The organism is Prosthecobacter fluviatilis (assembly GCF_042655725.1).
In the GTDB taxonomy this organism is placed as follows: Bacteria; Verrucomicrobiota; Verrucomicrobiia; order Verrucomicrobiales; family Verrucomicrobiaceae; genus Prosthecobacter; species Prosthecobacter fluviatilis.
The window spans coordinates 57,672-288,357 of the sequence record NZ_JBHSMQ010000005.1; the positions used below are offsets into that span (position 1 = coordinate 57,672).

General features: G+C 60.4%; 183 protein-coding genes, 1 tRNA gene and 1 other RNA gene (2 of these 185 only partly in view). 65 read left to right on the forward strand and 120 right to left on the reverse strand.

The genetic code is table 11. The features are described from left to right. Positions 1–1,184, forward strand: the 3' portion of a protein-coding gene (locus ACFQDI_RS14360; RefSeq protein ID WP_377167904.1) for a hypothetical protein. 166 nt of this gene lie to the left of the window's left edge; 1,184 of the gene's 1,350 nt are visible here — the last part of the coding sequence; the start codon falls outside the window, past its left edge; the stop codon is at positions 1,182–1,184. A gap of 12 nt (positions 1,185–1,196) precedes the next feature. Here the strand turns inward: ACFQDI_RS14360 and ACFQDI_RS14365 are convergent, their stop codons facing one another. Genes ACFQDI_RS14365 through ACFQDI_RS14375 form a run of 3 tightly spaced genes read right to left on the reverse strand, consistent with a single transcriptional unit; the run spans position 1,197 to position 4,275 of the window. Next, the gene (locus ACFQDI_RS14365) at positions 1,197–2,636 is read right to left on the reverse strand and encodes a DUF1501 domain-containing protein (RefSeq protein ID WP_377167906.1); all 1,440 of its coding nucleotides are present in this window, start codon (positions 2,634–2,636) and stop codon (positions 1,197–1,199) included. A gap of 45 nt (positions 2,637–2,681) precedes the next feature. Continuing rightward, complete coding sequence (locus ACFQDI_RS14370; RefSeq protein WP_377167908.1) at positions 2,682–2,864, reverse strand: hypothetical protein; 183 nt, start codon at positions 2,862–2,864, stop codon at positions 2,682–2,684. A gap of 49 nt (positions 2,865–2,913) precedes the next feature. Then, the gene (locus tag ACFQDI_RS14375; RefSeq protein WP_377167910.1) at positions 2,914–4,275 is read right to left on the reverse strand and encodes a DUF1501 domain-containing protein; all 1,362 of its coding nucleotides are present in this window, start codon (positions 4,273–4,275) and stop codon (positions 2,914–2,916) included. 88 nt (positions 4,276–4,363) lie between these two features. Here ACFQDI_RS14375 and ACFQDI_RS14380 point away from each other — a divergent pair, with 88 nt between their 5' ends. From ACFQDI_RS14380 to ACFQDI_RS14400, 5 genes are read left to right on the forward strand one after another with little or no spacing between them, the layout of a single operon-like run. Beyond that, a complete protein-coding gene (locus tag ACFQDI_RS14380) occupies positions 4,364–5,350 on the forward strand; it encodes a galactose oxidase (RefSeq protein ID WP_377167912.1) in 987 nt (328 codons plus the stop codon). A 37-nt stretch (positions 5,351–5,387) separates the two neighbouring features. After that, positions 5,388–6,116 carry a 3-oxoacyl-ACP reductase FabG gene (gene fabG / locus ACFQDI_RS14385; protein ID WP_377167914.1) on the forward strand — a complete coding sequence of 243 codons (729 nt, stop codon included), beginning with the start codon at positions 5,388–5,390 and terminating at the stop codon, positions 6,114–6,116. Positions 6,117–6,151: 35 nt separating this feature from the next. Then, positions 6,152–6,406, forward strand: coding sequence for a phosphopantetheine-binding protein (locus ACFQDI_RS14390; RefSeq protein ID WP_377167916.1), 255 nt, complete (start codon positions 6,152–6,154; stop codon positions 6,404–6,406). A 23-nt stretch (positions 6,407–6,429) separates the two neighbouring features. Then, a complete protein-coding gene (locus ACFQDI_RS14395) occupies positions 6,430–7,440 on the forward strand; it encodes a lysylphosphatidylglycerol synthase transmembrane domain-containing protein (protein ID WP_377167918.1) in 1,011 nt (336 codons plus the stop codon). After that, positions 7,437–8,279, forward strand: coding sequence for a patatin-like phospholipase family protein (locus ACFQDI_RS14400; RefSeq protein WP_377167920.1), 843 nt, complete (start codon positions 7,437–7,439; stop codon positions 8,277–8,279). The genes ACFQDI_RS14395 and ACFQDI_RS14400 overlap by 4 nt, the downstream gene beginning before the upstream one ends. On the opposite strand, the gene mfd is transcribed toward ACFQDI_RS14400, so the two are convergent. Beyond that, positions 8,280–11,483 (reverse strand): transcription-repair coupling factor, encoded by a 3,204-nt coding sequence (gene mfd, locus ACFQDI_RS14405; RefSeq protein ID WP_377167922.1) that lies wholly within the window; start codon positions 11,481–11,483, stop codon positions 8,280–8,282. A 108-nt stretch (positions 11,484–11,591) separates the two neighbouring features. Next, positions 11,592–12,314 carry a hypothetical protein gene (locus ACFQDI_RS14410; protein ID WP_377167924.1) on the reverse strand — a complete coding sequence of 241 codons (723 nt, stop codon included), beginning with the start codon at positions 12,312–12,314 and terminating at the stop codon, positions 11,592–11,594. Positions 12,315–12,509: 195 nt separating this feature from the next. Here ACFQDI_RS14410 and ACFQDI_RS14415 point away from each other — a divergent pair, with 195 nt between their 5' ends. After that, positions 12,510–13,874: a Gfo/Idh/MocA family protein gene (locus ACFQDI_RS14415; RefSeq protein WP_377167926.1), complete on the forward strand. Its 1,365-nt coding sequence runs from the start codon at positions 12,510–12,512 to the stop codon at positions 13,872–13,874. Positions 13,875–13,882: 8 nt separating this feature from the next. Here ACFQDI_RS14415 and ACFQDI_RS14420 read toward each other — a convergent pair whose 3' ends face one another. The 8 genes from ACFQDI_RS14420 to ACFQDI_RS14455 form a co-directional block, all read right to left on the reverse strand. Then, on the reverse strand, positions 13,883–14,641 hold the full coding sequence (locus tag ACFQDI_RS14420) for a sulfite exporter TauE/SafE family protein (protein WP_377167928.1): 759 nt from the start codon (positions 14,639–14,641) through the stop codon (positions 13,883–13,885). Between the two features lie 49 nt (positions 14,642–14,690). Next, positions 14,691–16,679: an FG-GAP repeat domain-containing protein gene (locus ACFQDI_RS14425; RefSeq protein WP_377167930.1), complete on the reverse strand. Its 1,989-nt coding sequence runs from the start codon at positions 16,677–16,679 to the stop codon at positions 14,691–14,693. A 19-nt stretch (positions 16,680–16,698) separates the two neighbouring features. Beyond that, positions 16,699–18,303: a fucose isomerase gene (locus ACFQDI_RS14430; RefSeq protein WP_377167932.1), complete on the reverse strand. Its 1,605-nt coding sequence runs from the start codon at positions 18,301–18,303 to the stop codon at positions 16,699–16,701. Between the two features lie 104 nt (positions 18,304–18,407). Further along, positions 18,408–20,525, reverse strand: a complete 2,118-nt coding sequence (locus ACFQDI_RS14435; protein WP_377167934.1) for a hypothetical protein — start codon at positions 20,523–20,525, stop codon at positions 18,408–18,410. A 23-nt stretch (positions 20,526–20,548) separates the two neighbouring features. After that, positions 20,549–21,931, reverse strand: coding sequence for an MATE family efflux transporter (locus ACFQDI_RS14440; protein ID WP_377167936.1), 1,383 nt, complete (start codon positions 21,929–21,931; stop codon positions 20,549–20,551). Between the two features lie 24 nt (positions 21,932–21,955). Then, a complete protein-coding gene (locus ACFQDI_RS14445) occupies positions 21,956–22,393 on the reverse strand; it encodes a DUF5069 domain-containing protein (RefSeq protein ID WP_377167937.1) in 438 nt (145 codons plus the stop codon). A 66-nt stretch (positions 22,394–22,459) separates the two neighbouring features. Next, positions 22,460–23,791 (reverse strand): MATE family efflux transporter, encoded by a 1,332-nt coding sequence (locus tag ACFQDI_RS14450; protein WP_377167939.1) that lies wholly within the window; start codon positions 23,789–23,791, stop codon positions 22,460–22,462. Next, positions 23,788–24,372 (reverse strand): DinB family protein, encoded by a 585-nt coding sequence (locus ACFQDI_RS14455; protein WP_377167941.1) that lies wholly within the window; start codon positions 24,370–24,372, stop codon positions 23,788–23,790. Before ACFQDI_RS14455 ends, ACFQDI_RS14450 begins: the two co-directional genes overlap by 4 nt. Positions 24,373–24,452: 80 nt before the next feature. Between ACFQDI_RS14455 and ACFQDI_RS14460 the strand changes: the two genes are divergently transcribed. From ACFQDI_RS14460 to ACFQDI_RS14470, 3 genes are all read left to right on the forward strand, one after another. Next, the gene (locus tag ACFQDI_RS14460) at positions 24,453–24,821 is read left to right on the forward strand and encodes a winged helix-turn-helix transcriptional regulator (protein ID WP_377167943.1); all 369 of its coding nucleotides are present in this window, start codon (positions 24,453–24,455) and stop codon (positions 24,819–24,821) included. 42 nt (positions 24,822–24,863) lie between these two features. Then, complete coding sequence (locus ACFQDI_RS14465) at positions 24,864–25,706, forward strand: RNA polymerase sigma factor (RefSeq protein WP_377167945.1); 843 nt, start codon at positions 24,864–24,866, stop codon at positions 25,704–25,706. A gap of 94 nt (positions 25,707–25,800) precedes the next feature. After that, positions 25,801–26,205, forward strand: coding sequence for a DUF1398 domain-containing protein (locus ACFQDI_RS14470; protein WP_377167947.1), 405 nt, complete (start codon positions 25,801–25,803; stop codon positions 26,203–26,205). Positions 26,206–26,216: 11 nt separating this feature from the next. Here ACFQDI_RS14470 and ACFQDI_RS14475 read toward each other — a convergent pair whose 3' ends face one another. Genes ACFQDI_RS14475 through ACFQDI_RS14530 form a run of 12 tightly spaced genes read right to left on the reverse strand, consistent with a single transcriptional unit; the run spans position 26,217 to position 41,232 of the window. Then, positions 26,217–27,647 carry a 3-keto-disaccharide hydrolase gene (locus ACFQDI_RS14475; protein ID WP_377167949.1) on the reverse strand — a complete coding sequence of 477 codons (1,431 nt, stop codon included), beginning with the start codon at positions 27,645–27,647 and terminating at the stop codon, positions 26,217–26,219. Beyond that, positions 27,644–28,522, reverse strand: a complete 879-nt coding sequence (locus tag ACFQDI_RS14480; protein WP_377167951.1) for a metallophosphoesterase — start codon at positions 28,520–28,522, stop codon at positions 27,644–27,646. The genes ACFQDI_RS14475 and ACFQDI_RS14480 overlap by 4 nt, the downstream gene beginning before the upstream one ends. Positions 28,523–28,567: 45 nt before the next feature. Next, positions 28,568–29,836, reverse strand: a complete 1,269-nt coding sequence (locus tag ACFQDI_RS14485) for a polysaccharide pyruvyl transferase family protein (protein WP_377167953.1) — start codon at positions 29,834–29,836, stop codon at positions 28,568–28,570. Between the two features lie 45 nt (positions 29,837–29,881). Continuing rightward, the gene (locus tag ACFQDI_RS14490) at positions 29,882–31,480 is read right to left on the reverse strand and encodes an FAD-dependent oxidoreductase (protein WP_377167955.1); all 1,599 of its coding nucleotides are present in this window, start codon (positions 31,478–31,480) and stop codon (positions 29,882–29,884) included. A gap of 10 nt (positions 31,481–31,490) precedes the next feature. Then, on the reverse strand, positions 31,491–33,536 hold the full coding sequence (locus ACFQDI_RS14495; RefSeq protein WP_377167957.1) for an FAD-dependent oxidoreductase: 2,046 nt from the start codon (positions 33,534–33,536) through the stop codon (positions 31,491–31,493). 40 nt (positions 33,537–33,576) lie between these two features. After that, complete coding sequence (locus ACFQDI_RS14500) at positions 33,577–34,497, reverse strand: DUF4886 domain-containing protein (RefSeq protein WP_377167959.1); 921 nt, start codon at positions 34,495–34,497, stop codon at positions 33,577–33,579. A gap of 9 nt (positions 34,498–34,506) precedes the next feature. Beyond that, entirely contained in the window at positions 34,507–34,911 is a 405-nt protein-coding gene (locus ACFQDI_RS14505; protein WP_377167961.1) for a YlbF family regulator, read from the reverse strand. Positions 34,912–34,965: 54 nt separating this feature from the next. After that, entirely contained in the window at positions 34,966–35,679 is a 714-nt protein-coding gene (locus ACFQDI_RS14510) for an HpcH/HpaI aldolase family protein (protein ID WP_377167963.1), read from the reverse strand. After that, positions 35,676–36,746 (reverse strand): phosphotransferase family protein, encoded by a 1,071-nt coding sequence (locus ACFQDI_RS14515; RefSeq protein ID WP_377167965.1) that lies wholly within the window; start codon positions 36,744–36,746, stop codon positions 35,676–35,678. Before ACFQDI_RS14515 ends, ACFQDI_RS14510 begins: the two co-directional genes overlap by 4 nt. Continuing rightward, positions 36,743–37,609 carry a hypothetical protein gene (locus ACFQDI_RS14520; protein ID WP_377167967.1) on the reverse strand — a complete coding sequence of 289 codons (867 nt, stop codon included), beginning with the start codon at positions 37,607–37,609 and terminating at the stop codon, positions 36,743–36,745. The genes ACFQDI_RS14515 and ACFQDI_RS14520 overlap by 4 nt, the downstream gene beginning before the upstream one ends. Positions 37,610–37,617: 8 nt before the next feature. Beyond that, entirely contained in the window at positions 37,618–38,550 is a 933-nt protein-coding gene (locus tag ACFQDI_RS14525) for a bile acid:sodium symporter family protein (RefSeq protein WP_377167969.1), read from the reverse strand. 33 nt (positions 38,551–38,583) lie between these two features. Then, positions 38,584–41,232 (reverse strand): sialidase family protein, encoded by a 2,649-nt coding sequence (locus ACFQDI_RS14530; RefSeq protein WP_377167971.1) that lies wholly within the window; start codon positions 41,230–41,232, stop codon positions 38,584–38,586. A gap of 145 nt (positions 41,233–41,377) precedes the next feature. On the opposite strand from ACFQDI_RS14530, the gene ACFQDI_RS14535 reads away from it, so the two are divergent. After that, the gene (locus ACFQDI_RS14535; protein WP_377167973.1) at positions 41,378–42,832 is read left to right on the forward strand and encodes an aminoacyl-histidine dipeptidase; all 1,455 of its coding nucleotides are present in this window, start codon (positions 41,378–41,380) and stop codon (positions 42,830–42,832) included. A gap of 18 nt (positions 42,833–42,850) precedes the next feature. After that, on the forward strand, positions 42,851–43,894 hold the full coding sequence (locus tag ACFQDI_RS14540; protein WP_377167975.1) for a LacI family DNA-binding transcriptional regulator: 1,044 nt from the start codon (positions 42,851–42,853) through the stop codon (positions 43,892–43,894). A 13-nt stretch (positions 43,895–43,907) separates the two neighbouring features. Here ACFQDI_RS14540 and ACFQDI_RS14545 read toward each other — a convergent pair whose 3' ends face one another. Genes ACFQDI_RS14545 through ACFQDI_RS14555 form a run of 3 tightly spaced genes read right to left on the reverse strand, consistent with a single transcriptional unit; the run spans position 43,908 to position 47,408 of the window. Then, the gene (locus ACFQDI_RS14545; RefSeq protein WP_377167977.1) at positions 43,908–45,701 is read right to left on the reverse strand and encodes a M3 family oligoendopeptidase; all 1,794 of its coding nucleotides are present in this window, start codon (positions 45,699–45,701) and stop codon (positions 43,908–43,910) included. A 19-nt stretch (positions 45,702–45,720) separates the two neighbouring features. Then, on the reverse strand, positions 45,721–46,752 hold the full coding sequence (locus tag ACFQDI_RS14550; protein ID WP_377167979.1) for a PfkB family carbohydrate kinase: 1,032 nt from the start codon (positions 46,750–46,752) through the stop codon (positions 45,721–45,723). Next, positions 46,749–47,408, reverse strand: coding sequence for a bifunctional 4-hydroxy-2-oxoglutarate aldolase/2-dehydro-3-deoxy-phosphogluconate aldolase (locus ACFQDI_RS14555; protein ID WP_377167981.1), 660 nt, complete (start codon positions 47,406–47,408; stop codon positions 46,749–46,751). The genes ACFQDI_RS14550 and ACFQDI_RS14555 overlap by 4 nt, the downstream gene beginning before the upstream one ends. An 81-nt stretch (positions 47,409–47,489) precedes the next feature. Here ACFQDI_RS14555 and ACFQDI_RS14560 point away from each other — a divergent pair, with 81 nt between their 5' ends. Further along, positions 47,490–48,812 carry an ATP-dependent 6-phosphofructokinase gene (locus ACFQDI_RS14560; protein ID WP_377167983.1) on the forward strand — a complete coding sequence of 441 codons (1,323 nt, stop codon included), beginning with the start codon at positions 47,490–47,492 and terminating at the stop codon, positions 48,810–48,812. A gap of 26 nt (positions 48,813–48,838) precedes the next feature. Here ACFQDI_RS14560 and ACFQDI_RS14565 read toward each other — a convergent pair whose 3' ends face one another. After that, the gene (locus tag ACFQDI_RS14565; RefSeq protein ID WP_377167985.1) at positions 48,839–51,172 is read right to left on the reverse strand and encodes a sialidase family protein; all 2,334 of its coding nucleotides are present in this window, start codon (positions 51,170–51,172) and stop codon (positions 48,839–48,841) included. Between the two features lie 83 nt (positions 51,173–51,255). After that, positions 51,256–52,479: a metallophosphoesterase family protein gene (locus ACFQDI_RS14570; RefSeq protein ID WP_377167987.1), complete on the reverse strand. Its 1,224-nt coding sequence runs from the start codon at positions 52,477–52,479 to the stop codon at positions 51,256–51,258. Positions 52,480–52,545: 66 nt separating this feature from the next. Here ACFQDI_RS14570 and ssrS point away from each other — a divergent pair. Continuing rightward, positions 52,546–52,726: non-coding RNA, 6S RNA (ssrS, locus tag ACFQDI_RS14575), on the forward strand. Positions 52,727–52,783: 57 nt separating this feature from the next. On the opposite strand, the gene ACFQDI_RS14580 is transcribed toward ssrS, so the two are convergent. The 5 genes from ACFQDI_RS14580 to ACFQDI_RS14600 all read right to left on the reverse strand — a co-directional run bounded on the left by ACFQDI_RS14580 (position 52,784) and on the right by ACFQDI_RS14600 (position 61,800). Continuing rightward, entirely contained in the window at positions 52,784–53,668 is an 885-nt protein-coding gene (locus ACFQDI_RS14580; RefSeq protein ID WP_377167989.1) for a polysaccharide deacetylase family protein, read from the reverse strand. 107 nt (positions 53,669–53,775) lie between these two features. Continuing rightward, positions 53,776–54,480, reverse strand: a complete 705-nt coding sequence (locus ACFQDI_RS14585; RefSeq protein WP_377167991.1) for a pseudouridine synthase — start codon at positions 54,478–54,480, stop codon at positions 53,776–53,778. Between the two features lie 33 nt (positions 54,481–54,513). After that, entirely contained in the window at positions 54,514–54,840 is a 327-nt protein-coding gene (locus ACFQDI_RS14590) for a hypothetical protein (RefSeq protein ID WP_377167993.1), read from the reverse strand. Positions 54,841–54,867: 27 nt separating this feature from the next. Next, positions 54,868–56,358: an Hsp70 family protein gene (locus ACFQDI_RS14595; RefSeq protein WP_377167995.1), complete on the reverse strand. Its 1,491-nt coding sequence runs from the start codon at positions 56,356–56,358 to the stop codon at positions 54,868–54,870. Between the two features lie 33 nt (positions 56,359–56,391). Then, on the reverse strand, positions 56,392–61,800 hold the full coding sequence (locus ACFQDI_RS14600; protein ID WP_377167997.1) for an FHA domain-containing protein: 5,409 nt from the start codon (positions 61,798–61,800) through the stop codon (positions 56,392–56,394). 155 nt (positions 61,801–61,955) lie between these two features. On the opposite strand from ACFQDI_RS14600, the gene ACFQDI_RS14605 reads away from it, so the two are divergent. Further along, a complete protein-coding gene (locus tag ACFQDI_RS14605) occupies positions 61,956–62,771 on the forward strand; it encodes a hypothetical protein (RefSeq protein WP_377167999.1) in 816 nt (271 codons plus the stop codon). Between the two features lie 6 nt (positions 62,772–62,777). Here ACFQDI_RS14605 and ACFQDI_RS14610 read toward each other — a convergent pair whose 3' ends face one another. Beyond that, positions 62,778–63,527: an FHA domain-containing protein gene (locus ACFQDI_RS14610; protein ID WP_377168001.1), complete on the reverse strand. Its 750-nt coding sequence runs from the start codon at positions 63,525–63,527 to the stop codon at positions 62,778–62,780. A 46-nt stretch (positions 63,528–63,573) separates the two neighbouring features. On the opposite strand from ACFQDI_RS14610, the gene ACFQDI_RS14615 reads away from it, so the two are divergent. Further along, a complete protein-coding gene (locus ACFQDI_RS14615) occupies positions 63,574–64,038 on the forward strand; it encodes a hypothetical protein (protein ID WP_377168003.1) in 465 nt (154 codons plus the stop codon). On the opposite strand, the gene ACFQDI_RS14620 is transcribed toward ACFQDI_RS14615, so the two are convergent. Further along, entirely contained in the window at positions 64,039–65,046 is a 1,008-nt protein-coding gene (locus ACFQDI_RS14620; RefSeq protein ID WP_377168005.1) for a metallophosphoesterase, read from the reverse strand. A gap of 42 nt (positions 65,047–65,088) precedes the next feature. Here ACFQDI_RS14620 and ACFQDI_RS14625 point away from each other — a divergent pair, with 42 nt between their 5' ends. Both ACFQDI_RS14625 and ACFQDI_RS14630 read left to right on the forward strand, forming a co-directional pair. Beyond that, positions 65,089–66,003, forward strand: a complete 915-nt coding sequence (locus ACFQDI_RS14625) for an FAD:protein FMN transferase (protein ID WP_377168007.1) — start codon at positions 65,089–65,091, stop codon at positions 66,001–66,003. Between the two features lie 62 nt (positions 66,004–66,065). Next, entirely contained in the window at positions 66,066–68,081 is a 2,016-nt protein-coding gene (locus ACFQDI_RS14630) for an ATP-dependent DNA helicase (RefSeq protein WP_377168009.1), read from the forward strand. 68 nt (positions 68,082–68,149) lie between these two features. On the opposite strand, the gene ACFQDI_RS14635 is transcribed toward ACFQDI_RS14630, so the two are convergent. After that, entirely contained in the window at positions 68,150–69,412 is a 1,263-nt protein-coding gene (locus ACFQDI_RS14635) for a Glu/Leu/Phe/Val family dehydrogenase (protein ID WP_377168616.1), read from the reverse strand. A gap of 116 nt (positions 69,413–69,528) precedes the next feature. Here ACFQDI_RS14635 and ACFQDI_RS14640 point away from each other — a divergent pair, with 116 nt between their 5' ends. Beyond that, positions 69,529–71,007, forward strand: a complete 1,479-nt coding sequence (locus ACFQDI_RS14640) for a carboxypeptidase M32 (RefSeq protein ID WP_377168011.1) — start codon at positions 69,529–69,531, stop codon at positions 71,005–71,007. A gap of 5 nt (positions 71,008–71,012) precedes the next feature. On the opposite strand, the gene lexA is transcribed toward ACFQDI_RS14640, so the two are convergent. Then, positions 71,013–71,648, reverse strand: coding sequence for a transcriptional repressor LexA (lexA, locus tag ACFQDI_RS14645; protein WP_377168013.1), 636 nt, complete (start codon positions 71,646–71,648; stop codon positions 71,013–71,015). A gap of 196 nt (positions 71,649–71,844) precedes the next feature. Between lexA and ACFQDI_RS14650 the strand changes: the two genes are divergently transcribed. Together ACFQDI_RS14650 and ACFQDI_RS14655 are read left to right on the forward strand one after the other, a co-directional pair. Further along, on the forward strand, positions 71,845–72,408 hold the full coding sequence (locus ACFQDI_RS14650) for a tetratricopeptide repeat protein (RefSeq protein WP_377168015.1): 564 nt from the start codon (positions 71,845–71,847) through the stop codon (positions 72,406–72,408). 3 nt (positions 72,409–72,411) lie between these two features. Continuing rightward, entirely contained in the window at positions 72,412–73,590 is a 1,179-nt protein-coding gene (locus ACFQDI_RS14655) for an aminotransferase class I/II-fold pyridoxal phosphate-dependent enzyme (RefSeq protein WP_377168017.1), read from the forward strand. On the opposite strand, the gene ACFQDI_RS14660 is transcribed toward ACFQDI_RS14655, so the two are convergent. Next, positions 73,581–74,192 (reverse strand): hypothetical protein, encoded by a 612-nt coding sequence (locus ACFQDI_RS14660; RefSeq protein ID WP_377168019.1) that lies wholly within the window; start codon positions 74,190–74,192, stop codon positions 73,581–73,583. The two genes, ACFQDI_RS14655 and ACFQDI_RS14660, sit on opposite strands and share 10 nt — an antisense overlap. A gap of 280 nt (positions 74,193–74,472) precedes the next feature. Between ACFQDI_RS14660 and ACFQDI_RS14665 the strand changes: the two genes are divergently transcribed. The 3 genes from ACFQDI_RS14665 (at position 74,473) to ilvD (ACFQDI_RS14675) (ending at position 79,007) form a co-directional block, all read left to right on the forward strand. Beyond that, entirely contained in the window at positions 74,473–75,480 is a 1,008-nt protein-coding gene (locus ACFQDI_RS14665; protein ID WP_377168021.1) for a hypothetical protein, read from the forward strand. Positions 75,481–76,263: 783 nt separating this feature from the next. Next, positions 76,264–77,211, forward strand: coding sequence for a hypothetical protein (locus ACFQDI_RS14670; RefSeq protein WP_377168023.1), 948 nt, complete (start codon positions 76,264–76,266; stop codon positions 77,209–77,211). Positions 77,212–77,330: 119 nt separating this feature from the next. Continuing rightward, positions 77,331–79,007 (forward strand): dihydroxy-acid dehydratase, encoded by a 1,677-nt coding sequence (gene ilvD, locus ACFQDI_RS14675; RefSeq protein WP_377168025.1) that lies wholly within the window; start codon positions 77,331–77,333, stop codon positions 79,005–79,007. A 105-nt stretch (positions 79,008–79,112) separates the two neighbouring features. Here the strand turns inward: ilvD (ACFQDI_RS14675) and pdxA are convergent, their stop codons facing one another. The 8 genes from pdxA to deoC all read right to left on the reverse strand — a co-directional run bounded on the left by pdxA (position 79,113) and on the right by deoC (position 91,098). Beyond that, positions 79,113–80,108, reverse strand: a complete 996-nt coding sequence (gene pdxA / locus ACFQDI_RS14680) for a 4-hydroxythreonine-4-phosphate dehydrogenase PdxA (RefSeq protein ID WP_377168027.1) — start codon at positions 80,106–80,108, stop codon at positions 79,113–79,115. A 16-nt stretch (positions 80,109–80,124) separates the two neighbouring features. Beyond that, on the reverse strand, positions 80,125–80,967 hold the full coding sequence (locus tag ACFQDI_RS14685; RefSeq protein WP_377168029.1) for an alpha/beta fold hydrolase: 843 nt from the start codon (positions 80,965–80,967) through the stop codon (positions 80,125–80,127). Then, positions 80,967–81,407 carry a hypothetical protein gene (locus ACFQDI_RS14690; protein WP_377168031.1) on the reverse strand — a complete coding sequence of 147 codons (441 nt, stop codon included), beginning with the start codon at positions 81,405–81,407 and terminating at the stop codon, positions 80,967–80,969. The genes ACFQDI_RS14685 and ACFQDI_RS14690 overlap by 1 nt, the downstream gene beginning before the upstream one ends. Beyond that, on the reverse strand, positions 81,407–82,819 hold the full coding sequence (locus ACFQDI_RS14695) for a DUF1501 domain-containing protein (RefSeq protein WP_377168033.1): 1,413 nt from the start codon (positions 82,817–82,819) through the stop codon (positions 81,407–81,409). Before ACFQDI_RS14695 ends, ACFQDI_RS14690 begins: the two co-directional genes overlap by 1 nt. After that, positions 82,816–85,779, reverse strand: a complete 2,964-nt coding sequence (locus ACFQDI_RS14700; protein WP_377168035.1) for a PSD1 and planctomycete cytochrome C domain-containing protein — start codon at positions 85,777–85,779, stop codon at positions 82,816–82,818. Before ACFQDI_RS14700 ends, ACFQDI_RS14695 begins: the two co-directional genes overlap by 4 nt. A gap of 88 nt (positions 85,780–85,867) precedes the next feature. Continuing rightward, positions 85,868–89,836, reverse strand: a complete 3,969-nt coding sequence (locus ACFQDI_RS14705) for a M56 family metallopeptidase (RefSeq protein ID WP_377168037.1) — start codon at positions 89,834–89,836, stop codon at positions 85,868–85,870. Positions 89,837–89,842: 6 nt separating this feature from the next. After that, entirely contained in the window at positions 89,843–90,259 is a 417-nt protein-coding gene (locus ACFQDI_RS14710; RefSeq protein ID WP_377168039.1) for a BlaI/MecI/CopY family transcriptional regulator, read from the reverse strand. 56 nt (positions 90,260–90,315) lie between these two features. Then, on the reverse strand, positions 90,316–91,098 hold the full coding sequence (deoC, locus tag ACFQDI_RS14715) for a deoxyribose-phosphate aldolase (protein ID WP_377168041.1): 783 nt from the start codon (positions 91,096–91,098) through the stop codon (positions 90,316–90,318). 79 nt (positions 91,099–91,177) lie between these two features. On the opposite strand from deoC, the gene ACFQDI_RS14720 reads away from it, so the two are divergent. Next, positions 91,178–91,969: a GntR family transcriptional regulator gene (locus ACFQDI_RS14720; RefSeq protein WP_377168043.1), complete on the forward strand. Its 792-nt coding sequence runs from the start codon at positions 91,178–91,180 to the stop codon at positions 91,967–91,969. Here ACFQDI_RS14720 and ACFQDI_RS14725 read toward each other — a convergent pair. Beyond that, positions 91,865–93,298, reverse strand: coding sequence for a PhoPQ-activated protein PqaA family protein (locus tag ACFQDI_RS14725; protein WP_377168045.1), 1,434 nt, complete (start codon positions 93,296–93,298; stop codon positions 91,865–91,867). The genes ACFQDI_RS14720 and ACFQDI_RS14725 overlap by 105 nt on opposite strands. Positions 93,299–93,406: 108 nt before the next feature. Continuing rightward, positions 93,407–94,012, reverse strand: a complete 606-nt coding sequence (locus ACFQDI_RS14730) for a peroxiredoxin (protein WP_377168047.1) — start codon at positions 94,010–94,012, stop codon at positions 93,407–93,409. Positions 94,013–94,169: 157 nt separating this feature from the next. On the opposite strand from ACFQDI_RS14730, the gene ACFQDI_RS14735 reads away from it, so the two are divergent. Next, positions 94,170–95,534 carry a Gfo/Idh/MocA family oxidoreductase gene (locus ACFQDI_RS14735; RefSeq protein WP_377168049.1) on the forward strand — a complete coding sequence of 455 codons (1,365 nt, stop codon included), beginning with the start codon at positions 94,170–94,172 and terminating at the stop codon, positions 95,532–95,534. A 14-nt stretch (positions 95,535–95,548) separates the two neighbouring features. Beyond that, the gene (locus ACFQDI_RS14740; protein ID WP_377168051.1) at positions 95,549–96,415 is read left to right on the forward strand and encodes a right-handed parallel beta-helix repeat-containing protein; all 867 of its coding nucleotides are present in this window, start codon (positions 95,549–95,551) and stop codon (positions 96,413–96,415) included. A 25-nt stretch (positions 96,416–96,440) separates the two neighbouring features. Here the strand turns inward: ACFQDI_RS14740 and ACFQDI_RS14745 are convergent, their stop codons facing one another. From ACFQDI_RS14745 to ACFQDI_RS14755, 3 genes are all read right to left on the reverse strand, one after another. Then, positions 96,441–97,316 (reverse strand): leucine-rich repeat domain-containing protein, encoded by an 876-nt coding sequence (locus tag ACFQDI_RS14745; protein ID WP_377168053.1) that lies wholly within the window; start codon positions 97,314–97,316, stop codon positions 96,441–96,443. A 46-nt stretch (positions 97,317–97,362) separates the two neighbouring features. After that, on the reverse strand, positions 97,363–98,799 hold the full coding sequence (locus tag ACFQDI_RS14750; RefSeq protein ID WP_377168055.1) for a UTP--glucose-1-phosphate uridylyltransferase: 1,437 nt from the start codon (positions 98,797–98,799) through the stop codon (positions 97,363–97,365). A gap of 89 nt (positions 98,800–98,888) precedes the next feature. Continuing rightward, positions 98,889–99,650: a c-type cytochrome gene (locus tag ACFQDI_RS14755; RefSeq protein ID WP_377168057.1), complete on the reverse strand. Its 762-nt coding sequence runs from the start codon at positions 99,648–99,650 to the stop codon at positions 98,889–98,891. A 141-nt stretch (positions 99,651–99,791) separates the two neighbouring features. On the opposite strand from ACFQDI_RS14755, the gene ilvD (ACFQDI_RS14760) reads away from it, so the two are divergent. Next, complete coding sequence (ilvD, locus tag ACFQDI_RS14760) at positions 99,792–101,510, forward strand: dihydroxy-acid dehydratase (RefSeq protein WP_377168059.1); 1,719 nt, start codon at positions 99,792–99,794, stop codon at positions 101,508–101,510. 87 nt (positions 101,511–101,597) lie between these two features. On the opposite strand, the gene ACFQDI_RS14765 is transcribed toward ilvD (ACFQDI_RS14760), so the two are convergent. From ACFQDI_RS14765 to ACFQDI_RS14840, 16 genes are all read right to left on the reverse strand, one after another. Next, entirely contained in the window at positions 101,598–102,164 is a 567-nt protein-coding gene (locus tag ACFQDI_RS14765; RefSeq protein ID WP_377168061.1) for a polysaccharide biosynthesis/export family protein, read from the reverse strand. A gap of 21 nt (positions 102,165–102,185) precedes the next feature. Next, complete coding sequence (locus ACFQDI_RS14770) at positions 102,186–104,384, reverse strand: GumC family protein (RefSeq protein WP_377168063.1); 2,199 nt, start codon at positions 104,382–104,384, stop codon at positions 102,186–102,188. 117 nt (positions 104,385–104,501) lie between these two features. After that, positions 104,502–105,704: an outer membrane beta-barrel protein gene (locus ACFQDI_RS14775; protein ID WP_377168065.1), complete on the reverse strand. Its 1,203-nt coding sequence runs from the start codon at positions 105,702–105,704 to the stop codon at positions 104,502–104,504. A gap of 65 nt (positions 105,705–105,769) precedes the next feature. Next, positions 105,770–106,330 carry a hypothetical protein gene (locus ACFQDI_RS14780; protein ID WP_377168067.1) on the reverse strand — a complete coding sequence of 187 codons (561 nt, stop codon included), beginning with the start codon at positions 106,328–106,330 and terminating at the stop codon, positions 105,770–105,772. Between the two features lie 43 nt (positions 106,331–106,373). Next, a tRNA-Gly gene (locus ACFQDI_RS14785) sits at positions 106,374–106,444 on the reverse strand. Positions 106,445–106,686: 242 nt separating this feature from the next. Continuing rightward, complete coding sequence (locus ACFQDI_RS14790; RefSeq protein WP_377168069.1) at positions 106,687–108,138, reverse strand: sulfatase-like hydrolase/transferase; 1,452 nt, start codon at positions 108,136–108,138, stop codon at positions 106,687–106,689. 45 nt (positions 108,139–108,183) lie between these two features. Beyond that, a complete protein-coding gene (locus ACFQDI_RS14795) occupies positions 108,184–108,621 on the reverse strand; it encodes an 8-oxo-dGTP diphosphatase (RefSeq protein WP_377168071.1) in 438 nt (145 codons plus the stop codon). Positions 108,622–108,676: 55 nt separating this feature from the next. Beyond that, complete coding sequence (locus ACFQDI_RS14800) at positions 108,677–109,546, reverse strand: DUF502 domain-containing protein (protein WP_377168073.1); 870 nt, start codon at positions 109,544–109,546, stop codon at positions 108,677–108,679. Between the two features lie 104 nt (positions 109,547–109,650). Beyond that, the gene (gene sucB / locus ACFQDI_RS14805) at positions 109,651–110,757 is read right to left on the reverse strand and encodes a dihydrolipoyllysine-residue succinyltransferase (protein WP_377168075.1); all 1,107 of its coding nucleotides are present in this window, start codon (positions 110,755–110,757) and stop codon (positions 109,651–109,653) included. 38 nt (positions 110,758–110,795) lie between these two features. After that, a complete protein-coding gene (locus ACFQDI_RS14810; RefSeq protein ID WP_377168077.1) occupies positions 110,796–113,558 on the reverse strand; it encodes a 2-oxoglutarate dehydrogenase E1 component in 2,763 nt (920 codons plus the stop codon). A gap of 238 nt (positions 113,559–113,796) precedes the next feature. Beyond that, positions 113,797–116,016: a copper-transporting P-type ATPase gene (locus ACFQDI_RS14815; protein ID WP_377168079.1), complete on the reverse strand. Its 2,220-nt coding sequence runs from the start codon at positions 116,014–116,016 to the stop codon at positions 113,797–113,799. A 98-nt stretch (positions 116,017–116,114) separates the two neighbouring features. Beyond that, positions 116,115–119,129: a DUF1553 domain-containing protein gene (locus ACFQDI_RS14820; RefSeq protein ID WP_377168081.1), complete on the reverse strand. Its 3,015-nt coding sequence runs from the start codon at positions 119,127–119,129 to the stop codon at positions 116,115–116,117. A gap of 155 nt (positions 119,130–119,284) precedes the next feature. Continuing rightward, positions 119,285–119,614, reverse strand: coding sequence for a hypothetical protein (locus ACFQDI_RS14825; RefSeq protein ID WP_377168083.1), 330 nt, complete (start codon positions 119,612–119,614; stop codon positions 119,285–119,287). 18 nt (positions 119,615–119,632) lie between these two features. Continuing rightward, the gene (gene panC / locus ACFQDI_RS14830) at positions 119,633–120,481 is read right to left on the reverse strand and encodes a pantoate--beta-alanine ligase (RefSeq protein WP_377168085.1); all 849 of its coding nucleotides are present in this window, start codon (positions 120,479–120,481) and stop codon (positions 119,633–119,635) included. Continuing rightward, entirely contained in the window at positions 120,478–121,323 is an 846-nt protein-coding gene (locus ACFQDI_RS14835) for an ABC transporter permease (protein ID WP_377168087.1), read from the reverse strand. Before ACFQDI_RS14835 ends, panC begins: the two co-directional genes overlap by 4 nt. After that, a complete protein-coding gene (locus tag ACFQDI_RS14840) occupies positions 121,320–122,213 on the reverse strand; it encodes an ABC transporter ATP-binding protein (RefSeq protein ID WP_377168089.1) in 894 nt (297 codons plus the stop codon). Before ACFQDI_RS14840 ends, ACFQDI_RS14835 begins: the two co-directional genes overlap by 4 nt. Before the next feature lie 133 nt (positions 122,214–122,346). Here ACFQDI_RS14840 and ACFQDI_RS14845 point away from each other — a divergent pair, with 133 nt between their 5' ends. The 3 genes from ACFQDI_RS14845 (at position 122,347) to ACFQDI_RS14855 (ending at position 124,670) form a co-directional block, all read left to right on the forward strand. Next, positions 122,347–123,069 (forward strand): sensor histidine kinase, encoded by a 723-nt coding sequence (locus tag ACFQDI_RS14845; protein WP_377168091.1) that lies wholly within the window; start codon positions 122,347–122,349, stop codon positions 123,067–123,069. Between the two features lie 101 nt (positions 123,070–123,170). Beyond that, positions 123,171–123,884, forward strand: coding sequence for a hypothetical protein (locus ACFQDI_RS14850; protein ID WP_377168093.1), 714 nt, complete (start codon positions 123,171–123,173; stop codon positions 123,882–123,884). Between the two features lie 192 nt (positions 123,885–124,076). After that, positions 124,077–124,670: a hypothetical protein gene (locus tag ACFQDI_RS14855; RefSeq protein ID WP_377168095.1), complete on the forward strand. Its 594-nt coding sequence runs from the start codon at positions 124,077–124,079 to the stop codon at positions 124,668–124,670. A 61-nt stretch (positions 124,671–124,731) separates the two neighbouring features. Here the strand turns inward: ACFQDI_RS14855 and rpmB are convergent, their stop codons facing one another. The 12 genes from rpmB to ACFQDI_RS14915 all read right to left on the reverse strand — a co-directional run bounded on the left by rpmB (position 124,732) and on the right by ACFQDI_RS14915 (position 138,664). Further along, a complete protein-coding gene (gene rpmB, locus ACFQDI_RS14860) occupies positions 124,732–124,995 on the reverse strand; it encodes a 50S ribosomal protein L28 (protein ID WP_377168097.1) in 264 nt (87 codons plus the stop codon). 81 nt (positions 124,996–125,076) lie between these two features. After that, positions 125,077–126,093 carry a hypothetical protein gene (locus tag ACFQDI_RS14865; protein WP_377168099.1) on the reverse strand — a complete coding sequence of 339 codons (1,017 nt, stop codon included), beginning with the start codon at positions 126,091–126,093 and terminating at the stop codon, positions 125,077–125,079. 375 nt (positions 126,094–126,468) lie between these two features. After that, positions 126,469–127,521: an agmatine deiminase family protein gene (locus ACFQDI_RS14870; protein WP_377168101.1), complete on the reverse strand. Its 1,053-nt coding sequence runs from the start codon at positions 127,519–127,521 to the stop codon at positions 126,469–126,471. After that, positions 127,514–128,380, reverse strand: coding sequence for a carbon-nitrogen hydrolase (locus tag ACFQDI_RS14875; protein ID WP_377168103.1), 867 nt, complete (start codon positions 128,378–128,380; stop codon positions 127,514–127,516). The genes ACFQDI_RS14870 and ACFQDI_RS14875 overlap by 8 nt, the downstream gene beginning before the upstream one ends. 103 nt (positions 128,381–128,483) lie before the next feature. After that, positions 128,484–128,894 (reverse strand): DoxX family protein, encoded by a 411-nt coding sequence (locus ACFQDI_RS14880; protein WP_377168105.1) that lies wholly within the window; start codon positions 128,892–128,894, stop codon positions 128,484–128,486. Positions 128,895–129,008: 114 nt separating this feature from the next. Continuing rightward, entirely contained in the window at positions 129,009–131,867 is a 2,859-nt protein-coding gene (locus tag ACFQDI_RS14885) for a valine--tRNA ligase (RefSeq protein WP_377168107.1), read from the reverse strand. 81 nt (positions 131,868–131,948) lie between these two features. Next, complete coding sequence (locus ACFQDI_RS14890; RefSeq protein WP_377168109.1) at positions 131,949–132,194, reverse strand: hypothetical protein; 246 nt, start codon at positions 132,192–132,194, stop codon at positions 131,949–131,951. Beyond that, entirely contained in the window at positions 132,191–132,652 is a 462-nt protein-coding gene (locus ACFQDI_RS14895; RefSeq protein ID WP_377168111.1) for a hypothetical protein, read from the reverse strand. The genes ACFQDI_RS14890 and ACFQDI_RS14895 overlap by 4 nt, the downstream gene beginning before the upstream one ends. A 41-nt stretch (positions 132,653–132,693) precedes the next feature. Then, positions 132,694–133,566, reverse strand: a complete 873-nt coding sequence (locus ACFQDI_RS14900) for an ABC transporter ATP-binding protein (protein WP_377168113.1) — start codon at positions 133,564–133,566, stop codon at positions 132,694–132,696. Positions 133,567–133,570: 4 nt separating this feature from the next. Further along, entirely contained in the window at positions 133,571–134,818 is a 1,248-nt protein-coding gene (locus ACFQDI_RS14905; RefSeq protein ID WP_377168115.1) for an ABC transporter permease family protein, read from the reverse strand. Between the two features lie 62 nt (positions 134,819–134,880). Then, positions 134,881–137,001, reverse strand: a complete 2,121-nt coding sequence (locus tag ACFQDI_RS14910; RefSeq protein WP_377168117.1) for an ABC transporter substrate-binding protein — start codon at positions 136,999–137,001, stop codon at positions 134,881–134,883. A 46-nt stretch (positions 137,002–137,047) separates the two neighbouring features. Then, the gene (locus ACFQDI_RS14915; protein WP_377168119.1) at positions 137,048–138,664 is read right to left on the reverse strand and encodes a formate--tetrahydrofolate ligase; all 1,617 of its coding nucleotides are present in this window, start codon (positions 138,662–138,664) and stop codon (positions 137,048–137,050) included. 169 nt (positions 138,665–138,833) lie between these two features. On the opposite strand from ACFQDI_RS14915, the gene ACFQDI_RS14920 reads away from it, so the two are divergent. The 3 genes from ACFQDI_RS14920 to ACFQDI_RS14930 are packed head-to-tail and all read left to right on the forward strand — an operon-like array spanning position 138,834 to position 142,632. After that, complete coding sequence (locus ACFQDI_RS14920; RefSeq protein ID WP_377168121.1) at positions 138,834–139,964, forward strand: hypothetical protein; 1,131 nt, start codon at positions 138,834–138,836, stop codon at positions 139,962–139,964. Beyond that, positions 139,961–141,502: a serine hydrolase domain-containing protein gene (locus tag ACFQDI_RS14925; RefSeq protein ID WP_377168123.1), complete on the forward strand. Its 1,542-nt coding sequence runs from the start codon at positions 139,961–139,963 to the stop codon at positions 141,500–141,502. Before ACFQDI_RS14920 ends, ACFQDI_RS14925 begins: the two co-directional genes overlap by 4 nt. A gap of 53 nt (positions 141,503–141,555) precedes the next feature. Continuing rightward, positions 141,556–142,632 carry a zinc-binding metallopeptidase family protein gene (locus ACFQDI_RS14930; protein WP_377168125.1) on the forward strand — a complete coding sequence of 359 codons (1,077 nt, stop codon included), beginning with the start codon at positions 141,556–141,558 and terminating at the stop codon, positions 142,630–142,632. Positions 142,633–142,641: 9 nt separating this feature from the next. Here ACFQDI_RS14930 and ACFQDI_RS14935 read toward each other — a convergent pair whose 3' ends face one another. From ACFQDI_RS14935 to ahcY, 4 genes are all read right to left on the reverse strand, one after another. After that, entirely contained in the window at positions 142,642–145,332 is a 2,691-nt protein-coding gene (locus tag ACFQDI_RS14935; protein WP_377168127.1) for a PAS domain S-box protein, read from the reverse strand. Position 145,333: 1 nt separating this feature from the next. Continuing rightward, positions 145,334–145,786: a response regulator gene (locus tag ACFQDI_RS14940; protein WP_377168129.1), complete on the reverse strand. Its 453-nt coding sequence runs from the start codon at positions 145,784–145,786 to the stop codon at positions 145,334–145,336. Beyond that, positions 145,783–147,888: a PAS domain-containing sensor histidine kinase gene (locus ACFQDI_RS14945; protein WP_377168131.1), complete on the reverse strand. Its 2,106-nt coding sequence runs from the start codon at positions 147,886–147,888 to the stop codon at positions 145,783–145,785. Before ACFQDI_RS14945 ends, ACFQDI_RS14940 begins: the two co-directional genes overlap by 4 nt. 431 nt (positions 147,889–148,319) lie before the next feature. Further along, complete coding sequence (gene ahcY, locus ACFQDI_RS14950) at positions 148,320–149,723, reverse strand: adenosylhomocysteinase (protein ID WP_377168133.1); 1,404 nt, start codon at positions 149,721–149,723, stop codon at positions 148,320–148,322. Positions 149,724–149,861: 138 nt separating this feature from the next. Between ahcY and ACFQDI_RS14955 the strand changes: the two genes are divergently transcribed. The 3 genes from ACFQDI_RS14955 to ACFQDI_RS14965 are packed head-to-tail and all read left to right on the forward strand — an operon-like array spanning position 149,862 to position 152,710. Next, positions 149,862–150,500, forward strand: a complete 639-nt coding sequence (locus ACFQDI_RS14955) for a 3-keto-disaccharide hydrolase (RefSeq protein ID WP_377168135.1) — start codon at positions 149,862–149,864, stop codon at positions 150,498–150,500. 25 nt (positions 150,501–150,525) lie between these two features. Then, the gene (locus tag ACFQDI_RS14960; RefSeq protein ID WP_377168137.1) at positions 150,526–151,269 is read left to right on the forward strand and encodes a GNAT family N-acetyltransferase; all 744 of its coding nucleotides are present in this window, start codon (positions 150,526–150,528) and stop codon (positions 151,267–151,269) included. 31 nt (positions 151,270–151,300) lie between these two features. Beyond that, positions 151,301–152,710, forward strand: a complete 1,410-nt coding sequence (locus ACFQDI_RS14965; protein WP_377168139.1) for a sulfatase — start codon at positions 151,301–151,303, stop codon at positions 152,708–152,710. Here ACFQDI_RS14965 and ACFQDI_RS14970 read toward each other — a convergent pair whose 3' ends face one another. Continuing rightward, positions 152,711–153,313 (reverse strand): lysophospholipid acyltransferase family protein, encoded by a 603-nt coding sequence (locus ACFQDI_RS14970; protein ID WP_377168141.1) that lies wholly within the window; start codon positions 153,311–153,313, stop codon positions 152,711–152,713. 73 nt (positions 153,314–153,386) lie between these two features. Between ACFQDI_RS14970 and ACFQDI_RS14975 the strand changes: the two genes are divergently transcribed. The 4 genes from ACFQDI_RS14975 to ACFQDI_RS14990 all read left to right on the forward strand — a co-directional run bounded on the left by ACFQDI_RS14975 (position 153,387) and on the right by ACFQDI_RS14990 (position 158,282). Beyond that, a complete protein-coding gene (locus ACFQDI_RS14975) occupies positions 153,387–155,636 on the forward strand; it encodes a heavy metal translocating P-type ATPase (RefSeq protein WP_377168143.1) in 2,250 nt (749 codons plus the stop codon). 76 nt (positions 155,637–155,712) lie between these two features. Then, entirely contained in the window at positions 155,713–155,874 is a 162-nt protein-coding gene (locus ACFQDI_RS14980) for a hypothetical protein (RefSeq protein ID WP_377168145.1), read from the forward strand. Between the two features lie 49 nt (positions 155,875–155,923). Next, positions 155,924–157,294, forward strand: coding sequence for a tetratricopeptide repeat protein (locus tag ACFQDI_RS14985; protein ID WP_377168147.1), 1,371 nt, complete (start codon positions 155,924–155,926; stop codon positions 157,292–157,294). A 121-nt stretch (positions 157,295–157,415) separates the two neighbouring features. Then, entirely contained in the window at positions 157,416–158,282 is an 867-nt protein-coding gene (locus tag ACFQDI_RS14990) for a TerC family protein (protein WP_377168149.1), read from the forward strand. Between the two features lie 65 nt (positions 158,283–158,347). Here ACFQDI_RS14990 and ACFQDI_RS14995 read toward each other — a convergent pair whose 3' ends face one another. After that, the gene (locus ACFQDI_RS14995) at positions 158,348–159,910 is read right to left on the reverse strand and encodes a sialate O-acetylesterase (protein WP_377168151.1); all 1,563 of its coding nucleotides are present in this window, start codon (positions 159,908–159,910) and stop codon (positions 158,348–158,350) included. Positions 159,911–160,190: 280 nt separating this feature from the next. Between ACFQDI_RS14995 and ACFQDI_RS15000 the strand changes: the two genes are divergently transcribed. Further along, complete coding sequence (locus ACFQDI_RS15000) at positions 160,191–161,639, forward strand: alginate export family protein (RefSeq protein ID WP_377168153.1); 1,449 nt, start codon at positions 160,191–160,193, stop codon at positions 161,637–161,639. A 149-nt stretch (positions 161,640–161,788) separates the two neighbouring features. Continuing rightward, positions 161,789–162,484 (forward strand): M14 family metallopeptidase, encoded by a 696-nt coding sequence (locus ACFQDI_RS15005; protein WP_377168155.1) that lies wholly within the window; start codon positions 161,789–161,791, stop codon positions 162,482–162,484. Positions 162,485–162,614: 130 nt separating this feature from the next. On the opposite strand, the gene ACFQDI_RS15010 is transcribed toward ACFQDI_RS15005, so the two are convergent. After that, complete coding sequence (locus ACFQDI_RS15010; protein WP_377168157.1) at positions 162,615–163,772, reverse strand: pyridoxal phosphate-dependent aminotransferase; 1,158 nt, start codon at positions 163,770–163,772, stop codon at positions 162,615–162,617. Positions 163,773–163,842: 70 nt separating this feature from the next. On the opposite strand from ACFQDI_RS15010, the gene ACFQDI_RS15015 reads away from it, so the two are divergent. Further along, entirely contained in the window at positions 163,843–164,940 is a 1,098-nt protein-coding gene (locus ACFQDI_RS15015) for a DNA alkylation repair protein (protein ID WP_377168159.1), read from the forward strand. Positions 164,941–164,954: 14 nt separating this feature from the next. Here the strand turns inward: ACFQDI_RS15015 and ACFQDI_RS15020 are convergent, their stop codons facing one another. The 3 genes from ACFQDI_RS15020 to ACFQDI_RS15030 all read right to left on the reverse strand — a co-directional run bounded on the left by ACFQDI_RS15020 (position 164,955) and on the right by ACFQDI_RS15030 (position 167,797). Then, positions 164,955–166,307 carry a prenyltransferase/squalene oxidase repeat-containing protein gene (locus tag ACFQDI_RS15020; protein ID WP_377168161.1) on the reverse strand — a complete coding sequence of 451 codons (1,353 nt, stop codon included), beginning with the start codon at positions 166,305–166,307 and terminating at the stop codon, positions 164,955–164,957. A 2-nt stretch (positions 166,308–166,309) separates the two neighbouring features. Further along, positions 166,310–166,870, reverse strand: a complete 561-nt coding sequence (locus ACFQDI_RS15025; RefSeq protein WP_377168163.1) for a c-type cytochrome domain-containing protein — start codon at positions 166,868–166,870, stop codon at positions 166,310–166,312. A gap of 66 nt (positions 166,871–166,936) precedes the next feature. Continuing rightward, positions 166,937–167,797, reverse strand: coding sequence for a hypothetical protein (locus ACFQDI_RS15030; RefSeq protein ID WP_377168165.1), 861 nt, complete (start codon positions 167,795–167,797; stop codon positions 166,937–166,939). A gap of 139 nt (positions 167,798–167,936) precedes the next feature. Between ACFQDI_RS15030 and ACFQDI_RS15035 the strand changes: the two genes are divergently transcribed. Further along, positions 167,937–169,727 (forward strand): NADPH-dependent assimilatory sulfite reductase hemoprotein subunit, encoded by a 1,791-nt coding sequence (locus ACFQDI_RS15035; protein WP_377168167.1) that lies wholly within the window; start codon positions 167,937–167,939, stop codon positions 169,725–169,727. 192 nt (positions 169,728–169,919) lie between these two features. Then, entirely contained in the window at positions 169,920–170,261 is a 342-nt protein-coding gene (locus tag ACFQDI_RS15040; RefSeq protein ID WP_377168169.1) for a hypothetical protein, read from the forward strand. A gap of 148 nt (positions 170,262–170,409) precedes the next feature. Here the strand turns inward: ACFQDI_RS15040 and proC are convergent, their stop codons facing one another. Next, positions 170,410–171,213 (reverse strand): pyrroline-5-carboxylate reductase, encoded by an 804-nt coding sequence (gene proC, locus ACFQDI_RS15045; protein WP_377168171.1) that lies wholly within the window; start codon positions 171,211–171,213, stop codon positions 170,410–170,412. A gap of 105 nt (positions 171,214–171,318) precedes the next feature. On the opposite strand from proC, the gene ACFQDI_RS15050 reads away from it, so the two are divergent. Beyond that, the gene (locus tag ACFQDI_RS15050) at positions 171,319–172,503 is read left to right on the forward strand and encodes a serine/threonine protein kinase (protein ID WP_377168173.1); all 1,185 of its coding nucleotides are present in this window, start codon (positions 171,319–171,321) and stop codon (positions 172,501–172,503) included. A gap of 82 nt (positions 172,504–172,585) precedes the next feature. Continuing rightward, on the forward strand, positions 172,586–175,600 hold the full coding sequence (locus ACFQDI_RS15055; RefSeq protein WP_377168175.1) for a PSD1 and planctomycete cytochrome C domain-containing protein: 3,015 nt from the start codon (positions 172,586–172,588) through the stop codon (positions 175,598–175,600). Positions 175,601–175,882: 282 nt separating this feature from the next. Here ACFQDI_RS15055 and ACFQDI_RS15060 read toward each other — a convergent pair whose 3' ends face one another. The 8 genes from ACFQDI_RS15060 to ACFQDI_RS15095 form a co-directional block, all read right to left on the reverse strand. Further along, positions 175,883–177,019 (reverse strand): mandelate racemase/muconate lactonizing enzyme family protein, encoded by a 1,137-nt coding sequence (locus ACFQDI_RS15060; RefSeq protein WP_377168177.1) that lies wholly within the window; start codon positions 177,017–177,019, stop codon positions 175,883–175,885. Continuing rightward, entirely contained in the window at positions 177,016–178,515 is a 1,500-nt protein-coding gene (locus ACFQDI_RS15065; RefSeq protein WP_377168179.1) for a M81 family metallopeptidase, read from the reverse strand. The genes ACFQDI_RS15060 and ACFQDI_RS15065 overlap by 4 nt, the downstream gene beginning before the upstream one ends. A 12-nt stretch (positions 178,516–178,527) precedes the next feature. Continuing rightward, positions 178,528–181,146, reverse strand: a complete 2,619-nt coding sequence (locus ACFQDI_RS15070) for a prolyl oligopeptidase family serine peptidase (RefSeq protein ID WP_377168181.1) — start codon at positions 181,144–181,146, stop codon at positions 178,528–178,530. Then, entirely contained in the window at positions 181,143–181,952 is an 810-nt protein-coding gene (locus tag ACFQDI_RS15075; RefSeq protein WP_377168183.1) for an alpha/beta hydrolase, read from the reverse strand. The genes ACFQDI_RS15070 and ACFQDI_RS15075 overlap by 4 nt, the downstream gene beginning before the upstream one ends. A 92-nt stretch (positions 181,953–182,044) precedes the next feature. Beyond that, positions 182,045–183,271 (reverse strand): MFS transporter, encoded by a 1,227-nt coding sequence (locus ACFQDI_RS15080; protein WP_377168185.1) that lies wholly within the window; start codon positions 183,269–183,271, stop codon positions 182,045–182,047. Then, the gene (locus ACFQDI_RS15085; RefSeq protein WP_377168187.1) at positions 183,268–184,275 is read right to left on the reverse strand and encodes a succinylglutamate desuccinylase/aspartoacylase family protein; all 1,008 of its coding nucleotides are present in this window, start codon (positions 184,273–184,275) and stop codon (positions 183,268–183,270) included. The genes ACFQDI_RS15080 and ACFQDI_RS15085 overlap by 4 nt, the downstream gene beginning before the upstream one ends. A 37-nt stretch (positions 184,276–184,312) precedes the next feature. Then, a complete protein-coding gene (locus tag ACFQDI_RS15090) occupies positions 184,313–185,632 on the reverse strand; it encodes a DUF1552 domain-containing protein (RefSeq protein ID WP_377168188.1) in 1,320 nt (439 codons plus the stop codon). 26 nt (positions 185,633–185,658) lie between these two features. Continuing rightward, the gene (locus tag ACFQDI_RS15095; protein WP_377168190.1) at positions 185,659–188,706 is read right to left on the reverse strand and encodes a DUF1592 domain-containing protein; all 3,048 of its coding nucleotides are present in this window, start codon (positions 188,704–188,706) and stop codon (positions 185,659–185,661) included. 141 nt (positions 188,707–188,847) lie between these two features. Between ACFQDI_RS15095 and ACFQDI_RS15100 the strand changes: the two genes are divergently transcribed. The 4 genes from ACFQDI_RS15100 (at position 188,848) to ACFQDI_RS15115 (ending at position 194,125) form a co-directional block, all read left to right on the forward strand. After that, positions 188,848–190,290: a DUF1501 domain-containing protein gene (locus ACFQDI_RS15100; RefSeq protein ID WP_377168192.1), complete on the forward strand. Its 1,443-nt coding sequence runs from the start codon at positions 188,848–188,850 to the stop codon at positions 190,288–190,290. A gap of 66 nt (positions 190,291–190,356) precedes the next feature. Beyond that, the gene (locus tag ACFQDI_RS15105) at positions 190,357–191,172 is read left to right on the forward strand and encodes a MotA/TolQ/ExbB proton channel family protein (RefSeq protein WP_377168194.1); all 816 of its coding nucleotides are present in this window, start codon (positions 190,357–190,359) and stop codon (positions 191,170–191,172) included. A gap of 21 nt (positions 191,173–191,193) precedes the next feature. Then, positions 191,194–191,637, forward strand: a complete 444-nt coding sequence (locus ACFQDI_RS15110; protein WP_377168196.1) for an ExbD/TolR family protein — start codon at positions 191,194–191,196, stop codon at positions 191,635–191,637. 88 nt (positions 191,638–191,725) lie between these two features. After that, entirely contained in the window at positions 191,726–194,125 is a 2,400-nt protein-coding gene (locus tag ACFQDI_RS15115; protein WP_377168198.1) for a tetratricopeptide repeat protein, read from the forward strand. Between the two features lie 87 nt (positions 194,126–194,212). Here the strand turns inward: ACFQDI_RS15115 and ACFQDI_RS15120 are convergent, their stop codons facing one another. Then, positions 194,213–194,539 carry an RNA recognition motif domain-containing protein gene (locus ACFQDI_RS15120; RefSeq protein ID WP_377168200.1) on the reverse strand — a complete coding sequence of 109 codons (327 nt, stop codon included), beginning with the start codon at positions 194,537–194,539 and terminating at the stop codon, positions 194,213–194,215. A gap of 234 nt (positions 194,540–194,773) precedes the next feature. On the opposite strand from ACFQDI_RS15120, the gene ACFQDI_RS15125 reads away from it, so the two are divergent. The 5 genes from ACFQDI_RS15125 to ACFQDI_RS15145 all read left to right on the forward strand — a co-directional run bounded on the left by ACFQDI_RS15125 (position 194,774) and on the right by ACFQDI_RS15145 (position 202,245). Then, entirely contained in the window at positions 194,774–195,136 is a 363-nt protein-coding gene (locus tag ACFQDI_RS15125; protein ID WP_377168202.1) for a hypothetical protein, read from the forward strand. A 112-nt stretch (positions 195,137–195,248) separates the two neighbouring features. Next, the gene (locus ACFQDI_RS15130) at positions 195,249–196,025 is read left to right on the forward strand and encodes an AraC family transcriptional regulator (protein WP_377168204.1); all 777 of its coding nucleotides are present in this window, start codon (positions 195,249–195,251) and stop codon (positions 196,023–196,025) included. 12 nt (positions 196,026–196,037) lie between these two features. Next, positions 196,038–197,315: a metal-dependent hydrolase family protein gene (locus ACFQDI_RS15135; protein WP_377168206.1), complete on the forward strand. Its 1,278-nt coding sequence runs from the start codon at positions 196,038–196,040 to the stop codon at positions 197,313–197,315. 22 nt (positions 197,316–197,337) lie between these two features. After that, on the forward strand, positions 197,338–198,306 hold the full coding sequence (locus ACFQDI_RS15140) for a DUF6807 domain-containing protein (RefSeq protein WP_377168208.1): 969 nt from the start codon (positions 197,338–197,340) through the stop codon (positions 198,304–198,306). A gap of 9 nt (positions 198,307–198,315) precedes the next feature. Further along, positions 198,316–202,245, forward strand: a complete 3,930-nt coding sequence (locus ACFQDI_RS15145; RefSeq protein WP_377168210.1) for a LamG-like jellyroll fold domain-containing protein — start codon at positions 198,316–198,318, stop codon at positions 202,243–202,245. A 67-nt stretch (positions 202,246–202,312) separates the two neighbouring features. On the opposite strand, the gene ACFQDI_RS15150 is transcribed toward ACFQDI_RS15145, so the two are convergent. The 12 genes from ACFQDI_RS15150 to ACFQDI_RS15205 all read right to left on the reverse strand — a co-directional run bounded on the left by ACFQDI_RS15150 (position 202,313) and on the right by ACFQDI_RS15205 (position 215,368). Further along, the gene (locus ACFQDI_RS15150; protein WP_377168212.1) at positions 202,313–203,170 is read right to left on the reverse strand and encodes a fumarylacetoacetate hydrolase family protein; all 858 of its coding nucleotides are present in this window, start codon (positions 203,168–203,170) and stop codon (positions 202,313–202,315) included. Between the two features lie 6 nt (positions 203,171–203,176). Then, the gene (locus tag ACFQDI_RS15155) at positions 203,177–203,983 is read right to left on the reverse strand and encodes an SDR family oxidoreductase (RefSeq protein WP_184339763.1); all 807 of its coding nucleotides are present in this window, start codon (positions 203,981–203,983) and stop codon (positions 203,177–203,179) included. Positions 203,984–204,071: 88 nt separating this feature from the next. Continuing rightward, a complete protein-coding gene (locus ACFQDI_RS15160) occupies positions 204,072–204,845 on the reverse strand; it encodes a ThuA domain-containing protein (protein ID WP_377168214.1) in 774 nt (257 codons plus the stop codon). A gap of 38 nt (positions 204,846–204,883) precedes the next feature. Next, the gene (locus tag ACFQDI_RS15165; protein WP_377168216.1) at positions 204,884–205,642 is read right to left on the reverse strand and encodes a LamG domain-containing protein; all 759 of its coding nucleotides are present in this window, start codon (positions 205,640–205,642) and stop codon (positions 204,884–204,886) included. An 8-nt stretch (positions 205,643–205,650) separates the two neighbouring features. Continuing rightward, positions 205,651–207,135, reverse strand: a complete 1,485-nt coding sequence (locus ACFQDI_RS15170) for a hypothetical protein (protein WP_377168218.1) — start codon at positions 207,133–207,135, stop codon at positions 205,651–205,653. A 6-nt stretch (positions 207,136–207,141) separates the two neighbouring features. Further along, entirely contained in the window at positions 207,142–207,900 is a 759-nt protein-coding gene (locus ACFQDI_RS15175; protein WP_377168220.1) for a ThuA domain-containing protein, read from the reverse strand. Between the two features lie 17 nt (positions 207,901–207,917). Further along, a complete protein-coding gene (locus ACFQDI_RS15180; protein ID WP_377168222.1) occupies positions 207,918–209,327 on the reverse strand; it encodes a hypothetical protein in 1,410 nt (469 codons plus the stop codon). A gap of 28 nt (positions 209,328–209,355) precedes the next feature. After that, complete coding sequence (locus ACFQDI_RS15185; RefSeq protein ID WP_377168224.1) at positions 209,356–210,588, reverse strand: MFS transporter; 1,233 nt, start codon at positions 210,586–210,588, stop codon at positions 209,356–209,358. Next, the gene (locus ACFQDI_RS15190; protein ID WP_377168226.1) at positions 210,585–211,406 is read right to left on the reverse strand and encodes an NAD(P)-dependent oxidoreductase; all 822 of its coding nucleotides are present in this window, start codon (positions 211,404–211,406) and stop codon (positions 210,585–210,587) included. The genes ACFQDI_RS15185 and ACFQDI_RS15190 overlap by 4 nt, the downstream gene beginning before the upstream one ends. Beyond that, on the reverse strand, positions 211,403–212,443 hold the full coding sequence (locus ACFQDI_RS15195; RefSeq protein ID WP_377168228.1) for an amidohydrolase family protein: 1,041 nt from the start codon (positions 212,441–212,443) through the stop codon (positions 211,403–211,405). Before ACFQDI_RS15195 ends, ACFQDI_RS15190 begins: the two co-directional genes overlap by 4 nt. 7 nt (positions 212,444–212,450) lie before the next feature. Beyond that, the gene (locus ACFQDI_RS15200) at positions 212,451–214,016 is read right to left on the reverse strand and encodes a hypothetical protein (protein WP_377168230.1); all 1,566 of its coding nucleotides are present in this window, start codon (positions 214,014–214,016) and stop codon (positions 212,451–212,453) included. A gap of 8 nt (positions 214,017–214,024) precedes the next feature. Beyond that, complete coding sequence (locus tag ACFQDI_RS15205) at positions 214,025–215,368, reverse strand: Gfo/Idh/MocA family protein (protein WP_377168232.1); 1,344 nt, start codon at positions 215,366–215,368, stop codon at positions 214,025–214,027. A gap of 145 nt (positions 215,369–215,513) precedes the next feature. On the opposite strand from ACFQDI_RS15205, the gene ACFQDI_RS15210 reads away from it, so the two are divergent. Next, positions 215,514–215,963 carry a CBS domain-containing protein gene (locus ACFQDI_RS15210; RefSeq protein WP_377168234.1) on the forward strand — a complete coding sequence of 150 codons (450 nt, stop codon included), beginning with the start codon at positions 215,514–215,516 and terminating at the stop codon, positions 215,961–215,963. Positions 215,964–215,968: 5 nt separating this feature from the next. Here the strand turns inward: ACFQDI_RS15210 and ACFQDI_RS15215 are convergent, their stop codons facing one another. Further along, positions 215,969–217,183, reverse strand: coding sequence for a sialidase family protein (locus ACFQDI_RS15215; protein ID WP_377168236.1), 1,215 nt, complete (start codon positions 217,181–217,183; stop codon positions 215,969–215,971). Between the two features lie 17 nt (positions 217,184–217,200). After that, a complete protein-coding gene (locus ACFQDI_RS15220; protein WP_377168238.1) occupies positions 217,201–218,112 on the reverse strand; it encodes a ThuA domain-containing protein in 912 nt (303 codons plus the stop codon). 130 nt (positions 218,113–218,242) lie between these two features. Here ACFQDI_RS15220 and ACFQDI_RS15225 point away from each other — a divergent pair, with 130 nt between their 5' ends. After that, the gene (locus ACFQDI_RS15225) at positions 218,243–219,253 is read left to right on the forward strand and encodes a potassium channel family protein (RefSeq protein ID WP_377168240.1); all 1,011 of its coding nucleotides are present in this window, start codon (positions 218,243–218,245) and stop codon (positions 219,251–219,253) included. Positions 219,254–219,305: 52 nt separating this feature from the next. Beyond that, positions 219,306–221,333 carry an FAD-dependent oxidoreductase gene (locus tag ACFQDI_RS15230; protein ID WP_377168242.1) on the forward strand — a complete coding sequence of 676 codons (2,028 nt, stop codon included), beginning with the start codon at positions 219,306–219,308 and terminating at the stop codon, positions 221,331–221,333. Here the strand turns inward: ACFQDI_RS15230 and ACFQDI_RS15235 are convergent. Beyond that, complete coding sequence (locus ACFQDI_RS15235) at positions 221,293–222,219, reverse strand: YndJ family transporter (RefSeq protein WP_377168244.1); 927 nt, start codon at positions 222,217–222,219, stop codon at positions 221,293–221,295. The genes ACFQDI_RS15230 and ACFQDI_RS15235 overlap by 41 nt on opposite strands. After that, on the reverse strand, positions 222,216–222,761 hold the full coding sequence (locus tag ACFQDI_RS15240) for a DUF1990 family protein (RefSeq protein ID WP_377168246.1): 546 nt from the start codon (positions 222,759–222,761) through the stop codon (positions 222,216–222,218). Before ACFQDI_RS15240 ends, ACFQDI_RS15235 begins: the two co-directional genes overlap by 4 nt. Before the next feature lie 123 nt (positions 222,762–222,884). Here ACFQDI_RS15240 and ACFQDI_RS15245 point away from each other — a divergent pair, with 123 nt between their 5' ends. The 3 genes from ACFQDI_RS15245 to ACFQDI_RS15255 all read left to right on the forward strand — a co-directional run bounded on the left by ACFQDI_RS15245 (position 222,885) and on the right by ACFQDI_RS15255 (position 225,390). Continuing rightward, positions 222,885–223,547, forward strand: a complete 663-nt coding sequence (locus ACFQDI_RS15245; RefSeq protein WP_377168248.1) for an HAD family hydrolase — start codon at positions 222,885–222,887, stop codon at positions 223,545–223,547. A gap of 58 nt (positions 223,548–223,605) precedes the next feature. Next, entirely contained in the window at positions 223,606–224,289 is a 684-nt protein-coding gene (locus ACFQDI_RS15250) for a hypothetical protein (RefSeq protein ID WP_377168250.1), read from the forward strand. A gap of 78 nt (positions 224,290–224,367) precedes the next feature. Beyond that, a complete protein-coding gene (locus ACFQDI_RS15255; protein ID WP_377168252.1) occupies positions 224,368–225,390 on the forward strand; it encodes a glycoside hydrolase family 62 protein in 1,023 nt (340 codons plus the stop codon). Positions 225,391–225,705: 315 nt separating this feature from the next. On the opposite strand, the gene ACFQDI_RS15260 is transcribed toward ACFQDI_RS15255, so the two are convergent. The 3 genes from ACFQDI_RS15260 to ACFQDI_RS15270 form a co-directional block, all read right to left on the reverse strand. Then, a complete protein-coding gene (locus tag ACFQDI_RS15260) occupies positions 225,706–225,939 on the reverse strand; it encodes a hypothetical protein (protein WP_377168254.1) in 234 nt (77 codons plus the stop codon). Between the two features lie 259 nt (positions 225,940–226,198). Beyond that, entirely contained in the window at positions 226,199–227,626 is a 1,428-nt protein-coding gene (locus tag ACFQDI_RS15265; RefSeq protein WP_377168256.1) for a sigma-54-dependent transcriptional regulator, read from the reverse strand. Between the two features lie 40 nt (positions 227,627–227,666). Then, positions 227,667–228,995 carry a sensor histidine kinase gene (locus ACFQDI_RS15270; protein ID WP_377168258.1) on the reverse strand — a complete coding sequence of 443 codons (1,329 nt, stop codon included), beginning with the start codon at positions 228,993–228,995 and terminating at the stop codon, positions 227,667–227,669. 115 nt (positions 228,996–229,110) lie between these two features. Between ACFQDI_RS15270 and ACFQDI_RS15275 the strand changes: the two genes are divergently transcribed. Next, positions 229,111–230,511 (forward strand): DUF2851 family protein, encoded by a 1,401-nt coding sequence (locus tag ACFQDI_RS15275; RefSeq protein ID WP_377168260.1) that lies wholly within the window; start codon positions 229,111–229,113, stop codon positions 230,509–230,511. Positions 230,512–230,533: 22 nt separating this feature from the next. Beyond that, positions 230,534–230,686, forward strand: the 5' portion of a protein-coding gene (locus ACFQDI_RS15280; RefSeq protein ID WP_377168262.1) for a pectate lyase. It continues 1,269 nt past the right edge of the window; the window shows 153 of its 1,422 coding nt (coding positions 1–153); the start codon lies at positions 230,534–230,536; its stop codon lies beyond the right edge, outside the window.

Here is a 230,686-nt window from a genome sequence, read left to right on the forward strand (position 1 = left end):
TCCAGCATCTCGCAAACCATTTCCAGCGGCTCCACGCTGAACTGACAGGACTGGCTGACACAGCACCGCTGATCGAAGAAATTCAAGCGGCGCTGTCCGAGCAACTGACGCCGTCAGACAAGCTGCAGTTTCTCCTGCACCTCGGACGCGTGGCGGCAGCCGCCGTGCGCGATGACAACGGTCATCCAGTGCCTGAGCGCGTGGCGATGGCTGATCAATTGTCCGACCTGTTCCATTTCATGGGCTACAGCAAAAACAACGAGCGCTACACGGACGAACTCCAGGTCACCACGTACTGGCCCGGCATCGATCCCGCGCTGCAGCGCTTCACCGAGGCCGAACTTCGTCAGTTGTCATCCGTCCTTGGCTGTCTCTATGCATCGATGAGCGGCTGCCACGGAGGAGAACTCGGGAATGCGCGCAAGGCTGCTCTCAAACAGTGCCTCATGGCAGGTTACACACCCGGTCAGGAATCCTGTGCGGCACACGCACTGCTGCGCTACTTCGACCAGCTCTTCTGGCTGGTGTTTGCGGAGATCCAGTTTGCCCAGGCACCCAAGCCCCTGTTCGTGCAAGGCCAAGCCTTGCTGACGCAGAAATTCGAGGCGTCTGAGCAGGCGGCTTTCATGCAGCATCTTCAAAACATGGCCGCCGCGCTGGTCACCCACGATTCACCTGCCATGGCCCGCGACACGCTGGCCAGCATCATGGCGCTGATGCAGGGCCATGATGTGGAGATAGCCAGCGGAGGACTCGCAGAAGCGGACTGGGATGTGCTGAGCATGGGACTCGTCGCCAGTTTCCTGCTGGTGGCCGCTGCGGATGGCAAAGTCGGCGACAAGGAGTGTGAAGCCTTTGCCGGCATTATCAACGTGGTGTCAGAAGGGGTGCTCACCAGCCTCGTCTTCAAAGCTGCGGCACGGATCCCGGACAACATGCACAAGCTGTGGCCCGCCGTGACCGCGCGCGGCTCGCGTCCGCCGCAAATGGTGCTCGACGCGGTGCAACTGGCGGCCACGAAGTTCGGAGACGAAGATTTCGACATCTACCGGAAGATCGCGATGGCGATTGCGATCAAAACCGCCGAGGCGGAAGGCGGCGGCTTCCTTGGTCTCGGCTCGAAAATCAGCAAAGAGGAGCAGAAGGTGATCGACGGCTTGAAGGGGCTGCTCGGCTTCGAGTAAAAGCCGGTGGCGCTAGACGAGGCCGCCGATGGGCGACCCCATGTAGAGCGTGTGAGGGCGTCCGGTGAAGTCTTTCCAGATGGTTTCGCGGGGGAGGCCGAGGGCTTCGTAGATCGTAGCGGCGAGATTTTCGGGGGTCTGGGCATCGCTGACGGGGTAGCCACCGTGCTTGTCGGTTTCACCAATGACGCGCCCTCCTTTGATGCCACCACCGGCGAGAAGGATGCTCTGCGCATGGCCCCAATGATCGCGGCCCGGCAGAGCGGTGGCGGAGATGCTCTTGATTTTGGGGGTGCGGCCAAACTCGCCGCCCATGACGATGAGGGTCTCATCGAGCTGACCGCTGGCGTCGAGGTCTTCGAGCAGAGCACTCACGGCCTGGTCCATCGGCGGGAGGAGGTAGTTTTTGAGGTTTCCCCACGCGGCCTGGTGCGTGTCCCAGGTCTCGTTGTTGCCGAGATTCACCTGCACCATGCGCACGCCGCTCTGGACGAGCCTGCGGGCCATGAGCAGGGACCAGCCAAAGCTGTGACGGCCGTAGCGGTCGAGCATCTTGGGGTCGACTTTTTCCAGGCTGAAGGCGTCATGCACCTTGCGGTTGCTCAGCAGGCCGATGGCCGCCTGACGGGTGGAGTCAAAGGCTTCATCGCCGGCCAGTGCGGTGAGATCATTGGCCTGCTGCTCCAAGGCATTGCGGAGTGAGACGCGGTCCATGACGCGGTCCATGGTGAGTCCTTGCGGCAGCGAGAGATGCGGGGCCTGGAAGCGGAGGGCGGGGTCCGTTTCCAAACCACGCTCGTGATGAAAGAGGTATTTGGGATAAGCGCCGTAGTGCTTGGGGTGGTAGGGCGACATCTCCAAAAACCATGGGTCATGCTGAGCGCCAAGCGTGCCTGCGAACTGTCCTGCGAGCGTGCGGCCTTCACGGTGCACGAGCTTGTCTGGCAGCACGATGGCGGGGGGCAGATTGTCTTTGCGCTTGGGCAGCAGCGCAGTGGCCAGCGCGGCCATGCTGGGATGATCGGATTTTTTCGGCTTGGATGGATCGAACCCAAGCGGCGCATCACTGCGGCCGGTGAGCATGATGTGATGGCCCAGCGAGTGATCACTGCTGCCATGGGTGAGCGAACGCACCAGCGACCACTTTTCAGAAATGCGCGCGAGATTGGGCAGGTGCTCGCAGATGTGCAGGCCGGGGGTGCGGGTGCGGATGGGTTTGAACTCGCCACGGATCTCCATGGGGGCGTCCGGCTTCATGTCGAAGCTCTCATGCTGGGCGAGCCCGCCGGAAAGGAAGATGTAGATGACGGACTTTGCCCGTGGCGGCTGCGTGGCCGCGGTCATCGCCTGAAGGGCGCTGAGGTGGTTCATTCCGAGGCCCAGAAGCCCTACAGCCCCGGCCTGGATCACTTCACGGCGGGAAACGGGATGTGCTGGATGCGGCAAGGACATGCGCATGGGAATACGCCGCACCGCAGGCAAGACTTTCCAAACGGACTACTTCCGGTTCCAAACCCCAAGCTTGATTGTGTGCTCGGGTTTGGAGGCGTCAGCAGCAGACTTCTTCCTCAATATTTTGGTCACCACGATCGCTCCATCCTCAATGACAACACGCAGATCGGCTTCATCTCCGTCTTTGAGGATCAGCCCTTCTGGAACAGTCGTTTTGACCGGATACATATGGCCCACCATATGCCACCCTGGAGGCATGGGCAAGGCGCCTTCTGCTTCAAACCAGCTCGGGCATGGGCTGCCAGCCGTCGACGAGATACTGCGGGCGACCAGTCAAATCGTTGAGCGTGGTCTTCACGGTGTCGATGCCCATGTGCTGGTAGAGCGAGGCAAAGACTTCGCCGAAATGCACGGGACGTTCGGTGGGTTCGCCGCCAAGGCGGTCCGTGGCACCGATGACCTGGCCAGTGCGGAAACCGCCACCGGCGAGCAGGGCGCCGCCGACACGAGGCCAGTGGTCACGGCCCCCGTCCTTGTTCACCATCGGCGTGCGACCAAACTCGCCCCAGGCGACGACGGCCACGTCCTTGTCGAGGCCGCGCTGATGGAGATCTTCAACGAGGGCGCTCATGCCCTGGTCAAAGAGCGGCAGATGGCGCAGGAGCTGCGGGTAGTTGTTGTCGTGGAAGTCCCAGCGGCCGAAATTCAAAGTGACCACACGGGCACCGGCTTCGACAAGACGGCGGGCGAGGAGGAAGTGCTCAAGATTGAGGGGTGCGCCGTCGCCGTAGTTCTTGGGATCACCTTTGCCGTAGCGTTCACGGGTTTTGACGCTCTCCTGATTCAAATCGAGAGCGGCGAGCAGCTTGCTGGAGGTCAGCACATTCAGGGCCTGCTGATTGAAGGCGTCCATGCTGCCGACGAGGCCGCTGGCGTCGAGCTCCCGGCGGAAGGAATCAAAGCCAGTGAGCAGGGAGCGGCGATCTTCGAGGCGGTCGAGCGTGATGCCATTGAGCTGGAGATCTTCCATGCCAGCGCCGTTGGGGCGGAAGGCAGCGTGCGTGTTGCCGCAGAAGCCCGGATGCCCGGGCGAGCCATAGGGCGGGTGTCCGGCCTTGGGAGCGAGACCGATGAAGGCGGGCATGGCGGGGTCTGCCTGGCCTTTGAGCTTGGAAACAACAGACCCCAAAGAGGGGGGATCCGAAAGACGGCCCACGGGAGCACCGCCGCCATTCGGGGGCGGGGGCTTGCCGGTGTAGCAGATGAAGCTGTCATGGGCACCATTTGGAGAGCCGTACATGCTGCGAATGGGCACCAGCTTGTCCATGATCTTGGCGAGGCGCGGCGCATGCTCGGAGATGTGGATGCCGGGGACGGCGGTCTTGATCGGTTTGTAAGGGCCGCGAATCTCCAGCGGCGCGTCCATCTTCAAGTCATACATGTCCTGATGCGGCGGGGCTCCGCACATGTAGATCATGATGACAGACTTGAAGCTGCGGCCCGTGCGAGCCTCGGCCTCGGCTTTGAGCAGTTCAGGCAAGGACAGACCGCCCATGGCGAGACCGCCAATGCGAAGGAAGTCACGACGCGAGACGCCGTCGCAGAACTTGCCGTGGGATTTGCCAGAAATAGTGAGCATGGGAATGCCAAAATAAGCACTCAATGTGCCGGAACTATCATCAAACCTGCGTTAAGTGCCGGTCATGCTTCGAGTGATACTCTGCCACATGTCCCTGATTTTCACCACCTACGCCGCTGATTTTCAATGGTCATCGCTACCAGCATTGCCCGATGCGCGGGGCTTTGCCGGTTCGTTTGCAGGAGTGGTCGAGGGCACGCTCATGGTCGCGGGAGGGACGCATTTCATCGACAAAATGCCATGGGAGGGCGGGACGAAGCTATGGTATGACACACTCTTCGCGCTGGAGAAGCCGGATGGAGCCTGGCGGGTGGCGGGAAAACTGCCCAAGCCCAATGGCTACGGGGTGAGCATCACGACTCCCGACGGCTGGATCATCCTGGGCGGGGGCAATGCCACAGAACACTTCCGTGAGGTGTTCTGGGTGCAAAAAGACGCCCAGCTGCCGCCACTGCCAAAGCCCTGTGCCTTCATGTGCGGATGCGAATCCGATGGGGTCATTTACATCTCTGGAGGGATCGAAACACCGGCGGCCACCACGGCGCTGAGCACGTTTTGGTCGCTCGATCTCAAGCAACCCGGCGCAGCGTGGCAGGAACTGCCCCCCTGCCCCGGCAAACCGCGCATGCTGGCCTGCATGGCTGCTGTGAATGGCGTGGTACACGTGTTTGGCGGTGCGGCCTTGCATGCGGGAAAGGATGGCAAAGCTGAGCGCGAATGGCTGAATGATGCGTGGGCCTACGCACCGGCCACGGGCTGGCAAAAACTGCCGGACATGCCCCGCGTGGCCGTTGCGGCTCCGAATCCTCCCCCCGTGATTGATGGCAAGATGTACATCCTGGGCGGAGATGACGGGGCCAACGTGAACTTTGAGCCCAAGGAAAAGCATCCCGGCTTCCCGAGGTCGATTCTGGTTTTTGATGCAAAGACGCAGGCATGGAGCCAGGCGGGCGAAGTGCCTTTTTCGCTCGTGACGACGAATGCCGTGAGGTGGCAGGGGCAAATCGTGATCCCCGGCGGGGAGGCGCGACCCGGAGTGAGATCTCCCCAGGTGTGGAGAGGGAAGATGAAGTGACTTGCAAGTGCCAGCTGCGAACTCCAATGCTTCGCGGATGAGTCGCAGCATTTTAATCACAGGCGCCAACGGAGCGCTGGGTCTTGCCATCGCGGAATTTTTCCTCACGAAAGAGGAAAACTGCCGTGTGTTTTTGGGGGTGCGTGAGAGACGGGAGCGGGCGCAGGAGCTTGCGACCCGATTTCCGGGCCGGGCGGACTTGATCACGCTTGAAATCACCTCTCCAGATGCCTGGAAAGCCGCTCTGAGCGAAATCGAAAGCCAGGCAGCACCAGTGAGCGTCCTGGTCAACAACGCGGGATTTCACGAAGACGCGCTGCTGGCCAACATGGCGCAGGAGCAGTGGTCGCGTGTCTTGGACGCCAATCTGAACGCCGTCTTCCACGGGTGCCAGGCCGTTTTGCCAGGGATGATGCGGGGGAGGCAGGGGCGGATCGTGAACATCGCCTCGCTGAGCGCCATTTCTTCGCCGGCAGGGCAAACCAACTATGCCGCCGCCAAGGCTGGAGTGATAGGGCTGACGCAGAGCCTGTCCAAGGAGTCTGCCCGGATGGGGATCACGGTCAATGCCGTCTGCCCCGGTTATATCGAAGGCGGACTGCCAGCGGACTGGACATCCGAACACCTCAAGGCGCTCAAAATGCAACTCCCGATGAGAAGATTTGCCAGGCCAGAGGAGGTGGCGGCGGCGGTTTTCTTCCTTGCGAGCCCGGATGCGAGCTATATCACTGGTTCGACCCTCAAAATTGACGGGGGGCTCCTTTAGCCTCCCCTCTACACCCTACGAAACGTATCCCCTGCATGCCGACCCGCCAGCGCCTCAAAGAACTTATGATCAGCGAACTCATGCTCGACATGACTGCAGATGAAATCGGCGATGACACCCCTTTGTTTGGCCCTGCAGGCATCGGCCTTGACTCTGTGGACGCGCTGCAACTGGTGGTGATGATTGAAAAGCATTTTGGGTTCAAAATGGCCGACCAAGACCAGGCGAAGCGCATCCTTCAAAGTGTAAACACGATCGCCGAAGCCGTGGACCAAAAGGCGGCAGCGTGAGTTCCCTGCCCTAGTCCCGCGTTTTGAAACGCTTCGTCTCCATCTCCCTGCGTCTGCTGATCAGCGGCGTGCTGCTGGCGCTGCTGTTCCGGGAGCATGACCTCGTAGCCGACATAGTGCCGCGCCTGCGCGCCCTGCTGACCAACTGGCCCTGGACACTGGCGGGGATCACGTTTGCGTTTCTCTCGCTGTTTCTGACCGCGATCCGCTGGCACATCATCCTGCGCGGCCAGGTGCCCGATCTGCCATTTCATGTGGTGTTATCGACGGAAATGGTCAGCGCGTTTTTCAACATCAGCTCCGTGGGGGTCGTGGGTGGCGACACGTACAAGATCATGTCGCTTTCCCGCCGCCTGCCCGGACAGACGATGCCGGTGAGCGTGTCACTCGTGCTGGACCACCTGACGGGGCTTCTATCTGTGGCGTTTTTATTCACCGCCTGCCTGCTGGCGCGGGCCTCGCACTGGAATGAAATCGGCTATGATCTGCGCATGCTGATCACAGGCTATGCCATGTATGTCGGCGGAGCACTGGTGGGGCTGGTGATCAGCTGGTTTTCCTTCAAGCCAAGCCTGCTGGCATGGGGGAGGCGCACGTTTCCCCGCACCATGGGCAATCCCAAACTGGCAGGCCTCATCGCACGTCTGACGCAGGTGCATGATGTCTTTGCGCTGCTATGGAAGCGCACGCTCTCCGCGTCAGTGGTCTCCACCGGCATGCACGCGGCTTTTTTCATGAGCTTTTACTGCGGGCTCAGGGCGGTGGGAGGCATGGCGCCCGTGCTGGATGTGCTGACAGCCATGCCGATCGTGGATGCAGCGGCGTCCCTGCCGGTGTCCGTCTCCGGTCTCGGCGTGCGCGAGCGCACCTTTGAGGCGCTGCTTGCGGGTCTGGCCGGAGTGCCCGAGGCCGTGGGGATCTCGGCCTCACTGGCAGGGTGGCTTTTCAACGTGTTCTGGGGCATCGTAGGCGGCGTGGTGTTTCTACGCGCCAGGCACTCCGTCATCATCCCGCCGGAGGTAGTCAGAGCATGAGTTCATCACCACGCATCGCCATAGCGCTGGGCGCATCCTTCATGGGCTATGCCACCCATGCGGGCTTTCTCGCGCAGTTGCATGCGCTCGGGGTGCGTCCGGTCGCGGTGTCGGGCTCCTCTGCGGGCGCCATCACCGCTGGCCTGTATGCCGCGGGGCTGGAGCAGGAAGCCATCCGCCAAGCGGTGCTGAGCCCCCGACTGTATCTGTCCTTTGCCAGACGCACCAAATGGCTCTGGCACCAGCTCGTGAACAGTTTCCTGCACCGCTATCCCGGCTTTTTTGATCCCGCAGGCGCCAGCACTCATTTCGAGTCGTTCGTGGGCAAACGGGCGATCGAATCCCTTTCGAATCCGCGGCTGCTGATCGCTCTGAGCGATCTGTCGAAACACGAGACGGTCTTTGCCCGCAGCGGACCGCTGGCCACGGCCATGGCCGCCAGCGCATGCGTGCCGATGCTGTTTTCACCGATGGAGTTCGAAGGGCGCATGTGCACCGACGGCGGAGTGGCACACGAATCGCCGATCGATCCGTGGTTCAAGGATGACGACATCGACCACATCGTGATTCACCGGATCACCCAGCCAGAGAAGAAGCCTTCGCGGCTGCCTCTGCACCGCATGCTGGACACCATCGCCTCATCTCACGCAGCGATGAACCGTCAGATCCTGGACGACCGCATCGAACTCGCGCGGCTTCACGGCAAAAAGCTGAGCATCATCGTCACGCACCACTCACGCCCGTCACCCTTTTTTCCAGGGAGGCTGAAGGAGTGCTATGACATGGGTGAAAACACAGCACGGCAGTTTTTTGACACGCAGCTTTCAGGCTGCCTGTGATCACAGCGTGCGCAGCATGGCCAGGGCCTCGGCAAGCTGCTTGTGACCTTCGCGGGAGCTAAGGCGCGGGAACTTGCCCTGGATCATGACGAACTTGCCATTGCGGGTGAGCATGAGCTTGCGGTCCTTGATCTCGACATCGGTGATGCCTGCGTGGGCTGCTGACAGGCGTATGGCGGCACAGGTGAGGAGGTTCTGCACGGCATGAGGCAGCTTTTCGCCGAACTGGTCGCGCCATTGCTCCTCAAGTTCCTCCAGCTCTTTGCGTGTCATGATCTCGCCCACCTGGCGGTAAGCGGTGATGCGCAGCTTGAGATCCTCGATGAAGCTGGCGGGGATGAAGGCGGGAGTGGCTGTTTTGTCCGCCTGGGTCATCTGGGCCTCGCTCATGACGAGGAAGTCTGAACGCAGGCCCACCTCGACCGGGCGCGCCACGCGGCGGCCCTGCATGCGCGCCACGCTCTGCTTGAGCATCTGGCAGTAGAGATCGAAGCCCACGGCGGCGATGTGGCCGCTCTGCTCTGTGCCGAGAAGATTGCCCGCGCCGCGAATCTCCAGATCTCTCAGCGCGATTTTGAAACCGCTGCCGAGGCCGGCGTACTGCTTGATGGCGTTCACTCGCTTGCGTGCATCGCCAGCGGTCACGGCATCCTGCGGCAGCAGCAGGTAGGCATGGGCCTGCACACCGCCACGCCCCACACGCCCGCGAAGCTGATAAAGGTCCGCCAGGCCGAAGCGGTCTGCGCGGTCGATGATGATGGTGTTGGCATTCGGAATATCGACGCCGCTTTCGATGATGGTGGTGCAGACGAGCACGTCAGCACCGCCATCTACAAAGGTGTGCATGACGTCCTCCAGCAGCTCGCTGTCCATCTGGCCGTGGCCGATGATGACGCGGGCCTTGGGGCAGAGGTCGCGGATGCGCTGTGCGACTTTTTCGATGGTCATCACGCGATTGTGCAGGAAGAAGACCTGACCGCCGCGCTCGATCTCGGCGTCCACAGCCTGCTTGATGGTACGCTCGTCGTAGGGGCAGATCATGGTCTGCACCGCCTGCTTGTTGGGCGGCGGGGTCTCGATGGTGCTCATGTCACGCATGCCCATGAGCGCGAGGTAGAGAGTACGAGGGATGGGCGTGGCGCTGAGAGTGAGCACGTCCACGAGGCGGAAGAGGTCCTTGAACTTCTCCTTGTGCTTCACGCCGAAGCGCTGCTCCTCATCCACCACGGCCAGGCCGAGGTTTTTGAACTTCACGTCCTTGGAGATGACACGGTGCGTGCCCACGACGATGTCCACCGTGCCGTCCGAGATGCCCTTTAAAATTTCGCGCTCCTTGCCGGTTGGAGTGAGGCGGCAGAGCATTTCCACCGTGACCGGGAAGCCGCTCATGCGCTCGCGGATGTTTTCCCAATGCTGGCGGGCCAGCACGGTGGTGGGCACAAGGACGGCCACCTGCCGGCCGCCCATCACCGCCTTGAACGCAGCGCGGATGGCCACCTCGGTCTTGCCAAAGCCCACGTCTGCGCACAGCAGGCGGTCCATGGGCTTGGCGGATTCCATGTCCCGCTTGATCTCCTCCACGCTGCGGAGCTGGTCGGGAGTTTCGCGGTAGAGAAAAGACTCCTCAAACTCCAACTGCCATTTTGTGTCTGGCGGGTGTGAAAACGCCTTCAGCGTCTGACGCTCCGCCGCCACGCTGAGCATGCGCACAGCGAAGTCCTCCACGCTTTTTTCCGCGCTCTTGCGCGTCTTCTGCCAGCGCGCCTCGCTGAGCTTGCTGAGGGCCGGGGCCTTGCCGCCCACGCCCACGTAACGGGTGACGAGATGTGTGTGAGCCACTGGCACGAAGAGCTTGGCCCCCTCGGCATAGTGCAGAACGAGCACCTCCTCGCGTTTGCCGGAGTCGCGCACCTCGATGCCGCCAAAGCGGGCCACGCCATGCTCGGCATGCACCACGATGTCGCCTTCGCGCAGGTCGCGCATGACATCGCGTGCTTTGCGCAGCACTTCGGCCTCATCCAGCTTGGAGCCGCGCACGCGCCGGATGTGCTGATGACGGCCGAAGATTTCCGCACCGGTGAGCACGGCCAGCTTTGCCGCCGGGACGGTGAAGCCGCGATACAGCAGCCCGAGCTTGGTTTCGAGCGAGGAGGGCAGGCCGCTCTGCAGCTCGGCAAAGCGCTCACGCTCGGCCTCATTGTGGAAGAAGATGACGGAACGCCAGCCGTCCTCATGCCATTCGCGTATTTGTCGGGCGAAATGCTCCCGGCGCGCCTCATGCAGGACGAAGTCGGATGCATCAAAAACGCCGAGAGGGTTCTCATGAATGGCCGCAGAAAAGTCCTCCAGCCCTTCCACAGGAGCAGCACCGCTGAGAATGCATGCCTGAGCAGGAGCCTCGCCGTCGATGGCGATGATGAAGTCGTCCTTGCGCAGGTGCTCACGCACCCGCGAAGCCTCCTCGGCATTTTCGCTCATCTGCAGGATGACGCCCACGCTTTCCAGGCGCTTGACCGAGGACTGGTTGTGCAGGTCAAAGGCGCGGATGGACTCGATTTCGTCGTCGAAAAACTCGAGGCGCAGCGGCTCCTCCGCCTGCCAGGAAAAAAAGTCCACGATGCCACCGCGGCGGGCGAACTGGCCGCGCTCAGTGACGACGGGCACTCGTTCATAGCCCGCCTCAGCGAGGTCCTTCAGCAGCGCCTCCACATCCAGCGTGCCGCCCACCTTGAGCATGCGGCGCTGGTCGGAGATCTCCGCCGCCGCAGGTGCGGGCTCGTCCAGACTGTCGGCACACAGGACCATCACGGGCGCATCGCTCTCCGTCATGCGCCCCAGAGCGCCGGCACGCTCGGCCAGCAGCTCCGGGTCCACCAGGGCATCATTCACCACCTGCCCGAGGCGAGGAAGATACAGAGACGGACACTGCCACACGCCGAGCTCTGCGTGGACGTGGTCCTGTGTTTTCACATCCGGGCAGAGAATCCACACGCGGCATCCCGGACGGCTTTTTTCCGCATGCCGCACCAGAAGTGCCGCCGCGAAGCCAAAGGCCTGGGGCGTGACGTGATCGAGCATGATCTCCGGCTGGGTGAGCTTTCGCTTAAACTCAGCAGTCTTGAGCGTCAGATCCACCAGACCGAGGGCGTCCCCCCTCGCACGCCCGGATGGGGGTGGTGGTTGGCGGTTCGCGGTCTTTTTCAAGCCGCGAGGTTTGAGGGCGCGTCTGTCAGAATCCAAAGCAAAGCTGGCGGCTCAGTGCCGGCGCAGCCGAGGAGTTACGTAGCGCTCCAAATCGCGGACGCCAGCAAACTATTTTGAACCCGATCTGGATTCGGCATTGGAACCTCTCGCCTGCGGCGTGCCCACGGCCGCCACTAAGAGGTCCTCCTTGGTCGCCCACTTGTAAACCTCCCGGCCTTTGCGGTCAAAGATGCGCAGGGCGAAGCCGCCCATGCCATCAGACTGGATCGCATCGTCCCCATTGATGAAATAGTAGCCTCCCGCCAGCTCCTGTTTGTGCAGCACGATTTCCGAGGTGTCCACTGTTGCCGTCCCAGCTCCTGCCAGGCTTGCGATTTTGCTGCTGCCTGAAGTTTCAATGCGCGCTGACCCTTTGCCTTTGCCGCCATCTTCACGGCGGAAGCACCAGTAGTCCACACGCAGGTCGCCCACGCTTGTGGGCTGACGGTTGCGGATGTTGATCTTGTAGATCCATGTCTCGTCCTCGTAAGTCACAGGCCCCCGCTTGGTGCGCGTTTCATTGAGCTTCTTTTTGGTGTAGGTGACTTCGAAATTATACTTCGTGTTATTGTCCGCCCACTCTGTGATGAATTTCTGGTCATCCGTGGTGAACATGGTGACCGCGACCGCGAAGACACGACCATCAGCGCGCTTGAGCGTGACCTGCCCACCTGCGGCTGAGATGATCTCCGCATCAAGCTTGCGGCCTTGCAGATCGGTAAACTCCCGGGCAGAAAGCGACAGTGTGGAGGCAAGAAGAAGGCTAAGGCTGGCAAAAAGGTAGGTCTTCATAGCAGTGAACTTTGCAATCAACGGCAGCATCATAGTATTTTTATCCAACCAATTACAATCCTTATTTAATTACTTAAGTGATAAAACCTAATCAATAAACTTCATCATCTTCACTTTAAACATTTAACACTGAATATTTTAGCCGTTTACACTTACTTGAAGGACCCCCTTGAATTCCGCGTTTGAAATAGCGCCATGACAGCCCCTGCCGCTCCCTCACGCCGCCAGTTCCTGAGACATTGCTCCGCCCTCGGCAGCGTTGTCGGCTTTCCAACCTTCATCCCTGGCTCTGCACTGGGAAAAAATGGCGCGGTCGCACCTTCAAATCGCACCACGCTGGCGCTGATAGGGTGTGGCGGTCGAGGAACGGATGTGGTTAAGAATTTCCTGCAGGACGAGCGTGTCCAGGTCATGGCGGTGTGTGATGTGGAAAAAGAGTCTGACCGCTACAACAAGGGCATCATCAAAAAGGCGGGGACGCTGGGCCGCGAGCCTGCGCGAAGACTGGTGGACAAGAGCTACGGCACCCAGGGCTGCGCCGCGCACGAGGATTTCCGCGAAGTGCTGGCGCGCAAGGATGTGGATGCGGTGCAGATCGCCACGCCGGACCACTGGCATGCGCTCATAGCCGTGGCGGCGGCACGGGCGGGAAAGCACATCTACTGTGAAAAGCCGCTGAGCCTCACGGTGGCGCAGGGCCGCTTCATGAGCGATGTGGTGCGCCAGAGCAAGATCGTGTGGCAGACCGGCAGCCAGCAGCGCAGCGACATTCATTTTCGCATGGCCTGCGAGTACGTGCGCAGCGGCAGAATCGGCAAGCTGAAACAAATCCGCGTAGGACTGGCGAGCGACAACCGTGACAACAACGGCTGCGCCTCACAAACAGCGCCCACGCCCGTGCCGGAGGGACTAAACTATGACATGTGGCTCGGCCCCGCTCCTGATGCGCCCTTCTGCCCGGCGCGGCTGCACTCCAACTGGCGCTGGTTTTTCGACTACTCCGGCGGCAACATCACCGACTTTGGCGCGCATCATTTCGACATCGTGCAGTGGGCCCTGGGGAAGGATGAAAGCGGGCCTGTGGAGTTTTTCGACCTGAAAGCCACGTGGCCAGCACCGGGAAGTCTCTATAGCACAGCGCCGAACTTCTCCTTTGCCTACCGCTACGAGGACGGCACCACGGTGCGCGTGGCGGACAAGCAGGACTTTGGCTCAGGGATCATGTATGAAGGCGAAAACGGCAGCATCCTCAGCATGCGTGGAAAGCTGGAGATCAAGCCCGACTCCCTGCGAACACCGCTGGCCGAAAACGATGTGCGCCTTTACGAGAGCAAGGACCACTTCCGCAACTTCATCGATGGCATTCAGGATGGTGCCATGACCGCGGCACCGATTGAGTACGCGCACCGCAGCATCACCATCGCGCATCTCGCCAACATCGCGCTGAGGCTGAACCGCAACCGGCTGCGCTGGGATCCGGCGAAGGAGCAGATCCTTGAAGATGCCGAAGCCTCCGCCATGCTCACGCGCCCCATGCGTGGGCCGTGGCAACTGGTGTGACGGCTGGATCAGCCGAACTGCCTCCAAAACATGAGCGCCGAAATGACCAGACCGATAAGGGTGATGAGTTTTCTCACACGCTGCGGCGGGATGCGCTGGGAGAAATGCGCGCCCAGGTAGTAGCCGACCAGCGCACCTGCCGTCAGAGCCAGGGCCTGCGGCCAGTTCACCATGCCGACGGCGATGAACCACAAGGCTGCAATGACATTGATCAGCGAGCCGAGCACGTTTTTAAGCGTGTTCATTTCGTGGATGTTGGACATGCCCATAAAGCCAAACGAGGCCAGCATGAGGATGCCGATGCCCGCGCCAAAGAACGCGCCGTAAATAGCCACCGGAAGCTGCAAGGCGATGGAGAACCAAAGCGCGCTGGATTTCGCTTCTGAGTGGGGCCTCCCCCTGCGAAGAAAGCCCTGCAGAAAGAACAGCACCGTGGCAAAGAGCACTAGAAAAGGAATGAGCTTTGAAAACTGGTCGTCGCTCGTGCGTGTGAGAAGCAAGCTCCCGACCGCTGCGCCGACAAGACAGATCGGGATGAACTGCAGCAGCCGCGTGCGGATGGCCTTCAAATGACCGCGAAAGCCCACGATGCTGCCCGCCGTGCCAATCACGAGCCCCACGGTGCTTGTGGCATTGGCCAGCACGGGCGGCGTGCCGCACATGAGCAGCACAGGAAACGTCAGCAGCGTGCCACCTCCCGCGATCGCATTGATCGCCCCGGCGGTGCCGCCGGCGGCGCTCAAGGCGAGGAATTCGAGAAAGGTCATTTCCCGTCACTACTCAGCGCAGGGCGCTGCGCATGAAGAAAATGACTCCTTATTTTGTCTTCGGATTCTTCAGGTAATAGAGGTGCCCGTCCTCAGCGCCGCCGACGAAGTCTGGCAGGCCGTCGGCGTTGAAATCGACGGTGGTAGGGCTCACGTCGTGGCCTTCGATGTTGGCGTCAATAAGCAGGCCCATGTCGGCAAAGAACCATTTGCCATCGCTGCTGGAGGTCTGGCGGATGAAGTTGGCGTTGGCGGAGTTGAGGAGGATGTCGAGCTTTCCGTCCTGGTCCCAGTCCATGATGCAGATCTTGCGGCGTCCGCTTTTGCCCGCGAGGCCGGCATTGAGCCGCAGGGGCTCGCCGGGCTTCATGGCGACGGGGGTCTTGACTTTCAAGTCGGCCTGACCAGGGGCCTGGGCATCCTGCGCGGCGCAAAGCACACGCTGTGGGTGCTTGAGGATGAGTTTGCCCTTCTTCTTTGCCCTCTCAAAGAAAGCGAGAAAGCCTTCCTGATCGAGCATGACTAGATCGGTCAGGCCATCTTTGTTCCAGTCCACGACCACAGGTGTGGTGCGCCACTGAGTGAGCAGGGCCTTGCCTTCGGGGCGGAGCCAGCCATAGGCGAGTGTGGGCTGCGGGCCGTCCCACTCCACCTCGACGGGCTGTGCGGCGGCCAGCTTTGGCTTTGAGCGTGTGCCGATGTTTTTATACCACACGACTTTGCCGAGAATGGAGTTCAGCATGAGGTCAGGCAGGCCATCGGCATCCCAGTCGGCCACGGTCTGCGTGGTGTAGCCCCATTTGGCCTCGCAAGGGCCCTGGATGGAGCCATTTGGGCCAGCCATCGGGCGAATGACCTTGCCCTCGGCTTCGAGGCGCACCGGAGCCGCCCACTTGGGCTGCTCTACACCTTTGCCGCTGAGATTCTCAATGAAGCCGACGTAGCCGGCGGTGTTGCCGCAGATGATGTCCATGTCGCCATCGCCGTCCCAGTCAAAACCCACGGGTGTGGCCAGCGCGCCAAATTTCACCTGATCGGCCTCCTGCTGGAAGTAGCGAGGCTCGGCGTACACAGGCGCCTTGTTTTCAAATTTGCCGGTGTTTTCGATGAAGGCCACTCGGCCGTCTTCGTCGCCGCAGATGAGATCGAGATCGCCGTCCTTGTCCCAGTCGATGGCGGTGGGCGTGATCATTTCCAGATCCATGGTGAGGTAGCGGCCGGTGTCTGCCTTCAGGCGAGCGCCCAGCGCATACTTAGGCTGCGTGCGGGTGCCGGTGTTTTGGAAATAGGTGAAGCCATCGAGGAACTCGCCGCAGAGCAGGTCGAGATCGCCATCGCCATCAAAATCGGCCATGTTGGGCGAAGGCCAGCCGAAGGTTTCCACTGGGCGATCGGTAGCCATGAGTTTCTTGGGCTTGTCGTAGGCAGGCTTGTCCTTGGTGCCGGTGTTACGGAGAACATACACATAGCCGCGCAGGGGGCCGTTCATCCATCGGCCGTTTTCATTGTAGGCGTTGTCCCAGCCGTACTCGGTCCAGTCGCCCACGCCGACGATGAGGTCCTGATTGCCGTCGCCGTCATAGTCAACCATGCGCCACATGTCGGCGCGCACCTTGTTGGGATGCACCTTGGCATCCACCGGCAGCTTCTTCTCCTGCGCGAGACCGCTTTTCAAAAAGTCGGGATATTCACGTCCAGGAGACAGGACGACGGGCCTGCCATCCACATAGCTGACCTGAACATTCTGCTTTCCGATGCTGATGCGTTTGGCGGGCTTGAAAACCGGCATCTTGTTTTTCGCGGTGTCGCCGCTGGCGTTCTCGAAGAAATAGGTGCCGTTGTAGGGCTTGTCCGGGCAGTTCACCACGAGGTCGAGGTCGCCATCGCCATCAAAGTCCATGGGCAGAGGCCAGGCCCAGAGGCCGACACCGAGATCAACGACGAGGCCGGGGTTGTTGTATTTGAGCGCGGAGAGGCCGTCGGCGGCCAGAGCCTGGCCGCAAAGACAGGCCAGCAGGAGGGGTTGGAGAAACTTCATGTGAGGAAAAGGAAAGAGATCAACGTGACAAGGTGCCGCACACATTCACCTGGATTCCAAGGGCGCGGGCCATGGCGGCCTTGGCAAAGAGGCACTCGTTGGCGGCTTTGGCGTCATGGGCATAGGCCACCTGTACGTGATTGGCCTGGTGCTTGGCCATGAACTGGTCGCGGCTCACGCCATAGGTCACCGCGCTCATGATGGGCCACTGGGGGGTGGTGAGCTGCCAGCGGCGCTCGGTTTCCTCAGGCGGGAGAGAGACCACACACCCACGGCCGATGTCCATGTGCAGCGACTCATTCTGCACATAGATGCGCGACCAGATGATCTCGCCCGGCTTTGAGTTGCCTCGCAGGGTGGAGCCGCCATTGGGAAAATACATGGCGGGCTGGCGGAAGCCCTCGGCGCCTTTCCACCCTCCCACAAAATGCGCGGGAGGAGCCGCGCCGCTGATGAGGAAAACCCAGACGTAGTCGCCGCCAAAGGTCTCGCCCCAGCGCACATCGTGGAGGGTGTTTTCCACCGGCTGCTGAAGCGCACGGTGCACACGCTGGGTCAGCATGCCGTCCAGGCCGGCGCATTCATCCACCTCATTGAAATGCAGCAGCGGCTGCCCGGCCCAGAGGGTGCGCCTGCCATCGCGGGATTTGACCGGCGGGCGGTCCGCGTTGTTGAGCATGCCTTCGACGAGATCGCTCGCTGGCAGCAGGTCCTTCAGACCCTGCTGATACTGGATGCCGACGGAGTCGCAGCCAAAATCATCCGCGATGCGCAGGGCTGCGGCGTACATCTTACACTGCAGGCGCACCTGCTCGCGTGTGAGCTGCGTAGCATGATCTTTGCCCAGGTGGAGAGTCATGCCTTTCTTCTCCAGCCACGTGTAAATGGCCTGGGCATCGGCATCGCTCACCTGAAGAGTCTCATGATAGAGAGCCGACTGGCTCAGCCGCTCCTTGAACACACCGCAGGCGTGCAGCGCGTGGTCGGGGATGATGGCGTTGAACATGCCCATGCAGCCCTCGTCAAAGATGCCCATGATGGCCTTCTCTGCGCGGAGCATGCCGGCCAGTTTTTTGCCCAGTGAAGCCGCCTTGGAGGGGACTTTTACCTTCTCCCATTTGCGGGCGTGGCTGAGGTCGTGAGTGATGCGACCCGTCTTGAGCCACTGCTTCAGCTTGGTTTTGAAAAACTCGTCGCTGAAGTCCTCGCTCCACAGTGTGGAGTATTTCACGCCTGCCTTGGTCAGGGAGCCGTTCAAGTTCAGCATGCCCACCAAACCGGGCCACTGGCCGCTCCAGTTGGCCACGGTTAAAATGGGGCCTCGATGCGTGGTCAGCCCGGCCAGCACATGATGCGAGTACTGCCACACGGCCTCCGCCACGATCAGGGGGGCGTCGGGGTCGATGCCGCGAAACACCTCGATGCCCATGCGCTGCGAATCGATGAACCCGTGCTTTTTCACGGGATCCACCGCATGCGCACGCTTGATCTTCCAGCCCTCGGCTTTCAGAGCAGCCGCCAGGGCTTTTTCCATGGCGGCCTGAGCGGGCCAGCAGGTTTGATTGGCAGAAAGGCGCAGATCACCGCTGGCCACGAGCTGGACGATTTTGGGTTGGGCAGGCATAAAATAAATCCTATCCAACAGACTGGCCGAGCACCAGCTCAACTGACAACCCGCGTGGGATGCGCATCCTTGGCACCTGGATGACCATCCTTGACCTGAGGCCTTTACTTTTCCTGCACGTGAAACCGCGGATCATCCCAGGCATAGGGCGGGCGTTTCCCGAGCAGGAGATCGTAGATCGTGTGGTTCGTCTTCATCATCTCCGTCAGCATGTCCTTCCATGGGCGGTCCGCCACGCTGACGAGGCCGGTGTTGTAGCTCTCGCCATTGTATTTGCTGAACCAGCGGCCCGTCGTGGCCTGATCGATGAGCGTGAACCACTCGATGCCGATGACGAATCCCAGCGCGGCGCTCTGCTCGACGTAGTTTCGATACGCCAGTCCGCGCTCCCGCTGGCTGCTGACCTCGCGCCCTCCAATAAGTCCGCTGTCCTTCGGTGAAGCCCAGAAAAATTCACTGAGCATCATCGGCTTGTTGCCGGTCCATTCGTGAAAGCGTTTCAGCGCGGCGGTGTCCACACCGAAGGTGTAGTAGTTGTAGGACACCACATCGAGGTGCCTGCCCATGATGCGGCAGAGCTGCTCGTCGTCGATCGTCACAGGCTGCAGGCGACTGCCGATCAGCATGTGGTTTGCATCATGCTGGCGGAAGAGCTTTTCGATCTGTGCGAAGTACGTTTCCATGAACTCGCCGACAAAGGCTTTCACATCCGCCTTGGCGGCGTCAGTGGTTACCGCGAGCCCGATACCCGCCAGTTCATCAAACGTGGCCGCCTTGGCCTGCCACGCGGTGTTGAAGGCTTCGATAGTTTGATATTTGCTCTTCAGGGCCTCCACGAGGCGCAGCTTGCAGGCCTGGCCGCCAGTCAGTGAGGGGATCACGCGCGGCAGCTCATCGTAACGTGGCTCATTCACGATGAAGTAGCCGATGAGCAGCTGATCGCTGGCACGTGCGGGGAGTTCGCGAGCGAGGTTTTCGCTGATCTTCTGCGTGGTAGCCGCATCATACGGGTCCCACACTTCATGCGCACCGGGGATGCGGGGCACGCCTTCCCAGGCGTTGATCGGCAGGCTGGTCACATACGGAAAATCAGCCTTCACATGCGCTTTGTCCGGCGTGGGGCTAAAGGCTCCGATGGAGTTGAAGCCCCATTTGCGCACGCGCTCAATCATGCGCGTTGCGTGCGTTTCATAATCGTAGGGAGCGCCAAATTTGCGGATGATGTTGGCGAGGTAGAAGGAGAAATGAGCATCTCCATCCCCGGCACGGAAGGCACTGGCATATTCACCCTCCGCCTTCGGCAGCCACTCATAGATGCCCTCACGTCCTTTGACATAGGTGTAGTCATCGCTGGGCGCAAAGCCGCAGATGCCGAGGTGGAAGAAGACATTGCCATCCGGATCCACGAGCCAGGATTTTCCCTGCTTCTGCTCCACATGGAAGAAGCCGGTCTTCTTCAGGCCCAGCGTGTTGCCGCTGTCTGGCAAGCCGCCGAAGCGATCCAGCCTGGGTGTTTCGATGCTGTCATAGTAAGCCTTGTCAGCAGCTACGTCGGCCTTGAGGTCATCCAAGCTTTTAAGCTTGTTGGGAAACGTGTCTTTGATGCTCTGGCCGAACGAGTCGATCAGCTTGGTCACTGAGGCGAGATCCGAGGTGACGCGGATTTTGGCTGATGGATTGTCCGCGTTAAAAGGCACCATGAAGAACCAGTTGTAGACGGCCCAGTTCCACTCGCGGTTGTCGGTGAGCTGCTGAAAAGCGAAGTCCGGCGTGGTGAAACTGAGGCTCTGGCCCTGGGCGTTTTTCAGCAGGAAACTGGTGGCGTTCAGGCTGGCGAATTGCGGCGGCGTGGACTTCTCCGCTGGAAACGCGCCTTCCTTGTCAGCGATCTTCCAGGTGCCACCCTTGGCAAAGCCAATGTCGATGAGCACGGACATCTTCCATGACTTCACGCCTGAAGGCACCCCTTTGAAAACGAGGGCGATTTCATCTTGATCGATCTTCACGGCGCACTCCGCACCGCTGTCATAGCGCACCGTCGCGCTCGCACCTGCGGCTTTGACTTCGATCTGCTTGCTGCCGGGATCGAACTCCGGATACGTCAGCACAAAACTGCCGAGACTGCCCGCTGAGATTTCAATACCGGCTCCGGTGGTTTGCAATTCGGCAGCAGCGGCCGCCGCAGAGATCAGAGAAAACAGACTGAGAAGAAGTGATTTCATAAAACCAGATATGCGGGTGATGGTCAGACCTTCTGAGTCTTCCACTTTCCGCGTTTGAAGAGGGCCCAGCTGCTGAGAGCCAGAAGCGAATAAGCCACCGGCACGGCGATGAAAGCCCCCACAGGCCCGAAGCCGAAGGACTTTGCCAAGCCCCAGGCGATCGGAATCTGCCCGAGCCACAGGCACAGAAAATTCAGCCGAGCGGGTGTCCAGGTGTCGCCGGAGCCATTGAACGCAGCCTCAAAGCACATGCCGCACGCGTAGAGCGGGAAGGCAAGGCTCACGATCCACAAAGCCTGGGTGCCATACGCCATCACTTCTGGATCCACGGTGAACAGCCGGATCAGCGGATTGGCACACAAGACGAAACCCAGACCGATCACACTGAGGACGATGGCATCGAACTTCACGGCGATCCAGACCGCCGCCTCCGCACGCTCCGTCTTGCCAGCGCCGAGATTCTGACCCACCAGCGTGGAGCCAGCGTTTGCGAGACCCCAGGCCGGCATGAGGGCAAAGATCACAATGCGGATGGCGATCGTGTAACCCGCCAGGGCGGCGCTGCCAAAGAGCGCGAGAATTTTAAAGAGCCCCAGCCAGCTCGTGGTGCTGATGAGAAGCTGCACGATGCCGCTGCCAGACTTGCGCAGCACGGTGCTGATCACCTCCCGCTCCGGCTTGAAATGCGCCCAGCGCACTTTCACGCGGCTGTGATGCCCCGCCAGATGCCAGAGCTGATAGAGCACACCGATGCCGCGGCCAATATTGGTCGCGACTGCAGCGCCTGTGACGCCCATCTCAGGGAAAGGCCCCCAGCCAAAGATGAAGCACGGGCCCAGGACGATGTTCAGCGCATTCGCCAGCCACAGCGTGCGCATGGCGATGACGGCATCTCCCGCACCACGAAAGATGGCATTGATGAGGAAGATCAAAAACACGGTGGCATTGCCGCCCAGCATCATGCGGGCAAAGCCTGAACCGAGTGCCACAATGTCCTCCTCCGCCCCCATGAGCCGCAGAATGTCAGGGGCGAAAAAGCCGAGCGCCATGCCCAGCGCGGCCGCCAACAGCACGCCCAGCAGGACGATCTGCCCTGCCGCCTGTGAGGCGAGCTCCGGCTCCTTTTCACCGATGCGGCGCGACACAATGGCGGTGGCGGCGATGGAAATGCCAATCGCCACAGCATAGATGAGTGTCATCACCGATTCGGTGAGGCCTACCACGGCCACCGCTTCCTTCCCGATCCGTGAGACCCAGTACACGTCCGCCACGGCGAAGAGCGATTCCATGATCATCTCCAGCACCATGGGCACCGCCAGCAGGATGACGGCACGGTTCAGCGGCAGAGCAGTATAATCGTGCTCCTCTCCGCGCAGCGACTGCCGCACGCTTTTCCAGAATGACACTGGCGGTGAAGACTCTCCGCTCATTCAGGGCAGCCTTCCTTCATCCACATCGATGTAATGCGTGATGGTCTGGATGTCGTCACGGTCGCCGAGGCCACCGTCAGCCTTTCTTTTTGCAAGGATGGGGGTGATGTGGTCATTGATGCCGAGTTTCAGAATGTAGTAGTTCCAGACGAGCTTGTCGGTGTCGTTCAGCGGGCGGCCCTTCAGCTGGCACCACTCCAGGATTTCCTGATCAGTGCCTCCCTGCAGCACACGGGCTTTCATCTCATCATAGTCCACGTGCAAAAACGCAACGCAGGCACCGTCGCTGCCCTTGCCCAGATTGGCGTGCAGGTCCTCCCACAGTTTGCCTGCGGCGTGCAGACGGATCTTGCCCAGCATGCGGGGGAAATATTTCAGGCCGGCGGTTTCCTCAAGGGGACTGCAGGGCAGCGTGGCGGGATCAGGTTTGGTGGACATGCAGATGCGTCGCCGGTTGCGCGAATTTGTCAATCAGGGCATGCCACGACCACGTGACAGATTGCATCAAAATTTTCGCCATCCCCAGGCGAGCGCAAACAGCGCGCCGCTCCAGTTCACGATGCAGATGCCCCACCAGACCCCCCACAGTCCCCAACCCAGCGCGAAGGCCAGGGTGTGGAACACCAGCACCGGCGCCGCAAACTGCCGATAGAGGCCCATCCACAGTCCATAGGACGGGCGCTTGATGCCCTGCATGGCAAACACGGTGACAAACAGGATGGGATAGGCCGCAAGCGTGAGTGATGCCGCGAGCAGGTAGTCGCGCCCGTGACTGATCACGATTTCATCCTGGGTGAAGAGCCGCATGGCGTACCCGCGAAGCAGCCAGACGAGGAAGCCGCCAACGAGCATGAGGCCCGCACCGATTTTGACATTCGTCACCCAGGCCTCGCGCACGCGCTGCGGCAGCCCTGCCCCGTGGCTCTGGCCCACGATGCTCAGCACCGCCGCATTCAGGCCGATGGCCGGCATGAGCACGATCTGCTCGATGCGTGTGGCGATGCCCACCGCAGCCACCGCCTCCTTGCCAAAGTGCTTCACAAACCAAGTGATGACAAACACCCCCAGCGCGATGGTCAGCATGTTCAGCGCCGCCGGCACCGCCTGCCCGGCGATCCGCCGCAGCGTGTGTGCGTCTGGTCTGAAGTCGTGCAGTTTCAAGCCATGGCCGAAATCCGTCCGGCTGGCATGCGACCACAGAAAGACCGCACCACCCATCTGCACCAGTACCGTGGCCAGTGCGATACCCGCCACTCCCATGGCAGGCAGCCCGCCCCATCCCCACATCAGCACGGGGTTGAGCACGACATTGGCCGCAAAGCCCGCGATCAAAAAATTGCGATACACCCACGTGGTGCCTTGTGCGGACAGAGCGGAGTTCAGGATCATCGGCAGCAAAAAGAACACCCCGCCGCCGAGGATGACATTCATGTAGGCCAGCACCGTGTGCAGGTAGGCGCCCTCTGCACCGAGCTGCCGGAACAGCGAGGGAGCCACCAGCCAGCCAATGAAGGAAAGCAGCAGCCCCACCGTCGTGGCAAACAGCAGCGACTGCGCAAACACACGCCGGGCCTCGGCCTTGTCTCCGGCTCCCAGCGCATTTGCCAGCAGCGCCGTGGTCCCCTGGCTGATGCCGCTGCCGGTGGCAAACACCACGAAGTAGAGCGGAAAAGAAAGCGACAGCGCGGCCAGTGACTCCGTGCCCAGCCAGCCTGCGCACAGGGTGTCCACCACGTTGAACATGGTGTTGAAAAACATGCCCACGCTCATGGGCAGCGCGATGCGCCAGACGAGGTGTGGAATCGGATCGGTGGTGAGCGAGGGCGGCTGCTTCATCGGTTCAACTCTGCCACGATGCTCTGAATCTGCACCCGATGAACACCCATATGAGTGCCAGCCATGGCCGCCCAGCCATAAGCATCCAGCGGCCCGAACCACGGATGTGCAAAACGCACGGACGTTTTCAAATCGGATGCTCCAGCGATCACGGCCAGGACGCCATCGCAGGAGCGCTCAAACTCTTCCTCCACGGCTGCTGTCGCTGTAGTCGAGGGCTTGACCGCCGCCGTGCTGGCCTTGCCATGCGGCACCTGGCCTTGAGTCAGCGCCGTGATGACACGGATGAGAGCCGTGTTGGTGATGCGCAGATGGTCCAGCGTCATCCACACCGACCAGTTGCGGCTGCTGTCCTCCAGTCCGCGTGGGCGCTTGATGAGGACCTGCCTGCCACGCTTTTCCCCTGCACATGAGGCCACCAGCGCACGGATCGCAGCCCGCTCCTGCTCAAACTTGGTTAGGAAGGTTTCGCGGCTGCCTCGCAGTCGCCTCATGGCAAACAGCAGTCGCGCGATCCAGAGTTCGGGCAAAGGCAACCCCGCGCCGGGCGGGGCCAGTTCAGGTTGTGCAGATGGGGTCATGCGCGGTCATGATTTCACTTTACTTGCAATTCGCAAGTATTTTACTTTTGAAATGCAAGTTTTCAAAAGCATCGTTCTGCATGCCTAACGGCCCGCCCAGCAAAGCTCCGCCTTCTTCCCGCCGCTCTCCCTGCCCGGTGTCCTGCGCACTGGACCTGCTGGGCGACCGCTGGACGCTGCTCGTCATCCGCGATCTCATTCTGGGTCGCAACCGCTTTAAGGATTTCATCAGCTCTCCCGAGGGCATCCCCACCAACATCCTCAGCGAGCGGCTGGAGCGACTGATGACCGCAGACATCATCCGCCAGGTGCCGGCCTCGGATGGCGGCAAGCGCATGGCCTATGAACTTACCGAGAAAGGCCTGGCGCTCCGCCCCGTGCTGAAGTCTTTGCGAGACTGGGGGCTCGCCTGGGAAGAGGGAACGCAGGCCCTGCTGCAGCCGGCGTAATGAAGCGGCCTTGAAAAGCGCCGCGTTCGCACCTCATACTTCATGATGGTAGAAAATGATGAGACGCTGGTTTTGCGGGCCCAGAATGGAGACATGACCGCGCTGGACACCCTGGTGCGCAATCACCAGTCGTGGGTTTTCAATCTTGCCCTGCGCATGGTCTGGCGTCGCAACGTGGCCGAGGATGCCGCCCAGGAGATTATGATCAAGGCCGTGACCCATCTCGGCAACTTTGAGGGACGGAGCAAGTTCAGCACCTGGCTGCATCGCATCGCGGTCAATCACCTGCTCAATGTGCGGAAGTCGGAGATGGAGGAGAAGTCGATGACTTTCACCGACATGGCTGCCTCTCTGGAGGGCGTCCAGGATGAAGAACTGCCGGATCCCAGAGCTTTGCCGGTCGAGACGCATCTGCTGGTGGAGGAGGCCAGGCTGGGGTGCATCACCGCCATGCTGATGTGCCTGGAGCGCCGACAGCGGCTGGCCTTCGTCCTGGGAGAGGTCTTTGGCGAATCCAGCGAGACTGCGGCGGCAGCCATGGAGGTGACGCCAGCCAATTTCCGCCAGCTTCTCTCACGTGCCCGGCAGGATTTATATCAGTTCATGCACGACAAGTGCGGACTGGTGAACCGCGCCAACCCCTGCCGCTGTGCGCGCAAAGCCAGCGACTTCATGCGTGCCGGGTGGCTGGACCCGGCCAACCTCCAGTTTACCAAGGACCGCATCCATGCAGTGCGGCAGCACAGCGCTGCTCTCCTGAGCGAACTTGAGGGCATGGACCGCGAGCATGCCGAGCTCTACCACGCGCAGCCCATGCTCACCGGTCCTGATCTTGCCGCCAGACTGCGAAGCCTTGTGCAGCAGTCCGGTTTTAGCGTTGAGTGAAAAAAATTGGCGGAACTGTCACAGCAAGCCGCCAGCGCTGTCAGACAAGAGGACGCCCATGTTTTGTGGGCGGCACAAAACCACATCTACCCTCATGAACACCACTCTCATCAGCGCCGCCGCCAACGCCACCCTCGCCGGAGGAACTTCTTTTCCTCAAATCGTTGCCATGCTCGTGGAGGCCGGAGTCGAATCCTACCATGTCGATTACCTGGCCCTGCAAAAAAGCTTCCACGACGGTTCTGGCGGCGTCTTCACCACGCCTCTTTCTTATGAAGCTCTTCCTGCGGTGGCGGAAGATTTTGATGCTCCGGCACTCCGCGCCAACATTCTCGACAGCCAGCAGAAGAACCAGCACTACCGCGACTTCAGCATTCGTGCCATGCAGGCGGGAGTGCAGGGCTACATCGCATTTCTCCGCGGACGGCGTGTGACCTATTACGGTCGGCAGGGAGATCAGCACACCGAATGGTTTCCCGGGGCCAAGCCGCAGGACTGAATGTGCAAGCGTCACCGTACCTGCGACACGATCACCTCGTGAGTCTTGCGGTCGATCGAATACAGCATGCCCTCCTGGCTGTGATCCCAGGCAAAGGCCTGCCCATGGGCGCTGATCGGGATGGCGGTCTGCCAGCCGAGTACATCGCCCTGGGCTGGCAGATCCAGCACGTAGAGCTCCTGAGCGTCATGGCCCGTGATGAAGAGATACCCCCGCGGGCCAAAGCTGCCGCCTGAGCTGCTGTTCTTGCCAAACTTCAGCACCATCGGGCGTGGGAACCTTAGCTCGCCGAGCTTCTTCCACTGAGCGTCAAAAGTCACGACTTTCGTTTTTGCGGGATCACCGGTTTTCGCATATTGCGCAAAGCAGGCATACCACACGCCATCCCGACGATCCACCCAGGTCAGCGAGCCGTCTGCGGTCGTGAGATCGATCAACTCCAAATGCTGCATCGTCTTGGGATCCCAGACTTCCACAGAGCTTTTCATGGGCAACTCAGGATAGTTTGAATGTGCGCAGTAGAGCCGGCCATCCAGCACAATGCCTGCGTTCAGATGCTTGATGCGCCCGCCTTTCTCCTCCTGCCAGCCGCCGACACGCTCGCCGTTGTCTTTGCGGTATTTGCCAATGGCTGAATTCGTGATCGCATAAAAGTGCGCCTCATCCACTGCCACGCCCTGATGCGCCTCATCGGCCTTAAAGCGTTTCAGCTCCTCATGCTTCCATGCCTGCTTTGCCTTCGCATTCAGCAGTTCCTGAATGCGGGCCTGCTCTTTTTTCAGCGCAGCCTCAGGCACGGGCATGGGAGTCAGATTCTCACTGACCAGCGGCTCATCGGCAGGGATGGCACGCCAGCGCAGGTTGCGAAACCAAACCGGCGCGCCGTGGTCCTGCAGCCAGAGATGACCGCCTCGCTTGGTCAGGTCGGTGCCACGATAGCTCACCAGCTTCACCGCATCTTTCCATCGCGGGTCGGCATAGTCGAAATCCACCACCTTCTCGCCATTCAGCCAGTGCTGGATGACGCTGCGCTTGCAGATGATGCGAGCTTCGTTCCACTGCTCAAAAGGCTTCACCACATCCTTGGTCGGAGCCATGCAGAAGTAGAGCGCCGCCGCGCATGAACGCGGATTCTCACCATAGGAGCTGTTGGCATTGTCCAGCAGCTGGTACTCATACTGACCCGGCCGGTAATACACGCCGCTGTTGCAGCCTTTCGAGACTTTCCAGTCAAAGCGCAGCTCAAAATCATCAGGCACCCTGGCTTTCTCATAGGTGAGCGGACCGCCACGCTTCACACGTGCGATCTCGCCGTTCTCCACCGCCCAGTTGCCGTCATTTTTCCAGCCGTCGAGCGTCTTCCCGTCAAAGAGGGATTCAAAGCCGGGCTCCACTGCAGACGCAATGCTGGTGAGAAGTAGAAAAAAGAAGAGGTGCTTCATGCGTGGTTCAACGTGCGATTTGACTGCCTGCGATATCCATTCAAACGCAGCGATCCGTCGGCCATGACATCGAGCAGGGAATAGCCGCTGTTTTCCATGCCGCCGCCCTCCACCATGGCCACGAGTGTGGTGTAGTGGATGCCCGCGATCTGCTGGTAGTCATTCTTGTGCGAGTGCCCCTGGAAGACAGCGAGCACCTTGCCGGACTTCTCCAGCAGCGCCCGCACTTCGGCGGCATTGCGCACGGCATGCGCCTTGTCCATGTCGAGCCGCTGATGGGCGAAGACAACCACCGGGCCCCCAGCCTTTTTCAGCTCACTGTCCAGCCACTCAAGCTCCGACTTGGGCAGATTGGCATCCTGCCAGTTAAAGTTCTTTCTTTCATACGGAGCGCCGTCTTCACGAAAGCAGGCATCCAGGATCAGAAACGTCACGCCCTTTTCTTCAAAAGCCGCATGCCCGCCGGGCGCTTTCGTGTTGGCGGCAAATTCCTGCTTCGTCAAAGTGCCGACGCAGTGATTTCCCAGCACATAATGCCTGGGCATGGTCAGCTTCGCGAAATGCAACTCCATCGTTTTCAGCCACTCGATTTCACGTTCCACCGAGTCCGCCTGATCAATGAAATCGCCCAGCTCCACCACCAGCGCAGGCTTTTCGCGATTCATGAAATCCACCGCTTCATCCAGCTTGGCCAGGGCCTCGCGGTAAAATCGGGTTTTTGCAGGCTCTTTGTCCGCATAATGCAGATCTGTCATCAGGCCCGCACGGAACAACGGCCTAGCTTCGGCAGCAGCAGCGAGAAGTCTGCCGGCACCGAAGCCGGCGAGGCACAGAGTGCTGCGTTGGATGAAGACACGGCGCGAAATCGAAGACATGGCGTGTAAAACGACAGCCGTTTTTCTTTTTTGCCGCTCTATTCATCAAGCTTTGGCCAAAACGCCCTTCACATGCTGCATGGATTTGCCAAAGCATTCATGCACATACGCCATGGCTTTCTTCACCTTGGCCTGCGCGGCGGGGTAGTCGGCATCAATGGCAAACAGTGTCTCGGCCATCTTTTCCACCGGCGTCTCGTCCATCTCCAGCAGCCACTCTCCCAAACCGATGTCCTTGAACATCCAGCATTTGGGGGAATGAAACTCGGAGTAGGTGTGGATGATCGGAGTGCCATTGGCCAGCGCGATGATGGGTGAGTGCGGCTCATGACAGACGATGGTGTGTGCCCGGGCAAAAATGGAGGCGGCCTCGTCAGCGTTCCAGAAGTATTCCAGATTCACCACGTGCTTCTGGATCTCGGGCGGGAGCAGGTCGTGGATGAGGCGCTTGTTGTGGCCCATCTCCTTGATCGTCTCCGGGGCGATGAGGACCTTGTGCCCGGTCTTCTTGACCCACATCGTCACGAGTTCCCGATATTTTGCCGCCCTGCGCTCATCATCAGCGATCTGCTGTGGTGTGGGATGCAGCGGATTGAGCTTTTCCGGGCGTGGATCGTCCACCCCGGGATACTTCGGTGTGTTGGTGCGGATTTGCACCGTGATGAACTTCTTCTCCTCCAGCCCGAGTTTTTTCATGGTCGCCGAGCCGCGTTCGTCATCGCGCACGTCGATGCCAAAGCAGCCGTCCGGACCGAACTCGAGCACGGGCGTCTTGATGCCATGGCTTTTCAGGATACTCAGCGTCTTTGTTTCCCGGGTGTAGATAAATGAGGCGTTGTTCAGCAGGACGGTGCGTTCCTCAGCCCCCTTGCCCTCCACCATGCTGGCGAAATACGACTGGCCAAACAGCCCGTAAGGCCTACCCACTTTCTGACAGAACTGCATGAAGCTGACATCCTGCCCCATGCCCGAATTGCGGATGTAAAGGTCGCAGTTTGAAATCGCCTGCCGCAGAGCCTCGTCTCTTTCACTTTTCCCCGTCAGGCTTCCCTGCAGAATCTCCACCTTGGGGAACCGCTTCTTGAGCATGGCGGTGACACGTTCGTCCAGCTTCATGGCCCACAGCACCACCTTCACCTCTGGCAGATGCTCCTCGATGACACGCAGCGTCCCTGGCGTGTGGCCGATGTCTCCGATGTTCACCGTATCCCAGGCTGACTGCAGCAAAATGGTCTTGGGCCTGCCATCGGCAGCGAAAACAGAACCGCCAAGCGCAGCGGTGATGGAGGAGATGAAATGGCGGCGTGTGGTCATGGGTTGATTGAGCGGTGGGATTCGTCTTTGAAGACCAGAGAGAGATCAAAACTCCGGCGGGCCGTTGAGGTGCTCGCACATTTCCGGCATGCCGGGAACGAAATCGACCACCTGCTTCTGGCTGCGCAGTTTGTCCTGCAAAGGGGCCAGCGGCACTTTCTGAACCTCGGCATAGTCCTTCAGGGCCATCACGGCGGCGACGCCTGCCGCGTGCCCCGTGATCATCCACACGCTCTCCAGCCGCAGGGTGCAGAAGGCCACATGGCTGTAGCTGGCTGCGCCAGGGACGAGCAGGTTCGTGCACTCGGCAGCCTTGGGCGTAAGCGCACGATAAGGAATCTGGTAAGCATGGCCCATGCGCCAGATGCGCCCTTCATTGACAAACTCATTTTCATTCAAGGCCACGCGCTGCACATGATGGCAGTCGATAAAGTGGCTGCTCATGCCTATGCTGTCCGGCTTGCGACGGTTATCCTGTACATCCTGCTGTGTCACGACATACTCGCCGCGCATCCGCCGTGCTTCACGCACGTAGAGCTGATAAGGCAGGTTGCTGTTGTCGGCGAATTCCTCCTTGTGAAGACCCAGCGACTTCATTTCGTCCCGCACGTTGCCCGGAACGGCTTCGTCGGCAGCCAGGAAGTGCAGCAGACCAAGGGTGTAATCCATGTGATCCTGATAAATGAGCGCGCGCTGTGCGTAGCTGGCATCGGGCCAGTCAAACTGGCCGCCGAAATGGCCCAGCGAATAAATGGCGGACTGCTTGTTGTTCAGCTCGAATTTGCCATTGCGCCGTTTGTAGAGGTCCAGAATGTCCGCGAGCTTCACCGGCTTTTTTTGCTGTGCCTGATCACGGAACCAGCCTGCGAGAAGAGCATAACGTTTTGCGTCGTAATGCCGCGGCGCGGGAATGGGCACCTGCAGCTTGGGGTCCTTCGCCACGGTGAGACGGAAATTGTAGTTCATCGGAGCACGATGAGCGTCGCCTTCATGCAACTCCTTGGCCCAGGCGCTGATGCCGGGCAGCAGTCTGCCGGCCTCATCCACTGTCCGGGCCTGACGCGGCGTTTTGTCAAAACGTACGCCCGCAGCCTCTTCTCCAAACTCCGCCTTGGACTCCCGCCCCACGGCATATTTCACGCCGGCGCTCGCCATGAGGTCGCCCTCATAGCCTGCATCAATAAACACCTTGGCCGTCAGTCGGGTGCCATCCGTGAGCGTGATCGAGGTGATGCGCGCGCCGTCTTTGGCCACCGCATCCACCGAAGCGCCAAAGCGCACTTGCACGCCCGCTTCACGCAGCATGTCGAGATAGATTTTTTCAGCCACGCTGGATTCAAAGAAATATTCCGGCCCGTCGATCTGGTAGACAGCACCGAGGCGGCGGTAAAATTCATCCGCGAAGCCACCGATGGTCCATTTCAGCATGTGCTCGCTCTCGGCGGTGTTGATGCCACTGGTGCTCAGGCCACCGACGTGTTTCGTCGGCTCGATGAGGACCACCTTCGCGCCTTCCCGAGCCGCCATGATGGAGGCGGCAATGCCGCAGGGAACCCCGCTGTAAACGACGATGTCAGAGGTGATGGAGTCCGCAGCACCGGCATGGACGGCACAGAGTAAAAGGGTAAGAAACAGTGACTTCATGGCTGGTGGATCATTTGTTAGCGTCGATGAGCTGAAGCGCATCTAGAATCACAAATCCAACGGTCCCGGAATTGCGGATGGTGATGACCGTTTCAGCCGCAGTATCCAGTTCCACGTGGCCGATGCTGCGGAACGCCTCGCCTGCTGCGAGCGGCTGAGTCTGGTCCACCGTGAGCTCGGTCTTACGCCCACCACATTCCACCACCACAGGCACCTTCGTGGCCCGTGTCTCATGGGGTGAATAGGCCATGCGCAGCTCATAGCTTCCCGTCATGGGCACTTTGCAGCGGAAGACGGCTCGAGACTGGCCGTCGCCGCGTTTATCGTCATGCAGATAGCCGGTGCCGATGTGCGGTTTGAATCCCGAGGAATGACTCCACTGCCCCTGGAGTTCGGCCTGCGTGTCATCAAGCACGATGCCTGGCAGGGTTTTAGGATCAATGCTCATCGCGCCCTGCGGCTCCGGCTTCACCTCAGGCAGCACTGGAAGATCCAACACCTGTTTCTGCGCCAGCAGCCGCTCACGCAGCGCAGGATAGGGCAGCCTTTGCACCGTGAGCCCCTGCTTCGCAGTCAGCGCAGCGGCGATGCCCGCACTCTGTCCGAGGATCATCCATGTGGGCTCCACACGGATGGAGGAGATGCCCACATGCGTGCAGGACAGGGCCACGGGCACGAGCAGATTGTCGCACTCCGCCGCCTTGGGAGTGATGGCCCGGTATGGCACGTGGTAGGGGTAGCCATGCCTGCGGCCTGCCATGCGCACGGGCATGATGGTGCCTTCATCCACCACCATGTCCCGGGTGCCCACACGCTGGCAGTCGTGCGAATCGATGGGGAAGGATGACACCACAATCGGATCCTCCTTCTTCGGCTCGTCCATGATGTCCTTCTGACTCAGCACATACTCGCCAACCATGCGCCGCCCTTCGCGCACGTAGAGCTGCGGCGACCAGTGGCCGTATTCGGCAAATTCATCACGGCACAGGCCCAGCTCGCTCATCTGCTGCCGCAGAGGCTCCGGCACTGCCGGATCAGTGCTGAGGAAGTGATACAGCTCCAAGGTGTACTGCTTGTGCGCCTCCCAGATCCTGGCGCGCCCTTCCTCATCTGCCTCGCTCCAGCCATTGCACGCGCCCACGAGCCCCATGGAAAACTGCTTCCCGATGCCGTTGTTCGCATCAAACTTGTTTCCCGGCAGCGGATACAGATCCCAAAGCAGATGGGGCCTTTTCTCCTGGGCGTAGTAGCGCCTCACCACCTCAAACCGCGCCGGATCATAGCTGGCAGGCCGTGGAAAGGGCACCCGGTTTGCCGGATCTTTTGTGACGCACAGCCGGAAACTGTACACCATCACATTCTTGTCCCCGGCTTCATCTGGACCGGCATCCTTGGTGGTGATCAGCGGCAGCGGTCTGCCCTCCGCGTCCACTCCTGATATGGCCAGCCTGGCCTTGGGGTACTGCTTTCCAGCCAGCGCTTCGCCAAATTCCTGCCGACCTTCACGCCCGATGGTCCAGCTCACTCCAGCCGCGGCCATCAGGTCACCTTCATAGGTGGTGTCGATGAAAACCTTCGCCGTAAAATCACCGTCTCGTGTCGTGATCCTAGTGATGTGTGCTCCTGCCTTGCTCACCTTTCTGAGCGCCTGCTTTGTCAGCACCTTTACGCCTGCTTCGTCCAGCATGGCCTTCGTCACCTGCGCCGCCACATGCGGTTCGTAGGTCCATGGCTTGTGATCCTTCTCGCTTACCTTGTATGGCAGCGCCACACCACGCTTCTGATAGTCCGCCTCCACCCGCAGATGCCATTCCTCAAAGAGACCCAGCACCGTGCTGCGCACCGTTTGATTAGAGTCGCTGAAACACAGCCCGCCTGTGTTCACACCGCCCACATGGTCCGTGGGCTCCAACAGGATCACGGAGGCGCCCTCCCGTGCGGCGGCGATGGCGGCACAGAAGCCGCCTGGAGTGGCGCCATAAACGATGACATCGGCGTCTGTGGCGCTACGCGCGACAAGGCTGAGAGCGAGAAAAAAAGCGAGGATGCGAGTCATGGTTTCCCACAAGGACACCACGCTGCTATTTTGGACATGATTATTTCACGCGGGCAGCCACGGCTCGATGCGCCGTCTCCTGCAGAAAGCGGGCGTAGCTGGCATCCAGCCCTTTCGGGATAAAGCTGCTGCCCACGGCACTCTCGCCAAACAGCACTTCATACCAAACGCACGCGCCCAGATACTCGCCTGCCATGTTGGCATGATGCCCGTCCATGCCCAGAGCCACCGGGCCGCCGTTCTTGGGCTTGGCCCAGCGCCAGCCGACATGCAGCGAATGAGTCTGATCAGGCAGCGCGGGCTGCTTGGCGGCCTTGGGATCAAAGGAGGTGTCGGCTTGATAAGCCCAGGTCTTGTCGGTGTCGGCCAGATGAAAGGCGTCCCCCGTCGGAATGATGCGCGCGTGAAACTCTGCCGCGATCTTGTCGTAGGCGGCACGCAGGCCGTTGTACATCTCTTCCTGCGTCTTGGGCTCTCCGGCAGCGGTGGAGGGCTTGGTGAAGCGCGGGTCATCCTTGCGGTATTCCCACGTCTCATGCACCAGCAGTGTGGCCTGCGGGGCGTGCTTGGCCACGTAATCACGCAGCCAGCCGGCATGAGGCTGGTAGGTGGCAAAGTCGTGGCTCTTGATGCTCGCCTGCTGGATCGTCACGTAGTCCCAGCGGTCCAGCTCCAGGCTCTCCTTCAGGCCACGACCGCTGGTATAGAGTCCGGCTTTGTCTTTGGCATCAGCCTCGTGCTTCTGCGCCTTCTCGGCATGCACCTGGAATGAAGCCCCACCGATGACCAGCGGTTGGTGCACCAGCTTGTGCCCGCCTGCTTTCGCCAAGTCTCCCAGGTAATGGGTGGCATTGGCAGAGAAGCTGTTGCCAATGGTCAGTAGCTTTACCGTTTTGGCCTCGCCCGCAAAGGACGAGGCACAGATCAGCAGCAGTGCGAAAAGCAGGGCCGGCGCTTTCATGAGTGTGTTTTAGTGGTGGCAGCCGCAGCCTTCGCCGCAGCCTTGGGGAAACACTTCGGCCTCGGTCGGCACCTTGCCGCGCTCGAGGCTCTTGCCCACGTAGCCGTTCACCACTTCGGCAATGTTGCGCAGCACGTCCTGGGCTTCCACAAAGCTCAGGATGGCGGTGTTTGCATCGCATTGGTCCTGCAGATCGGTAAAGCGGGAAATTTCCTCCCCGCTGGGCTCTTCTCCATGATGCTGCTTCTGATGCAGGGAACGACCGAGCGTGGCCATCTCGCGGTAGAGAGACACGGCGGCTTCATCGGCCAGGAACGCCTCGGCTTTTTCGCGGGCATTCTGCACTTCGCTGTCTGCCACGAGGACTTCGCACAGTTCGACGATCTTGGAGGTGATTTGGGGGGATGCTTTCATGGGGACGCGAGATTAGTCCGGAAAAGCCGATTCACAGGAAAAAGTCGGACAATTTCACCATGCCCGGGCCGCAGCCAGATTCTTTTTAAAACCCTCCCGCACCAGCGAGAGGTCGGAATCCATGGCGATCCAGGTGAACCCCAGCGCCTTGAGCTTCTCCTTGTCATCCGCATGGCGCACCAGAATGCCGCAGCCCTTGCCGTGGTCCCGGGCGGCTTTGACGATCACATCCACACACTCATCGTAGCTGCGCGCAGCCTTCTGCGCCTTCAGATCAAACGAGAGGTCTGCAGGCCCGATGAACAAGGCATCGATCCCTTCCACCGCAGCGATCTCGCCCGCCTGATCCACCGCTGATGCCGTCTCGATCTGCGCCAGAATGATCGGCTTGGGCATCTCACCCTCCGGCAGCCGCATGCCATAGCCGTAGGTGCGCACGGTGCGCGAGACACCCCGGTGGCCGCGTGGCGGGTAGTAAGCCGCATCCACGCAATGCCGCGCCTCCTCCACGGTGTTCACATGCGGCACCATGATGCCATGCGCGCCCCAGTCCAGCACGCGGCTGATCAAGTCCGCATGCGGCGCACTCACACGCACAATCGCAAGCATGTTGCTGCCACGCAGCGCGCGAAGTTGATTCGGCAGTGCGGCTTCAGATTCACAGCCGTGCTCGAGGTCGATCAAAACCCAGTCGAAGCCACACTCGGCCGCCAGCTCTGTGACCGCTGGAGAACCGATGGAAAGAAAAGTGCCGATGTGTGTTTTCATAGTTGGAGAATGTCAATGTCACTGCCCTCGCGCAAGCCCCGCAAAGCAAGCGCCAGGCGCGCTTGGGTAAAGTCTCGAAGAGTTCCTCCGTTGGTGCCCGCAGAGATCAGAAAGAAACCGTCATCGCGGTCAAAATAACCCGCACCCACACGGATCACCGCCTTGACGATCATGTTGCGCAGAAGATGCAGCCAGAAGCGCCGCAGGTGATTTTCCGGCAGTCCACGCAGGCTCTGATAGCCCTCAAAGGCACGCCGCAGAAAAGAGTGATCGTGAAAGCAGGCGAGCAGCGAGAGATCATCCATGGGATCGCCGCTGATGGCGTCATCGAAATCAATGAAGGCTGCAATGCGGTCCGTCTGGCCGAGTATGTTCCAGAGAGCCAGGTCCTTGTGCACCAGGCAGCCGGTTTTCAGATCTAGCAGCGCCCGGTGTCTTTCGATCTCTGCCAGAATTTCATCGCTCTGCTTCTCGGAAAGGAAGCCTCTTGAAACAAGAAAGGCCAGATGCTGATCCAGCCGCAGGTAGAAGTAGTCCTCATACGTCGCATGATACCCCTGCAGCGACTCATCCAGCACACCAAATCCAGGAAGCACGATCTGCTGCCACCGCGCGGCGGCAGCTCCGATGTCAAAAGCCACCTTCGGAACATCGAGGCTGCCGAGCTTGAACCAGTGGTTCAGATCCGGCGCCGGAATACGCTCCAGCGCCTGCCACGCAAAGGGCACCCGGCTGCGCGTGGCATCGCATGCATACACGCGTGGCGTGGGCACCCCGACTACACGCACACGCTCCAGCACCGCCGACTCCACCGCCAGATGCCCGTCTTTCTCAGGCCCGTTTTCCACGCGGACAAACATCGCGGCCCCGTCCACATCGGCATTCCAGGTGAGGTGGTTCCCCTGCCCTGCACCCGCGCTCAAAGTCACGGATTTCGCCTTCAGCTGACGCAGCAGCGCCTCGCGAAGCTGCTGCTCCATGGAGGGATCCACCCCGCCACGCAGCTGCGTGCCGTGAAACGCAGCAGGCCGGTCGCATTTCCAGTAATAGATGTCTCGGCGGCTCATTCTTGTTTCCAGCTTGAGGCCACAAGGCTCTGCATCATTGCATCCAGCGTCCGGAGAGAAGGTGTGATTTCCTGCTCGTGCTTCCCCAGCCAGCCAATGGCATCGGCCTCATATCGATTGAACCCTTTTTCCAGTTCGCCATACCTTTCCATGGACCATCCCAGATGCTCCCGCCCTTCAGATGTGGGCAGTCCCGGCAAGCCCAGTGGGAATGTGGCAATGATTTGGCAGGTGCTGTCATCTGACATGCCGAGAAACAGATAATGCAGTCCACCCAGCCGCATCAGTTCTGCTTCGATCGTCCATTGAGCCACCAGCCGGACACCGTGACCGCCAGTGAAATCAATCCGGCGTTTCAGGCACATGAAAGTCAGCGAGGCATCCATAAAAGCAGGCGACACATGAGGATTGTCATTCTGCAAAACTTCATCCATCTCACGCCGCAATCTCTGTCTTAGCTCACCAGCTTTGTCTTTTGTGTGGGTGCCATCCGTGAATGCCATGCCCCACTCTTCCGCCTTGTGCATGAGAATTTGCGGAGCCTCTGGATTCTCTCCGGCATTTTCCTGGTCGAAAGTGATTCCCTTTGGCACGGCAGCAGGAAACCGTAGCGCCCAGTGCTGCGGTCGGCAGCCATAGCTGGGCTTCAAAATTCGGTGATTGTCCGCCTGATAAGCCTTCCAGTCTTCTTTACTATATAAGGGCTTGATGGGCACTTTTTCGATGATGGCACTCTTTTGCCATATGGCAGGAATGGTGACAGCAAAAGCACCGGCTTTGACCACCACATTATCATCCTGCCGGGCATGGCTTTGACCGACCACGCCAGCCACCGTTGCCTGGATAAAGTTTCGACGATTCATGACAAGGTTCACGCATCCGGAGTCCGGCGTTTCCACCATGCGGCCATGAGGCCGCCCACGATGTTTTGCATCACTCCGCTAAAGACAGCAGCAGCGGCGGCCAGAGGCAGCAATGGAAAGTGCTCACGTGCCAAGGCTGCGGCCATGCCACCATTTTGCATGCCCACCTCGATGCTCACGGTGCGGGCCACGGATTCCGGATAGCGCAGCACCTTGGGGATGAGGTAGCCCACCACGAAACCGCTGATGTGCAAAAGAAACGCTGCCAGCGCCAGCCGGCCAAAATGGGCCGAGATGGCATCTGCACTGGCGGCCACGATGCCCCCGCTGACAAACGTGAAGGCCAGCACCGCAATGGTGGGGCCACAAGCTCCGATCTGATCTGCAGTGCGTGGCATCTTCCAGCGAATGAGCACGCCCAGCACGACAGGTGCCACCGTGAGCTGCAAGGCCGAAAGGCACAGCCCCCAGGCATCCACCGGCACGTACTTGCCGGCCAGTGCGCTGGTCCACATGGGCGTAAAAAAGAAGGCCAGCAGCGTGGATGCAAGGGTGAGAACCACCGACAGCGCCACATTTGCCCGTGCGAGGTAGCTGATCATGTTGGACGCCATGCCCCCGGGGCAGCTGGCCACGAGAATAATGCCCACGGCGAGCCCGGGATCGAGATTCAAAACCTTCGCCACCATCCACCCGGTCAGTGGCATGATGGTGTACTGTGCCACAAAACCCAGCGCCACACTGCCGGGCATGCGCGCGATGGCCTTGAAATCGTCCACGCTGAGCGTCAGCCCCATGCCGAGCATGGAGGCCGCGAGCGACCAGAAGATCCATGGCTTGTCAAACCACAGCATGGTCTGCGGCTTGAAGAAGGCGAGCACAGCGAGGCTCACGAGCCACACGGGATAGAGATTGTTAAACCAGTTGAAGAAGCGGATCATGGGAGGTCGTGCAGTTGGTTGAAGGGGCGGAGATCAAGGATGAGTGTCACGCATGACGACTCCTGATCCGCTGATGAGCAGCACCAGTTTTTTGAAACGCAGCCGCTCTCCCTTGATGACATCTTTACTGTATAGGTTCACACGATTGATGTCACCCGGGAACAATTGCGTCTCAGGCACTTCGACCTTGGCAAAGCCTGCGCTTTTCAGAGCCTCCTCCTGGCAGGCAGCCCCAGGTCGCGAGGCAGGTGTCAGTGCGTACAGCGTTCCTGCCTTGACGACTTCCGCGTCGATCATTTCAATGCTCGTGCGCAGAAACGGCAGTCCCCGCACCTGCTCTGGCATGGCCTCGATCACATAATCCCGGTCTGTGAAAAGCCTGGTTCCCAGCTTCATCTCTGCTGCCTCTGCGGGAGCGTGCGCAGGCCAGACGATGCGCTTCTGCCCTTGCTGCGATTCAAAGCCACCCACATCCTCTAGCTTTCCAAACATGATGCGCTCCTTTCGGCTCGCGTCCTTGTCACCTTGGGTGACCACCAGCCAGATCACGCCTTCATGTCCGTGGAAGGTGGGATACTGGAAGGACTTCGGCGTCTCAAAGCGGTATTTACGCTCCCAGGTTTTACCATCGCGAGAGACATCCACATTGAACACACTGCGGCTCACGCCCTGGATACGCGTGGACTCCTGCCAGCCCAGATAATAGATGCCGCCAAATTTGTCGAAGGTCGGCTTGGAGTTGCCGCCATTGAGCACGACTGGCAGCGGCTTGCCAGCGCTCCATGTCCTGCCATCGGCGCTGGCGGAAAAGTAATAGTTCCCTTTGTCATTGCGGCAGATCGCCATCCACGTGCCGTCCAGCAGTCGGTTCACTGCCGATTCACTCAGCGCCTCGGCCTGCGGCTCGTTGTAATGGCCGAGCACTTCCAGGGTCTCCAGATCATCATGCATCAGAGCGAGCGCGTTCTGCTTTCCGGTGAAATTGTTCAGTGCCACGTAGATCTTGCCATCGAACTTCTTGAAGGAATCAAAGATGAAGAATGATGAATCCACCGCCGGCCTGGCAAAGCCTTGAGCCGCTGCGTCCGCATGGAAATACTGCGGCTGAAAGTCAAACGTGCCTGCTGCGGCCTTCAGCTTCGCCTTGTGGATTGTGTCACGGAAAGCACCGGACTTCAGGTCAAAGTCGCGATACCACATCTGCGACTGCCTCTTTCCTGGGTCTTCGCTGGTAAAGTAGCAGCGCAGCGTGTTCGCATCCTTTTGCAGGATGCGCGGTACAAAGCACGCGCCCTCAGGCAGCGTCTCGTTCTCAAACCGTTGTCCGCCTTTGGCAAAGTCGATCACCTTTTCCAGCGCGAGAGTCTTCAAGTTCACGATGGACATCGTGGCGTAGATGAACGGCCATCCGGCGCTTTCTCCCGCCTTCAGGTCATTGGCCTCCACCACGATGTAGACACGATCTCCCACGCACGCAAACTCCGCATCGTGCGCACCCTTCACCTGCGGCGCCGTGGTGTTCACCAGACGCTGCATCACCACATCTCCAGCCAGTGCCGGATCCCACTTCGCCGGTATGATCTGAGGTTTCTCCAGTCTGCTGATCGTTTGCTTGAGACTCACAGCACCAGACACATTCTTGCCTGCCTCGACATCTTCCTCGCGGAACTTTGCCAGCAGGATCTCGCCCTCACCTTGCCGATCATGATCATACGTGATCCAGATCAGGCCATCACGGTCCTGCACGCCGTCGGGATACGAGACACCCTTGCGCTCATCCAGCAGCAGGCCCTCGTTCCAGGTCTTGCCGTCATCCGTGGAAATCTGCGCGGTGAGGTGGCTGCGTGTTTTGCCAGTGAAACCGTGATGATTCACCAGCAGCAGATTGCCGGAGGCAAGACGGCGGATGAAAAAGCGGGAGCCCGGATTGGGGATGGTGCTGGCCTTGGCCTCGCTCCAGGTGAGGCCATTGTCGGATGAATGACTCTCCCACAAAAAGCCGCCCCCCGTTCGTGTCAGCAGCCAAAGCCGACCATCCTTCAGTTCGGTGATCATGCACTCCAGCGCCCACTCTGGTGCTTTGAGCGCCCCATGCAGCCTCCATGTCTTTCCTTCATCGGTGGAGATGCCCACGCCCTGCAACTGCTTCGGTCCGGCAAACCATTCACGCACCGGTTCCATGGCATGCGTCACCGGCATGATCCACTCGCCTGAGGAAAGCACTGTGGGCTTGTTCATGCGAAAGGCATAAGGCCCTTCATATCCCACCCGGAGTTCGGCTCCAAAGACGGGCGGCGTGGCATCTGGATCATCGCAGATGCGCGCCCATACATCGTGCTTCGCGGTGTCCTTGTTGCCGCGGTTGAAGATGTACCAAAGCCGTCCCTTGGGATCAATCCACAGCGTGGGGTCAAAGCAGCGCGTTCCATTTCCTGGAGCAGCCATGACCTGCGGCCGCGTGAATGACTTTACCTGATCATCACTGTAGCAGAGGAGCACCGCATTCTCCGGCGAAGGCTCCTTGGGCCCGCCCGTAAACCAGGACGCAAACACACGCCCACGAGCAGTGCGCTCCAGTCCCGGGATACCCTGCCACGTTTCAAGACGTTCGCCCATCGGCTCGACTGCCTGGGCGCAGACGGTGGCGAGAAAAAGCAGGGTGCAGAATTGGCGGAGATTCATCGGCTTTATCAAACGTGACGTGAGGTGTGATTTCACCCTGGATTAAGCCGAAGAGGTGTTATGTTAACATGCTCCTCCCCCCTGCCCGCCGTTGCTCTTGTTCCTGACAGGCTGCGCCGCACATTCACTCTCCATCCATTCATACATGTCCTCCTCCGAAATCCGCTCCCTTGAACCCAAGCCCCTGTGGAACTGCTTTGCCGATCTCAATGCTGTTCCACGTCCTTCCAAGCGCGAGGAGCGCGTTGTCGCTTTTGTCGTGGCCTTTGCGCGGCAGCACGGCCTGCAGCACCAGATCGACTCCGCCGGAAACGTGATCATCCGCAAACAGGCCAGCGCAGACCGCAGGGACCGCCCCGCAGTGATCATGCAGGCTCATCTGGACATGGTGCACAAGGCCGCTGACGGCGTGATCTTCGACTTCGACAAACAGGGCATCGAGATGTGGGTCGATGGCGACTGGGTACGCGCACGTGGCACCACCCTCGGTGCGGACAATGGCCTCGGTGTTGCCGCCATCCTAGCGGTGCTTGCATCCAAGGACCTCTCCCATCCGCCCATCGAGGCGCTCTTCACTTTGGACGAGGAGCAGGGCATGGGCGGCGCGCTGGGCCTTCAGCCGGGACTGCTGACTGGCAAAACCATGCTGAATCTCGACTCCGAAGAGGACGACACCTTCACCATCGGCTGCGCAGGGGGCATCGACACACACGTCACCTACACTTACAGCGAGATCACGCATGCCTCCGCCCACCCCTTGGTTGAGATCCAAATCTCCGGTCTGCGCGGCGGGCACTCCGGCCTGCAGATCCACGAAGGCCGCGCCAATGCCAACAAGCTCATGGCCCGTATTCTAAGCGCCTGCGGAGAACAGGTCGTGGCGCTCTCCACCATGCGCGGCGGCAGCGCACGAAACGCCATCCCGGCCCGATGCATTGCCAGCGTGCTTGTTTTGGACCAGGCACGTTTTAAAGAGCGCTTTGAGCAGGAGACTGCCGGCATCCGCGAAGAGTTCCGCCTGATAGAACCCAGCCTCAGCATCACCTCAACGGCAGTGGATGCCACGAGCGGACCGGTGCAGGTCATGGCCGCAGAAGCTCAGCGCGCTTTCTTGCTGGCCCTGCAGGCATTGGTCAATGGCGTCTATCGCATGAGCCCCGTCGTCCCAGGCTTGGTGGAGGCATCCACCAATTTTTCCACCATCGACCTCGCTCATGGCAAAGCCGTGATCGGCAGCCTGCAGCGCAGTTCCGTGGAGTCGAGCAAGATCGATGTGGTCCGCTCTTTCCGCGCTCCTTTTGAGCTTATCGGCGCAGAGGCGCATTCGGGTGACCCCTATCCCGGCTGGAGCCCCAGCGCCGAGTCGCCCATCCTGGACAAGATGAAAAAGATCTACCGTGAACTCTTCGATCACGAGGTCAAGGTCAGCGCCTGCCACGCAGGGCTGGAGTGCGGCGTCATCTCCATGGCCTACCCGGACCTCGACATGATCTCCTTCGGCCCAAACATCCACGAGGCCCACTCCGAAAAAGAGTGCGCCAGCATCTCCTCCGCGCAGAAGTTCTGGAGGCTGCTCACCACGACACTGGCAGACCTGTAGTCTCGCTCACCGCCAGCCATGCCCGCCACTCAAGCGCCCACGCTCAAGGACATCGCCCGTGCCACCGGGTATTCCTTGATGACGGTGTCTCGTGTGCTGCGCGGCGCTCCCAAGGTCTCAGCGGAAAAGCGTGAAATCGTTCTCAAGGAGGCGAAACGACTGAACTACCAGCCAGACCCGCATCTCGCGCGCATGATGCAGGCCGTACGCGGCAGGAAGCAGCAGCGCGTGCGCGCCGTCATCGCTGTCATCCGCGAGCACGTGCCGCAGGATGGCCTTCTCAGCTCTTCGTATCAATACGTGCCCATCGATGACATCCGCAGCCGCGCCCATGGCCACGGCTATGCGGTGGAGGAGTTTTGGCTGGGGAAGGACGGGCTCACGCCCAAGCGACTGCAGAAGATCCTGCACGCACGTGGCATCGAGGGCGTGATCGTCTCGCCACAGAGCATGCAGCTCCCGTGCAGCAAGATCGACTACTCCCCCTTCGCCGCAGCGACCTTTGGCAATGCCATGAGCAGCCCTTCCCTGCACATGTGCGCAGGAAACATGACGCTGGGCATCCACATGGCCGCAGACCAGCTCACCACACGCGGTTATAAGCGCATCGGCGTGGCGGTCACACAGTGGATCGTGAACCGCTCCCAGTTTGGCTACAGTGGCGGACTGTTTCACTGGCAGCAGAGCCTGCCGCCTGCGGACCGTGTGCCACTGCTGCTCTTTCCCAGCAACGACATCAGCCAAGGCTTCGAGGCTTTTTCCAAGTGGATGAATGCCCACCAGCCGGACGCACTCGTCACCTTCGACACCCACGTGCCCGGCTGGCTGCGGCGGCTGGGCCTGCGCATCCCGCAGGACATTGGCTTTGTGGTGCACGACTGGACACCAAGAATGCCGGACTTTGCCGGCATCTATCAGCAGCGCGAACACCTTGCAGCAGCAGCCGTCGATCTCATCGTCACCCAGCTCTCGCAGCATGAGCACGGCGTGCCGGAAGTGCCGCGCCAGATCATGATCCCCCCGCGCTGGGTGGAGGGCCCCAGCGTGCGGTCGCTTGATTGATCACCTCGCCTGATTACAGCGCTTCGTAGGCCTTCAGCGCCGGCTCCATGGCCTTCAGTGCCGTGGCCCAGAACTCAGGCTTGGTAATGTCCTCCCCAAGGCTGCGTTTCACGACCTCTTCGCAGGTCGCGCTGCCCGTCATGGAGAGGAAGGCCTCGTAGCGCGGCAGGAAGGACGCGCCTTCTGCCTTGAAGCGGGCAAACAGCGCCTGGCTGAGCAGATAGCCAAAGACATACGGGAAATTGTAAAACGAAATGCCGCTGATGAAGAAGTGCATCTTCGAGGCCCAGAACATCGGGTCCGTACCGTCTTCGAGCAGCGTGTCTCCGTAGAGCTTGCGCTGCGCCTCATTCATGAGCGAGCTCAGGCGGCTCACGCTCACCTCGCCGCTCGAACGTTCCTTGTAAAAGGCCTTCTCAAACTCGTAACGCATCGGGATGTTGATCAGGTAGGCGTGCGCGCGCAGCATCTCCTGATCCAGCAGGTAGGCCTTGGTGGCTTCCGTGAGGCCGGGGTCGTTCATCAGCCCGTTGAGCAGGATCATCTCGCCAAAATTCGATGCAGTCTCGGCAAGCGTCATCGGGTAGTTTGCTGCAAACGAACGCGCCGGACGCAGCACGCAGGAATGCCAGGCGTGCCCCACCTCGTGCGCCAGCGTCACCATGTCATGCACCGTGCGGTGAAACGTCATGTACACGCGCTCCTCATGCTTGAGCTGGGAGCCTGTGCAGAAGGCTCCCGGCCGCTTGCCTGCACGCGGCTGCGCCTCGATCCAGCGCTGCGCCAGCATCTCGCGGAAATACTCGCCCAGCTTTGGATACGCGGCACTGAAGGCCTGGTCCACCGTGGCGCAGGCCTCGTCCCAGGTGAGTTCTTTCTCGTCGGGAGGCGCAATCTGCGGTGCCTCAAGATCGAAGTAATGCAGCGCAGAGGTTCCCTGCAGCTTCGCCGCCTTGCGCAGGGCACGACGCGGCAGTTCGATGTGCGCGTGGATCGCCTCCAGCATCGCATCCAGCGACTTCCGGCTCATGGCACCGTCAAACAATGGCGCGTCGAGAAAGTGCGGCAGGCCACGACGTCCATACAGGCTCAGCCGCGTTCCCGCGATGCCGTTCAGCCCGGCAGCCAGCGTCACCGCGTGGTCATTCCACGGCTTCTGCCCGTCATGAAAGGCCGCCTCACGCAGCTTGCGGTCAGGTTCGGACATCAGCGCGCGGCGGCGGGACATCTCCACGGTCTCCTTGTGTCCATCAGGAAAGGTCATTTCAAACTCCATCTTCCCGGTCAGCGTGTCATACAGCCGACCCCAGGCGTGCAGACCGTTCACATTGAGATCGGCAGCCAGCGCCTCCATCTCAGACTTCATCTGGTGCTGCCCCTCGTGGCGCATGCGCTTCACGGCATGCTCTGCATTTTTCAAAGAGGGATCTGCCAGCAGCGATTCAAACGCATCATCACTCAGCGCAGCCAGCGCCGAGCGCAGCGATGCCATGAGCTTGGTGCTTTCTGCTTCGAGCGTAGAGATCCAGGCCTCGTCGGCCTTCACCGCTTCATTGTTAGCATCGTCGGCGGACAAGCAGCCGAGATAGGCCGAGAGATGGCCGAGGCGGTCGCTCAGAGCCTCAAGCGCATTGATGACCTGCGCCATCTCGACGGTGTCGATGCTCAACGCCGCCGCCTGCTTTTTGAGCGCCTCCACATCACGCACGAGCGTGGCTTTAAATTCAGTGTAGTCGGCTTGGCCGAATCCGGAGAACCAGGATTCAAGGGACCAGCGATCAGGTGTGGTGGGTGCAGGATGGGACATGAGTGGAAATAGGGATGAATCAGCGGCTCACACGGCCTCCACCATCGCCCTGCATGAGGGCTTCGATTTCGCTACGCGTGCTGTAGTTGTAGTCGCCTTCGATGGAATGCGCCAGGCAGCCGGCTGCGGTGGCAAAGGCGACGGTGGTCTGCGGGTCGGAGTTTTGCAGAAACGAAAACACCAGCCCTGCGGTGAAGGCATCCCCGGCGCCGAGGCGGTCGATCACCTGGGTGATGGTGTGGCGTGGTGCGGTATGCAGTGCGTCAGTTGCCGCTTCGTAGAGCGCGCCGCCAAAGCATTGCGCCGCCGAAGTGCTGCCATCGCGCAGGGTGAAGGCCGCATGGCTGAGATTGGGAAACTCTTTGGCAATCTGCCTGGCCAGCGCCTGCAAATCTCCGCTGGATTCGATGCCCAGCATCGCAGTCGCATCGCTCACCCCGCCCACAAACACGCTCACCATCGGCAGCAGCTCCCGCATGGTGCGTGTGGCGAGCTCGCGTGCAGAGAGCGGCGGCTCCCAGTTCCAGAGCTTGGTGCGGTAGTTCATGTCGCACACGATCTTGATCCCGCGCCCCTGCGCTTCCCGCATGGCCACGCGTGCCACCTCGGCCGCGTTGCGCGAAATCGCCGGCGTGATCCCGGAGATCACAAACCACTCGCACCCGGCAAAGATCGCCGCCCAGTCATACTCATTGGCCGGGGTGATGGCCACCGAAGAGCCCTCGCGGTCATAGATCACATTTCCCCCGCGTTGATTGGCTCCATGCTCCAGAAAGTAGACTCCGAGGCGTCCGGCCGCCGTGCGCAGCACATGCTTTGTCTCCACGCCAAGGCTGCGAAGATCCGCCACGCACGCGTCCGCAATCGCATTGGCAGGCAGCGCGGTGACAAATGCCGCATCTGCACCGAGATACGCCAGCGCCGCGGCGATGCTGGCCTCCGCACCCGCAAAACTCGCCTGCATGCCGCCCGGCATGGCCTGCTGAAAACGCGCAAAGCCCGGCGTGGCCAGGCGCAGCATGATTTCCCCAAAGGTGACGACGCGGCTCATGAGCGGACCTGCTTGACGATGTCCGTGGCCTCACGTGCCAGCGCGGTGATCACATCCCAGCCGCCCTTGGCCACGATGTCCTTGGGTGCCAGCCATGAGCCCCCCAGGGCCAGCACCGCCGGCTCGCTCAGGTAATGCGCTGCATTTCCAGCACCCACACCGCCCAGCGGAATGAACTGCACGCCGAGATGCATAAACGGAGCCATGATGCTGCGCAGATAGCCCAGCCCACCGCACGGCTCCGAGGGGAAAAATTTCAGCACCCGGCAGCCTGCCTCGATGGCGATCTCGATATCCGTCGGCGTGCACACACCAGGGGCGAAGGGCAGCCCAATGCGGATCGCCTCGGCCACCACGCGTGGGTTCATACCCGGAGCCACGCCAAAGCTCGCTCCGGCCTCCTTGGCTTCATTGGCTTGCTTCGGTGTCAGAATCGTCCCCACTCCCACGGTCATCTCAGGCACTTCTGCCCGAATGCGCCGCAGTGATTCCAGCGCCGCATCTGTGCGCAATGTTAGCTCGATTCCATTGACCCCGCCCGCGAGCAGAGCCCGCGCCAGCGGGACCGCATCCTCGGCTCGGTCGATCATCAGGACGGCGATCACGCCGGTCTGGCGGAGCTGGAGGCGGAGGTTGTCAGGAAAGGCGGGATTCATTCGTGGAAGCAGGCGGGGGATCGACTTTTTGCAACCCCCTTGTACACCTCTCGGCACGCAGAATGGCACTTCTCCTGCTCTATGAACCTTCTCCCAGCCATGACACCAGCTCCTTCAGACACGACCATCCCCACGCTTGGTCCTTGCTTGATCCATTCGCCCCTCCACCGCATCGGCGGCGTCGATGCCCCCTTCAAAGTGGATGCTGTGGACCGCATCCTGTACCACAGCCATCTACTCGAGGAAGGACGTGATGTCTCCAGCCCCAGCTACGAAGAAGCAGGACCGCGTGAGATGGTATATTTCGATCCCCCCAAAACTACCGTTGGCATCGTCACCTGCGGCGGGCTCTGCCCCGGCCTGAACGACATCATTCGTGGCATCGTCCACCGCTGCCACCACCAGTACGGCGTGGCTCGTGTCTATGGCTTCCGCTATGGGTATGAAGGGCTCGTCCAGCGCTTCGGCCACACACCCCTCCTGTTAAAGCCCTCTTCCGTGGACCAGGGCCACCACTTCGGCGGCACCATGCTCGGAAGCTCCCGTGGCAAGCAGGACATCGGCGAAATGGTGGACACCCTGGAGGACATGAAGGTGGACATTCTCTTTGTCATCGGTGGAGACGGCACCCTGCGGGGTGCGGCGGAGATCGCCAAGGAAATCGAGCGGCGCGGCCTGAAGAAAGCCATCGTCGGCATTCCCAAAACCATCGACAACGACATCCGCTATCTCGATAAAAGCTTCGGTTTCGAAACCGCTTTCGATGCCGCTGTGCAGGCAGTGAAATGCGCCTATGTGGAGGCCACCGGTGCCGTCAATGGCGTCGGCCTCGTCAAGCTCATGGGCCGTGATTCCGGCTTCATCGCCTGCTACGCCGCACTCGCCGGCAGCAATGTGGATTTCGTCCTCATTCCCGAGGTGCATTTCGAGCTCGATGGCGAAGGCGGCCTCCTCGAGTTCCTGCGCCAGCGCCTCATGAAGCGCGGCAGCGCCGTCATCGTCGTGGCGGAGGGCGCCGGCCAGCATCTCATGCAGACCAGCGACGAGACCGACGCCAGTGGCAACAAGCGCTACGGCGACATCGGCCCCTTCTTGAAAGACCGCATCAATGCCTTCTTCAAGACGCGCAAAACCGAGGTGAACCTCAAATACATCGACCCCAGCTACATCGTCCGCAGCGTCCCCGCCAATGCCCAGGACAACGTTTACTGCTCACGCCTCGCTCAGAACGCCGTGCACGCCGCCATGGCCGGCAAGACCAACATGCTTGTCGGCCGCTGGCACGGCTCATTCGTTCACCTGCCCCTGGATCTCGTCATCAATGGCCGCCGCAAGGTGGACCCCACCCAGGAGCTTTGGCACAGCGTTCTCGAATGCACCGGCCAGCCAGCCGTCATGAAATAAAACGCTCTGCATCCTGCCTACCGCCGCTACTTCAGCGGCGGCAGCTTGGCACTGTAATGCACCGCACGGTGGCGGTTATCATCAAAGGCAAAGTGCAGCCACTGCTTGTCCTGGCTCACAAAGCCGTCCGGGTAGTTCATGCGCCCCTTTGGCCCGTCCACGGACTCCTGCTGCAGCACTCGCTGGTAGGGCCAGGTCTTCATCCCGTCAAAGCTGATCCAAAGCGCCATCGGGCTGCGGTGCTTGCTGTTGGGATTGTGCAGGATCGCCACGGTATCTCCGCCCAGATTGTAGAGCGTGGTCTTGCTGCCCGGATTCGGGATCGGCGTGATGCTCGCAAATTCCGGCCACGTCAGGCCGCCATCCTTGCTCTCCGCCTTGTAGAGCATGCCACCCAGCCCATCCCCGCGGATCACCATCGTGATACGCCCATCCGGATGCTCAAAGAGGTCATTCTCCGCCCAGCCAAAGTAGCGGCTGTTGGGCGTCAGGCGGATGTTGCCATGCTCGCTCCAGGTCTTGCCGCCATCCTTGCTGATCAGCACCCCGTTGCGCGGATTGGTGAAGTCGCGCTCCAGCGGCGGGCGGTCCTGCTGGTCATCCGGGCCGATGTAGTGCTGGAAGGGAATCATGATGCGGCCGTCTTTGCAGACGATGTGCTTGCGGATGAACGTGCGCTCTTTCAGACGCCCTGGCACTTCATACGGCTTGCTCCAGGTCTTGAACGAATCATCGCTGGTGAGAAACCACGAGCGCCAGTCGTTGGCCCAGTGCTTGGAATGCGTGGAGAAAAACAGCGTGCTGCGCTGTCCCAAAATCATGAGCTCTGTCGGGCCCTGACCGATGGTCTTGCCTTCACGGGGGAAGCCCACGTCAAAACGCTCCAGCGGCGTCCAAGTCTTGCCCATGTCATGGCTGCGGGTCACGCCGGTGTAGTTCAGCGGACTCGGCTCTGTATCGCCACCGGCCAGTATGAAGAGAATCCAGGAGCCGTCCGGCAGCTCGCGCAGTGTGGTGTCGCAAACCATCTTGTTTGGAGTCACCCCATCGTATGGAATGCTCTTGAAGTCCTGCTTCGCATCCTCAAGCGCCTGCACGGCCCACTTCGGATCCGGCGTGATAGCCTTCGGCAGCTTCGGTGCCAGCGCCTTGTTCACCAGATCCTTGCCCACCTTGGACCGGCGTTTGATCTCCTCCGGGTCCATCGTCAGCTTGCCAATCTCCGCCTGCTTCTGCATGTCCTCCTCGGTGAATTTAACGTGCAGGATCTCCGCATCGCTGTGCCGGTTCCAATCATAGAGAATGTGGATGTCCCCATTCGGTGCCTGAAAGCCATCTGGATAGGACACCTCGCTGCGGTCATCGATCAGGTAACCCTTTCCCCAGGTCTTCCCATCATCGTCGGAAAGAAAAGCCTTCAAGTTCGAGCGGCGCGGCAGCCTCACATTGATGGGTCCGTTCTTCACGAGGATTAGTTTCCCCGATGCCAGACGGCGGATGAAAAACCGCGCGCTGCAGTTCTGGATCGCAGACGGCTGTGGCTCGCTCCATGTCGCACCTTTGTCACCAGAGACACTCTCGCTGATCCCGTCTTTCGTCCGCGCCAGCATCCACAGGCTGCCGTCCTTGCGCTCCACGATCATGTGCTCGTCGAAGTCCGTGCCTGGAAACGCCACCCCACCGCGCCGTGTCCAAGTCTTCCCCTGGTCCGTGCTGGCAAACACATTCGCCATGCGGATCACATCCAGGTCTTTGTGCGCTTCTTTGTCCACGCCGGGGCCGTGCATGCGGTCGCGTGTCCAAAGAGAAACGGGCAGCAGCCAGTCGCCATTGCTCAGCACCGTGGGCTTGTTCAGCGTGCAGCCGTCCGCAAAGCGCACCGGCGCAGTCCATTTCGGCTCCGCAGCATCAGGATCGTCGCAGCGGATGTACCAGTCGCCGCCACGTCCGTCAAAGTAGCCGAGGCTCTGGTCAAAGAAGCACCACAGGCGGCCCAGCGGATCGGTCCACAGATTGCCCACCAACGCACGGCGCTCATACTTCACCCCGTTCAGCTCACCATCCTGTGGATCGATCACCACCCGCGGTTTGCTCCATGTTTTGCCGTCGTCATCACTCGTCGCCAGCATGAAGAACCCGTTCGGCGAATCCCCGTTTCCCACCCACGCCGCCCACAGCCGCCCTTTGGGCGTGCGGTCCAGGCCAATGATCATGTTCCCCGGGCGCTTCTCCGCATCATACTCCGGCCCCGGCTGCATGTTGATGACCGGCGCCTCAAGCGCAAGGTCCAGCAGGGCTTTGTTGTCCTGAGCGACGGCAGTCGCAACGAGCAGTGAGAGAAGCAGGAGCGTGAGTTTCATGGTTGGATGTGCTTACCAAAACGCCTGCTAGCCCCCTCTTCACAGCTCCAGGCTTGCAAATCACGGTGTTATGTTAACACCCATTACTTTGCAGGATAGCTCTGCTCATCCAGCATCTTGCCAGCCAGGCTCTTGATCTGGATCTTCATCGCCGCGTTTGGTTTGAAACTCAGCAACACATAGCTGTGCTCACTGGCAAAGAAGGCCGACTTCGGATCAGGATAACGATCCCCGTTTCCTTTCAGCGCCGTATTGTAATACGGAAAACCGTCCACCACCGCCCGCTCTGCAAAATAGCCAAATCCGGTGATGACAGCAGAGCCCTGCTGAAACAAGCGTCCCCATTCCCCCTGGAGCTGGCCTCTCATGGTCGCGTTGCGCTCATTCTGCAGTGTGACCGTATGCCCCGCGTGCGCAGGCTCCATCTGCTTCCGATACCACGCCAGCTGCTCTGAGCCCTCGTCAAACGGATGCCCCGTCTGCCAGGTCGTTCCCATGTCCTGGATATGCTCGAGGTCCAGCGCGACAAACCGTGCGGCAAAATCTGGAAAGCTGAGCACCCAGTTCCACTCATTTCCTGGCAGCGCAAAAAACTCACGATACGCAGCCGCCTCCACATCATACACCGCCTCGGACGGCGGTTTTGGCCCCCGCGAACGGATCTCGCGGTCATGGTTCCCCAGGATCGGCATGAAAGGCACGCTGCGGAAAAGCTCCGGCTGCGAGTCGATCAAAGCACTGAACGCCTTCGCCCCCTCTTTCCCCTGCTGATGCAGGCTGCTGACATTGTCCCCCGCAGTCATCAGCACATGCACGTCATCCTTGATCAGGGCAGCCAGATCCGGCTGAGCAAAACCCCAGTCTCCCAGCACGGCGATGCGGAGCTCTTTCGATGGCATGCTTTTGAACGTGCAGACCGCAGACGCCTCCCCTCCCGAGCGCACCTGGTAGTGATACACTGCATCCTTCTGCGGAATCGGGATCTCCACATGATGCAGTGTGACTTTTTCCTCTTTTGAAATCCTGCCGCCCAGCGCCGCGCTGACACCAAAAAGCACCACGGAATCACCCGGCTGTGCGGTTTCCCAGTTCACCGTCACATGGCTCGGCTCAGCACGCTGAAAGCTCAGCCACAGGCGCTGAATGTTGGAAGCAGCAACGGCATCCGCCGTGCACACGAGAAGAAAAAGACAAAGAAACCGGGTCATGATGGTGGGGATGAACAAACGCCCTCCGCAGGCAAATTTCTCCCACAAAGGCTCTATGACACCGGCCTTGATCCAGACCATGTCCGGGAGTAATCTCAAGCATCTAGGTTACGGTTCATGCAGCCGTGTCCTGCTCTTTGAAATTTGCCGCCTTGGTGGCATTTGAATTTCCTGCAGTGTTCGTTTTCGAGCTTTGCGGCCCGGCCCGATTAATCTAACCCGGGGGCTACGCGCTGAGGTGACATGTCATGCCTTTACTGGAAGACAGAGCCTCATAACGCGGGTCCCCACCTGGACTCATGGGATACGTGAGCCCTTTGCACCGGACGGCACAGGTGGGTCTGAAAGCGTCCCGGCTCCGCCCGGGGCGCTTTCCTTTTTTAGGCACAAGCCTGCGCCCACATCACGCGCTAGGCTTTTTCTCCGGCAGGGGCTTCGGGTCTTTGTCACCCACAGGCTCCGCAGGGCGTACAATCACCCCCACGGGCATCGAAGCTTTCTCCATGTTCAGAAGCTGGCTTACCGTGACGAATTGATATCCTTTGGCCAGCAGCTGGTCGAACATTGCAGGCATGGCCGTGATGGTGGGCGGATGAATGTCATGAGAGAGCATGATGGCTCCCGGATGCGCCCCATTAACCAGACGGCTGGTCACTGCAGCCACACCCGGACGGCGCCAGTCCTGAGGATCAACGGACCACATGATGGTGGAGTAGCCAAACTCGGTAAACATCAGATTTTTGATGCGTGTATTGATGGCTCCGTAAGGAGGGCGCACCAGATGCGGGCGCACTCCGGCCACCTCGAAAACAGCGTCCTCGGATTTTTTCAGCTCAGTGCGGATCTGATCGTCTGAGCGGCTGGTCAGGCTGCAGTGAGTCCAGGTGTGATTACCAATCTCATGCCCCTCCGCTATGATACGGCGCACGATATCAGGATACATCTTCACCTGCTGACCAATGAGGAAAAAGGTGCATTTGATGTTCCTCTCCTTGAGCAAGTCGAGAAGTTTGGGAGTCAGGCTAGGATGCGGGCCGTCATCAAAAGTCATCGCAAGGGTCTTTTGCTCTATTTTGACGGAGGAATAAGACAGACGGGCGCCCGCAGGCGGCACCACAGGCATGGATGAGGGATTGTTCAGCCTCTTCACAAGCGGATTTTCCTTCTCTTCGAGTGGCAGCGCTTTACGCGCCTCTTCCAAGGCGAGCTTTTCCGGCTTTGCAGCCTTTTGGGTTGTACAGCCCGACTGGGCTGCCAACATGATGCCAAACCAAATGCTAAGGTACATGCGTGGGGGGATCACAAGGAGAAGAGATTAAGGGGTGAAATTCATCTGCGAAAGCTGGATTTTTTGAAAAACAAAACAACTGCCAGAATCCCGTTCTGGCTTAGCACTCAACCGGCATCTGCTGCGGCATCCACCTCATCATGCGTCAACTCCCGCCATGCCCCCGGTGGCAGATCGGGGGGCAAAACCAGCGTGCCTATGCGCTCCCGATGCAGCCGTACGACACGATTGCCAACTCTGTGAAACATGCGCTTCACCTGATGGTAGCGCCCTTCATGCAGTGTGAGACGCGCCTGTCGCTCGTCTAAAATGACGAGTTCCGCAGGCAGCGTGGTGATGTCCTCGGTATGGAAATAAAAACCGTGTGCAAAAGCCGCCACCGCAGCCGGGGATATCGGATCAAGGGTTTCCACCAGATAGACCTTGGGCACTTTCTCCTCTGCAGTCATCAGCCGTTTTGACCAGCGACCGTCGTTTGTCAGCAGAACCAAACCCGAGGTGCTGCGGTCCAGCCGCCCGGCAATGTGCAGCGTGTGTTTGTCGGGATCATCTATCAAATCCAACACGGTGCGATGCTCGTCATCCTTCGTGGCGCTGAGAATGCCCACGGGCTTGTGCATCATGAGATGGAGCACACGCTCGGGGGCCTGGATGACAGCATCGTCCAGTTCGACCCGGGTGAAGCGGTCCACCGGGCAATGCCCATCTGTCACACGGACTCCGTTAACCCTTACCCGTCCGGCGGCGATGGCACGATGCGCCGCCTGGCGCCCCATGGACAGATGGCTTGCGATGCGGCGATCCAGCTTCATGCCCTCAATCCATCCAGGAGGTGAACGAAAGGCTCAAATCTCGCCGAAGTGCTTCTCACGCATCTGCACAATGGCATCAAGCATCTGATCTGCCTCGCCACGCAGTTTGGCATCAAGGCTGGAGGCGCTGCGGTTGTAACGACGGAAGAGCATCTTCAGCCGGGCCTTGATTTCCTCTTTGGGCATCTTGGGCGTGATGCCGCAGAGCTCTTCCGGGCTTTTGGGTGGCAGAGCTTTGCCGGTCACGGGAGCCCCCTTGTTGACCTTGTCAAGCAGGCTGGCCTCTTTGGCCACAGGCTTGGCTTCAACAGACTTGCTGCCCCCCAGGGATTTGGAGAGAGATTTAAGGATCTTGAACATGGCGTTGGGTTCCTTCAGTGCTGGTGGTTACTCGATGCGCATACTGCGAAGATGATGACTGCGGCGTTTCAGCTCTTCCTCAGAGAGAACACCCGCGCCTCTGTAGGTCACGGCGACTTCCTTGCTGCGGCCGGACTGCTTGTCCACCACCAGGGCGCGCACGCGCTGGTTCTCATCGTAGCTGAAGGTCACGGCCACTTCGCAGCCCTTCGGGCGGTTCGGCGGCACTTCCAGTGTCAGACGGCCGATGACATCGACAAACTTCGCGTCTTCATCCTCTCCCTGCGTGATGTCCACCTCGATCACCCGCTCGTTGTCCTCCGAGGTCTGATAAACCTGGGTGCGCGAGCAGGGAATGGGAGTGTTCTTGGGGATGACAATGGAGTTCATGAGCTTCTCCTCTTTTGTCTTCGCATTGTAAACCATCGCCAGGGTGCCATAGCTCGCATTGCACACCTCCTGAATGCGTGCCGATTTTTTGGCAAAAAGCGCAGCCCCCAAGGCAACACACTCATCAACGTTGCCGCATGATTTGGGGGTCTTGCCAAACATCTTCTCGAGCATGGATTTCACCTTGGGAATGCGCGTCGAACCGCCCACCAGCACGACGTGGTCAATGTCGGAGGTCTTCAGCTTCGCGGAGTCCAGCGCCTGCTCCACCAGGAAGATGGAGCGGGTAAGCATGTGGCGGATCATCTTCTCGAAATGGTCACGGCTCAGGTCGATGCGGGCAATGCCGCTGTTCTGGTCGTTGGCCACGGTGTCGTTCACACGCTGGAGCTTGGAGAGCATTTTTTTCGCGTCCTCCGTGGCCTGCAGGACGCGGCGGCGGTGCCGCTCGTCACTGTAGAGCGCAGCACCTGTCTGCTTCTTGTACTGCTCCTCATAGGCCGCCAGCAGGATGTCGTCAAAGTTGCTTCCACCGAGATGTCTTGCCCCCTCGGAGGTCAGGATCTTGATGTTGTCCCCCTCAACCTCCAGAATGGTTGTGTCCAGCGTGCCGCCGCCCAGGTCAAACACCAGAATGCGGCCTTTCACCCCCTGGGAGTGCGCGTAATAGACCGCCGCCGCCGTCGGCTCGTTCACCAGGCGCTTCACCTTCATGCCGGCCATCTCAGCAGCTGCAATGGTGCTCTTGCGCGCCAGCTCGTTGAAGTTCGCCGGCACGGTGATCACCACCTCATTGATATCTCCGCAGATCTTGGAGCAGTCGCGCTTCAGCTTGGAAAGAATCAACGCCGATATCTCTGCAGGCGTCCACTTCTTGCCGTCGATTTCCACCAGATGCTCGGGGTCGTCCATGTGGCGTTTGATCTGGAAAATGGTGCGGTCAGGCTCACCACCGTCGCGGGCCGCGCTGCCGACGAGCTTCACATCCTCATGCGAATCAAAGAACACCACGGAATGGGTCAGGCGCTCGCCATCCGCATTTGGCACGATTTCAGGATTGCCATCAGGTTTGAGGTAGGCCAGCCCCGAAAGGGTGGTGCCAAGGTCGATTCCAACGTATTGAGCCATAACAATGAGTGTAAAAGGGTTCCAGAAGGCGGGCTACTGGCTGGAGGTTCGGACCTCCACTTTCCGCAGGATAATCTCGTGTCCTTCGCCACGCGAGAAGATAAAACCAGAGCGGCAGCTTTCGGTGACGCGCGGCTTGGATTTGCCCGGCAGTGAATCTACCACGGCGATTCGTTTGCGCAGTTCAATGTCCACTTCGGTGCCGGGGGACACATCAAATTCGGTCACACCATGCTGGTGCAAAATGTCCTCAAATGAGGCACGCAGAGTCAAAAGCTGCTGCGGCACATCGCTGCCGTTTGACGCGACATAGCGGGCCACCAGTGCGTCGATCAGATCGATGCGCTTGATGATGTCGTTGGCAAACATGACCACCGTGCTCTCCTCCGTCGGCAGCCCCCGGCGCATGATTTCATGTTTTTCCTCCAGCTCGACGAGCTGGCCTCGCAGACGTTTTTCGATCTCCTGCCAGTGCTTCAGCTGGGCCTCCGCCTGGGCAAATTCTTGTTTTTTGCCTTCCAGCCGGACCAGTTCAGCCTTTGTTTCGTCAATCTGGCCCGCAGCACGCTGGTGTGTGGCACCGAGGTCGGTGATGCGCTTTTCCAGTTCGGCAATACGCTTCTTCTGCTCCAGTTCATAGTTCTGCAAAACTGCAGCCTGCTTCTGGATATCGGCACTGAATCTCTTGAATTCGGACTCGGCAGCCTCACGATCCTTGCGCGCCTGCTCAGCGCGCGAAGCTTCGCGGTTTAGCGCCTCCTGGGCGGCGTTGAGCTTGATCTGAATCGCCAAATCTTCCTCCGAAGCACTGCGCAAGGACTTGTTGATCTCCGTCTGGCGGGATTCCAGCCCCGCAAGTGCCTGGCCCAGCCCCAGAACCCTGCCACCGACGTTAAGATACTCACTCAGCTCGGTCTTCCGCGCATCGATCTTGGTTTGCAGCTCCTTGTGAGACTGGTCAGCCTCTGCCAGCTCAAGTTTTTGGGTCTCCATGACCTTGAGCAGCCGTTCCTCATCTGCCTTGAGGTTCTGCACCCGGTCGAGACGCTGTCGCAGCTCTCCCTCGATCGCAGCTGCATCTTTCTTTGCGGCGTCGGATCTCAGCCTTGCGTCCTTGACCTCTTTTTCCAGTTCACCGAGCTGCAACTCCGCAGCACGAGACTGCTCCTGCGCTGACTTCAGGCGTGCGGATTCCCTGTCCACTTCCGCCTGTGCCTTCATCACCCGTTCTTCCCTGACTTTATGGGCCTCTTCCAGCTGGGTAATCTGCTGCTGCAACTCGGACAGCTTTTTGTTCTGGCCGTCAGTGGTGACGTTCAGGCGCGTAACGAACTGAGAAGCCTCCTCTCGCTCCTTGGTGACACTTACCAACTGCGCCTGGATGCCAGCGAGTTCGGTGGTCAGCGCTGGAATTTGTTTTCTCAGGTTCTTTTCTTCCGCACGTGCCTTCTCTGCAGCGGCATCTGCCTCTGCGCGTTTTTGTTCGGCCGCCTGCTGAGCGGCTGCGGCCTTTTCCACACGTTTCTCAGCGTCCGCAGCCCTGGTTTCATTGGTTTTGACAGCCTTGGTCAGCTCCAAGAGCCTCGCATTTTCCGTCTTCAATGATGCCTCGAGAGCAGCGCACTCCTTCTTCAGCCTGTCCTGATTGCGGGTCAGTTCCGCCAAGGTTCTTTCTTCCGCCTGCCGCTGCGCTTCGGTGTCTTTGAGAGTCTTGGAGGCTGTGATGATGCGTTCATCCACCCCGGCCAGCTCAGCCAGCCTCTTCTCAGCAGATGCGATCCGCTCCTGCACGCCTTTGAGCCGTGTTTCAGCAGCGTTCACCTCCGCGAGCTTGGACTTAGTCTCGGCTTCAAGGTTGGCGCGTCTGTCACCCAGTATCTTGTCGAGATTGGCCATTTCAACGCGCAGAGCCTCAACGGAGGCATCGGCAGCCTTGCGCTGTTCAACTGATTCCTTCAGCGTAGCTGCGGCTGCATCACGTTCCTTGATCAGGGCCGCAAGCTCTGCCTTCAAATTGTCTGCCTCGGCACGGGTCTGCGTCACATGGCCTCGAAGATCTGGCAGCACCGATTCGAGCTCGGCCCTTTCCTTGGTGATGCGCTGTGTTTCAGATTGAAGCTTGTCTCTTTCCTGCGTGGCGAGAGCAATCGCAGCATTGAGCTCGGCGTTCTGCCTGTTCGCAGTCGCCAGCTCTTTCAGGCGGTCTTCGAGACCCGCAGTCTGCTGCGTGAGCTCGGCCACGCGGGTTTCGGCAGCAGCAATTTCTTTCTGCCGTCCGATCAGACGGTCTTGCAGATTTTGATGGTCCGTTTCCGCTGCGGACAGCTTTTGCTGAGTGCTGGCGTGGGCCGTCGTGAGCGTGGCGATGGCAGCCTCCAACCCGCTGATTTTTTCCACCAGCATGAGGTGCTGCTGCGAGCTTTTCTCAGCGGCGGCTGCGGCAGAGGCAGCCTCTTTTTTCCTTTCGATGGCGGAGGCAGCCGATTGCTCGAGATCTTTATTGGCAAGTGCCAGCTGCTCAGCGACCTTGCTGTGCTCTGCCTGCAGAGTTTTAAACTGCTGCTCGGCAGAGGCTGCGGTTTCTTCGAGATTTTTGGTGCGCTGCTCTGCCGCCGCCAGCCTGGACTCGCGCTCCTTGAGTTCGGCTTCGGCCGCCCGCACCTGCTCGCGAAGCCGGCCCATGGACTGGGAGAGTTCGGCCTGCTGCTCCTCGATGAGGCGCACCTCCTTTTCTAAATTCTCCCGACGCTGGATGAGCGTCTGTGTGAGCAGCGCCTGAGCACGCCCGTGCTCCGTGGCGGCGAGCAGCTCACGAGTGCGTTCATCGCGATCTTTTACCAAAGCCGCGACAGCTGCCACAACCTCGGCCTTGTGCGATTCGACCGCCTTCAGTGCATCCGTGGTGTCTTTGAGCTTCGAATCCGTCGAGGCAAGATCGTCGAGCTTGTTGGTGATATCCGCCGCCTTGTCTTCAAGCCCCTTCACCTGCGCCTGCAACTCGCCAAGACGTGTTCCGCGTTCAGCGATCTGCGCATCAAGGTCGCCCTTGCGTTTCTCTGCCTCCAGTCTCTGTGCTTCATCCAGCTTTCGCGTGTCCCTGGCCTGCCGGTCAATGTCTGCTAGTTTTGCCAGCGCCTCCTTCTCCTGGCTGGCAAAGCCGGCTTCCGCTTCCGACTTCCTGGCATTCAGAATCGTGAGCTGCTGCTCAGCGGCAAGATGCTGCTGCTCAAGCTCGGACAACCGGGCACGAACATCCTTCATGCGCTGTTCGGCGCTGCTGGCATCAGCCTCATGGGACTGCTGCCTGCCAAGCAGAGCGCTGATGGCGGTGTCCAGCAAGCCTCGCTGGCTTTCCATCTGCGCCAGGGTCTGTGTCAGTGCATTGAGGCGGTCTTCATTGCCGCGCAGCCCGCTGACTCTCGCGATGATGGCCTTCTCCTCGCCACCCAGCTGTGCGATCTGAGTCTGTGCCTGCTGAAGCTGTTGCTCGGCCTTGGCCAGGGCCGCATTGACGGCGTCGGCTTCATTCTGCCTGGCTTCACACTGGGCCTTGAGGTTTGCCAGATCAGCACGCCTGGAGTCCAGCTGCCTGTCGAGATCCTGCAGTTCGGCCCCACGTTTGCTGTGCTGCTCGGCTTCGGATTTTTGTGCATCGGCCTGCAAGAGCGCCAGTCTTCTGACCTCGGCATCCGCTTCACCAATCTGCTTTTGCAAACCGGCCAGCTTTTGCGAGGCGGCGCTCTCATCCTCAGCCAGTTTTGTCACGGTGGCTTCACGAGCTTTTGCATCTTCCGTAGCCAGCCTGAGCACATTTTGCTGTGCCGTAAGATCGCCTTGAGCTTTCGCCAGATCTGTCTGGGTTTTTTTCAGCTCGGCTGTCTGCTTCTCGAACTGCTGATCCAGTCTGTGCAGTTCGCCGCTGCGCTTGATATGCTTCTCTGCTTCGCTTTTGTGCGTATCGGCCTGCAAAGAAACAAGTCGCCGGACTACTGTTTCCGCGCTGCTGACCTGTTCATGAAGCTCGCCGAGTTTTTTTGCCGTGGCCGCTTCATCAGAGATGAGCCTGGCGACAGCGGCTTCACGAGTGGATGCCTCCAAGGCGGTCTTTTGAAGCTGATCTTTATGGTCTGCGAGATCCGTCTGGACCTTCTCCAGCTCCTGCTGAGCTTTCTGCAGTTCGGCACGCCGGTTTTCGAGCTGAACCTCAAGATCTTGAAGCTCGGCAGAGCGTTTCTCCGCAGCAAGCTTAGCCGTGGCACTCTCACGAGCCCTCGCTTCTTCGGCGGTTTTGTCCAAAGCAGCCTGCTGTGAAGTGAGGCTGCCCTGCGCCAGGGCAAGGTCTGCCTGAACTTTTGCCAGTTCCGTCGTCTTGGCCGCGAGCTGGGCATCCAGCGTCTGCAGCTGAGCGCTGCGCTGCACTTCCAGATCAGCTTCTGATTTCTGCGCTGCAGCAAGGAGCTGGTTGATGGACGCCACTTTCTCCTTCGCGGCCGACTCCTCAGCCAGGAGCCTGGCAGTCACGGCTTCACGGTCTTTGCGCTGCTTTTCAGCTTCTGCGTGCAGAGCTTGCAGGCTTTTCTGCGCGGTGCCCAGATCCTCCTCAGCTTTGGTGACAAGCGTGCGGGTTGATTCCAGCTTGCTCTCCAGATTGCCCAGATCACGGCGTCTGGCGTCGAGCTTGCCTGCGTCTGCTTTCGCGTTTTCCACCTGCGTCCGTGCGCTCTGCACCTGGCCCTTCAATTTTTCGAGTTCGCTTTTGAACCCGTTAATCTCGGCCTGGGTCTGGGTGAGTTCTTTGCGTCGGGCTGCGAGCGTGGCCTCCAGAGCGCGGACCTCGCTGCTCATCTCGCCCCCCTCTTTGGAAACCGCCGGTGTGGGCGCATTCGCCGGAGACTCGATCGCGGTTGGCTTTGGGATCAATGCAACTGGAGGCGCACTCCCGCCTGGTGAACGCAGGGCATCGGCGGAGATCCTCTGCACCACAGGCTTGGTGACCTCGATTTTGCCGGTTTCCGCGCTGGTATTTGGAAGCCCGTCCTTGTCTCTTGCTGGGATGCTTTCGGTGTCCCCCTTTTTGCCGTCAGTGCGGCTCGGCTGCCCTTTGGAGGCAGCCACGGACTTGGACCCCCCATCGGAAGCAAGCCCTTTTGGAGCCCGCTCACGAAAGCGGCTTTCCAGCTGGCCGAACATGATCCGGTCACCTCCTTTGACCCGGAAACGCTCCACACGCCTGCCATTGACAAATGTTCCGTTCGACGACTTCAAATCGACGATCTCATAGCCGCCGTCAGGCTGCCGAATAAACTCTGCATGAAAGCTGGAAATGAATGTATTGTCGATGACAATGTCGTTGCTGGCTTCACGTCCGATGGACAGCCGCTCCTCGAGGATGTCGAAGACGAACTCATTTCCATCATTGAGATTGAAGGCCAGATACGGCATGCCGGACGCGCAGAAAGGACTGAAGGGTCTGAAGAATAAGGGTGGAAAATAAGTGAATCAAACTTAATGAAATCAGTCGATAGGGAAGATGCGCGGAGAACCTATTGTTACAAAAACCACTCCGATTGCACAGCATCATTTAAGATTTCTAAAATATGAAAGCCACGCGTTTCATCAAATATTTCAGCGTTCTGGTGCTGGTTTTGAGCAGTTTGGAAGGGTGCGCTGAAGTTCCGGCGACCAGCACGAGCCCGGGCACGCGTCTATCACCAGGTCAAATGGACCGCGTGGGGCAAAGAATCTGGCAAAACGAGTGTGGTGGCACGCTGGCAGGACTGACTAGCTGGAATGGAGGCGAGGGTTTTGCCTCATTAGGAATAGGTCATTTCATTTGGTACCCACAGGGATACAATGATCGTTTTTCCGAAAGTTTTCCACCTTTGATGTCTTTTTTGGAAGCCCGTGGCATAGCCACACCTGCATGGGCACGAGGTGCCTGCCCATGGCCAACCAAGGCGGCCTTCGATGCTGACAGGAATGGGGAACGCCAGAAGGAACTGCGCAAAATTCTCAGCAACACGGTCAGGCAGCAGACGGAATTTATCATCATCCGAATGGAGGCCGCGCTACCCAAGATGCTGGCACAGTCAAAAAAACCAGCGCGCGTGCAACAGGCCTTTGAGGGATTGAAACAAACCCCTGAAGGCACGTTCTGTCTGATCGACTACGTGAATTTCAAAGGCGAAGGCACCAGCCCGACAGAGCGTTACCATAATGAGGGATGGGGCCTGTTGCAGGTCCTGGAAGACATGCCGCAAGCAAAAACAACGTCGCAACTACCCGGGGAGTTTGCTGCTGCCGCCAAGCGTGTGCTCAGCCGCCGGGTTGAAAACGCCCCCCCGGACCGCCGTGAACAGCGCTGGCTCGCCGGCTGGCACAACCGGTGTGACAGCTACAGGCGCCCCCTTTAAAAAACGTTATTCTGCTTTGCGTTCGATTTTAATTTTGGGCATGGAGCCGAAGGCCTTGTCCTTCAAATCTTCAAACAGGTTGCCGTTCATTTCTTTTGAGTGACGCATTGCCAGCCCAACGACAAAGGCGATGACAAACATGCCTGTGACGATGATGCCGGTCATGCAGCCACTTTCGGAGGTGTCCGGGTAGCTGCCGGCGGCAGGTTTGCCATAAGCGCGCCGCACCGGGCTCAAGGGGCGTCCGGCAGGCAACGGCTTGGCCGCTGCAGCAGCAGGGCGTGAGGGATCGGCATTGATGGGCGCTGGCGGCGGCAGGGAACTGGACAGCCGGGGGGCCGCGACTGGCTTTTCTTCGAGCACAGAAGGTGCATCGCCTGCGTAGAAAACGGATTGTACATCCCCAAAACCCACGCGATCACCATCTTTGAGCAGCGCCTCCTCGATCTCCGCACCGTTGACACGGGTGCCATTGCTTGAGCCAAGATCCTGCACATAAACCCCGCTTTCTGACACCTTGATGACCGCGTGCCGCCCCGAAGAAGATGGGCAGGTGAGCACGACATCGTTGTCAGGGTGCCTGCCTATGGTCGTGGCAACATCACTTTCCAACTTGTGAACGAGCGTTGTGCCGTCCTCCATGTAAAAAACTACTGAGGCCATGAATAAGAGAGGGGGGATTGAGGGGAGTAAATATTCGTAAAACCAAGAGGGGCACGAACAACAGCACAGAATCTTGGGATTTTCCTGATGCAACGGCTATGTTCGCGTGTGAGAATGAAATTTCTCCGCCCCCTGTGTCATGCGCACTCCAGCTGCCCCATCCCCCTTTGTCTTCCTTGCCCTCAGCATTTTGATGCTGCTGGCGCCTGCGACCTTTCTGCGGGCGGACGACAATGAAGACGCCGAAAAAGCCGCCAGCGCCCTGGCTTATGACCAGGAAGCCGAAGGCTACAACATCCGCGCCGAGGTCAAAACCTACCTCCTCGAGCCCAAGCTCGGCAAAGCCACCCGCATGCAGCTGTTCAAGGGCAATGAGTATTGCTTTTGCATAGCGACACCCAAAAAATCCGGCGTGTACATCACTGGCGCAGTTCTGGACCTGGAAGGCAAGCCCTCTGGTGACATTTTACCCGTGCTCGACGGCTGGGGCTTTGTGCTTTTCTACAAGCCCAAGAAAACCGGCATGTATATGATCGCAATTCACCAGACAGAGCAGGGCAAGCGGAAGACCGTCCCCTGCGCAATGGTCACCGGCTACAAGTGATCATGCCAGCCTGAAGCTGCCATCAAGCAGCTTTGTCACCGTGTGGAGAGCACCCCCATCCGCAGAGTAATGGGTGAAAGTGAGAGCCTGTGCCGCGATGTGCAGGTGAGTAAACCCATGGACATCCTGGCCAAAGGGCACCTGGTGTTTGCCATCCAGCTTGCGCGTCCTCGCCCCGCCGCCGCCTGAAAGCAGGTGGGTCGTAAAGCGCCCAGCAAGCTCGAGATGCTGCAGGTCATGGTCGTGCCCGCAGAGATACGCATGCACCCGGTGCTTTTGGAAAAGCGGCTCCCATTGGGCAATCAGAGCTTTGGTATCGCCATGATCACCATTGGAATAAAGCGGGTGATGCCCCACCACGATGGTAAACGGAGCGCGTGGCTTGGCCACTTCTGACTGGAGCCAGGCCAGTTGCTCCCTCTCCTCAGCTACCGAGAGAGAGCCTCGCGGCTTTTTTGTTTTTTTGTCCACACCACCTGCGATGGAGCTGAAATTGGTATCAAGGCAGATGAACGTCACCAGCGGACTGGCCGCAGGCCCCAGGTCAAAGCGGTACCACTTGCCCGGCATCTTCCAGCGCACCCCCTGCTGCGCCGCATAGGCCAGCTGCACCTTCTCTCCGCCTGGATTGTCATGGTAGTCGTGATTTCCCAGCACGCTCCACATGGGCCCCGGGAAAACACTCCGGGGGTACATGTTCTCGATGTCGTTCTGCCAGCGAGGGGAGTTCACCGCAAATCCATCTTTGACAGGGCCATAAAAATTATCCCCCAGCAGCAGCAGTCCCTCAGGCTTGATGCCGTTGGCAGTCACGAACTTCTGCATCGCTCCCGCCACCTTGACCTGATCCACACCGCCCGTGCCAAAATCGCCAATCATGAGCATGTGCAATCCCTCTTTGCCCACTTCTGCGGCAGCAGAGTCAGGACGCAGGTTCAGAGCCATCGCGGCAGAGGAACAAAACAGTGTCTGAATGGCGCGGCGGCGGGAAACGGAGGTCAAATTCATCGTGCTGGCTCAAACGATACTCCTCTTCACTTTCTCTCACTCATGCGTTTCGCTTTTCTGCTCCTGCTTCTCTGCGGCTGCTCACGTGAAAGCCCCTCCACAGTGGGGGGGCACACCATGGGCACCACCTGGAGCCTGCGCGTGCATCCCGGTTCGCACCTGCCCGCTGTACAGGATCTCCAGCAGACTCTCGACCGCTGGGAGTCCATTCTCAGCCACTGGCAGCCTGACTCCGCCGTCTCCCGCTTCAATGCCTCCGTCAGCACCGACTGGTTGCCCGTCCCCTCCGAGCTCGTCGAAGTCGTGGAACTCGCACAACGCATCAGCGCCAACACCGGCCACGCTCTCGACATCACCCTCGCCCCACTTATTGACCTCTGGGGCTTCGGCTCCAAGAGCAGGCGCACCACGTATCCGTCATCAGAAGAAATCGCCGCTGCCAAGGCCGTCTCTGGTTGGCAGCACCTCCACACCCGCCACGATCCCCCGGCACTCCGCAAAGACATCCAGGCAATGCGCATCAATGTCAGCGCCGTGGCTGAAGGCTGGGCGCTGGACCACCTGGCACAGCACCTGGGGTCCTTAGGCATGCATGACTTCCTCCTCGAAATCGGCGGCGAAGTCCTCGCCCGGGGCGAGTGGCGCGTCGGCGTTCAAACACCGGCCGCACCGCCCGGAGAGACCGCTCAAACACTGCTGCTCAAAGACCAGTCCATCGCCACCAGCGGCGTGTACCGCCAGCACTTCATGGTCGGCGGCCAGGAATACGCCCACATCCTCGATCCACGCACCGGCAGCCCCATTGCCCACTCCCTCGCCTCCGTCAGTGTCATTCACGCCAGCGCTGCCCTGGCAGACGGCTACGCTACTGCGCTTCTTGTTCTAGGCCCCCTAGAAGGTCGTGCGTTCGCCGAAAAGCTGGGCCTCCAGGTCATCTGGTTCGAGCGTAAAAAATGAGCCTTGTCCTAAAAAGCCCGTTGCCCTGAGCCCGGCGCTCTCTGCTATCACACTCCCCCTGCATGTTTCACGTCGCCGAAGATCACGAAGAAGGAATGACAGGCCGCATCTCGCGGCCCCCTCTCGCGCCGCGCATGCACCATGCTTTCTCCACCGAGGGCAGGATGGCCGCCTCCCCGCAGTTTGAGTACCGCCCGCAGCAGCAGCGCATGGCCGAACTCGTCGGTGCCGCGCTGGATGGCAACCACGCCCTCGTTTGCGAAGCCGCCACCGGCGTCGGCAAATCCCTCGCCTACCTCGTTCCAGCCGTCACCTTTGCCCTGGAGCAAAAGCGCAAGGCCATCATCTGCACCCACACCATCAATCTGCAGGAGCAGCTCATTTCCAAGGACATCCCCATCGTCCGGCAACTGGTGGGCAATTTCCACGCCGAGATCCTCAAAGGCCGCGGCAACTACATCTGCCCCACCCGCCTCAAGCGCGCCCTCAATGAATCCGCCGACCTCTTCTCCACCTCCGAAGCCGGCGAATTGAAGATGCTTCTCGACTGGGTGGCGGAGACCGAGGACGGCACCCTCAGCGATCTCGACTTTACCCCCAGCGCCCGCGTCTGGTCCCTCGTCTGCAGCGAGCCCCACGCCTGCACTCCCCGCCGCTGCCCGCCCGGCAGCCGCTGCTGGTATCAGGACGTCCGACGCCGCATGGAGCAGGCAGATGTCGTCGTGCTCAATCACACGCTCTTCTTCACACTGCTGGCCTCCGCAGACGAAACCACCGCCGAGGACTGCAACTTCCTCTTCCCGCGCGACTTCGTCATCCTCGACGAGGCCCACACTATTGAGAACGTCGCCGCGCGCGCCTTCGGCCTCCACATCAGCGAGTCCAACATCAAGTTCGAGCTCGGCCGCCTTCACAACCCCAAAACCCGCAAGGGCTTCTTCCAGCTGCTCGGCGACAAAGACGGCATTCGCGAAGTTTTGCAGACCCTCGACAACGTGGACACCTTTTTCCGCGAAGCTGAAGCCGCCTGCAAATTCAACGCCCTCGGTCGCGAGTTCCGCGTCCGCGAAGCCGGCCTCATCGAAGACACCCTAAGCCTGCCGCTCCAGCGCCTTTCCCTGCGCGCTCAAAAAGCCGGCGATGCCGTGGACCGCGAAGGCACCAAGCTCGAACTCCTGGACCTCTCCAAACGTCTCACCAGCATCCGCGTCGGCATCAAGGCCTTCCTCGATCAGGAAAACGAAGACCATGTCCATTGGGTCGAGCGCACCAGCCATGAAAACCGCATCGTCTCCTTCCACACCGCCCCTGTGGATGTGGCACCCCGCCTGAAGCAGATTTTCTTCAGCAGCCACAAGGCCTGCGTCTTCACCAGCGCCACCCTCGGAATCGGCGACGACTCGGAGTTGAACTACTTCCGCAACCGCGTCGGCGCCGAGGACGCCCGCGCAGCCTGCATCGAAAGCCCCTTCGATTTCAAAAAGCAGATGAAGCTCTATCTGCTCAAGAAAATGCCGCAGCCCTCCGATCCCGGCTACCTTGAAAAGCTCGAGCACTGGATCACTCATTTCGTCGATCTCAGCAGCGGTCGCGCCTTCATCCTTTTCACCAGCTACAGCCAGATGACCTCGCTGGCCGACAAGCTCGAAGCCCACTGCGACAAGCGCGGCTGGCGTCTGCTCGTCCAAGGCCGCGGCATGCCCCGCCATCAAATGCTCGCCGAGTTCAAAAACGACACCCACAGCGTCCTCTGCGGCACCGACAGCTTCTGGACCGGCGTGGACGTCCCCGGCGAAGCCCTCAGCAACGTCATCATCACCCGCCTGCCTTTCGCCGTGCCGGACCACCCGCTCACTGCCTCGCGCATCGAGCACCTCGAAGCACAGGGCCTCAATCCCTTCACCGAATACAGCGTGCCCGAGGCCATCCTCAAGCTCCGCCAGGGCGTCGGCCGCCTCATCCGCACCGCCACCGACAAAGGCATCTGCGCCATCCTTGACAACCGCATCCTCACCAAGCCCTACGGCCGCGCCTTCCTTGCCTCCCTGCCGGAATGCCCGACGGAGATCATGCAGTAAAACGTGAGACGGTGGCCAGCCCGTTCAGAATTTCCGAACGATAGATTGGCATCCAAGCCATCATCCCATCACGGAAACAGCCCACGCATCTGCTTCGCCTCGTGCACCCGCTGGATGCCCAGGCTCAGCGCTGCAAAGCGCATGCTCACGTTCCGCTTGCGGCTGAAATTGAGGGTCTGCATAAAGGCCTGCTCCATGATGCGGTAGAGCTTGCTCATCACCTCGCCCTCGTCCCAGAAGAAGCTCTGCAGATCCTGCACCCATTCAAAGTAGGAAACGATCACTCCGCCCGCGTTGCACAGAATGTCCGGGATCACAAAGATCTCCGGCCTTTTCGCGATGATCGCATCCGCCTCCGGCGTCGTCGGGCCGTTCGCACCCTCGGCCAGAATGCGACACTGGATTTTCGCCGCGTTGTCTCCGGTGATCTGCCGCTCCATCGCCGCAGGCACCAGGATGTCGCATGGAGTTGTCAGCAGTTGCTCGTTGGTAATCGCTTCCGCTCCATCAAATCCGACGATGCTCTTCGTCTTGGCCACATGCTCGTCCAGCTTCGCCAGGTCGATGCCCTTCGGATTGTACAATCCGCCAAACGCATCGCTCACCGCGATCACCTTCAGCCCCATGCGGTTCAATGACGCCGCCGCCACTCCGCCCACATTCCCGTAGCCTTGCACCACCGCAGTCGCTCCCTGCGCATTGATGCCCAGCGTGTCCATCGCTCGCGAGATCAGATACGCCACACCACGCCCGGTCGATTCCTTGCGCCCCAGAGATCCTCCCAGCCCCACCGGCTTGCCCGTCACCACCGCTGGCACGCAGTGGCCGGTCTGCAGCGAGTACGTGTCCATCATCCACGCCATCGTCTGTTCATTGGTGCCCATGTCCGGCGCAGGAATGTCGATCTGCGGCCCGATGAACGGAATCAGCTCCTGCGTGTAGCGCCGCGTCACGCGCTCCAGCTCACCGATGGAAAGCGCACGCGGATCGCACGTCACGCCCCCCTTGGCACCACCATAGGGCAGGCCCGTGAGCGCGCACTTCCAGCTCATCCACATCGCCAGCGCACCCACTTCCCCCAGCGTCACGTCCGGGTGGAAGCGCACCCCGCCCTTCGTCGGCCCCAGCGTCAGGTGGTGCTGCACACGGTAGCCCATGAAGACCGTCGTGCTGCCATCATCACGCCTCACCGGCATCGCCACGCTCACGGCGCGCTTCGGCATCTTCAGCCGGTCACGGGCGCTTTCAGGAATGTCCAAAAAATCGGCCACCAAATCAAACTGCTGGCAGGCCATGCGGAAAATCGGCGAATCATAAACTTGGGGAATCATGCTGCTCATGGTGACAAAACATACGCGTATCACAGAATCTTCGAGCGCAGATTCTGACCATTCTATGCGATGTGGTTTCGCTTGCCAGCTACACACGCCACTGCCAGAACATCCACATGTCCACCGCCTATCAATCCCTCTGCGAAGTCATTTCTGAAATCGCCCTCCTCACCTCCACCGAGGCCGTGCTCGGCTGGGACCAGGAAACCTACATGCCCGCACACGCGCTGGATCACCGCGCGCGTCAGCTCTCCTACCTCACCGGCAAGGCCCATTCTCTGCTGACCTCCAAAAAGACGCTCAAGCTGCTGGAGCAGGCCGAGAAAGAGCCTGCCGAAAATCCCACTCACGCCGCCAACATCCGCGGCCTGCGCCGGGACATCGACCGCGCCACCAAGCTCCCGCAAAAACTCGTCGAGGAGGAGAGCCAGGTCTGCGCCCACGCCAAGGCCGCCTGGGTAGAGGCACGCGGAAAATCCGAATTCTCCCTGTTCGCTCCTCATCTGGAAAAGGTGCTCGGCATCGCCCGCAAAAAGGCGGACCTCTTCGGCTACGAAGACGAGCCCTATGACGCCCTGCTCGACCTCTACGAGCGTGGTGCCAAAACCCGCGAAGTCGCAGCACTCTTCACCAAGCTGCGCCCACAGCTCGCCGAAATCGCCCGTGCTGCCGTGGCCAGATCCAGCAAGGTGAAACCCGGCACCCTCAAAGGCCGCTACCCCATTGAGAAGCAGCAGATCCTAAACCGCGAAATCGCCCAAAGCCTCGGCTTCGATTTCGAGGCCGGCCGTATCGACACCACCGCCCATCCCTTCTGCACCACACTCGGCCCTGGAGATGTGCGCCTCACCACTCGCTACGACGAAAAAGACTTCCTCTCCTCCCTCTTCGGTGTCATGCACGAAGCCGGACACGGCCTCTACGAGCAGGGCCTTCCCGGGCTCGACTACGGCCTCCCCAGCGGCAGTGCAGCTTCTCTAGGCATCCACGAATCCCAGAGCCGCCTCTGGGAAAACCACGTGGGCCGCAGCGTCACCTTCTGGAAAAAGTGGTTCCCTCGCGCACAAGAGCTCTTTCCCCACCTGCGCAAAGTGAAGCTGGAGGCCTTCATGAAGGAGATGCTCCGCAGCGAGTTCAGCTTCATCCGTGTCGAGGCGGACGAGGCCACCTACGATCTCCACATCCTCCTTCGCTTCGGCATCGAGCGCCGTCTTGTGAAGGGCGAGCTCTCCGTGCAGGACGTGCCAAAAGTCTGGAACGAGGAATACCGCGAACTCTTCGGCATGACACCCCCGGATGACCGCCGCGGCTGCCTGCAGGACATTCACTGGAGCATGGGCGGCCTCGGCTACTTCGCCACCTACACCCTGGGCAATCTCAATGCCGCCCAGCTTTTCGCCACAGCCAAGAAGCAGAAGAAAATCTCCTCCGCCCTGGAGAAGTGCGACTACGCACCACTGCTTCAGTGGCTCCGCACAAATGTGCATAGCAAGGGTGCCGCCTTCCTCCCTCAGGAAATCATCACCCAAGCCACTGGCACTTCGACAGATGCCAAATGGCACATCAAGCACCTGCGCGAGCGCTACGTCGGCTGATCCACTCAGCCCTGCCGCACATGCCGGATCAGCCCGATCATCACGCCCTGGATGAGCAGTTCTCGCGCGGGAATCAGGTCCGGAAACTCGGGATTCTCAGCCTGCAGATAAGGCTGGGAATCTTTGATGAGATACCGCTTCAAGGTGCTCTCTCCATCGATCAACGCGGCCACGATGTCACGCGGCCTCGGCTCGCGGATTTCAAGAATGACGATGTCTCCATCGCCAATCAGCGCACCGATCATCGACTCACCACGAACCTTCAGCGCAAAGCTCTTCGCCGTGCGCGGAATGCCCAGCGTGTTCACATCCACCGAGATGCAGCGGTCCGCATGCTGCACCATGTCCGCCGCAGCCATGCCGGCGGGAATCTGGCCAAATACCGGAATGTCCACGATCTCCGCGCGATCCAGGTCTTCAGGAAAGACGACGGCACGGGCTTTATGCGCATGCCGCTGGATGACCCCCTTCTTCTCAAGCGCCCGCAGGTGGCTCATCGCTGCCGTCTGGCTGGAAAAGCCAAAGTGGCGCTGAATGTCACGGGTGGAAGGCATGACGCCGTTGGTGCGCTGGTAGCTGCGCAGGTATTCCAGAAGTTCCTGCTGGCGGGATGTGAGGCGGGAGTCAGTGTCGGTGAGCATGGTCAGCGGGGCTGTTCGAGCGAACATTCCCTCTCGCGCTCCATACGCAAGATGTTTTCCTGCGGCAATTTCAGCGCATAGTCAGCACATGCTGTGTTCAAATCTTCTGAAAATCCCCTCATTCCTACTGCTGGCGACCATCTGCCACGCACAGGAGGCTGCACAGATAAACCCGGCCAAAATGGACAAAACCGGCATGCTGCCTCCATTTACCAAAGTACTGGGGGAACGGGCGGCAGCGGCCTTTGGCAAGCAGGACTGGCCAGCAGCCCGAAAGGCCTACCTGGAAATGCTTGAGCTGGACGATGGCAATGCCCTCATTTGGGCCAATCTGGGTGCCGTGGAGCAGCAGGCCGGAGACACCAAACAGGCCATCTCATGCTTTGAAAAATCCGTGCAGATCAATCCTCAGCTTGCACAAACCTGGACGGCCTTGGGGCTGCTGCTGCAAAAGCAGGGAGACACCTACCGGGCCATTTCCTGCTTCACACGTGCCATCCATGAAGAGCCCGAAGATGCACGCGCTCATAACTACCTGGCCATCGCCGCCAAAGGGCTTGGCTGGACGGACGCAGCAGAAGCGGAGTTGCAGCGCGCGATCGAGCTGAAGCCTGATTACGGCATCGCGCACTTCAACATGGCCCTCATGCTTCTGGAACGCCGCCCGCCCGCAATTGAGCTGGCACGCAGGCACTACGAGAAGGCTCTGGCCCTGGGGGTAGCCAAGGACGATGTGGTAGAACGCCGACTGAAAGACTGACGCATGCAGCAACGCTCAGACAAATGGAACATCACCGGACAGCTTGATGAACTGCGTGCGCAGGGGCTCTGGCGTGAACTGCGCCCTCTGGATGAGGCAAGCGGAGTGACGGTGCGCACCGCAGGCCAGGAGTGGATCAATTTTTCTTCGAACGATTATCTGGGACTGGCAGGCTCCGCCGAGATGCAAAACGCGCTTGCTGAAGGCGTCGCCAGGTATGGAGGCGGCTCCGGAGCGTCTCGTCTCGTCTGCGGCAGCCATCGCGCACACGCCGCACTCGAGGAGGCTCTGGCAGACTTCAAGGGAACAGAGGCAGCGCTCACCTTCAGCAGCGGGTTTGCCGTAGCCCTGGGCACCATCCCCGCACTGATGGGAGCGGAGGACACGATCATTCTGGACAAACTCTCCCATGCCAGCCTCGTTGATGCAGCACGTTTGAGCGGAGCAACGATCCGCGTCTTCCCGCACAACCATCTCGAAAAGCTCGAACGCCTGCTGCAAACCGCCAAAGGACGAGTGCTCGTCGTAACAGAATCCATCTTCAGCATGGACGGCGATGCCGCCCCGCTTGAGGACATCGTCGCACTCAAAAACAAGTTTGGCGCCTGGCTGCTGGTGGACGAAGCCCATGCCGTGGGTGTTTTGGGTCCCCAGGGACGTGGACTCGCAGCAGCCCTCGGCGTGGATCAGCAAGTGGATTTGCATCTAGGAACACTCAGCAAGGCTTTCGGCCTGAGCGGCGGCTACCTAGCGGCCTCGCGGCAGGTCATTGATCTGCTGATCAACCGCGCGCGCAGCTTTATCTACTCCACCGCGCCCCCCTTCCACCTGGCCCATGCACTCAACGTCATTTTGAACCTGATTCGCAGTGAGCAGGGCGAGGCCCTGAGAGCTCAGGTGCTTGGCATCGCCAAACAGGCTCATGACCTTCTTGCCTCCATGGGCGTCGCGTCACCACCAGGCGCGGCAGCCATCCTGCCGCTGATCATCGGAGAAGCCTCACGGGCGGTGGCGGTGAGCAGCCGGCTACGGGACTCGGGATTCCTCATTCCCTGCATCCGTTATCCCACCGTCGCCCGTGGCAGCGCCAGACTGCGAATCACCCTCAGTGCCCGTCATACTGCCCCCCAGATCCAAGCCCTGGGCCAAGCCTTGAGAGAGGCACTTGATTTTCAGGACTGAGGCATCTGCCCTAGAATTTCCAACGCCCGCTTTCTAGCGTCCCTGATTTCCTGTGCGTTCAGAGAGATGCCATTTTTGCCTGAAGCCATGAGATTGGTGACTTCCTGGCGGTGCTGGAGATGCAGAACGTGGCCGAGTTCGTGAGCCGCTACGCGCGCCACAGGGTTCTTTGCGCCACCGGAGACCTTATGAAACTCAGGATTTTCGCAGACCACAACCGGTTCACCGTAGAAGAAGCCATTGGGCCCCATGTCTTTGACGAAGCACATATCTATGGCGGAAGGGCTGAACCGATTTGTCGGAATTGCCGATTTGACCCAGTTACGATCTTTTACGAACCATCTTTTGGGAGCTAGATCGAGAGCCTGAAGGCTGTCAATGGCCTCCAGGTCGAATCGAATGCCAGCCTGCCCCCAAATCGCATTGACCTCTTCAAATAAATTAACCACTTCTTTTTCCGTAAGCGTGGTTTGCAATCTGGGATTCGTAACTGACTGCATCAAGTGAACTCGCACCCTCAGGCTGATGAGAGGAAAAGATGCACGTGAAGACACCGGCTGCAGCCACAAGAGCAGCAAAAGTAAAATTGACAAACGGGTCATAAAATAAATATCCTCCCCCTGCTAGATCACTCAGGCATAGAGACTTTGGTGGCATTCCGGCAACAACGCCTATGCCACCGCTAGGTTAATAAAACGTGATATTACTGTTAGTGCAAAAAAATGCTCGGGAAATAAAGAAAAGGCTTTCCAGTAGTTACGGTCGCTGCTAGTTTAAGAACTGAACGGCTCACGTACTTTGAGTCAAAACTTTTTGTTTTGATTCAGAACATGCGAGTGTCCGACCTCAACCCAACCAACCTAATACCAACCCAATCAGACTATGAAATTGAACGCATTGCTGAAAACGCTGGGGTTCTTGGCACTGGCCGCCACTCCCGTTGTGGCCGGACCATCCGCTCCCGCCCCGAAAAACCCCATCGCTCCCGCTCCTGCGGACGATGATCTGGGCATCACCGCCTCCATCGGCTACGACTCCAACTACGTGTGGCGTGGCATCAACTACGGTCAGCATTGGGTCCGTGCAGGCCTCAATGGCGCTCTCCTCCTTGTGGGCGGCGCAGCTGAAGACGGCGCTGGCAGCACCTCCCTCCTCTGGGACGTGAACTACGGCTCCCTCGCAGGTGACCAGGACCATTTCTCCCCCAACGGCCTTCAGTTCGCTGGCATCAGCAACACCTCTTCCTTCCAGCGCCTTCAGCTGGGTGCAGCCATCTCGCATGACTTCGGTCCTGCCAGCGTGAGCTTCGGCTACAGCTTCATCCACAACATGGGCTCCCTTGCCAACGGCAGCGGTCTCAACCAGCTCCCATTCTTCGCCAACAGCGGCGGCTATGGAATGAACGACATCCAGCAGCTCACTCTGGGCGTCAACACCAACCTGGGCCCCATCAACCTGGCTTCCAGCGCGAACTATGACCTGTTCAACGGTGGCTGGTACTTCGACCTGACCGCCAAGTCCACCATCACCGTGACCGACGCCATCAGCGTCGTCCCTCACGCTGGTCTGGGCTATGGCCTGAACTACAACGCCGGCTGGACCCAGGCTTCCCGCAACCTCTACGGTGGCGGCGGCATCTTCGGCCAGAGCGCTGCTCAGGGCGGCATCAGCGGCTGGACCGCACTTAACGTTGGCATCGATCTCCCGATCAAGCTCAACAGCCGTGCGACCCTTACCCCCTACGTGGCATTCAACCTGCCAATGGGCCCGATGAAGAACATGGCCCGTTCCTCCACGAACGGCTACTTCCCTGGCTTCCCTATCGGCGGCCCAGCCACCGCTTTCCACAGCGTGTGCTACTACGGCGTGACCCTCAGCGTCCGCTTCTAATTCAGGCCGCTCTCTCCTGAGCGACTTTAACCTTCCAAGGTTTTCAAACCTCCCGGCTTGCGCCGGGAGGTTTTTTTATGCACTGAGGCAACTGCCAAGGGTTTTTAGGTTGAGCCATCCCTGCAGATTTTTTGCTCCTTCCTTCGCACACGCACTCAGCTGACCCGCAGGCTATGACTGCCGCATGGCGGAAAGGGCGAGCATCGCAAAATATTTCCTTCAAATGAAGATGCGGATCAATAATATGCCCCTCCCCCTAGGCAACAGCGACTTCTGAATTTGTTGAATCGCACATCAGCAGGTTTGGAAAGCCAGTCCTTTGCGAATTGAAGAAGGCAAATGGATGCGCCGCCAGGACCGATTTACTTTGAGAACAGCCCCCCCCCTAAATCAGAGCAACCAACTCTCGGTAGATTTGGGCTTGGAATTTTGGATCCGCTCATCCCCACGCATTCTGCAAAGCACATGTGAGTTGAGAGCACAAAGCCTCAACCACTGCTGCCAAGTGGAGAGACACTCTCGCTGTGAGCATGCAAGATTAAGGCAATTTTTGTCTGGCTGGAGACACACAAGATTCATCCAACAGGCTTTCGGCCGATGATGCGTGCCGAGTCCGCAGAAGAGGCCAACTGCCCCTCAAGCCTCTTAAATTTATAAAATTACGACGATTTTTGGCAAGGGCGGCAACATGGCACGCCGCCTGCTTCACTAGGTTATTAGCTGCACTAGTCCTCCAGGCTAATCAGCGCCTCAACACCAACAATAACTAAACTCGACCAACACATGAAGCCCAAAAGCATGACATCATTCATTGCCAAGTCGGTGACCGTTCTTGCTGCCTGTGCAGCGCTGAACGCCTCCGCTGGCACTGCCCCCGCTAAAAATCCCGTCCCTGTGGAAGAAAAAACAGGCGCCCTCTTCGAATCGATCGGAGCCACTTTTGATGCCGGTTACGACAGCCGCTACTACTTCCGCGGTCTTTGGTTCGCCGACAACATCATGTGGACCGCGCTCAACATCAGCGTGCCGATCACTGAGAAGCTGACCTGGGGCATCGGTGGTGCCTACATCAACACCGCAGGCACTCCCTTCCCGAACAACGGAAGCACGGCCCCTGCCGGCACTTACTCCAAGCAGGGATTCCAATATTCCGAAGTCGATGCCATCACCAATCTGACCTACGACGCGGGTTGGGCCAAATTTGGAATGCAGTATCAATATTACTTCTATCCAGATAACTACGGTGGCGCTTTCAACGGCACCCCCAACGCACTTAACGACCCTGAGTTCGCACTCAAAGGCGCTGGTGAACTGGGCTGGACCGTTGCAGTGCCGATCAAGGGCTTCAACATCTATGCTGGCTATTACTATGACTTCCGCATCAGTGGTCAGTACATCTCCCTTGGTGCTGATTACACCTTCGCAGTCACCGATTGGCTGAGCATCGTGCCTTCCGTTAACACCGGCTTCGGCATCGACTACTACACCGGCAACGGCTCTGGTTCGATCCCTGGCGGCGGCGTCGTCGGCAACAAGGGTCAGAGCCTGCAGCAGACTGCAACATCTGGCTTCACCCACGTTCTCTACACGCTCGCCGTCCCAGTCAAGCTGACCAAGTCGGTGACCTGGACCAGCTATGTGGCCATGAACCACGGCGAAAAGCTTCGCACTCAGCTCAACACCACCCAGAACGAAATCTACTGGGGAACCAAGCTCAGCTTCGCGTTCTAATTCACGGGGCCTTGCGCCCTTCCAATCTGATTAGCTAGGCATGCTCCCGGTCAGTTCGTTCGCTGACCGGGAGCTTTTGTTTTGGCGCGGAGCTTCTTTCCGTCTAGCATTCACGCCGCATGACTGAACACTCTCTCAACTGGAACTCGCGCAATCTCACCCACGGCTGGCAGCGCGGCGTTAACGCCTTTTTCTGGGGCCTCGGTTTTAAGGAGGAGGATTTCAACAAGGCGCAGATCGGCATCGGCACACCTCTGCTCGACGGCAACATCTGCAACGTCCACGCCCACGAGCTTGCCCGGCTCATCGCCCAGGGTTGCAAGGACGCCGGACTCATCGGCTTCCCCTTTGGTGTCTCGCCTGTGAGTGACAACATCACTCAGGGCAACGTGGGCGGCGCCGCATCCCTCTGCTCGCGCAATCTCATGACCAACGGTGCCGAAATGATCTGCACCTCCCATTGCTACGATGCGCTCATCGGCCTGCATCACTGCGACAAAAACGGGCCCGCTTTTGCCATGGCTCTGGCGCGCACCAACTACCCCGGCCTCATCGTCAATGGCGGCAGCATCATGCCCGGCTGCCACAAGGGGAAGCCCACCACCATTTACGATGTCTATGACTCCGCCGCCCGGGCCAATCAGGGCACCATGTCTTTTGAGGAGTCCGAGCAGATCATCCGCACCGCCTGTCCCGGCCCCGGTGGCTGCGGCATCGCCGCCTCCTTCAATACCATGGGCATCGCGCTCGAGGCCATGGGCCTGAGCCTGCCGGACACCTCATCCATGCCTGCCATCGAGGCTGGCAAACGCAGCGAATGCCTGCGCGTCGGCCAGGCCGTGCGGAATCTCTTGGAAAAAAACATCCGCCCGCGCGACATCATCACCAAGCAGTCGCTCACGAATGCCATGACGGTCATCGCCGCCATCGGTGGCTCCACCAATGGCGTCCTCCACATGCTCGCCATCGCCCGTGAGGCAGGTGTCGATTTCACTCTCCGCGATGTCCAGGCCGTGTGCCGTCGCACCCCCGTGCTCTGCAATTTCGCCCCTCGTGGCAAGGGCACCATGGTCGATCTTCATCGCCTGGGCGGCACCACCATGCTGCTGCGTCACATCCAGAAGACCGGGCTGCTGGATGGCTCCTGCATCACCGTCACAGGCCAGACCCTGGCGGAAAATCTGGCCGATGCCGCGGAAGTGCCGTTCCCCAACGACCTCATCGCCCCCGTCGAGGCCCCCTTCAAAGAGTACGCCGACATCCAGATCTGCTTCGGCAATCTCTCCCCCCACGGCATGGTCTTCAAAGTCTCCTCGCTGGACGAGCCCCAGTTCAAAGGCCGCGCCATCTGCTTCAACGACTCCAAGGGCGTCTCCGATGCGGCAGCCGCGGGCCTCATTCGTCCCGGCCACATCGTGGTCATCCGCGGCGTCGGCCCTGTCGCACTTGGCATGCCCGAAATGCACGTGGCCAGCGCGGCTCTCGCCGTGCCGGAGCTCTACGGCAAAGTGGCTCTCATCTCAGACACCCGCGTATCCGGCGTTTCTGGCGGCGCTGTGGGCGTCCATTGCAGCCCGGAAGCTGCCGTCGGTGGTCCCATCGCCGCCGTGCAGGACGGCGACGAAATCGAATTCGATCTCCTCGCAGGCACCATCCACGTGAACGCTGATCTCGACTCCCGTCCGCGTGCGCCCGTGTCTGTCAGCCATCCCTTTGGCTACCTTGCAGACTTCGCAGCCACCGTCACCCAGGCCCACGAGGGTTGCGTCCCCCGCTGGGTCGCTGATAAAAAGTAGCCTTGTTCCTGCGGAGGAAGGCCCCTCCGCAATCCCAAACGCCCACTCGCCCCGTGCACCGCTCCATGGCAGTGCACTTTTAAAAATTCCTCGCTCGGGAGCTCCCTACCTGGCCATCTTGGCCGCCAGCAGCACCGCCTCCACCAGGCTGCTGCCATTGGCCTTGCCCTGCCAGGCAATGTCACACGCCGTGCCGTGGTCCACACTCGTGCGCGGCACCGGCAGCCCCAGCGTCGTGTTCACGGCCGTGTCAAACGCCAGCGCCTTCAGCGGGATGAGGGCTTGGTCATGGTACATGCAGATGTAGGCGTCCACCGCTCGACGCTTCGAGGCGATGAAGGCCGTGTCCGGCGGCAGCGGCCCTTCGATGGTGTGCCCTTTCGCCCGGGCAGCTTCAATCGCAGGCCCGATGATCTTTTCCTCCTCGCCACGGCCAAACAGCCCGTGCTCACCCGCATGCGGATTCAGCCCGCAGACCGCGATGCGCGGCTTTTTCCCCCGCACCCGCTGCACCGAGTCAGCGGTGAGTTCGATCACATCCAGAATGCGCTGCGTCGTCAGCGCCGGCACCACATCCTGATAGCCAATGTGCACCGTCACCAAGCTGCAGATCATCTCCTCGGAGAAAAACGTCATGCAGGAGCGCTCCGCCTCCATTTTCTCGGCAAACATCTCCGTGTGCCCCGGATATTTGATCCCCGCCGCATGCAGCGCTTCCTTGTTCAGCGGTGCCGTGGCCACCGCAGCCACCTGCCCGGCCAGCGCTGCTTCGATGCTCTTTTCCACGTAGCGATACCCCGCCGCGCCCGTCTTGGCGCTCACGACTCCCGGCGCAAAATCCCCTGCGTCAAAACCAAACACATCCAGCACCGCCGGCTCTTCCAGGCTGCCGCATTTCTCCGCCCACTCGATCTCGCTGAGGATGCGCTGTGGCGCAGGCAGCCCCGTCTGGCGTGCGCAGCGTGAAAGCAGCCGCGCATCACCAAACACCACCGGCGTGGCGTGCTCGCGCACGGCCTCGTTGGCGAGCAGCTGCAGACAGATTTCGGGCCCGACCCCGGCAGGGTCGCCCATGGTGATGGCGATGAGTGGTTTCGGCATGAACCTTCACTCTGGCTCAACGCAGCACCTTGTCGAGAAACTTGGCAACGATGGCCGTGCGTTCCTCATCATAAAATTCCACCCCGCCATGCAGGCTGCCAGGCATCATGATCAGTGTCACCGGCAGCCCCAGCGCCTCATAGGCCTTCGCCAGTTCTTGAGACTGCTGCGGCGGCATCTGTGGGTCCGCATCGCCGTGGATCAGCAGCAGCGGCGGATCCTTTTTGTCCAGATGCGTCACCGGACTCGCCAGCCGTGCCAGCTCAGCCTTCTTGTCAGGCGTGTCCCCCAGCAGAAGCTTCAGCGCTGGAATGCGAAATTCGAGCCCCTTGGGCGTGCTTTGAGAGAGAATCGTCTGCAAATCCGACGCCCCGTAATAGCTCACGATCCCCTGCACATCACTGCTCTGCTCCAGATCCTCCCCCACACTACCCTCCAGTTCCTTCACACCATTCGTCACACCCACCAGCGCCGCCAGATGCCCGCCTGCTGACGACCCGATGATCACAATCTTGTCTGCGTTGATGTGATACAAACCCGCATTGCCCCGCAGAAACCGAATCGCCGCCTTGATGTCATGCACCTGCGCCGGAAACAGCGCCTGCGTAGACAAACGGTAGTTCACACTCGCGATCGCGTAGCCCTTGTCATACAAGTCCACAATCGGCACATCCTCCTTGGAACCCGCCCGCCATCCGCCGCCGTGCACATACACGATCAACGGTGGTTTCCCCCCCTGCGGCCGGTGCAGATCCAGCTTCAGCGAAAGCTCTCCTACCATCGCATACTCAATGTCTGCCTGAGTGTCGGCAAAGGCCGCTGAGGCCACGAAAAGCAGAAAGAAAAAGAGCTTCTTCATCACTCGAACTTCATCTGCTCCGCCGGCACTTCCAGCATGATTTTCACCCCATACTCCAGCCCCTCCGTCCATGGCAGCAGCAGCTCCATCACATCCGGCTTCTGAAAATGCACCGGTTTCGTGTCAGGATGCGGGAAATAGATCCACCCAATCACCGGCTCTGCCCCATCTCGGTGCACCGTCACGTCAAAAAACGAAAAATCCTCCGCTGCATCTTCCGGATGCCACTTCAGCGCACGAAACGTATGCCTCGGCTTCATCACCCGGTAACTCCGTGGCGCGATGCTCACATTCAGCGTGCCCGGATAAAACGCGCTCAGGTCCAACCCCAACGCCGCAAAATACGGCTGCTGCATCCGCAGCGTCCCGCCCGGAAAACGGGGATTCCCATTCAGGCCGGAGGCCACGCGATGCCCTTGCACGATGGTGGCAGGAATCATCACGCGAGTATCTGCTTGATCACATGACACGGCTCCACGCCCGTCAGCTTAAAGTCCAGCCCCGCCTTGCTGAAGGTCAGCCGTTCATGGTCGATGCCCAGACAGTGCAAAATCGTCGCCTGCAGGTCCGCCACATGCGTCTCGTCTTCGACAATGTTGAAGCCCATCTCGTCCGTGGCCCCAATCGTCACGCCGCCCTTGATGCCGCCACCGGCCATCCACATCGTAAACGCCTGCGGATGATGATCGCGCCCCAGGCTGCGGCCAAGCGACACACTGGCCTCCACCATCGGTGTGCGTCCAAACTCACCACCCCACACCACCAGCGTGCTGTCCAGCAGGCCGCGCTGCTTCAGGTCCTTGATCAACGCCGCGCTCGCCTGATCCGTGATGCCACAGTTCCTTTTCACATTCCCCGCCACATCGCTGTGCGCATCCCACCCTTCATTGTAGATGTTGATGAAGCGCACCCCGCGCTCCACCATCCGCCGCGCCAGCAGACACGCCCGCGCAAAGGACGGCACCTTCGGATCGCAGCCGTACATCTTCAGCGTCGCCTCATCCTCCTTGGAAAGATCCATCAGTTCCGGCGCAGAGCTTTGCAGCCGGTACGCCATCTCATAGTTCGCGATCCGCGTGGCCGTCTCACCATCGCCATCCAGTTTCAGACGTCGCTGGTTCATCGCATTGATCAGCTCGATCGTGTCCCGCTGCGTCCCCGCTTCAATGCCCTGCGGCGTGCTCACATTCAGAATCGGATCGCCCGTGTTCCGGAATCGTGTGCCTGAGTACACACTCGGCAGAAACCCGCTGCTCCAGCAGGCCGCACCACCACTGATGCCGCTGCCCGTGCTCATCACCACAAAGCTCGGCAGATCCCGCGTCTCGGCCCCGAGGCCATAGGTGATCCACGATCCCATGCTCGGCCGCCCCGGCTGTGAGAAACCGGTGTTCATGTAAATCTGCGCCGGGGCGTGATTAAACTGCGTTGTGCGGCAGGACTTCACAATCGCGATGTCGTCCACCACCGTCGCCAGATGCGGCAGCATCTCCGACAGCTCCGCCCCGCACTGCCCGTGCCTGGCAAACTGGTAGCGCGGCCCCAGCACCGCCGCATCAGGCCGGATGAAGGCGTAGCGCTGCCCGCCGATGATCGAAGGTGGCAGCGGCTTGCCCTCGTACTTCGTCAGCATCGGCTTGTTGTCGAAGAGTTCCAGCTGCGATGGCGCACCCGCCATGAACATGTGGATCACCGCCTTGGCCTTCGGTTGGAAATGGGTTGGCGCAGCCACATTCGGACTCTGCGTCGCTCCGTAGGCCGAATCAGCCAGCAGCGAGGCCAGCGCGATCTTCCCAGTGCCAATGGCGCAGTCCTGGAAGAAGTGACGACGGGTGATGTTCGAGGTGTTCATGGATGCGTGATGGCTTCGTCTAGGTTCAGGGCGGCGCGGCTCACATCGGCCCACAAAGATTCTTCAGCGACCTTTCGTTCGCGCTGCTTGCTCAGGAAGGATTTGAACATCGCCAGTTCCTCAGGCACCGCAGGCCGCGTCACCGCACGGCGGATGATATTCTGCAGCCGCTCGTCGTCCGTCCGCGACTCCGCGATCACCTGCTTCGCCATCGCCTGCGCCGCCTCCATAAACATCTGGTCATTCAGCAGCGTCAGCGCCTGCAGCGGGCTGTTGGAGACCTCACGCTTGGCCAGGCAGGATTCACCCGTGGGCGCATCAAAGGTGGTGGCCATCGCAAACGGCGCAGTGCGCTTGGTAAAGGTGTAAAGACTGCGGCGGAAGTGGTCCTCACCCTCGCTCACCTTCCACTCCACTTTGCCGTAGGTACCCTCAGAGGTCACGCTCGCAGGTTGCGGAGGGTACACCCCCGGCCCGCCCATCTTCAGTGAGAGCACGCCCGCAGCCTTCAGCGCGGAGTCACGAATGATCTCCGCCTCCAGCCGGAAACGCGGCCCGCGCGCCAGCAGCACATTCTCCGCATCCTTCTGCGCCAGCTCCGGTGTGATTCGGCTGCCCTGCTTGTACGTCGCACTCGTCACGATCAGCCGGTGCAGCTTCTTCATCGACCACCCCTGCTTTACCAGCTCCACCGCCAGCCAGTCCAGCAGCTCCGGATGCGAAGGCGGGTCACTCTGGTAGCCAAAATCCTCCAGCGACTTCACGATCCCCCGTCCAAAGAACGCCTGCCACTGCCGGTTCACCGTCACACGCGCCGTCAGTGGATTCTCAGGCGCAAAAAGCCACTTCGCAAAAGTCAGCCGGTTCGCAGCTTCGCCCTTCGGCAGCGGCGGCAGGAAAGCAGGCACCGCCGGAGTCACCTCCTCCTTCGGCTGCAGGTATTCTCCGCGATGGTAGCGATGCGTGCTGCGCGGATTGCTTGCAGGCCGCTCCTGCATCACCAGCGTGGCCTGACCACGCGCCGGATTTTTGCGTGCAGCCAGCAGCGGTGCTGCCGCCTGCTTCATCTCTTCCGCATTCTCCAGAAAGGTGCGCAGCAACAGCTCATGCTTGCCCTTCTCTCCAGAAGCCAGCGCCTCCTCCACCTCTGCCGGATACCCCATGGCCTCAGCATGATCACTCGTGGTCACTGAAATACGGAAGTGCCCCAGCGGACAGGCAAAGTGTTTCTCAAACAGCAGCTTCAAATCCAGCCCGTTCGTCAGATCCACCGGCTGCTCAAAATGAAACACCGCCGCATGCTGCACACCATAGCCGCCCAGCACCTGCCAGCCGCTCGACATCTCACCATCCAGCGTCGCCTGCGCATTGTTCTTTTTCTTGGCTTTGGCTGCAGCCTTTGCCTTGCCCTTCGCCGGTGTGGCAGGCGAGTCATTGATCTTGTCATCTTCATCCTCATTCGTGTCCTCGGCACGCGCCACCTGCACACGCTTCCCGCCTTGCGAAGCCTGAAACTCGCTCATGAAAAAGCCTCCGATCGGCCCTTCGTAATTCGTCAGCCCAGGTCCGTTGTTCGGCAGGCTCGGATGCGACGTCACCTCAATGCGCAGCGCCCGCACTCCCTTGATCGGTGCCTTGAAGCTCAGGTCATAAACATCGCTTTTCGAGATGTCGCCGCTGCCCAGGATAAATCCATCCGCCTGCTGCTCCAGATGCGGCATGGTCGTTTCCATCTTCGTCGGTTTGATCACCTCCCACTTCGAGGCCCGGCGAGACTCCCCTTCCACCCATCCCGCAAACCGGCTCTCCATCGCAGTCTTCCCCCCAGGATACTTGCCCGGCAGCTCAGCCTCCAGCTTCGCCACCTTGGCATCCTGCGCCTTTTGCTGCGCCGCCACTTCAGGCGTGGGGATGAAGTAGGTCGGCTCGTCCGCGTTGTTCAGCAGCGCCATCGTCCGGTAGTAGTCCGTGTGCAGAATGGGGTCATACTTGTGCGTGTGGCACTGGCAGCAGTTCATCGTCAGCCCCATCCATGCCGTGCCCGTGACACCCACTCGGTCCACCATCGCATAAAAACGATACTCATTCGGATCAATGCCCCCCTCCTCATTCAGCATCGTGTTGCGGTGGAAGCCGGTGGCGATCAGGTCATCCGGCGTCGCCTTCGGCAGCATGTCACCCGCCAGCTGCTTGATGCTAAACTGGTCAAACGGCATGTCCTCATTCAGCGCACGCACCACCCAGTCGCGATACGGCCAGATCGGCCTTGGCCGGTCTTTCTCAAACCCGTTCGTGTCCGCATAGCGTGCCAGATCCAGCCAGCGCCTTGCCCAGCGCTCGCCATACTGCTTGGACGCCAGCAGCGCATCCACCAGCTTGTCATACGCATCGGCAGACTGGTCATTCACAAATGCATCCGCCTCTGCTGGCGTCGGCGGCAGTCCGGTCAGATCCAGAAACACACGCCTAACCAGCGTGTATTTGTCCGCCTCGGCGGAGGGCTTCAGCCCTTCCTGTTTCAGCCTCGATTGGATAAATGAATCAATCGGATGCATCCCCGGCATCGGTAACGCAGCCTGCTTCGGCGGCATATACGCCCAGTGCGCCTCATAGTTCGCTCCTTCGGCGATCCACGCTTTCAGAATGTTCTTTGCACTCTCCGGCAGCACCGTCTTGGTGTGCGGCGGCGGCATCAGTTCATCCTCATCCGTGGAAAAGACGCGCTTGATCACCTCGCTCGCATCCGGCTTCCCCGGCACGATCGCCAGTTCACCGGATTTCCCTTGGCCGATCGCAGCCTCACGCAGATCCAGACGCAGCTTTCCCTTCCGCCCCTGGTCATCCATGCCGTGGCACTTGAAACAATGCTGAGCCAGCACCGGCCGCACGTCTCGATTGAAATCGACGGCGAATCCGGCTGCAGGCAGGGCAAGGCAGAAAAGAAGGGCAGGGCGTGTCATTGCAATGGATGGAGAAACGCCGTGAACAGGCATTTTCTGACCACAAGACATGCCGTGAGCAGGATCGGCCAAGAAAAAGGCTGATCACCTACTTTTCCGCCACCTTGATTTCCAGAGGCCCGCTTTTTTCCGTGTCTTCAAAGGAGACCGTCGCAGTCCCCCAGCGTGGATGCAGGGTTTTCGGATCCATCCAGAAAACCTGGCAGTAAGTCCTGCCAGCAGGCCGGTTTTCCAGCATCACCTCTCCCTTCTCATTGGCCACCGTCAGCCTGCTCATCCACCCTGTCTTCATAAACTGGGCCAGTCTTCCGGCATCTTCGGCATGCATGTTCTCCCGGCTGGTCGAAAGCAGGCCGATGCCCGGCGCCTCCACCTGCACGGTGGCACCGACCGCCGGACTGCCATCAGGCAGCAGCACGCGCAGACTCCGCCGAATGCATGGCTTGGTTGACAGCGTCACCATGGTTTTCTCGGCCGAGCCGCGGATATCCACTATTGCAGTGCTGTCGATGTTCAGCGGGCCCGTGGTCATCCAGCCTTTGCCCAATCCTCTCAGGGTGACCATGCCACGTGGCATGCCCTTGAAACGAAAACGCCCGTCCGGCCCCACCGGCGCCCATGCAGTCCATGGGACATTCGGCGGGTTTCCTTTCATGACCTCGTTTGTCACCTCTTGAGGTTTGACGTAAACATTCGCCACCACTCCACCAGTGCCTTCATCATCGGCAGGCAGTCCTTCGATCTTGCCTTCAATCTCCACCCCGGGCTCAAGCTTCAACGTTTCTCTGACTTCCTGGCCACGGTCCTTCTGGGTGCCAATCGCCTGGGAAAACAGCACCCTCCCCTCAGCAGTGGTGCCTTGCACAATGAAGTGCGTACGATGCTCCAAGGCCAGCCTTCCTTTGAGCTCCCCTCCCTCCAAAGTCAGCTTCTCCTGAAGCAATCCTGCACTGGTGCTCGCCACCCAGTGCGTGGCCGGAGTGGAAACTGCGAGTCTCACGGGTGTCTCGGGATAGACCCGCAGTTTGTACTTTCTGCAGTCCATCATGGTGGTGATTCGCGCCTTAGCCCCGTCTGGTGCTGTTCCTGCCACCTGAACGCCGGAGGCTCGTTTTCCTGCCGCAGGATTGCGTGGAAAAGACAGGATCGCTTTTCCATGATCGTCGCTCACCATTTGCACGGACCGTCCTTGGGCGCTGGCCAGATTCATCGGCACATGCGCATAGTCCACCAGGTCGAGAATTTCGATCTTCACCCCCGGTACCGGTTTCTCCTCAGCATCAATTGTGGTCACCTCTATTTTCCCCTCAGGCCCTTCGCTGAAAACCGCTGATTCCAGCATTGCAGCATCGCTTGCTGAACGCGGCTTAGGCGTGAGGTCTTCTTTTGTGATGACAATATCCGGCACCTGCAACGGTGCCTGGTCCGCACCCGCCGTTATCTGAAATCTCACCCACCGCCCCACATCCCGGGCCATTTCCATTCCCGTGTTCCTCGGTATCACGCTCACGCTTAGTTCATAGGTTCCCGGCGGCAGATCTTCAGTGATATAGCGTCCCTCCTTGTCAGGCGTCGTCATGATGGACACCGGCAAGCCTTGGGAGATGATGGAAAAGTGGCAGCTATAGTCATCCCCTCGAAGTGCAAAGCCCTCAGGCAGGACAATGCGTCCTTGTACGGCCCGCACCCCGCCCTCTCGCCGAATCGCCAGGTTCATCCCTAGCGTGATCTGCCTCACCTTTTGCGCCCCTGTTCCCACAGTGATCGGCCCGACTGGCAGATATTCTTTTTTTATCTTAACCCCGTCAATGGTCACGCCGTTGAATGTCGCACCAGGAAGCAGGTGGTCGATCTTGTACGCACCGCCGATGTCCGTGGTGACCTTGATGTTGTGGACTATCTTGAGTGTGTCCTGCCTGGCCAGCAGATCAGGATCTCCTTTGGCATGAATGAACAGCGTCGCATCTGCCAGCGGACTGCCGTCACTACGAATGATCTTTCCGCTCATGGAGACCCATTTTTCCAGCCGGAAGACCACCCCCGCCTTCAAATCGGCTGCGCGCATGCGCGCAAATCCGGCCTTGGGATGCATGGCCACCACCCACAGTTTGTCCTTCAGCAGGGGGTCGGCTTCAGGCATCTGCACGCTTCCATCACCTTTGGAGTAGTCGAGGCTGATAAAAAATTTGCCCTGCGTCATGTTAACCCGGTCACTGGATCGCATCATTTCCAAGGTGATTGGCTTGAAGCTTTCGTCGAGCCTCACAGCATCCTCCACGACCCAGACCATCGCGTCTTTGACGGGCTCGCCCAACGCGTCCACCACTTTGCCGGGGACGCGCTGTGCAGGCTCCAAGGCGGCGTCAAATTCCGCGTCGTGCCCCGAGAACTTGATCGCTCTGGACTGCACGGTCATGTCAGGAGCCCAGGCTCGCACGATGATGCCGTTCACATCCGCCACTTTCACCGGCAGGCGGTATTCTCCAGCTTCATTCGTATGGGCAAACGGATGTTTCCAGTCATAACGGCTCACAATGGCGACCTTGTTTTCCACCCCAAAGAAAACGCGGGCGTCTTTGATGGGTCTGCCATCGCGCTTGTCCGTGATCTTGCCTCGGATCCAAGAAACTCCGGGCAGCACAAGCCGTCGCTCCTGACTCACGCTGACTCCCGAAAAAACGATGAAATTGGACTCAGCATACTCGCTATGTCTGGCGCGCAGGTTAAGCGAGGCCGCCTTTGGCACGTCTTCAAAGACAAACTTACCGTCAGCCCCCGTCACCCGCTCCAGACTTTCAGAGCGGCTGAGCTGATTGATGGATATTTTCACCACGGCTCCGCTCACCGGCTTGTCCTTTTCGTCCACCACGATGCCCCTTACCACTGTCGTTGCCAGATTGTCCGCCGGAGTCTCTGCGGTCACCTTTTTTGCATCTTCCGCAGGTGAGCGCGTGAGTCCTACAGCCGCCAGCACTATGAAAGCCGCCATGCCGACAAGCCAGCGCGTGCGCCGTCCTCGTGCAATGTCCATCAAGCCCTCAATGCGACGGCGCAGATCGTTCTTGTTTTCAGAGATGCCCAGCAGCGTGGCCGAGGCCAGCCAGATCATCCAACCCGTGGTGCCAAATCGTGTGAAGCCCAGCAGCATCTCTCCAAACCGGTGCGCCTCGGTGACATCGGTGCAGCTCAGGGCGTGCGCATCTGCTGCCATCTCCGCCTCCGCGCGCAGCCGCCGAGCCGCCATCCACACCAGGGGGTTGAACCAATGAACAGCGATCACGCAGGACGAAAGAACCTGCGCCCAAAGATCATGCCTTTTGAGATGCGCCAGCTCATGAAGCAGGATCAGCTTCAAAGTGGCGGCATCTCTCCCAGCCGCCACCTGCCTGGGCAGCAGGATCACCGGATTTAGCAGGCCAAACAAAGAAGGAGCGCGCACCGCTTCCGTCACCAGCAGCCTTGGCACGCGCCGGACACCGGCCATGCGACACGCCTCAAGTAAAACGCTGCTGATTTCGCTGAACGCCTCGCTCGCATCCCGGCGGATGCGTCGCTGCAGCCGAAGATGCAACGCCACCATCGCCAAGACCACCGTAAGGGCTCCGCAGAGCCAGACAGCGAAAAGTTTTTGCGCCAACGACCAGGAAGGTGCTTGATCTGCTGCCAGCACGGAAATTTCGCTGCTAGCGGGCAGAGCCTGGGCCGCTGCTGACATCAGGGGCTGTGGTGCATTGCTTGCCATGATTGCGGAGGTTTCACCACCTTGCTCCAGGGGCGCTTCAAAGACACCGGACTCGACTTCATGGGGTGTCGCTCCTGGCGCGATCAGTGCTGGCACATCCACCAGCCCGTCCAGCGAGCCGGAAAAAAGTCCAAGGTCTGGCACCGTAAAGCGCAGCAGAACTAGGAGCCAGAGGCCATGGCGCCACGCAGCCGAGAGATGATGCCGCAGCAGCAGCACCACCGCCCCAGCCACCAGCGTCAGGAGAGCGCCCTTCCAAGTTAAAAGCATTAACGATTGAAGCCACAGTTCGATGAGGTGGGTCAGCGTGTTCATAAAGGTTCATGCGTTGGGTTTGATCTGGTCCAGCAGCGCCTTAAGTTCGGCGATGTCCTTCTTCGACAGCGAGTGATGCTCCGCCACATGCGCCACCAGCGGCTGTAGCGCCCCGCCAAACATCCGCTCCACAAAGCTGCGCGTCTCCTCCGCCACGCAGGCGCTTCGCTCCACCGCAGGACTGTAGAGAAAGCGGTTCCCCTGCGGCTCGGTGACCAGCGCACCCTTGCTCGTAAGCCGGGCCAGCAGTGTCACCACCGTGGCACGCTTCCAGCCCCTGCCTTCCTCCAGCAGGGCCACGATCTCCTGCGAGGTCCGTGGGGACTTCTCCCACAGCAGCTCCATGATGTCCCACTCAGCCTCCGTGATGGCTACCGCCTCAGCAGCCGGAGGCGAGGATTTCTGAACACGTCTTTTGCTCATGACTACAACTGTAGTCATATTTGCTTACATTTGTAAACAACTATTTTAATGACCGCTTAATACCCACCCGCACCAATCTTTCCTTCCAGCCCGTCCAGCGTGCCCGCCGCCTCCCGCTTGCGATACTCCTCCATCATCGCCACCGTCGCGGAGGCACCGCAGCGCGAACCACCCAGGTCACGCACTTTGACGAGTCCCGCCAGATCACGCACACCACCCGCCGCCTTCACCTGCACCTTCGGGCTGCATGCAGCGCGCATCAGCGCCAGATCATGCTCCGTGGCCCCCTTGTAGTTGTAGCTGCCGTCCGCCTGCTTCACAAAGCCGTAGCCCGTGCTCGTCTTCACCCAGTCAGCGCCCGCCTTCTCGCAGATCTCGCACAGCTTGCGCTTCAGGCCATCGCTGCTCAGCCCCGCTCCGCCGTTGGTCAGGAAGTCGTTTTCCAAAATCACCTTCACCTTCGCGCCATGCTTGTGGGCTTCATCACAGACCGCCTTCACATCAGCCTCCACATAGCCCCAGTCTCCACCCAGCGCCTTGCCCAGGTTCACCACCATGTCGATCTCCTTGGCCCCGTCCTTGCAGGCCAGCTCGGTCTCATAGCGTTTCGACTCCGTCGTGCTGTTCCCATGCGGAAAGCCGATCACGCAGCCCACGATCACGTCAGAGCCCTTCAGCCACTCCACCGCCTGCCTCACCGCATAGGGCTTGATGCACACCGAGGCCACCTGGTACTGCACCGCCTGTTTGCACCCGGCCTCCAGTTCCGCATCCGTCATCGTCGGGTGCAGCAGGCTGTGGTCGATCATCTTGGCGAGTTCAGAATAGCTGTATTTCATGGTGGATTGATTGGCTTAGCCATTTTCTAAATTGGCTTAGCCACTTATCAAAGGCCGTTTTTGTCTCAGATTGCGCCCCGTGGCCAGACCGGCGTCCTTTCATGAACAACTGATCGAAAAGCTGCGGAAACTCCTCCGCAGCCGCCAGTTCACGCCCGGAGCCAAGTTCCTCACCGAGCGCGAGATCGCCCTGCGCTTGGGCACCAGCCGCCCCACCGCCAACAAGGCCCTCAGCAGCCTCGTCTCCACCGGCCTGCTGGAATTCCGCCAAGGCGCTGGCATCTTTGTGCGCGCGAGCGTCCTGGACTACGATCTTCAGCGCCTCGTCAGCTTCACAGAGAAAGCCGCCGCCGCCGGGAGAAAGCCCGGCACCCGCGTTCTTGCCTTCCGGAAAATCACCGCCGCAGACGCACCTGCCGTCGTCATGCACGCACTGAAGGCACAGCCCTCCGATCCACTATTCTTCATCGAGCGCGTCCGCCTCGCCGTCGGCTCCCTCTACGCCTTCTGGACCAAGAAGTGCCGCCTCACCATCTCCGGCGCCGATGAATCCATCCGTGCCGTAAACGCCACCGCACCCAAGGCCGCCGCCCTCGGCATCTCTCCACACACCGCCTGCCTCCTCGTCATCACCACCGGCTTCCTCGCAGCCAGCACTCCCCTCTGGCACGAGGAAACCCTCTACTGCAGCGACGTCTACGAATTCCGCAACCAACTCGGCGGCCTCTCAGCCCCCAAGCCGCACTCGGACACATGCGCTGAGACTCTACTCCAGCCGGATCTCCGGACTCGAAACCGTCAGCGTGCTGCCGTTTTCCTCCTGCGCGTGCACCGTGATCAAATCAATCGTCTTCACCTCTCCCTCGATTGAGATCTCACCGCTGTAGGCATCAGCTCCGCCTTCTTTCAGCGGCGCTGAGGCCCACGCATCAAACTCCATCGCAATCGAGTAATCCGGATGCCGGTTCACCGACCACCACACCGTGTTCTCCTGCGGCTCGCTGCCATCTGGAAAAACCACCTTCACCGCCAGCTTGTGCGCTGCCTTATCCCACTTCGCGGTCACCTTCGGCGGAGCCACCATATGCCGTGTGCCAAAGAAGTGATGAAGCGCAAACGCGCGCAAGTTCTCATCCACCTCCGGCATGCCTCCCACCGATTTCACAAATCCCGCCTCCTTCGCACCGCCATGCTGCCCTCCCGGCACAATGAAAACCGGCAACTGCGGAAACTTTCTCCCCAGTTCCACCAGCCCCGGGCTCACATTGTCATTGGAGCCCTGGTTGTAAAAAACCTCCGTGCCACGCTTCTTCAGCACGTCCAGGTAGTTCGTCGTCCGGCACGCCTCCCACGCGGCATTGCAGGCTGTCTTCATCTCCGCGTCGCTCCACCCCGCATCCCGTGCCATCTTCACCGTGATCCGCTCATCCGATCTCGCCTTCTGGCGGATCAGCAGCTTCTCACGCCCCACCGGGTCTGACATCTTCGCGATGAATTCCTCGTTCATCTTCGTGATCTCCGGTGCCAGCATGCCCTCCACATAGGGGCCTCCAGGACTCTCGATCACCGGCGCCACCACCGGCATGATGGCAGTCACCCGGTCATCTGCGATCCCCGCCGCCGCCGTGGCCACCCCGCGCTTCGAGCCTCCCGTGGCGAGCACCTTCTTCGGTTGAAACACCTCCTTCTCCGCCACCGCCGCCGTCAGCGCCCGCATGTCGCTGATGCCCCAGATCCACGCAGGTGTGTAGCGCGTGTCCTTCGTCTGGATGAAATGCTCCTCCATCATCAGGTGCAGCTTCCCCACCGGCTCCATGTCATTGATCGGCACCATCCCGATGAGCACGATGCCCACGCCCTGCTCTTTGAGCAGCCGCAGCTTGGCCCCTGCCACCGCCGCAGGCTTCATCTGCAGCCCCGTGTTCTCGATGATCACATTCGTGCACACACCCGAGGCAGGCGCGAGGAAGGTCACCGGCAGCCTCACTTTCAGCCCCGGCCACCACTCGCACACCGTGATCTCCACCAGCTTCTGCCGTATCGCCGCATCCTTCGGGTTCGCATGCCAGTCCATGATCACCTTCGTCTCCAGGTTCCCCGTGTCCCTGATCGAGGCCATGTCATACTTCCCGATGGTGATCTCCGCAAAAGCCGGAGCGAGGGAGAAAAGAAATGAGGCAAGGAGAATGGCACGTTGCATGCCTCACACTACGTCCACCGCAGCCATGTTCTGCCATCCTTAAAGCTCAAAATAAAAACAGCCTTGCGGAGCTCATCCGCAAGGCTGCAAAATCAGCTGTCAGTCACCTCAGCCGTTCATCACCGAGGCCACATTGCCCACGATGTCCTTGCCCGGCTTCAGCGTCTTGGAGCCCGGCGTCCACTTCGCAGGGCAGGCCTCGCTAGGGTTCGCCATCAGGTGCACATTGGCTTCCATCTTGCGCACCAGTTCACCGGCATCGCGGCCCACGTTGTAAAAGTTCACTTCGGAGGAGACCAGCTTTCCTTCAGGATTGATGATGAAGGTGCCGCGCAGTGCCAGACCAGTGGCGCTGTCATACACGCCAAAGAGGCGGCTCACCGCGCCCGTCGTGTCGGCAGCCAGCGTGTACTTCACGTTCTTCATGAGGCCTTCCGTGTTGCGCCACACCATGTGGGCAAACTTCGTGTCCGTGGACACCGCGATCACATGCGCGCCCAAGGCGGCCAGCTTCTCCTGTTGGTCGGCCAGGTCCGCCAGCTCCGTCGGGCATACGAAGGTGAAGTCCGCAGGATAAAAGACGAGGACGGTCCATTTGCCGGCCTTCTTGATGTCAGCAAGGGAGACCTTGCCGAAGTCACCATGTGCAGGCTCGTAAGTTTCCATTTCAAAGTCGGGCACATTGGAGCCGACCGAGGCGAGAGTTGTTTCCATGAGTGAGTATGCGGGGTGGTGGGGTTGCAGGCGCTTCTGATTACGCCAGGACCGCGACCTTTGCCGCCCAAAAGTCCCGGGTCAAACACTAAGGCAAAGCGTTTGCACATCCTCGGCACCGTTTGAAATCTGTCCGCTGATTCTCCGTTAAACCCTCATGTCCACCCAACCCCGCCGCCACTTCCTCAAGACTGCCGCCCTCGCTTCTCTCGCAGGCCCCAACATCCTCCGCGCCGCCGACAACAAGCAAAAGATCCGCGTCGCCTGCGTCGGCATCGGCAACATGGGCAATGGCGCGGTGCAGGCATCCCAGGGCGAAGAAATCGTCGCCTTCTGCGATGTGGACTGGCGCGACCTCGGCGGCCGCAGCGCTGCAGAGATTGCCAAAAAGCACCCCACCGTCCCCAAGTTCACCGACTTCCGCGAGATGCTCGACAAAAAGGGCTCCGAAATCGACGCCGTCCTCATCTCCACTCCCGACCACACCCACTTCGCCGCAGCCATGGCCGCCATGCAGGCAAAGAAACACGTCTTCGTGCAGAAGCCCCTCGCCCACAATATCTGGCAGGTCCGCACCCTGCTAAAGGCCGCCAAAAAATACGGCGTGCAGACCGTCATGGGCAATCAAGGCCACTGCTGGGAGGGCATCCGCCTCGTCAAAGAATGGTTTGAAGCCGGTGTCCTCGGCGAGGTGCGCGAAGTCCACTGCTGGACCGACCGCCCCATCAGCAAAGTCGGCTTTTTGAAGCAGTTCCCCACCCAGATCCCTGCCGGCGAACCCGTTCCCAAAGACGTGGACTGGCAGCTCTGGCAGGGCCCCGTCGCAGAGGCCGAATACAGCGCGCAGTACCTGCCGGCATTCTGGCGCGGCTGGTGGAACTACGGCTGCGGCGGCCTTGGCGACATCGGCTGCCACTGCCTCGATGCGCCCTTCTGGACCCTCCAGCTCGGCATGCCCGAGAAAGTCGAGGTCGTCCAGCAGCAGCCTGGCGACTTCAAAGGCTACACCGCTCCTAAATCCCACATCATCTTCCACTTCGCCGCACGCGGCACCATGCCCTCGGTGCAGATCCACTGGTATGAAGGCGGCCTTCTCCCAGAGGCCCTCCCTGGCATGACCAAAGGCCTCCCCGACAACGGCATGATCATGAAAGGCAGCAAGGAGACGCTCTTCTCCGAAGGCATGCGCGTGCAGAGCCCCCAGCTCTGGCCACGCGAGCGCATGACGCCCATCATCGACATCCTCCGCCGCAAGCCCCTCCCCCGCTCCATCGCTGGCGAGCCCATCGGCGAGCTCTTCGCCGCCATCCGCGGCACCATCCCTCACGCAGGCTCCCACTTCGACTACGCCTGCCCCCTCACCGAACTCGTCAGCACCGGCGTCATGGCGATCCGCTCTGGCAAGACCATCGAATGGGACGCCGAAAACATGAAGGTCAAAAACGCCCCCGAATTCGACGCCTGGATCAAAGAACCTGTCCGCGACGGCTGGAGCTATGGCGAAGACCTCTGGAATGCTTAAAGAAGCACACACGCATGCACCGCCTCCTCATCTTTCTCGCCCTCGCCTTCACCGCTTACGCCCAGGAAACCCGCCACACCCCACTGACTCTCACGCAGGGCGGCACTCCGGACAAACCCGCCGTCTTCGACGGTCATGGCTTGATCATCGATCTCGGCATCGACGTCACCTCCCACGACTGGGAAAAGCACGGCGATCTCTGGACCTCCCGCGGCCCCTTCGAAAAACACCCGCCCATAGATGACGTCCAGCGTGCCGCGCTCTTCATCGAGGAGGTCCCCATCCGCATCGTTCGAGACCGTGCCGCCGAACAAAAAAGCGGTGAAAAAGGCAAGGTCATCTTCGCAGCACCAGAGACGCTTCAGACCGGCCAGATGGGTTTCAAAGCCGATGGCTCCATCTACTTCCGCTGGCCCGCAGGCAAGACACCCGGCTCAGCCAAAATCTACCTGCCGCCTGAAGGGCTGGCCAGCGGCGTCAACATCGCCTGCTCCTACATCACAATCAAAAACATCACCGCCCTGCACGCCGCCAACGACGGCTTCAACATCCACGGCCCCCGCGTCGGCATCCGCTTGGAAAACGTGAAAGCTTTCTCCAACGGCGACGAAGGCATCAGCGCCCACGAAACCGTGCAGATGGACGTCTTCGATTCCGAGATCGCCTGGAACGGTTCCAATGCAGGTGGTGTGGCCGACGTCAACGACTGCGTCACCACCTACACCAATTGTGAGGTCCATCACAACCTCGGCGCAGGCTTCTTCCTAGAAGGCAAATACCACCGCATCACCCACTGCCTCATCCACCACCAGTCACTAGACATCGCTGTGCGCGGAGACGCAGTGGTTGAGCAACATGACAACGAGTGGCGAAAACCGTAAGCCCGCGCCTTCGCACACCCGCCCCTCACAGCCGCAGCTTCTTCACCAGCAGCGCCTCCTTCTCCTCCGCGCTCATCTCTTTCCACTCCACCTTGCACTCCGGCAGCGCCGCCTTCACCGCATCCACATCCGCTTCCGAAATATCCACCGTCTCAAGCTTCAGTCGCTTCAGCTTTGGCAGTCCCTTGAGCTGCGGAATGATCTTCGCGCTCAGCCTCGCCTCCGTCAGCTCCAGAGACTCCAGCGTCTTCAGCTTCCCCACCACCTCCATCGTGGATTCATCAAAGCTCACCGGCGTATCCTTTCCCCACTCCGGCAGCCGCTGGCCCAGCCTCAGCGCCGTCAGGTTCGTCAGCTTCAGCAGCGCCGCATTCCCGGTCTGCGTCTGCGCCGTGTGCCACGTCCGAAATTCCTTGATCTGCGACAGCTGCCCGATCGCCTCCATCGCAACATCCCCCGCTGTCGATCCCGCAAACGTCAGCCTCTCCAGCTTCGGCAGCGCCTTCAGCTCCGCCAATCCGCTCCCCGTAAAATCCTTCGAGCGAAACGCCGGGTGGAAAAACGCCAGCGACTTCAGATTCTGAAACGCCGCAAAATGCTTGTACCCCGCATCTGTCAGCTGGATGCCGTCCGTGCTCAGCATCTCCAGCGACTTCAGCCCCGTCAACAGAGCCATCGTCTCATCCGTGATCGTCTTCCCGCTGATGCTCAAATTCTTGATCGTCGCAAAACTCCCCAGCGTCCGGAAATCATCCGCCGTGAATGCATCACACTTCACCTGCACTTGCGTCACGACGCCTCCCGCCTCCGTCACCTTCGCCCCCAGCTTCTGCAGCGCCGCCACATCAGCCGAGCAAAGACCACCACAAAGCAAACCGAACATCAGCAGGAAGAGTTTCATACCCCCATCTCAAATCATAAATCAAAAATCGTAAATCATAAATTCATCACCCCACGCTGATCGGCCCCTCATGCACCCCCGCATGCAGCTTCACCGCCGCCTGCGTGTGATTGTGGATCACCACATCACCTTTGAAGACCACATTCGCCCCGCATTCCACCGGCCCATGCACCAGCAGGCTGCGGCAGTGCAGCAGGCTCGGCGTGTGGGGAAAGTTATGCTCCAGCCCGTCCACCAGCTTGCACAGCTTCTGGTCCAGATGCAGGTGCGGCGGCTGCCCGTTGCGGCTGGGGTGCAGCCTCAGACAGAAGTCCTCCGTCAGTTCATAGGCATCAGACCTCACCGCCAGCAGATCGCTCGTCGTTTTCACCGGCGCAAACCGCACGCGCGAAACTTCGATCGCACCCGCTCCTTCAAAACACTCGATCGCCGCACCCATCGCCGTCTCCAGCTGCACCACTGCGGGCGAGCTGCCATCACGCGGATCCACCGTCTTTTTGTTCATGATCGGCGGCAGCGGGATCAGTCCGTCATTCGCCTCCAGCGCCGCCTGCAGCGCCTGCAGGTCGATCCATAGGTTGTTCGTGTTGAAATACCGGTGCTCGTCAATGTTCTGAAACAGGTGCTCGTCAGACTTCGGGCATTGCGCCGACTCACGCAGCAGAAAGCGCCCGTCGCTCAGCCTCACAGCCAGGTGCCCGCCCTTTTTGTCAGACTCCGTACGGCGCGTCACCTCCATCGCAAACGGCATCCCGCTGTCCGCAAACCACGCCAGGATCGCCGGGTCCAGCGTGGCACCCAGGTTGTCCGAGTTCGACACAAATGCATACCTCACTCCGCTGCCCAGCAGCCGCTCCAGCCAGCCAGATCCGGCCAGGCATGCATAGATGTCCCCATGCCCTGGTGGGCACCACTCGGCATCCGGGCTCGCTGCCCAGGTCGCAGGCTCCAGGCTGCCCGCCAGCACCTTCGGCACCTTGTTCTGCATCAGCTCCCACGTCTCCGTTCCGCCCAGCTGCGGAAAGCGCTTTGCCAGATGCGCCGCCGTGTCCGCCGAGGTGCTGAAACTGTTCATCAGCATAAACATTGGCACCTCGCCACCGGTCTTCGACCGCAGCAGCAGGATCTGCCTCGCGATCAAATCTAGAAACGTGTCCTCTCCCCGCACCGGCAGCAGCGACTTCGCCTTCTCCAGCCCCATGCCCGTGCCCAGTCCGCCGTTCAGCTTGATCAGCACCGTCTGCTTCAGCAGCTCCGCCGCACGTTCTGCGGCCGGTGCTTTCAGATCATCCGCACGCGGCAATTTCTGCGCTGGCTTGATCGTCGTCTCAGGGATCATGCCCGTCTCTCCCGCCAGCAGCGCCGCATAGCTGCCCCGAAAGGCACGGATCGCGGATTCATTCAGGCCCTCGGCCTGCATCTTCTGTCGAAATGGGGCAAACGCTGCTTCAAGGCTCTCGGATGTAAGGGGGGGATGACTCATGCAGCCCCCACGCTAAAGTTAACCATCTGCCGAGGCAAACAAACATTCGTAAGACAACTCGCACCATCCACTCCCCGTCCGATTGCCCCTCACAGCACCGGCACAGACGGCAGCCGGATGCTCAGAAGATACGCGATGATCTCCCACCGCTGCTCTGCCGAAAGCGTCGCCTCAAAGCTCACCATCGGTGTCCCATTCAGCCCCGTGGCCAGCACCCGGAAGAGATCTGCCGGCCCGTCCCCACAGCGCGGATGCGGCTGCCTCAGATCCGCAGGCGCAGCCGGCAGGCCCCAGATATCCTTCAGCGCCACCGCCGCAGCCCCCTTGCCATCCGCCTTCTCGCCGTGGCACGCCATGCAGTTTGCCATAAAGAGCTTCTTCCCAGCCTCCGCGCGCATCTTCAGCGCCTCCGGTTTTTGAAACCACTCCGGCTCGGTGGGAAACTCCATCGCAGGCGCATAGTTCTCCTCCTTCTTCCACCGGCGCGAAAACGATTTCACATACACGATCACCGCTTCTATCTCGTCCGCCTGCAGATGGCTGAAAATCCCCATCGCCGTCCCGCTCAACCCGTGCGTGATCGTCCGCCGCAGATCATCATCCGTCGGCAGCTTGCCATACGGCGTCGTGCGGAATTTAAACATCCCCTCCCGGAACGATCTCGGCTTCGGCTTCAGCGTCGGGCTCATTTCCCCGTTGCCATCCCCGCGCGGCCCATGGCACACCACGCAGTTCCGCTCATACACAAACTTCCCCTGCATATAGAGGTTGAAGTCCAGCGGCACAGCCCCGTCCGCCGCTCTCAGCGCAGCAGCCAGGGCCAGAAAAACAAAGATGCATCGAAAATACAAGTTCACCCTTTCCTTATCGCTCTTTACGCGCCGGAAACCACACCACGATTGCCATTTCCTGCGCCTGTCCTGCCCTCAAAGGCAGCTTGCGTCACCGGGCATGTCTGCCATTTTGCGTGCTCGTTTTAATCCTACTCAGCCATGCCCAAGAAAGCCTCCGCCGCCAAATCCGACCTCCATCGCAAACACAGCGCCATCGTCGTCGATGGAGTGGACCGCGCCGCCTCCCGCGCCATGCTGCACGCCGTCGGCTTCAAGCGCGAGGACTTCAAAAAATCCCAGATCGGCATCGCCTCCCTCTGGAGCATGGTCACCCCGTGCAACATGCACATCGACCGCCTCGCCAAGGAGGCCGCCAAAGGTGCGGACGCCGCCGGTGGCAAGAGCGTCATCTTCAACACCATCACCATCTCCGACGGCATCTCCATGGGCACCGAAGGGATGAAATACTCCCTCGTCTCCCGCGAAGTCATCGCTGACTCCATCGAAACCGTCGTCGGCTGCGAAGGCATGGACGGCTTCGTTGCCATCGGTGGCTGCGATAAAAACATGCCCGGCTGCCTCATGGCAATGGCCCGCCTCAATCGCCCGAGCGTCTTCGTCTATGGCGGCACCATCCTCCCCGGCTGCGTCGGCCCCGAGAAAAAAGACGCCGACATCGTCACCGTCTTCGAAGCCGTCGGCAAGCACGCCAACTGCCAGATCAATGACAAGGAGCTCATCGACATCGAGCAGCACGCCATCCCCGGCGAAGGCTCCTGCGGCGGCATGTACACCGCCAACACCATGGCCTCCGCCATCGAGGCCCTCGGCATGAGCCTCCCCAATTCCGGCGCTCAGTCCGCCGTCGGCACCGACAAGCTCATCGACTGCTTCGACGCCGGCGCCGCCGTCATGAACATGATCAAGAAGGGCATCACCCCTCGCGACATCATGACCAAGGAGGCCTTCGAAAACGCCATCACCCTCATCATCACCCTCGGCGGCTCCACCAATGCCGTCCTCCACCTCATCGCCATGGCCCACAGCGCCGGTGTGAAGCTGGGCATCGAAGACTTCGTCCGCATCGGCAAGAAGACCCCCGTCCTCGCGGACCTCAAGCCCAGCGGCAAATACTTCATGAACGACCTCGTCAAGATCGGCGGCACCGTCCCCCTCATGCGCATGCTCGTCGCTGAAGGCCTCATGCACGGCGACTGCCTTACCGTCACCGGCAAGACCATGAAGGAGAACATGAAAAACTCCAAGATCGTCTGGCCCAAAGATCAGCAGATCGTCCGCCCGCTCAGCGCCCCCCTCAAGAAGGACAGCCACCTCGTCATCTTCAAAGGCAACCTCTGCCCCGAAGGCGCCGTCGGCAAGATCTCCGGCAAGGAAGGCCTCAAGTTCGAAGGCAAGGCCATCGTCTTCGAATCCGAAGAGACCGCCCTTCAGGCCATCCTCAATGACAAGGTTAAAAAAGGCCACGTCATCGTCGTCCGCATGGAAGGCCCCAAAGGCGGCCCCGGCATGCGTGAAATGCTCTCCCCCACCTCCGCCATCATGGGCAAGGGCCTCGGCAAGGACGTCGCCTTCATCACCGACGGCCGCTTCAGCGGTGGCAGCCACGGCTTCGTCGTCGGCCACGTCACTCCGGAGGCCTTCGTCGGCGGCCCCATCGCCATCATCAAAAATGGCGACCCCATCACCATCGACGCCGAAAAGCGCGCCATCACCCTCGGCATCCCAGCCAAGGAACTCAAGGCCCGCCTCGCCAAGTGGAAGCAGCCCAAGCCCCGCTACACCCGCGGCGTCCTCGCCAAATACGCCAAGCTCACCACCAGCGCCAGCCAGGGCGCGGTCACCGACTTCGGTCTGTAATCGGCATCAGCAACGCATCCTTCTCTCCGGCATGAAGCATTCCTTCATGCCGGATTTGCGTACAGCGCACCGTAAGACAGTCGCGCCTCAATCTGGCACAATGATCTGATCCTCAGGCTGAAGCTGGATGTCCCTGGAAGGATCGGCACTGATGTCCTTGAGGTTGATCTCGGTGGTCACGCCGTTGCGGATCAGCTTGGTTTTGCTGGGCTTGGCAAAGGGAGTGAACCCACCGGCTGCGGAAATGGCTTTCAGCACCGTCATGCTCGAATTGTATGGGACCTGCCCGTTGCCTTTGATGCCCCCTACGACGTAGATCATGCGTGCGGTGGTGGCATTGTCGTCCGTGGTAACGGTCACAGTGGGCCTGGTGTAAATTTCACGGGCGATATAGGTCTGCTCGATTGTGCGCTGCAATGAGGAAGGCTTCAGTCCTGCTGCGCGCACTTCGCCGATGTGGAGCAGGTTCACGGTCCCGTTGTCGCTGATCGTGTAAACTTTGCTGATCTGCGGCACTTCATTGTCTGGAATGCCCCCAATGGAAATCGTGATGCGGTTGTTGGCCTTGAGGGCGATCTCGCCATTCTGAGCATGCACGGGTGCCATTGCACAGACACATGCGGCAAGGAAGCAGGAGACAGAGCGTGTGTTCATAGGAGTTGTGATTCTGTGGTTTTAAAAAACATCGTCACCATCCAGCCGTGAGACGGCCTGGGAGCCGCCCAGCACGGTGGCAGTGGTTTCAGCTTTGATCTTGCGGCGACGGGATTTTCCACCAGCGGCGCCGTTGGGCGAATTCGTCGGTGAGTAATACGTGTAGTAGCTCGTGTAGTATTGGTACTGCGCGTCGCTGCGCAGGTCCACATTGTTGAGGACCACCCCCACCACCTTGCCACCGACGTTTTCCACGCTCTGCTTCACACGCATGAGCATGTGGCGGGGCAGCTTGCGGTGCTGCACCACAATCATGGTCATGTCTGCCAGATTGGCGAGCACGGACGCATCACTGACTCCAAGAATAGGCGGTGAGTCGATAAGAACCAGGTCAAACCGGCTTTTGACTTCGGTGATCAGGTCCACCATGCGCTGCGAGTTCAGCAGTCCCGCACTATCCGCCGGCAGGAGCCCGCTCGGCAGGAAAAATAAATTCTCCACAGGCGTGCGCAGCACTACATCCTCCAGCCGGATGTCAGTGGTCAGGTAGTTGGTCAGCCCAGTCGCATGACTGACATCAAAATGCGTATGCAGACTCGGCCGACGCAAATCAGCATCAATCAGCAGCACATTGTAGCCTCCCTGAGCGCAGACATAGGCGAGGTTCACCATCGTGGTCGATTTGCCTTCCCCAGCCCCGCCGCTCACCACGCTCAGGCAGTTGGCCTCAGGTGTTCTGCGGTTGAATTCGATGTTCGTGCGGAGGATGCGGTAGGCCTCGGCATCGGGATTAAAGCCGCTGGAGCGGTGCAAAACTCCGACGTCTTTGGGCACCACCGCAAGGACAGGAACGCCAAGGTAGCGCTCGACGTCATCCAAGTTCTTCACCGTCGTATCCATGTATTCCAGGAAAAAGGCGAGCCCAAGTCCAAACATGAGACCCAGCACCCCTCCGAGAGCCAGGTGCAAGGGCACATTGGGCTTGGCGGGTTTGCTTTCCGGCTCCGCTTCTGAGTAGATGGTCGCCGGAGACTTCACGAGTTCGATGCCCGCCTTTTCTTCAAAAAAGCGCGACCGCATTTTTACCAGCAAGTCCTCCAGATAAGTCACCTCGTCCTTGGCAGTCTTGTACTCCGTGTAAAGCGCCTGCATGTTCTGCAGTTCCTGCTTTGCGTCTTCATTGTAAACCTTGAGGGATTCCCTCTTTTTCCTTGCGGCATCCAGCCGGTTCTGCAGGCCGGCCACATGCGCCTTGGCAGCTCCCAGAATCAGAGACTGGTATTCAGCCATCTGGCTGTCCACGCTGAGCACCTGCGGATGCAGGCGTCCACGTCCTTCATTAACCAGCCCCTCCCGCGCCACCTTGAGGTCCTGCAGCTTCATGGTGATGGCTGTAATGTTTTGATTCTCCAGCTTGAGACCAGATGCCTGCTCGATGAGTTCGTCGGGGGAAAGCTTGCTCACCTGGTCAATGTCTGACTGCAAAGTCAGAATCTCCTGGTCGGCGATCATCAGCGCTTGTTCACGTGAGATGACCATGGAGTCTTTTTCACTCCGCAACTCACCGCCTGGATTCAGAGAACTGCCACCTCCGACGATCCAGTCCCCCACAATCCCGGCCTTGCGCCTTGCTTCCTGGGCGCGCACCTGAGCCTGACCACGAAGTGCCTCCTGATCGGTGATCTGTTGATTCAGCACATCGAGGGCCTTCTGCTTCTTGCTGCTCTCGATGTGGTTGCGCTGCTCCATGTAGCTCTTTGCCACTTCATTTGCGATGGTGGCCGCAAGCTGCGAATCCTGGTCATAGTAGTCGATGATGACGAAATCCGACCTCAGCATCGACTGTGTGTCGAGATTGGAGCGCAACCTCGCCAATGCCGCCTGACGGCTGGGCAGCTCCCATTTTTTGGCGAGCTCGAGTTTTTCGATCACCGGATATAGCGTGGTTGGCTTGGTGATGGTCTCAAACTGAGTCTTGATGTATTCCTGCGTGAAGGCCAGCCCGTCACTGCGGTTGCGGTCAAACACATTAATGTCCTGCGTGATGCGCTCAATCGTCATCTCCACATGCCCGCGGTACTTGCGCGGCATAATGTAGGTGAGCACGGCCGCCGCTGCGAAGATCAGGATGAACGACAGAGAAATGAGCCCAAAGCGGTTCTTGATCACCTGCCAGGTGTCCATCGCATGCTTCTGCAGTTCGGTACCGGACTCGTTCATGACTGCTCTGGTTTGATAATTTGAAGGAGTTAAGAAAATGCTCTTGAAATGCCGCCAGCGGGAGATTCGTGGTGTCCGAATCTGCCCGCCGGCGGATTGTTTTCTGGGCTGTTGGGACTAAAAGCTGGCCGTGGCACCGAGAGAGACACGATTGCGGTTGAACTCAACCAGAGGGTTGTTGGACAGCTGCGTGGAAAATGAGTAATTGGCGTTCACGTTCAGGTTGTCCATCAGCTGGTAGCCAATGCCCGCATTGAGAAACACAGAGTCTTGCTTTTGATCCGGAGCGGTGCCCCCTGAGAGCACGGAGTGAGCATAGCTGACACCACTGTTGACGCTAAACCGCTTGGTCACCTGATGATTCACCTGCACGCCCGTGTTCACGCCGTAGCTGCTGCTGTAGTTGCCCAGCAGCGCGCCATTGAAGCCCAGCATCGAAAACCAGCGCAGCTGCGTCTGCTTGGCCACCGCATAGTTGAGCGCGGCTTCGGCGTAAGGCTTTGTTTGTCTTCCGCGCGCGTTCTCATAGAGTTCGGCACCTGCCCGGACGGAGGTGGACATGTTCTCACTCCAGGCGTGATCAACACCGGCCAGCGCGAAATGTGAGTGATAGTTTTGGAAGGCGCTCTTGGTGTAGTCCGTCAGACGGTAGCGATACTCGGCAGTCAGGCTCGTCCGCTTCCCAATTTTATAGGCAAACTGCTGCGCAACCAGATGAGAATAGCGGTCTTGGGAAGTCGCGACCAGAGAGTCCTGATAGGCAATGCCGTCAAAGGTGTAGGATGTCGTCGTCGAAAACCGTGGAGACCAGGCATAGCTCACATTGAAATTGTTGTACCCATACAGAAACTGCCCGTTCCACAGGGCGCTGGTCGCACCATAGCCAAAAGCACTTGTGGGATTGGTGCCGTAAGTCAGGTAGAAATTATTGCTTATCTTCAGCCTCTCGGAGAACTGATGCTCAAAATTGACGCTCGCACGGCCATTGTAAAAAGTGCTGCCGTATGTCGGCACCCCTTTCACGTACTGCAGGACGCTGCTCTCCAAACTGAAACTGAAGGGGGTGGTCTGATCGGGACGTGTGTAGGACACCCCGGCACCACCCTGCGCGTACCAAGAGTCGATGTCGCTCAAAGTGGGTGATATGACCTTGTACTTCAGCCGGTCATATCCTGATGTGGCATTGAAGGAGAAAGTCAAAGGCTCCTCGTTTTTGAAATCTGCCGAGTAGTTCTGAATCGCCACCAGACCCTGCGCACGCAATGCAACTGGGCTGAGAACAGCGACGGCCAGGAAAAGCATTGCCAGTTTGAAGCGCATGAAAGTCAGGAGCAGTTTCGGATTTCAATTCAGGATGAGCCACCTGGGTCAGGCTTCAGCATCAATCACGGAATGGAGTTGGATGGGGACACCGGATTGGTCGTCGTGCGTGGCGGCAACGGGCCTGACGCAGGCGGCTGGATGAGAAACACTCCTCGAATGGAGGATGGAACGAAGAAATCCTCTTCTTCAGCCGGTGGCATGATCGGGTTTTTGCCGGGATTTTTCACCGGGTTTTTCTCAGAGACAGCAATGGGCCGTTCAATGGCAGGGACTGGCGAAGTGGCTGCGAGACCAGGCACCAACGCGATCGCTGCGTCATTGATGACGCCAGCCATTTTGGGCGCCACAGACACGCCTGTCTGAACAATTTGACCTGCAAGTGTGGCGTCCGCTTTGGATGCAATAATGGCTGTCTTCACGATCTCGCCCGCGCAGCCTTCGTTGATAACGAGTGCATCCTCCACCACCATAAGGACTTTGGAGGGATCTTTTTCTACAGCGACACGCACATCATTCGAAATTTCGCTGCAGTTTGATGCCGACTGAGCCGAAGCAGAGGATACAGCCAAAATGAAAAGACAGGCGCAAGAGCTCGCAAGGCGAGAAAAAGGGACAGCTTTCATGAGCGGCATAAAGGTAAATTTACAGATGTGGACGTGTCCTCAGAGCGGGTAGTGGGAATCGAACCCACATGGCCAGCGTGGAAGGCTGGAACTTTACCACTAAGCTATACCCGCAATTGAAGTTATAGTAACACGAAACATCCTGTTGCCGCAAGATATTTTTAGAATTTAAAGAAAAAATTTTGAAATTCCAGAATTGCTGATGAACTCAGAATCCTTAACTTTCAGCATTTTCGCTTTTCAAGTCTGTCCATTAATTAGCACTCAATAATGACCTGGCAAGCTTGTAGTAGAAAGGACTCTTTCTTTTACCCTCATGGGGCTTCGCGCCGAGCGCGGAAAACCCTTTCAGGCGATCATGGGTTCTTGGTTGCGGCTTTTTCGCTCGGATAATCCTCGCCATTCAAGCTTCTCGCCACGCTTTCGAGCCAATCTTCGAGACTTTTCTGCATTTGAGGCACCCGTTCAGGCTGTTCCGCGAGCAGTACGGTGCTCTCGTCAGGGTCTCTGAGCAGGTTGTACAGTTCCCAGGTCACCTCATGGGTCTTTTTGTTTTCGATTCGGTGAAGCTTCCACGGCCAGTCCAGCCAGGCAGAATGCCCAGGAAACTCAGTCAGTGAGACAGGTTCGCCAATGACTGCCGCATCAGGGAGCACCCGAGCGGGATCAGCCGGTTCCGCCCCCTTCTTTTGAGCGGTCAGCAGCTCGTCCATCCAAACTTTGGAGGGTGTGCTGATGCCTTTTTTGCCTGAGTCCCAAAAACCTATGGGACTCGTGCGCTTTTGCTCCTGCCCGGTCAGCAATGGCATGATGTCTATGCCATCCAGAGGGGGCTGCTTTTCCATGCTCACCCCCACCAGAGCCAAAAGGGTGGGATAGATGTCCGAGGTGACACATGGTGCCTTGATGACTCTGGGCTCATGAAACACCTCGGGCCATTCCAGAAGAGCTGGAACCGCCAGGCCACCTTCATAGATCTGTCCTTTGCCCCCCCGGCGGCCTCCGGAAGATCCGACTTTCGGCAGCGCGCCGTTGTCGCTGCAAAACCACAGGAGGGTGTTGTCGCGCAGGTCCAGTTGCTTCAGTTCCGCCCGCAGCCGGCCAAAGGCACGATCCATGGCCGAAATCTCACCGTAGAAGTTTTGCTGCTTCTCTGGCAGGCCGGAATAGGGCGCCCTGTCTGACTCGAGCGCCTGATGGGGGTCATGCGGAGAGCCAAACCACACCACCGCAAGAAAGCGTTGCTTTTTGCCGGCGCACCCGCGGATAAATTTTAGCGCCGCTTCCACGGTAATGTCGGAGCTTTCTCCCTGAAACTGTTCCGCCTTGCCTTGCACACTCAGCACCGGATCCAGATCAAAAAAATTGGGAGACGAGACCCACTCGTCGAATCCGCTGGAGCCTGGGCTGACCGGACTTTCTTTCTGCACAGATCCCAGGTGCCATTTGCCAAAGTGCCCGGTCGCATACCCTGCTGTCTTCAGAGCCTCCGCGATTGTGATCTCCTGCGGACGCAGCGGATGCCCCCAGGAAAAGCAGCCATAACGGTTCGGAGTGCGTCCTGTCATCACACTCCCCCGTGTGGGCGAGCATACCGGCGCCGCCGCATGAAACTCGTCGAAGCGGATGCCCTCCCTCGCCAGAGCATCAAAATTCGGCGTCTTCAGATGAGGATGCCCATTGTAGCCCATGTCTCCCCACCCTTGATCATCCGCCATCACCAGCACGATGTTTGGCGGCTCGTCCGGCGCGGCTTCGCATGCCTGTTGAATCCCGAGAACTCCGCACAGAAGCAAAAGAAATTTCATGGGCCCATGATATCCATGATTGCCTCCAGCCGGGAATCAAAAAAATCACAGCCAGCTTACTTCGTGAGAAAGCATGGTGTCGTCATCAAAAGTAAAGCGCCCTATGAAGTGACGGCGCTCCACGAGAGTCTGCCCCAGCCAGTGAACATCATCAGCCCACATCTCGTTAAACGGCAGCGCATCCAGTGAGGTCCACAGCGGCACTGCTTCAGGGGTTTCGACGGCTTCCCCCTCGTGCTGGCTGGCCACGAAGACGTCAACATGCATGCACAGCCCATCCACAAACTGAAACCATAGCTCGCCATGATGCTCCGGATTCAGCGCTGTGACGCCAAGTTCCTCCTGGGTCTCACGGACGGCACATTCCACGGCGGTTTCGCCAGGATCCATCTTGCCCCCAGGCCCGTTGATTTTTCCGGCGCCCAGCCCGCGTTTTTTGCGGATCAGCAAAACCTGACGCTTTGCCTCATCAATGATGAACATCAGTGTGGCGCGAACGCCCGGCTGCCATGTATTCCAATCAATGATCACTGTGCTTTCAGCGTTTCTTCCATGGCAGGGCGCGCAACCAGCGCTTTCCACTCTTGATGTCCATGGATTGCGCCAGGATCTCTGTGTCACCGGCGTCAAAATCTTCGGCCCTTGGCAGGCCCGCAGGCAGGTCAAACACAGATTCAGGCTCAGGCTGCGGTTCAGGTGCCAGTGTCGTGAGAGTTTTTTGATTCAGCGGCGCCACGGCATTCAAAGGCGAGACAAGCCCGCCTGAAATGATCATTTTCATCGCCTCTTCAATGGAGATCGGCGCATCCGTGAGCTTGTCTGAATCCACCACAAGCAGAAAGCCGGTCATCGGGCTCGGCGCTGTGGGCAGCAGGACACAGGTCATCGCCTTGCCGGTCTGGGGGTCACAATACTGGCCTGTGGCAAAACCAATCATGCGCATGCCAGGAACAGGATAGTCGATGTACACAACCCGTTTGAAGTTTTGCTTTGCACCGCCTCCAAGGCTCCGAAAGGCGTCGATCACCTGCTTAAGCGGTTTGTAAATGACCGCAACCAGAGGGATTCGCAGCAAAAGTTTGTCAACGGCGGTGACAATGTGCACTCCGATCACATTGGTGGCCATGAAGCCGAGCCCCAGTATCGCCAGCACCGAAAACAAGAACCCGATGAAGTTGGTGAGGCTCTCCAGATTCGGGTTCCCGATGTCCAGCACCGGCTCCTCTGAAAACTCGTTCACCAAGTTCACCATCTGCGCCAGCACAGGCTTGCTCCATGCATGCAGCAGGTCATAGATCGAAAACAAGATCCAGAACGTGATGATCAGCGGCAAAGCCAGAGCCAGACCGGCCAGAAACTTGTTCCGCAGCCACACAGCCCAGCCCTTCGGTGCATGCACCTCGGGCATTGGGATAGTACTGGGGGTATCAAGTGCCATTTAAACAACTTCAATCTAGAGATCAGAACGTATGGCAGGGGCTTTGTTCAGCAAAAAATTGCGTTCTTGCAGAATCAAGCTCCCACCAGCATTCGAGCAGGATTTTCGATGCAGTCTTTCACACGGATCAGGAATGTCACCGCTTCCTTGCCATCGACCACACGGTGGTCATAGCTCAGTGCGAGGTACATCATCGGACGCACCACCACCTGTCCATCCACCACTACCGCACGCTGCTGGATGCTGTGCATCCCCAGGATCGCGCTCTGAGGCGGGTTGATGATCGGCGTGCTGAGCAGGGAGCCGTACACACCGCCGTTGGAGATGGTGAAAACACCGCCTGTGAGGTCGCTCACCTGGATCTTGCCTTCCTTGGATTTAGCCGCGTAGCCCAGAATGTCTTTCTCGAGGTCCGCAAAGCTCTTCTGGTCCGCGTCACGCAGCACCGGCACGATCAGCCCGCGCTCCGTACCCACTGCCACGCCAATGTCATAGTAGTGCTGCTGCACGATCTCGTCGCCTTCCACACGCACGTTGATCTGAGGCACCGCCTTCAGCGCTTCGACCACGGCCTTGATGAAAAAGCTCATGAAGCCCAGCTTCACGCCGTTCTTTTTCACAAAGTTGTCCTGAAGCTGCGAGCGCAGCGCCATGATGTTGCTCATGTCGCACTCGTTGAAGGTCGTGAGGATCGCAGCCGTGCGCTGCGCGCTCACCAGCTGGTCGGCGATCTTCTTGCGCAGCGGCGTCATCTTCTTGCGAGTCACCCGGCCTTCCGGGGCCGGTGCTGCCTTCGGCGCAGGAGCCGGTGCGGGCTCAGGCTTAGGCACCACTTTAAATTCTGTCACGTTCGCAGGCTTCTCAGCCTCCTTCGCCGCAGGCGCGAGTGCAGGAGCGGCGGCCGGGGCAGGTTTCGGTGCCTCAGCCTTCGCAGCAGGTGCCGCAGCACTTTCATCAATCTGACCCACCACAGCGCCCACCTCGACGTCTTCACCCGCCTGCTTGCCAATGTGCAGTGCACCACTGGCTTCAGCGGTGACTTCAGCGGCAACCTTGTCGGTTTCCAGCGTCAGCAGGATGTCGCCAGTCTTGACGAAGTCTCCTTCTTTGAAGTGCCATTTGGCAATCTGACCACCAGCGACGGATTCGCCGAGTGCGGGTATTTTGATGTCTGAGGGCATGACGGTATTGGAGGAAAAATCTGGAGGGGATGGACGAATCAAACGCTGAATGCCGACTCGACCAGGTTTTCTTGTTCGAGGGTGTGAATGGCTTTGGAACCTGCAGCAGGGCTGGAACTGCGCTCACGACCGGCGTAGCGCAGCTTGTGGTTGGAGAGTTCTTCGAGCCGCGGACGGATGTAGTAGAAGGCTCCCATGTTACGCGGTTCCTCCTGGCACCAGATCCACTTCTTCTGCGCACGAGGGTACCTGGCCACGATCTCCTTCAGCATCTCGTAGTTCAGCGGATAAAGCTGCTCGATGCGGATGATGGCCGCATTCTTGATCTTGTGTTCTTCGCGGAATTCCAGCAGGTCGTAGTACACCTTGCCGCTGCACAGGATCAGGCGAGTCACGCGCTCAGGGGCAGCCAGCAGATGTTCGTCATCCAGCACCTCTTTGAAGGTGGTGTCTTCCGCCATCTCGCTGAGTTTGGACACGCACTTCGGATGCCGCAGCAGGCTCTTCGGTGTCATCACCACCAGGGGTTTGCGCGTGCTGCGCTTGATCTGCCGACGCAGCGCGTGGAAGTACTGTGCGGGAGTGGTGAAATTGCAGACCTGCATGTTGCCTCCTGCACATAGCTGCAGGAAGCGCTCAAGCCTTGCGCTCGAATGCTCCGGCCCCTGCCCTTCGTAGCCATGGGGCAGCAGCAGCGTTATGTGGCTCGGGCGCTGCCATTTGCTTTCGGCACTGGCGATGAACTGGTCGATGATGACCTGGGCACCGTTCACAAAGTCGCCGAACTGCGCCTCCCAGCACACCAGCAGGTTGCTGGTCAGCAGTGAGTAGCCGTAGTCAAATCCCAGCACCGCAGCTTCAGAAAGCAGGCTGTTGTAAACACAATAACGCCCCTGCTCGGCCGCCAGATTGTTCAGCGGAATGTAACGCTCGCGTGTCTGGCTGTCATAGAACACGCTGTGGCGCTGGCTGAAAGTCCCACGCCGAACGTCCTGACCGCTCAGGCGCACACCATGGCCTTCGGTGAGCAGCGAGCCAAACGCCAGGGACTCTGCATAGGCCCAGTCAATGCCTTCACCAGCTTCGATGGCCTTTTTACGGGCCGCCAGGAAGCGTTTCGCGATCGTCGGGTGCAGGTTGAATTCCTCCGGCACCTCCAGCAGCCGCTGGCCGATGCTTTGCAGCGTCGTCATCCTCACCCCGGTTTTGACAGGAGTGTAGTCATAGGCAGGCTGTGGCATGGCCATGCTGCCCTCAAAGGGATTGCCGCCTTCGCCTTTGTCGCGTTCAGCCAGCGTCTTCACGCCCTGCTCCAGCTCATCATCCAGTTCGCGCTGCAGCGCAGCCGCACCTGCTTCGTCCAGCACGCCCGTGGCTGCCAGATCCAGACGGAACAATGTCGCCGTGGATGGATGCTCAGCGATGGCGCGCGCCATGTTCGGCTGCGTAAATCCAGGCTCATCCGTCTCGTTGTGGCCGTGGCGGCGGTAGCACACGATGTCGATAATGACATCACGTCCGAAGGTCTGGCGGAATTCAAACGCGAGGCGCGTCGCATTCATCACCTCCAGCGGGCAGTCGCCGTTCACATGGAACACCGGCGCCTCAATCATCTTGGCCACGTCCGTACAATAATCGGAGCTGCGTGCGTCCTCCGGCATCGTCGTGAAGCCGATCTGATTGTTCACGATGATGTGCACCGTTCCGCCCGTGCGATAGCCGGGCAGCTGGGAGAGGTTGAGCACTTCCGCCACCAGTCCCTGTCCGGCAAAAGCCGCATCACCATGGATCAGCACCGGGATCACCTTCTTGCGGTCCTTGGTGTCATTCAGCGCACGCTGGCGCGCACGCGCCATGCCTTCAACGACAGGGTCCACGGCCTCCAGATGGCTCGGATTCGGGGCCAGCATCACGCCCACCGAATCTCCGCTGCTCGTTTGACGCACCGTCTCGAAGCCCAGGTGGTATTTCACATCCCCATCCCCGGAAACCATGTTCGGCACATAGTTCTCGCTGAACTCATAGAAGAGATACTCCAGCGGCTTGCGCAGGAAGTTGGCGAGCACGCTGAGACGGCCGCGATGCGCCATCCCCAGCACTATCTCCCGGCCACCGGCTGCAGGGAGCGCCTCCAGCAGCGTCTCCAGCGCTACGAGCATCGACTCGCCGCCTTCCACAGAGAAGCGCTTCTGCCCCACAAACCGACGGTGCAGGAAGCGTTCGAAAGATTCCGCCTCCAGGAGCCAGCGCAGCGCATTGATCTGATCCTGGGCCACAGGCTTTGCATCCAGGTCGCGGCCTTCGATTCGGTCCAGAAGCCACGCACGCACCTCAGGATGGTGAATGTGCATGAATTCAAAGCCTGTCTTGCCACAGTAGATGCGCTGCAGTTCAGCCAGCATCGCCTTGAGCTTCATCGGCTGACCGTTGCGGAAAAGATGTGTCTGCACATCCTCCTCCAGCTCATCTGCGGTAAATCCAAGTCCGGCCAGCGTCAGCGAGGGCACTTCCGGGCCAGCGGGATCGAGCGGATCCAGATGTGCTGCAGTGTGCCCCAGCGCGCGGAAATTTTGCAGCGCGTTCGACACCCGCATGCGGAAATTCAGGGTCTTTTCCGAGAGCGCTGCACCGTCTCCGCCGGACGCTTCTGCGCCCTTCGCGGCAAGACGGGCCATGCCCAGTTCGAAACCTTCAAAAAACGATGACCAAAGCGGTTCGACTGAACCAGCATCTTTTTTCCAGTCCACATATTTGGACTCGAGGAAATCCGCGTTTGCGCGGTACGGCAATGTAGCACTCATGAGGGGACGGGCAGCATGCTCCCATTCGTTGCGAGTGCAAATGCGGAAAGGCACATTTCCAGTCATTTTTTTGGGTATTCAGCCATCCCTTGCCCGGGCTACCCGGTTTGAGAGAGGTCTCGGGCTTGAGAGATGCCCTTTCCTTAAGGACTCGCGGCAGCTCGAACTCACACAAATCATCGCCAAACTCTCATTTTTACTCTATTTACATAAATTAAATACACAAACCTTTGTCTTTTCATATTTTAGGCATGCCTTCAGTGAACTGCCTCAAGCGCAGGCTGCTTAAAATGACAGACACGCTGCTCAATGACATGGCCACACTGGCGACCATAGGATTGAGGAGCCAGCCGGTGAGCGGGTAGAGGATGCCTGCGGCGAGGGGGATGCCGAGGCCGTTGTAGAGGAAGGCAAAGAGGAGGTTCTGGCGGATCACCCTCATGGTGGCGCGACTGAGGGCAAAGGCCTGGTACAGGGCACGCAGGTCTCCTTTGACCAGCGTAACGGAGGCACTCTGGATGGCCGCGCCCGAGCCGGTGCCCATGGCGATGCCCACATCCGCCGCAGCGAGCGCGGGCGCGTCATTGACGCCGTCTCCCGCAAAAGCCACATGGCGGTCTTTTCCACGCGCCTGATAGACCTGGAGCAGCTTTTCATTGGGCGAGACCTCGGCAGCCACCTCGTCGATGTTCAGGTCTTTGGCCACGCGTCGCGCGGTGGCCTGCAGGTCTCCGGTGATCATCTGCAGCTTCAAGCCGAACGCGTGCAGCGCCTCGATGGCAGGCAGCGCAGACTCCTTGATCTTGTCCTTGATGGCGATGAGTCCGAGGGGCTTTTCATCGAGCACCACGACGACCACGGTACAACCATCTGCCTGCATCTTCTGCGACTGCGCCTGGCATTCGGCACCGATCAAAATACCGTTCTTTTTAAGAAAGGATTCCTGGCCGACGAAGACCTCGTTTTCGCCCAAGTTGCCCAACACACCGCCACCGGTGATGGACTGGAAATCGGTGACTGTGGCGAGCGGGATGCTGCGCTCTTTGGCGGCATTCACAATGGCGGTGCCAAGCGGATGCTCGCTGGGCACCTCCACTGCTGCGGCGCAGGCGAGGAGGTCGTGCGCGGAGAGACCGGGCAGCGGGAAGATCTCCACCACGGAGGGCCTGCCCTCGGTGAGGGTGCCGGTTTTGTCGAGCATGACGGTGTCGATGTCCTGCAGGCGCTCGAGGGTTTCGGCGTTTTTGATGAGCACGCCGAGCTGCGCACCGCGCCCGAGGCCCACGGTGACGGCCATGGGCGTGGCCAGACCGAGCGCGCAGGGACAGGCGATGATGAGCACCGCCACGGCATTCACGACGGCAAAGGCAAAGGAGGGCTGCGGCCCAAAGGCCCACCAAAGCAAAAAGGTCAGCAGCGCCACGCCGACGACGGCTGGCACAAACCAGGCCGAAACGCGGTCCGCGAGACGCTGCACGGGTGCGCGGCTGGCCTGAGCCTTGGCGGTCATCTCCACGATCTGGCTCAGCAGGGTATCTGCACCCACGCGCTCCGCACGCATAAGGAAAGTGCCGCTGCCATTGACCGTGCCGCCGATGACTGCCGCACCGGCCGACTTCTCCTGCGGCATGGACTCGCCGGTGAGCATGGATTCATCCACACTGGAGCTGCCTTCGAGCACGCTGCCGTCCACAGGAATCTGCGCGCCGGGCTTGATGCGCAGCACATCGGCCGGCTGGATCTGCTCCACAAGTGTCTCAGTCTCGACTCCATCCCGCACACGAAAGGCCGTCCTGGGAGCCAGCCCCATCAGAGCCTGAATGGCTGAGCCGGTGGCACGGCGGGCACGCAGCTCCAGCAACTGCCCGATCAGCACCAGCACGGTGATGACGGCGGCGCTTTCAAAGTACAAGACCATGTGCCCGGCCTGATGCGGCAGCCACTGCGGCACAGCCAGCGCCACGGTGCTGTAAGTCCACGCGGCCAGCACACCGAGGCCAATGAGCGTAAACATGTTGAACCGCAGTGTGCGAAGAGAGGAGACAAAGCGCTGCATCAGCGGCCAGCCCACCCAGAACACCACCGGGGAGGCCCACACAAACTGCATCCAGCCGGAGGCCTCGTGAGGGATGTCGCGGATGACGGGCAGGTCCATGCCCATGGAGAGGAGCACCACTGGCACGGCCATGGCGGCGCTCCAGCGCACGCGCCACCAGAGATCCTGTACTTCTTCATCGCCGCCGTCGCCGCAGCATTCGGGTTCGTTGCGGCGGGCGAGCGGATTTTTTTCCAGCGCCATGCCGCAGTGCGGGCAGGCACCGGGTGTGTCCGAGCGCACGCCCTCGCACATGGGGCAGATGTAGGCGGCGGATGGCAGGTCCTCCGTCACAGCACCAACTGCCGGCTTCTTCTCATGCGAGGAGCAGTGCGGGCAGGATGTCGGAGGTGGAGAGGACATTGCAGCGATAAGTAGCCGCACAAACAACGGCATCACCAGCCCATTCTTGGCGAATGCTGCTCATCCAGAGCTGTGGATGGGATAAGGGGGCTTACCGTTCAGCCTTTCGTGATGCACTCGTCCAGATTCAGGATGGCGCTGGCCACAGCATACCAGGCGGCGAATTCTGCGGGGGACAGTTTTTTAGGCAGCTCGATCCCGGTGCTGAGTTCCTGGACGGATGCGGTGTCTGCTTTGGCGGAGTCAAACTCGGTCTCCCAGAGAGTCTTCAAAACGGCCAACTCCTGCGGCTGCGGTGCCCGGGCGAGCGCGAGGCGGAAGGCCTCATTCAGGCGGGACTCGAGGTCGGTGCTGGGAGCCTCGGCGACGATGCGTCTGGCGAAGGCCTTGGTGGCTCCGACATAGACGGGATCGTTGAGCAGGGTGAGCGCCTGCAGCGGTGTGTTGCTGCGGGAGCGGCGGACGACGCAGGCCATGCGCGCGCTGGCGTCGAAGTTCATGAAGCTCGGGTAGGGAGAGCCGCGCTTGAGCACGACGTAGAGGCCTCGGCGATACTGCTCGGTGCCGCGGCTGACGACGTAGTTGTACTGCTGCCCTCCCACCTTCTGCCAGAGGCCGTCGGGCTGCGGTGGACGAATCGGTGGGCCACCCTGCTTGAGATCGATCAGTCCGGCGATGGCCAGCGCGTTGTCGCGGATGGTCTCGGCATCGAGGCGGAAACGCGGGCCATGCCAGAGGAGGCTGTTTTGCGGGTCTGTCTGCAAAGCGAGTCCTGCCGGTGCATGGGAGCTCTGCTGGTAGGTGGCGCTGAGGACGACTTTTTTGAGGAGGTGCTTCATGTCCCAGCCGCTGTCCATGAACTCGACGGCGAGCCAGTCGAGCAGCTCGGGATGCGTGGGAGGTGCGCCTTTGATGCCGAAGTCTTCGAGAGTGGTGACGATGCCCTGGCCGAAGAGCTCGGCCCACCAGCGATTCACGGTGACGCGTGCAGCCAGCGGGTTGTCACGGCTGGCGAGCCATTTGCCGAGAGTGAGGCGGTTGGCGGGGCCGCTGAGCTTGGAATTGAAGATGGCAGGCACAGCAGCGGCGACGGGGTCGGCGGGATCGGTATAGACACCGCGTTTGAAAATGGTGCTCATGCGTGGCTGCGGGAGCTCGCGCATGACTTCGGTGCTGGGGTCGGCGAGTTCGGCGAGCTGCTTTTGCAGCGCGGCTTTTTGCTTCTCGATGCGGGCGAGTTCGGGGTCCTTGGGGGCTGCGGCGGGAGCGGCTTTGCCTTTGCGGTTTTTTGCGACTACAGGCGCGGGCTCCGCCACCTCTGGCAGGCACGATGCCACATCTCCGGTGATGCTGGAGATGCGAAGGCAGCCCATGACGAGCCCCTTGCCGTAGTTCTGCGCCATCTGGATTTTGAGCTTGGAACCTGGGGCGACGGAGACGGGCTGAGTCAGCTCAAAGGCGGCCCAATGCGGCTCATGGAAACGCTGGCCGATGGCCCAGGCCCCCTTCCCTCCTTTGGCGAGCAGATTAACGACGTCGTAGCCTTTCTGCGAGTAGTCGGCATACGCGGTTTTGAAGGTGACGGGCTGTGATTTGCCGTCGGGTGTGGTGAGGGTGCATTCAAAGGAGTGGAGCACGAAGTTGGGCCGAGCAGCGCCGCCACGACCGGGCCCCTCTCCAGCAATGGAAGCATGGGTAAGAGCCTCAAGCATGAGGCCGCTGATCTCTCCGGCGCTGAGCTCGGCCTCGAAAGTGTAGGTGTCTGTGTCAGGCACGGGGCCGGTGAGCAGCACGCTTCCATCGGGCTGGAGTTCGGACTCGGCATCGCTCTCGGTAATGAAAGCAGTGGGCTTGAGGGGTTTGACACGAGAGGCGGCCACGCTGGCTGCTGCGGGCTGGGATGGGGCACCCTTTTTGTCGGCGGCGAGCAGCTTCTGGCGAGCTGTGATCTGAGCATCGAGTTCTTTGAGCTTTGCTGCCAGTGGTGCGCGCTGGGCGGCGCGTGCGGCATCGCTGATCTTGAGCGGCGATCCTTTGAACTGGATGGAGCCGGGGACATCTGGATTGGTGCGCTCGGCTTCTTTCTCGGTGTTGTTGTAGTAGGCGAGGAGGGAGTAGTAGTCGCGCTGGGAGAAGGGGTCGTATTTATGGTTATGGCACTGCGCGCATTCCAGAGTGGTGCCGAGCCAGACGGCGCCAGTGGTGTTGACGCGGTCGATGACTTGATTAATGCGGCTTTCCTCGGGCTCTGTGCCAGCCTCCACATTGGTGGGCGTGCAGCGGTGGAAGCCGGTGGCGATGATCTGCTGCGGCGTGGCATTGGTGAGGAGATCGCCTGCGATTTGTTCGAGCGTGAACTGATCGAAGGGCATGTTGGCATTGAGCGCATCGACCACCCAGTCGCGCCAGGCCCAGACCTCGCGGAGGTCATCGCGCTGGAAGCCATGGGAGTCGGCGTAACGGGCGAGATCGAGCCAAGGGCGGGCCCAGCGTACGCCGAACTGCTTGGAGGCGAGGAGACGGTCAACTAGATGCTCGATGCTGGTGGCTGGATTCTGAGTGTGCTCTTTAACGAAGGCGGTGACTTCGGTGGGAGTCGGAGGGAGGCCGGTGAGATCGAGGGAGAGGCGGCGGATGAGGGTTTCGGGAGAAGCCGGGGAAGAAGGCGTGAGATTGTTGGCTTCGAGTTTGGCGAGGATGAAACGGTCGATCTCGTTGTGGGGCCAAGCCTGGTTTTTGACTGTGGGCAAAGCAGGGCGCTGAGGCGGGATGTAGCTCCAGTGCCTGAGGGTTTCGAGTTTGTCGGGCCATTGGGAGCCGGCGGCGATCCAGTCGCGCAGGTGTGTGATCTCAGCGGGGGTGAGGCGGTCGCCGCGCTTGGGCATGGCTTCCTTGTCCTCCTTGGGCAGGGCGACACGGCGGAGGAGATCGGCGCCGATTTTGAGGTGCTGCGGGGAGGCAGTGTCGAAACGCAGATCGGCCTTGTGTGTCTCCGCGCCATGGCATTCGAAGCAGGCACGCTGCAGGACGGGGTAGACGTCCCGGACGAAGTCGGTGCCAGCGGCGTGGGCAGTGACGGTGGCGAGCAGCGCGATGGAGGCGAGGCGGATCATGCTGCGGTATGAACGAAAGCGGGAGGACGGACTTTCGGAATGTGTCCACCCGGGCGCGGGCGAATGCCGTGTTCGTTCTTTGTCGTTAAGAGCCCTGGCCTTAGCGGAGCGGTTCCTTGTTCCACAGGAACAAGGCTACTTTGCCATGACCGGGCTCAGAGAAGCCGCCGGGCGTTGCGCAGCCCGTCGGCGGTGATGACGGCCTGGTTGCGAGCAGCCACCATGAAATCGAGGTAGTTCTGCCACTGCATGGGGCGCAGGGAGGCGAGGCCGAGGCTGCGGCGGCTGTAGCCGTAATCGGCGATCTCCCAGCCGTAGTCGGAATGGCGGTTGCGGTAGTCGGAGCGGTGGATCCACGCGCCGAACTCGTCCTTGCGCCAGACCTCGGGGTCGTTGCCAGGGATGACCTGGGCCAGGCCCCAGACACGGCGGATGATCTCGAAGTCGTAACCTTCATCGCTGTGGCTCTGCGAAGTCTCGGACATGGATGGGATGCGCGGAGGTTATTTCAGCTCGATGTTGTCGATGAGACGTGCGGCCCCGAAGAAGACGGCTGCAGCGATGACGACATGCTCGGTCTCGGCGGTGACAGGCTGAAGGCTGACGGCGTCTGCCACGGTGACGTAGTCGATGCGGCCGAGCGGCGCCTTTTCCTGAAGCTGCTGAGTGATGAGCTGCTGCAGGGCGGCGGGATTGCTTTCCCCGGCTTTCCAGGCGTCACGCGCGGCCAGCAGCGTGGTGCGGATGGCCGGAGCCTGGGTGCGCTCTTCAGGCGTGAGGTAGCGGTTGCGGCTGCTCATGGCCAGGCCGTCGGCCTCGCGCACGGTTTCGATGCCGTGGAGGACGACGTTGAAGTCGAGATCCCGGACCATGCGGCGGATAATGGCGAACTGCTGAAAGTCCTTTTTGCCAAACACGGCGTCGTCGCACTGGACGAGGTTGAAGAGCTTGGCCACAACCATGCACACGCCGTCAAAGTGGCCCGGACGGCTGGCGCCACAGAGCATCTTGGAAAGACTGGTCTCGTGCATGACGATGCTGCGGTCGGCAGGGTAGAGATCCTCAGCCTTGGGGGCGAAGATCATGTCCGCACCGTTATCACGGCAGAGGGAGAGGTCCTCGATGAGAGTGCGCGGATATTTGGAAAAATCCTCGTTGGGGCCAAACTGGAGCGGATTGACGAAGATGCTCACGGCCACATTGCCGCTCGGGCCTGCGATCTCGCGTGCGGCGCGGATGAGCGCGGCATGGCCTTCGTGCAGCGCGCCCATGGTGGGCACGAAGACGCAGCGGGTGCCTTTGTTGATGGTGCTCCACGAGCGCATCTGACGGATGTTGTTGATGACATTCATGATTTCAGGTCTCTGGATTCAAACACGGCATAGCCCAGGGTGAAGAGAGTGATGTTTACGGCCACGATCACCGCATAGCCACGCCAGACAAGCGGCCAGTCGATGTTTTCCGCGAGGATGCGCCCCCATGCGGCCATGTGCTTGGTGACCAGCAGGTGCTGGTAGTTTTCCATGAAGCCGCTGTTGCGCATGATGAAGTCCACCAGCACATAGGTGAGTGCGCCGATGGTGGCGGCGGCGGGCTTGATGCGGAAGCAGGAGAGGAAGAAGGCGATGCTGCTGATAACCGTCATGCTGACACCGAGGTAGAGCGAGCTGAGCGCATAACGCGCCAAGCCCGGACCCCAGTCATAAAACGCCACGACGGAAACCTCCGGCACGATGGCGAAGTAGCCGCCACCCCAGCCGCGCAGAATGAGGCCGAGGAAAAACGAGGTCCAGGCAAAGAACTGCACCAGCAGGAAGGCATAGCCGGTGCAAGTGAGATATTTAAGCAGCAGCAGACGGAACCGGCTGACAGGCCGTGCCAGCAGCAGGCGCATGTGGCCGTCCTCCCCTTCCTTGGCCACGATGTCTCCGGCCACGAGGCTGAGAAACAGCGCGCCGAGCAGGAAGATGGCAAAGCCCATGATGGTGCTGGCGACGGTAAGCGCGGAGAAATAATACTCGAAGCTCTGGCCCGAACCCACGATAGCCTTTTGGATGGGCCCCATGCCAAATTTTTTGATGAGCAGGAGGATGAGGATCTCCAGCGCGACAAACGCGCCAAAACCGATGTAGGTGCGCTGGCGTGCGAAGAGCTTCAAGAGCTCGCCATACCACTGCTGGAGGAAGAGCGTCATGAGCGTGAGGACAGTCCCATGTAAAGCTCCTCCAGCGTGCGACGGTGCGGCTGCCAGGAGTGGACCTGCACGCGGCCATTGACGAGGGCCGCAACGAGTTCGTGCGGCTCCATGTCCAGCGGCACCTCAACGATGCCGTGCTTGTCCATCGTGGCGCCGCTGCGGGAGAGCACCTCGCGGGCGAGTCCGATGTCGTTGGTTTCGAGCTGGAACATACGGCGGGATTTTTCCTGCGAGGGCACGGCACCTTCAAAGACTTTTTTCCCGTCCTTGAGGATGACGCAGCGGTCACACATCTGCTCGACTTCGCCGAGGAGGTGGGAATTGAGCATGATGGTCATGCCGTGGTGCTTGCGCAGGTGGAGAATGAGTTCGCGAAACTCGCGGATGCCCTCGGGATCGAGGCCATCGGTAGGCTCATCGAGCAGCAGGATCTTGGGCTGGGGCAGCAGGGTCTGGGCGAGGGCGAGGCGCTGGCGCATGCCGTGGCTGTAGGTGGCGGTCTTGTGATGGATGGCGCGGCTGAGATTGACCATCTGCACCACGCGTTTGACCTCCGCCTCGTCCCACCAGCCGGAGAGGGAGCAGAGCACACGCAGGTTCTGCCAGCCGCTGAGGTAGTCGTAAAAGCAGGCGGCCTCGTAGATGGCACCGATCTGGCGCAGGGCGGCGCCGCGGTCTTTCTGCACGCTGCGGCCGCCGATGCGTACCTCCCCGGCGTCCGGGCGCACCATGCCGAGGGTGATGCCCATGATGGTGCTTTTACCTGCGCCATTGTGGCCCAGGAGTCCGAGGATCTCCCCTTCCCGCATCTCAAAGCCCACGTCATCCAGCGCCAGACGGCCGGTGGGCCAGCGCTTGGTGAGGTGTCGTACTTCAAGGAGTGCCATGGGCACAGACAGTGGCAAGATGCGGCCACAGACGCCAGTTTTTAGTCTCAAGGCAGACAAGAAGTCGCCAAATTCGCATTTACACCGCTGCCGCCCGACTGCATTACTCCGGCTGTCCACGCCCACTCCCGTCATGCAGTTTTATTTCCCTACGACCCTCAATCTCGGCCAAGAACACAGTGAAGGCTTTCATCAGGAACTGCTTCGGGGACTGACCCACAAGCTCAACAACCTCCTCGCCGTGATCCAGGGCTTCAGCAGCCTGATTCTGATGACGGACGATCTGGACCCGAGTGTCAGCGAAAACATGCAGCACATCCGTGAGGCTTCCGTGGGCGTGACCAATCTGAGTGAGCGCATACGCTCCGCCGGCGGCTGCGCCAAGATCACACCGCAGTCACTTGGCTTGAACGAATATCTGCCCGTCATTGAGGGAGCCGTGATGGAGCCATTCCAGAAAGAAGGCGTGCAGCTCGAAGCGGACGTGCAGGCCGGGCTGCCGCCGATCCTGGTGGATCCGACGAAGTTCAAAGACATCCTGACCGAGCTGCTCAAAAACGCGGCTGAAGCGGCCTCCAAAGGCGGTGGACGCTGCGCGCTGAAGATCTGCGGCCCTGGCACGATCACCCCCGCTGAGCAGCGCCGTGTGGACATTCTCGTGAGCAATACAGGCTCGCAGATCGCCCCGGAGAAGATTCAGGAGGTTTTCCGTCCGTTTCATGGGTCCAAGAACAGCAATCACCTCGGCCTGGGGCTGACGATTGCCGCGATGCTGAGCCATCAGATGAACATCCAGCTGGGAGTGGCCTCGGAGAACAACACGACCACTTTCTGGCTGAGCTGCCCGATGGTCTGAGCCTCGGGCTGAATGTTTTTTGAGATTTGACGTTTAATTTAGATGCAACGGCGGGCCGCCGTCGTTGTCATAGATGAACATCGCCTTTTGGGAGGTCTCTCATGAAACATTCCATTCTGTTAGCCGCATTGTTGCTCTGCACGCTCCCAGTCAGAGCTGCACCCAAAAATTACGGCACCATCACGACGCGTGACGGCAGGTCTTTCTACGAGTGCCAGGTGATGCACATCTATCCGGATGGGGTAACTTTCACCCACCGAAATGGCGCGGCCAAAATCCCTTTTGCCGATCTTCCAGAGAATCTCCACAATGAATTCCGCTATGACCCAAAAGCGGAAGCGGAGTATCAAAAGCAGCAGGCCTCACTGCGCAAAGCGGAGCAGGATCGCCGGAAGCAGCAGGAAATCGCCATGCAGGAAAAGCTCATGGAGGCCAAGATGGCCGAGGCAAGCTATCTGGCAACCGCCCGGCAGCTCGCAGCCACATCGTCTGCAGGCAACCAGCCGTCACCCGCGTGGGTGGGCACACCGATCACTGGACCGGCCGTGGGAGGTCGGTCCTATGGCAGTACCAGCTACTCAGGCTATGGCTATCCGCTGGGGTACTACGGTGGAGGGTATTATTCAAACGGAGGGTACTCCATCAATGGCTACGGTTACCCTTACGGCGGCTACTCATATGGTGGCTACCCCTATTACGGCGGGTGCTACGGAGCCAGCTACCGTCCTGTCATCAGCGGTCAATGGAACCTCGGCCATGGCATCCACATTGGCATAGGCGGCGGCTACTTCGGTGGCATGCACCACCACCGTTGAGAGATTACTTCGGCTATACGAAGCAATAAAAGATGGCATTGGCGGCATTTTGGAGTCAAATCCACAAATATTATGAAAACGTTCTCACTTCTGATTGTCACAATTCAATTGGGGATCGCGTTTGCGGCAACTGCATCGGAACCCACCACAATAGAAACGGCTCAGGGGAAAGTTTACGAACGTTGCAAAGTCATGAAGCGCGACCCCGATGGCGTGTCATTCTCCCACAGCAAGGGAGTTGCGAAGGTGCTGTTTTCAGACCTGTCTGAACCGATGCGCAACGCCTTGGGATATGACGCCGTCAAAGCAGATGCCTATGAGAGAGAACAGGCCGAATCACGCAAGGCTGCCGCACAGGCACGGCGTGAACATGCCACCAAGCTGGCTGAGGCCATGATCGCCGCGCAGGCCAAATATGCCTCGCAGCAGCCAGTGGTTTACCTGCAGCAGGACAATGGTGGTTACATGCGCAGCCTTGCGCCCGTGCTGGGCTTGGGGCAGATCGGAACCTTTTTCGGCGGCGGCCACTACGGCCACGGCAGACCGCAGCCGCGCGGCTGGAGCAATCCAGGCATCACTTCGATCGGAGCGGGCAGCGGTGGCGTCTATGTCCCCCAGGGCAACGGCAACACTTTTTACGGCTTTCCTGGCGTCAGCTACAGTCCGACCTTGGGTTACACGGATGCAAACAACAACCTGCCCGTCTTCTTTGGGCAGCCCCATTCGGCAGTAGTTCCAGGTGTAGCAATACCCGGCGGTACGACAGTGCCCTCGCCTCATCGTTAAATAACAAAAGCGGGCCCCGGAAAGAGGCCCGCTTTAAAAGAGAAAATGAACTTCAGCCTGATTAGATCAGGCCGGCCTTCTTCAGCGTGACGTAGGCGCCGTTCTTGTCGAGCGTCTTGAGAGCTCGTGCGGTCAGCTTCACTTCCACGAACTTGTTGAGCTCAGGAACGAAGATACGCTTGCTGCGCAGATTCGGCAGGATCACACGCTTCACACGCTTGGTGATGTGACGACCAATACCGCCTTCTTTCTTGGCCTTACCGCTGCGATGGATGTGGTGGCCGCGAGTAACGCCGACGCCGGTGATTTGACAGATGGTAGCCATGGTGAGTACTGGGAAAAAATTTGGGGTCGCGATACTAGCCGAGGACTGGCAGGCGTCAACCAAAAGTCCGCTTTTCGTCCGTCATCGTCCAGGCCGCCCTACCATCAGGCTGGTCGTTTGTGGGTTCATCAGGTAGCCGATGCCGAAATTCAGCGGCTTCACGGGGTAGCGACCGGAGGAATATGCTGCGATCAGATCCGGCTGCTGGCAGCCGGGAAAAAGGCTCAACGTTCCTTGATAATTGCCATAGAGCCAGAGATTCCACCCATAGCGGCTGAACTCCCGGTAGGGTACCCCCGAGGGATCTTGCACGATGGCGCTGCCGTGGCGCAGCAGGTAATCCCGGATGTTGGAAAAACCGCTTTCATGCATGAGGTAGGAGGCGCTTTTCAGGAACACTGGGACCCGCCCCAGACGGGAGACAAAAGTCAGAAACGGGCCGCCAGCACTCACGCCGCTGTTGGAAAGGTCCTGCCGGAAATAGAACACCCTTTTGGATGACCCAAAGCCACTCCGGCAGCGGATCATGAGGCCTGTGTTCCCCGAAGAGCCGGACAGCGTGACATTGCCAGCACCATCCAGACGCACAGTATCCACAGACTCCACGGTGTGACCTGTGCGGGCCATGAATGCCATCAGCAGCGGGAGCACACCACGGAACCGGGTGGCCTGCAGATTGCTGCGCATCTCCGTGGTGATGAAGTAACCGCTCTGCATGATGGTTGAGACGGCGTTGCGCAGGCCGGTGAGGCCCGAATCAATCTCTGCCTGGGACAGGTCACTCAGCCGTGGCAGGGGTTCCGCGGGTTCCAGACCACAGAGGACATAGGTCTCCGCCGCAGGGAACAGGGCGCTGGCAAAGAGGAAATCAGGCCCGCTGAAGGGATAGAACATGGCATTCGCATTTTTGATGTCGCCAATCTCTTCACTGGCCCATGCCTGCAGGGGGCCGCGTCGGGCATTCTGATGGGTCGCCCACAGGCTGTCCATGCGCAGCCTGTGCGCAGCCAGAGCCGCTGTCTGGTTGTAGGAAGAATCCATTCCGGCAAACAGCCGGGCGATGTCATTGATCGAACCTGCCTGCGTCGGCACATTCATGGACACAGCACCGTTGTAGAGCGGGGTATTGCCCGCGCTCTCAGCCCGTTTTACGTTCCCCCCACCTAGAGCATCCAGCACAGAACTCCACTGGCTGACCCGGTTGGCGGCAGAGTAATTTTTAAAAGCCTCTTCAGGCAGAGCACATGCCACGAGCAGCAGGAGCGCCGACAGTCCTCCCATCACCCGGAAAAAAATGGAGACATCACGATTTCGCAGAGCCGTCATACAACGGCAAAGGTACCAAACCGGAAATAAGCTCCAAGTAAGTCTTTTTAAAGACCCACGGGTTTATTTTTAAATTTATACGTTCTTTATAAAAATTCAGCGCCACTGTTAAGCGGCGCTGAATAATCAAGGCAGATGAAAGCCGTTTTACTTCGGCTGATGCATGCTGATGCAGTGGAAAGCACCACCTTCAGTGACGAGATCCTTGGCCATCATCGAGATGATTTCACGGCCTGGGAAGCACTCAGAGATCTTGTCTTCCGCAGCGGCGTCCTTCTTCTTGTGACCGAAGAGCGGGACGAGCACGGCATTGTTCATGATCATGAAGTTCGCGTAGCTGGCCGGCAGGCGGCTGAGGCGCCAGTCCTTCATTTCGATGGCCTGGGGCATCTCGATTTCAATGATCTCCAGCTTGCCTCCATCGGGAGCTTTCACGTCATCGAGACGTTCGCGAATTTCTTTGAGCACGCGGTGGTTCGGGTCGGAATCACGAGGCTCGACCATGCAGATCACCGCGTCTTCGCGGATGAAACGCACGATGTCGTCGATGTGGCCGTCGGTGTCATCGCCTTCGATGCCCTTCTTGAACCAGACGATGTCCTTCACGCCGAGCATGGCTTTGAGTTCCTTTTCGACCTCGGCCTTGTTGCCGGGCTTGCCGCCGTGGCGGTTCGGATTGAGCAGCACGGCTTCCGTGGTGAGGAGGGTGCCTTTGCCGTTGGTTTCGATGGCACCGCCTTCAAGGATCATGTTCGAGGTGAAACGCTCCATCTTCAGGGCTGCCGCAGCCTTCTCTGGGATGCCGTTGTCCAGATCCCACGGCGGGAACTTGCCTCCCCAGGCGTTGAATTCCCAGTCGGTGATGGCCACCTTGCCAGTCTCGTTATGCTTGATGAAAATGGGGCCATGGTCGCGGCACCAGACGTCATTGGTGGGGTGCTCGTAGAGATCCACCTGGCTGAGATCGCCTTCATTGTCTGCGATGCTGAGGCGGATGTTCATGTGGCTGAGCATCGGTGCATTGATACGCACGCGTTCGTAGCGGGAAATGACGCTGGCGATCTCACCAAACTTGTCCTGCAGCTTATGATAGGTCTTGGGGCAGCTTTCCTTGTTGGAAGGCCAGGAAAGCCAGATCGCCTCCTGCGGCTCAAATTCTGCGGGCAGACGGTAGTTTTGGGGATAGGAGGCTTTACTCATCGATGTAGCGTTTGGTCAGGGGAGCGTAGGTGTCAATGCGACGATCACGGAAAAAAGGCCAGATACGGCGGAAATCTTCCACCGCTGAAAGGTCACATGGCACGATCAAAATCTCTTCATCGCTCACGGAGGCCTTTGCAACGATTTCTCCATACGGATTTGCAACGAAGCTCTGTCCCCAAAATTCACTTTGCTGCTCGGTTCCTACCCGGTTCACAGCAGCCAGGTAGCAGCCATTTGCCACCGCATGTCCGCGCTGCACGGTCTCCCAGGCGCAGTGCTGGGCGGCTCCCAAGGCGGCCTTTTCGCTGGGCAGCCAGCCGATGGCGGTGGGGTAGAAGAGGATTTCCGCCCCCATCAGCGCCGTGAGGCGGGCGGCCTCAGGGTACCACTGGTCCCAGCAAATCAGAACGCCGATGCGGCCAAACTTCGTATCCCACACGCGGTAGCCCAGGTCTCCGGGGGTGAAGTAAAACTTCTCCTCAAAGCCGGGGTCCTGAGGAATGTGCATCTTGCGGTACTTGCCCAGTACGGTGCCGTCGGCGTCGATCACCGCCGCCGTGTTGTGGTAGAGGCCGGGGCCGCGCTTTTCGAAGAGGGGGACGATGATGACGACGCCGAGCTCCTTGGCCAGCGGGGCCAGCCGGTCGGTGGTAGGGCCAGGAACGGGCTCGGCCAGATTAAACAGCTCCGTGTCCTGAGTGATGCAGAAATAGGGGGTGTTGAAGAGCTCCTGCAGGCACACGATCTGCGCGCCACGGGCCGCTGCATCCCGGATGAGCCGCTCATGCTGCTGCACACTTTCTTCCTTGCTTGAAAAGGCCCGGCTTTGCACCAGACCGAGGGTAACCTTTGCCATAAGACGCGAACCGTTCACCGCTCACGCGATGAATGCAAGAAAAGCTATGGGTACAAAAATGGCCCGGCAGCCTGTGCGCCTGGCCCGTGTGATCCAACCCCACTCAGGCGCGGTCCACGGAAAATTTACCCGCGCCGGTAAAGAGCAGCGTCACGTAGGCGATAAGGTACACCATCGCCAACTCGCCAGACCCAGGACCGGCCACCAGGCTGGCCTGATGCACCTTGAAAAAGGCGACTCCCATGGTGACGGCGAGCATCAGCGCCGCAAGGCGGGTGAAAAGACCAGCGATCAACAATGCCGAGCACACGACCTCAGCGAAGACGGCCAGACCGAGATTCACATTCGCGGGAAGTCCAAACAAAGCAGGAAATTTTTCCACCGTGGACGAGAAGTTCATCATCTTTCCGCGACCATGCAGCATCAGCATGGAGAGGCCGACAGCCACACGCAGCAGGAGCAGTCCGAAATCGGTCGATTTCGGCAGGAATGGCAGTTTCAGGAGCTTGAGCATACGTATTTGGGGTCAGGGTGGCAGATAGGTGCCGGAGCTTGATCATGCCCCGGCCCTGCCGACAAGATAAAAGTTGGTCTCAAAACAGGCTGAAGCCCGCACTGCGGACACAAATCACCCCAACGCGGCCATCATTTCCTTCAGCTTCGCCAGTTTTTCCTGCCAGTCGGTTTTGCGCTGCTGGTGCTCGTCGAGCACCTTTTGCGGAACCTTGGAGGTGAACTTTTCGTCGGCGAGTTTGGCGGTGACCTTTTCCAATTCGGATTCGGCTTTGGCGACTTCCTTGCCGATGCGGGCGCGCTCGGCTTCGACGTCGATGAGGCCATCGAGGGGGAGGAAGAGGGTGCCGAGCGGGGTGAGGGCGCTGGGGGTGCCTTGGGTGGGAGCGAAGGCGGCATCCACATCGAGAGGCTCGGCATTGAGGAGGATGCGGAGGACTTCGATTTCGTGGGCGGGGAGTTCCGTGTTCGGCTTGAGGACGAAGCGGACGCGCTTGTTGATGTTGAAGGTGCTCTTGAGGCCGCGGCCGAGATTGACGGCTTCGTATTTGTCGTTCGCGGTCTTTTCGTCCTCGGGGAGGATGCCGAAGTAGGCGAGTTCATCGGCATCGAGAGGCTTGGGCCATTTGGCGAACATGATGCTGTTGCCGCCCTGGTCTGCGGGCAGGTCGGCATTGAAGGCCATGCCGTGCCAGAGCTCTTCGGTGATGAAGGGCATGAAGGGATGGAAAAGGCGCAGGGTGTTGCTGAGGACGAAGTCGATGACCGCCAACGTGTTGGCCTTGCGTTTGTCGTCGGTGCCTTGGAGCACGGCTTTGGAGGCCTCGATGTACCAGTCGCAGTACTCGCTCCAGAAGAAGCGGTAGAGGGTGGCGGTGGCGTCGCTGAAGCGGTAGTCTTCGAGGGCGGCGGTGACCTCCGTGATTGCGGTGTTGAGGCGAAGGAGGATCCACTTGTCGTCGCTGCTGAGGAGGGCGGCGCTGATCTCTGTTTCGGTTTCGCCACCCTGCATCTGGCGGAAGCGGGCGGCGTTCCAGAGCTTGGTGCAGAAGTTGCGGCCGAGCTCGACGTTCTTTTCGTCGAAGCAGATGTCCTGACCCAGCGGAGCGCTGCGCATGATGCCGAAGCGGAGGGCGTCTGCGCTGAAGCTGGCGATGAGCTCCAGAGGGTCGGGGGAGTTGCCGAGGGACTTCGACATTTTGCGACCTTGTTTGTCGCGGATGATGCCGGTGAAATAGACGTTCTTGAAGGGGAGCTCGCCCATCCATTCGAAGCCGGCCATGATCATGCGGGCGACCCAGAAGAAGATGATGTCCGGGCCGGTGACGAGGTCGGTGGTGGGGTAGAAGGCTTTGAGCGTGGCGGTTTTTTCCGGCCAGCCCATGGTGGCGAAGGGCCAGAGCCAGGAGGAGAACCAAGTGTCGAGGACGTCGGGGTCCTGGGTGAAGCCCATTGCCGACAACTGTCTTCCGATTTCTTCAGAGTCCGTCGCGATTTCAGTAACACCATTATCTTCGTCAACTTGACGCCATGTCAGATAACACATTTCAGCAGGCTTGTCGCCCATTGCCCAAGGCGTTTCCAACGGCTTGTCCCAAATGATATTATTCCATGAGTATTGGCGCTGATGCGTTAGCGATGCCTCGTCTTGAGGGCCGAATCCATGTGTGAGTTGATCAGTTTTCTTGAAAGTCTTGCTCCACACGGGAATGCGGTGGCCCCACCAGACCTGGCGGCTGATGCACCAGTCTTGGAGGCCAGTCATCCAGTGGTCGTAGGTTTTGGCCCAGCGTTCGGGGTGGAATTTCATCTCGCCATTGGCGACGACTTCCTGGGATTCTTTGACGCTGGGGTATTTGAGGAACCACTGCTCGCTGAGGCGTGACTCGATGGGGACGTCGGCGCGCTCGGAGAAGCCGAGGTTGTTTTGATAGGGCTCTTCTTTGACGAGGCTGCCGATTTCGGTGAGGAGCTCGGCGGCGCGTTTGCGCGCGGCGAAGCGTTCCATGCCGGCGAGGTCTTTGCCAGCGAGGTCATTGAGCACGCCGTTCGGGTGCATGACGTCGATGACGGGCAGGCTGTGGCGCTGGCCGATTTCGAAGTCGGCCTTGTCGTGCGCGGGGGTGACCTTGAGGACGCCGGTGCCGAAGGTGAAATCGACGTGCTCATCCGCGATGATGGGGAGGAGTGCCTGGTTTTCGACGGGGAGCGGACGGCGGATGTGCTTGCCGATGAGATGGGTGTAGCGCTCGTCCTTGGGATTCACGGCGATGGCGGTGTCTCCAGGAATGACTTCGGGGCGGGTGGTGGCGATGGTGAGCCAGGTGCCGGGTTCTTCGACCACTTCGACTTTGAAGTGGTACATGATGGCGTTCTGCGGCTTCATGACGACCTCCTCATCACTCAGCGCGGTAAGGGAGGAGGGGCACCAGTTCACCATGCGTTTGCCACGGTAGATGAGGCCTTTTTTGTAGAGATCGACGAACACGCGCATGACGCAGGCGTTGTAGTCGTCGTCAAAGGTGAAGCGCTCGCGGGACCAGTCGCAGGAGGCGCCGAGTTTTTTGAGCTGTTCGATGATGATGCCGCCGTGCTTTTCCTTCCACTCCCAGATTTTGGCGACGAGGGCTTCGCGGCCGAGGTCGTCGCGGTGCTTGATGACGCCCTGCTTTTTGAGGGTTTTTTCGACGACGTTTTGCGTGGCGATGCCAGCGTGGTCGGTGCCGGGGAGCCAGAGCACTTCCTTGCCCAGCATGCGGGCGCGGCGAGCCAGGATGTCCTGGATGGTGTTGTTCAGCACGTGGCCGAGGGTGAGGATGCCCGTCACATTCGGCGGCGGGATGACGATGGAGTAGGCCGGGCGGGCCGCGCTCACACGAGCGGGGTCGGCTTCAAAGCATTTGTCATCCAGCCAGCGCTGATACCAGCGGGCTTCGACTTCCGCGGGCGTGTAGGTCTTGTCGAGTTCGGGCATAAAGGGCGGCCAAGATGGGGGAAAGCGGCCGCTTTGCAAATGGGGAGGCGCGTCCAATCCGCCACAAAACCGCCGGCCCGGTCAGCGCATGGGCATGGAAAGCGGTCCCACCGGGGGCATTTCAGGCCGGGGATCGCGGATATTGTCAGGCACCGTATGAGTCCGGCGGGCCTCTTCTTCCATTTCCCGCTCAGTTTTAGGCGGCGATTTGTCTGACAGAACGCCGCAGCCCGATAAAAGGACTGCGATCAGGAGCAGGGGCAGGATAGGTGCTGGTTTCATGGTGGAAGTCGGGATGAAGTTGAAACACAGGCAGACTTTGATCATTTGGGAAGCCGGGCGTTCAAATCATCCACGTACTTCCGATCCTCCGCGCTCAGCCTTGTGAGCGGTACTTCCAAAGGTTTCTGGTTCACCAGCAGGCGGATTTTGCCCTCGCGTATGAGGGTGGGCTTTTCGGGCATCTTGGGCGGAGGAGCCTTGCCTGCGGCCTCCTTGGCGGCAGCGGGATTGGCGGCGTCAAATTCGATCACCGCATCTTCAAAGATGATAATGGCGCCGAGCAGCGATTTCCCATCCGTGCTTTTCCACTGCCGGGAATCTCCGAGCATGAAGTAGGAGGTAAGCCGGGTCTTCGTCGGAGCCGGGGGTCTGGTGACAGCTCCAACACTCACTCCGCCACTGCCGCTGATGGTGCGGGAGTCAAACTTCTTTCCTGTGGCTGGCAGCACCACTTGAGCACAGACGGGCATCGCTACCGCACTGAGGATGAGCCAGAATCTCATGCCTTCAGGCTACATGACCGTCACATGGGGTGCAATGCTGATTATGCGTCCAGCTCGGCGTAGTCGATGGACTTCAGCCTGGGCTGCTTGGGGCCCATGCGCGGCACACATGCCAGCAGCGCCTTGGTGTAGGCGTGCTTCGGATTGCGCAGGACTTCGTCCACCGGGCCGGTCTCCACGATCTTGCCCCGAAACATCACGGCCACGCGGTCCACCACGCTGCGGATGATGCCCAGGTTGTGTGTGATGAGGATGATGCTCATGTCGAGATCCCGGCGGAGCTCGGCCAACAGGTCCATGATCTGCTTCTGGATGGTGACATCCAGCGCCGTGGTGGGCTCGTCGGCAATGAGCAGCTTTGGCTGCGTACACAGTGCCATCGCAATCATCACGCGCTGCTGCATCCCGCCGCTGAGCTCATGGGGGTAGGCGTTGAGGCGCTTGCGTGAGTCCACGATGCCCACCTTGTCCAGCCACTTCACGATTTCATCATCGCGCCCCGCCTTGCTGACATCGGGACGATGGAGCGCCAGTGCCTCGCCGATCTGCGTGCGGATGGTCAGCACCGGGTTGAGCGATGTCGTCGGCTCCTGGAAAATGTAGGCGATCTCCTTGCCGCGGATGGCTCGGAGCTCGCGCTCGTTCATTTCGAGGATTTCGTGACCGTTGAGCGTCATCTGCCGTGCAGAAATGCTGGCGGGGGGCTCGGGCAGGAGACGGGCAAATGAAAGTGCCGTGGCGCTTTTGCCGCTGCCACTCTCACCGACGAGAGCGATGGACTCACCTTTCTTGAGTTCAAGATTGATGCCTTTGACGGCCTTCGCAGGTTCAGCATCATGACGGCTGAACTCGATCTGCAAGTCGCGGATGCAGAGCAGCAAGGAGTCTTTGGAGGAGGAGGCTTCGGCGGACATGGGCTCAGGAGGAGAGTCGTGGTTGTACGATGCGGCTGACTTGGATCAAACACAAGGCGGCAAGAGCGATGCAGGCGCCGGACTGGAGCAGCGCGGTGGGATCTGCCAGGGTCTGCATGGCAGACTGCGCCGAGGCGACGGCTAGGGGACGGTAAAGTCTGGCGAGAGGCGCGCTCAAGGAATCGATCAAGCGGGGTAGCAGGGCGCAGGCGGCGGCCATGGCCAGCAGGGTGTGTGCAAGCACGGTGCACAGCCAGGCGGTGAGCATGCGAAAGAGGACGGACGCGATGTGAGTGCGCCAGATCATGGAGTCTGTAGCGCCACAGACGCGGGCAGCCTCGACGGGCAGTTCTGCCTCGATACGATTCCAGGTCTGATGCCAGCCGGTGCTGCCGGAGAGGAGGACGGCCGTCCAGAGAATGAACCATGCGATGAAGGAGGAAGGCAGCAGCGCGAGCAGGCCGAGCGCCCAGAGGAGCCATGGCTGCCATGCCAGCGTGGCCACGAAGCCGGAGGTGGATTTCAGCCTGCCGGGCAGCAGGCACAGAGCTGTGCAAAGGAGCGCGAGCATGGCTCCAGCGGTGACGAATCCCAGGGCGATGCCGGGGGCATCGCCAGCACGGAGGCTCTGGGCCATCCATTCCCCCCAGCCGATGAAGTGAAGGGCGTCTTCGATGATGATGAGATAAACGGGCGCGATGAGGCAGAGGAACTGCAGGCGCACCCGCAGCAAGGGCCGCAACTGGCTGAGATGATGAAGCCACAGCCGCGATGCTTTGGGGACACCGCGAGCACGCAGCGAGAAATCGAGATCCAGAACGGCGCTGCCATTCATGATGACGGCGTGAATCATTTCACCACACAGCGGCAGAGCCAGAACAAGTGCGGGAGCCAGATACTCCCAAAGGGCGTGTGCGAGCAGCACCTGCCGGGAGTCCTCACCGTCCGGGAACTGCGCCGGCATCAGGGATTCGACCGGCCAGCCAAAGCGGCCGATCCAGCCGCTGATGAAACCCCAGACCAGAACCACCACGGGCACACACGCAAGCGCACGGCCCAGCAGCGCGATGAAGCGCTCCATGCGCGGGCCCATTTGCCGGGCGCACAGGCCGATGAAGACGCCAATGCACAGCGCCAGCAGAAGGGCGATGGCAATCACGATGAGGCTGGAGCCACAGCGAGCCCAGAAGCTCGCTGATGGCACCACCGGGAAGTGGCGCTTGAAGAGCAGCATCAGAGCTGCAGGGATCATGCCGCCGAGCAGGAGGCGTGCTGGCAGCCAATGCGGCGGCAATGAGAATGGCTGCAGACTCATCATTCCGGGAGACGCATTTGGAGTTTGCTGATGGGGTCCGCCGGCGTTTTGGGCCGCTGGATTTCAGGCTCTTCCTCACGGGAGCGGAGCTTGAGCTGAAGCGCTGGAGCAGGCGGCGTGTGCCTTGCCGGAAGCATGAGACTTTGCAGCGTCCAGCCGGAGACAGGGCCGCCCGTGGCACCTTGCGCCCGGAGGCCCGGCATGGCGGCGGCTTCGTCATGAGTGGTGAACAAGGTGAGCATGGGATGCAGGGGAAGCAGCCTGGATTCCAGCTCCCGCACGCGTTTGGGCACCTGATCAGGATCGAATTCTGCAGAGAGAGCTTCGAGGATGAGGTCGATCTGCGGATCCGCAATGCCGCAGAAATTGCTGCCTCCGGTTTTGGCCTGTGAGGAATGCCACCATGGGAGCTGATCCCAGGAAACCTCGAAGCGCTGATCCAGCAGCACGGCGTCAAAGCGATGCTCATGCAGACGCTGAGAGAGAGATTGTGCGTCTGCGACGTGCTCGATCTTCACTTCGGCTCCGAGCTGCCGCCACTGGGCCACGAGCAAGTCTGCCGTACGCATGTGCAGAGCGTCGCTGCCGGGAACGAGCAGCGTGAACTTGAACGGATGCTCCACTGTGCGTGCGACACCTTTGTCATCACGCTTCCAGCCCGCCTCAGCGAGAATGTGACGCGCCTGCTCCAGCTGAAACGGAGGGCTTTTTGCGCGGGTGCTGAACCAGAGGCCGGGGGCGAACAGGCTGGCATCCACATGCCCCAGGCGCCCTGGCAGGGTGCGGATGAGCTCTTCAGTGTCCGTGGCCAAGGCAAGGGCTTCACGGCAGCGCTCATGCTGCAAAACTTGATGCCGGGTGTTCCACAGCACGACCAGGCGCTGCCGAGGCGGAGTGAAGCGCAGCCGTTCCAATTGCGTACGATCAGCCGCAGGCCATACCAGATCCACGGTATGAGTGCGCATGCCGATCTGCGTCATCAACGGAGAGGCGGAAAAGTTGAACAAGAATCCCGGCATGGATTTGTCCGCCTGCGCGGGCTTGAGCAGAAGCGAACGAGGGTCCCGCAAGGCGATGCGATGCGTGCCAGCCCCCGGTGGTGCATGCTGCGCGAAATCAGACTCGTGCGCTGCAGGATGAGCACGCAGCCAGGCGGCGGGCAGGATGGGCAGATTGACGAACACGCAGAGAGCGGTGCCCTGACGCCGACGGAACGACACGTGCAGACGGGCACCTTTGTTCTGAGATTCGATGGTCTGGATGTTGCTGAGGGCTTCACGATTTGGCAGTGGCCAGTCGTTGGCTCGGAGGAATTCGAGGGTCGCCTTGGCATCATCCGCCGTCGCGGGTTTGCCATCATGCCAGAGCTGTCCGGGACGGATGTCGAGGTCGAGCACGGGCTCGCTCAGGGCACCGACTTCCGCGAGCGGATTGATGGAAGCGGGTTCTTTTTCCCCGGCATCGAGGAAACGATGCAGGTCTTCAAGCAGGCGGTGGGAATCCCCCGCCACGACGATCTCACAAGCATTTGCCCCATCGAACCAGACGCGCTGGATCAGTCCCGCCTGCGAGGATCCGGCCATGAAGCGGTCCCACGACTGGCGCAGCGGAGTGCGGCGCTCGATTCGCCAGAACACGACCGGTTTAAGGTCCAGCCCGGCGACGACTTCAAAGGCCTGACGGACACCGGCGGAGTTGGGCTCCGAGAAACTGAGCAGGAGCCGGTTTTGCAGGACGCGGGCCGAGCTGAGATGCCACTCAGCCCAGCGGTTTTTTTCACCGATCTGGGCCTGAACCAGCTCCTGCGCGCGTTTGGCAGTGGCTTCATCCGCAAACCAGCAGGTCACGTCCTGCGTCCATCGCCAGAACTCTGCGAGAGCCGGCTGCAAGGTGCCGTCCGAGCCCAGCCGGATGAGGGGCTCATGCACCAGATCCGTGATCTCACGTTCGACTTCAGTCAATGGGAGGAAAGGATTTAGGACCGGCTCGCCTTGTGTCAGCATCACGACCACCCCGCCTTTGCGGTCCATGCGGCTTTGTCTGGACACATGCACCGCCCACGCAGCCACCGCTGCCACAAGCAGCGGAAAACCTATGATGAACGTGCGGGCCAGGATCATGCGCAGTACCAAGCTAGAGCTTGCGCCCCATGACGGCAAGACATCGCTAGATGCCGCTCATGATGCCGTCGTCCGTGACCTGTATGCGCTCGGCTGCCGGCACCTTCGGCAGGGCGGGCATGCGCATCATCGTACCAGTCAGAGCGACGAGGAATCCGGCGCCGTTGGCAATTTCAAAATCACGCACCGTGATGACGAAGCCGCGCGGGCGCCCGCGTTTTTTCGCATCGTCTGAAAGTGAGTCCTGCGTCTTGGCCATGCAAAGCGGCAGTTTGTCGAAACCGCTGCGGGCAAACAGCGCCAGCTTGGCCTTCGCTTCATCGGTAAGCACCACGCCGTCGGCTCCGTAGATCTTGGTGGCGATGGCGGTGAGCTTGGTTTCGACGCTGTCGTCTGGCTGATACAGGAACGGCAGCTTCGGGGTTTCCGGCGGGAGGGCAGCCATCACTTTTTCGGCAAGCTGGAGGGCTCCAGAGCCCCCATCCCCAAACACATTGGCGGTAGCGCTGGGAACGCCCCGTGAACGGCAGAACTCATGAACCAGCGCAAGCTCGTCAGGGTGATCATTGGCAAACTGATTGATAGCGACGATCACGGGACGCTGGAACTGGGCGGCGCTGTCGAGGTGCGCCGCAAGATTTTCCAGCCCCCGCTCCAAGGCGGCGGTATCAGTCTGAGTGAGCTGGTCCAAGGGCACGCCGCCATGCATCTTGAGAGCTCGCACCGTGGCCACGATGACAATGGCCGCAGGGGCCAGGCCGCTCTGCCGGCACTTGATGTGCATGAATTTTTCCCCACCGAGATCGAACGCGAATCCGGCCTCCGTCACTGCATAGTCGGCATGGGCCAGCGCCATGCGCGTGGCCAGCACGGAATTGCAGCCATGGGCGATGTTGGCAAACGGTCCGCCATGCACAAAGGCGGGAACGCCTTCAACGCTCTGCACCAGATTCGGCGGCAGCGCCTCCCGCAGCAGCGCCAGCATGGCGCCCGTGACGCGGAATTCCTTGGCATAGACAGGATCTCCTTCGGCAGTAAACCCGACCACGATGCGCTCAAGCCGGCGGCGCAGATCCGGAAGCGATTCAGCAAGGCACATGATGGCCATGATTTCAGAGGCTGCGGTGATGTCAAAACCCGTGGCACGCTCCGTGGGCTTGCCCACGGCGGTACGCACACTGCGCAGGGCACGGTCGTTCATGTCCATGACACGTTTCCAGAGCACGTGCTCGGGCGAGAGCCGCGTCTCACCCAGAAAAAGCTGGTTGTCGATGACGGCCGAAAGCAGGTTGTGAGCGCAGGTGATGGCATGAAAATCCCCCGTGAAGTGCAGGTTGATGGAGTGCGCGGGCAGCACGGTGCTTTTCCCGCCCCCCGTTGCGCCGCCTTTGCGGCCAAACACTGGCCCCATCGAGGGCTGACGCAGCGCCAGAGCTACGCTCTGCCCTGCCTTTTTCAGCCCCTGTGCCAGACCGATGGAGACGGTTGTCTTGCCCTCTCCGGCAGGCGTCGGGGTAATGGCGGAGACCAGGATCAGCCTCCCCCGCTGCGGCTTGTCTTTCAGCGCCTGAAGGCTGATCTTCGCCATTTGGCGTCCGTGGAGAATGAGATGCTCAGGCGCAATGCCTAGTGCGGCGGCGAGGGGAGAGATGTCCGGATGCATGCGGGATGGAGGCGTGAAGAATGGCAAGGCCTGAGATGAAGCAAAGGCTTTTCCAGAATCAAAATGGATTGTTCCCCTTGCTCAAGAATGGAGAAAAGAACCGCAGTCTTGTCTTCAAACAACCGCTGATATAAAACAGCGCCCGCCAAGTCTTCACCATGCCACAGACATGAAACCAGCCATTCGCACTCTGATCATCATTGCCTGCCTGCTGGGCGCCACCTGGCTGATCGCGCAAACCGCGACCACGGCCATGAGCAAAAAGGGCGGCCTTGAAACGCGGCTGGCCATGGCACTGAAGCTCTACCCGGATGCGGATGCCGACAAAAACGGCGTCCTCTCCGTGGACGAGGCGCTGAAGTACGTCGAGGCGCATCCGGAGCTCAAAAAGCTGCTGTCCTCCAAAACCAAATCCGGCGGCCCCAATACCAGCACACCCGGAGAATACACCACGCCCGCCTCCGCCGGTCTGCCGCCTGGGCCGCGCGTGTTTGTCTGCGCGCACAGCTTCATGATCTTCACCGCCAGCCTGCTGCCCAAGATGACCGAGGCTGCGGGTATTGGCTATCAAGACGCCGGGCGGCAAATGATCGGCGGCTCGCGCACGCAGCAGCACTGGGACGCACCAGATGAAAAGAACCTCGCCAAAAAAGTGCTGCGAGAGGGCGGCGTGGACGTGCTCACGCTCTCTCCCCACATGCTGCTGCCGGATGAAGGGATCGACAACTTCACCAAGCTCGGCCTGGAGAAAAACCCCAAGCTGCGTGTGCTGGTGCAGGCCTCATGGCCCGCACGCGACGGCAACCTGACAGGGGCATTCCATAACGCCATGCGCAACGACGCCACCGTGGAAAGCCTGCGCAAGCTGCGTGAGATGCAGCGCGAGCAATGGAACACCAAGCTCGAAGCCCAGGTGACGGCTCTCAACGCCGCCGTGGGCTCGGAAGCCGTGTACATCGTGCCGGTGGGAGACGCCGTCTTTGCGCTGCGCGAGCACGTCATCGCAGGCAAGGCACCCGGCATCTCCCGGCAGGCGGACCTCTTCAAAGATGATCTCGGTCATCCCAGGGAAGCTCTGTCCGTGCTGGTCACCTACTGCCACTTTGCCGCCATCCATCAGCGCAGTCCGGTGGGGCTGCCTGTGCCGGCAGCCCTGAAAGATGCACCTCAGGCGCAGGAACTGAACACCCTGCTGCAACAGCTCGCCTGGCAGGCCGTAACTCAGTACCCGATGAGCGGTGTCAAGACCGCCAGCGCCACCCCCGCCGCTTCCACTCGCTCTTTTGCTTCTGCTCCATGATCCACACACGCCGCTCCTTTTTCCAGCACGCCAGCCTTGCCACCCTCAGCTTCTGGCTCCCGTCCTCCTACGCCGCAGCCACGACCACCAGCCTCGCCCGCAGCACGCCGGAGGCCCAGGGTGTGTCCGGCAGCGGCATCCTCGATTTTCTCGACGCTGTCGCGCGCGAGAAGTTTGAGTTGCACAGCTTCATGATGCTACGGCACGGCCACGTGATCGCCGAAGGCTGGTGGAAGCCCTACGGCCCGGACTTCGTGCACACGATGTACTCCATGAGCAAGAGCTTCACTTCCACTGCGGTCGGGTTCGCCGTGGCCGAAGGAAAGCTGAAAGCAGATGACAAAGTCGTCTCCTTCTTTCCCGACGACCTGCCCGCGCAGATCAGCGAAAACCTCGCCGCCATGCGCATCCAGGATCTCCTGACCATGTCCACCGGGAATGAGAAGGAGCCCACTCAGGCCTGCGTGAAGGAGGAGAACTGGGTGCGCACCTTCCTGGCGCAAAACATCGCGCACAAGCCCGGCACTCAGTTCATGTACAACAGCGCCGCCACCTACATGTGCTCCGCCATCGTGCAGAAGGTCACCGGCCAAACGGTCCTCGACTACCTCACCCCGCGTTTGTTTGAGCCTCTCGGCATCACCGGCATGCGCTGGGAGACCTGCCCGCGCGGCATCAACACCGGCGGCTGGGGCCTGAGCATTCAGACCGAGGGGCTGGCCAAGTTTGGCCAGTTCCTGCTGCAGAAAGGACAGTGGAACGGCAAGCAGCTCCTGCCGGCTGCATGGATCACGGAGGCCACCCAGTTTCACATCCAGCAGCCCGGCGGCGACAAGCCGGACCGTCCCAAATCGCAGAACGACTGGCTGCAGGGTTACGGCTACCAGTTCTGGCGCTGCCAGGGAGGTACCGCCTTCCGTGGCGACGGCGCCTTCGGCCAGTTCACCATCGTGCTGCCGGAGCAGGACGCCGTCATCGTCATGACCAGCGAGAACAAAAACATGCAGGGTCAGCTCGACCTCGTGTGGAAGCATCTCGTGCTCGCCATCGATGCCAAAGCCGAAAAGACCGCCGATCTGAGCCGCCTCAAGTCGCTCAAGCTCGCGCTTCCTCAAGGCCGCAAAACCTCGCCTGCCGCCACCGACAAGAAGTTCACCCTCGAAGCCAACGATCTCGGCCTCAAGTCCGTCTCCTTCGTTTTCAAAGAGAATGCCTGCGTCTTCACCGCCGACGGCCAGAACATCACCTGCGGCCTCGAATCCTGGCACCGGGGAGAGGCCACCTTCCCCGGCACGCCGCCGCGCCTGATCTCCGGCGGCAAACCAAAATCCCCCGTGCCTTCCAAGATCGCCTCCGGCGCCGCCTGGACTGACGATCACACCCTCGTCATGCAGTGGCGCTACTACGAGACTCCGCACAGCGACACCGTAACCTGCGTGTTTGAGGGAGACACAGTGACACTCAGCTTCCTCAACAGCATCACTGCCATGAATCCGAAGGCCAGAGATACGCGCGCGCCGCTAAAGGGACGTGCATGAGTGTAAGCAGAGCATGACAAGCCCCTGATTCACGGCGAGGGTGGGTTTGTTTCATGCAACGTTTCACCTGTGACTGCGGCAATGTGCTTTTCTTCGGCAGTTCACGCTGCCTGAAGTGCAATGGGGTTGTCGGGTATGATCCGCAGTCAGGCAAGATGCTGGGCATCAAGCCCGGAGGCCCCATGAAACGCTGCGACAACGGCGTGCGGCACAACATCTGCAACTGGCTGCTGCCCACCAGCTCCGCCGCCGTGTTCTGCGTAGCCTGCAGCATGAACCGCACCATCCCGAACTTGGGCTCTGAGCGGAACCGCATGCTCTGGTCACGCATGGAAATGGCCAAGCGAAGGCTGATCTACACACTGCTGGGCCTGGGGCTGAATCTGCCGACCAAGAAGACCGATCCGCAAAACGGGCTGGCGTTTGACATCGTCAGCACGCAGTCGGGCACACCGGTGACTACGGGGCATCTCAACGGGGTGATCACGCTGAACCTCGAGGAAGCGGACGACACCTACCGCCAGATCAACCGCCAGCAGCTCGGTGAAAACAGCCGCACCCTGCTGGGGCATTTCCGACATGAAAGCGCGCACTACCTCTGGCAGCGGCATTTGTCCGAGCTGGCGTGGGGAGATCCCATGCGCCTCGCTTTCCGAGAACGCTTTGGCAACGAATGGGATGATTACTCGGCCGCGCTCAATGCCTATTACTCGAACGGTGCGCCTGCCGGATGGGAGCTGAACTACATCACCGCTTATGCCGCCTCTCACCCTTGGGAGGACTGGGCGGAAACGTGGTCGCACTATCTGCAGATCGTTGATGGTCTGGAAACCTGCGAATGCCTGGGCATTCAGGTGCAGTTCATCGCCCTTCCGCTGGTCATGCTACCGGCGGAGTCCGGAAGGCTCCCAGCCACGCTGGCTTCGAGCCCTGCCGCTGATGGCGAGTTTCTCGCATGGCTGCAGCGCTGGATGTGCCTCTCCACCGTGCTCAATGAGATCTCGCTCAGCCTGGGCGAGCAGGCACTGTATCCCTTTGTCATTTCGGTGCGCGTGGCGCAGAAGCTGCGCCTCGCGCATTATTATGCGCAAACATGGGCCTTGAACGGCAGAAAGACCGGCACGGCATGACCAGGCCTTTCATGAGCGCCCTCGGATCACCTCCTTCAGCACAGCCAGGATTGTCTGTGCCGTGAAGGGCTTGAGCAGAAAGTGAGTCACCCCCAGAGATTCGGCGCGCGTGGAGCTGCTCTCGCTGGAAAGCCCGCTGGCGGCGATGATCCGGACATCCGGGTCCAGGCGTTTCAGCACCTGGATGGTCACCTGGCCACCCATGACCGGCATCATCATGTCCGTCACCACCGCAGCCACCTCGCCCCGGTGCATGGAGTAAAGCGCGACAGCCTCCGTGCCATCCGCCGCCGTGATGACCCGGTAGCCAAAACGCTCCAGCGTCTGCTGCGTGATGGTGCGCACGGAGGTTTCATCATCGACGATGAGGATCAGTTCTCCGTTGCCGCGTGGATGCTTGTCGTCCGGCGTGTCCGCTGGCGCGTCTTCGTGTCCATCCGCCGCAGGAAAGCAGGCGCTGAAGGTGGTGCCGTTGCCGGGCTCGCTGTACACATTCAAAAAACCGCCATGGCTTTTGACGATGGCCAGCACCGTGGAGAGCCCGAGACCGGTGCCCTTGCCCAGGTCCTTGGTGGTGAAAAAAGGGTCGAAAATTCGCTCCAGCAGGTTCTGGGGAATGCCGACGCCGGTGTCCGTCACCTTGATCATGACATAGCGCCCGGGCTTGGAGTCCTGGGTCATGCTGGCGTAGTTGGAATCCACTTCCAGACAGCTGGCGGCCACACGTAGCGTTCCTCCCTTGGGCATGGCGTCGCGGGCGTTCACACAGAGGTTCAGCAGCACCTGGTGCACCTGGGTGTGGTCTCCTGAGAAGAGCGGCAGATCCCTGCCAAATTCAGCCTGGAACCGGATGTCTTTCGGAAATGTGTCCTGCACCAGATGCTGCAAGTCCTCGATGATGGCACGCACATTGATGAGCATGCGCCGGCCTTCCACGCCACGGGCAAAGGACAGAATCTGCTGCACCATGTCGGCCCCGCGTTTGGCGCTGGCTTCGATGGTCGAGAGCACCGCCTGCGCACGTTCGTCACGGCTGGTGAGCCGCAGCAGGTCGATCGACATCAGGATAGGGGCCAGCACGTTGTTGAGATCATGCGCAATACCCCCCGCCAGTGTGCCGATGCTCTCCATGCGCTGCGCGCGCAGAAACTGCTGCTCCATTTTCTTCTTTTCGGTGATGTCACTGTTGATGGCCAGCACCGCCTGCGGACGGCCAGCCTCGTCACGCACCAGCGTCCAGCGCCCCTCCACGAGGATGGCGTTCCCGGACTTGGTGACCTGCTGGATTTCCCCGGACCATTCCCCCTGGCTGAGCACCGTGGCAACAGCCTGCTGGTAGGCTGTGAGATCCAGATACATAAAGTCTGCCGCCTGCCGCCCTCGAACCTCTGCCAGAGTCCATCCGTAGAGCGTCTCGGCGCTCTTGTTCCAGTAGGTGATGCCCCGCTCAAGATGACGCACCAGAATGGCATCCCGCGCCTTGTCCAAAAGCGATGCCTGCTCGTGCAGCCGGTCCCCTGCGTTTTTACGCTCGGTGATGTCCTGCGCCACGCCCACGATGCGGTACACCTGCCGGGAAGCATTGCACACGGGAAAAGCACGGTCCCGGATCCAGCGCACCTCACCGTCAGGCCGGAGAATTCGGTACTCCTCATCATAGCCCCCATCCATCTGCCGCGTGAACGCCGCATGCTGCACACGCTCCCGGTCATCGGGATGAATCGCCTCCAGCCAAGTGTGGGGCGCCTTGAGCAGGCTCTCGCATGACCGGCCCCAGATGCGCTCGTAGGCAGGGCTGATGTAAAATATTTTCCCTTTTTCGATGTCACTGATCCAGAACACCTCCTGGATGTTTTCCGCAATCTGGCGAAAGCGCTCCTCGCTCTCCCGCAGCGCATCTTCAGCCAGCTTGCGCTCTGTGATGTTTTCATGAGCCACCACCACGCGCACCGGCCCTACACCGCCAAACTGGGTCACGCGCACCACAAACCAGCGCTGCTCACGCGGACTGTGGCAGGGGTACTCCAGCTGAAACTCCCGCCGCTCTCCGGACATCACGGCACGGATGCCCGCCGCCACCAGCGCAGCCTCTTCTGAAAACCTCCCGGTCGAGGCATCACAAAGCTCCAGATAATTGTCACCCACACCCCGCCGCGCTCCTTTGAAGTCATTCTCGCGGGCAAATCTGTCCCAGGCGGCATTGACTTCGATGATGGTGCCATTTTCATCCAGGATCGCGATATGCGAAGTGAGTGCGTTCAGCGTGGACTGAAGAAAGCGCTTGGATTCCAGAACGGCTTCGGAGGACTTGTTGCGCTCCTGACGCCACCGGCTCTGCTCCAGCGCCTGACGGACGGAGATGCCCAGCCTGGCAAGGCGGTCCTTGAGCAGGTAATCCGTGGCCCCCTTCCTCATCATTTCCACCGCCACATCCTCGCCGATGGTGCCGGAAATGATGATAAAGGGGATGTCCAGCCGACTCTGCTTTAGAAGCTCAAGCGCCTGAGGCGCATTGAACGAAGGCATGTCATAGTCGGAGAGGATGATGTCCAGCCCGGAGCTGAGCTTTTCCTGAAAACCCTGCTCTGTGTCCACGCGCTGCCAGCCGGGCTCAAAGCCGGACTGTCTCAGGACGCGCAGCACCAGTTCAGCGTCATTCGGTTCATCTTCCAGCAGCAGGACGTTCAGCGGCTCGCTCATGCTACTTTTCCAGCTTGGGTGGTTGGTTGATCAGGAGCCAGTACATGCCCAGATCCTGCACGGCACTGGTAAAGCCCTCGAAATTCACCGGTTTGACGATGTAGCTGTTGACCCCGAGCTGGTAGCTTTTGACGACATCTGCCTGCTCCTTAGACGAGGTCAGCACCACCACTGGAATCAGCTTGGTGCGCTCGTCCCCCTTGATTCGCTCCAGCACCTCCAGGCCGTCCACTTTCGGCAGCTTCAGGTCCAGCAGGATGAGCTTGGGCGTGTCCTCGATTTTTCTCTCGATGTAGTCCCCCTCACAAAAGATGAAATCCAGCGCCTCCGCGCCGTCACGCACCACATGAATGTGATTGCCCAGGTTGGCGTTGCGCAAGGCACGCTGCGTCAGCTCCAGGTCCTCCAGGCTGTCTTCGACCAGCAGAATTTCGATGATTTGGTTGGCGTTCATCTTGGGTTGTCTCCTCCGAGTGTGAAATAAAAAGTCGCTCCCTGGTCTGGAACCGCCTGGGCCCAGACACGGCCGCCATGGCGGTGAATGACACGCTGCACAATGGCGAGCCCCACCCCCGTGCCGTCATAGTCCTCCGCACGGTGCAGCCGCTGAAACACGCCAAACAGCTTGTGCGCATAGCGCATGTCAAAGCCGGTGCCGTTGTCGCGCACATAATACACGGGCCTGCCCTCTTCCGTTGTGCTGCCGATCTCGATGACGGCGCCCTCACGCTTCTGGGTGTACTTGAAGGCATTCGAAAGCAGGTTCACCCAGACCTGCTTGAGCAGAGCGGGATCTCCCTCGCAGGTAGGAAGGTCATCGAGCTGCAACTCGACCTGTCGGCCCTCTCTCGCGCCGCTCATTTCATCCAGCACCGCCTGCACAAGCACGCGTGTGTCGATCGTCCGCCAGCTCATGGCCGCACGGCTCAGTCTCGAGAAGCTCAGCAGGTCATCGATCAAATTGCCCATGCGCTGCGCACTCGATCGGATGATCTGCAAATAGCGCTGCCCGTCCGGCGGAAGTTGCGCGCCAAAGTCCTCCAGCACAGCTCTGGAAAACCCGTCCATGGCCCGCAGCGGTGCCCGCAGGTCATGCGAAACCGAGTAGGAAAAGGACTCCAGCTCCTTGTTGGCAGCCTGCAGCTGCTGATTGGCAGCCTGCACCTTCTGCGAGCTCTGGAAAATCTCCGCCTCCATCTGCTGCAGCCGGGCGCTGAGACTGCTATCCTTGTCTGCCTCGGTGTCTCGGCTGCGCACAAACTCCGTCACATCCTCCACACGGTGGATGATGTATTTGATCCTGCGCCCCTCCCCCACCAAAGGCGAGTTGATCGGGCTCCAGTAACGATCTTCAAAGATTCCGTCAGGTCGGCGCACATCATACTTCTGGATCGCCATCGTGTCCGGCTCGGCGCTTTGCAGCACGCGCTCCAAAGAGGCCCGCAGGTTTGCCACGCCCGTTGCATCCGGCTCATCCGGATTATCCGGAAAGGCTTCAAAGATCCCGCGCCCGATAATGCCCTCGCGCGTGGTCAGCGTGGCCTTCAGGTAAGCATCGCTGGCGGCCACAATCTTGAAGTCCGGCGTCAGCACCAGATACAGCCCCGGCAGAGATTCAAAGAGGCTCTTCAGCTCCGCCCGGCTGCTTCTCAGGTCGGCATTCGCCGCCTCAAGCTGCGCCGTGCGTTCGGCCACCCGCAGCTCCAGCTCTGCGTTCAGGCGGCGGACTTCTTCTTCCGCCCGCTTCCGCTCCGTGATGTCCGCAAACATCGTGATCACCACCCGCTCGTCCTCCCCCGGAAAATCCACCATCTCCATGGAGATCAGCGCATCCAGCAGACCCCGGCTGCGATTGCGGAACCGGCCTTCGTGGTCACGCACAATCCCCTGTCTCAGAAGCCTGATCATCACGCTCGTTCGCTCCTCCGCAGAGTCCCACAGCTTCAGTTCCACTGCATTCTGGCCGATCAGCTCCTCCCGCTTGAAACCGAACATCTGGCAGTAGCGCTCGTTGACCTCAATGAACCGCCCCTCGCGGATTGTCGTCACGCACATGGCCCCCGGATTGGTACGGAAGACCTTCGCAAAACGCGCCTCGCTCTGCCTCAGCGCAGCCTCAGCCTCCCGGTTGCGGGTGATGTCCCGCACCACCTTGGAGGCACCGATGATCTGCCCCTGCCGGCTGCGGATGGGTGACACAGAAACCGAGACATCCACCGATCTCCCATTTTTGGTCAGCCGCACCGTTTCAAAGGCCCCGATGCGCCCGCCATCCCTGATCTGCGCTAAAATTTCATGCTCCTCATGCAGGCGTTCATCCGGAATGATCTGTGTGATCGAGCGCCCCACCATTTCAACTGCCGTAAAGCCAAACAGCCTTTCTGCGCCCGCATTCCAGCTCGTCACGATGCCATCCAGATTTTTGCTGATGATGGCGTCTTCAGAAGAGTCCACAATTGCTGCCAGCATCGCGATAGCCTCTTCAGTCCGGCTGGAACCGCCATCTTCAAAGCTCTGGCTGCCTGCATGATTCGGCTTTGTGGCCCCAGTTTTCATGCGATTCAGAAGGTCCTGCGCATGACTCCACCATCAACCCTGACGGATTGCCCAAAATTCGCCTGCCCTTCTCGGGACAAGGCTTCGGGAGCTAAATATGTTGATCGAGGGTTTGCCCGCATGATTGCGCGTGATTATTATTACAGCATGAGAGATACATCTATTCTCATAAAGCCAATCAAACATGCAATACTGAAGTGAAAGCAGTTCAATCTTAGGCGAATTTCGAGATCACCAAAGATTCCAATTAAAGGCTTAGAAGAAACGGGAGGCTTATCGCGCCTGCCGCTGCCATTGCATAGCTTTCCAACTCAGGGGTCGGCTAGCTCCGAATGTGGAAGCGAACCCAAAGACTGGAGTAGGCGCAAAAAAAGAGCGGCCATTGCTGGCCGCCCTCGTAGGTTTTGGGGTTTGAAAAGAGATCGCTCCGTTTAGTAGCGGTAGTGGTCCGTCTTGTAGGGGCCTTCCACTGGCACGCCGATGTAGTCGGCCTGCTCCTGGGTCAGCTTGGTCAGCTTCACGCCGATCTTCGCCAGGTGGAGGCGGGCCACTTCTTCGTCCAGCTTCTTGGGCAGCACGGTCACGCCCACAGGGCGGGAATCCTTGGTTTCCCAGAGCTCGATCTGGGCCAGGCACTGGTTGGTGAAGCTGTTGCTCATCACAAAGCTCGGGTGGCCAGTGGCGCAGCCGAGGTTCACGAGACGGCCTTCAGCCAGCATGAAAATGCTGTTGCCGGCCGGGAAGGTGTACTTGTCCACCTGCGGCTTGATGTTGAGGCGCTTGACGTCCGTGCGGGCGTTGAGCTTGTCCACCTGGATCTCGTTGTCGAAGTGACCGATGTTGCACACGATGGCCTGGTCCTTCATCTTCTCCATGTGCTCAAGACGGATGATGTCCTTGTTGCCCGTCGTGGTGACGTAGATGTCTCCGGTGCCGAGGGTGTCCTCGATCGGCATCACACGGTAGCCTTCCATGGCGGCCTGCAGGGCGCAGACGGGGTCGATTTCGGTCACGATGACCTGAGCGCCCATGCCACGGAGAGCGGCGGCGCAGCCCTTGCCCACGTCGCCGTAACCGCAGACGACGCCGACCTTGCCGGCGATCATGACGTCCGTGGCGCGCTTGATGCCATCCAGCAGGGACTCGCGGCAGCCGTAGAGGTTGTCGAACTTGGACTTGGTGACGCTGTCGTTCACGTTGATGGCGGGGAAGAGCAGCTTGCCAGCCTTGGCCATTTCATAGAGGCGATGCACGCCCGTGGTGGTCTCTTCGGAGACGCCCTTGAGGTCCTTGACGATCTTGTGGAAGATGCCGGGCTGGTTCTTGGCGATGTCCTTGAGCAGGTCCTTGATGACCTTCACTTCGTGGTTGTCGGAGGGGGTCTCGACCCACTTGTCGCCGTTTTCCATCTCATAGCCCTTGTGGATGAGGAGGGTCACGTCGCCGCCGTCATCGACGATGAGCTGCGGGCCATTGTCGCCGGGGAAGATGATGGCCTTCCAGGTGCACCACCAGTACTCTTCGAGGGTCTCACCTTTCCAGGCGAAGACAGGGGTGCCGGAGGCTGCGATGGCAGCGGCAGCGTGGTCCTGGGTGGAGAAAATGTTGCAGGAAGCCCAGCGGACATCAGCGCCCAGTTCCTTCAGCGTCTCGATCAGCACGCCGGTCTGGATGGTCATGTGCAGGGAGCCGGTGATGCGGACGCCAGCGAGGGGCTTCTTGGGGCCGTACTTCTCGCGGGTGGCCATGAGGCCGGGCATTTCGCTCTCGGCGATGTCGAGTTCCTTACGGCCAAAGTCGGCCAGGGCGATGTCTTTTACTTTATAATCGGACATGAGGTGTGTCGTGGGTTCAGGTTAGGGTGAAATAGAACGAATCAACGTATCAGGATACGTTGATATGTTCCAAATGGATGCCTCGCTGTCAAACGGGGATTTATCCATCCCGGACTCTGCGTTTGTTGCTCACCCACCATGAAACTCGCCTCCCTCCTCCTGATCCTCGGGCTCGCCGCCTCGCTCCACGCCGAAGACCTCCACCCCGCTGCCGACGCCCCCGGTTTCGTCCCGCTCTTCAATGGCAAGGACCTCACCGGCTGGAAAACCACCGGCAACTGGCTCGTCGAGCCCGATGGCAGCCTTTCCCTGCATCCGCGTGAGGGAGAGAAAGGCTGGCAGCGCTACGATGCCTACATCGCCACCGAAAAACTCTACGGCGACTTCGTGCTCGATCTCGAGTTCAAGATCAATGCCAAGGGCAACAGCGGCGTCTTCATGCGCGTGGCCGACATGAAGGAACCCGTGAAAACCGGCTTTGAGGTCCAGATCCTCGACACCTACGGCCTCGAAAAACCCGGCCACCACGACTGCGGCGGCATCGTGCACGGCATCGGTCCGTCCAAAAACATGGTGAAACCCGCCGGGGAGTGGAACCGCTACACCATCACCGTCAAAGGTCGCAGTGTGAAAGTCGTCTTCAATGGCGAGGAAGTCATCAACACCACCCTGGAAGACATGAAAATGGCCGACCGCCCTAATCTCGGCCACATCGCCTTCCAGGACGAGGCCCTCCGTGTCTGGTACCGAAATGTGCGGATCAAGGAGCTCAAGTAGCTGCCTTCCTCGCCACTTTTCAGCCATGAATGACTGGCCCCAGCAACTCACGCTCATCTACAGCGTGCTCGCCTACCATATGTTTCTGCGGCCTCTGCTGGGAGGCTGGCTGCAACAGGGTTTTGTGCGGGAGGGGCGCATGGCGGAGATGCAGCGCTCGGTCTTCAATGCCCTCGTGAAAGTCTGGCTGGTGCCTCCGATCGTCCTGCCAGCCATCAGTGTGGAAAAGCTCACCTCCGCTCCCCTGCCGCAGGGCTTCACCGTGCGCCTCTGCCAGCCGGAGGACAGCCCGTCATGCCTTGAAATCTACCGCCTCAATGCCCCTGGTCGCTTCCCGGAGGAGGTGGAGCAGGAATTTGCCGCGTTGCTGGAAAAAGACGGCGGTTCGATGCTCGTCATTGAGAAGGATGGCCGCATCCTGGCATGTGGAGGTGCGGCCCTGCAAGATGGCACCGGGGGATTGCACTTCGGCTTGATCCATCCCGATTTTCAAAAGCAGGGCATCGGCCGCCTGCTGCTCATGGCCCGCCTGGTCCGCTTTGATTGCGCTGTACTTGCTATCCACATCTATTCAGTCGCCGACTCGGTGGGCTACTATGAGCGCTATGGTTTCAGGCGCTTCGGGCTCTGGTATTCCCATGACGGCGGCGCACATCCCGTCGCAGGTGTATCCTTGCATCCTGAAAACCGCCAGAAGCTTGCCTCCTTTCTTTCGGACGCAGGCTACCCCGTGCCACCGCCCCTGCCCGCCAGCACAACTGCCGGATAGATGCGCTCGCGCGCCGCAGTTTCAGCAGGCCATGAACCACCGCCATGTCCTCCTCCTGCTGCTGCTGGGCTGCGCCTTGATCTCCGCCCAGGCCGCCGACACACGCCCCAATGTCCTCCTGCTCATGGCGGATGATCTGGCAGCGACTCTGGGCTGCTACGGCCACCCGCAGGCCAAAACGCCGAACCTCGACGCGCTGGCCAAGCGCAGCGTGGTGTTTCACCGTGCCTACTGCCAGTTCCCGCACTGCAACCCCTCCCGCTCCTCCATGATGAGCGGCTTGCGACCCAATACGACCCGCGTCACCAACAACGAGGACAACCTCTACACCAACCTCCCCGACGTCCTCACCCTGCCCCACCACTTTCGCAGCAACAGCTACACCACCGCTCGCTGTGGCAAGATCTTCCACCTAGGCGTGCCCTCCGGCCTCGAAAGCATGGACGATCCCAAGGCCTGGGACTTCGGCACTCCTTTCAAGAACGAACTGCCCTACCCGCCCAAACGCGAGAGCAGCGTCAAGGTGAAGACGGGCAAAAAACAGGGCCTCGGCTGGCAGGAAATCCCCGGCGACGACGACCAGCTCGTGGACGGCAACTTCGCCAAAACCGCCATCGACTGGCTGGGCCGCCGTGACAAAACGAAGCCTTTCTTCCTCGCCGTCGGCTTCCACCGTCCGCACCTCCCCCTCGTGGCGCCAGCGAAGTATTTCGATCTCTATCCCCTCGAAAAAATCACCCTGCCCGAGGCCACTGCCGACGACGAGGCAGACATCCCCGCCCCTGCTCGCAATGGCGCGGTGCCCGGTTACGCGCTCACCTGCACGCCGGAGCAGCGCCGTGCCGCCATCCGGGCCTACCTCGCCTGCGTCAGCTACGTGGACGCCCAGGCGGGGCGGGTGCTCAATGCCATCAAGCAGATGGGCCTGGACGACAACACCATCATCATCTTCACCAGCGACCACGGCTGGCACCTCGGCGAGCACGGCCTGTGGCACAAACGCAGCCTCTTTGAGGAATGCGCACGCGTGCCCTTCATCATGCACACCCCCGGCATGAAGACCGGTGGCCAGGAAAGCCGCGGCCTCATCGAGCTGCTGGATGTGTATCCCACCCTTTGCGATCTGTGCGGCGTTCCTGCGCCAAAGCACCTGCAGGGCCGCTCACTGAACCCGCTGCTCCGCGACCCATCCGCCTCCATCCATCAGGAGGCCTTTACGCAGGCACGTCGTGGCAAGAATGCCGAATTCTGGGGCCGCACCATCCGCACCTCACGCTGGCGCTGCACCGAATGGGACGAAGGGAAAAATGGCCTCGAACTCTACGACCACGACAACGATCCCCACGAGTACACCAACCTCGCTGCCGCTCCCCAGCACGCCGGGGTGCTGAAAGAACTGCGAGCACGTCTGGCAGAGAAGCTGCCGCCGATCACGCAGTAGTCACACCCGCCTCAGTCTCATCACCGCCTCCCGCGCCCTCACCAGAAAGTCCGGCTTCGACTCCTCATCCTCCAGCCGGATCGGCTCGCCAAACGTCACGCTGCCCAGCACCGGCACCGGCAGGACTTCTCCCTTGGGCAGGATGCGGTTCAGATTCTCCATCCACACCGGAACCAGTTGCACATCCGGCCGCTTTTTTGCCAGATGATACAGCCCCGGCTTGAAAGGCTGCGGCTCATCTCCGGAGTGGCGGCCACCTTCCGGAAAGAGGATCAGCGAGTGCCGGTCCCCCAGCGCATTCACCATCTCCACCAGCGGATTCGCATCAGGCGTGGGCTTCTTGCGCTCGATCAGCACGGCATTGAAAACATGGCAGGCCAGAAAGGGGCGCACCCGGCCCACAGACCAGTAGTCCTTCGCCCCGATCAGGCGCGTCACGGCCCGGATCGGCGGCGGCAGGGAGGCCCAGAGTACCGGCCCGTCAAGGTTGCTGGTGTGATTGGCAAAGTACACCCGCTGCACCAGCTCCGGCGCACAGCCCTGCCAGCGGGCCACGGAACCCGAGAACATGCGCAACGAACCCGCGATGAGACTGCGAATCATGAGCATGAAGATGCGTGAAGAAGATCAAGTTGTCACGCGCCTTGCTTATTCGTAATGCTCTGCTCTTTCGCACATGCCAAATTCCACCCCATCCCCTCCTGATGCTTCCACGTGGATGACCGCTTTGGCGAACTTCCTCCTGGACGAACCGTCGGTCGAGTCCATCCGGCTGAATCCGGAAGCCAGACGCGTGGAAATGGCCACGCTCGGCCATGTGGACGGCGAAATGCTGCAGGCAAAGCTCTCCGAGATCCTGCGCGCCGTGGACGCCCGCTGGCTCAGGCAAAACGGCCACGTGACGCCCAGCCACGGCATGCTGGATGTGCAGGAAAAAGACGGCGCCTTTGTGCTGGCCAAGCCCTCGTGCCCCACCGCACCCAAGTTCTGGAAGTGGCGCGACTTCGCCTGGCCTGAACCCGACGAGATCGAGCAGGAAAGCGAGGACGAATGGCGCACGCTCGCGCTGCAGGCAGGCATTTGCGCCGTAGCTCTCGCCGCAGGCTACATCACCGAGCGCTTCTTTTCCGCCCCTCACTGGCTGCCGAAAAGCCTCTTTGCCATCTCCCTGGTTTCCGGCGGCTGGGACGCCGCCAAAGACACCTGGGAAAACATGCGCGAGCGCCGGCTGGATGTTCATTTTCTCATGCTGGCCGTGGCACTCGGTGCCGTGTCCATCGGTGCCTGGGAGGAGGGTGCCCTCCTGCTGTTCCTCTTCTCCACCTCCGGTGCTCTCGAGCACTTTGTCATGTTCCGCACGCACCGGGAGATCAATGCCCTGACCAAGTCGGCCCCCAAATTTGCCCACGTCCTGCAGCCTGACGGCAGCACCGCAGACCGCGCCGTGCAGTCCCTCCAGGTGGGAGAGGTCATCGTGGTCAAGCCGGACGAACTCTTTGCCGTGGACGGCACCGTCATCTCGGGCTCCACGGCAGCGGATGAGTCCACCCTCACCGGCGAGGCTGTGCCCATCCCCAAGGAAGCGGGTGCCCCCATTTACGGCGGCACCTTGAACCAATGGGGGCTCGTCCACGTGCGTGTGGACCGCCTGGCCACACAGAGCGCCCTGGCCAAGATCATCACCCTCATCCAAACCGCCCAGCATCTGCGAGCCCCCAGCCAGCGCTTTACCGACCGCTTTGGCACACGCTACACCATCCTCACCCTCAGCGTTGTGGCCGCCATGTTCTTCATCTGGTGGCTGGCACTCGGCATCCCACCTTTTGAAAACACCGTTGCGTCCAAGTCCTCCTTCTACCGTGCCATGACGCTGCTGGTGGTCATGAGCCCCTGCGCCCTCGTGCTCTCCATCCCCTCCGCCATCCTGGCCGCCATCGCCTGGGGGGCCCGGCGCGGCGTGCTCTTCCGCGGCGGCGCGGCCATCGAAAAGCTCGCCGAGGTGGACGTCATCGCCATGGACAAAACGGGTACCCTCACCGAGGGCGAGCTGAAGGTCAGCCGGATCGAAAGCTTCCCCGCCGGACGCGAGCAGGAGGTGCTGCGCATCGCCGCCAGCCTGGAGGCCAACTCCAACCACCCCATCGCGCGCGCCATCACCCAGCACGCCAAGGCCCAGGGCATCGAGATGGAAAAACTGGCCGAGTTTCAGTCCATCACCGGCCAGGGCCTGCGCGGCCGCACCGAGCGCGGGCTCAGCTACGTAGGCCGCCGCGAGCTCGTCAAAGACAGCCCCCTCGGCGCGGTGCTGGCGGCGGTGCCAGACGCCCCCCTTGGGTTCAGCGAGGTCTGGGTCCTCCACGAGCAGATCGTCGGCCGCGTCCTCCTCAAGGACGAAATCCGCGCCGGCAGCCGAGGCGTTCTCGAACGCCTCGCCGCCGACGGCGTGCGCACCATCATGCTCACCGGAGACCGCCGTGCCGCCGCCGCCGAGGTGGGGGAAAAGCTCGGCATCGCCGAGGTCCGCGCCGGACTCCACCCCGAGGACAAGGTGGCCGCCATCCGCGAACTCACCCAATCAGGCCACAAGGTGGCCATGGTGGGGGATGGCGTCAACGACGCCCCCAGCCTCGCCGCCGCCTACGTCTCCGTCGCCATGGGCGCTCGCGGCAGCGACGCCGCCCTGGAGCAGAGCGACGTGGTGCTCATGCAGGACAAGATCGAAAAGCTCCTCTCCGCCCGCCGCATCAGCGAGCGCGCCCGCCGCATCATTCAGCAAAACCTCGTCATCTCCCTCGGCAGCGTCATCGTCATGGCCGTGGCCTCGCTCTTCGGCATCGTACCGCTCACCGTGGGGGTGCTGACGCACGAAGGCAGCACGGTGGTGGTGTGTCTGAACAGCCTGCGTCTGCTCTTCGAAAAAGAGTAAATCCCCCCATTTTCCTTCTGTGTAACTCCGTGCTGGACGATTCCCCCCTTTTCTTCATACAGTAGAGAAAATCGGCATGCGCATTCTTTCCAAAGTCCTCTGGACCCTAGCTTTCCTCGTCGCCACCTTCATCTGGATGGTGCTCTTTGAGCACGGATTCAGCATGAAGGGCCTGACCGAAGGAACAGGAGCGGAACTGCGTGGCATCGCCGCATGGTTTGGTGGCGGGAAAAAATAGCCCGCCCCGCTTTCTTCAACCGACCAGATCCATCCCCCCCTCAAAGATTATGACCGTTACCGAAGCCGAAATCGACCCCAAGTACCAAGCCCTTTGGAAAAAAGCCCTCATTTCCGCCGAACGGAAAAACTGGGAGTATGTGATCGACCAGATGATGCCCATCGTGACGGCCAACGTCGGATTTCTGGACGGTCGCAAGCTGCTGCGCAGCGCGGAAGGAGAAGTCGCCGGCAGCGGCGGCAAGAAATTCAGCTTTGGTCTGGGCGGCCTGAAGCCCACCTCCAAGAAGGACCCGGTCGAGACCATCGCCGACATGGAGGAAAACATCTTCCGCAAGGACCCCTTCAATCTGAATGCCAACGAGCAGCTCTATGACATTGCGATGAAGATGCAGTTCACGGACCTGGCATCGTTTGCCTTGGAGACCATCCGGGCCGGCCACCCTGACAACACCAAAAACATGCACAAGCTGGCCCAGCATTACCTGGCACACCAGCAGCCGGAAAAAGCCGCCGATGTCTTCAACGCCATCCTGAAGGTCAACCCCCGTGACATGGAGGCCATGCAGGGCGAAAAGAATGCCGCCGCTCAAAGCTCCATCAAAAACCAGGGCTGGGGCTCCGCCAACTTCAAGGATGCCATGAAGGACTCAGGCGAGGCCGCCAAGCTGGAAATGCTCAGCCGCCAGGGCATGACGAATGAGCAGATGGAGCAGTTCCTCGCGGAAACCATCGAGCAATACAACGCCGACCAGGGGAACATCGTCATTGTCAAGCGCATGTCAGACCTGTATGAGCGCCTCGGGCAGCTCGAAACCGCGCTCATGTTCTACGACTACGCTCTCACCCTCAATCCCGGTGACGTCGCCCTCCAGCGCAAAGTGGAAAACCTGCGCGACAAGGTGCAGGACATGAAGATTGAGGAATACGAGCGGGAAATCGAGACCAATCCTGATGCGCCAGACATCGATGACAAACGCGCCCAACTCGCGGAAATCCGCCGTCAGCGTGCCAGTGTTGTCATCAGCGAGGCCAAGACCCGCGTGGACCGCAACCCCACCGACAAGACTCTGCGCTATGAACTGGGCCAGGCCTATTTCAACGCCGGCATGTACGGAGAAGCCCTCCCCGAGCTTCAGCAGGCAAAGTCCAACCCTAACATGCGCATCAAGGCGATCCTCATGCTAGGCCGCTGCTTCGAGCGCAAAAACATGAACGACCTGGCCAAAACCTCCCTGATGGAAGCCGCCAAGGAGCTGCTCGTCATGGATGCCACCAAGAAGGAAGTGCTCTACGAACTGGCCAACGTGCTCGAAAAAATGGGCGACAAAACCGCGAGCCTGGATGCGCTGAAGGAAATCTACAACGCCGACTACGGCTACCGGGACGTGGCGAAACGGGTGGAGTCTTCCTACTCCTGATCCGCCGCCCAGCCCCCCCCTGTTCCTGCAACACCCCGTTTCGCATTCCGAAACGGGGTGTTTTTTGTTCACATCCAAATGGTACTGGAAAGCCGGAACACGTCCGCCATCTTGCGGGCTGATGATATTCGAATTCCTCGCCGCCGCTGATTTATGGACCACCGTTAAAGATGGAATCCCCGTTGTGCTGGCCCTTGTCGTGATCGAGGGGCTGCTTTCCGTGGACAACGCGCTGGCGATTGCCGCGATGGCATCCCACCTCGACGAAAAGCAGCGCAAGACCGCCATGAACATCGGCTACGCCGGCGCCTATGGCTTCCGCATCGTCGCCCTTTTCACAGCCAGTCTCATCATGGACAACCACTGGCTGATGCTCGCGGGCTCTCTCTACCTGGTCTGGCTGATGTGCTCCCATTTTGCAGGACAGGAAGGTGACGAAGCGGAAGGAGCCGCGAAGTCGGCGCAGCACAGCTTCGCCAAAACGATTGCCATGATCGCATTTCTTGATCTGAGCCTGAGCTTTGACAACGTGGTGGCCGCCGTGGCTTTCGCGCGTGACAGCAAGACCCTTGTCTACATCGGCGTGACCCTGGGCATCATCACACTGCGTCTGGTTGCCGGTTACTGCATCAAGCTGCTTGAACGGCAGCCCTGGCTGGAGCACACCGCGTTTCTGCTCGTCGGCTTCGTGGGTCTGCTGCTGGGCCTGGAGCTCTTCTGGGATCAGAGCATCAAGCAGGTGTTCGAACTCGGCGGACTGAAGCTGATCAGTGAGGCCGGCGGCCACTACCACATTGCCAAGGCGGTGAAGTTTGCGGGCATCATCGGCATCATCCTGACACATCTGGCCTACGAGAAGAACGCCGCTTTCAAAGCTGTCCTCCGCCCCATCGCCCGCCTCCTCCTCATCCCCGCCCGGATCGTCTCCGGTCTCGTCAGCGCCGTCTTCTGGCCGCTGTCTGCTGTTGCTGGCGCCATCCGCAAATGAAAAATCCCCCGGCTGTCAGGCCGGGGGATTCGATCATCAGCCGCTGCTGGAACGGTCTGGAGCCCTTAAGGCTTCGGCTTCGTGATCATTTCAAAGTTGTCGCTGCGGAATGGCGTCACCGGCAGACCGTCAACGCTGTAGAGATTGCAAACGGGATTGTCTGCCCAGGCATAACGGACGGCCACAGGCTTGGCAACGCCCTTGGCACTGACCTCGATCTTGTCTTTGCCGATGATTTTAGCCTCAGCCCAGGCCCATTTCTTGTCTTCGCCACAAACCACAAAGCCCTTCACTTCGTTGATATCGACGGTGCGCAGACTGCTGCCGAAGGTGTCGAGCGTGACAACGACCTTGTCTCCGGCAAACTCAGCAGATTGAAACTCAGGGCTGCGGTATGGCAGCTTCATTCCGTAGTCCTTGACCAGCGCCCAGCGGGCCAGACGCTCGGCCACATCGCGCTTGTTCTTGGGATGGATGTCATTGGCATCCCCAAGATCAATGATGACCGCCTGCCCGCCATTCTTGATGGCAGCTTCCGTTTTTGTCTGGCTCTCACGCAGCTCGGCCCAGGAGCTTGCTGTGGCCTGCTCAGCATCCGCTTTTTCAGCCATGAAATCGGCCAGCTGCACCCAGTAGAATGGGAAATCCCCCTGCTTCCACTCGTTGCGCCAGTTCTGGATCATAAAAGGGAAGAGGCTGGCATATTCATAGGCACGCCCTGCATTGCTCTCCCCTTGGTACCAGATGGCGCCTTTGATGCCATAGCCAATGGTGGGCAGGAGCGCTCCGTTGTAGATGTTGCCAGGGCGTGCATTGCCGCGCAGCCACGCCTCCGGCGCAGCAGGGGCGCGGGCGGTAAAAGGTTTGCCGGCTTTCCTGGCTTCGTCTGCCTGTTTTTTCCAGGCGGCAAGATCGGCCTCATACTTGGTTTTGGCCTCAGCGGAGGACAGGAAAGCCTCGTTTTTCTTCGTGTTGGCCGTCAGCAGCTTGAAGCGGGCATCTTTCTCCAGTTCGGCGCGGTTCACCCAGGCTTCGCAAGCGCTGCCGCCCCAGGCGTTGTTGATCAGGCCCACTGGCACATCGAGCATTTTGTGAAGCACACGGCCGTAGAAAAAGCCGACGGCACTGAAGCCGCCCACGGTGGCGGGGGAGCACTCCTTCCACTCTCCTTTGAAATCCTGCTGTGGCTCCTGCGTGCCCACATTCGGCACCGTGATGAGGCGGATGTTCGGGTACTTCGCCGTGGCGATCTCCAGATCAGAGTCCCAGCTGGCGTTGACAGACCACTGCATGTTGGACTGGCCGGAGCAGATCCAAACCTCTCCAACGAGCACGTTCTTAAGCTCCTTGCTGCTGCTCCCGTTGATGGAGATCATGGCGGGCTTCGCACTGGCCGGCACAGGATCCAGCTTCACCGTCCATTTGCCATCGGCTCCGGCCTTGGCCGTCTTGGTCTGGTCGCCGAATTTGACAGTCACGTCCGTCCCTGGGGCGTCCCAGCCCCACATGGGATTGGTCTGCTTCTGCTGCAGCACCATGTTGTCGCCAATGATGGCGGGAAGTTTCAGTTCGGCACGCGCGGCAAAGGCCAGCGCGGCAAGAAGGGTGGTAAGCGGAAGAAGTCTCATGGATGGATGAAAAACAGGATGGTAGAAACGCAGATATGGGCGGTGTTTTCAAAAACTTTTAATTCTTACTTGAATAGTATATATTCAAAGAGAATAATTTCACCATGAAGCAGACCGACCTATTGCATCCGCCGGAAAGCGGCGCGCCCAAGCCGTCACCCCACACTTTGCCCCTCTGAGGAAGGGCTCGCAGATTCACATCACAGAAAAAATACCTCCCAGAGCAGGAAACCCCGCCTCACAGCCCCGAACCCTTTGCCTGCCGCTCCCCTCAGAAGCCATGAAAACAGCCAGCACACGCCCCGGCCCGCCACCCTCCATCTTCTTCTACACAGTCCTGCTTTTGGCGGTAGGCATCACGTGCAAGGCAGAAATCGCCCCCAAAAAAGAGCCCCGCAGCTCTTATTACCAAAACCCGCTGAGCTTCGGCACCACCCGTGATCCCGACCCGCCCAAGTATGTGCGCAGCGCCAACGAGATTGGCATCGATTCGCTCCTGAACGCCAAGTGGCTCGATGTCGGCATCGATTACCGCTTCCGCTATGAATACCGCGAAGGCGATCTCCGGCGTCCGATGGACTCGCTGGACCAGCCGCTGCTGCACCGCACACGTGCCTACATCGGCATCAAAGAAATTCTCGATCCGTTCCGCTTCGCTTTCGAGATGCAGGACTCAAGACGAGAGAACAGCCAGTTCGTGAGAGACACCCGGGATGTCAACGAATTCGCCGTCATCCGCCTGTACGGAGAGCTCTATTTCAAAAGCCTGTTTGGACACGATGCCCTGGGAAACAACCGCCCTCTCAGCGTGCGTTTCGGCATTCATAATTTCGACTTTCTTGACCGTCGTTTGCTGGCCAACAACCAGTGGCGCAACACCGCCAACACCTTCAAGGGTTTTCATGCCAGCCTCGGCCAGGAAAGCAATGACTGGCAGCTCGATCTGCTGGCCATCCAGCCTCTGACCCGCCAGAAATACTCCTGGGACACTCCTGTGGTCCAGCAGTGGGTGTATGGGGCCATCGGGCATCTGCGCGGCTGGTCGGATGTCATCACTTTTGAGCCCTTCTATCTCGCATTGAACCAGTCTGCCTACCCAGGAACACTGGAGTACGTGGTTCACTCACCGGGCCTGCGCGTTTATGGCATCGTGGCGGGCACAGGCCTGGACTATGATTTCAGTTTCATCTACCAGACCGGCAGAAACGGCACGCGGAAAGTGGACGCCTATGCTAGCACCTTTGAGGTGGGCTATACCCTGGCCTCTCAGCCTTGGAAACCCCGGCTCAGCCTTTTCTACGGCTACGCCAGCGGCGACCACAACCCCAGTGACAACAAAGACAACCGCTTCCAGCGTTTCTTCGGCTTTGGCCGCGCCTGGTCTGCAAATGACTACATCACCTTTCAAAATGTGAGCACACCCACGGCCCGCATCGAACTCAAGCCCCATCAGAAGCTGCGCCTTGATCTGAACTACAGCGCCTACTGGCTGGCCAGCGCCACCGATGTATTCTCCGTGGGCAACGTGATCCAGGTCCAGGACAAAACCGGAGCAAGCGGCAGATTCCTGGGCAATGAATACGACATCCGCGCACGCTACACCTGGGATGCAAAAACGGACATCATCATCGGCTACTCCTATTTCCAGTCGGGCGGTTACGTGCAAAAGCAGCTCCACCGTGACCACACCAACTTCGCCTACTTTGAGCTCACCCGACGTTTCTTTTGACGGCGACAACGGCTCAGCTTCCCGTCAGTGGGCATGAGGTAGTTTCCCAGGCACAAAAAGTCAGCGCTTGAAACAGTGGCACTTTCGCCCCATTGGCTGTTTGTGGGCTGGCACCTTCCACGGCCCAGCCCAAGACAGCTTCAAGAGTGATGACTGAGACGGACCAGCCAGAACAAGACAGCTTCCTGCCGAAGTTTGTCAGCACGCCCCTGAGGTCGGGGCATGGCATGAAAATCGGCATCTTCGCCGGCATCCATGGCGATGAAGAGGCCGGTACGCTGGCCACCGAGGAGCTCATCGCCTGGGCGGCCGGAAAGCCGGAGGAACTGCATGACTACGAACTGCATTTCTTCCCCGTGTGCAACCCCACGGGATGCCATCTGGGCACCCGGCACAGCCACAGCGGGCTGGATCTGAACCGGGAATTCTGGTGCGGCTCCATCGAACCCGAAGTTGTTTTCCTGGAAGCCGAACTGCGACGTGAACGCTACGACGGCATCATCTCGCTGCATTCGGATGACACGTCTGACGGCTGCTACGGCTTCGTCAGCGGAGCTCTCCTCAGCGAGCATCTCCTGGAACCTGCGCTGCAGGCCGCGAGTGAGTTTTTGCCGCGCAACGAACAGCATATCATCGATGGTTTCCCAGCCTTGCGCGGCATCATCAAGGAAGGCTACCTGGGCATTCTCAGCGCTCCGCCCGAGCAGCGCCCGCACGCACTGGAGATCGTGTTTGAGACACCGGCGCTGGCGCCGATGGATGCGCAGGTGAAAGCGACGGTGGCGGCGGTGAAGCGGATTTTGGCCGAGTACCGAGAACTGCAGGCTTATGCCGCCAATCTTTAACCATCCTGCACCGCAGCACTTGGATGGCTGGTTGGAACATTCGGGGGCATTTTCTCCGATCTTGATGTGAAGACATCCGTCAACTGCCGCGCATGCCTTTCACTCGCATTCGGAGACCGCTGGCCTTGCTTCACCGCCCCCGTTTCACTCGCAGCAACTTCTCCCCTGCCACGTTGAGCGTCTCGAGCTGCTTGGCGTAATGAAAGCGGATGAAGCGGTGTTCGGGTTCGCGGAAGAAGCTGGAGCCGGGGACGCCGGCGACGCCGACTTCTTTGACGAACCATTCGGCGGCTTCGGTGTCGGTGGGGAAGCCGAGGGATGAGATGTCCATGAGGACGTAGTAAGCGCCGTGGGGCTCGGTGAAGGGCAGGCCGGTGGCGCGGAGGTGATTGAGGAAGATGTCTCGCTTCTCGGTGTAGAGATCGCGCAGGCCGTGGTAGTAGCTGTCGGGGAGTTCGAGTCCGGCGACGGCGGCCTCTTGAAGCGGGGCAGCGGCACCGACGGTGAGGAAGTCGTGCACCTTGCGCGCCTGCGCGATGATGTGCGGGGCTGCCTGCACGTAGCCGAGGCGCCAGCCGGTGATGGAGTAGGTTTTGGAGAGTGAATTGCAGACGATGACGCGCTCTGCCGCACCGGGAAGCGAGTGCATGTACACGTGCTCGTGCGGTGCATAGACGATGTGCTCGTAGGGCTCGTCGGTGATGACGAAGGCATCGTGCTTTTCGGCGAGATCGAGGATCAGCTGCAGTTCGGCGCGGGTGAAGACCTTGCCTGTCGGGTTGGATGGATTGCAGACGATGATGGCCTTCGCCCCCTGGGCAAAGGCACGTGCGAGTTCATCGGGATCAAAGCCGAACTGCGGCGGGCGGAGGGGGACGTAGATGGGCTCGGCCCCGGAGAGGATGGCGTCTGCGGCGTAGTTTTCGTAGAAGGGGGAGAAGACGATGACTTTGTCTCCCGGCTCGCAGCAGGTCATCATGGCGCACATCATGGCCTCCGTGCTGCCGCAGGTGACGACGAGGTTTTGATCTGGATCAACCGCGGTGCCGGAGAAATGAGTGATCTTTCTGGCGAGCGCCTGGCGGAAGCGCGGCGCGCCCCATGTCACCGCGTATTGATGGAAAGGACCGCGCGTAGCACGCTCCAGTGCCGCGAGGATTTCCTCCGGCGGATTGAAGTCGGGAAAGCCCTGGGAAAGGTTGATCGCGCCGTGCTGATTCGAAAGACGCGTCATGGCGCGAATGACGGATTCGGTGAAGGCGTGGAGGCGGCGGGAAGTTGCAGGCATCCTTGCGATTTGGGCGAGAAGCCGCCACCGTGCAACCAACCAATCTGCCCCACATGCGCCGCCGCTGATCATGCCTCCTGAACCTTCCCCTCCGCCACAGCTCAAAGAATGGTTTGATGCCGCACGCTATCGCTCGATTGCCAAGGAACTCGCCAGCATCGCGCCGAAGTTTCGCAGCGATGATTTCATGAACACGGTGCTCGATGGGCTGGAGGAGCGCAGCCTGATGCAGCGGGTGCATCAGTGCGCAGTGGCCGTGGAGGTGGCGCTGCCGGGAACGTATCAGCAGAAGGTGAGGGTGCTGCAAAAGCTGGCGCCACGCATCGGGCATGAGTTTGTGACCATTTTCCTGGGCGATTTCGTGGCGACCTACGGCCTGGCTGATTTCGATTTTTCGATGGAAGCGCTGAAGTTTTTCACGGTGTTTGGCTCGGCGGAGTTTGCGGTGCGGCCGTTCATTCTGGCGGATCAAAAACGTGCCTTGCAAATGATGCACGCGTGGACTGCCGACCCGGATGAGAAGGTGCGCCGTCTGGCCAGCGAGGGATCGCGGCCGCGACTGCCCTGGGGCATGCGACTGCAGGCGCTGGTGCGCGACCCCGAGCCGACGGCGAAGATTTTGGAGGCGCTGAAGGATGATGACTCCCTGTTTGTGCGACGGTCGGTGGCGAATCATCTCAACGACATCACGAAGGATCATCATGACTCTGTTTTGCAGCGCCTCGAAAGCTGGGATCTGCGACAGGAGCACCTGCGGTGGATCGCCAAGCATGCGTGCCGCACGCTGATCAAGCGCGGGCATCCGGGGGCGCTGAAGCTGTTTGGCTTTGGCAAGAAGGCGGAGGTCACGGCGAAGCTGGAAGCTTCTCCATCACGCCTGGAACTGGGGCAGCGGCTTAAGCTGACGGCTGCGCTGACTTCCGCCTCTGGCCGTGCGCAGCGCCTCGCGATCGACTACGTGGTGCATTATGTCAAAGCGAGCGGAGGGAGTGCTGAGAAGGTGTTTAAGTGGACTGAGATCGACCTGCCGGCGCATGCTGAAATCGAGCTCGTCAAATCGCAGGTGGTGCGTGATTTCACCACGCGCAAACACTACGCAGGCAGGCACCGTGTGGAGCTGCAGGTGAACGGGCAGCGGGTGGCCGAGACGGTGTTTGTCCTGGCCTGAGCCGTGCCAAGGGCTCAGCGGTAAAAAGTTTCGAGAATCAAGGTGCAGAGGGCCTGACGATAGGTGGCATCTGCGGCATCCCCGGCAGGCCAGTCGGGACGGCCATGCTTGAAGGAGCCGTCCGGCTGCTGGGCGGCGAGGATTTGCGGCATGACCCGGGTGGCGAAGGTCGTCCACTCGGTGCCGCCGTTGAGGAAGAGGGCATTGCTGTAGCCATGCCAGCAGTAGAGGTTGCAGTTTTTCTCCCAGTCTGGCGGCTCGGCCTGGAGGAAGCCGGAGATGAATTTGACGCCCTTTTTAGCCGCAGGCGTGCTTTTCCCAGTCAGCATGAGATGGCCTGCCGTGGCGCCACCGCTGAGGCTCCATTGGTTGTAGTGTGCTTCGCGGAGGGCGCTGCCGAAGCCGCCGTCCTTGGTTTGAACGGATTCTATGTACGAAAGCGCCTTCTTGATGCAGGGGTCGAGCCCCTCGAATTTCAAGCCGGTAGCCTTGGCGACATTGAGCGCCTGAAAATGCCAGTTGGCCAAGGACAGATCGGAACCGGCCCCTGGATTATAGACAATCGTGTCGCCGCCATAAGTCCAGGCCCCCTTGCTCGTCTGCTGGCTGATGATGGTCTTGATGGCCGTTTCAAAACACTCACGCATACCTGGAAGGCTTTTGGTGCCCAGCCTTGCCATGACATAAGCCTCACCGACCGCCAGGGTGGCGATGGCATGCTCATAGGTTCCGGCTCCGCCTAGTCCCCCTCCATCTCGACCGGCCCACTTTTCGGAAAAAATGCCCGGAGGGTTTTTGCCAGCGAGCTCGATCAGGTACATCAGCCCCTTCACCACAGAGTCTCCATACTCGGGAGAATCCGGTGTCTCACCATGGCCGAGGAAGCACTGGAGCACAAAGCCGGTCATCGCCCCTTTGTTGGAGCGGCCCCAGGAGCCATCGGCGTTCTGGCTGGTTTTAAACAGATCCAGGGAAGCTGCCACTGCGGCCTCGATTTCAGGAGTGCCACCACCCCGGCGGATGGCCTCCAGACGGGTCGAGGGAGCGAAACGGGGGCGGAATGATTCGGGGAGGGTTTTGAGAGAGGCTTCTGTGATCCCACCGTCGGCGGCGCTCGCCGGTGCATTCTGCATGGCCATCCAGTGCTCCCTGGCATAGGCCTTGTCCGGCGGGCTGAGGTTGTCGATGGCGATCTCAAACTCAGCCCCGTTTTTCAAACGCACATTGACGGCACGTTTCGCGGCATTCACACCTGTGAGTTCGGCTTCGATCAGCTGCCCGCTGGTGTTCGTCCAGACACGCATTTCCGCCGCCGCACTGCCCAGCAGAATAACGCTCAACGTGGCAATGCCCCACACGCTCCTCATGGTTATTTTTTCACGGCAGTTTTCGCCTGTGCCTGGCTTTCAGCGGAGAGCTTGCTCAGCGCCAGGATGTGCGTGACCCCGGTGGAGGGAATTTTGAGCAGCACGCTGTCCCCTTCCAATCCCATGAATTCGGCCTCGATGGTTTTGCCTTCGGTGTTGGTCCACTTCAGGACTCCCCCAGCTGCAGGCATGGCGGCCGCAGGTGCAGCGCCTCCGCCAGTGAGGCTGGCTCCTTCATCGATCCATGCCTTGAGAGTCGCCAGTTCAGCGTCTGTCAGCCGGTTCTTGCCTTCGGGAGGCATCACGTCGCCATCATCATTTGGCAGCGTGCAGTTCACGTACATGGTGCTTTGCGCCCCCTGGCCGGGAATGATGTTTTTCCCGGCACCGATCTGCTCTGGCAGCTTGTCGTCATCCAGGGCCAGCTTTCCTTTGACCTTCTTCGTGACGCTGTGGCAGGCGTAGCACTTGTTGCGAAAGATCGGGGCGACCTGCGATTTGAAATCGACCGCAGAGGCAGCTGTTGCGGTGAGGACAAGAACGAAAAGAAGGCTGGATTTCATGATTGAATGCGACATGGAACGATCAAACGGGCGGGTTGCCTAGCTTATTTTACGGATTTTGCTCGATCAGCGCGCAGCCGGGTCGAGTTCACGCAGTTGCCTGAGCGTCGCCAGAATGGCATCCCGCTGAGATTGGAGACGGCTGATGCCTAGCACAGCGCGGCTGCCGGAAAGCGTGTTGAGCAGCGGGCTGGCCTCAGGCTGGCCAAAGTTCCAAGCCGCCCCACGCAGAGCGGCTGCATTCTTAGTGGTGAGCTCCTGGTACTCGGCATTCAAGACCTGCCTTTGTGAGGCAAGCTGCGCCCGCAACACCTCCACGACGTTGCGGGCTGGCATGGGCGCAGCCGGAGCCGGAGCGGCAGTCTGGGGCAATCCGGCCTGCTCACGCACCACCGAGGCTTTGGCTAACGTGTTTTCCCGTGCCTTCTCCAGTGCCTCCAGCGGGTCGTAGCAGGCCTCCCAGCGCAGATCCGGTGTGGTTTTCGCCAAGGCGACTTTCACCAGCCCGTCGGCGTACCTGATCGAAAGATCCTCTGCCGTGACTGCCGTGATCTCCGCCTCGCGCAGCACTCGGCCGTCCTCCAGACTCAGCGTTGGAAACTTTTTGCCTACCATCGCACTGCGGCGCTGCGTGCGAAACCGGTCGAACTGCGCTTTCAGCGCCTTGAGTTCATTCTGAGACTTTTGCAGCTCATTCTCAGTCTGCTTGAGCTCAGACTCCAGGGCGGTGAGTTTTTGCAGCTGTCCCTGCAGCAAAATCACGTCCGTCTGGGACTGCAGCAGCTGGTGGCTGGCCTCATCCACCCGCGTCTGCAGGGCCTGGTTTTCTAGCTGCAGCGCATCGTAGTCGGTTTTTTTGACGCAGCTCCCCATGAGCGGCAGCAAAAGTGCCGCTGTTTGAAGCTTCCAAAAGTAGGGGCTGCTCATTCCGGTGACAGTGTAATCCCTCTTAGAGCCGTTTGTCACGTATCCCGTCCATGATTTTCAGAATCCCCCCTCCCCAGACCCCGGCACTTGCATTCAGGGCATCCTAGCCGACACTGTAAGCCCCCCAAACCCATCCATTATGAGCAAAGCCTCCGTTGAAGACCTCAAACTCGCCTCAGCCGGCCTCCGCGGCCAGCTGGCCGAGCAGTTCGCTGACACCAGCACCCCGAACATTCCGGAGGACTCCAACATCCTGCTCAAACACCACGGCTCCTACCAGCAGGACGACCGCGATGTCCGTGCCGAGCGCACCAAGGCCAAGCTGGAAAAGGCCTGGAGCTTCATGATCCGCAGCAAGATGCCCGGCGGACGTATCACCGCCAAGCAGTGGCTCATCCACGATGACCTGTGCACCAAAGCCATGGGCAATATGCGCCTGACCAACCGTCAGGGCATCCAGCTGCACGGCGTGCTCAAAGGCGGCCTGAAGGAGGTCATCCACAACGTCTGCCACAGCGGCCTCAGCACCATGGGTGCCTGCGGCGACGTGGTGCGCAACACCATGGGCCCCGCCGCCCCCATCAAGGACGCCGTTCATGCTGATACTCAGAAACTTACGGAAGAGATCAGCCAGCGTTTCCTGTGGCGCTCCAACGCCTATGCCGACATCTGGCTGGACGGCGAAAAGCTCGAACCCGACTGGATGAAAGACCCTGCGGTCAATCCCGCCGTGCGCGAGCAGACCAAGGCCCCTGAAGGCGACGACCCCATCTACGGCAAGGTCTATCTGCCCCGCAAATTCAAGATCGGCGTGGCCATCCAGCCCTGCAATGACGCGGACATCTTCTCCCAGGACGTGGGCCTTGTGCCTCATGTGGTGAATGGAGAAGTGGAAGGCTACACCATCACGGTGGGCGGCGGCTTTGGCATGAGCCACGGCCAGCTCACCACCCGCCCATTCCTCGGCCAGCCGCTGCTCTACGCCAAGCGTGCCAACGTCGTTGATGCCATCGAGGCCATCGTGACCACCCAGCGCGACCACGGCAACCGCACCGAGCGTAAGAACGCCCGCCTGAAGTACACCGTGCAGACCATGGGCCTGGACGGATTCCGCGCTGAAGTGGTCCGCCGCCTGCCCGGCATCGAGACCTTCCCGCCCAAGGAGCTGAGCTTTGACACCGTGGAAGACAAGCTGGGCTGGCACGAACAAGGAGACGGCAAGCTCTACTGTGCAGTGCACGTGAGCATGGGCCGCATCGTGGACCGTGAAAACGGCCCTCAATACCGCAGCGCCTTTGCCGAGCTGGCCCGCACGCTGGACCTGCCCTACATCGTCACGCCGAACACGAACCTCATCATCGCTGAGGTTTCCCCAGATCAGAAAGCTGCTGTGGACGCCATCCTGGCCAAGCACGGCGTCGTCCACGCCGACGGCATGACCCGTGCTCGCAAAGTGGCTCACGCCTGCGTGGCCCTGCCCACCTGCGGCCTGGCCCTGAGCGAATCCGAGCGCGTCCTGCCCGGCTTCATGGACAAGATCGACGAAGCGCTGCGCGAGCTTGGTCTGGAAAACGAGCCGATCCTCTTCCGCATGACTGGCTGCCCCAACGGCTGCGGTCGTCCCTACAACGCCGATTTCGGCTTTGTGGGCCGCTCGCCCAACAAGTACGCCATGTTCGTCGGCGGCAGCATCCGCGGTGACCGCCTTGCAGGCCTGGAATTCAAGACCGTCCTCGGCGAAGAAGTCCCCGGCAAGGTCCGCGCCTTCCTCGAAGCCTTCAAGGCCGAGCGGAAAGAAGGCGAAATCTTCGCCGACTGGTTCGCCCGCACCCGCACCAAAGGCGAGGCCCCGACACCCGAGCAGTTCCACATCGAACTGGCCGAGCGTGCTGCCAAACTGGCCGGCGCCAAGGCTTCCGAAGAGGGCTGATCCTCTAAAAAGCGTCGTTTCCGAGGCGGTCCGCGATGAGCGGACCGCCTTTTTTGTGTCGGGAAAGCAGGATGCAAAAGCGGTGCCACCTGCTGCTATTTGCATACCCCTCTCGCGTTCCACACAGCAGCAAGGCTACTTTGAGCATGCCCGTACTTGTGCGGGGCGGTTCTTTGGGGCACAGACTGCGGCATGTCTCTCCCGTTCTACCACTACCTGCATCTCATCGGCCTGATCCTCGTTTTCGTCGGCATCGGCGGTCTGCTCTCCAGTGAAGGAGCCAAGAAGGCCATGATGTGGCATGGCATCGGCCTCGTCATCAGCTTGGTCTCAGGCTTTGGCATGCTGGCCAAGCTGGGCATCATGGGTGCCATGCCCAAGTGGGTCTGGATCAAGATCGCCCTCTGGCTCGTCCTCGGCTTCCTGCCCGTGCTGGCAAAGCGCCGCGTGCTCGCCGCGCCGCTGGTGGTGCTGATCGCCGTGATCGTAGGCGCTGGCCTGGGTTACCTGGGCTACTTCAAGCCGGCGTTTTGATTTAGCTGAGAACGACAGACCCTCCTGCCTGTCGGCCCCAGCACTCCGGCCATTCGAACGGCATATGAGTCATTCTGCCGTGTCGATACTGCGGGCTGGGTAAAGGCTGAAGACCGGCATGAGACTGCTCGTGCCCATCACACCTTCTTCACGCCCCGAGCGCTTTGCTCTTCTCTGTAGCCGCGCGCACGGCCTGGATCATCGCATGGCGCAGCCCGTGCTGCTCCAGCTTTTCCAGCCCGGCAATGGTCGTACCACCTGGGCTGGTGACTTCATCCCGCAGAGCTGCGGGATGTTTGCCAGTGGTGAGCACCATCTCCGCCGCACCTGCAACGGTCTGGGCCGCAAGGCGCAGGGCCGCTGCGCGTGGCAGGCCCATGAGGACGCCGCCATCGGCCAGGGCCTCGATGACGGTGTAAACGTATGCCGGGCCGCTGCCGGAGAGGCCGGTGACGGCATCGAGCAGCTTTTCCGCCACTTCGTCCGCCGTGCCCACGGCTCCCAGAATCTTCTCCGCCAGCGCCGCGTCCTTTGCCGTGGCCTTGCTTCCGCGCGCATAGGCTGCGGCCCCGATACCGACGAGCGCCGGGGTATTGGGCATGCTGCGAATCACGCGCTGCTTTTCGCCGAGCCAGGCCTCCAGATGCGACAGCGATACCCCGGCGGCGATGCTGAGGTAGAGCCGAGAGCCTTTGACCTGGGCGAGGCTTTCGCACAGACCCTGCATGTCACCCGGCTTCACAGCGAGGATGATGACGTCCGAAGCGGCCGCGACCTCAGCCGGTGTGCCGGTGATGGTCTTGCAGGTGAGGCATTTACGCAGGGCGCTCACGGCCTCGGGCATCACATCGCTCAGCGCCACATGCAGGCCGCTTTTTCCCAGCGCCTGCTCCACGCCGCGCAGCAGTGCACCACCCATTTTTCCACAGCCAATCAGTCCGAGTTTCATCATGGCATAACTGTGGGGCGGATGCGCTGGCGCGCAAGTGCGCCAATCTTGTCTTGCATTTTCCCCCTGTTTTTTGCGATGATATTAAAAACAACCACTAAATCGCACGTGGACCAATTTCACCCAGAAAAAATCCTCGCCGCAGGCCCTTCTGCCAAAGTTTACCGGGGGGTCGAGACGGAAACGGGACGCAAGGTTTTGATCAAAGCCCTGCTCCAGGACCACGAAGCCGCACATCCGCTGAATCGCGAGCTCCTCCTGGAAATGGCCCCTTCTCTGATGCAGCTGCGACATCCGCACATCGCGGGTCTCCATATGCTGCTGCCCGCAGAGGATGAGCTCGCCCTGGTGTCTGATTTCATGCCGGGCTTGAACGGCCGCTCCTTTGACGAAGAGCGCAGGCCCTCCCCTAAGGATCTGCGCACACTGGCGGCACAGCTCATGCACGCCCTGCTGGTGGGCGAAAAAATGGGCCTGCCCCATGGCGATCTAAAGCCGAGCAATCTCATCATCGCCGACCACCCCGACGGCGGCTTGTTTCTACAGGTGCAGGACTGGGGACTCTCCATGGCCCGCAAAACCCAGCCGCCTGAGACGCTGTGGTTTCGCGCACCTGAGCTGCACAGCGGCGGCCAGCCCACGATGCGGAGCGATCTTTTCACTGCGGCAGGCAGCCTGTTCTGCATCGCCACAAACACCACTCCGACTCTGGGAACCACGGTGAATGAGGTCATGGAGGACTGGCTGGCCTTTGACGCCAGCGAGGTGCTGGCCCATCTGCGGCCCGACCTGGACCAGCCCCTGCGCGACTGGCTGGCTTGGCTGCTCAATCTGGTGCCGCAGCAGCGCCCAAAATCCGTTTCACAAGCTCTGACAGTGCTGATGCAGAGCATGCCGGCCGGCTCCGCCTACCAGACAAAGCAGCCCCCGGTGATGGCCGCAGGCGCCAAGACCACACGGCTCGGGTCCACTGCGCCAAAGCCCCGGCCCGTGCTGACCAAGGCGTCGTCATCGCCTGTGGGCCGCCCACTACCACTGGCAGCCGTGCCCAAAAAGGCCTCCCGCACCCGTGTCATGGCCACCGTGCTGCTAAAGATCGCCGCACTCACCGTCATCGGGGTTTTTGCCTGGACTGTACTTCAGAAGTTCCTCCCCGGTTTGCAAGCTTCCACCGTCATGAACAGCGGAAAATCTGCCACCGTTGCCGCCGCCCGGCATGCTGGGACGGGCAGCCACCAGCATACAGTCATTCGGGCTCAGCTGCCTGCCAAACCCCGCACCAGTCTCCACTAGGCGGCACAGGCTACCGCGCGACAGCATTCTCCATGCATCAGGCGCTGATTTCGCATGCTGGGTTGGAGTATTCCTCCGAGTCGTGAAAAGCCAACCCGCCCTCCTCTTTCTGCTGCTCGCCGCACCCGCACAGGCGGCGGTGGATTTCGTCCAGGACATCCAGCCCATCTTTGCAGAGCACTGCTACCAGTGCCACGGCGGACACAAGCAGGAGGCGGCCTTCCGGCTGGACCACAAGCCCAGCGCGCTCAAGGGCGGCGACTTTGGCGTGGCCATCCTGCCGGGCAAAGCGGACGACAGCCGCCTGATGCACGCCGTGCTGGGCACGAACCCAAAGATGCGCATGCCGCGCAAGGGCGACCCGCTGAGCACGGCGGAAATCGCCAAGCTCAAGGAGTGGATCGATGCCGGAGCGGTGTGGCCGGACAGCGCGAGCGTGAAGCTGGAGCAGAAGACAGATCACTGGGCCTTCAAGCCCCCGGTGAAGCCGAAGGTACCGACGAACGCCAAGCACCCCATCGATGCCTTCATCCGCGAGCGGCTGCAGAAGGAAGGCCTCTCCCCTTCCCAATCTGCAGAACCCGCCACGCTGCTGCGCCGCCTGCACCTGGACCTGACCGGCCTGCCACCCACGCCGCAGGAGATCGATGCCTTTGCCACGGCTTGTCAGAAAGACGCCACTGGCAGCATCCAGCGTGCGGTCTCCACTCTGCTGAACTCGCCGCACTATGGCGAGCGCTGGGCGCGCCACTGGCTGGATGCAGCCCACTATGCGGACAGCAACGGCTATGAAAAAGACCCGATGCGCTTCATCTGGTTTTACCGCGACTGGGTGGTGAACGCCTACAACCGCGACCTGCCCTACGACCAGTTCATCATCCAGCAGCTCGCAGGCGACGAACTGCCAAAGGCCACACAGGACCAGATCGTGGCCACTGGCTTCCTCCGCAACACGATGATCAACGAGGAGGGTGGTGTGGACCCGGAGCAGTTCCGCATGGAGGCCATGTTTGACCGCATGGACACCATCGGCAAAAGCGTCCTCGGCCTCACCATCGGCTGCACGCAGTGCCACAACCATAAGTACGACCCCATCTCGCAGGAGGAGTACTACCGCATGTTCGCCTTCCTGAACAATGACAACGAGCCCTGGCGCGTGGTGTACACCAGCGGCGAGCAGATGCAGCGCACGCAGCTGCTCACACGCATCGGCGAGCTGGAAGCCAAGCTGAAGCACGACCACCCGGACTGGCAGCAGCGCATGAACCAGTGGGTGGCTTCTGTGAAATCCGCGCAGCCTCAATGGCACACCCTGGCCTTTGAAGACGACCCCTCCGGCGGTGAAAAGGCTCTGCGCCAGCCCGACGGCAGCATCCTCGCCCAAGGCTACGCCCCGACAAAGAGCGACGTGAAGTTTGCGGTGAAGGGCTTTCATGACGCCCCGATGCCTGACAGGAGCGCGGACAAGAGTGTCCGCCCTCCTCTCACCACCATCACCGCCTTCCGTCTGGAACTCATGAACGACCCCAACCTCCCTGCCTATGGCCCCGGCCGCTCGCAGAAGGGCACGGCGGCGCTGACGGAGTTCAGCGCGGAAATGAAGATCGACGGCAAACCGACCAAGCTGAAATTCAGTCAGGCCACGGCGGATTTTGGCGAGCCTGAAAACACGCCTCTCGCACCCTTTGCGCGCGACAAGGAAAGCGAGAAGGACAAGCGCGTCACCGGCCCCATCGCCTACGCGATCGATGGCAAGGCGGACACCGCCTGGGGCATCAACGCCGGTCCGGGACGGCGCAATGTGCCGCGCAACGCGGTCTTTGTGCTGGAGAAGCCCGTGGAGCTGAAGCCCGACAGCGAGCTCGTTGTCACGCTGAGCATGAAGCACGGCGGCTGGAACAGCGATGACCTGCAGACGATGAACCTCGGCCGCTACCGCATCAGTGTGACCGACGCACCCAAGGCTGCGGCCAATCCGCTCTATGGCGGCAAGCCCGAGTTCTCTGTCTTCCGCACCACCGTGGCCGAATGGCAGCCGGTGAATGACGAAATCGAGTCCCTCTGGAAGCAGCATCCCGAAGGCACCACCACGCTCGTGCTGGACAGCCGCTCTGAGCCGCGCATGACCTCCGTGCTCAAGCGCGGCGATTTCCTCAAGCCCGACAATCGTGTGACCGCCGGGGTGCCTGCGGTGCTGAATCCGCTGCCCAAGAACGCCGATGGCTCGCGCCTCACCTTTGCCAGATGGCTGGTGGACAGGAAATCTCCCACCGCCGCCCGCGCCTATGTGAACCGCGTATGGCAGGCGGTCTTTGGCACCGGTTTGATCGAAACTGCGGAGGACCTGGGCACCCAGGGCTCGCCACCCAGCCACCCCGCCCTGCTCGACTGGCTGGCGGTCGATTTCATGGAGCACGGCTGGAGCACCAAGCACCTGCTGCGCCTCATCACCAGCAGTGCGACCTATCAGCAGAGCAGCAAGGTCACACCGCAGCTTCTGGAGCGCGATCCCTACAACCGCCTGCTCGCCCGCGGCCCGCGCTTCCGTGTGGAGGGCGAGGTGGTGCGCGACATCCAGCTCGCCGCCAGCGGCCTTCTCAATCCCGCCGTGGGCGGACGCCCTGTAATGCCACCCGCCCCGGCATACCTCTTCGAAAAACCCGCCAGTTACGCGCCCTTCCCCTGGAAGGTGGATGAGGACGCGAGCCAGTTCCGGCGCAGCCTCTATGTCTTCCGCCGCCGCAGCACGCCGTATCCTTTCCTGAGCACCTTTGACGTGCCGAATGGCGAGAGCTCCTGCATCCGCCGTTCCAAGAGCAACACGCCACTCCAGGCCCTCATGACCTTGAATGAAACCATGAGCATGGAGGCCGCAAAAGCTCTCGGCGCACGCATGTGGAAAGAAGGCGGCGCGGATGATGCTGCCCGCATCGCCTACGGCTTCCGCCTCTGCACCGGCCGCCCGCCGAGTGCGAAGGAAACGACCGTCCTGCTCGGCATGCTCCAGCGCCACCAGCCCAAGTCCGGCGAAATCGACTCCCACACCCTCGTTGCCCGCGTGCTGCTGAATCTGGATGAGACAATCACGAAGGAGTGATCCAACAGGGCTGACGCATGCACTGCCTGTAAGACTCTGGCAGTTCCAAAAACAGATGTCAGAGTGGTTGCTGGCTGAAGCAGGCACTCAAATACAACACGGTGCCAGCTGTCGCTTGAGAGAGTTCATTCGGCCTGCACTGGGCCATGCGCAAGCCCTGGCGATCAAATCGCCAGAGCGTTTTCCATGTTGCGCAACGCAGTCAGGCTTGTTCAACGCTGGACTTGCGAGCGCCTGAAAACCTGTCGCTGGAAAGGCTTTGGACCAGCATCCAAAAGAATTTCACCGTTCCAACAGCTTCTCCCCGTTGGTGTATTTTTTCACCGCATCAGGATCGAGTTCGAGACCGAGTCCGGGCGTGGTCGGAATGGCCAGCATGCCTTCGGCATCAAGCTTCCAGCCACCGAGGGTGATTTCGTCAATGAATGGCGAACCCGTGAGGTATTCGACGAGATCGGTGCCGGGAAAAGCCGAGGCGAGGTGCAGATCGGCCGCGAGACCCACGGCCGTGTTCCACCCGTGTGGAATGAACTGTACGCCGTGCTCCTGCGCCATCCAAGCGATGCGCCGCTCTTCGCTGATGCCGCCAACCTTCGTAACGTCTGGCTGGATGATGTCGAAGGCGCGCGCTTCGAGGAAAGGCTGAAAGGCCTGACGCCGGGTGAGCACCTCACCGCCACTGATGGGCACAGGTGAATGCTCGCGCAGCTTCACGAAGTCTTCGAGCGAGTCGGGTGTGAGCGCTTCTTCAAACCAATGCACCCCGTAATCGGCGAGCATCTTCGCGGTGTTCAGCGCCCACTTGTAGCCGTTCGTCCAATGCGCATCGCTGCCACCGGCATCGACCATCAATCGCGATTCAGCCCCCACGGCTTCACGTGCGGCTTTGACGATCGCTTCATCGGTGGCCGCATTCCGACGGCCAAACGGCCCCCAGCCAATTTTGAATGCGCGGAAGCCCTGGGCCTTCACCTGGAGCAGGTGATCACGCAGCTTTGCCGGCTCATCCATCAGCAACGAGGCATAAGGCTGCACGCGCTCGCGATAACGACCGCCAAGCAGACGACCGACCGGCTGCCCGGTGGCTTTGCCCAGCAGATCCCACAGGGCGATGTCGATGCCGCTGATGGTGTGCGTGATGGAACCACCACGACCGAGCCAGAACATGTTCTGGTGCAGTTTCTCGCTCACGCGCTCGGGTTCGAGGGCGTTCTCGCCACGATAGAGCGGCTCCAGTACCGCGAGGGAGGCACGCACGAGCGCATCATGGGTGAACACGCTGCCGAGCCCCACGGCGCCTTCATCGGTGTGGACGGCGATGAGTGTATGAACACAGTCTTCAGGCCGGAGCTCGTTGCTCCAGCCGCCTTCGGGGGTGGCACCGCGCAAACCTGCGCAGCGAATTTCTCGGATTTTCATGGGTGTCGTTGGAAAATTTTGGCCTGGGGTTGGAAAGAAACCTCCGCATCGAGCGGGAACATGGGGCGTTCGCAGCGGACGTGGCCGAGGCTGCGGAGATGGGCGCTGGTGGAGCCCGGGGCATCCACATCAATGTATCGCGCAGCCCAGTCTTTGAACATGTGGCGCTCACATTGCGGCGACTTTACCACGACGGCTCCATAATGCCTGGGATCGCAGCCGTGAGACAGGAACAGTGCGCGGTCATAGAGGCTCACCGCGCGGCTGGTGATGATAAGCGTGATGTGACCGGACTGAATCACCGCCGTGGGGCCGGCCTGCCACAGCTCGCGTGTGGTCTCGCTGTGAAACCAGCCGTCTGAGAGCATTCTCACGTGCCCTTCCATGGGTAGCGGGGTAAAGCGGCCGGCATCCAGAGCGCCTCCGACCGTTGTTTTGACTGCATGCCCAACACCCGCCCGGAAGGCGGCCTCCACAGCACCAGGATCAACGATGGGGACCAAGGCCGTGCCTTCATAGCCTGCATCGATCAGGGCGCGAAGGATTGCATTGCTGTCACCGGAGGCACCGGAGCTCGTGGCATCCGCCGCATCCACAAGCACTACGGTTCCGGAGGCATTCTCCTTGGTCTGGCGCGCGGCTTCAGCCAGGCTGGTGAGGGGAACCTGCATCTTCTCATGATGCTCCCAGAACAAGCCGGCGATGCGCAGAGCTTCGCGTTCCGCGAGAGCTGGATCATTGTCTGTCACGACAAAACTGTTCGAGGCGAGGGCGGGAACATCGGTAAAGGGATTACCCCACATCATCGCTGCCGAGAGGCCGCCTGCGCTTTGCTCGACCGCCATCGCGGCATTCACCGCGTGACGAATGGAGCCGGAGGCGGTGATCAGTTCATCGCCACGAACGAGCGCAGGCACCCGCACCTTGGCGGTGACGGGTTTCACTTCACCCGCGACGATGCGCAGGAGCAGCCGAGCGGAGCGCTCGCCTGTGCTGAAAAAATCGACATGAGGATAGGTGTGAAAGGCCACGGCAGCATCGCTTTGCTCCAGCATGCGGTCCGTGAGGATGCCGTGCAGATCCAGGGAGATGACGATGGGAACCCTCTCGCCGACGATCTTCCGAGTCTGCTCCAGAAGCCAGCCTTCCGGGTCATCCTGGCTCTGGGCCGCCATAGCTCCGTGCAGAGAAAAGTAAATGCCATCCACGGGCGGTGCAGCTCTGATGCTGGATAGCAGTTCGTCCGCGATGCGCTCAAAAGCCGCATCCGCCAGCGTGCCGCCAGAGGTGATGAAATGGGCGCTGCACGTCGGCACGAGCTCCACGCCCGGCGTTGCATCCAGCACATTCAACGCTCCGCCGACTTCACTGCGCACCTGCCGGTGGTAGTCGAGAATTGCCTGGCCGTGACGAAGCGTGAAATCGTCATATCCGCTCAGGTGCGGATTGAAGGTGGAGACTTCCTGTTTGCATTCGGCGATGAGGATGCGTGGCATGGGTGCAATATTCTACGGCGCAACAACGCCAGCCTTCCGCCATGACTCATCAAAATAGCCGGCACGGACCACTTTCTCTTCCGCTCCGATCTTGATCACCGCCCAGTCACCAAGCCGTGGGAAAAGCAGATAGTTGAAGGCGGCAAACTCCTTCTCGTGGAAGGTGTGGCCGCTGTTGATGACGAGGTAGCGATCCTGCGCGAGCGGGCTGGCGCAGATGAAAACAGGCGCATGATCCCTGGCCGGCTGCGTGACATCACCGAGACGAACTTCGTCGTGTGTCCACGTCACGGGGAGATTCGGCAGCGCTCTGGCGATCCACGAGTTGCTGCCGGGATCACCGAAGAGGATGAGATGCTTGCCGCGCATGTCAGCCTCGGTGACTTCGGTGTCGTTTTTCACCGGCAGATCGCCGCCCATGTAGCGCGACCATTCGTATTTGAAGCGCTTCAGATTCTCGTCCGCCCATGCATTCACTGCCTCATTCCAGGGCCTGCCAGTGCCACGCACGCAGAGAAAAGGTGTGGCGAAGGCATCGTCAATGGGGCCTTGCAGTCCCGGGCGCTTGCCGGTGAGCTTGACTTGACTGCGCAAGCCCTCGCACATCCATAAACCACCGGTCTGTGCAAACACGAGCACGTCCTCAGGCTTGTGAGGAGGCAGGGAGATCTCGGCACCTGCGATGCGCATCCGGGACAGCGGACGATGGATGGCAAAACGTGTGATGTTGCCTGTTTCGCTGACTTCAAGGCCATCCCCGATCAAGCTGGCACGAAACTCGGCACGTTCGTAATGCCTGCCGAGGCTGAGCAGCTCCAGCCAGTGACAGCGGTTGTATTTGACCGTCCAGGTGACGAAGATGAGCTGTTTCGGGTCGTGATCGAGCCCCTTCGCTGCGTATTCGGAGATGCGGCGCATCTGCTCGGCATGCGTCTTCGGCTCAATGACATGCCCGGTGCCATGCGAAATGAGATTCGTGAATGGGATGCCCTCTTTGGCGAAGGCCTCGCCCATGATGACGTGCGCCTGGAAGAACACATCCTTGTCACCAATGGCCGCTATGGCGGGCACGACTCCGGCGTTGGCGGCGTAGTCCACCGAGTCAAGCATGTGCAGGCCGATTTCCTGATACGTCGGCAGCGGACCAACCTTGATGAAGCCTGGAATCGGTGTCTCGGAGAAACGATGCGTGTCCACATAGCCGCAGTAGGGCCCGATGGCGACGAAGCGGTCAGGATTCTTCAAACCCAGATGCCAGGTGCCCGACGCCCCCATCGACATGCCACGCAGCACCACACGGTCACGGTCGATCCTGTAGTTCCGGCAGACGGCTTCAATGGCCTCGAAGACATCCGTCTCACCGGCCCAGCGGTAACAGTTCTCCACGCGACCCAGCGGATGCAGCTCGATGTAATCGACATCCGGCACGGACTTCGCCACGTCATCGCCCTCATCAAATCGAGCGATGAATTTCATCTCGCTCATGCCCACCGGTTTTGAGCTGCCATGCAGCACCACATCGAGCCGCATCGGCTTTGTGGCGTCGTATTTCTCAGGCACGATCACTCCATAGGGCTGCACGGAACCATCCACGGCGGAGAAGAAGCCCCGCACGACTTTTCCCTTCTTTGTGGTCCAGGTGGGAGTGCTGGCGGCTGCGGCCACGGCACGCTCCTTCGCGCGAACGCCCGCATTTTTGAGCAACCGCATGTCAGCCTCAGTGAGCGCAGATTCATACTTCAAGGCCCGGTCGATGGCTTTGCCAAAGACCTGGGCATCCGCTGCCAGATCCGCGGCAGGTGATTTGGCACCCATCGTGACACGCAGCGCATCACGCTCGCCCGTTGCCCGGCATCCCGCCTCTCGCAGCATGAACTCCATCGCCGCGCAGGTGTCCTCATAGGTCGTGGAATGCCCGCCGGCCTCGCGGTGAATGCTCAGCACCTTGCGTTTCGCCTGCCTGAGCTTCTCCACGAGCCTCAGGACACTCTGCGGCGGCACAACGTCATCTTTGCCACCCGTGGTGAACGCCGCAGACATCGTGAACATTTCGGGAAAGAACTCCGCGCTGCGCTTCTTGTATTCCTCTGGCACTGCCGATTTCGATCCGCCAAAGGAAGCCGTGCGAGCTTCCTGAAACTTCTCATAATCGATCAGATTGGCCGTTCCATTGAGGCTGCACACGCCCGCCACGAGTTCAGGATGCAGCGCGGTGAAAGCAAGCACCGCCGTCCCGCCCATGGAGCCACCGGCGACAAACACACGCCCCACATGATGGCGCAGCTTCATTTCTGCGATGATCTGCACCACATCCGCCTCCGCCTTCGGCCCCATCCACGAAGTCTTTGCCCGGTAGTCTGGCGAGACAACGATCATGCCAAACTTTGCCGCCACATCGCGCACGCCCTTGCATTCGCCGCGCGTATCCTTGATGAACTGCCAGCGGTCTGCCCCATGTCCATGAAATGCGAGCACCACGTCATGCGGCGCCTTTGGATCGAAGTCCGGCGGCATGAGTTCGACATATCGCTGCTGACTGCCGTCGATGTCGGCTTTGAAGACGATGTCCTGCGGCTCGTCAGCCAGAACCCGGGCCGCGATGACGAGGATGATGAGAGCGGCCCTTCTCATGGTCTGACCTCCGGAATCAGTTTGCGTCCTGCCATCCATGCAAGGGCAGCCGCTTTCCACTCCTCCCACAGCGGGCCTTTGCAGCCGTTGAGGCCGTGCCCTCCGGAGGGAAGTTCAAGGAGTTGGACCGGAAGGTGGTTCGCCTGCATGGCGGCGACAAACTGTCGGCTGTTTTCAATCGGCACCGCCTTGTCGTCGATGGCGTGGGCGAGGAAGGTCGGCGGGGTTTGACCGCTGACCTGCAGTTCGTTGGAATAGAGTCGCACGAGGTCGGGCTTCGGGTCGGTGCCGAGCAACTGCGCCTTCGATCCTGCGTGCGTGAATTCGCCCATGGTGACGACGGGATAGACGAGCCAGCCGAAATCGGGGCGACAACTCAACCGCTCGATGGGATCAGCAGACGCGGCATTGCCCTGATCAAAATGCGTCACCGCTGTGGAGGCGACATGACCACCTGCGGAAAAACCGAGGATACCGATGCGCTGCGGGTCGATCTTCCACTCCACAGCTTTGGCGCGTGTGAGGCGAATGGCGCGCTGCGCATCGAGCAATGGCACCGCATGGCGCAACGAGGGCAGACGGTATTCGAGAATGACGCAGGCGATGCCGTGCTCATTGAGCCATTGGGCAATGGGGTAGCCCTCGCGGTCGGTGACGTGGCGGATGTAGCCACCGCCGGGGCACAGGACGATGGCAGCACCATTGGCTTTGCCAGCGGGCGGAAGAAAGACTTCGAGTTCCTTCGTGCAATCCTCGAACTTGCCGCCCCCATCAGGGGCTTTGCCGTGCCACAGTGCGATGCGCACGGCGGGCGTGGGTCTGGCAGGCGTTTGCGCTGATGCTTGTCCAGCCGGTGAGCTGAGCAAAAAAGCTGCTGAGCATAAAAGGAGGATGTTCTTCATGAATGGGAGACGATATGGTTGTGATCACGATGAAACAGCACCTTGATGCCGACGAACAAGGCCATGGCTGCCGTGAAATAAGCAAGCGCAGTGAGAGAGAGAAGGCGGTCAATGCCGAGGGTTTGCTTCCACATGCCGCCGAAAAGCGTGGCAAAGCCGGACATGATAGCGCCAAAGAAGTTCAGCAGGCCAACGGCGGTGGCCCTTGCGTCTGAAGACACGACATCGAAGGAGGCCGGGAAGATGTTTGCGATAAAGAGGCCGCTGAACAGGCCGAAACCGGTTGCGGCGACGCGGGTGACGAGCAGCGTGTCGCTGTTGCCAAGGGCATGAATGCAAGGCGCGGACAGCGCGAGGCCGCACACCATGAGCCACAGGCGCGCGGCTGGCATGCGCTGGTAAAGCGCATCTGCGATCATGCCGCCGCCAAGCACACCGGCCAACGTGGCGGCTTGCAGAAAGACGGTGGCGTTGAACGCGGCATCAGCCTGATTGAGATGAAACTTGTCATGCAGAAATGCGGGCAGCCAGCCGTAGAGCAGCCAGATGCCAAAGACGAACACCGGAAACACCAGGCAGAGCAGGACAAAGGTGCGCGAACGAACGAGTGCTGCAAAACTGATGCCGCCTGCGCTCCCAGCTTTGTCAGGCTGAGGTTCCCCAACCCGCCGCAGGAAGGTGAAGTAAGGAATCGCGTAGAGCACGCCCACCGCACCGAGCGCGAAGAAGGCCCAGCGCCACTGGCCACGATCCGCCATGAAGCCGCCAAACCAGCTGCCTGCCACCGTGCCCGCAATCTGGCCGGTCATGAGCATCGACACCGCCCGTGAGCGCCTCGCCACAGGATACGCGCTGGCCGTGAGCGCGACCGCGCTGGACATGTAAAGCGACTCGGACACGCCCATCGCCGCACGCATCACGAGCATCAGCACACCTGAGGTGACAAAGCCGGTCCCAATGGTCACGATGCTCCACACGACCAGACTCAGCACGACGAGCAGACGTTTTGAAAAGCGATCTCCAAGATAGCCGGAGACCGGGCAGCCGATGGCATACACCCAAAGAAACACCGCGCCGACGAGCCCGAGTTCCTGATCCGTCATTTTCAGGTCGAGCTTCAACGACGGAAACATCGAGAAGATCGCCTGACGGTCGCAGTAATTCAGGAAATACGCGAACCACATGAAGGCCACGAGGGCACCTGCCGTTTTTGCGCGGTTCATGCACTTAGAACTTCACGTGCACTGACCTGTCGCGCGATCACCGCGACGCAGTCGCCCTGCTGCGTGAGACACGGCGCGCGCATCGTGATCAAGTAACCGGCAGTTTGTGCCACAATGGGTTCCGGAGCCCGATCCGCACGCTCCAGATGATGGATGAAACCCACCGTCTGCCCAGGCTTCACTTTGCCCCCGAGATCGACGGCGATTTCAAAAATGCCCGACTCAGGCGCAAGAATGTAATCTTCGCGATTGGTGGCCTGCGTGATGATCGCGGTTGCTTTTCGGGGCTGCTCACGGCCTTTCAGCGCTCCGACATGGATGAGCACATTCTTCAAGCCGCATTGTGTGATGCGATGCACACTGGCGGGAACGCACTCGCCGCCGCCGAGTTCGGTGGTGATGACGAGCTTGCCCTGGTTCTCGGCTTCGACAGGCAGGAGTCCGCTGCCGGCGATGTCCGCGTAGATGAAGCAGAACTCCGTGCCCCACGCGAGCATGGCGGCAAACATCCTCGCCCGCTGCTCACGATCCGGCACGAGATGCATGTGCGCGCAAGGGACGAACTCCATGCTGCGACCGCCCGAGTGCATGTCGATGACGACATCACTGAGCGGAAAGAGCACCGTGCGCAGATAGTGCGCGATCTGGCTCGTCACCGGACCTTCTGCATCGCCAGGAAAGGCGCGGTTCATGTTCATGCCATCGAGCGGCGAGAGTCGCGTGGCAGCACGTGCCGCAGGAAAATTGAGCGAAGGTATGAGAATGACGCGGCCCGTCACCTTCTCAGGCGTCAGTTCACGCGCGAGCTTCATCGCGGCGATCTGCCCCTGATACTCGTCCCCATGATTGCCGCCGAGCACGAGCACTGTCGGTCCTTTGCCACGAGCCACGACCGTGATGGGCACCATCACATTCGCCCAGCCACCGAGATTGTGGGAATAAGGGACCTGCAGGAAGCCCTGCTGCTTGCCCGGTTTGTCGAAATCGAGGGAGGTGATGACCATGACACCTCTACGGTGCCCGAAGCCATCACCTCACGAACTAAATCGCCAACGCGTTCTCGGCATCGCCAAAATGTCCGACATGCAGGCCCATGCGGTCCATGAGGGCGATGTGGAGGCGGCACATTTTGCGGTTGGGGTCGGCGCTAAGGTCGTGGAAGCGACCAGCCTGGATGGAGCCGCCGCCGTTGCCGGCGAGGACGACAGGGAGCTGGCGGGAGTCGTGGGCGTTGCCGTCGAAGAGGCTGCTGGTGAGCATGACCATGCTGTTTTCCAGCAGGCTGCGCTCGCCTTCATTGGTGGCCTGCATCTTGGTGAGAAACTCTCCCCAGAGCTTCACCTGGTGCTGGTTCACGCGCTGATACATGTCGAGGCGGTGCTCGTCATTGGCGTGGTGGGAGAGCTCATGGATGCCGCCGCTGATGCCTTCCAGGCTGGGGAAGCGCATGTTGGAGAGGTCGTTGTTCATCATGAAGGTGGCCACGCGGGTGCGGTCCATCTGGAAGGCCAGAAGCATGATGTCGAACATGAGGCGCAGATGGTCCTCGCTGCTGGTGGGAATGCCGGAGCCGGGGCGTGCAAGGGTGGGCACCTTGACGGTGGGCTGCCAGCCCGCGCCGCGGGTTTCGGCCTGGCTGATTTTTTCGGCGAGCTCGACGCGCTGCTCGATCTCGCGCACGGAGGTGAGGTATTCGTCGAGCTTCTGCTTGTCGCGCTGGCTGAGCTTGGGCTTCAGCGCGCCGGCGTCTTCCATCACGAGGTCGAGGATGCTCTTGTCACGCTTGCGCTTGCTGCCGTCGTCAAAGAGCTGGTCGAAGGCCTGTTGTGGGAAGATCTCCTTCGGCGCAGGGGTGGTAGGAGTGCTCCAGGAGATGTAGGCGGAGTAGATGGAAGTGAAGCCGGAGTCCGTGCTGTAGCTGGGGCGCTCGGTGCCCAGCACGACGCAGGGCACGGGGGTGAACTTGCCCGTCTGTGCGGCGACGAGCTGGTCCATGGTGGTGCCGACTTCGACATCAGTGGTGGTCTTCTTCACCTTGAGTCCGCAGAGCACGTTCATCTTGGGGTAGTGCCCGCCCTCCCCTTCCACAGTGGTGGGATTCCACAGGCCCTTGAACACGCTGATGTGCTTCTTGATCGGCTCCAACGGCGTGAGCGTTTTCATGAACTCCATGCCGCCAGCGCCCTGCGTGGCGCCCCAGTGGTGCGGATTGACGCCATTGCCGGTGAAGCACACGGCGAGACGACGCGGCGCGGTGTTGTTTTTCACCGCATCAGCTCCAAAGGAGTTGATCGACTCAAACCAAGGCAGCCCGAGAGCGATGCCTGAGCCACGGAGAAATTTGCGACGGGAAAGGTTCATAAAGGTAAGACGGGTGGCGAGGTGTTTTATTGATTCGAGGAGGCCACCACGGCCTCGCTGCGGCGGTTGAGGAACTGGCGGCTGTTGACGACTTCGAGCACGGCGGCGGAGAACTTGCCGCCGTTCTGCTTCAGCGTGGCCTGCATCTTGGCGAGCAAGGCTTTGTCGCTCGGCATGGTCTGACGGCCGAGGGCGTAGCCGAGGAGCTTGCGGCAGAACTGAGCGGAGAAGTTGACTTCGTTTTTCTTGAGGTAGTCGCGCAGGCCGGGCAGGCCCTGGAACTTGGTGCCGTCTTTCAGCTCGCCGGTGTCGTCGATCTTGCCACCCGTTTCATCGGCGGTACGGAAGCGACCAATGGGGTCGAAGCTTTCAAGGGCGAAGCCGAGCGGATCGATGCGCTCATGGCAGACGGCGCAGGCAGCGTCGGTGCGGTGGACCATGAGGGCCTCGCGCAGAGAGGCGGGCTTCACGGCGCTGTCCGGCAGCTTGGGAACATTCGGCGGCGGCGGCGGTGAGCTGAAGCCGAGCACCACCTGGTAGAGATAGTCTCCACGCACCACGGGGCTGGTGCGGTTGGGGCGGGAGGTCTTGGTCAGGATGGCTCCCATGCCAAGCAGGCCGCCGCGATGCTGCTGGGCCACTTTTACCTCGCGGAAATCACCGCCAGTGACACCCGGGACGCCGTAGAATTTGGCCAGGCGCTCATTGAGGAAGGAGTAGTCGCCACCAATGATGTCGCCCACGTTGCGGTCATCGCGCACGAGATGGGAGAAGAACTCGAGGGTCTCCCGCTGCATGTCGTTGCGGATCTCGGTGGTGAATTCGGGGAACTTCTTCTCATCGACGGTGCTCTTTTCGTCGAAGCCGTTGAACTTCAGCCACTGGCCGGCGAATTCCTTGGCAAGCGCCGTGGCCTTGCGGTCGCGCAGCATGCGCTTGGTCTGCGCAGCGAGGACTTCGGGCTTGAGCAGGCTGCCGTCATCAGCAGCCTTGCGCAGCTCCCAGTCAGGCTGGGAGGCCCAGATGAAGTAGCTGAGGCGGGAGGCCAGCTCATAGGCGTTGAGCTTCACATCGCCCGTGGGATTGCTGGCCAGCGGCAGAGTCTCCGCCTTGAAGAGGAAGAAGGGGGAAACCAGCACACGCACCACGACCTCGCGCGCGGCGGATTCGCGATCGAGCTCTTTTTTGCGTCCTTCAAAGTAGAGGGCATCGAGTTTCTGGCCTTCCTCGGGAGTGAGCGGCCGACGCCAGGCACGACCGGCAAAGTAGCGCAGGTGCCCGAGCAGGGCGGAGTCGAACTCCTTCTGCTGCTGCGGGTTGAGCTTGGGATTGGCGGTGTAGCCAAAGTCCTTCTTCATGGCCGCGAGGTAGTCGCGGTCTTTGGGGCCGAGAAGCTGGCCGAGCTGATCATCACTGAAGTAATAGACCGTGATGCCCGGGTTGCGGCGATAGAGATTGCTGGCCACTTCCTCAAGCCTGCGCTCATACATGTCCGGGAAGGCCTGCTTCATGACGCCAAAATCCCGCATGGTGTTGCGGGCTGCATCAGTCTGGGTCTTCCAAACGGTGAGCACGCCGGGCATGATCTTGGTGACGTCGCGGGGCTTGTCCGTGGTGAGCGCCCACTGGATGGTGCCGTCGTTGATGTCGGGATTTTGCAGGTCCAGGCGGGCCTCGGCATGCAGCCAGGTGGCGTTTTCAGGCAACGGGAGGGTGAAAGCCAGCGGTGCCGCGATGGCCAGCACTCCGGGCTCGATCTGGCGGCCCTGCGGATGCTTGCCAAAAGCGCTTTTCACTTTCTCCAACTCGGCGATGCGCTGCTTCAGCGCCTCGGCATTGGCCGGAGGCGGCGTGGCGGCGAGGGCCTTTTGGTCTTCGCCTATCTGCTTGTTGAGCCAGTCCATATACAGCAGGTGCCCCTTGGTGGTACGCACATCAAGCTTGGTGATGAGGGCGATGTCTCCTTTGTTGCCGTCGCCATCGTCGCCGATGCACAGGAAGGCCTGCTTCTTGCCCTTCACCTCGATGTTCATTTGGTAGGCGCGGATGCCGTCGGCGTCCTGCTGCTGGCGCTGCACGCCGCTGCCGGGCTTTTTGGGATTGTTCCAGGAAAGGAGCTGGGCCTGGACGGCCTTGGCTCCGTCGATCACGGCCTGCGGCACCTGGCCAGGTTTGGCAGCGTCGGGTGCTGGAAGCTCGCGCCAGGCCACACGGGTGAGGTCGAGGAAGCGTGACTTGGGCTCCGTGGCATTGACGAGGGTGTTCCAGTTCTGCAGGAAGGGCAGCTGCAGCCCTCCCTCCTTTGCGAGCTGTTCGAGCGGGGTTTTGAAGTGCTTGTGCTTCCAGCAGGCCACCATGTAGTCCGCCTCGCGCATGTCATCGAAGTCTTTTGGCAGAAACGGAGCCGCCTTCTGCTGGTACCACACATACAGCGCCTGCTGAGCCTGCGCCTTGACCTGTTCAGGGCCACGCAGGCCGATGCGTTGCGAATTGAACACGATGCCGGTGCCCGGCATGATGGTGGCGAAATCGGCCACCTTGCGGGCGGCGCCAAAGTATTTGTCCAGCGCGGCGGGGCTCATGAAAAGCACGTCGCCGGTATTGCTGAAACCCTCGCCACCACCGCCGTCGGTCTGGAATTCCTTGGCCAGGCTGTAGTCGTGCCCGGTGAGGTCGCGGATGGTGTAGTCGTATTCGGCGTTGGTGAGCCGGCGCATGGTCACGGGGCCGGGATCGCCGGACTGGGCGGCAGCCAGGGCATCGAGCTCACCATTGACCCAGCCGAGAAGGGCATGGTTCTCCTGGTCGGTCATCTGGTGGGCCTTCGGCGGCGGCATGTCGCCGTTTTCGATGGTGTCCTTCACCTTGAGCCAGACCTCAAAATGCTTGGCCAGCTGGGGATCGGCGGCAAACTGCTGCAAATCAACATCGCCCTTAGTCTTCTTGGGGTTATGGCACTCATAGCATTTGGCCTTCAAAACGACTTCAGCGTCTTTCCAGGCCGGAGCAGCGGAAAGGGGAAACGAGCCGACGACAAAGGCGGCCAGAGCAAGATGGCGTGAATTCGAAAACATTGGGGGTATAAAGGATACGCTAATTTACGGAGCCTTCCATCAGCAGCTTCTGCTCCTTTTTTGCGCTTTCCTGTGCTATAAATCTCGCGCAAGAGATCCTGCAAAAACATCCCCTCCCGGGAACGTACCTTTCATACCCCCATGAACTCCTCTTTTTCACATCATGCCCCAAACTTGGAGCATGCATTTTTGACGCGCCGCGAACTGCTGCAACGTGTCGGCATGGGCTTTGGATCGGTAGCCCTCGGCTCACTGTTCACACAGCAGGCGGCAGCCGCCACCCTGGACCCCATGGCCGTCAAACGCCCCCATTTTGAGCCAAAGGCCAAACGGGTGGTGCATTTCTTCATGAATGGCGGGCCATCCCACGTGGATACCTTCGACCCGAAGCCAATGCTGGACAAATACGACGGCAAGCCGCTGCCGAACGTGCTCAAAACCGAGCGCCCGACCGGGGCAGGCTTCAAATCCCCCTTCAAGTTTACCAAGCGCGGTGAGTGCGGGCTGGAAGTGAGCGAAGTCTTTGAAAAGACCGGTGCTTTTGCCGACGATCTCTGCGTGATCCGCTCGATGTACGCGGACGTGCCCAACCATGAGCCTTCCCTGGGGCTGATGAACAGTGGGGAAGGCCGCCTGAACCGCCCGACCATGGGCTCCTGGGTGACCTACGGCCTCGGCAGTGAAAACCAAAACCTTCCAGGCTACATCGCCATGTGCCCCGGAGGCATGCCCACACGCCGCACCAAAAACTGGCAGTCAGCTTTCCTGCCCAGCGCCTACCAGGGCGCTTACATCAACACCGAGGACACCCGGGTTGAAAAACTCGTGGAATTCATCAAAAACGGTTCGCTCGATCTCAAGCAGCAGCGCCGCCAGCTCGACCTCCTGCAGGAGCTCAACCAGCGCAATCTGGTTCAGCAGGACCGCGACCAGCAGCTCGAAGCCCGCGTGCAGAGCTACGAACTGGCCTACCGCATGCAGATGGAGGCCACGGACGCCTTCGACATCATGAAGGAGCCGGAATCGGTTCGGAAAATGTACGGAGACCACGCGTTTGGCCGTCAGTGCCTCATCGCCCGGCGTCTGCTGGAGCGCGGGGTGCGCTTCATCCAGCTCTGGACTGGCGCAGGCCAGCCGTGGGACAATCACGACGAAATTTTGGAGCACCGGAAGCTTGGACAGCAGACGGACGGGGCCATGGCCGCTTTTATGAGCGACCTAAAACAGCGCGGCCTCTGGGACGAAACCCTCATGCTGTGGGGGGGCGAATTTGGCCGCACCCCGGCCGTGGAACTGCCCACCCCCGGTGCCAATGCCGGCAAGCAACACGGCCGCGACCACAACCATTACGGCTTCACGATGTGGATGGCCGGCGGCGGTGTGCGGGGCGGCTACACTCATGGCTCCACCGATGAATTTGGCTTCCAAGCCACGGAAAACCCCGTCCACGTGCATGATCTGCATGCCACGATCCTGCGCATTCTGGGCTTCGATCACGAAAAGTTCACCTACAAGTACGCAGGGCTGGATTTCCGCCTCACAGGCGTAAACGAGTGCAAAGTGGTACGGGAACTGCTGGCCTGACCGGGCCGGTAAAGCCAGCCACCGGCCCCTTGCAAGGCTGGCGCATACGTTTACAATCGCCGCCTCATGCACCGAAAAATCTTCTTCGCCCTGGCCGTGCTGGTGGCGCTCATCTTCACGATGAACCTCAACAAGGCCCAGGCCCAGCAGCCTGCGCCTGCCGCTCATGGGGTGACCGTGACCCAGGCTCCGGCTGGCGAAGACAACCCCTACGGCGATGTGCTGACTTTTCAGGGCTTCGTCAAGCGCACCGGGGTCATGGCCTACCCGCTGATCATTCTGTCGATGATTGCCCTCTTTATGATCGTGCTCTTTGGCTTCACGGTCAGGCAGGGCACCGTGGTCAGCGATGCCTTTATGAACTCGGCGGATGCCCTGATCCGCAAGCAGGACTACCTGGGACTGCTCGCGGTGTGCAACCGCCGCAACGAATGCATCGCCCGCATCACCTCCAAAACGCTCGACTTTGCCACACGCAACCCGAGCGCGAGCTTTGAGGAGGTCAAGGAAGTCACCGAAGCCGAGGGCAACCGCCAGTCCAGCCTTCTGCTGGCCCGCATCGCCTATCTCGGTGACGTAGGCGCCATCGCCCCCATGCTCGGCCTGCTCGGCACGACCCTGGGCATGATCACCACCTTCCATGAAATCTCCGGCAAGGGTGCTGCAGGCTCAAACCAGCTCGGCCTCGCCCAGGGGGTTTCTGAGGCGCTGCTCTGCACGGCCTCCGGTCTCGTCATCGGCATTCCGTCCCTCATGTTCTACGCCATCTTTCGTGGCAAGGTGAACCGTCTGATCTCTGAAATGGAAGCCGCGACCACCCACCTGATGGCCCTGCTCGCGGTGCAGTACAAGCGTGCCGCACGCGCCGTCGCCGGCCAGTAAACAGGCAGTTCCCCATTCGCGATGAATTTCCGCAAACAGCATTCCATCGAACCCTCGCCCATGCAGCTCGCACCGCTGGTGGACGTGCTGTTCCTGCTCGTCATTTTCTTTGCCGTCACCTTCCAGTATGCCAAGGAGGAGCAGGTCATGGACGTGAGCGTGCCTGCCGCCGAAGAGGGCAAGGAAAAGGAGTCCCGCAATGTCGGCGAGATCATCATCAACATCAAAAAAGACGGCGAGATCCTCGTCAACGGCCAGAAGTTCAACACCGACGAGCTGCTGGTGAAGCTGAAAAACATCGTCTCGCTCTACAAGGATCAGGCTGTGATCCTTCGTGGCGATGAAATCGTCAATTATCAGCACGTTATCCGGGTGCTGGATACCTGCCAGAAGGCTGGCATCTGGAACATTGCCTTTGCAACGCGCAAACCTGACGCTGACCAACCTGCCTCCACGCCCAAGTGAGATGACCGCCGCGAAGTCCCCAACCGCCTCGCGCAGCCATGCGCCCTGTTTCATTCCTGCGCTCTGCTGCATGGTGGCCTTTTCATCCATGGCTCAGCAGCCTGCGCCGCCCCGTGCGCTCCCTGTCGAAGATGACGTGCCAAAGGCCATTCCGGTAAGCCCGCCCCCCAAGGCGCAGCCCGTGCCGGACGCGGCCCCAAAGACCAAGGGGCCTGATGACGACATGTTTGATTTTGCCACTCTGGCTTATGACCGCCAGGAGTGGGGCATGGCCTCGCAGTCCTACGCCAAGTACCTTCAGCAGTACCCCAGCGGCAGGCAGGTGCCGGAGGCGCTCTACCGCATTGGTGAGTGCTACATGAAGCAGAACCAGCTCAAGCAGGCCGCCGGCTACTATGAGGAAGTCGTGAACCGCTACCCTGAAAGCGAGGGCGCTCCATCATGCGCCTACCGCCTCGGCGCAATGACGTTCAACGATTCCAAGTTCGCAGACTCGGCCAAATTCTTCGGCTTCGCCGAGAGCAAGACCAAGAGCCCCCCAGTCCGCCTGGCTGCCGCCTACAACAAAAGCCGCGCGTATGAAATGCTCGGGGACAAGGCAAAACAGACCGCAGCCCTGAACAGCGTGATCGCTGTAAAAACGGACAATCCTTACCGCGAAACATCGCTGCTCACACTTGGCAGCATTTATCTCGGCCAGGACAAAAAGGCCGAGGCGCTGCCTATTTTTGACGAACTCGTCAAATCCAGTGCTGACCGCGCCATCGTGGCAGAGGCCAGCATTCGCGCCGCCGTCCTCTACGCAGAGCTCAGCAAGCCGGAGGAATCCATCGCCATGTTTGAGAAGGCTCTGCGGATGCCTGAGACCAGCGAGCAAAACCGGGGCATCTCCCTGGTAGGCATCATTCAGGCCCTGTATGCCAAGGGCGACTACGACGGTGTCATCGACTACTACAACAAAAACTCTGAGGTCCTCCCCCAGGGTGCCTCCAGGGCCAAGATGCTGCTCCTCGTCGGCCATGCGCACCGCATGCGCAAAAGCTATGCCCGGGCCGTCGAAGTTTACCTGCTTATCGAACAGTACCACGCCGACACCGAAGAAGCCTTCAGCGCAGGCTACTGGAAGCTCTACTGCTTCTACCTGCTCAATGACAAGGACCTGGGCGAATTCGCCACCGCCTTCATCAAACGGCATGCGGCAAAGCACTCCGACCATGAATATCTGGCCTTGGCACGCCTGATCCGAGCCGACTTTTACTTCAACAAAGGCGACTACCAGCAGGCGGCGCAGAGCTACAACGAGGTCACCCTCGAAAAACTGCCCGAAAAGCTGCGCCCAGGCACGCTCTTCAACATGGGCTGGGCGCAGGGGGAGGCAGGCCGCAACCAGGAAGCCGTCGGCACATTCACCCGTTTCATCAGTGAAAATCCCGGCCACGAATTCCTTCCCAAGGCTTACGCCCGCCGTGGCCTTGCAAACCGTGACGCCCGCGATCTGCCCAAGGCGAAGGCCGACTTTGAACACGTCACCAAGGAGTTCCCCAAATCCGACGCGTGCGAGCTCTCGTGGTTGCAGCTTGGTTTCATCGCCATGGAGCAGAAGGACCCCAAGGCCACCATCACCGCCTTTGAGACACTGCTCAAAAAATTCCCCACCACCACCGCTGCTGCACAAGCCTACTACGGCATCGGCCGGGGAAACTTCGACCAGAAGATCTATGACAAGGCCGTTCCCGCCCTGCGCCGCTCCATCGAGCTCGACAGCAAAGCTTACCTCGAAAAATCCAGCCAGCTGATCATCCTTTGTGACTACGCGCGCCAAAACGCCGACAACCTCGCCAAGACCATCGACTCCTACCTCCAGTCCAAACCCGACGGCTCGGTCCCCCCGAACATTTTAAAATGGCTCGGGCTCAAACTTTACAGCGGAGACGACTACAAACGCGCAGCACGCTTCCTCGAGCTCGCCGTCACTCCGCAAAACCCGGAAAACACCGAGCCCGTGGTGTGGAACTACCTTGGCATGGCGCAGCTCCAAAACCAGCAGTACGACGCCAGCATTCAGGCCACAGACAACTTCCTCAAATCAGAGCCCGACACCGCCACGCGCTCACGCGCGCTGCTGACCAAAGGCCGCGCCCAGCTCGGCAAAGGGCTTTTTGATGAAGCTGACAAGGTCGCTCAGGATGCCCTGCAGGTCGTCAAAGACGGCCGCCTCCAGGCCGAACTGCTCATCCTCGAAGGCGACATTTACGCTGCGCAGGGTGACAAGCTCGCGGCTGAAGGTCAGAAGGAGGCCGCCATGGTCAAATGGAAGGACGCCGCCGCCAAATACGCCGTGCCCAGCCAGTTTTTTGATGACCCCGATGTCACCCCCAACGCGCTCCACAAAGCTGCGCAGGTGCTGGAGAAAGCCGGAGACTCAGCCAAGGCGAAGCAGATGCTGCAGCAGCTTCAGCAGCGTTATCCGAAGTATCAGCCGAAATAAGGAGCGCTCTGCTTCTTCGCCGCTCTGCATGCGGCCTGCCTGCATCCTCATCAGGACAAAGGGCGTTCCGTGCCGCCCTTTTTTGATTCAAGACCTTTTGTCACGGCTCCAGCCTTCACGCGGTTCGCGTTTGCTGCGGCTGTCACCTTCATGCTTCCGCGGCGGACGCTCCTCCCTCGGCCGCGCCTCGATCACCCTCAGCGCTCGCCCGCCTACCTCCTTGCCATTCAGTGCATTGATTGCCGCCAGTGCATCGGCTTCAAGCGGCATGTCCACAAAACCAAAGCCACGCGAGCGACCCGTCTCCCGGTCTTTGACCAGGCGGGCGCTGGAGACTTCACCATGAGCGGCAAATTCAATCCGCAGATCCTCGTCCGTCAGGGAGTAAGGCAGGTTGCTCACGTAGAGATTCATCGCATCAGGTATTGAAGCTTGGCCATGGAGCACGTGTCAGAGAACAGGTCATGGCAGGCACCTGATGCTCCCTGCATGCAGTCTATTCGAGATGCATACGGAAGTGAAGATAGGCCCGCCTCCTAGGGGTGTCAATTCAGGGTGTCAGAGCACACCGGCAAAGGGGGGGGTGCTGGCATGAAGGTTTCGGTTGCGGAAGATCCGTGCATTCGTATCCGACAGGCTATGCCCTCCATGAAATTCGTTTTCACCCTCATCACCGCCCTTGGCTTGCTGGCTGGCGCGACACCTGCCGCCGAACCGCTTAACACCGTCTGCCCTATCTCGGGCAAACCGGCGAATCCGGCAATCACCAGCAATTATTCGAAGACCGTGGCAGTCTGCTGCAACCGCTGCAAAGCCCAGTTTACCGCCGCTCCCAAGGGATATCTCAGCAATATCCTTGCAGCCACCGCCGGCCAGTGCCCGTTGAGCAAAAAGAAATCTGACCCTGCCATCACCGTCACCTACTCTCGTCAGGTCGCCTTTGCAGATGCCGCCAGCAAGGCCGCCTTCGACGCCGCACCTGACAAGCACATCAAGGAAGTGCGCCAGTAACCGGGAGCTTTCATTTCCTTCTCAAAGCGGAGTTGCGGCCAGCGGCTCCGCTTTTTTCATGCCTTCATGATTCGGAGTGCCATCAAAATCCGTTCCTGTTAATCTCCCGACTGTGAAAGCCGAAGCCGCCGCCACATCTGCCGCCGATGCCCTGCGCGATCTTTTTGACGCGCTGCCAGACGTGCAGGCCTGGATCAAAGATGCAAGGCGCCGCTACCTTTGGGTGAACCGTACCTTCATGCTGAACTATGGCATGCAAAAGCTTGAGGAGGTGCTGGGCCGAACCGACGACGACCTCTCGCCCCCACATCTGGCGGCGCATTTCCGTGCAGGCGATGAGGCGGTGCTGGCCGGACAGACGGTACAGGGCCGCCTGGAACTCGTCGGTCGCTTTGACCACACGGCAGCGTGGTGCTTCACGACCAAGAAACCGGTGTGCAATGCCAGGGGCCGTGTCGTCGGCACCGCAGGCATCACACGCATGCTGGATGCGGCGCAGATCGACCAGCGTGGAGATATCCGCCTCGGTGTCGTCATCGCGCTGATGACGCGCCGGTTGGGCGAGTCCGTGACCAATGCGGAAATGGCGCACGCCGTGGGCATGTCCGCACGGGCGTTTGAGCGCAGCTTTCTCCGCGAGTATGGCCTGCCGCCGCAGCAGTACCTGCGGCGCCTGCGCATCCAGACCGCCTGCCGTCTGCTGGTGGACACGCGCGAATCCATCTCCGCCACCGGCCTGCGCTGTGGCTTCGCGGACCAGAGCCACCTCACGCGCGAATTTCGCCGCGTCACCGGCCTCACCCCGGGGGCGTACCGCGAAAAATACGCCGCCGCGAATGTTCCAAGCCCTGCCGCTCCTGTTCTATCCCCGCGCCGGACAAAGCGATAGCATTCACTCACCATGAAGCTCCAACCAGGCACAACCGTCGTCCAAAACGGCCAGCTCGTCGATGGCACGGGCGCGCCCGCCATTCCCAATGCCGCGCTGATCATCACCGACGGTATCATCACTTACGCAGGCCCTGCCGCCGACGCGCCGCCTGCCGCCCCTGACGCACGCGTGATCGATGCCAAGGGCGGCACCATCATGCCGGGACTCATCGAGGCGCACATTCACCTCACCTACTTCAATGTCTCCGAGCTGCAGGATCTCGACATCAAGTTCCCCGTCGAATACGTCACGCTGCAATCTGCCGTAAATGCGAAGACCGCGCTGGAGTGCGGCTACACGGCGGCACGCAGCGGCGGCTGCCTGCACAACATCGACGTGTGGATGAAGAAGGCCATCGAGGAGGACATGATCCCCGGCCCGCGCCTCAGCGCCAGCGGCCGCGAGATCTGTGGTGCAGGCGGGCTGATGGACTGGAACCCTGATTACCGCCGGATCGGCATGGAGGGCATCGTCTTCATCGTGAATGGTCCCGAGCAGGCCCGCACCGCCGTGCGCAAGCTGGTCAAAGACGGCATCGAGTGGGTGAAAACCTACCCCACCGGAGATGCCGCCTCTCCGGACATCAACGACCACCACACCCTGTGCATGACCTTTGAGGAAATGCACGCAGTCGTCGCAACCTCACACAATCACGGCCTCAAGGTCACCGGCCACTGCCGCGCTACTGAGGGCATCCGCAATGCGCTCAAAGCCGGTTATGACGCCATCGAGCACGGGACCTTCATGGATGACGAGTGCCTGGATCTGCTGCTGAAGCGCAACGTGCCGATGTGCCCCGGCCTTGGCTTTGAACTCTTCAGCGTCCAGCGTGGCAAGGAATTCGGCCTCTCCCAGCGCGTGCTCGACGGTCACCAGGAAACCCTGGAGGCCGGGGCGGAAAGCTGCCGCAAGGTGCTGAAGGCCGGCGGCACCATGGGCCTCGGCGGCGACTACGGCTTTGCCTGGACACCGCATGGCACCTACGCCCAGGAACTGACCTTCTTCGTCAATTATGTGGGCTTTTCTCCGCTGGACACCCTCAAGTGCGCCACGCTCGGCGGTGCGAAGATGATGGGCCGAGAAGAGGAGATCGGCTCTCTCGAAAAAGGCAAACTGGCGGACGTGCTCGTCGTCGCGGGTGATGTGCTCGCAGACATCTCCCTCCTCGAAAACCGCGACAACCTCATGGCCGTGATGCAGGGCGGCGTGGTGAAAGCGGGAACACTCGTAAAGCCTGCGAGTTTGTGATACAGCGGGTCGTTCCATCGTCATGAAGCCAACCCTTCTCTTCGCCGCTCTCCTCGCCGCGCCCACTTTCGCCGCTGATATCCAGGTGGAGAAGCAGGGCTCCGCACTGAACTTCAGCACCGGCGGCAAAACGATCTGCGATTATCAGATGGAGGCTGGCGAGGTGCCTGAAGGCGTGGCCGCTGTGTTCAAACACGGAGCACACCTGCATCCGGTTTACTCGCCGAGCGGCAAGCTGGTGACAGGCAATCATCCCGAAGATCACCGCTGGCATCGCGGCATCTGGATGGCGTGGACAAAGACCGAGTTTGGCGACTCGCACCCCGATTTCTGGAACCAGGGCAAAGGAGATGGCAAAAACAAAAGCGGCGACCAGATCCTCGCCGAAGTGCGCTTTGCCAAACTCGACAAAAGCTGGGGCGGTGCTGAGGGCGGCGGCTTCACCAGCGAGCATGTCTTCCTGGATCACAGCCACACGCCTGATCAAAAAGTGCTGAACGAAACCTGGGAAGTGACGGTGGCGCAGAAGGAGCTGGATGGAAAGCTGGCGAACATCATCGACCTCACGAGCACCCAGACCTGCGCCACGGACAAACCGTTGAAGCTGCCCCAGTATCACTACGGCGGCCTGGGCGTGCGCGGAAATCTGGCATGGAATCCGGTCGATGCCGTGACGATGCTGACCAGCGAAGGGTATGACCGCGTCAAAGGAGATTCCACCAAAGGCAAGTGGGTTCACATCGGTGGTCAGGTGGATGGCGCATCCACCGGTATGGTCATCCTCATTCATCCTTCCAATTTCCGCTTCCCGCAGCCCCTGCGCCTCAATCCCAAAAATCCGCAGCTCTGCATCGCTCCTTCGCAGGATGGAGACTGGTCCATCGAGCCCGGCAAACCCTACATCTCCAAGTACCGCATCCTCGTCTTCGACGGTGCCCCTGATGCTCAATGGATCGAGGCCCAGTGGGCCGCCTATTCCACCACCAAGTAACCCTTCCCCATGCTCTCCCGCCTTTTCGCCATCACCCTGCTGGCCGCTGCCCTTTGCCAAACTCAGGCAGCCGAAACTCTTTTCGACAAATCCAACCTCGCCGCGTGGTGCATCGTGCCCTTTGATGCGGGCAAGCGCGGACCCGAGGAGCGTGCGGCCATGCTGGAAAAAATGGGCGTGAAAAAATTCGTCTATGACTACCGCAAAGAGCACATTCCCCAGTGGGACGACGAACTGAACGCACTCAAAAAGCACCACATCGAGCTGATGGGCTGGTGGTTCCCGACGGTGCTCAACGACGAAGCGAAGCAGACACTAGAACTCTTCAAGCGCCATGGCGTGCATCCTCAGCTGTGGGTCAATGGCAACGGCGGCGCGATCCAGGTGAAGGACGAAGCGGATCAGAAAGCACGCGTGGAAAAAGAGGTCGCACGCCTCCAGCCGATCTGCGAAGCCGCCGCCCCGTTGGGCTGCCCGGTGGCTCTCTACAATCACGGCGGATGGTATGGCGAACCTGAAAACGCCATCGCCATCGTGGAGGCTCTGAAGGCCAAGGGCATCAAGAACATCGGCATGGTGTACAACCTTCACCACGGCCACGGTCATCTCGATCGCCTTGCCAAGGTGCTGCCACGCATGCTGCCGCACCTGCTCTGCTTCAACCTCAACGGCATGGACATCGATGGCGAGGCGAAGGGCCGCAAGATCCTCCCTCTCGGTGTGGGCACCGAAGATGTGAAGGTGCTGCGCATCGTGCGCGCCAGCGGCTACAACGGTCCCATCGGCATTCTGAACCACACGAATGAAGACGCTGAAGGCCGCCTGCTGGACAATCTCGACGGGCTCGCGTGGCTGATTCCCCAGCTAGATGACAACGTGCCCGGACCGAAGCCAAAATACCGCACATGGAATGACAAGCCAGCCGCTGCCAGCTTCATAGCCAAGCCCCCCATCACCGGCGAGGGCGTGCCCTCCATCAATCAGGAATTCGGCGAGGCTCTGAAAGGCAGCTATTTTGAGCAGGACAACGAACCCTTCCGCACGCTGCCCATCACCATCGAGTGTCGCGCGAAGCTGAACAGCAAAGAGCACTTCAACATCCTTATTGCCTCAGACGCCAAATCCTCCGCCACGCATTGGGAGCTCTACACCCATGCGAAACGCGGCACGCTGGCGCTCTACATGCCAGGCCGCGGCGGTGACTTCGACTCCCAGGTGAACATCTGCGACGGCAAGTGGCATGACCTGCTGGCCAGCATCGACGAGAAGAACGTTGTCCTTTGGATTGATGGCAAACAGGTGCTTGAGAAGTCCGTGCAGCCCCTCAAGGGCATGCCCAAGGCAGGTGGCATTGCCTTCGGCAGCCTCGTGGAAGGCACCATCGGCTGTGATGGTGTTTTGGACGACGTGCGCATCGCCCGCGGCGTGATGAAGCCGCGCAAAAGCAACGGCCCGCGCCTGCGCATGGACAACACCATCGGCCTCTGGGACTTCGACCACCTGGATGCCATCCTGCCGCCCAAGGCCCCGCCGCCCGCCGCCTTCACACCGGACCGCAAACCCCTCAACCCTGAAGACAACGTGCATTGGCAGGAATTCGTGAACCGCGAGCGTGTCTTCGACTTCTACGGCAAGCAAGCGCTCCAGTTCATGAAGCAGAAGACGCTCCCGGCATTGCTGCCACAGTTCCCCGGCCTCGATGGCGGCCAGCAAGGCCACTGGGGCAATCAGAATGACCAGGTCACTTGGAAAGATGGCCGCTTCGCCGAGAGCGATCACGGTTCGGTGTTCAGCTGTGTCTTCAAAGGTGCAGGCCTGACGATTCCGAAAGCCGTGTGCGTCCGCGAAGGTGATACTTCCTATGTCTTCGACAGCGAGAAGCTTTCATTCCCGATCACTTGGACTGGAGGCTTCATCAAGCTCACCGATCACCGCCATGGGTTCATGGGCGGCGCTGCGATGGATGGAAAAGTGGCATCCAAGCCATCCATCAAACTCAACGGGCAGTACCAAGGCTTCTATCGCCAGGGCAAGGCCGTCATCTTCAAAGTGGGTGACTCATTTTGGAATGTCCGTGGCGAGCAGGTTCAACTCGTCAAAGAGTTCCCCGCCCAATGGCCTCAGTGGCTCGAAACCAAGGGCAACCTCGGCACGCAGCAGCCTTTCGCCACTGACACCATCGAGCTGCCCTTCGACAATCCCTACGGAGCACTCCTTTTCATCACGGCGCATGATTTCTTCAGCGATGGCACCGCCGCCATCGCCACCATGACCGGCGAGGTCTGGCTGGTGAAGGGCATCGACGAAAAGCTCGAAAAAATCCGCTGGAAGCGCTTCGCCACCGGCCTCAATCAGCCGCTAGGCATGAAGATCGTGAAGGACAAGCTCTACGTCCTCGGCCGTGATCAGATCACCTGCCTGCATGATCTCAATGGCGACGACGAAGCCGACTTCTACGATTGCGTGACCAATGCCATGCAGACCTCTCCTGGTGGTCATGACTTCATCGTCGGCCTGGAGACGGACAAGGAAGGCCGCTGGTATTTCGCCTCCGGCAATCAAGGCGTGTGCCGCATCACCGGCAGGGACAAGCTCGAAGTACTCGCCACCGGCTTCCGCAATCCGGACGGTCTCGGCATCTCGCCGGACGGCCACTTCGTCACCACCAGCGGGCAGGAAGGCGACTGGACACCGGCCTCCTCCATCTTCCAGATCGAGCTGGATCACAATCTCGGCGCCCACTTCGGCGCTGGCGGCCCAAGGAACGGCCAGCCCCCCGAGCCCGTGCTCATGTACCTTCCGCGTGGCGAGGACAACAGCGCCAGCAGCCAAGTTTTCATACCTCAAACATTGTGGACTGACATACCACACTCATGGGCTTCACTCGTAGGCAACGGCAATCTCGTCCACCTCTCCTCCGGTGGTGGCAGCGCATGGCTCGTCATGCGGCAGAACGTCAAAGGCCGCTGGCAGGCTGCCACCGTGAAAATCAGCGGCAACTTCGACTCCGGCCCGCAGTGCGCGCGCTTCAATCCCAATGACGGTCATCTCTACGTGAACGGCATGCAGGGCTGGGGCAGCTACACACCCAAGGACGGCTGCTTCCAGCGTGTGCGCTTCACCGGCGGTGAAAAACCCGTGCTCATCGGCTTCGAAGCCCGGGACAACGGCGTACTGCTTCGCTTCAACCAGCCCGTGAAGAACGCCGAGGCCGCCACCTGCTTTGCGCAGTGCTGGAACTACCGCTACGGCCCGCAGTATGGCTCACCGGAATATTCCGTGAAATATGCTGACACTCCCGGCCACGATCCACTGGAAATCCACAGCGTGCAGAAGCTCGATGGTGGCAAAACGCTCTTCCTCGAAATCCCGCAGATCGTCACCGCCAGCCAGATCCATCTGCACCTGAGCACCGGCCATGATGTCTTCCTCACGGCACATGCTCTGGCAGAGCCTTTCACCGATTTCGTTGGCTACACCAAGATCGCCAAGACCAATCATGCTGCACAGATCGGCATGGAAGCTCCGAAGTCCGCCAAGCCCAACCCGTGGGCCAAGGGCGAAGGCGGACGTGAAGTCATCATCGAGGCCGCGCTGGGACTTCAATACGTGCAAAAGCAGCTCACAGCGAAAGCCGGTGAGAAGCTCACCATCGTCTTCAAAAATCCCGACGTGGTGCCACACAACTGGATGCTCGCCAAACCGGGCACGCTGCAAAAGGTCGGCAACTTGGCCAACCTCATGATCACCGACCCGCAGGGCCTGGCCAAGCACTACGTACCCGACTCCGACGACGTGCTCGCCTACACCGATATGACCAATCCAAAGGAGTCTTTCACCATTCACATCACCGCCCCCAAGAAAAAGGGCGACTACCCCTACCTCTGCACCTTCCCTGGACACTGGATGGTGATGAACGGTGTGCTGAAGGTTGAATAACCCTCTGCATAAAAAAGAGGCCGCTCATTTGAGCGGCCTCCTGATAAGATAAAGCGCGAAACGACTTTTACGCAGCCGCCACCGCCGTCTGCCCCTGCACGCCGAGGCCTTCGACACCCAGCTCGATCACATCGCCGGGCTTCATAAAGACAGGATCAGGCTTGAATCCAAGACCAACGCCGGGAGGTGTGCCGGTGGTGATGATGTCTCCGGGCAGCAGGCTCATGAACTGGCTCAGGTAGCTCACCAGCTTCTGCACGCCAAAGATCATCTGTGCGGTGCTGCTGTTCTGGATGGTCTTGCCGTTGAGCTTGAGCCACAGTTTCAGGTTCTGCGGATCAGGGATCTCATCGCTGGTGGCGAGGAAGGGACCGATGGGCGCAAAGGTGTCACAGCTCTTGCCCTTCACCCACTGGCCGCCACGCTCCAGCTGCCACTCGCGCTCGCTGTAGTCATTGTGCACGCAATAGCCGGCCACATGGCTCATGGCGTCTGCTTCAGAAACGTAGCTGGCCTTTTTGCCGATGACAAAAGCCAGCTCGACTTCCCAGTCGGTCTTCTTGGAATTGCGTGGGATGACCACGTTGTCATTCGGTCCCACGATGGCGCTGGTGGCCTTGAAGAAAACGATGGGCTCCGCCGGGATGGGCATGCCGCTCTCCTTGGCGTGGTCCACGTAGTTCAGGCCGATGCAGATGATCTTGCTCGGGCGGGCGATGCAGGGGCCAAGGCGAGTTTCAGCGGACACGGTTGGTGCCATGGCGGCGTTTGCCTTTGCCCAGGCGGCCAGACGCTCAAGGCCGTCTCCTCCGAAGAATTTCTCATCGTAATCGCTGCCAAAGGCGCTCGCGTCGATACGGCGGCCATCTTCCAGCTGCAGGCCGGGTTTTTCTTCTCCAGGGTTTCCAAAGCGGATCAGTTTCATGGTGGTTTAGTTGGTGTGATCTTGTTGTTTGAGAGGATCTCCCTCGTGATTGGTGTAGCGGCCGATGAGCGGATACTGCTCCAGCTCGGCCACGGTGCCGGTGACTGGGAAGCTCTCGCGGCTCACCCAGTACACAGCGGCGGCGGCGATGTCCTCAGGCCTCAGCAGACGGCCCATGGGCACGGCGTAAGCGGGCAGTCGCTCCGGCCAGCCTTCGCCGAGGCCATCGCCGAGCTTCACCTTGTATTCGTTCTCTGTGAGGGTCCAGCCGACGTTGAGCTGGTTCACACGCACACGGTCGGTGCCGAGCGCATCGGCCAGGTTGCGTGTCATCGTCATGAGCGCGCCCTTGGACATGGAGTAGGCCAGCAGATTGGCTTGGCCGCAGTGGGCCAGCACCGAGCCGATGTTCAGCACCACGCCCTGGTTCTTTTTCAGCTCGGGCAGCAGCGCGCGGATGAGGAGCATGGGCGCACGGGCGTTCACGGCGATGATGCGGTCAAACATGGCAGCGTCCGTCTCGGCGATGCGTGCGCGATTGGTCATCGCCGCGTTGTTCACCAAAGCGTCGATTTTACCAAAGGCGGCGATGGCATCGGCGGCCAGCTTGGCCGGGACCTCCGGGTCTGCGAGGTTGCCCTGGCAGAAGGCTGCTTTGTCAGTGCCAAGCTCCTGCCGCAAGGCCTCGCCGCGCTCGGTTTCCAGTCCGTGAAGGACGACTCGAGCGCCTTCGGCAACGAAGCGCCGCGCCATGAATTCTCCAATGCCCGTGCAGCTGCCGGTGATGAGGATGACCTGGTCTTGAAGTCGCATGTTTGTCGGGGGGGGTAATGAGCCGCTTCCTATGGCGAGCGAGTGACGGTGCTCAAGGCTGCACAGCCACTGTGGCGAAGAAAAAATGTCAGGGCTTCTCCAGCGCCCAGGCGATGCCATTGAGCAAAAAGCGGCGGAAGGCAGGCAGCTTGAAGTCATCCCAATGCCCCATCGAGGTGTAGAAGACCCGGGCCTTTTGGCCACCGTACAGATGAGTCCACGCGACAGGCTCGATCTCTGCTCCTGGCAGTGTTCCCTTCAGCAGCGGCGTCGTGCCGGCTTGGAGAGGTGTGTTCTTATACAGGCCACCATGCCCGATGAGCTCGGAGACCACCACCCCACGCAGGATGGGATGCGACTCCGCACCCGGGATCACGGTGATAGCGGCAGGATCTTTGCCATAGTGACCGGTGTAGTTGCCGCCCAGCACCTGGGGATCAAAGTCCTGCCAGATGCCCAGCCCGGCCTTGGGCTCCGGCTCCTTGGGACGCAGCGCAAAGCAATGGCTGGCCGTGCGAATGCCCACCAGCGGCTTGCCTGCATCCAGATGAGCACGCACAGCATGGATCACCTCCACCGGCGGAGTGCGGCGGCGTACGCTGATGAAAAGGAGATCGGCATCGCGCACGGCCTCCACAAACCCCGGGAACTGGTTCTTATCGGCTTTGTCCGCTTGGATGATGGTGACGCGATAAGGCGCGGCTTTCAATTCTTTGGCGGCAAACTCCGGCAGAGTTTCCCAGGTATGATATTCGTCCTCGCCGATCATCATGACGATGTGGGCTGGTTCGGCGGCTTGGAGCTGCCACACGAAAGCGACAGCCATGATGAGCAGGAGACGGAGGAGAGAAGACAAGTTCATGAGGTTAAATGGAATGCCGGTTTGCAGTGACTGACAGTTCAAGGTTTCACGGCTGCCTGCAGTGTCGCCTTGGCTGTGGTCCAGTCTGCGTTGGGCAGCGCCTCCCACACGCGCAGATGGCGAAAGCTCGCCTCAGTGCCGGCCCCGAGCATGATGCTGTGTTTCGCGGTTCCAATCAGCGGATTGCTCAGCGTGGTGCTCTTGCCATCAATCGTGCCCACCACTTCCGAGCCTTTGATCTCCAGGACCACAGTATGCCATTCGTTGAGTTTGACGGGCGTGAGCGCGCGGCCCGCCGTTCCTTTTTCCCGCTGCTTGGTCGTGGGATTGATGCGCTCCGCATCATACGGCGTCAGAAACAGACCGCCCGGTCCCACGCTCAGCGAGATCACGTAGTCCTTGGCATCCGTCGCCTTCACAAACAAAGAGCGGTATTTGCGGCCTTCATCGGGCACGTCATTCAGCCTCACCTCGCATTGAATGATGGCGTCGGTGAATTGAAAGCCGAACGAAGCTGTCGCCGGATGATTGGCCCCAGGGCTTTCCACTCCGGTGAAAACTCCGTCGGCCAGTTTCCAATATCCCGATTTTCCACCCGCAGTCCCAGCATTATAACGCCAGCCAGTAAACCCGCTGGCAAACCCCACCGGCTTGCCCACCACAGGGGCGAGCGGCGACGCGAAGTCCTCGCTGACCAGCAGCTTGCCGCGTGTGGTCATGAGCGTCTTTGACAGATCCTCTGCGGCCAAGGCGGAGCAGGTGAATGCGGCAAACAGAAGCAAGAGTGATGATTTCATGAAAAAGCTTATCGGCTGAGATTGCGCAAAACTTCCAGCGCCTTCGTCTCAAAGATCTTCTGCCACTCAGGTGCGACCAGCGTGTCACAGTCTTCCTGCGCGTAGCCGCTGTTCAGGCGCTGCTCCACAGTGGGTGTGTACCAGATGTAGCCATTGGTGTAGCCGGAGACAAAGGCGCGGGCGTCGTTCGCGGCTTTCTTGATGTTCAGTCCCACCTGTACTGTGACTTCTCCGGGGAAGGTCACCAGCTTGAAGTCGCCTACACGCAGCCCGCAGACCTCGGCATCCAACGTTGGGCTGGCGGCTGCCTCGGTCTGCTTCAGGTGCATTTTCAGCAGTGCGAGGTTGGCATTCAACCGTGTGAGCCGCTCCATGATCTCGATGTTGGCCAGGTAGCTCTCCACCAGCGCGCGGTTGTCGGCATCAAGCTGGGGGATGGCTTTCCGATCCAATGACTGGTCATGCAGGTAGCTCTGCGAATAATGCGACGGCGTTTCCGGCCAGAGCTTGTGCTGCAGCAGCAGTGGTAGGAAGGTCTTGAAGTTGATGTTGGTGGACTTGAGCGCGGCCACGAGCTTTTTCTGCTCCGCCTCGATGTTGGCAATGCGCGCTGTGTAATCCGCCGCACGCGGCAGGGCGATGGTCTCATTGCTCACTTTGAGAGGCGCACCGGCCTGGGTTTCGATTTTCCGCAAAGAGGCCAGCACCGTGGCACCCAGCATGGCGCCAAGCGGCTCGGCATCGGCTGGTCGGGAGACCTCTTTGTAGCGCACCGGATTGATGTCCCCACCACACCCCTGGATGAAAAAAGCCATCGCGCCACCGCCAAGAGCCTCCTCGATGACTTTGGAGGCAAAGCCCGGATAATCCGCCGAGCAACCTTTGCTGGGCGGGTTCATGATCGGATGGCAGGCAAACTGGTAGAGCACAGCCAGCGGCGTGCCGTCCGTGCGATCCAGCCGCAGCACGGCCACCTGCGGATCGATGGGCCCCACGCTGGCGACATCCTCGTCGTGTGGCATCGAGTAGGCGCGCCGCATGTCCACCATGCTGCCGTCTTTCATTTTGAGCCGCCGGTTTTCACTGATGCGCGTCTCAGACCCTTCGCCGCTGCCCGCCTTCACCGGCACCAGATTCTGTGCCGCCTGCTTCACCGCCTGGATGACCAGCGGCTCCAGATCTCCGCGTACGATGCCGTGACAGTGGCTCGCATTGACCACCACATTCTCCGGCGCGATGCCCAGCTCCCGCAGTCCGCCGCGCACCGTCGCCATGAAGCCATTGCCAATGCGCCCGATGCCTCCCACCGCCACCGCATCCAGCGTGATCACCACCGCCGTGGTGTCGTCGTTCTTGAGCACCAGCGCCTTGGCAAAGCACGGATCATTCACCGGACCAGTGCGGTCAGTGATGTCAACCTTGGCCACCCCAGCGAGCATTTCAGCCCTGGCCGTGACCACGCATGTGAGAAGGAGCAGACAGATGATTTTCATGATGCGCTATTTCTGCAAAGCCCACCCCACAGCATTGAGCAGCAGCCGCTGCAGATCGGCACTGCGCATGTCCTCAGGTGCTCCGAGGCTGGTATAGAAAATCCGCGCTTTCCCAGCGCCATAGGTGCGTGCCCATGCCACCGGCTGCGGCGGCGTGACAGCCCCAGCCTGGGCGGTACCGATGAGCACCGGGGTGGCATCAGCGGCCAGCGGCAGGACTTTGTACATCGACTGATACCCCTGGATGCCGGCGGTGTTCACGCCCTTCAGAAGCACGCTTGTCTCCGCACCCGGAGCCACACTCACGCTGTAAGGAAGCCCCTTTGTTTCATACCCGGTGTTTTCGCCACCCAGCACCTCGTGCGTGAACTCCGGCCATGGGGCCAGACTCGGATCCACAGTCTCATTGGGCTTGGGAATGAAGGCATGATTGGCCGTGCGAATGCCCAGCAGAGGCCTGCCTGCGGCAAGGTGCGCCCGAATGGCCGCCATCTGCTCCTTCGGCGGAAAGCGACGGCGCGAGAAAAGCACCAGCAGATCCGCCTCTTTCAGCGCCTCGATGAGTCCGGCAAAGTGATGCGGCTGCGGCTTGTCCCCTTCGATGATTGTGACTTGATGCCCGAGCGGCCGCAGCTCCTTCTCCGCAAATTCACGCATCGTGCGCGGAGCCTCGTAGTTGTTGGGATCTTCCACCGTCATGACGACGATGTTGGCAGCAGATGCAGCACAGGTAAGCAGCGCGAAGCAGAGCAGAATGAATTTCATAGTCGCGTGAATAGATATTACTGAAGTTTTGCAAACAGCTCCTCCAGCCCTGCGACGATTTTTGTCGAGGCATCGGCTTCGAGGCAGGCGGATCTGGCGCGCCAGGTTTCATAGCCGCCAAGCTTGTGCTGCTCCGGCGTGGGAAGATAGCCATGGTACGCATTGGCCAGGGACACGGTGAAAGTCTGCGCATGTCGGCTCTTCAAACCCAGCCCGATCTCCACAAAAACCTCGGCAGGAATGGCTGAAACACGCAGGTCGCCGATCTTGAGCACCTGCAGGGGTGCCGAGACTTCCTTGGGAAAGTCGGCCAGCAGCACGGTCTCACGCGCATACACCTGCTCCATCGTCTCCATGCGTGGAAAAAGCTTGGACTGCTTCGTCACCGCGCGTGCCTTCTCCACTTCCTCCGGCGTGGGGATGCGCAGACCGAGCGCGACCTCCTTCTGGGCTACTCCGAGCGGCACCCAGTCCTGATACTTCAGCGCCTTGCACGCACCGGCGACAGCCTGCGCCACATCCTTCGCGACGAGATTGATCTGCCCATAAAGCGGCTGCTTCGCCTGCCCTCCCCGGCAGTCGATGTTGTTGATGTCGCCGCTGGTCCCGTTGGACATGATGCCCACAAAGGCGGGGTCTTGATTCCCCACGCCGAGCAGCTCGCCGATCCGGCTGCAAAAGACACCGTAGTAGTCCGCCGAAAGATGGCCCGGCCCTGTGCCGCCGACATAATGCAGCGAGTAGTTGGCATACAGCGCGATGGGTTTTCCCTCGGGTGACTGCACACTGATGAAGCACACCTCAGGATCCGTCGGTCCGGCTGGCTCCAGGAGGTTCGGGTTGTTGACTCCGGGATTCGTCTTCACCTGATCCGTGGTCACGCCATGAGGCGTTGCGGGGATGCCGCCGGGCTTCATTTTCCAGCGGCGGTTAAAGACATGCTGCGGCACATCCACCTTTCCCCACGCGATTTTGGCAGGCGCAAGATTGTTCAGAGCGCAGCGCACCCCATCGGCGATGCGACGTGCCAGAAAACGCTGATACATCGGATTCGGCTCGCTCTGGCCCACCGCCTGCGCCGTGCCGCACGAGTGCGAATGCGTGGCAGACATGAGCATGTTCTCCATCGGCAGCCCGGTGGCCTCGTTCACCATTTTCTTCGCTTCATCAAAAATGCCCCGCCCGATGACGCAGCTGTCCGCAACCACCAGCACCAGCTTCGTCTTGCCATCGTCAAGCGCAAGACAGCGCGCGTGCAGCTCATCATGTACAAAAGTTGCCTGCCGGTCCTGAAACCCGCCGTTCATGGAGGTGCCAAGCTCCGGTGTGATGTTGCTGGTGGCCGCACCGGCTTTGAAAACACCGGAGGGATCAGCCGCATATGCGGTCGAAAAAAGAGTGCAGATGGCAAAAAGGAGCTGGCGCATCCTCTCCATACGGTCACACGAGGCGGACTCAATCGGCCAACTCCAAAGCCTTTGTGTCTGGCGCCCACCAGATGACAATCACCCCCAGCGCATAGACCGACGCACAGATGGCGCCCACCCGTGCGTAATCGCCGCCCAGCGCCGAGAAAAGAAACCCCGCAGCCAGCACTCCCACGGCCGTACCAAAGCGTCCGGAATTGTACGCCAGCCCGCTGCCTGTGGCACGCACACGTGTGGGAAACAGCTCCGGCAGATAAAGCGCCAGCCAGCCAAAGAACAACGTGGCCACAAAGCCCTGCGCACACACGATGGGATGAAACGAAGCCTCCAGCGGTGCCGTCATCTGAAACATCGCGCAGGTGATGCTGACTGTGGCAAGGCTGATGAGGCAGTAGCTCAGCCGCCGGCCCAGCCAGTTTGCACACTGTCCGCCTAGCAGGCTGCCCAGCGTGGCCCCCAGCGCCCACCAGCCCTGGGTCGCCGCCTTGTAGTCGGCATGTGCAGCTCCGGCGATCTTGTCAGACCACGGGATCATCCATTTGCTGGCCGACCACGCACCGATCATCGGGATGGCGCTCAGCAGGATGCCCACCAAGGTGAAGCGGATGAGATTCGGCTGAAACAGCTCGCGCAGCGGCGTCACCGAAGCTTTGGACATGCCACGCGAAGCCAGCCACTTGGGCGACTCTGGCAGCACCACCAGCACAAACACTCCCAGCAGCGCCGGCACACCTGCAAACTGAAACACCCACCGCCAGGACTCCGGCGTGATGTGCCACTGCCGTGCCACCTGGGAAAGCGCCAGGACGCCCACGTTCAGCCCCGCCATCATCGCCCCGGAGACCAGCGGCCGCGAGGCACTGGACCAGCACTCAGAAACAAGCGCAATGCCATTGGGCCACAAGCCGCCCACTCCCAGCCCCACCAGAAAGCGCAGCACCAGCATCTGCTCCTGCGTCTGCGCATACGCCCCCATGGCGGCAAAGATAGTATAAAACAAAATGCACACCCCCATCGCCCGCGTACGCCCCACGCGATCTCCTAGGCTTCCCAGCACGATGCCGCCGATCGCCGCGCCGAGCATCAGCGCTGCCGTGAAACGCGCAAACCACTCTCCTCCCAGTTCAGGAGTGAAGCCTGCTCCCAGCAGGCTTTTCGACACTGAGAGCGATGCCACCGGCATCAGCCCGAGCTCCACGCCATCAAAGACGAGTCCTAGAAAAACGGTGACCAGCACCAGATAGCGTTGGGCTTTGCTCATGATTTCAAAATCGCCTGGATCACCGCGCTGTTGTCCGCCTCGCCGTAGCCCAGTGCCTCAGCCTTTTCGAGCAGTTCACGGTGCACCTCGCTCAGTGGCAGCGGGATCGCGCTCGCAGCCAGCATGAGACGCACATCCTTGAGATGCTGCGAGAGCTTCGCCTGCGGGTTGAAATCCTGCGTGATCATCTTCTCCCCTTTGGTGTCCATGATGCGGGAGTAGGCCATGCTGCGGCGCATCACATCCAGCGTCTGAGCCGGGTCCAGATCCAGTTGCTGCGCGAAGGCGAGCCCCTCCGCCAGTGCGGCACGATTGAGGCCCAGCACGAGGTTCGTCACCAGCTTCATCTTTGCCCCGCTGCCACAGGGCCCCACATGCACGGACTCTCGGGCAAAGCAGGCAAACCACTCGCGGCATCGCTCAAACGCCGCCGCATCCCCGCCAGCCATCACCAGCACATCCCTCTGTTGAAGCTGCACGCTGCTGCCGGAAACCGTCGCATCCAGATAGTGCACACCCAGCGCCGCCAGCTCAGCCCCCAGCGCTGCCATTTCACGCGGATCGCCCGTGGTCGTATCAATGATGATCTGGCCCGCCTTCAATGTCACGCCTCTTGCCACATCGCTCGCAATGTGGGAGTTGGGCAGGCAAAGAAACACCACATCGCATTGCTCAAACACCTCTTGAGCCGTGGCTGCGTTCACGCAGCGCGTGGCATCCACGTCCCAGCCGCAGCTCGCGCCGGTCATTTTCAGCACGGCGCTTCCCATCAGGCCCATGCCGATGACGCCGGGTCTGCTGCTGGTCACTGTGCTCATGTCAGGCCAAAAAGCTGTCGTGCATTTCCAGAGAGAATCTTCTGCTCCTCGTCCGCAGAAAGCTTCAGAGAGCGCAGCGGCTCCAGAATCTCCTTCGGCTCCACCCACGGATGGTCGCTGGAAAAAAGCAGCCTGTCCGCGCTGCTGAAATCCAGCGCAAAGCGCATCGCCTCCGGCAACGGCGAAACGATGTCCATGTAGATGCTGCGCAGATACTCGCTGGGCTTGCGCTGCAGGTTCTGCGGCCCACGCTTCAGCACCGTGAGCTGATGGTCCATGCGTCCGCTGATGTAAGGCAGCGTGCCGCCCAAATGCGGACACACCAGCTTCAGCTTCGGGTGCTTGTCCAGCAATCCGCTGGCGATGATGCGGGCAATGGCGATGGTGTTTACAAACATGTTGCCCAGCGTGCTGGTGAGCTCATACCCCTTCACCTGCTCCGTGGTCATTGGCTTGGCGGGGTGCAGCAGGATGGGCACTCCCAGCTCCTCCGCCCGCGCATAAAGCCAGTGAAACTGCGGCTCATCACACCACGCTCCGGCGAGATTGGTATAGAGCAGGATGCCCTTGAAGCCGAGCTTGTTCACGCAGCGGTCCAGTTCTTCGGCCGCCGCCTTTTCATTTTGCAGCGGCAGCACGCACAGTCCGCGAAAGCGCGTGGGATGCTTTGCGATCACCGCCGCCAGAGAGTCATGAATCAGCTGCGCCACCGCCGCACCGTCCGCGCCAAACCACTCGGGGCCGGGGTCGTTTGTGCTTAGCATGGTGATCTCGATGCCGCTGGCGTCCATGGTCGCGAGCTTGGCATCCACATCGAGATAAAAAGGCGGCACCTTGCGCAGCCAGTCACCCATCTTGAGAAAGACGGTGCCTTTGTCGTCATGCACCAGCGGTTCGGTTTTACGCTTGCGCATCATGTCGAGCACCTCGGGAAAAAAGAGGTGACTCTGGCAGTCGATGATGCCCTTGGGCGGTGCTGCAGCGGCGACTGCTGCACTGCCAGCAAGAGTGGCGCTGAGAAAATGGCGGCGGTTCATGGAGTCATCACTCGGCAGGCTTCAGATACAAGGCGCTGAAACGGATGTCCGTGTTGCGCCTTCCTTCAAACGTCACGCGCACACGGACCCGTTCGGGCAGATCACCCCCGTCCTTCTCCCACCTCACCGGTGTTTGGAATCCGCTCTGTCTGACAGTGCTGGCGTAGCCCGGCAGCGGCGTTTCGTTGGCGCTGAGAAGCTCGACCTTCAGCCCTGCGTCAGGCCCAAGACCCTCTGCATTCACAAAGAAATTCTGTCTTCGCCTCAGCGAAAGCGCTGCGGTGACAAACTCACTGGTGATTTCAGGAAGCTGGTAGTCTCCGGGCCCTTTTCCGGCCGTTTCCACCACGAGATCTCCAAAGCGGTCGCGCGGCAGGCGTGCAATGCCGACACCGCCACGCTCAGGCACTTTTTCCCTGCTCCGTGGATCCCAGGCGCCATAGTAGATGAAGGTCTCGTCGCCGATGTTCTCAAACCCCTGCCCCTGGAGCACCCCGCCCTGATCCCAGGCGCCATCCGCACCGCGTTTGAGAAAGGTCCATTCACGCGCAGGCTCTCGAAAGTTCAGACCATCGTTGCTGAGCACAAAACCGAGATCAATCGTGATGTCCTGCCACTCCTTCGCGCCGTGCCACAGCCCGACAACGCCCAGCAGCATATTGCGTCGGTTCCACACACTGATGCCCTCATGCGTCTGCTCGCCCTCCAGGCTGCGCCCCGGTCCCAGCACCTGGTGCTGGGGCTCACGCACAAAACCAATGCTCTGCGTGGGCAGCCAGTGGATGAAATCTGGCGAGCGATACATGCGCGTCACGCGTCCCTGATAGGGCTGCATGGCATTCAGAGCATTCTGTCCGCAGGCATAAAACATGCCGTCCCACTCATAGAGACCGCCGCTGGGCTCAAAGTGAATGGCTGGCAGCAGCAGATCCTCCTTTCTGAGTTCGGCTTTCACTGACTTCACCTCCTTCACCGGCTTCCAGGTATAGCCGTCCACGCTCACAAACGGCAGCAGAGTCCCCAGTCTCCTCTGTCCCCGAAAGTACACATGCGAGGTCATTTTGTACCGCCTCGCCGGATCAGGATCGGCCTCATCCTTGAGCACCTTGATGTTCACAAAACCCCATGGGCCGCCGCCCATCTGCAGCAGGTTGTTGTTCTTGCTCCCCTTGTATTCCACGAGCCCCAGGTCCGGCTTCGTCCAGTGCGCGCCGTCCGTGCTCTCCGCATAGGCCGCTCGCCAGCGGGCGGATGCCACCTTGTTTTCAGTGTCATCATCATAGGCCACATACCACATGCGGTATGTGTCATTCTCCCGGATGATGGAGCCGTAGAACTGCACCCCCTGCGCATCAGGCGTTCCCGGCCTGCCTCTCTGCAGCACTGGATTGGCCGGATGCCGCTCGGCCTGCCTCATTTCCAGCCGTAGATTCTGCGAATAGGGAATGGAGACGCTGTCAAAAGCGAAGAGCGTTGTGAACTTCGTCTCATCAAAATACCCGGCCGCCGTAGCAGACGAGACCCAGCCCATCAGCACCAGGCTGACGATGCCGATGGGTGGGAGCCTGTTCATGACTCAGATCAGCCGTCGATGTTCCAGCCGGGGCGGTATTCCTTCTTCATGAAGGCATTCGCTTCGGGCGTGTCGGGGCTTTTGCCAGTCTTGCCGTCATACTGGATCTTCTTGCCCGTGCGGTAGGCCACCAGGCCGAGCAGCATCATTTCGATCATGTCGGCGCTGTAGCCAAAGTTGCAGGCGGTGGGCTTGCTGGGGTCGCGGCAGGCGTCAAACCACTGCTTCTGGAAGTGGCCGATGTCAGGCAGCATGTCCTCTTTTTTGCGCGGCTTGTAGTAGCTCATGTCCGCATCGTTGCCGTAGGGCAGGATGAGGCGTGAATCGAAGTCGGCGATGAGGAAGCCCTTCGTGCCTTTGAACATCGCGCCGTGACCGATCTGCGTGAGGTCGATGTGCTTCTTGGGCGAGCTCGGCATCGCGCCGCCCTGATACCAGGCCACAGTGATGGGCCCGCGCCAGTCATTGGCGGGAAGCTCAAAGTGGGACTCGCATTTCACCGGCGTCACGTCGGAGTTGTAGGCATCACCCTTTGCTTCAGCGGAGGTGGGCAGGCCGCCGTCCACGGCGTTCCAAAGCAGATCCATGGTGTGGCTGCCCATGTCACCGATCTGACCAGCGCCAAAGTCCCAGAACATGTTCCAGGAAAGGCAGTTGGCACCGGCCCCGCCGGAGAAGTAGGCGGGGTTGTACGGGTGGAAAGGGGAGGGGCCAAGCCACAGGTCGTAATGGAATCCCTTCGGCGGCTCACCTTCCTCTGGGAAGTAGCCCGGCTTGGGAATCTGGCGGTTGCCCCAGGCATAGGCGGCCTTCAGCTCGCCGATGGCTCCGTCGCGGATGAGCTCGCGGACGCGGTTGAAATTCGGATTCGCATGCCGCTGCATGCCCACCTGCGTGGCCAGCTTGCCTTTCTTCGTTTCCCAGGTGGCGCGTACCGTGCGTGCCTCATCCACCGTGATCGCCAGCGGCTTCTCGCAGTAGCAGTGCAGATTGCGCTTGAGCGCCCAGTTGGCGATGAAGGCATGGGTGTGGTCCGGCGTGCACACCACCACCGCGTCGAGGCCTTTGTGATCCAGGCACTTGCGCCAGTCGATGTACGTCGTCGCATTCGGGAAACGCTTCAGCGCATCGGGAAAGCGAGCTTCGTTGATGTCGCACAAGGCCACCACGTTTTCCTCCGCAATGGAGTCGTAGTGGGCCAGACCACGGCCCCACACGCCGATGAGGGCGACGTTGAGTTTGTTGCTGGCGGCGTTCTGGCCGAACAGCGGGCGGGTGATCATGCTTCCGGCGACGAGACCGGCAGCACCGACAAAGCGGCGACGTGAGAGAGGCGTGGGTTGGGTGCTCATGGCACGGCATGAAACGACGCGTGGCGTCGATCTCAAGCACCAAGGTGGGCCGATTCCAGCTTTTCCCCCGGCCGGAAGTGCTGGGAAAACGAAGCTTGCTTAGCAGACGCTCATTTCAGAAAATGAACCAACAAAATTTAATGCCATGGAAATTCCCACCGCCGCCAAAACCCTGCTGGAGCACAAGGGCCGGGACATCTGGACCATCTCGCCAACGGCCACCGTCTATCAGGCCATTCAGATGATGTCAGAGAAAAACATCGGCGCGCTGCCAGTGGTGGAGGGCACCCGGCTGGTCGGCATCATTTCAGAACGCGACTACATGAGCAAGGTGGCGCTCCGCGGCAAATCCTCCAAGGAAACGCCCGTCAGTGAGATCATGACGCGGGAACCGGTGACCGTGGGACCAGATCAAACCGTCTCCAGTTGCATGGAGATCATCACGGAACATCGCATCCGCCACCTTCCGGTATTGGATGGCGAGGAACTGCTCGGCATTGTTTCCATCGGCGATCTTGTGAAGTGGATCATCGCCACTCAGCGCATGACGATCGAGCAGCTCAATGCCTACATCTCCGGCGGCTACTCCGCCTGAGCGCATCACATCAGCGCATTTGGCTGGCTCCAGCGGATCCTGCCCAGCAGTAGATCTCCCTTGAAGCCATGCTTTGGCAGCATGCCGCCATCAGTCACCCACGATTCATCGGGTGAGATGTTGGTGGTCTGGAAATTTCCCATCAGAGGCACCTCATCTGGCGCTTTCACACCATCGCCTTCCAGCGGCAGCACGACTCGCTCAGTCTCGCGGATCAGCCGCAGTGTCTTCAGGTCCACCTGCGCCATGAACAGCGGCGCACGCCAGCGTATCACGTTCACATTACTGGCGTCTTTACGTGTGTAGACCAGGTGCAGCGCCTCGCTGTGCGGCAGCCAGTGCTGCTGCGTGGTGCTCATTTCCAGCGGCGTGCCGTCATCCCAGCACCACGGCTGCTTTTCCTCAAAGTTCAGCCCGTCATCGCTCGCAGCCACATAGCCGCAGTTGTCCTCGGCACGCAGCGTCACGTAAAACTTCCCACGATAGCGCACCAGCGAGGGCTCCAGCAGCCCACGTCCGGCGGCGTGCTTGATCTCACGGCCCACCTTTTGAATGGCCAGCGTCTCTCCGTCAAACGAGCACCGCACCCCGGCGGCGGAACGCCCGTTCTGCCGTGCACCGAATGACATCACAAAGGCGATGCTGCCATCCTCCAGCACCTCGCGCTGGCCGCAGTTGTTGGTGTAAATATTCGCGCCACGTGGGTCATCCCAGACCAGCCGTTTGCGCTCGGACCAGTGCCCGTCTTTGTACACTGCATACACAGGCCAGCGTGCCGGCTGGTTGCGGTCAAACTTCGGCCCACGGTAAAAAACGTTGTGCCCCATCGCCAGCACGGTGCCCGTTTTGGCATGATGCTGCGGCACCACATCGCACACGCCTTCCTCGCCACGCCCGTCCGTCGTCGGCACACGGCCCAGCGGCGGCACCGGCTGCGGGTCCGACCACGTCCGCCCGAGATCACGGGACTCCATCCAATGTACTGGCAGAAAGAAATCGGAACCGCGAATCTCCTGCATCGTCATGAAGATCACCAGGCCGTCTTTGCCCGGCACCACGCAGGGCCGCGGATGAAACCAGGAAGGCCCGCTGCCATCGCGGCCGCGCTTGAGCGTGACCTTTTCCAGCGATGCAATCAGCGATGCCGCTGACTGCCCGGAGGCCAGATTCACAGCCAGCATGCCCGCCGTGCTTTGTTGGAGAAATTGACGACGGTTCATGCTGGCATAGCGTCTGTTTACTTCGCCTTCGTTTTCTCAGGCAGGCCCTGCCCGGGCTTGAGGTCCAGGTTGGCCTTCATGTCGTCTTCCGTCACGGTAGAGGGCACCCCGTCCGCAGGGATCTTCGCCTTTGCCGTCCAGAGGATCGCGTTCAGCACCAGCTTGCGCTGGTCGTTATTGGCCCAGCCTTTGTGGTAATGGCCGCCGGTGAAGCCAAAGCCACGGCCGCCATCTGCACGCTCGCAGGCCCAGGCCACATGCTGCTTCTCCTTGTTCTTCACGGACTCACGCACGGCCGGATTGCCGCTATGGGCACCATCCGGGCGGCTCATGGTGGAGTCAGGAGCCACGTCACTGAGGATAGGTGTCACTCCCTGCATGTTCGGGCGGAAGCGCATGTGGAAGTACCACTCGTCATTCGTGCCAAAAGGCTTCACGCCCTCACTGATGGGATGCACTGGCAGTTCCTTGAAGTTGGCGTCCCAGTGCGGGTTCACGCTCCAGTTGATCTCAAAGCAGCCGCCCATCCAGTCGATGAACTCCTTGCCACCCTTTTCAATCGTGGGCTCCACCGCATAGTGCAGCGTCAGAAAGCCACAGCCGCGCTTCATCTCCTTGTCGAGCTGCGCCAGGCGGTCTCCCTGCAAGGCCGGATGTCCGCCACCGCCGTCTGAGTAGATCACGACTGTGTCCGCCGCAGACAGCTCCTCCTGGGACGGCCACTCGCCATTCAGATGAAATTTGACGTCCACCTGGTCTGCCACCCCCTGCTCCAGGCACTTCTTCAGAAGCTGGATGCCCGCATTGTGCTCATGCTGCCCCGGACCATGCGAAGGCTTCCCAGCAATCATGACGATGGATTTTTTGTCCGCTGCAAACGCGGGGCTGAGGAATGAGAAGGCTAAGACAGCAGAGAACAGGTACTTCATAGGTGGGGTTGGAACGTGGAAAGCAAACGCCTCTGATGCACGCGGCATTTCATTCAGGAGTCGCGATCTTTACCCCACGAGTTTTCCATCCTGGCACGCCTTTAGCTAAATGATTCCTTTAGCCAGCCAAATGCCCATTTCCAAAAGCCGCCCGCAGACCAATGTTCTGTACGCCTCTGCTTTCGTCGGCCTGGTCATGGCGGTTTTCACCATCGGCTATCGAGCGGCAGGATGGTCTTGGAGCGACTCTTTTTACATGGTCGTCATCACCGCCTTCAGCGTCGGCTATGGCGAGGTGGTGCCCATCACCGACCCTTGGCTGAGGGCCTGGACGACCATCCTGATTCTCTTCGGCTGCACGGGCATCATCTTCGTCACCGGCACGCTCGTTCAGTGGCTGACGGAGGCGCAAATCCAACGGGCTTTGGGAGGCAAACGCATGGAAAACGAAATCGAAAAACTCAGCAACCACGCCATCATCTGCGGCTACGGCCGCATCGGGCGCATGATCGCCTCGCAGCTGCAGGCAGGCGGCATCCCCTTCGTCATCGTTGACCAGGCCACCGATCGCGTGGCCGAAGTCCGCGATGCAGGCTTTCTCACTCTCCAGGGCGAAGCCACTGACGAAGCCGTGCTGAAACACGCCGGCATCAGCCGCGCACGCGTGCTGGCCACCGTGCTGCCCAACGACGCCGCCAATGTCTTCATCACCCTCAGTGCGCGCAATATGAACCCCGCCATCCAGATCATCGCCCGTGGCGAGGTGCCCTCCACCGAGCGCAAGCTGCTGCAGGCGGGCGCAAACCGTGTCGTCCTGCCTGCCCACATCGGTGCAGACCGCATCGCCCACCTGATCCTGCACCCGAACGCACGCGACCTCATCGGCGGCAAGACCAAAGCCGGCATCGACTTTGACCACCACCTCACAGAGCTGGGCCTGGACATGGAGGAGATCGAGATCCGCGCCGACTCCCCCTGGGTTCACAAGCGCATCTCCGAAGTCGAAACCGGCACCGCCGGCCGCATGCTTCCCGTGGCCATCCTGCGCAAGGAGGGCGCTACAGACTTGAACCCCAGCCCCTCCGCGATGCTCATGCCCGGAGACGCTTTGGTGGTGATGAAACGCGTGCTGCGGCGCTAAGCGCCTATTTTCCGTTCAAGCTGGCTCGCCCCCTGCGCTTGGCGGTGGTCCTATGCCCAAGCAGCCCGACCGTATTTTCAAAGTCGCCATCATCGGTGGAGGGTTTGCCGGAGTCTACTGCGCGCGCGAGCTGCTGCGGTTGACCGAAGACGTGGCGGACATGACCGTGGGCATCATTGCCAGCGAGAACCACATGGTCTTCCAGCCCATGCTGCCCGAAGTCGCCGGCGGCTCACTCTCACCTCAGCATGTGGTCAATCCCATCCGCATGATCTGCCGTGGTGCGGAGGTGCTGAAAGGAGAGGTCACCCACATCGACTTGGAGCACCGCGTCATCACGCTCAATGGCGGCATGTTCACCCCGCAGGTCACGGTGGGCTTTGAGCACCTCATGCTCGCACCCGGGGCCGGAGTGGACCTCAGCCGTATTCCCGGCATGGCCGAACATGCCTACCTCATGCGCACCGTGGGCGATGCCATGAAGCTGCGCGCCGCCATCCTCAGCCGCTTGGAGGAGGCAAACTTGATCACCAATCCCAGGCTGCGCAAAGAGCTCCTCTCCTTCGTCATCGTAGGCGGCGGTTACTCCGGAGTGGAAACCGCCGGACAGATCCAGGATCTGATCCAGGGCGCACGCCGCTTCTACGAAAACATCGATCCCGGCGAGCCCAGCGTCACACTCATCCACAGCGGCGAGCGCCTGCTGGGCATGCTGAGCGACAGCCTCGGCACCTACACCGGCAAATGTCTCACCGAGATGGGCGTTAAAATCATCTTCAAAAGCCGCGTGCGCGCCGTCACGGCACGCACCGTGCAGCTGGGAGATGGCGTCTCTCTTTCCGCCACACTCGTGGTCTGCACAGTGGGCAATGCACCTCATCCTCAAATCAAAGCGCTCGGTGCCAGCGGCTCCCTCCCTGTTGAAAAGGGCAAGGTCGTCGTCGAGGCCAGCGGCCAGGTCAGAGGCCTGACCAACGTGTGGTCGGCGGGAGACTGCGCCGCATTCCCCAAAGCCGATGGTGGCAACTGTCCCGAGACCGCTCAGTTTGCCATGCGCCAGGGGGCGCTGGTGGCGCGAAACATCGCCGCCAGTTTTGCGGGTCGCGCCTTGAAACCGTTTCGCTTCACCGGCCTCGGAGAGCTGGCCACCATCGGCCACCGCAAGGCGGTCGCGCAGGTGTTTGGCATGCGCTTCTCCGGCATCATCGCCTGGTTCATGTGGCGCAGCATCTACCTCATGAAACTCCCCGGCTTTGACCGCAAGCTGCGCGTCATGGCGGAGTGGACCTTTGAGATGTTCTTCCCGCGCGACATCAATCTGCTCACCCCCAGCTTCTCCTCGCCCCTCGGCGAGATGCATCTCGAGCCCGGAGATTCCCTCTTCCATGCCGGTGAGCCTGCCCAGTCCCTGTACGCTGTCAAAAAAGGCAACGTCAACATCACCGACGCCCAGGGCCAGATCGTCAAAGCCGCAGGTCCGGGCGAGCACTTCGGCGAACGCGCCCTGCTCGGCGACGGCATCTGGCGTTTCGATGCCACGGCCACCGAGTCCAGCGAACTCGTCGCCATCGACGGCGACACCTTCAAGATCCTCGCCCAAAGCATCGGCTCGCTGGACACCCTCTTCCGTGGCACCGCGCAGCAGTACCACCTGCCCGAGGAAATTCAGAACACGGTGGACATGATCCCCGAAGCCACCCGCAAAGCCTGCGCTTCAGATGTCATGACACGAAACATCGCCTTCCTCGATGCCAACGCGACTGTGCAGGATGCCGTGGCGGAGTTTCAGGCCCATCCGCACAGCACCTACCCCGTCACTACAAACGGCTGCGTCATCGGCCTGCTGCGCCGTTCCGTGGCCTATGAATGGCTCAAGAACCACGGCCTCACCTGCGTGGACAAGCTGCAAGCACTGCCTTTGACCAAGCCCTTCTGCATCACCGCAGACACCCCCGTGCCTGTGCTCGTCGGCACCCTGATGCGCAGCGGCGTCAGCAAGGCGGTCGTCGTCGATGAAGAGAAAAAACTCCTCGGCATGATCACGCTGTTTGATCTGCTGAAGGGCGCTCAGAACGCGTGAGGGAACTCCGCCACGCCTGAAGCCCACACATTCCGAAGCCAAACGCGTTGAGCATCCCATGAATCGACCACATCTGCGGCAGGGTAAGAGCGTATTGTGGGATCAAATAACGCAATCCAAAGCCCAGGGCCAGAAGCATCGAGGCAGACAGTGAGACCCCTGAAAGGATGAAGCCAAAGTTCGTCCATATAGAACACTGCTTCTCAAAACCTCGCCTTATATGAGACAACGCTACGCCAAGCGCTCCAAGCACCAAAATCAGGACGCCCAGCGATTCTACAAATCGAAAAATGCCGAAATGAGTGCAGGTGATACCCACTGCCACAATGGGCACGCCCAAGAGAACCGCTGAGCAAGAAAAGCTCGTCCACCGCCCCGGTTTCGCTTGCGCATTCAGCCCCGCCATCCATGGCAGCGTGAACCCCGCATGATGAAAGTGCGCCGCTGTGAGCAGCACGATGAGTGGATCGAAGCCCCACGGCGTCCAGTTCGCACGATGCGCCATCAGCCACGCAGCCCCGACGGCAGGACCTACATCCGCCGCGACAAGACACAACGAACCGGCATCCCGCTGTCCTGCTCGTTGCCATGCCAGGAGCGAGGTCGATGCCCGGCGCCAAGTGATGATCAGCCATCCCGCCACCATCAGCGCAGTCCCGCCTGAAGCTTCAAAACAAAAACTCTCTGCCGCTAACACAACAGCCCAAAACTCTTCCAGGGCTTGCTTCCGGCCCGTGGTGGGCCTGGCCAGTGGGATCAACACTAGCATTGAAAACAGCAAAAAAATAACCACCAGTGATGCTGCTTCCAACTTCAGATTCAGTTGAATGGATATGGCGAGCCAGAGCATCGGCCTGATCCAGGCCTTCAGAGCCTGCGGATTCATGGTTGCACCGCCTCCTTCATCCTCGCCTGCGAATCCCGCACAAACCGGCACTGCCACCACCGCGCCAGGGGAAAACCGAGCCACGCCATCCAATGACGCGGATGCGAAAACGCGCGAATCGCATACCACACGCTGCCATCAGCCCGATGCTCAATGACAAACTGCTCCTCGCCGCACTCCGCATGCTCTGGCAGCGTGCCATAGACAAAGCCATGCGTGTGCGCTGAATCGCAGCGCCGCAAAATCCGGCACGGATTGACCCACCACAGACCACCGATGCGTGTCACCATCGCCACAATCTGCCCGACCTCCTGGCCTTTGGCTTCCAACCGGCTGACCTCCGCCCATGTGGGAAACATGACCCACGCATCCAGAGCCTCGCAGGCTGCCCTATAAATCTCTTCTCCGCTCCCAAGTCTCACCTCATGCTCATCGGCGATGAATCCGCCTGCAAACGGCGGCGCATAGCTCAGCGGTGCATTTCTCCAAGACTCCAGCAATCCATGCAGTCGTTCGGGAGCGGGGCGTTTCAGGCTGAGCATCGTACCATCACGCTTCCATGCCTTTGAAGTCAGATGAAACGAAAAAGCACAAAAAGTGGGCCTGCCAGTTTTCACAGCTTTCGAATCTTTTGCATCTTTCGCTACTTTCGGCCATCCATCCGCATGCCCCCACCCCTTCGCGCCGTCATCTTCGACTTCGACGGCCTCATCGTTGACACTGAAAGCACTGGTTACCACACCTGGAGAGAAATTTTCGACCAGCATGGCCATGAACTGCCTGTGGAGCGCTATGCGCAGGCCGTCGGCACCGATTTCCTCACCGGCGTCTACGATCCCAAGCGTGATCTCGAACAGCTCACCGGCCGCGACTTCGACTGGGCGGCCATCGAACTCGAACGCAAAACCCGTGAAAACGAACTGCGGAAGCATCTCCAGTTGCTCCCAGGAGTAGCGGACCGCCTGCAAGAGGCCGCCTCACTCGGCCTGCGCATCGCCATCGCCAGCAGCAGCCCGCGCGTTTGGATCGACTCCTGGATGGACCAGCTCGGCCTGCATGATCATTTCCACCACATCTCCACCGTCGATGACACCGGCAAGGTGAAGCCCGACCCCAGCCTCTTCCTCCACGCCGCTGGAAATCTTGGCGTCACCCCCGAAGAAGCCGTCATTTTTGAGGACTCCCTCAATGGTCTCCGCGCCGCCATGGCCGCCGGCATCCGTTGCATCGTCGCCCCGGGGCCGATGACACGCCACCTCGACTTCACTGGTGCGTGGAAGCGGGTGAATTCATTGGCCGATGTCTCTCTACGGCAGCTCGCATCATAGAATTTTCTTCCAGCATGCAGGAGAACCCCTTATCGTGATTTTGAACTCCACCACGAGCATGATCACACGCCGCCTCCTCTTCATCGCTGTCACATCGCTTGCACTTGGCACTTCAGCACGTGCCCAGCCACCTGCTGAGCGTTCCGCCAAGATTCAGCAAAAGCTGGACGAGATCATTTTCCCGGTCGTCCAATTCCAAAAGGCCACCATTGAGGAGGCCCTCGAATACCTTCGCGTCAAGAGCCGCGACCTTGACACCAGCAGCACCCCTTCGGCAGAAAAAGGCATCACGGTTGTTATCAAAGAAACCAGCACAGCACCCATCACCATCGACCTGCGGGATGTATCGCTCGGGATCGCCTTGAAGTACTGTGCGGAGCTCGCAGGCCTCAAGCACCGCGTGGAGCCTTATGCTGTTGTCGTTGCTGCGGACTTCAAAGAAGCCTACTCAGCACCTCCCGTTCTGGGCAATGCGGACAAGATCATCTTCCCCACGGTGCAGTTCAGCGGTGCCACGCTCGAAGAGGCCGCCGAGTTCTTTCGCATCAAATCGCGCGATCTCGACCCCTCGAAAAAGGGCGTCAACATCCTGATCAAGACAGGTGGTGCGTCTGTCAAAATCAGTCTCGACCTCCGCAATATCCCTCTGTCCGAAGCCCTGAACTATGCTGCCCAGCTGAGCGGCTGTCAGCTCACCGTCGACAGCAACATCTACGTCCTCTCGCCTTCAAATACCCGATAAGGAGCCACCCTCTGCAGCGCTGGCCATGCTTCAACTTTTGCAATGCGGAGCCCCTGAATGGCCCGGAAAAATCGAGCCATGAAGCTGCACACTCTGCTCTCCCTGTGTCTCCTCAGCACGCTTCACGCGGCTGATCCAGCCTGGCTAGGCACGGGCGAATTCCAGTGGCAGAGTTCGCCCCCGCTCGTCGGTCCTGCCACAGACGCAACCGACCCCGATGTGGCGCTCAAAGACCCTTCCATGGTGTTCCATGAGGGAAAATGGCACCTGTTTGCCACGCATCGGCGAGCCTCTGGCAAGGTGGACATGCAATATCTCAGTTTCACCGATTGGAAGGACGCTGACAAGGCCGCACGCCACACACTCGACTTTCATGATCAGTACCACTGCGCTCCGCAGGTGTTCTTCTACACCCCGCATCAAAAGTGGTATCTCATCTACCAGCTCGTCGATGAACGCCGTGGACCGAAAATGGCTCCCTACTTTTCCACCACGTCCACCATCGCCGACCCCAAGTCCTGGACCAAACCGCAGCCCATGATCGAAACGCTGCCCGAAGGCGGCGACAAGATCAGGTGGATCGACTTCTGGGTCATCTGCGACACAACCAAAGCCCACCTATTCTATACCAGCGACGACGGCCATTTCTGGCGGCGCGAAACCTCCCGGTCAAACTTCCCTCTCGGCTGGTCCAAACCCGAGCTCCAGCTTGAAGACACGAAGGACGAACTCTTTGAAGCCTCCCACACCTACAAGCTCAAAGGCCGCAACCAATACCTCACCCTCATCGAGGCCATGGCTCCCGGACAACGCTACTACAAAGCCTGGCTTGCAGACAAACTCGAAGGCCCGTGGCAGCCGCTGGCGGCCACCCGTGACCACCCTTTCGCCTCCAGCGCCAACGTCACGCAAAAAGTGCCCTGGACCACCAGCATCAGCCACGGCGAACTCATCCGCAGCAGCAATGACGAAACACTCGAAGTCGATCCCGCGCATCTCCGCTTCGTCTTCCAGGGTGTCGATGCCGAAGGCTACCAGGCAAAGAAATACGGCAGCATTCCGTGGCGGATCGGGATTCTGGATCTCCAGGTGAAACGTTAAAGAAAACCGTCGCTTTTGCAGCGCTCCCTATTCTTTAGCTGATCCTGCCCAAGGAGGACCGTCCATCCGCCCTCGCTGTTTTGGGCCGGCAGCCGATGCCGGGTGATTGAGGGTCGTGTTCAGGGGCACCTTTTAACTTATCGGCTGAGGCACAGGTTCAAACTTGTGGAAAATGCTCTTCACCTGGCTGATGCGCAGCGGCTTTGTGCATCCGAAAAGGCCGCCACCTCACGGCGGCGGCCTTTGACTGCGACGGACTGCCAGGGAGCAGCCTTCTCACACCAGCGATGGACCGGCAGGCAGTCGCTTCATCTCTTAGTGCGGGCCAGGAGCAGTTTCAGGATGGTTCAGGAACGGACTTGCAGCGGCCACTTTCTGGCCGTTGGCCGCCACCGGGGCAGCGCTGGGTTTCTGAGCGATCCTGTGGAAGACGCCCTTCACCTGGCTGAGATGCAGCGGCGCTTTGGCCTTGGCCGGAGTGATGGGCGGCGTGGCTTGGGCGACAGCAGCGGAAGCGAGCACGACAACGAGCATGAGCTTGGTTTTCATGGCTGATAGGATGGTTGGTTGGGTTGGTTGGAATAGGTCCGGGATGCAGCCCTTGGCGTTTGGTTGCCGCGCAGGCGTGTTTCCGGGAGTGCCATCCTTTGTTGCCAGTACCATGCCAGCCACACGGAACACATCTCAACCCACTCGTAATGAATAGGCTAACAAAAAATTAAGCAACCTCTACCCACCGGGAAGAGCTCATTATTTGCAAAATTTCAGATCACCGTGTGTAAACTTTTTTTGCAACGGGCAGCCACTCTCATTTTTTCAGCGTCCGTTTGGGCAGCAGATCATAGCGGTCCAGTTTCTCCCGCACCGTCACTCGCGAGACCCCCAGCCACTCAGCCACCTGGCTCTGATTGCCCGCCGCCATTTTCAGGGCAGCGGCATAGAGCTTCTGCTCCAAGGCCTCTGTGGCGGCGTTCAGCGCACCTCCAGGCATAGCCCCCGCCCGGGCGGCATTCAGGCAGGACTCCACCAGCCCGTCCACAGTGGTCGCAGTCATCTCATTTTGAGGAGTCCCCAGCAGCGTGCGCACCATCTCCGCCGAGATGGAAAATCCCCGGGCTTCGATCAAAAGGGTGCGGGTCACGTTCTCCAGCTCACGCACATTGCCCGGCCAGCGATGCTGCTTCAGCACCTCCAGCGCCTCGCGCTCGATGGCCGGCTCAGCGATGCCGAGCTGACCGGCCACCTTGGCCAGAAAGTGCCGGGCCAGCGGCGTGATGTCCTCGGCGCGCTCCCGCAGCGGCGGCAGCCGCAGCACCGCACCGTTCAGCCGGTACAGCAGGTCCTCACGAAATTCCCCTTTCTTGATCATCGCGCTCAGGTCCCGATGCGTGGCAGTGATGATTCTCATATCCAGCTCCAGCTCCTGGCTTCCCCCCACCCTTCTGACCCGTCTTTCCTGCAGCACCCTCAGCAGCTTGGCCTGCACGGCGGGAGGAATGTCACCGATTTCATCCAGAAACAAAGTGCCGCCCTGAGCCTGCTCAAAGCTCCCGGCACGACGCGCTACCGCATGCGTAAACGCGCCTTTCTCATGCCCGAAAAGCTCGCTCTCGATCAGGTTCTCCGGGATCGCCGCACAGTTCACCGCCACAAAGGGCTGCTCGGCCCGGCGGCTGTGCAGGTGCAGCGCTCGCGCCACCAGCTCCTTGCCAGTGCCGGTCTCCCCCAATATGAGCACAGGCACCGGCGTGGCTGCGTAGCTGCCCAGTTGTTTAAAGACCTCCTGCATCGCCCGGCTTCGACCGATCAGCGCCGCCTTGCCAGCCTCGCCCTCGCGCAGCGGCACCGGTCGCGCGGCCGCAGATGACACATGCAGCGCCCTCTCCACCACGCGCAGCATCTCGGGCGGGTCAAAGGGCTTGAGAAGGTAGTCAAACGCCCCCGCCTTCATCGACTCGATCGCTCGCTCGGTGGTGCTGAAGGCCGTCATCAAAATCACCGGCAGCCGTGGCTTCGCCGCGTGCAGCCGCTGCAGCACTTCCATCCCGCCGATGCCCGGCATGCGGATGTCGCAGATCACCAGATCAAACGCCTCCGTCATCGCCATCTGCACCCCGGTGGTGCCATCACTGGCACGCCGTACCTGGTGGCCGCTTGTCTCCAGCACGGTGAGCAGGGACGACGCGAAATCATCGTCATCATCGATCAGCAGCAGCCGTGCTCCCTGTTCAGGCATGCCTCCATGGTGCTGCCGCTGCTGCCATCATGCAAGCCCCTCAAAGGCGTGGCAGCCTCAGCTCAAAGCGCGTTCCCTCCGCAGAGGTGGAGGCCAGCAGCAGATCGCCGCCATGCCTGCGCGCGATGCTGCGGCTGATCGTCAGCCCCAGCCCGGTGCCACCGCGCTTGAGCGTGGCAAAGGGCTTGAACAGCCTCTCCTGCAGATCCTCCGGCACACCGGGCCCGTTGTCCGTCACCGCCAGCACGATGCGGCGCTCCAGCGCCAGCGCCTCGATCTGCACACAGCCGTCCGTCCGCCCGCTGCAGGCCTCCGCCGCATTGCGCACCAGGTTCAGCAGTGCCTGGCGCAGCAGTTCAGGATCCGCGTGAAAGCTGGCGTCCTCCACCACGCCCAGCTCAAAACGCACTCCCCGCTGCTGCATTTCCGCCTGGTGGTCATGGTGAAACATGTCCACCAGCTCCGCCAGCGCGCAGGGGATGATGCGCGGCTCAGACGGACGCGCGTAAATCAAAAAATCCCCCACGATATGCTCCACCCGGTCCAGCTCCCGGTTCATGCTCGCCACCTGCGCCGCCACCTTCGGCTGCAGCTCTGCATCCACCAGCAGCCCCAGCGCATAGGCCCGGTTTTTCAGCGCTCCCACAGGATTGCGGATCTCATGCGCCAGCCCGGCCGCCAGGCTGCTCAGAGAAGCCATTTCATCACGGGCCGTCTTGGCATGTTCCACCAGCGCCGCCTGCTCCTGCAGCGGGCGAAACCAGCCGCGATAGATCATCCACAGCAGCACTCCGAACAGCGGTGCCATGACCACCGCAGCCGTCACCACCAGCCATTGCAGCTCCCTCATGGAGTCCCGCATTTCGCTCACGCGGTCCAGCAGGTGAAATCCGCAGGCATCCCGCAGCGCCTGGAGGTCCCGCAGCAGTTCCCTGAACGGTTCATCTGCATGCATGACGCCCGCCAGCCGCTCCTTGTCTGGCAGCGCCAGCCATGACTGCACCTGCTCCCCGTAGATGCGCAGGTCCTTCTGCACCTCCTCCAGCGAAGTCGCTGCCTTGCCTGTCAGCGACACCGGCGGCTGGCGGAAAAAAGCCTCGTTGCGCGCAAACAGCACCGTGTACTGGTCCTGCTTCCCCACATTCACCTCACCGTCGCCCAGCCGCAGCGCCGCGCTGTGCAGGTCCAGGATCAGCGCCGCTCCATCGCGGTGGAAACGCAGGCCGATCTCCTGCTCCTCATGCGCCAGCCCCCGCAGTTGCTCCACTTCCCTCAGCCGCGTCACGGTCAGAAGCACAAGACAGGTCAGTCCCGCCAGCAGGCACAGCGCCAGTGCCACGGCGGCTTGTTTCCATGCGGAAATCTTCATGCTTCACCTTACGCACAGGTCCGTGCTGGATTCACTCGGATCCTGCACCTTCTTGAATTCATAAATCCGGTGGCATTTTGGCTCGACACCATCCTTGGTGCTGGCACAACAAGACATGACGCCGCTTCCGCTCGCCGACCGCTATGCACGTTTTCGCGACGCCGTGTTTTCCGGTGTGGCCGAGCACCTGCCAGGTTTTGCCGAACCCATGACGGAGCTGCAGCTGCAGAGCCTCTGGTTCTCCGGCTCTTTTGGCAGCGAATTCACCACCACCGATGGCAGGACCGTGCGCATTGCCGACTTCGGTGAGTGGAATTCCGGGGCCGGCCCTGACTTCAGCGGCTGCGCCATCGTCATCGACGGGCAGACCGTCCGGGGGGACATCGAGCTGGACTCCGATGCCCGTGACTGGGAACGTCACACCCATGGTGCGAACAAACACTTCAACCACGTGGTGCTGCACCTCTTCCTGAATGCGCCGGAAGAGCGCTTTTTCACCCGCACCAGCGAGCACCATGACGTCCCCCAGGTGTTGCTTCAGGCCGCGATGCTGCCAGAAGGCATCACCCCAAGGACGCGCCTCGCCTCTGCAAGGATGGGCCGCTGCGCCCTTCCCCTGCGTGAAATGGAGGCCTCCAGCGTGCAGTCCATCATCGAATCCGCCGCGCAGCACCGCCTGGATCTCAAATCCAGGCGCCTGCACCGCAGCGTTGCCGCCCATGGACGTGAGCAGGCGGTTTACCAGGCGCTCGCTCAGACACTGGGCTACCGCCGGAATCAGCAGCCTTTTGCCATCCTGGCCCAACGGCTGCCACTGAAAAAAATCACCCGCCTCGACGCCGCCAAGCGCGAAGCCTGGCTCTTTGGTGTCTCAGGTTTTCTCGAAGGCGTTCGCAGCGAGGACACCGAACCTGCCACCCGCTCCTACCTCCGCCAGCTGTGGAGCGAATGGTGGAAGCTGCGCAGCGGCATGGGCCGCTGGCTGGACGGCCACCAGCTCCTGCGCTGGCAGCTCAGCGCCATCCGTCCTGGCAATCATCCTCAGCGCCGCCTCGGCGCGCTCGCTGCGCTGCTCCGCTCATGGTCCGCCATCATCACCCCGCTCGCAGACGCCACGCGCTGGAGCCAGGCTGCATGGCGCGAGTCCCTCCTTTCCCTTTCACATGAGTTCTGGGACACTCATTACACCCTGCTCGCAGAGGCTTCGGAGAAACCTCTCGCCTTGATCGGCGAAACACGTGTCCAGGAGATGCTCGCCAACGTCGCCTATCCCCTTCTCGTGCCGGAGCGCACTCGCCTCTGGGCCGAATACCTCGAACTCCCTGCGCTGCTGGACAATCAGAAAGTCCGCCGCGCCGTGCTCCGCCTCTTTGGCGACGCCCCGCGCGGACGTGACTTCACCAAAAAGCTCCACCATCAGCAGGGCCTCCTGCAGATCTACGAGGACTTCTGCCTCGAAGACGACTCTGCCTGTGCTGACTGCCCCTTCCCGGAAAGATTGAAGGAGTGGAGCTGAAGCTGACGTTTGCGCTCCCACCATGCGTCCGCTCTTCCTTCTCGCTCTCTCGTCCTCGTTCGCTCTTGCCGCAGACTTGCCTGATCCCGCCGTCATCACGGCGGCCATGAAGAAAGCCGTCACCTACGCCCACACTCACCTCGCTCGTGAAGGCGGCTACGCCTCCTCTTATGAC

Coding starts and splice junctions, on each gene's coding strand:
- ACFQDI_RS15010 (WP_377168157.1), bottom strand. CDS start 163,772: ATGCCTGCAACTTCCCGCCGCCTCCACGCCTTCACCGAATCCGTCATT.
- ACFQDI_RS15210 (WP_377168234.1), top strand. CDS start 215,514: ATGGAAATTCCCACCGCCGCCAAAACCCTGCTGGAGCACAAGGGCCGG.
- ACFQDI_RS14540 (WP_377167975.1), top strand. CDS start 42,851: ATGCCCGCCACTCAAGCGCCCACGCTCAAGGACATCGCCCGTGCCACC.
- ACFQDI_RS15145 (WP_377168210.1), top strand. CDS start 198,316: ATGCTCTCCCGCCTTTTCGCCATCACCCTGCTGGCCGCTGCCCTTTGC.
- ACFQDI_RS14425 (WP_377167930.1), bottom strand. CDS start 16,679: ATGAAGTTTCTCCAACCCCTCCTGCTGGCCTGTCTTTGCGGCCAGGCT.
- ACFQDI_RS14435 (WP_377167934.1), bottom strand. CDS start 20,525: ATGAAATCACTTCTTCTCAGTCTGTTTTCTCTGATCTCTGCGGCGGCC.
- ACFQDI_RS15235 (WP_377168244.1), bottom strand. CDS start 222,219: ATGAATCCGCAGGCTCTGAAGGCCTGGATCAGGCCGATGCTCTGGCTC.
- ACFQDI_RS14530 (WP_377167971.1), bottom strand. CDS start 41,232: ATGAATCTCCGCCAATTCTGCACCCTGCTTTTTCTCGCCACCGTCTGC.
- ACFQDI_RS14690 (WP_377168031.1), bottom strand. CDS start 81,407: ATGATTCCTGCCACCATCGTGCAAGGGCATCGCGTGGCCTCCGGCCTG.
- ACFQDI_RS14630 (WP_377168009.1), top strand. CDS start 66,066: ATGTTTCACGTCGCCGAAGATCACGAAGAAGGAATGACAGGCCGCATC.
- ACFQDI_RS15040 (WP_377168169.1), top strand. CDS start 169,920: ATGTCTCTCCCGTTCTACCACTACCTGCATCTCATCGGCCTGATCCTC.
- ACFQDI_RS15250 (WP_377168250.1), top strand. CDS start 223,606: ATGATCACACGCCGCCTCCTCTTCATCGCTGTCACATCGCTTGCACTT.
- ACFQDI_RS15155 (WP_184339763.1), bottom strand. CDS start 203,983: ATGCGACTTCAAGACCAGGTCATCCTCATCACCGGCAGCTGCACGGGC.
- ACFQDI_RS14915 (WP_377168119.1), bottom strand. CDS start 138,664: ATGCATCCGGACATCTCTCCCCTCGCCGCCGCACTAGGCATTGCGCCT.
- ACFQDI_RS15190 (WP_377168226.1), bottom strand. CDS start 211,406: ATGAGCACAGTGACCAGCAGCAGACCCGGCGTCATCGGCATGGGCCTG.
- ACFQDI_RS14945 (WP_377168131.1), bottom strand. CDS start 147,888: ATGAAAACTGGGGCCACAAAGCCGAATCATGCAGGCAGCCAGAGCTTT.
- ACFQDI_RS15170 (WP_377168218.1), bottom strand. CDS start 207,135: ATGAAAATCATCTGTCTGCTCCTTCTCACATGCGTGGTCACGGCCAGG.
- ACFQDI_RS14970 (WP_377168141.1), bottom strand. CDS start 153,313: ATGATTCGCAGTCTCATCGCGGGTTCGTTGCGCATGTTCTCGGGTTCC.
- ACFQDI_RS14775 (WP_377168065.1), bottom strand. CDS start 105,704: ATGCGCTTCAAACTGGCAATGCTTTTCCTGGCCGTCGCTGTTCTCAGC.
- ACFQDI_RS14495 (WP_377167957.1), bottom strand. CDS start 33,536: ATGACTCGCATCCTCGCTTTTTTTCTCGCTCTCAGCCTTGTCGCGCGT.
- ACFQDI_RS14640 (WP_377168011.1), top strand. CDS start 69,529: ATGTCCACCGCCTATCAATCCCTCTGCGAAGTCATTTCTGAAATCGCC.
- ACFQDI_RS15020 (WP_377168161.1), bottom strand. CDS start 166,307: ATGAGGAGCGTGTGGGGCATTGCCACGTTGAGCGTTATTCTGCTGGGC.
- ACFQDI_RS14770 (WP_377168063.1), bottom strand. CDS start 104,384: ATGAACGAGTCCGGTACCGAACTGCAGAAGCATGCGATGGACACCTGG.
- ACFQDI_RS14535 (WP_377167973.1), top strand. CDS start 41,378: ATGTCCTCCTCCGAAATCCGCTCCCTTGAACCCAAGCCCCTGTGGAAC.
- ACFQDI_RS14710 (WP_377168039.1), bottom strand. CDS start 90,259: ATGAGCAAAAGACGTGTTCAGAAATCCTCGCCTCCGGCTGCTGAGGCG.
- ACFQDI_RS14420 (WP_377167928.1), bottom strand. CDS start 14,641: ATGACCTTTCTCGAATTCCTCGCCTTGAGCGCCGCCGGCGGCACCGCC.
- ACFQDI_RS14790 (WP_377168069.1), bottom strand. CDS start 108,138: ATGAAATTTCTTTTGCTTCTGTGCGGAGTTCTCGGGATTCAACAGGCA.
- ACFQDI_RS15240 (WP_377168246.1), bottom strand. CDS start 222,761: ATGCTCAGCCTGAAACGCCCCGCTCCCGAACGACTGCATGGATTGCTG.
- ACFQDI_RS14850 (WP_377168093.1), top strand. CDS start 123,171: ATGAAACATTCCATTCTGTTAGCCGCATTGTTGCTCTGCACGCTCCCA.
- ACFQDI_RS14660 (WP_377168019.1), bottom strand. CDS start 74,192: ATGACCCGTTTGTCAATTTTACTTTTGCTGCTCTTGTGGCTGCAGCCG.
- ACFQDI_RS14810 (WP_377168077.1), bottom strand. CDS start 113,558: ATGAGTGCTACATTGCCGTACCGCGCAAACGCGGATTTCCTCGAGTCC.
- ACFQDI_RS14930 (WP_377168125.1), top strand. CDS start 141,556: ATGCAACGTTTCACCTGTGACTGCGGCAATGTGCTTTTCTTCGGCAGT.
- pdxA (WP_377168027.1), bottom strand. CDS start 80,108: ATGCCGAAACCACTCATCGCCATCACCATGGGCGACCCTGCCGGGGTC.
- ACFQDI_RS14380 (WP_377167912.1), top strand. CDS start 4,364: ATGTCCCTGATTTTCACCACCTACGCCGCTGATTTTCAATGGTCATCG.
- ACFQDI_RS14905 (WP_377168115.1), bottom strand. CDS start 134,818: ATGATCCCTGCAGCTCTGATGCTGCTCTTCAAGCGCCACTTCCCGGTG.
- ACFQDI_RS14695 (WP_377168033.1), bottom strand. CDS start 82,819: ATGAACACCTCGAACATCACCCGTCGTCACTTCTTCCAGGACTGCGCC.
- ACFQDI_RS14865 (WP_377168099.1), bottom strand. CDS start 126,093: ATGAATGTGCCGACGCAGGCAGGTTCGATCAATGACATCGCCCGGCTG.
- ACFQDI_RS14480 (WP_377167951.1), bottom strand. CDS start 28,522: ATGTCTTCGATTTCGCGCCGTGTCTTCATCCAACGCAGCACTCTGTGC.
- deoC (WP_377168041.1), bottom strand. CDS start 91,098: ATGAAATACAGCTATTCTGAACTCGCCAAGATGATCGACCACAGCCTG.
- ACFQDI_RS14995 (WP_377168151.1), bottom strand. CDS start 159,910: ATGAGACTTCTTCCGCTTACCACCCTTCTTGCCGCGCTGGCCTTTGCC.
- ACFQDI_RS15085 (WP_377168187.1), bottom strand. CDS start 184,275: ATGGTCATCACCTCCCTCGATTTCGACAAACCGGGCAAGCAGCAGGGC.
- ACFQDI_RS14980 (WP_377168145.1), top strand. CDS start 155,713: ATGCGCATTCTTTCCAAAGTCCTCTGGACCCTAGCTTTCCTCGTCGCC.
- ACFQDI_RS15070 (WP_377168181.1), bottom strand. CDS start 181,146: ATGAGAAGGGCCGCTCTCATCATCCTCGTCATCGCGGCCCGGGTTCTG.
- ACFQDI_RS14455 (WP_377167941.1), bottom strand. CDS start 24,372: ATGACCCCATCTGCACAACCTGAACTGGCCCCGCCCGGCGCGGGGTTG.
- ACFQDI_RS14625 (WP_377168007.1), top strand. CDS start 65,089: ATGCGTTTCGCTTTTCTGCTCCTGCTTCTCTGCGGCTGCTCACGTGAA.
- ACFQDI_RS15180 (WP_377168222.1), bottom strand. CDS start 209,327: ATGCGCCAGCTCCTTTTTGCCATCTGCACTCTTTTTTCGACCGCATAT.
- ACFQDI_RS15230 (WP_377168242.1), top strand. CDS start 219,306: ATGCCCAAGCAGCCCGACCGTATTTTCAAAGTCGCCATCATCGGTGGA.
- ACFQDI_RS14470 (WP_377167947.1), top strand. CDS start 25,801: ATGAACACCACTCTCATCAGCGCCGCCGCCAACGCCACCCTCGCCGGA.
- ACFQDI_RS15165 (WP_377168216.1), bottom strand. CDS start 205,642: ATGAAATCATCACTCTTGCTTCTGTTTGCCGCATTCACCTGCTCCGCC.
- ACFQDI_RS14665 (WP_377168021.1), top strand. CDS start 74,473: ATGAAATTGAACGCATTGCTGAAAACGCTGGGGTTCTTGGCACTGGCC.
- sucB (WP_377168075.1), bottom strand. CDS start 110,757: ATGCCCTCAGACATCAAAATACCCGCACTCGGCGAATCCGTCGCTGGT.
- ACFQDI_RS14910 (WP_377168117.1), bottom strand. CDS start 137,001: ATGATCCTGGCCCGCACGTTCATCATAGGTTTTCCGCTGCTTGTGGCA.
- ACFQDI_RS14815 (WP_377168079.1), bottom strand. CDS start 116,016: ATGTCCTCTCCACCTCCGACATCCTGCCCGCACTGCTCCTCGCATGAG.
- ACFQDI_RS14705 (WP_377168037.1), bottom strand. CDS start 89,836: ATGAACACGCTGACCCACCTCATCGAACTGTGGCTTCAATCGTTAATG.
- ACFQDI_RS14415 (WP_377167926.1), top strand. CDS start 12,510: ATGACAGCCCCTGCCGCTCCCTCACGCCGCCAGTTCCTGAGACATTGC.
- ACFQDI_RS14740 (WP_377168051.1), top strand. CDS start 95,549: ATGCACCGCCTCCTCATCTTTCTCGCCCTCGCCTTCACCGCTTACGCC.
- ACFQDI_RS14670 (WP_377168023.1), top strand. CDS start 76,264: ATGAAGCCCAAAAGCATGACATCATTCATTGCCAAGTCGGTGACCGTT.
- ACFQDI_RS15125 (WP_377168202.1), top strand. CDS start 194,774: ATGAAATTCGTTTTCACCCTCATCACCGCCCTTGGCTTGCTGGCTGGC.
- ACFQDI_RS14390 (WP_377167916.1), top strand. CDS start 6,152: ATGCCGACCCGCCAGCGCCTCAAAGAACTTATGATCAGCGAACTCATG.
- ACFQDI_RS14510 (WP_377167963.1), bottom strand. CDS start 35,679: ATGAAAACACACATCGGCACTTTTCTTTCCATCGGTTCTCCAGCGGTC.
- ACFQDI_RS14880 (WP_377168105.1), bottom strand. CDS start 128,894: ATGCTCAAGCTCCTGAAACTGCCATTCCTGCCGAAATCGACCGATTTC.
- ACFQDI_RS14875 (WP_377168103.1), bottom strand. CDS start 128,380: ATGGCAAAGGTTACCCTCGGTCTGGTGCAAAGCCGGGCCTTTTCAAGC.
- ACFQDI_RS15120 (WP_377168200.1), bottom strand. CDS start 194,539: ATGAATCTCTACGTGAGCAACCTGCCTTACTCCCTGACGGACGAGGAT.
- ACFQDI_RS14475 (WP_377167949.1), bottom strand. CDS start 27,647: ATGAAGCACCTCTTCTTTTTTCTACTTCTCACCAGCATTGCGTCTGCA.
- ACFQDI_RS14555 (WP_377167981.1), bottom strand. CDS start 47,408: ATGAATCCCGCCTTTCCTGACAACCTCCGCCTCCAGCTCCGCCAGACC.
- ACFQDI_RS14365 (WP_377167906.1), bottom strand. CDS start 2,636: ATGTCCTTGCCGCATCCAGCACATCCCGTTTCCCGCCGTGAAGTGATC.
- ACFQDI_RS14925 (WP_377168123.1), top strand. CDS start 139,961: ATGATCCACACACGCCGCTCCTTTTTCCAGCACGCCAGCCTTGCCACC.
- ACFQDI_RS14795 (WP_377168071.1), bottom strand. CDS start 108,621: ATGTTCATCATTGATGAGGCAAAGCGTCAGGTTTTGCTGATCCGCAAA.
- ACFQDI_RS15265 (WP_377168256.1), bottom strand. CDS start 227,626: ATGCCTGAACAGGGAGCACGGCTGCTGCTGATCGATGATGACGATGAT.
- ACFQDI_RS15175 (WP_377168220.1), bottom strand. CDS start 207,900: ATGAAATTCATTCTGCTCTGCTTCGCGCTGCTTACCTGTGCTGCATCT.
- ACFQDI_RS14840 (WP_377168089.1), bottom strand. CDS start 122,213: ATGGCACTCCTTGAAGTACGACACCTCACCAAGCGCTGGCCCACCGGC.
- ACFQDI_RS14620 (WP_377168005.1), bottom strand. CDS start 65,046: ATGAATTTGACCTCCGTTTCCCGCCGCCGCGCCATTCAGACACTGTTT.
- ACFQDI_RS15195 (WP_377168228.1), bottom strand. CDS start 212,443: ATGAACCGCCGCCATTTTCTCAGCGCCACTCTTGCTGGCAGTGCAGCA.
- ACFQDI_RS15100 (WP_377168192.1), top strand. CDS start 188,848: ATGAACTCCTCTTTTTCACATCATGCCCCAAACTTGGAGCATGCATTT.
- ACFQDI_RS14890 (WP_377168109.1), bottom strand. CDS start 132,194: ATGATCAAAGTCTGCCTGTGTTTCAACTTCATCCCGACTTCCACCATG.
- ACFQDI_RS15005 (WP_377168155.1), top strand. CDS start 161,789: ATGACTGAGACGGACCAGCCAGAACAAGACAGCTTCCTGCCGAAGTTT.
- ACFQDI_RS14430 (WP_377167932.1), bottom strand. CDS start 18,303: ATGCCTGCCCAACCCAAAATCGTCCAGCTCGTGGCCAGCGGTGATCTG.
- ACFQDI_RS14935 (WP_377168127.1), bottom strand. CDS start 145,332: ATGAGCGAGCCGCTGAACGTCCTGCTGCTGGAAGATGAACCGAATGAC.
- ACFQDI_RS15025 (WP_377168163.1), bottom strand. CDS start 166,870: ATGAAATCCAGCCTTCTTTTCGTTCTTGTCCTCACCGCAACAGCTGCC.
- ACFQDI_RS15095 (WP_377168190.1), bottom strand. CDS start 188,706: ATGTTTTCGAATTCACGCCATCTTGCTCTGGCCGCCTTTGTCGTCGGC.
- ACFQDI_RS14590 (WP_377167993.1), bottom strand. CDS start 54,840: ATGTTCAAGATCCTTAAATCTCTCTCCAAATCCCTGGGGGGCAGCAAG.
- ACFQDI_RS14965 (WP_377168139.1), top strand. CDS start 151,301: ATGAACCACCGCCATGTCCTCCTCCTGCTGCTGCTGGGCTGCGCCTTG.
- ACFQDI_RS14835 (WP_377168087.1), bottom strand. CDS start 121,323: ATGACGCTCTTCCTCCAGCAGTGGTATGGCGAGCTCTTGAAGCTCTTC.
- ACFQDI_RS14615 (WP_377168003.1), top strand. CDS start 63,574: ATGCGCACTCCAGCTGCCCCATCCCCCTTTGTCTTCCTTGCCCTCAGC.
- ACFQDI_RS14895 (WP_377168111.1), bottom strand. CDS start 132,652: ATGAGATTCTGGCTCATCCTCAGTGCGGTAGCGATGCCCGTCTGTGCT.
- ACFQDI_RS14545 (WP_377167977.1), bottom strand. CDS start 45,701: ATGTCCCATCCTGCACCCACCACACCTGATCGCTGGTCCCTTGAATCC.
- ACFQDI_RS14525 (WP_377167969.1), bottom strand. CDS start 38,550: ATGATCCGCTTCTTCAACTGGTTTAACAATCTCTATCCCGTGTGGCTC.
- ACFQDI_RS14445 (WP_377167937.1), bottom strand. CDS start 22,393: ATGTCCACCAAACCTGATCCCGCCACGCTGCCCTGCAGTCCCCTTGAG.
- ACFQDI_RS15030 (WP_377168165.1), bottom strand. CDS start 167,797: ATGAGCAGCCCCTACTTTTGGAAGCTTCAAACAGCGGCACTTTTGCTG.
- ACFQDI_RS15140 (WP_377168208.1), top strand. CDS start 197,338: ATGAAGCCAACCCTTCTCTTCGCCGCTCTCCTCGCCGCGCCCACTTTC.
- ACFQDI_RS14800 (WP_377168073.1), bottom strand. CDS start 109,546: ATGCCCGAGGTGCATGCACCGAAGGGCTGGGCTGTGTGGCTGCGGAAC.
- ACFQDI_RS14940 (WP_377168129.1), bottom strand. CDS start 145,786: ATGAACGCCAACCAAATCATCGAAATTCTGCTGGTCGAAGACAGCCTG.
- ACFQDI_RS14985 (WP_377168147.1), top strand. CDS start 155,924: ATGACCGTTACCGAAGCCGAAATCGACCCCAAGTACCAAGCCCTTTGG.
- ACFQDI_RS15110 (WP_377168196.1), top strand. CDS start 191,194: ATGAATTTCCGCAAACAGCATTCCATCGAACCCTCGCCCATGCAGCTC.
- ACFQDI_RS15185 (WP_377168224.1), bottom strand. CDS start 210,588: ATGAGCAAAGCCCAACGCTATCTGGTGCTGGTCACCGTTTTTCTAGGA.
- ACFQDI_RS15160 (WP_377168214.1), bottom strand. CDS start 204,845: ATGAACTTGTCTTCTCTCCTCCGTCTCCTGCTCATCATGGCTGTCGCT.
- ACFQDI_RS15060 (WP_377168177.1), bottom strand. CDS start 177,019: ATGAAAATCCGAGAAATTCGCTGCGCAGGTTTGCGCGGTGCCACCCCC.
- ACFQDI_RS15105 (WP_377168194.1), top strand. CDS start 190,357: ATGCACCGAAAAATCTTCTTCGCCCTGGCCGTGCTGGTGGCGCTCATC.
- ACFQDI_RS14825 (WP_377168083.1), bottom strand. CDS start 119,614: ATGTCCGAGACTTCGCAGAGCCACAGCGATGAAGGTTACGACTTCGAG.
- panC (WP_377168085.1), bottom strand. CDS start 120,481: ATGAATGTCATCAACAACATCCGTCAGATGCGCTCGTGGAGCACCATC.
- proC (WP_377168171.1), bottom strand. CDS start 171,213: ATGATGAAACTCGGACTGATTGGCTGTGGAAAAATGGGTGGTGCACTG.
- ACFQDI_RS14820 (WP_377168081.1), bottom strand. CDS start 119,129: ATGATCCGCCTCGCCTCCATCGCGCTGCTCGCCACCGTCACTGCCCAC.
- ACFQDI_RS15255 (WP_377168252.1), top strand. CDS start 224,368: ATGAAGCTGCACACTCTGCTCTCCCTGTGTCTCCTCAGCACGCTTCAC.
- ACFQDI_RS14735 (WP_377168049.1), top strand. CDS start 94,170: ATGTCCACCCAACCCCGCCGCCACTTCCTCAAGACTGCCGCCCTCGCT.
- ACFQDI_RS14655 (WP_377168017.1), top strand. CDS start 72,412: ATGCAGCAACGCTCAGACAAATGGAACATCACCGGACAGCTTGATGAA.
- ACFQDI_RS14750 (WP_377168055.1), bottom strand. CDS start 98,799: ATGAGTCATCCCCCCCTTACATCCGAGAGCCTTGAAGCAGCGTTTGCC.
- ACFQDI_RS14490 (WP_377167955.1), bottom strand. CDS start 31,480: ATGAAGTCACTGTTTCTTACCCTTTTACTCTGTGCCGTCCATGCCGGT.
- ACFQDI_RS15035 (WP_377168167.1), top strand. CDS start 167,937: ATGAGCAAAGCCTCCGTTGAAGACCTCAAACTCGCCTCAGCCGGCCTC.
- ACFQDI_RS14730 (WP_377168047.1), bottom strand. CDS start 94,012: ATGGAAACAACTCTCGCCTCGGTCGGCTCCAATGTGCCCGACTTTGAA.
- rpmB (WP_377168097.1), bottom strand. CDS start 124,995: ATGGCTACCATCTGTCAAATCACCGGCGTCGGCGTTACTCGCGGCCAC.
- ACFQDI_RS14585 (WP_377167991.1), bottom strand. CDS start 54,480: ATGAAGCTGGATCGCCGCATCGCAAGCCATCTGTCCATGGGGCGCCAG.
- ACFQDI_RS14900 (WP_377168113.1), bottom strand. CDS start 133,566: ATGTCCGCCGAAGCCTCCTCCTCCAAAGACTCCTTGCTGCTCTGCATC.
- ACFQDI_RS14595 (WP_377167995.1), bottom strand. CDS start 56,358: ATGGCTCAATACGTTGGAATCGACCTTGGCACCACCCTTTCGGGGCTG.
- ACFQDI_RS14780 (WP_377168067.1), bottom strand. CDS start 106,330: ATGAAAGCTGTCCCTTTTTCTCGCCTTGCGAGCTCTTGCGCCTGTCTT.
- ACFQDI_RS15260 (WP_377168254.1), bottom strand. CDS start 225,939: ATGAAAACCAAGCTCATGCTCGTTGTCGTGCTCGCTTCCGCTGCTGTC.
- ACFQDI_RS15115 (WP_377168198.1), top strand. CDS start 191,726: ATGGCTCAGCAGCCTGCGCCGCCCCGTGCGCTCCCTGTCGAAGATGAC.
- ACFQDI_RS15270 (WP_377168258.1), bottom strand. CDS start 228,995: ATGAAGATTTCCGCATGGAAACAAGCCGCCGTGGCACTGGCGCTGTGC.
- ACFQDI_RS14600 (WP_377167997.1), bottom strand. CDS start 61,800: ATGCCGTATCTGGCCTTCAATCTCAATGATGGAAATGAGTTCGTCTTC.
- ACFQDI_RS14500 (WP_377167959.1), bottom strand. CDS start 34,497: ATGAAAGCGCCGGCCCTGCTTTTCGCACTGCTGCTGATCTGTGCCTCG.
- ACFQDI_RS15215 (WP_377168236.1), bottom strand. CDS start 217,183: ATGAACCGTCGTCAATTTCTCCAACAAAGCACGGCGGGCATGCTGGCT.
- ACFQDI_RS15080 (WP_377168185.1), bottom strand. CDS start 183,271: ATGAACCGCGCAAAAACGGCAGGTGCCCTCGTGGCCTTCATGTGGTTC.
- ACFQDI_RS15275 (WP_377168260.1), top strand. CDS start 229,111: ATGACGCCGCTTCCGCTCGCCGACCGCTATGCACGTTTTCGCGACGCC.
- ACFQDI_RS14745 (WP_377168053.1), bottom strand. CDS start 97,316: ATGAAACTCTTCCTGCTGATGTTCGGTTTGCTTTGTGGTGGTCTTTGC.
- ACFQDI_RS15090 (WP_377168188.1), bottom strand. CDS start 185,632: ATGAACCTTTCCCGTCGCAAATTTCTCCGTGGCTCAGGCATCGCTCTC.
- ilvD (WP_377168059.1), top strand. CDS start 99,792: ATGCCCAAGAAAGCCTCCGCCGCCAAATCCGACCTCCATCGCAAACAC.
- ACFQDI_RS14870 (WP_377168101.1), bottom strand. CDS start 127,521: ATGAGTAAAGCCTCCTATCCCCAAAACTACCGTCTGCCCGCAGAATTT.
- ACFQDI_RS15065 (WP_377168179.1), bottom strand. CDS start 178,515: ATGCCACGCATCCTCATCGCCGAATGCAAACAGGAAGTCTCCACCTTC.
- ACFQDI_RS14560 (WP_377167983.1), top strand. CDS start 47,490: ATGAACCTTCTCCCAGCCATGACACCAGCTCCTTCAGACACGACCATC.
- ACFQDI_RS14485 (WP_377167953.1), bottom strand. CDS start 29,836: ATGACCACACGCCGCCATTTCATCTCCTCCATCACCGCTGCGCTTGGC.
- ACFQDI_RS15225 (WP_377168240.1), top strand. CDS start 218,243: ATGCCCATTTCCAAAAGCCGCCCGCAGACCAATGTTCTGTACGCCTCT.
- ACFQDI_RS14990 (WP_377168149.1), top strand. CDS start 157,416: ATGATATTCGAATTCCTCGCCGCCGCTGATTTATGGACCACCGTTAAA.
- lexA (WP_377168013.1), bottom strand. CDS start 71,648: ATGCTCACCGACACTGACTCCCGCCTCACATCCCGCCAGCAGGAACTT.
- ACFQDI_RS14635 (WP_377168616.1), bottom strand. CDS start 69,412: ATGATTCCCCAAGTTTATGATTCGCCGATTTTCCGCATGGCCTGCCAG.
- ACFQDI_RS14960 (WP_377168137.1), top strand. CDS start 150,526: ATGAATGACTGGCCCCAGCAACTCACGCTCATCTACAGCGTGCTCGCC.
- ACFQDI_RS14375 (WP_377167910.1), bottom strand. CDS start 4,275: ATGCTCACTATTTCTGGCAAATCCCACGGCAAGTTCTGCGACGGCGTC.
- ACFQDI_RS14725 (WP_377168045.1), bottom strand. CDS start 93,298: ATGCAACGTGCCATTCTCCTTGCCTCATTTCTTTTCTCCCTCGCTCCG.
- ACFQDI_RS14700 (WP_377168035.1), bottom strand. CDS start 85,779: ATGACACGCCCTGCCCTTCTTTTCTGCCTTGCCCTGCCTGCAGCCGGA.
- fabG (WP_377167914.1), top strand. CDS start 5,388: ATGAGTCGCAGCATTTTAATCACAGGCGCCAACGGAGCGCTGGGTCTT.
- ACFQDI_RS14650 (WP_377168015.1), top strand. CDS start 71,845: ATGCTGCCTCCATTTACCAAAGTACTGGGGGAACGGGCGGCAGCGGCC.
- ACFQDI_RS15220 (WP_377168238.1), bottom strand. CDS start 218,112: ATGAAGTACCTGTTCTCTGCTGTCTTAGCCTTCTCATTCCTCAGCCCC.
- ACFQDI_RS14565 (WP_377167985.1), bottom strand. CDS start 51,172: ATGAAACTCACGCTCCTGCTTCTCTCACTGCTCGTTGCGACTGCCGTC.
- ACFQDI_RS14685 (WP_377168029.1), bottom strand. CDS start 80,967: ATGAAGAAGCTCTTTTTCTTTCTGCTTTTCGTGGCCTCAGCGGCCTTT.
- ACFQDI_RS14580 (WP_377167989.1), bottom strand. CDS start 53,668: ATGTACCTTAGCATTTGGTTTGGCATCATGTTGGCAGCCCAGTCGGGC.
- ACFQDI_RS15015 (WP_377168159.1), top strand. CDS start 163,843: ATGCCTCCTGAACCTTCCCCTCCGCCACAGCTCAAAGAATGGTTTGAT.
- ACFQDI_RS15245 (WP_377168248.1), top strand. CDS start 222,885: ATGCCCCCACCCCTTCGCGCCGTCATCTTCGACTTCGACGGCCTCATC.
- ACFQDI_RS14465 (WP_377167945.1), top strand. CDS start 24,864: ATGATGGTAGAAAATGATGAGACGCTGGTTTTGCGGGCCCAGAATGGA.
- ACFQDI_RS14520 (WP_377167967.1), bottom strand. CDS start 37,609: ATGAATCGTCGAAACTTTATCCAGGCAACGGTGGCTGGCGTGGTCGGT.
- ACFQDI_RS14920 (WP_377168121.1), top strand. CDS start 138,834: ATGAAACCAGCCATTCGCACTCTGATCATCATTGCCTGCCTGCTGGGC.
- ACFQDI_RS14765 (WP_377168061.1), bottom strand. CDS start 102,164: ATGAACACACGCTCTGTCTCCTGCTTCCTTGCCGCATGTGTCTGTGCA.
- ACFQDI_RS15150 (WP_377168212.1), bottom strand. CDS start 203,170: ATGAAACTGATCCGCTTTGGAAACCCTGGAGAAGAAAAACCCGGCCTG.
- ACFQDI_RS15205 (WP_377168232.1), bottom strand. CDS start 215,368: ATGAGCACCCAACCCACGCCTCTCTCACGTCGCCGCTTTGTCGGTGCT.
- ACFQDI_RS14515 (WP_377167965.1), bottom strand. CDS start 36,746: ATGAGCCGCCGAGACATCTATTACTGGAAATGCGACCGGCCTGCTGCG.
- ACFQDI_RS14370 (WP_377167908.1), bottom strand. CDS start 2,864: ATGTATCCGGTCAAAACGACTGTTCCAGAAGGGCTGATCCTCAAAGAC.
- ACFQDI_RS14460 (WP_377167943.1), top strand. CDS start 24,453: ATGCCTAACGGCCCGCCCAGCAAAGCTCCGCCTTCTTCCCGCCGCTCT.
- ilvD (WP_377168025.1), top strand. CDS start 77,331: ATGACTGAACACTCTCTCAACTGGAACTCGCGCAATCTCACCCACGGC.
- ACFQDI_RS14505 (WP_377167961.1), bottom strand. CDS start 34,911: ATGAAAGCATCCCCCCAAATCACCTCCAAGATCGTCGAACTGTGCGAA.
- ACFQDI_RS14550 (WP_377167979.1), bottom strand. CDS start 46,752: ATGAGCCGCGTCGTCACCTTTGGGGAAATCATGCTGCGCCTGGCCACG.
- ACFQDI_RS14855 (WP_377168095.1), top strand. CDS start 124,077: ATGAAGCGCGACCCCGATGGCGTGTCATTCTCCCACAGCAAGGGAGTT.
- ACFQDI_RS14975 (WP_377168143.1), top strand. CDS start 153,387: ATGCCAAATTCCACCCCATCCCCTCCTGATGCTTCCACGTGGATGACC.
- ACFQDI_RS15135 (WP_377168206.1), top strand. CDS start 196,038: ATGAAGCTCCAACCAGGCACAACCGTCGTCCAAAACGGCCAGCTCGTC.
- ACFQDI_RS14845 (WP_377168091.1), top strand. CDS start 122,347: ATGCAGTTTTATTTCCCTACGACCCTCAATCTCGGCCAAGAACACAGT.
- ACFQDI_RS14955 (WP_377168135.1), top strand. CDS start 149,862: ATGAAACTCGCCTCCCTCCTCCTGATCCTCGGGCTCGCCGCCTCGCTC.
- ACFQDI_RS15200 (WP_377168230.1), bottom strand. CDS start 214,016: ATGAACAGGCTCCCACCCATCGGCATCGTCAGCCTGGTGCTGATGGGC.
- ACFQDI_RS15000 (WP_377168153.1), top strand. CDS start 160,191: ATGAAAACAGCCAGCACACGCCCCGGCCCGCCACCCTCCATCTTCTTC.
- ACFQDI_RS14450 (WP_377167939.1), bottom strand. CDS start 23,791: ATGAAGCAGCCGCCCTCGCTCACCACCGATCCGATTCCACACCTCGTC.
- ACFQDI_RS14410 (WP_377167924.1), bottom strand. CDS start 12,314: ATGAAGACCTACCTTTTTGCCAGCCTTAGCCTTCTTCTTGCCTCCACA.
- ACFQDI_RS14400 (WP_377167920.1), top strand. CDS start 7,437: ATGAGTTCATCACCACGCATCGCCATAGCGCTGGGCGCATCCTTCATG.
- ahcY (WP_377168133.1), bottom strand. CDS start 149,723: ATGTCCGATTATAAAGTAAAAGACATCGCCCTGGCCGACTTTGGCCGT.
- ACFQDI_RS14605 (WP_377167999.1), top strand. CDS start 61,956: ATGAAAGCCACGCGTTTCATCAAATATTTCAGCGTTCTGGTGCTGGTT.
- ACFQDI_RS14885 (WP_377168107.1), bottom strand. CDS start 131,867: ATGCCCGAACTCGACAAGACCTACACGCCCGCGGAAGTCGAAGCCCGC.